The sequence below is a fragment of the Variovorax sp. PMC12 genome (assembly GCF_003019815.1).
In the GTDB taxonomy this organism is placed as follows: Bacteria; Pseudomonadota; Gammaproteobacteria; order Burkholderiales; family Burkholderiaceae_C; genus Variovorax.
Window position 1 is genome coordinate 3,932,501 of the sequence record NZ_CP027773.1, and the last position, 223,666, is coordinate 4,156,166.

The window sequence follows — 223,666 nt, forward strand, 5'->3', positions numbered from 1 at the left end:
CGTCAAACTTTTTTCGCTTTCTTCAAACTTCCCGGCAGTCAGCAACTTCCGTCACCAGCCGCCGAATCGTTTTCAGCGAAGCCTCCGATTATGCACCGACTTTTCTGTCAGCGTCAACTTCGAAGGAAGTTTTTTTATCGGCCGACTTGATGAAACCCCTGAGAGCACCAGCCGTCCGCCGAGCCTTCGATCATACAACGGATTTTCCTATTTCGTCAAAGTTCGAAGAACTTTTCACATCGGCGCCAAGAGCCTTGTCTTCTTCTATATATAGAAATGAGAAAGCCGCCCGGAGGCGGCTTTCTCAGATCGAAGCTACGCGAGCTTAGTAGTAACGCGAGTTGTTCGTACGGCGCATCGCTTCATACAGCGTGGGCATGCGCACTTCCTGCGAGCGCTGGCTCATACGGGCCAGCGCGTCGATCTTGGCGGCTTCAGCGGCAGGCACAGTGCCTTCGGATTGCTGGCGCCACACAGCGGCTTGCAGTTCCTGCATCACGCGCGGGTCGTTCTTGGCAGTTTCCAGGAAGCGAGCATCCGCACGAGCTGCGGCACGGCGTTGCGAGGCTGCGCGCCAGAGACCGGCGACGCCGCTCTTGCCGACCGAACCGGCAAACAGGGCGAACAATGCGATTGCAGCAACGCAGAGCACAGCCCAGACTGCGAGCAGCCCGCCTTCGCTCCAATTGGAAACAAGCGCATCAGTCACCACCAGCACGGCTGCGGCGACGGCGACGATTAGCAGCGCGATGAGCGGACGGGCGCCGTTGGCACCGGCGCGTGCGGCCTGGATCTGGCCGAATAGAACTTCGGCGCGACGCACGCCGGGGTGGACGGTGGGTTGGTCAACGTGAACAAAGCTGGTCATGATGTCCTCCTGGGACGTTGGGAATCGGTGGTGGCGAACAAGGCCTATGCGCCAATATTAGGGCTTACCCTAGTACGATTCCACTTTATCTTTCTGATGTTTATCATTCACAAGACTGATGGATGTCAACTTTCGCACGCTCGACCTCAACCTGCTTCGCGTCTTCGACGAGGTGATGGCAGAGCGCAACCTCACGCGCGCTGCCCGCAATCTGTCGATCACGCAGCCTGCGGTGAGCAACGCGTTGCGGCGCCTGCGCGATGTACTGGGGGATGAACTGGTGCGCCGCTCCGGCGCCGGCGTAGAGCCCACGCCACGGGCCCTGGCTCTCTGGCCGACGGTGCGCGACGCGCTTCGCCAGCTTCAGCACACGCTGGCGCCCGGCGAATTCGATGCCGCCACGGCCGACACAACCTTCCTGCTGGCCATGGCCGACGCAACCGCGGCCGAGCTCATCCCGGGCCTCGTGCAGATCGCCGAGAAAGAAGCGCCCGCCATCTCGCTGCGCGTGCTGCCGCTGACCACGCGCGACCCGCGCCGCATGCTCGAGCTCGAAGAAGTCGACATGGCCGTCGGCTACTTTCCGGCCGTGATCGCCAGCCTCGCGGCGCGTGGCCAATCAGGCGTCGGGGTTGCGTTCGAGACCCAGCGGCTCTACCTGGGCCAATATGTATGCGTGATGCGCCGGGGCCATCCGCTGGCGGATGCGCCCCTAACGCTCGACGACTACTGCGCGGCGCGGCACCTTCTGGTGAGTTTTTCTGGGCGGCCTTACGGCTTCATCGACCAGACGCTGGGCGCCATGGGGCGCGAGCGGCGCATCGTGGTGACGGTGAACCAGTTCTTCACCGCAGGCCGTGTGGTGGCCAATTCAGACTTGCTGACCGTGCTGCCGCGTCACTTCGTGACAGTCACCGGCATCGACGACCAACTGGTACTGCGCGACCTGCCCTTCGACCAGCCGCCGGTGCACGTGGATGCCATCTGGCACCGGCGCGCCCAGCACGGGCATTCGCACGAGTGGCTGCGCACGGCGCTGTTGCGCTCGGCAGCAGCGGCTTTCGCCGGATCGGTCCTCGGGCAGAGGGTGCCCGACTGACCTGCCAGCCCGTCGACCGCTCAGCGGACGACGCTGAGCCAGGCCGAGGCGGCGGCGCGCAGTTCCTGCGCGTGGTGGGCTCCGCGACCGGCGCGAATGTCGGCGCTTTCCATCAGTGCTGCGGCGTGGCTGGCCGGGGCGTTGACGGTCGAGGAGCGAAAGAAGCGTGCCACTTGGGCGATGAGGCTGAACATGGTGTTGCGCGGCTTGTGGCCGTGCTCTGAGTGGTTGATGTACCAAGAATAAGGGTTATCCCTAGGTTTTCAACCCTGACCTTATGCGCTTCATGCATGGGTCAATTCCCCTAGACTGGTTCGACGATGAAGTTGCAACTGTTGTCCGACCTTCACCTGGAATCCCATCCCCGCTTCCATGCCGAGCCCGTTCCGGGCGCCGACATGCTGATCCTGGCGGGCGACATCGGCTCCTACCAGCAAGGCTCCCGCCTGACCGACACCGACTTCGGCCTGGGCCGATTCTCTCCCCGCAACGGCTGGCCGACGCCCGTCATCTACGTGCCGGGCAACCACGAGTACGACAACGCCGACTTCGACGAAACCCACGAACGCCTGCGCACCTTGTGCGAAGAGCTCGACATCTTCTGGCTCGAGCGCGAAACCCGCGTCATCGACGGCATCCGCTTCGTCGGCACCACGCTCTGGGCCGACTTCGACGCACTGGCCACCCCTGCCGACAGCCTCGCCGAAGCACTCAAGAAACGGGGCAAGGCAATGCGCGCGGCCGATTTCTACCTTGAAAAAGCGGCCACCATGCGTAACGGCCAGTTGTTCCTCGCCGCCCAGTTGCGGGAGCAGGCGCTCGCCTGCCAGGCCTGGCTCGAACACGCACTGGCCGAGCCTTTCGACGGCACCACGGTCGCCATCACGCATTTCGCACCCAGCCTCGACAGCGGTGATCCGCGCTACGGGCTGACTCCCGGCACCGCCGGTTTCTGCAATGCGCTCGACGAACTGCTCCCCCACGCCAGGCTGTGGCTGCACGGCCACCTGCACTGCCCGTCGGATTACATGAAGAACGGCTGCCGCGTCGTGGCCAATCCGCTGGGCTACGCGCGCAACGGCGAGCAGGAAGGCTTCAGGTCCCACCTGTTGATAGACATCCACTGATGAAAAGGCGCGCGGCAGCCCGCGCGCGCTGTAACGGCCGGCAACGCACTGGCCGCACCCGCTGTGTAGACTGCCAAAGGCCCACCCATCCACCCGGAGGAGAGCGCCATGACGCAACAGCAACAACAACGTCGGACTTTCCTTCAACAGTCGGCCGGCCTCGCAGCCGCCACCGGCATGCTCTCCTTCTGGCCCAAGGCATCGGCCCAGGCGCCCGAGACGGGCGGCAAGGCGATGGGCCAGTCGTCGATGGCCGAGCTGTCGCGCCGCCTCGCAGCCGGCTCGGTCAGCAGCAGCCAGTTGGTGGAAGAGGCGCTCGCGGCCATCCAGAACCCCGCCGGCGAAGGCGCGCGCGCCTTCATCCGCGTACACGCCGATTCGGCTCGCGCCGCCGCAGCCCGGCTCGACGCCGACCGCAAGGCAGGCCGCCCCGCCGCCTCTCACATCTCAGGCATCCCCATATCGCTCAAGGACCTGTTCGACGAAGCCGGCGTCACCACGCTCGGCGGCTCGACCGTGCTGGCCGGCCAGCCGCCGGCAGCACGCGACGCCATCGTGGTCGAGCGGCTGCGGCGCGCCGGGGCGATCATCATCGGACGCACCAACACGGTCGAGTTCGCCTACACGGGCCTGGGCATCAACCCGCACTACGGCACGCCGAAGAATGTCTACGACCGTGCCGTCGGCCGCATCCCGGGTGGATCGACATCGGGTGGCGCGATCTCGGTGGCCGACGGCATGGCGGCCGGCGCCATCGGCACCGACACCGGCGGCTCGCTGCGCATTCCCTCGGCGCTCAACGGGCTCGTGGGCTTCAAGCCGACGCAGCGGCGCATTCCGCTCGACGGCGTGCTGCCGCTGTCGACCTCCTTCGATTCCGCCGGGCCGATCGCCTGGACGGTGGAAGACTGCGCCCTGCTCGACGCCGTGATGGCTGGCGAACTGCCACGCCCGATCCGCGTGCCGCCGCTGCGCGGCCTGCGCTTCGCGGTGCCCAGGACCTTCTTCCAGGATGAGCTGTCGCCGGCAGTGGCCGCGGCGTTCGCGGCGGCGCTGTCGAAGCTTTCCGCCGCCGGGGCCACGGTCACCGAACTGCCGATGGCCGAGTTCGCGAAGGCGCCCGCCATCAACCCGCGCGGCATGATCACCGCCGCCGAGGCCTTCACCTGGCACCGCGAATTCATCAAGACCGGCGCCGCCAAGTACGACCCGCGCGTGCTGGCCCGCATCAGGACCGGCGAGACCATCACCGCGCCCGACTACCTGCAGCTGCAGGCGCTGCGCCGCCAGTTCATCCGCTCGATCAACACCGCGGCCGCCGGTTACGACGCGATGCTGATGCCGACCACGCCAGACACCGCGCCGACCATTGCCGAGGTGCTGAAGGACGACGAAACCTACTACCGCATCAACGGCCGCATGCTGCGCAACCCGTCGGTGGTGAACCTGTTCGACGGCTGCGCGCTTTCCGTGCCTTGCCACGAGGCGGGCAGCGCGCCGGTCGGGCTGATGATCGCCGGCATCGGCAACACGGACCACCGCTTGCTGGCGGTCGGCTGGGCCGTCGAGGCCGCGGTGACGCCGCGCCGAGTGCTCAGCAGCTGAGCAGCCGAGCCGAGCCTTCAGCGCGAGGCCAGGCCCTCGAAGCAGGTGGCGAGCACCAGCTCGACGATCTGCTCGTCGGTCTGCAGCCCGCCGGCCTTGAGGAAGCCCAGCACCGGATCGCAGGCCCGCGCGAACAGCGTGTAGAGCACGGCGAGGGCCGGCAGCTTCGGGTTCAGCGAACCGTCGGCCTGCGCGGCCTGGATCCAGCCGCCGAGCTGGTCGCTGATGGTCACCAGGCGGTCGAGGTAGGCGCGGTTGTTCATCAGCGCGGCGCGCAGGGTCGAGTTCTGGTGCGGCAGCGACGGCATCTCGCCGGCCAGCTGAACCTGCATCGACCAACGCACCACGGCGCGCAGCTTGGCGATCGGCTTGTCCTCCGGCGGCACCGAGGCAAGGAACTCCATGGTGCGCTGCATGATGCGCACCATGGCCGCGGCGGCAAGGTCTTCCTTGCTGGGAAAGTGCTTGTAGAGACTGGCCTTGGCGATGCCGACCGCGGCAGCCACCTCGTCGACCGTCATCGATTCGAACCCCTTTTCGGCCAGCAACCGGTTCGCGGTCTGCACGATGGCCTCCTCGCGGGCCTGGAGCATCTGTTCCTTGAACGAGGTCTTGGCGGGGGAAACGGCATTCATGCCGGAAATTCTAGTCTTGTGCGTCGCCAATCAGACGACATGCCCGCCGAAATACCAGCCAGTCTTTTACAGACTGAACAGTAGCTCAGGTGTTGCGCCCCTTGGAGACAAGCCGGATCCCCGGCATCAGCTCGGCCGCCAGCTCGGGCCGTTCCAGCGCGTAGTCGAGATTCATGCGCGCGATTTCGACGTGCTCCTCGCCCAGCGCCTGGGCACGCGAGCCCTGTCCGCGTTCGATGGCCTGCACCATCGCGTGGTGCGTGCGGTGCGCTTGGCGCATCCACTGCTGGCCCTCTTCCATCGACGACTGCATCGGCAGCATCGCGCTGGGCGCGGCGAATGGCTGGCCGCCGAGCATGTCCATCACCCGCTTGAGCGCGAGGTTGCCGCAGCCTTCGAGGATCAGCTTGTGGAAGCGGTCGTTCATTTCGACGTAGGCCGCGTAGTCGTCCAGATCCATGCTGGGCTTGTTGACCGCGCGGTCGCCGGCGTCCAGGCAATCCTTGAGGTCGCGCAGCAGCTGGCGCGGCGCGCCGTCCTCGGCCAGCAGGCGGGCGGCAAAGCCTTCGATCACGCCGCGCACGCGGATGGCGTCGGCCACTTCCTGGGAGGTGAAGCGGCGCATCTGGTAGCCGCCGGAAGGCGACTGCTCGATCAGCCCTTCGTGCTCCAGGCTGGCCAGCGCCAGCCGCACCGGGGTGCGCGATGCCTCGAGCTTCTCGGCCAGCGGGATCTCGGCCAGCCGCTCTCCGGGCACGAATTCGCCCTTGAGGATCATGTCGCGCAACTGCACGAGGACGCGGGATTGTTGGGAGTCCATCGGCGAATTCTAGGAGACGCACCTGACACTGCACGCAGCATATTTGCGCTGGCTCGGTTGTTGCATGCACTTCATGTAAACAAGTGTCAAAAACCGACGTTACGCTCAGCGTTTACCCTGATTTTTGGCGTTTCATGCCCCATTCCGGGGCGAAACCGCAGATGGAAGTTTGACCGGAATCCGGGATCACCAAGACAATGCATACAGTTGCATGCAATGCCTGCAGATCCCTTCCACAGCCCCCAAAGATGGAGCCCGCACGATGATCAGCGCCGAGCAGAACGATTTCATCACCCGCGTCGGACCCGACGCTCCCGCCGGCAAGCTGCTGCGCCGCTACTGGCAGCCGGTGGCACTGGCCGACGAGCTCGCCGGCCCGCGACCGGTGAAGCCGGTGAAGCTCATGGGGCAGGACTTCGTCCTGTTCCGTGACGAAAGCGGCCAGCTCGGCATGCTCGACCGCGACTGCCCGCACCGCGGCGCCGACCTCGCCTTCGGCCGGCTCGAGAACGGCGGCCTGCGCTGCGCCTTCCACGGCTGGCTGTTCGACGCCAAGGGCAACTGCCTCGAAACCCCCGCCGAGCCCGCCACCAGCAAGCTGTGCAGCCGCATCAAGCAGTCGGCCTATCCGGTGGTCGAGAAGGCCGGAACGATCTTCGCGTACATCGGCGAGGGCGAGCCCCCCGCGTTTCCCGACTTCGACTGCTTCGTCGCGCCCGACAGCCACACCTTCGCGTTCAAGGGCCTGTTCGAGTGCAACTGGCTGCAGGCGCTCGAAGTGGGCATCGACCCCGCGCACGCCTCGTACCTGCACCGCTTCTTCGAGGACGAGGACACCTCCGGCAGCTACGGCAAGCAATTCCGCGGGGCTTCGGCCGACTCCGACATGCCCATCACCAAGGTGCTGCGCGAGTACGACCGCCCCGACATCAGCGTCGAGCCGACCGACTACGGCTTCCGCCTGAAGGCGCTGCGCAAGCTGAGCGAAGACACCACCCACGTGCGCGTGACCAACGTGGTGTTCCCGCAGGCCTTCGTGATTCCGATGAGCGCCGAGATGACCATCTCGCAATGGCACGTGCCCGTGGACGACACGCACTGCTACTGGTATGCCATCTTCACCAGCTTCACCGGCCCGGTCGACAAGCAGCAGATGCGAGACCAGCGCCTGAAGCTCTACGAGCTGCCCGACTACACCTCGCGCAAGAACAAGCGCAACGACTACGGCTACAGCATCGAAGAGCAGCTGACCGAGACCTACACCGGCATGGGCGACGACATCAACGTGCACGACCAGTGGGCGGTGGAGTCGCAGGGCGCCATCCAGGACCGCACGCGCGAGCACCTCGGCAGCACCGACAAGGGCATCGTCGCCTATCGCCGCCTGCTGGTGAAGGCCATCGAGGCCACGCTGGCCGGCGAAAGCGCGCCGATGCTCATCGACGCCGAACAGGCCAGCGCGATGACCGGGCCGCCCTCCATCGACGGCATCGGCCGCAACGTCAGCGACGAAGCCGCTACCGAGGCCTACTGGCAGGAGGCCGACCGGGCACGCCGGATGAAGTCCGACTGGGCCTCGGCACGGCTCGCCGCCTGAAGCCCGCGCCATGAGCAGCATCAGCAGCAACAAATTCGTCGACCGCTTCGGTCTCTGGTCCGACGACCAGCATGCGCAGGCCAGGGAACTGGTGCGCCGCATCGACAGCGGCGAGGTCGATCTCGTGCGCTTCGCCTGGCCCGACCAGCACGGCATCCTGCGCGGCAAGACGCTGGTCGCCAGCGAGGCGCGCTCCGCCCTCTGGGAAGGCGTGAACCTCACCTCCACCCTGCTGGCCAAGGACACCTCGCACAAGACCGTGTTCCCGGTGTTCACACAGGGCGGCGGCTTCGCCATCGAGGGCCTGCAGGGCGGCGCCGACTTCACCATCGTGGCCGACCCCGCCACCTTCAAGGTGCTGCCGTGGTCGCCGCGCACCGGCTGGGTGATGTGCGACGCCTACATGGCCGACGGCAAGCCCTGCCCCTTCGCCACGCGGCAGATCCTGCAGCGCGCGGTGCGCCAGCTCGACGAGCTGGGGCTGGACTTCATCGCCGGCCTGGAAGTGGAGTTCCACGTCTTCAGGCTCGACGACGCGCGCATGGGCCTGGCCGACTCGGGCCAGCCCGGCGAACCGCCGCGCGTGTCGCTGCTGTCGCACGGCCACCAGTACCTGACCGAGCTGCGCTACGACCGCGTCGACACGCTGATGGAGCTGCTGCGCTCGCAACTGCTGGCGCTCGGCCTGCCGCTGCGCTCGCTGGAAATCGAGTTCGGCCCGAGCCAGTTCGAGCTGACTTTCGGCCCCACCGCCGGCGTGATGCCCGCCGACACCATGGTGCTGCTGCGCAGCGCCATCAAGCAGATCTGCCAGCGCAACGGCCTGCACGCCACCTTCATGTGTCGCCCGAAGATCCCGAACGTGATGTCCAGCGGCTGGCACCTGCACCAGTCGCTGCGCCGCAAGAGCGACGGCGTGAATGCCTTCATGCCCGAGACCGAGGGCCAGACGCTCAGCGAGATCGGCATGCACTACCTCGGCGGCCTCAAGGCGCACGCCTGCGGCGCGGCCGCGCTCGCGAGCCCCACCATCAACGGCTACCGGCGCTACCGCCCCTTCTCGCTAGCGCCCGACCGCGCGATCTGGGCAAGAGACAACCGCGGCGCGATGCTGCGCGTGCTCGGCGGCATGGGGCAGAGCGCCTCGCGCATCGAGAACCGCGTGGGCGAGCCGACGGCCAATCCGTACCTGTACCTCGCGTCGCAGCTCTTCTCGGGACTGGACGGCATCCGCCACAAGACCGACCCCGGGCCCTCGGCCGATGCGCCGTACGAAACCCCGGCGGAGCAGCTGCCGCGCTCGCTCGGCGACGCCCTCGCCTGCCTGCGCCGCGACGAGATGCTCAACGCGCAGATGGGCAAGACCTTCGTCGACTACCTCTGCCACATCAAGGAAGCGGAAATCGCCCGCTTCAACCTCGAAGTCTCGGAGTGGGAACACCGCGAGTACTTCGACATGTTCTGAACGAGCCCCAAGAACAACAATGCCCACGATCCACTACATCCTCAAGGACGGCACCACGCGCGACGTCGACGCCAAGGTCGGCGCCAGCGTGATGGAAACCGCCATTCGCGCCAACGTGCGCGGCATCGACGCCGAGTGCGGCGGCTGCTGCTCCTGCGCCACCTGCCACGTCTACGTGGACGACGCCTTCATCGACCTGCTGCCGCCGCCCGACGACATGGAAAGCGCGCTGCTCGACGCCGTCGCGTCCGAGCGCAGGCCCGGCTCGCGCCTGAGCTGCCAGCTCGGCATCACCGCGGCCTTCGATGGCCTCACGGTGCGCGTGCCCGATACGCAGGTCTGACAGGCAGCTCGGGCATCATCGCCCGCTTTGCACATCCGGTTACACGACAGCGGCGCCCCGAGGGGGCGCATCCATTCCACCTGAAAGGCGTTTTCAAATGACGGCAATGACGATGACCAAGAGAACCATCCTCTCGACCCTGCTGCTGGCGAGCTTCGGCGTGCTGGGCACGACCGCCGCGCAGGCGGCCGACGAGCCCCTGCGCATCGGCCTGATCGCGACCTACTCCGGACCCTATGCCGACTACGGCCGCCAGTTCGACGCCGGCATCGCGCTCTACCTGAAGGAGCACGGCGGCAAGATGGGCGGCCGAACGGTCGAGATCATCAAGAAGGACACCGCCGGCCCCGCGCCCGACGCCGCCAAGCGCATCGCGCAGGAACTGATCGTGCGCGACAAGGTGAGCGTGCTCACCGGCCTGGACTTCAGCCCCAACGCCTACGCCGTGGGCGCCATCGCCACGCAGGCCAAGATCCCGACCATCGTGATGAACGCCGCCTCCTCGGCCATCACCACCAGCTCGCCCTACGTGGCGCGCCTGTCGTTCACCGTGCAGCAGGTCACCGACCCGATGGCGCGCTACATGCTCAAGGAAGGCATCAAGGACGCCTACACCGTGGTCGCCGACTACGCTTCGGGCGTCGACGCCGAGACCGCGTTCAAGAAGACCTTCACCGCCGGCGGCGGCAAGGTGTCGGGCGAAGTGCGCACGCCGATGAACAACCCCGACTTCTCGGCCTACGTGCAGCGCATCAAGGACGCCAAGCCCCAGGCCGTGTTCTTCTTCTTTCCCTCGGGCGTGATGCCGCCGGCCTTCCTGAAGGTCTGGAAGGAACGCGGCATGGAGCAGGCCGGCATCAAGCTCTACGCCACCGGCGAAGCCACCGACGACAGCTACCTCGACGCCACCGGCGACGTGGCGCTGGGCCTGGTCACCAGCCACCACTACTCGTTCGCGCACCCCTCGCCCAAGAACCAGAAGTTCGTGCGCGATTTCGCCGCCGACAACGGCGCCAAGCTGCGCCCCAGCTACTTCGCCGTGACCGCCTACGACGCCATGGCCGCCATCGACCTCGCGCTGGCCAAGACCAAGGGCGACACCGGCGGCGACAAGTTCATGGAGGCGCTGAAGGGCCTGAGCTTCGAGAGCCCGCGCGGCCCGATCGAGATCGACCCGGCCACGCGCGACATCGTGCAGACCGTCTACATCCGAAAGACCGAGCGCGTGAACGGCCAGCTGGTGAACGTCGAATTCGACAAGTTCGACCGCGTGAAGGACCCGGCGAAGGAAGCCGCGGCCAAGTAAACGCAAAGAACAGAAGCCAGCATTCAGCCAGCGAGCGGGAAATTCATGGGCATCGTGATCTTCGACGGAGTGGCCTACGGCATGCTCCTGTTCCTCATCGGCGTGGGCCTGTCCATCACGATGGGGCTCATGAATTTCGTCAACCTCGCGCACGGCAGCTTCGCGATGGTCGGCGGCTATGTGGCCGCCGTGCTGATGAACCACTTCGGGCTCGGTTTCGGCCTCTCGCTGGCGGCGGCCTTCGTCGCGGCGGCGCTGGTGGGCGCGGTGCTGGAGTTCGTGTTCTACCGCCGGCTGTACCGCGCGCATCCGCTCGACCAGGTGCTGCTGTCGATCGGCGTGGTGTTCGTGTCGATCGCCGCGTTCACCTATTTCTTCGGCCCGACGATGCAGCCCTTCACGCTGCCCGCGGCGCTCGACGGCCAGGTGTCGCTGCTGGGCCTGGAGGTGGGCCGCTACCGGCTGTTCCTGATCGCCTGCGGCGCGGCGGTGCTCGTCGCCCTGCTGCTGGGCCTGGGCAAGACCCGCTACGGCGCGATGGTGCGCGCGGCGGTGGACAACCAGCGCGTGGCCGGCGGCACCGGCATCCACGTGCAGCGCCTGTTCTTCCTGACCTTCTCGCTGGGCTGCGGCCTCGCCGGCCTGGGCGGTGCGCTGAGCCTGGGCATGCTGGGGCTGGAGCCTTCGTTCCCGCTCAAGTACCTCGTGTACTTCCTGATGGTGGTGTGCGTGGGCGGCGCCGGCACCGTCACCGGGCCGTTCATCGCGGCGCTGCTGGTCGGCATCGTCGACGTGGCGGGCAAGTACTACCTGCCCGAAGCCGGCGCCTTTCTCATCTACGTCTTCATGATCGTCATGCTGCTGGTGCGCCCGAACGGCATCGTCGCCAAGAAGGGGCTCGCATGAAAGCCCTGACCGTCTCTCCCGCGCAGTTGCGCGCCGCGGAAGCCGTCTTCTGGATCGCGCTCGCGTCGAGCTTCTTCCTGCTGCCCGACAAGCTCACGCTGATGAGCCAGATCATGATCTTCGGCCTGTTCGCGGTGTCGCTCGACATGGCGCTGGGCTACGCGGGCATCCTCACCGTCGGCCATGCCGCGTTCTTCGGCGCTGGCGCCTACGCGGCCGGGCTGCTCGCCAAGTACGGCTGGAGCGAGCCCTTCACCGGCCTCGCGTTCGCACTGGTCGTCAGCGGCCTGCTGGGCTATGCACTGAGCTACTTGGTGGTGCGCGGCGCCGACCTCACGCGGCTGATGATCACCATCGGCGTGTGCGTGCTGCTGTTCGAGGTGGCCAACCGGCTCTCGGGCATCACCGGCGGCACCGACGGGCTGCAGGGCGTGGTCATCGCGCCGGTGCTCGGCATGTTCGACTTCGACCTCTACGGCAAGACCGCCTTCTGCTACGCCTTCGGCGTGGTGTTCGCGATGTTCCTGCTGGTGCGGCTGGTGCTGCGCTCGCCTTTCGGGCTGGCGCTGCGCGGCATCCACGACAGCCGCAAGCGCATGCTGGCCATCGGCTCGCCGGTGGAAGCGCGTCTGCGCATGGCCTACGCCTTCTCGGCCGCGGTGGCCGGCGTGGCGGGCGCGCTGCTGGCGCAGACCACGCAGTTCGTCGGCATCGAGTCGATCGGCTTCAACCGCTCGGCCGAGGTGCTCATCATCCTGGTGCTGGGCGGCACCGGCCGGCTGTACGGCGGCATGATCGGCGCCATCGTCTACATGCTGGTGCACGACTGGTTCGCGGACATGAATCCGCAGTACTGGATGTTCTGGCTCGGCATCTTCCTGATCGCGGCGGTCATGCTGGGGCGCGGCGGCATCATGGGCGCGCTGTCGCGCTTCGTCCGCACGGGGAAGGCGCGATGAGCCCGGCAACCAAGACGCACACCCTGCGCACCCAGGGCCTGGGCATCCGCTTCGGCGAATTCCAGGCGGTGAGCGACGTGAATCTCTCGCTCGAGCCCGGCGCGCGGCAAGCGCTGATCGGCCCCAACGGCGCGGGAAAGACCACGCTCATTAACCTGCTCACCGGCGTGTTCAAGCCCACGAGCGGATCGATCCACATGGGCGAGCACGACCTCACCCGCCTGTCCGCCGACAAGCGCGCGCGCATGGGCCTGTCGCGCACTTTCCAGATCAACACGCTGTTCCCCAGCCTCACGCCGCTGCTGTCGGTGGTGCTGGCGATCAGCGAGCGCGAGGGGCTGGGCGCCACCTGGTGGCGGCCGCTGAAGGGTTGCACCAAGGTGTTCGACGAGGCGCACTCGCTGCTGGGCATATTCAGGCTCGACAGCCTGGCCGACGTGCCGGTGTCCGAGCTGGCCTACGGCAAGCAGCGCCTGCTCGAGATCGCGCTGGCGCTGGCCGCCAAGCCCCGCATCCTGCTGCTCGACGAGCCCGCGGCCGGCGTGCCGCAGGACGAGAGCGGCGAGCTGTTCGAGGTCATCGCGGCGCTGCCGCAGGACATCAGCGTGCTGTTCATCGAGCACGACATGAAGCTCGTCTTCCGCTTCTCGCGCCGCATCTCGGTGCTGGTCGGCGGACGCATCCTCACCGAGGGAACGCCCTCGGAAATCAGCGCCGACCCGCGCGTTCGCGAGGTCTACCTGGGAAGTTCGCACCACCATGCCTGAAGCACTCGCCTTCGACCGCGTCACCGCCGGCTACGGCAATGCGGTCGTGCTCGACCGACTCGATTTTTCCGTGCAGCAGGGCGAGAGCCTCGCCATCCTCGGGCGCAACGGCGTGGGCAAGACCACGCTGCTCGAAACGCTGATGGGCAACACCCGCGTGATGCAGGGCGCGATCCGCTGGCAGGGCGCGGACATCACGCGCTGGCCCTCGCACCAGCGCGTGCGCGCCGGACTGGGCTGGGTGCCGCAGGAGCGCGAGGTGTTTCCGTCGCTCACCGTGGAAGAAAACCTCACGGTGATCTCGCGGCTCGGCGGATGGAACCTGAAGCGCGTCTACGACTTCTTCCCGCGCCTGCGCGAGCGGCGCGGCAACTACGGCAACCAGCTCTCGGGCGGCGAGCAGCAGATGCTCGCCATCGGCCGCGCGCTGATGACCAACCCCAGGCTGCTGCTGCTCGACGAGCCGATGGAAGGCCTCGCGCCGATCATCGTGGAAGAACTGGCGGCCGCCATCCGCCGGCTGTGCGAATCGGAAGGGCTGGCCTCGATCGTGGTCGAGCAGCACCCGGTGCTGGCGCTGGAGATGACGCACAAGGCCATCGTGCTGGAGCGCGGCACCGTGGTGCACGCGGGGCCGAGCAGCGAACTGGCGTCGGACCAGGAGCTGCTCGAGGGTTTGCTCGGCGTCGGGGTCTAGCTCAGCATCTGGCCGCGGCTGCCGATCACCGCCACGTCCACGAACTGGCCGCCTTCGCGGTTGGTGCGGCCGTAGTTGATCTTCACCCCGCCCAGGTCGAAGCTCTCGATGCTGGCCAGCCCCGACATCACCGACGCGCGCGTCAGCGAGCCACCGGCGCGGCGCATGCCCTCGGCCAGAACGGCGGCATTGATGTAGCCCTCCAGGCTGGTGAGCGAGAACTCCTTGATGCCGCTGGCCACCATGTCGGCCTGGTAGCGGCGCACGATCTCGAACCGGGTCGAATACGGCGAAGGCACCACGATCACGAAGCCCAGGCCCTTGGCCAGGTCGCCCATGGCCGACAACGCACTGGCCGTGATCGACAGGCCGTAGGCCGAGCTGCTGTTGCCCGCCTCGCGCAGCGCCTTCAGGAACACCGGCGCGGTGCCGGCCAGCCCGACCACCACCACCTGCGGCCTGGCCTTGGCGATGGCTTCGGCGGCGGGCCCTACTTCCATGCTGGTGGTGTTGGGCGTGGTCGCGATCACCGCCGGCTCCAGCTTGGCCTTGGCCAACGCGGCCTTGAAGGCCGCCAGCACCGACTGCCCCAGCGGATCGTTCGAATGCACGAGGCCGATGCGGCTCTGGCCCAGCACGGCGGCGGTGCTCACGAGCTTGTCGACTTCCTGGTCGTAGTTGGCACGCACCCAGAAGGTGTTGGGCGAGTTCTTCTTGCGCAACGCGATGGTGCCGGTGATGGGGCCCACCACGGCCATGCCGGGCACCGCGTCCATCACCTCGGCGGTCTGGCGCGTGCCCAGCGGGTGCACCAGCGCGAGCACGGAACTGTCTTTCTCGAAGGCCAGCGCATTGGCCTTGGCCACTTCGGGCTTGAAGGTGTCGTCGGCCATCACGAGCTCGACCTTGGTGCCGTTGATGCCGCCCGCCTTGTTCAGCGCCGCGAAGAAGGCGCTCGAACCCTGGTAGAGCCCCTGGCCGTTGGCCTTCTCGACGCTGCTGTTGTCGAAGGTGGTCCCGACGCGAACCGCCTTGTTCTGCGCCAGGGCCGGGAACCCCAGGCCTGCTGCGGCGGCGGTTGCTGCCAGTCCGGTCAGCGCACGCCGACGGCTGGTGGAAAGCGGCGCAATCGACTCGCGCGGCACGGGAACGGTCATGGTCGAAGTCTCCGGATGGGGATGTTTTGGTGACAAAAACTCACACTCTTTCGAGGAATGTAACGCACCTTCCCTCAATCCGGAATGACACGACGGCGGCTTCGCTAGAGCAATTCCTCGCCCACGATGGGCAGCAGCAGCCAGTTCTTGAAGCGCAGCCAGAGGAACTCGCCAGGCTCGTCCTCGTGCACGATGTCGCCGCCGGCATCGTCGTATTCCAGCCACTGCACGCGGCGGCCGTCCGGCCCGAGGCGCAGGCGGTAGCCGAGGTTGACGCGCTCGCCGCCCATGAGCCTGTCGTAGTCCTTCACCAGCTCGGGACTGTCGATGACCAGCCCCATCTCGGTGTTGACCGCCGCCGAGCGGTGGTCGAGGTTCATCGAGCCGACGAAGAAGCGTTCGTCGTCCACCACCGCGAGCTTGGCGTGCAGCCGGCTGATCGACTTGCCGAAATCGCCGAAGCGCCCCGAGCGCCCGGTCAGCGTGGGCGCGATCTCGTAGATGGTGACGCCGATCTTGAGCATGTCGGCGCGGTAGCGCTCGTAGCCTGCGTAGGCCAGCGGCTCGTCGGTCGCGCCCAGCGAGTTGGTGACCACCGTGATGCGCCCGCCGCGCTGGATGGCCGCCTTCATCATCGCCATGCCGCGCGCGCCCGGAATGAAATACGGCGAGCCGATCTTCACCTCGCGCTTGGCCGAATTGATGACGCCCAGCGCGCCCTCGGTCACGCTGCCTTCGTAGGCTGCGTCGGGCTTGCGCGTGATTTTCTCGGGGTCGTCCACGAACAGCGTCGACGGCGCCCAGTAGCGCTCCACGTTGCCGGCAATGAGCTGCTGCCCCACCGGCGACTTGTCGAGCACGTCGCGCTGGTGCATGGCCACGTCGGGCACCGCCGTGCGCGCGATGGCGTCGAAACGCTTCTGCGCCTCTTCCACCGGCATGCGCAGCGGCGCGATCTGCTCGATGGGGCGCACGTGCTCGCTGTTCCAGTAGCGGTCGAAGCCGGCGGACATCTGGCGCACCACCGGGCCGCTGGACAGCACGTCCATGTCGATGAAATTGGCGGCCGTGCTGCGCATGAAGTACTCGTTGGCGATGTTGCGGCCGCCCGACACCGCGAAGCTGTTGTCGGCCACCAGCAGCTTGTTGTGCATGCGGTGGTTGATGCGGCCGAAGTCGGTCAGCGACAACAGCAGCCGCGTCGCCAGCGAATCGGCGCGCGAGGGCAGCGGGTTGAACAGCCGCACCTCGATGTTCGGGAACGCCGACAGCGTGCTGAACACCTCGTCCTCGCCCGCCGTGTAGAGGTCGTCCACCAGCAGGCGCACGCGCACGCCGCGCGCGGCGGCCTCGCGCAGCTCCTTGAGGAACAGCAGGCCGACATCGTCTTTCTGGATCAGGTAGTACTGCACGTCGAGCGACTTCTCGGCGTGCCGCGCGAGCGAGATGCGCGCGTCGAACGCGAAGGCCGCCTCCGGCAGCAGCCGGAAGCCAGACAGCGACGTGGATCCGCCCGGCGTGCCCCGGGCCGCGAGCTGCGCCAGTTCGGTCTGCGCCACGTCCGCGGCCGTGAAGGCAGTGGCCACGGGCATCGGCTTGCCCGGCGGGAGGCTCACGCAGCCGGCAAGCCAGAGGGAGGCCGCGCCCAGTGCCAGGGCGGCAAGTCGGCGGAGGTTGGCAGCACGCATGGGCCGAACTGTAGCTCGCGGCGGCCCGGCGTGTTCAGCGCCCTATGATCGACCCGCACAAAAGGGAAAAGAAGCGTGCTCAACGGCTTGTGGCTGGGTTTCTTCGGGGTGGCGGCGCTGGCCGCGCTGGGGCGCTGGCTCGTCGGCGGCGACCCGACGGTGTTCGCGGCGCTGGTCGAAAGCCTGTTCGCGATGGCGCGGCTCGCGGTCGAGGTGATGGTGCTGCTTTTCGGCACGCTCACGCTGTGGCTGGGCTTCCTGCGCATCGCCGAGGCGGCGGGGCTGGTGGGCTGGCTGGCGCGGCTTTTGGGGCCGCTCTTCCGGCGCCTGATGCCGGGCGTGCCGGCCGGGCACCCGGCGCTCGGCCTCATCACCATGAACTTCGCCGCCAACGCGCTCGGGCTTGACAACGCCGCCACGCCCATCGGCCTGAAGGCCATGCGCGAACTGCAGCGGCTCAACCCCGACCCGGTGACGGCCACCAACGCGCAGATCCTGTTCCTGGTGCTGAACGCCTCGTCGCTCACGCTGCTGCCCGTGACCATCTTCATGTACCGCACGCAGCAGGGCGCGAGCGACCCCACGCTGGTGTTCCTGCCGATACTGCTGGCCACCAGCGCCTCGACGCTGGTCGGGCTGCTGTCGGTGGCGGTGGTGCAGCGCCTGCGGCTGTGGGACCCGGTGGTGCTGGCCTACCTGTTGCCCGGCGCGCTGCTGCTGGGCGGCTTCATGGCGCTGCTGGGCACGCTGTCGGCGGCGGCCATCGCGTCGCTGTCGTCGCTGCTGGGCAACCTCACGCTGTTCGGCGTGATCGTGTTGTTCCTGCTGGCCGGGGCAATCCGGCGCATCAAGGTGTACGAGTGCTTCATCGAAGGCGCGAAGGAGGGCTTCGACATTGCGAAGAACCTGCTGCCGTACCTGGTCGCGATGCTGTGCGCGATCGGCGTGCTGCGTGCCTCGGGCGCGCTCGACTTCGCATTGAACGGACTGCGCTGGCTGGTGACGGCGGGCGGCTTCGACGCGCGCTTCGTCGACGCCATGCCCACGGCGCTGGTCAAGCCTTTCTCGGGCAGCGCGGCGCGCGCGATGCTGATCGAGACCATGAAGAGCCAAGGCGTCGACAGCTTCCCGGCGCTGGTGGCCGCCACCATCCAGGGCAGCACCGAGACCACTTTCTACGTGCTGGCGGTGTACTTCGGTGCGGTCGGCATCCAGCGCACGCGGCATGCGGTGTCTTGTGCGCTGCTTGCCGAGCTGGCCGGGATGATTGCTGCTGTCGCTGTCTGCTATTGGTTCTTTGGGTAGGTTTGGCGCCGATTCAGGGCGCGCGCACGCCGACGGGGTGAGCGTTGGACAGAGCAGTCGTTGATCGGCCGAACACAAGCAGCGTGCCCTGTGCACAGGACACCGGGTGCTCCCCGCAGCGAAATAAAGGAGGAGGCCGCAGGCCGGGGGACATTCGCGGAGGGGAGTACCCGGTGGCCTGTGCACTCGCCCTGAACAACGAACAGCGAACTACCGCCGCGGCTCCACCACAGGAAACATGGGCTCGAAGGTATCGAGCATCGACATCAGCTCGGCCAGCTTGGAGCGATCCCCTTCGATCTTCACTTTCCCGGTCAACACGGCAGCCGGAAAGCTCGTCTCCTTCAGCGTCACCGCATCGAGCGTGGCCCGGCTCAATGTCACCGTCGCATCCGCGCCCGGCTGCTGTCCCGCGATGTGCGTCAAAGCAGAGTTCTCCAGCGTCAACACGAACTGCTGGTTCGAATCGGTGAAGTTCCAGTTGATGACCAGCTTCTTGCCCTCCGCCTTGGCCGCGTCGAGCCGAACGCCCAGGAAATCGAAGAACAGGTCGTTGCTCACCGCCTTGAGCGTGTCAGCGTTCGCGCTGCTGCCGATCGAAATCTTAGGCACGCCATTGCGCAGCTCCATCGCGCCCACCAGGTAGGCGCTGCGCCAGGTGCCGGCCTCCGACTGATAGCCCAGCTGCTCCAGCGCATCGGCGCCCAGTTCGCGGGCCGCGCGGTTCGACGGGTCCGCGTATACCACCTGGTTCATCGCGCTGGCCACCCAGCGGAACTCGCCCTTGCGGAAATCGTCGCGCGCACGCGCGATCACCGCGTCGGCGCCGCCCATGTACTCGATCGTCTTCTTCGCATACGCCACCGGCGGCAGCGGATCCAGGTTGGCGGGGTTGGCGTCGTACCAGCCCAGGTACTTCTGGTAGACCGCCTTGGCGTTGTGGCGCAGCGTGCCGTAGTAGCCGCGCGCCGACCACTCCTGCGACAGACTCGCGGGCATGCGCAGCGTCTCGGCGATGTCGGCCGCGGTGTAGCCCTGGTTCAGCAGGCGCAGCGACTGGTCGTTGATGAACTTGTACATGTCGCGCTGCTTCTTCAGCAGGTCGACGATGCGGTCCTGCCCGAAGGTGGGCCAATGGTGCTGCGCGATCAGCACGTCGGCCTTGCCGCCGAAGGCCACGCGCGCCTCGTCGATGTACTTCGACCACAGGTTGCCGTCGCGCACCTCGGCGCCGCGGATCGTGTACAGGTTGTGCATGTTGTGCGTCACGTCTTCCGCCATGTTCAGCACGCGGAACTGCGGCAGGTACATGAGCATTTCCGAAGGCGCCTCGGAGCCCGGCACCAGGTGGAACACGAACTCCACGCCGTCGATGGTGCGCGCCTCGGTCGGCTTGCCGATGCTGGCCGTGGGCGCGATCAGCGTGACCGTGCCGCGCGCCAGCGCCTTGCCCAGCCCCGTGTCGACCTGCCCGCGCACGCCCGGCGGCAGCAGCGAGCCGAACTGGTACTGCGAGCGCCGGCTCATCGCGTTGCCCGCGAGGATGTTCTCGGCCACCGCGGTTTCCATGAAGCCGGCGGGCGCCAGCACCTGCACCTTGCCGGCCGCCACGTCGGCCTCGGTGGTCACGCCCTTCACGCCGCCGAAGTGGTCGGCATGGCCGTGCGAATAGATCACCGTGCCCACCGGCTTCCTCGGCCGGTGCTGGTAGTACAGGTCGAGCGCGGCGCGCGCGGTCTCGGCGGTGAGCAGCGGGTCGATGACGATCAGCGAGCTGTCGCCTTCGACGATGGTCATGTTCGCCAGGTCGAAGCCGCGCACCTGGTAGACCCGGTCCGTCACCTGGAACAGCCCGTGCATGGCGTTCAGCTGTGCCTGCCGCCACAGGCTGGGGTTGACGGTGTCCGCGGGCACGTCGGCCTTGAGGAAGTCGTAGGGCTTCATGCTCCACGCCGGGCGCGGGCCGGCGCCGGGCACCAGCGCGTCGGGCACGGTGGCGATGAAGCCGCGCATGGCGTCTTCGAAGTCGCGGCGATCGGCGAAGGGCAGCGTCTTCGCCATGTCGGCGTTGGCCTGCAGCGTGGAAGGCTCGGGCGGCTTGGGGGCCGTCTGCGCGGAAACCGGCGGGGCACCCAGCAAGCAGGCCAGCGCGACGAACCCGGCTGTACGGGAAAGGGAGGAAATCATGGCGCGATTCTCCGAACCGCTGAAAGCATTGGCAAATGCAAAATACGAGGTCTGATCTTCAGGAATTTGCAAAATGCAGCTGCGCCAGCTCCAGCATCTCGTCGCCCTCGCGGACCAGGGCAGCTTCGGCCGTGCGGCCCAGGCCGTGCACCTGTCGCAGCCCGCGCTCTCGCGCAGCATCGACACCCTCGAAGAAGGCCTGCAGGCCCGCCTGATCGACCGCGCCTACGGCACCGTGCGCTTCACCCAGGCCGGCGAGCTGGTGCTGGCCCGCGCCCGCGAGCTGCTGGCCGATGCCGCGCAGATCGAGCGCGACGTGCTGCAGCTCGAAGGCCTGGCCATCGGCAGCCTCGCGGTGGGCCTCGGGCCGTTCGCGGCCGGCACGCTGGGGCGCATGGCCCTGTCGCTCATGACCCAGCGCCATCCGCAACTGCTGATGCGCATGGAAGTGGCCGACACGGCCAGCCTGTGCGAGCGCCTGCATCGCCGACAGCTCGACCTGTTCATCGCCGACACGCGCGACCTGAACAAGCAGCCCGGCTTGAAGCTGGCGCGGCTGCCCGACGTGCCGGTGTCGTTCTTCGTGCGGCCGAAGCATCCGCTGCTGAGGCTGAAGCAGGTCACGCTCGAGAGCCTCATGGACTATCCCGTGGCCGGCCCGCAGTTGCCGGCCGAGGTGGCGGCGCAGTTCGACCGGCAGGCCAGGCACGGCAAAGGCGGCAAGAGCGTCAAGGGCGGCGACCGCAGCCTGTTCAACGTGAGCTGCGACGACGCAGGCACGCTGCGGCACCTAGCGCTCACGGCCAACGCTGCCATCCTTGCGCCGCTGGCGCCCGCGCCGGGGCACGAGACCGGCGCGCTGGTGCCGCTGCCGGTGGCCGGCCTCACGGGCATGCAAACGCATTACAGCCTCGTGACGCTCGCAGGGCGTACCCTCTCGCCTGCGGCCACCGCCTATTCCCGGTTGGTGACCGAGTTGATGAGCCCCGCCAAGCAGCCCCCGGGTCGCTGAGCCAAAATGGCCTTCTGCCCTCCAAGCCCTCGCAGCCTTTTTCAGTGACCACTCTCCGCCGGGCCCAGCCGCCCTCCTTTTCTCCCGACGAGTTTCGTGAAGCGCTCGGCATGTTCGCCACCGGCGTCACCATCGTCACCGCCCGGGCGGCCGACGGCACGCTGGTCGGCCTCACGGCCAACTCCTTCAATTCCGTCTCGCTCGCGCCGCCGCTGGTGCTGTGGAGCCTGGCGCGCGCGGCCGGATCGATGCCCGCGCTCAGCGCCGGTTCGCACTACACCGTCAACATCCTGGCGGCCAGCCAGAAGGCGCTGGCCGAACGCTTCGCCACCAAGAACATCGACCGCTGGGCCGACGTGGCCTTCACCGAAGGCCTGGGCGGTGCGCCCGTGCTGGCCGGCGCCGCCGCGAGCTTCGAGTGCTTCAACCGCAGCCGCTACGACGAAGGCGACCATGTGATCTTCGTCGGCGAAGTGGAGCGCTGCACGCACGACATCGGCGCCTCGCCGCTGCTGTTCCACGGCGGGCGCTTCTACACGGAACACCCCTTGTGACCCTGCGCCCTGCGCTGATGGCCATCCTGCTTCTCGCAGCGCAGGCCGGCATGGCGCAGGAAGCGGGCGGGCCGCTCAAGCAGAACTGGTTCGACGACCCGTTCTTCCAGGTGTCGGCGGGCCTGCCGGCCTGCCCAATGCCCGAGGGGCCGTTCTATACCGCCGAAGAACGCCGCGTGCAAACCCATTCGCGGCTGGAACGCGGCACCAGCTGCTGGCTGGCCGGCAAGTGCACCGACAGCAACGCCTACCGCTACGACAAGCCGCTGGCGCCCAAGGTGCGCGCCGCGCTGCGGGCGGTGCCCGGCGTGGACAAGGGCAGCGTGTGGGTGATGATCCAGCGGCGCTGGGTGTACCTGCAGGGCTGCGTGCCCAACGCCGCGCTGGCAAAAAGACTGGAGCGCACCGCCCGCGCCCTGCCCGACGTCGAGGCCGTGGTGCCCGACCTGATGGTGGGCACGCGCGGCAAGCCGCCCTACCCGCTGGCCGCGCAGTGACAGGCCCGGGGCGCTAGAGCGCCGACTCGTGCCAGTGCCGCAGCAGCAGCCGGCCGATGGCGCTCACCGCCAGGAAGAACACGAAGCCCAGCAGCGTCGCCGCGATCACCTCGGCGAACAGCAGCGCGGTGTACATGCGCCCCTGCGCGAACACGATCTGCACGCCCAGGCCGCCTTCGGCATTGCCCGAGCCGATGATGAACTCGCCCACGATGGCGCCGATCACCGACAGCCCCGCCGAGATGCGCAGCCCCGCGAAGATGTGCGGCAGCGCGCCCGGCAGCCGCAGTTTCCAGAACGACACCAGCCCGCCCGCGCGGTGCAGCGCGAACAGCTCCGCCAGGTTGCGCGAGGTCGAACGCAGGCCCAGCATCGTGTTGTTGATGATAGGGAACAGCGACATGATGAAGCTCACGATCACCACCGACAGCTCGTTGTAGCCGAACCAGAGCACGATGAGCGGCGCGATCGCCACCACCGGCACGGTCTGCAGCAGCACCGCATACGGATACAGGCTGCGCTCCAGCAGCCGCGACTGCGCCAGCACGGCCGCACCCGCGATGCCGAGCACGATGGCCATTGCATAGCCCAGCAGCGCCTCCTTCAGCGTCGACAGCGTGGCGCCGATCAGCACGCCGGCGTTCTCCGCCGTGGCGGCCGCCACTTCCTGCGGCGACGGCAGCAGGTAGCCCTTGCCCTGGTAGACGGTGGCGCTCAGCAGCCACCAGAGGCCGATGGCCAGCAGCGCGACCACCAGCACCGGGGCGGCGTTGCGCACGAAGGCTGCGGCGGGGGAAGAAATGGATCCTTGCGTCATCGCCTCCTCCTCATGCCAAGGCCTGTGCGTGGTGCTGCGCGCGCAGCACCGCCGTCACCTGCCCGGTCAGCGCCGCGAAGCCCGCGCTGGCGCGCAGCTCCGGCGCGCGCGGGAATTCGAAAGGCACGTCGATCACGTCGAGGATGCGCCCCGGCCGCGGCGACATCACCACCACCCGGTTCGACAGGTACACCGCCTCATGCACGTTGTGCGTCACCAGCACGCCGGTGAAGCCGGCCTGGCGCCACAGCGACGACAGCTCTTCCTGCAGCACGTCGCGCGTGAGTTCGTCGACCGCGGCCAGCGGCTCGTCGAGCAGCAGCAGCCCCGGCCGCAAGGCCAGCGCGCGCGCCAGCGACAGCCGCATGCGCATGCCGCCCGAAAGCTGGTGCGGGTACGACTTCTCGAAGCCGGCAAGCCCCACCAGCTTCAGCGCCTCGGCCGCGCGGGGCCGGTAGCTGGCCGGCGCGTGGCCTTCGAGCTCCATCAGCAGCTGCGCGTTGCGCTCCACCGTGCGCCAGGGCAGCAGCGCGGCCTCCTGGAACACGAAGGCGGTCTCCATGCCATCGGGCCGGGTGCAGCGCCCGGTGCTCGGCTCCACGAGCCCCGCCATGATGCGCAGCAGGGTCGACTTGCCGCAGCCCGAAGGCCCGACGATGGAAACGAACTCGCCCGGGCGCAGCGCGAAGTCGACCGTGCCCAGCGCCAGCAACCCGCCATCCTTGCGCGTGTCGAAGCGCTTCGACACGCCCTCCAGCCCGACGGCCGCGCCGCTCATGGGGCGCAGCCCGGCACCAGCGTGCGGTCGTAGCCCTGCTTCGCGTCGAAGTTCGCCGGCAGGAAATTCACGCTGCGCAGCTGGCCCGCCAGCTCGTTCCAGCGCGCGTCGCTCATGCAGCCGATGCGGCCCAGGTCGTGGGAGATCAGCGTCTCGATCATTTCCTTGTTGGCCGCATCGTAGATCTCGGGCGTCATCTGCTTGTTCATGCCGGTGATCAGCGGCTTGAGCCCCTGCGGGTTGCGCACGTAGTTGGCCCAGCCCTTCTGCACCGCCGCGATGGTGGCCTTCACCAGCGCGGGGTTCTTGCGGATCATGTCGTCGGTGGTGAAGAGCACGTCGTACGGCCGGTAGCCCAGCGACGCCAGCGTGATCTGCTGCACCTGCACGCCGGCCGCGGCCATGCGCGCGGGCAGGAAGAGCGAGTAGCCCTGCTGCACCATCTTCGGGTCGTTGCGGAACAGGCTGAGGTCGCCGCTCACCGGGATCTCGCGCGTGCCCGCGAGCTTGTACTGCTTCTTCGTCCACTCCCAGTAGGCGTTGCCGAGGTTCACCGCGAAGGTGCGGCCCTGCAGGTCGGTGATGGACTTCACCGCCGGGTCGGCGTGGTAGACCAGCGTGTAGGGCACGTAGTCGAGGTGCGCGAACACCGCGCGCACCGGCGCGCCGCGCAGGCGGGCCAGCAGCACGTCGTCGGCGTTGCCGATGCCGAACTCGGCCTGGCCCGAGGCCACCTGCGGAATGGTCTGGATCTTCGGGCCGCCCTGCAGCACGCTGATCTCGATGCCGGCCTCCTTGCCGAGCTTGTCCTGCTGGGCCTGCCAGTAGCCGGCCTGGTCGGGCTGGGCGAACCAGTTGCTGAGGATGCGCACCGGCTTGGGTGCATCCGCGGCCTGTGCGGAAAGAGGCAGCACCGCCGCCAGCGCCAGCGGGATTGCGATACGAAGGGCGGAAGAAATCATGATGCGGACACCTTGAGCCAGGGAAGTTGCGCCGCCGTGTAGCGGAAGGTCTGGAACACGCTGTTCTGCCGGCCGGGCACGTATTTGCGCGCGGCTTCGTCGGGGTATTCGGCGAACCAGGGAATCACGTACTCCCACACCACCTCGCCGGCCGGCGTGACCTCGAACAGGCGCCCGGTGGCCGACTCGGTGACGTGCGTGTTGCCGTTGGGCAGTCGCTGCGCGCTGCCCATGTAGGCGGTGTAGAACGCGTTGACCAGTTCGTCCGCGTACTGCCACACGACCTCGTTGGAGGCCGGGTCGATTTCGAGGACGCGGGAGAACGCCACATGCTTGCCGGTGCGGAAGTTGCCGTTGTCGAAAGCAAGAATGTTGCCGTTGTCCAGAGCGACCGGCGCATGCTGGTGCGACAGCACCGACGGCGGAATGTGCAGCTTCACGCCGCCCGTGGCGCGGTCGACGCCCACGATGCCCGAGGTGGTGCGCAGGCTCATGAGCACCAGCCCCTCGCGCGTCACGTCCAGGCCGTTCACCAGCGGCCAGTGGGTGCGGCCGAAGCCGGGGTGGATGGGGAAGTCTTCCGGCTTCAGGTGCTCCCAGGCCTTCCATTCCCACACCAGCTTGCCGTCACGGTCGACCTCGCGGATCACGTCGCCGTACATCGTCTCGTCGGGGCCGTGCGCCGTGCCGCCGGGCACGCGCTCGGCAAATCCGGGCGGCACGGGGGCGCAGCCTGCGTACAGCAGGTGGCCGTTGGCCAGCCAGCGGGCGTCGTGGTGGTGCGTCGGATCCTGGTAGCGCCAGACGATCTCGCCCGCGGGCGTGGCCTCGTAGAAATCGCCGCCGTGCCACAGCGACCAGGCGCCGTAGATCTCGGGCGAATCGGCGTGGTTGCCGTTGTAGCCGAGGTTGCCGTTGGGCAGGATCACGGCCGCGCGGCCCGGGCGCACCGGCATCTTCCACTGGTGCGCGACGCGGCCCTCGATGTCGATCAGGTAGACGTTGCCGTCGTCGGTCTGCGGCGCGATCAGGGTATAGCCGCCGGCGCTGAGCGCCGGGTCGTGGGCGATCAGGCCGACGCCGCGGCGGCGCTGGGTGATCTGGTCTACGGTGGTGGTGGGCACGGAACGAACCTCGGGGAGATTGAAGAATGGCGCGAATGTAGGCCGCATCGCCCGTCAGGAAAATCTGTTTGTTTTGTACGGTGCGTATGGAAATTCCATACACTCTCCGGCCATGCGCGCCATCTCTCAGACCTTCCGCTGTTTCGACGAAGTGGCCCGCCGCGGCTCGGTGCGCAAGGCCGCCGAGGCGCTGCACCTCACGGCGGCCGCCGTACACCAGCAGGTGCTCAACCTCGAGGAACAGGTGGGCACGCCGCTGTTCGACCGGCTGCCGCGCGGCATGCAGCTCACCACGGCCGGCGAGATCATGGTGGCCGCCGTGCGGCGCGGCCAGCGCGACTTCGACAACGCCCTGGCCCAGGTGGAAGACCTGCGGTCGCTGCGGCGCGGGCACATCAACCTGGCGGTGTCGCATTCGTCGGCCGAGCAGCTGGTGCCCGAGGTCATCGAGGCCGCCATGAAGCACTACCCCGGCGTGACCTACAGCGTGCGCTCGGGCAGCGGCGAGAACATCCTGAAGTGGGTGGCCAACGGCGAGTCGGACATCGGCTTCTGCCTGCGCCGCAAGCCGCCGCCCGGCGTGGAAGAGATCCGCGCGTTCCCGCAGCACCTGGGCCTGGTCACGCCGCCGGGCCATCCGCTCACGGCGGCCAGCAAGCTGCCGCGCCTGCGCGACTGCCTCGATCACCCGCTGATCCTCATGACGCCCGACACCGAGCTGCGCGCCATGGTCGACCAGATCGACCACCGCGAGCACCGCAAGGTGCGCCCGCTGGTGGAGACCAGCTCGGTCGCGATGGTGCGGCGCCTGGTGGCCGGCGGCACCGGCATCGGCTTTCTCATTCCAGAGAACGTGGCCGAGGACGTGGAGCGCGGCACGCTGGTGTGGACCGGCCTGGCCGACGCGGGCGCGCGCTCGTTCAGCTGCCTCTACCAGCGCGCCGGCCAGACCACGGCGGTGGCCATGGGCATGTTCCTGCAGTTCCTGGAAGCCGCGCTGCTGGCCATCGAGAAGCGCTTCGAGCGGCAGGCGCCGCTGCCGTCGCTGAACGGCTTCGCGCAGTAAAAACGCCGGCGCGATACGATCATCGGACGAATTACGCGGCTTTTTTTCAGCCGCGACCGACCGACAGCAGCGAATGATCCAGCGCAAGACCCACCTCGACTCCCTCGCCATCGGCCTCCTGATCGCCTGCTGCGCGTTCTGGGGACTCCAGCAGATCCTCATCAAGACCACCGTGGCCGAGGTGCCGCCGATGTGGCAGGCCTCGATCCGCATGGTGGGCGCCACCGCGCTGCTGTGGCTGTGGTGCGTGTGGCGGGGCGTGCCGCTGTTCGAGCGCGACGGCACGCTGTGGCCGGGGCTGCTGGCCGGGCTGCTGTTCTCGGGCGAGTTCGCGGGCATCTACCTGGGGCTGCAGAACACCAGCGCGTCGCGGCTCACGGTGTTCCTCTACACCGCGCCCTTCTGGGTGTCGCTGCTGCTGCCGCGCTGGGTGCCGGCCGAGCGGCTGCGCGGCTTCCAGTGGCTGGGCCTGTTCATCGCGTTCTCGGGCGTGGTGCTGGCCTTCAGCGAGGGCTTCGGCCACATGAGTTCGTCGCAGCTGGTGGGCGACGCCATGGGCCTCGCGGCCGGCGCCCTGTGGGGCCTGACCACGCTCACGCTGCGCACCACCAAACTGGCCACGGCCAGCGCCGAGAAGACGCTGTTCTACCAGGTGGCGGTCACCGCGGCGATGTGCCCGCTGCTGTCACTGGCGCTCGGCGAGCACTGGGGCTTCGCCTATTCAGCCGGCGCCTGGACCTCCATCGGCCTGCAGACCGTGATCGGCGCCTTCGCGAGCTACCTCACCTGGATGTGGCTGCTGCGGCACTACCCGGCCACGCAGATGTCGTCCTTCACCTTCCTCACGCCGCTGTTCGCGCTGGTATTCGGCGTGGTGGTGCTCAAGGAGCCGCTCACGGTGCAGCTGATCGTGGCGCTGATCGGCGTGGCGCTGGGCATCGTGCTGGTGAACCGGCGGCCTGCGGTACAACGCGCCGCATGAACGGCAACACCATGAACTTCCAGCCGGTGCTCGACGAGATCGTCGCCACCCTGCGCCCGCAGATCGACCAGGGTTGCCCCGGCGGCACCGTGGCCAGCTACATCCCGGCGCTGGCGCGCATCGACGCGCGGCAGTTCGGCATCGCGCTGCGCACCTGCGACGGCATCGAGGCAGGCGCGGGCGACTTCGAGACGCCCTTCTCCATCCAGAGCGTGTCCAAGCTCTTCACGCTCACGCTGGCCATGCAGCGCATGGGCGACGCGCTGTGGGAGCGCATCGGCCGCGAGCCCTCGGGCAATCCGTTCAACTCGCTGGTGCAGCTGGAGAACGAACAGGGCAAGCCGCGCAACCCGTTCATCAATGCCGGCGCCATCGCGGTGGCCGACCGGCTGGTGAGCCAGGCCAAGGCCGGCGGCGGCAGCGCCAAGGCCGACATCCTCGCGCTCATGGCCAACCTGTGCGGCGAGCCCATCGCCTTCGACGACGAGGTGGCGCAGTCCGAAGCCGACACGGGCTTTCGCAACTTCGCGCTGGCCAACTTCATGAAGAGCTTCGGCAAGATCGACAACGACGTCGCCACCGTGCTCGACACCTACTTCCACCAGTGCGCGCTGCGCATGAGCTGCCGCCAGCTGGCGCGCGCCGCCGCCTTCCTGTGCCGCGACGGCGCGCACCCGGTCGACGGCCAGCCCGATATCACCGGCGAGCGGCAGACCCGCCGCATCAACGCGCTGATGCTCACCTGCGGCACCTACGACGCGGCCGGCGACGTGGCCTTCTCCATCGGCCTGCCCTGCAAGAGCGGCGTGGGCGGCGGCATCGTGGCCGTGGTGCCCGACAAGCTCACGCTGTGCGTCTGGTCGCCGGCGCTCGATGCCACCGGCAATTCGCTGCTGGGCATGAAGGCGCTGGAGCTGTTCGTGGCGCGCACGGGGCTGTCGGTGTTCTGATCGACGTTGCGCCTCAGGCCGCGGCCGCCACCGGCGCCGTCGCCAGGCAGCCCATGCCCTCGAGCGATGCCTCGACCGCCTCGTCGAGCGGCGTGTGCGGCTCGCGGCCCAGGAAGGCCACCAGCTTCGCGTTGTCCATGCCCACGGGCGTTTGCCACAGGTAGCGCATCTCGCGCATTTCACGGAAGGTGGCGACGAAGGGCGAAGCCAGCGTCAGCAGCCACCACGGAAAGGCCGACACCCGCGCCTCGGTGCCCGTGCGGCGCATCACCGCCTTGCGGATGGCGCCGCTCATGCGCGTGCCGTCGGCGTCCCAGTGGCCGGCCATGTGGAAGCGCGCGAAGGGTTCGAGCCGGTCGCGCCGCGCCAGCAGCTCGACCATGGTGCGCGCCACGTCCGGCAGGTACGACCACTGGTGGCCGATGCCGGCGCGGCCGGGGTAGCTCACCGCCTTGACCGGTTGCCCGGCCTTCACCAGCCCCTGAGAGAACCAGTTGTTGCCGGCCCGGGGGCCGAAGAAATCGCCGGCGCGCACGATCAGCACGCGGGCGCCCTCGCGGCTCGCGTCTTCGAGGCGCTTCTCCATCTCGACGCGGATCGCGCCCTTGCGGGTGGCCGGATGCTGCGGCGATGTTTCGGCCAGCAGCGGAAAGGCGTCGGGGCCGAAGTTGTAGACCGTGCCCGGCAGCACGATGGTCGCGCCCTCGGCCTTGGCGGCGTCGATGGTGTTGTCGAGCATCGGCAGCACCAGCTGCGACCAGTTGCGGTAGCCCGGCGGGTTGACCGCATGCACGATGACCGAACAGCCCCTCGCGGCCTGCCGCACGGCCTGCGCGTCCATCGCGTCGCCGGCCAGCCAGGTGATGCCGTCGCGCTTTCCTTCGCTCGCGCCGCGCTTCAGTGCGCGCACCTCCCAGCCCGCGTCGCGCAGCTGGCGGGCCACCTCGCCGCCGATGCCGCCCGTCGCGCCAAGGACCAGAACCGTGTTGTCGTTGCCGTGTGCCATGGAATGCTCCAGAACAGTTGTCGATGGATGAATTCTGGAACCGGGCCGGTTCGATTGGAATTGCCGAACATGAGCCAGCAGCTATACATTTATGCATGACTTCGAACATCGGCTGGGAGCTCTACCGCTCCTTCCTCGGCGTGCTGCGTGAGGGCTCTCTCTCGGGCGCGGCGCGCGCGCTGGGCATCACCCAGCCCACGGCCGGACGCCACGTGGCGGCGCTCGAGGAAGCGCTGGGCGTGGTGCTCTTCACCCGCTCGCAGGTCGGCCTGCTGCCCACCGAAGTGGCGCTGGCGTTGCGCACGCATGCCGAGGCCATGGAAAGCACCGCCGCATCGCTGCAGCGCGCCGCCAGCAGCCAGGGCGAAGGCGTGCGCGGCGTGGTGCGGGTGTCGGCCAGCGAGGTGATCGGCGTCGAGGTGCTGCCGCCCATCGTGGCGCAGCTGCGCGAGGCGCATCCGGCGCTGAAGGTCGAGCTGGTGCTGACCAACCGCGTGCAGGACCTGCTGCGGCGCGAGGCCGACATCGCCGTGCGCATGGTGCGCCCCCGGCAGGAGCAGCTGGTGGCGCGCCGCATCGGAAACATCGAGCTCGGCTTCCATGCGCACCGCGACTACCTCGCGCGCCACGGCACGCCGCGCCGGTTCGAGGAACTGGCCGGCCACGCGGTCATCGGCTACGACCAGCCCTCGGCCTTCGTGCGCAACGCGGGCAAGTCGCTGCCGGGCTACAGCCGCGACAGCTTCTCGCTGCGCACCGACAGCGACCTCGGGCAACTGGCGCTCATACGCGCCGGCGCGGGCATCGGCGTGTGCCAGGTCGGCCTGGCGCGGCGCACCGAGGCGCTGGTGCGGCTGATGCCGCGCGCCATGGCGCTCAAGCTCGACACCTGGGTCACCATGCACGAGGACCTGCGCAACAGCCCGCGCTGCCGCGCCGCCTTCGACGCATTGGCCGAGGGACTGCAACAGTACGTTGACGGCCAGGAAGACGCCGGCGCGCGGGGGAAAATGGCCCGCGCAAGCAAACAGGCCTCCGAATGACAGAACCATCGAACGAATCCGACACCCTCCCCCTGCAGGAAGCCCGCCTCTGGCGCGACGACACCTGGACCGCCCGCGTCATCAAGAACGAGGAAGACGACGGCTGGGCCGTCGAGATGACCCGCCACGGCGACCCCGAGCCGGCCCTGGTCGGCCCCTGGACCATGGGCCGCGACAAGAAGAACCCCAAGCCGCTGGACGGCCCCGCCTTCTCCACGCTGGTGAAGACCGCCGCCGAAGTGATCCGCCGCCACGAGCAGCAGCTGCACGCCACGCTCAACAAGAGCGTGACGGTCACAGCGCGCAACGACCAGCGCGTGCGCGTGGCGCTGGCCATCGTGCCCGACGAGGACAACCCCTCGGCCACGCTCAGCGCCTACGACGACGCCGACGACGCCGAGCTCGCCAGCGTGAGCGTGTCGCCCGCCTTCAGGCTCACGGCCGCAAGCGCCAGCGCATGGATCGAGTCGGGCTACGCGCGCCCGCGCTGAGCGCGAATAACACATGAATCGCGATTTCGCCAATTAGCGAAACAGCGTATGTTCATGCCGGGGTGAGTTGAGAAGAATCCGCCCCAACGAGCAATCGTTACCAGTCATACGACACCCGCTGCCAGTGCTGCCAGCGAGGCGTCGGGCAATAAAGCCCGAATCGGTTTCACCACCGGTTCGGGCTTTTTTGTTTTCTCGGCCGCAAGGAAACTTTTCGAAACGGATGCGCTGCATCCGGTGGCGAAGCCTTGCCCAAAGAAAACGCACTGGCAGCCGAACGCCCGTTTGCAGGGCCGCGCCGCGGGAGGAGACACCCAATGCGCGGTTCCGAAGGTCGGATCTTCCTGATGACTCGCACAAACACAAAGGAATTTGACATGACGAACGCTTTCAACCGCCGCCAGATCATGAAGACCGGCGGCTCGATGATCGTGCTGGGCGCCGCGGGCGGCGTGGCCGGCATCGCATCGGCGCAGGACGGCGGCACCGTGAAACTCGGCCTGCTGCATTCGCTCTCGGGCACCATCGCCATCGCCGAGGCCTCGCTGGTCGATGCCGAGAAGCTCGCCATCGAGGAGATCAACGCGTCCGGCGGCGTGATGGGCAAGAAGATCGAGGCCGTGGTGGAAGACGGCGCCAGCGAGAACCCGGTGTTCGCCGAGAAGGCGCGCAAGCTGCTGGAGCGCGACAAGGTGGCCGCCATCATCGGCTGCTACACATCGGCCTCGCGCAAGGCGCTGCTGCCGGTGCTCAACCAGGCCAAGGGCCTGCTGTTCTACCCGACCTACTACGAAGGCCAGGAGCAGGACAAGCGCGTGTTCTATCCCTCGCAGGAGGCCACGCAGTCGGTGATCGCGGCGGTCGAGTGGATGGCGCGCGAGAAGGGCAAGAGCTTCTTCCTGGTGGGCTCCGACTACATCTACCCGCGCACCTGCAACAAGATCGCCAAGCCCGCCATCGCCAAGGCCGGCGGCAAGGTGCTCGGCGAGGAGTACGCGCCGCTGGGCCACACCGAGTTCTCGTCGATCATCAACAAGATCAAGGCGGCCAAGCCCGACTGCATCTACAGCACCGTGGTGGGCGGCTCCAACGTGGCCTTCTACAAGCAGCTGCGCGCGGCGGGACTGGACGGCGCCAGGCAGGTGCTGCTGTCCACCGTGGTGTCGGAAAACGAGATCGACGGGATCGGCAAGGACAACGCGGCCGGCTACTACGCCTGCATGGGCTACTTCCAGAGCATCAAGTCGCCGGCCAACGAGAAGTTCGTGAAGGCCTTCAAGGCCAAGTACGGGCAGGACCGCGTGATCGGCGACCCGATGGAGGTGGCCTACAACAGCGTCTACCTGTGGAAGCTGGCGGTGGAGAAGGCCAAGTCCTTCGACGTCGACAAGGTCACGGCGGCAGCGGCGGGCGTGGAGATAGAAGCGCCCGAAGGCACGGTGCGCGTGCACGCCACCAACCACCACGTGTGGAAGAAGGTGCGCGTGGGCCGCGCCCGGCCCGACGGGCAGTTCGACATCGTGTGGGAATCGCCCCAGCTCGTCGAGCCCAACCCCTTCCCGAAGGTCTGAACGCGATGAACTTCGACATCGCGGTGATGCAGGTGTTCAACGGCGTGAGCCTGTTCACCATCCTGCTGCTGATGGCGATCGGGCTGGCCATCGTGTTCGGCCTGATGGGCGTCATCAACATGGCGCACGGCGAGCTGATGGCCCTGGGCGCCTACATGACCTACCTGGCCGCGCGCTTCTTCGAGCACTTCGCGCCGGGCTTCATGGACCTGTACCTGTTCGCCGCGATTCCGTTCGCGTTCGCGGTGACCTTCGCGTTCGGCTATGTGCTGGAGCGCGGCTTCATCCGCTTCTTCTACGACCGCCCGCTGGACACCCTGCTCGCGACCTGGGGCCTGAGCCTGATGCTGCAGCAGGCCTACCGCTCGATCTTCGGCGCGCAGGAGGTGAGCGTGCCGCTGGCCTCGTGGCTCGCCGGGGCGTGGGAGCCGACGCCGGGCATACAGCTGCCGCTCACGCGCATCTTCATCGTGGGGCTCACGGCCCTGGTCGCGACCGGCGTGTACCTGCTGCTGTACCGCACGCCGTGGGGGCTCAAGGTGCGCGCGGTGACGCAGAACCGCGCCATTGCCGGCGCGGTGGGCATCGACACGCACCGGGTGGACGCCATGACCTTCGCGCTGGGCTCGGGCCTGGCGGGCATCGCGGGCGCGGTGTTCACCATGATCGGCTCGACCAACCCGGGCACGGGGCAGCTCTACATCGTCGACTCGTTCATCGTGGTGGTGTTCGGCGGCGTGCAGAGCCTGGTGGGCACCGCCCTCTCGGGCTTCTCCATCGCGCAGTCGCAGACCTGGCTGGAGTACCTCATGAGCGGCTCGATGGCCAAGGCGACGATCCTGCTGCTGGTGATCGTGGTGCTGTACTTCCGGCCCAACGGGCTGTTCGCCACGCGGTCGAGGAGCTGAGGGCATGTTGTCGAAACTCTCTCCCCAACGCAGGCGCGACATCGGCGCGATGGCCGCGGTGCTCCTGCTGCTGGCCGTGGTGCTGCCTGCCGCACTCGATCCCTTCCGGCTCAACCTCGTGAGCAAATACCTGGCCTTCGCCTTCGTCGCGGTCGGCGTGGTGCTGACCTGGGGCTACGGCGGCGTGCTGAGCCTGGGCCAGGGCATGTTCTTCGGCCTGGGCGGCTACATGATGGCGATGTTCCTCAAGCTCGAAGCCTCGGCGCCCGAGCTGCCGGACTTCATGGTGTGGAGCAGCGTCGACCAGCTGCCTTCGTGGTGGGTTCCGTTCCACTCGCTGGGCTGGACCGTCGTGGGCATCCTCGCCGTTCCCGCGGTGCTGGCTTACGTGTTCTCCTACGCCATCTTCAAGCGGCGGGTGAGCGGCGTGTACTTCGCGATCGTCACGCTGTCGCTGGCGCTCACGCTCACCGTGGTGGTCATCGGCCAGCAGGGCGACACCGGCGGCGCCAACGGCATCACCGATTTCCGCACGCTGCTGGGCCTGGACATCGCGGGCGACGACGCCAAGCGCACGATGTATTTCGTCGAGGTGCTGGCGATCGCGCTGGTGATGGCGGTGTCGCTCGTCATCGTGCGCAGCCGCTTCGGCAAGATCCTCATCGCCATCCGCGACCGGGAAGACCGCGTGCGCTTCAGCGGCTACAACACGGCGCACATGAAGGCCTTCGTGTTCGCGGTGGCCGCGGTGCTGTCTTCCATCGGCGGGGCCTTCTACAGCCTGCAGGTGGGGTTGATCGCCCCGGGCGTGATCGGCGTGGTGGCCTCGGTGGAGATGGTGATCTACGCGGCGGTGGGCGGCCGGCTGTCGATACCGGGTGCTGTCGTCGGCGCGCTGCTGATCGGCTTTCTCAAGTCGTACCTGTCCGAGACCTTCCCGGAAGGCTGGCTGTACTTCCTGGGCGCCGTGTTCATCCTCGTGGTGTGGGCCATGCCCGAGGGGCTCGCGGGCCTGGGCGCGAGGCTGCTGCGCCGGCGCGGCGCGGAGGCCACGCCATGAACGCGACCATGACCATGCCCAACGGCGGCCTGCCGCAGGCCGCCTCGGCGGTGCCGCCTTCGAACGAGCAGATCCTGCGCGTCGAAGACCTGACCGTGTCCTTCGACGGCTTCAAGGCGGTGGACGGCCTGAGCCTTGCGGTCGAGCGCAACGAGCTGCGCGTGATCATCGGGCCGAACGGCGCGGGCAAGACCACGCTGCTCGACATGATCTGCGGCAAGACCCGCCCGAGCGCGGGCCGCGTGCTGTTCAACGGCCAGGACCTCGGCCGGCTGAACGAGTACGAGATCGTGCGTGCCGGCGTGGGCCGCAAGTTCCAGACGCCCTCGGTCTACGAAGACCTCACGGTGCTGGAGAACTTCGAGATCTCGCTGCCGCGCATGCACGGCCTGCTGCAGTCGCTGGCCTTTCGCCGTACGGCCGCGCTGCGCGAGCGCATCGACGCGATGGCGGCCGACGTGTTCCTGCTCGACCAGCTCGAGCGCCGCGCGGGCCAGCTCAGCCACGGCCAGAAGCAGTGGCTGGAGATCGGCATGCTGCTGATGCAGGAGCCCGAGCTTCTTCTGCTCGACGAGCCCGTGGCCGGCATGAGCCCGCGCGAGCGCGAGCAGACCGGCGACCTGCTGCGGCGCATCTCGGTGGGCAAGTCGGTGGTGGTGATCGAGCACGACATGGACTTCGTCAAGCGCATCGCCCACCGCGTGACCGTGCTGCACCAGGGCCGGCTGCTGAGCGAGGGGACGGCCGCCGAAGTGCAGTCCGACCCGCGCGTGATCGACGTGTACCTGGGCCATTGAGCACAAGGAGAAACACAGATGCTCGAAGTCTCCGAACTCGACGTCGCCTATGGCGAGTCGCACGTCATCCGCGATGTGTCCCTGCGCGTCGCGCCCGGCGAGGCGGTGGCCATCATGGGCCGCAACGGAATGGGCAAGACCACGCTGCTGAAGTCGCTCATCGGCCTGCTGCCTGCGCGCGGCGGCAGCATCCGCCTGGGCGGCGCCGACATCACGAAGCTGCCGAGCTACCAGCGCGTGGCGCAGGGCCTGGCCTTCGTGCCGCAGGGGCGCATGGTGTTCCCGTTCCTCACGGTGGAGCAGAACATCCTCTCTGGCGCCGCGAAGTCCGGCCACCGCACGGTGCCCGACTACCTCTACCGCTTCTTCCCCGTGCTCAAGGACATGAAGCAGCGCAAGGCCGGCAACCTCTCGGGCGGCCAGCAGCAGATGCTGGCGATTGCGCGCGCGCTCATCTCCGAGCCCAAGCTGCTGATCCTCGACGAGCCGACCGAGGGCATCCAGCCTTCGATCATCAAGGAGATCGCGCAGACGCTGAACGTGCTGCGCGCCGAGCGCGGCTTCGCCATCGTGGTGTCGGAGCAGGTGCTGAGCTTCGCGCTCGACCTGGCCGACCGCTTTCTCGTCATCGACCGCGGGCGCCTCGTGCACGACGAGGCGCGCGCAACGCTCGACCAGGACAAGGTCAGGTCTTTCCTGACCGTGTGAGAGCCCTTCCCTTTTTTCTTCAACCCCTCTTTCAGGAGCAGCGTCATGAGACATGGTGATATTTCGAGCAGCAACGATTGCGTGGGTGTCGCGGTCGTCAACTACAAGATGCCCCGCCTGCACACCAAGGCCGAGGTGCTGGACAACGCCCGCAAGATCGGCGAGATGCTGGTCGGCATGAAGAAGGGCCTGCCGGGCATGGACCTGGTGGTGTTCCCCGAATATTCCACCCACGGGATCATGTACGACGCCAAGGAGATGTACGACACGGCCGCCACCGTGCCCGGCGAGGAAACCGCCATCTTCGCCGACGCCTGCCGCCGCGCCAACGTGTGGGGCGTGTTCTCGCTGACCGGCGAGCGCCACGAGGAGCATCCGAACAAGGCGCCCTACAACACGCTGATCCTCATGAACAACCAGGGCGAGATCGTCCAGAAGTACCGCAAGATCATGCCGTGGGTGCCCATCGAGGGCTGGTATCCGGGCGACTGCACCTACGTGAGCGAAGGCCCCAAGGGCATGAAGATCAGCCTGATCATCTGCGACGACGGCAACTACCCCGAGATCTGGCGCGACTGCGCGATGCGCGGCGCAGAACTCATCATCCGCTGCCAGGGCTACATGTACCCGGCCAAGGAGCAGCAGATCATGGTGTCGAAGGCCATGGCCTTCATGAACAACACCTACGTGGCGGTGGCCAACGCGGCGGGCTTCGACGGCGTGTACTCGTACTTCGGACACTCCGCGCTCATCGGCTTCGACGGCCGCACGCTCGGCGAATGCGGCGAGGAAGAGATGGGCATCAACTACGCCGAGCTTTCCATGGGCCTGATCCGCGACGCGCGCAAGAACGGCCAGTCGCAGAACCACCTGTTCAAGCTGGTGCACCGCGGCTACACCGGCACCATCAACTCCGGCGACGGTGACAAGGGCGTGGCGGCCTGCCCGTACAACTTCTACACCCAGTGGATCAACGACCCCGAGGGCACGCGCGAGATGGTGGAGTCGTTCACGCGCAGCACGGTGGGCACGCCCGAATGCCCGATCGAAGGCATTCCGAACGAGCCGGCCAAGCACCGATGAACGCGGCGGTTCCCGATCCGCTGGTCGCCTACCGCATCGAGGCCGAGCCCTTCTACCGCCCTGCCGGCAACGAGGTGGCGCTCTACCGGCAGGCGTACCGCCACCGCATGCCGCTGATCCTGAAAGGCCCGACCGGCTGCGGCAAGACGCGCTTCGTGGAGCACATGGCGTGGTCGCTGGGCCGGCCGCTGGTGACGCTGGCCTGCAACGAGGACATGACGGCCTCGGACCTCGTCGGGCGCTACCTGCTCGACGCCAACGGCACCGCCTGGCACGACGGGCCGCTGACGCTGGCGGTGCGGCACGGCGGCATCTGTTATCTCGACGAAGTGGTGGAGGCGCGGCAGGACACCACGGTGGTGATCCACCCGCTGACGGATGCGCGGCGCATATTGCCGCTCGACAAGAAGGGCGAGCTGGTGCACGCGCACCCCGATTTCCAGCTGGTGGTGTCGTACAACCCCGGCTACCAGAGCAGCGCGAAGGACATGAAGCCATCGACGCGCCAGCGCTTCGCGGCGCTGGAGTTCGACTACCCCGGCAGCGCGCTGGAGGCGGAGATCGTCGCGCACGAGGCCGGTGTCGAGCCCGGGCTCGCCGCGAAACTGGTGGCCATCGCGCGCTGCTCGCGCGAGCTGAAGCACCGCGGGCTCGACGAGGGCGTGTCGACGCGCATGCTGATCTACGCGGGCGTGCTGATACGCGACGGCGTGACGCCGCGCGAGAGCTGCGAGATGACGATGACGCGCGCATTGACCGACGACCCCGACATGGCAAGCGCGCTGCAGGGCTTTGTCGAGGCGCAGTTCGGATGAACGACGCGTCCGGCGGCCTCGGTGCGCTGTCGCTGCTGGCGCGCGGCCTGGCGGGCGTCGATGTGGAAGTGCAGGCGCTGACTGGCGCGGGAACGCGCGCCGTGCTCACGGGCCGCAAGCTGCTGCTGCCCGAAGGCACCGGTGAGCCGAACCTGCGCCGCGCCATGGTCGCGCATGCGGTCGCGCACCTGCGACACTCGCGGCCCGCGCGCCCGGCACACGGGCTCAAGCAGATGGGCATCGCCGTGGTCTCGGCCATCGAGGACGCGCGTGTCGAGCGCCTGCTGTGGCGAGACTTCCCCGGCCTGCACGGCTGGTTCGCCGCATCGCTCCCGCCCGCGTCCGACCCGCTCGACCTGCGCTTCGCGGCGCTCGTCTCCCGGATGGACCGCCTGCTGCTGCTGCCCGACGCGATCGACGACAACCACTGGGTGAACAAGACACGCCGCCTGTTCGACGAGACCGTCGCCAGCGCGGGCCTGGAAGACTACGACGCCTTCCGCGTCATCGCGTCGATCCTCGCCAACGACCTGGGCCAGATGCGCGTGCGCTTCGAGCCCCAGCACTACGCCGTGCCCGCGCCCTGGCGCGACGACAACAGCTACCTGTGGGAATTCGCCGAGACGGAGACCGCACCCGACGAAGCCATCGCGCTGCAACAGGCAGGCGCACGGCCGCCACCGCCTTCCGATGCACCGGACGAAGGCAGCGGCCCGCCTACTTCCGATGCGGCGGACGACATCGAACTCGGCCGCTACACATACCCCGAATGGGACCGCAAGCTCGAGCGACTGCGCCCCGACTGGTGCACGGTGATCGAAAAGCTGCCGGCGTGGCAGGGCCTGCTGCCGGGGCGCGAGCAGGCCGCGCCCGGCAACGGGCGCATCGCCCCACTCGCCTTGCCCCGCGCGCGCCACCTCGACCGCACGCACCGCCTGCGCCGCCAGTGGGAAGGCGACGACATCGACCTGAACGCGGCCATCGAAGTGCTGGTCGACCGGAGCCTTCGGCTGCGGCCCGATGCGCGGCTTTTCATGCGCCCGGGCAAGGGCCCGCGCCCGTCGAGCGTGCTGGTGCTGCTCGACCTGTCGGCCTCGGCCAACGACCCGGGGCCGCACGCAGCCTCGCTGCTCGACATCGAGAAGCAGGCCGCGCTGCTGCTGGCCGCGTCGAACGCGCGCGGCATCGACCGGCTGGCGATCCACGGCTTCTCGTCGAACACGCGCGCCGAGGTGTACTACTACCGCCTGCTCGAAGCCGGCCGTCCGCTCGACGCACCGACGAGCGCCATGATCGGCGCGCTGCGCGGGCGCTACTCGACCCGCATGGGCGCTGCGCTGCGCCACGCCGCCGCGCTGATGCAAGCCGAGCCGCCCGGCCAGCGCGCGGTGCTGCTGGTGACCGACGGCGCGCCTTCCGACATCGACGTGCACGATCCGCAATACCTGATCGAAGACGCCCGCCAGGCCGTCGCCGAGGCCCGCGACGCCGGCGTGCGCGCCGCCTGCATCGCGGTGGACGGGGCGGCCGACGCCTATGTGCGGCGCATCTTCGGCTGGCGCAACTATTGCATCGCCGACGACGCGCGCAGCCTGCCGGTGCGCCTCGCGCGCATGAGCGCACGCCTTGCCGCGGCCCACTGACTGAAGACTATGATGATTCGACACCCCAGGAGACTTCAGCGTGGCTGACAAGGACCCCATACGCGTCGGCATCCTCTATTCGGAAACCGGCGTCACATCGACCATCGGACTCTCGCAGCTGCAGGGCGCGTTGCTCGGCATCGAGGAGATCAACGCGGCAGGCGGCGTGGACGGCCGCGAGATCGTGGCGGTGCGCTACGACCCGCAGTCCAACCCCGCGCGCTACGCCCAGCTTGCGGAAAAGCTGATCGTGCAGGACCGCGTGAACGTGATCTTCGGCTGCTACATGTCGAGCAGCCGCAAGGCGGTGATACCGGTCATAGAGAAGTGGAACAAGCTGCTGTTCTACCCCACGCTGTACGAGGGCTTCGAGTACTCGGGCAACGTGATCTACACCGGCGCGGCGCCCAACCAGAACAGCGTGCAGCTGGCGGAGTTCATGACCACGAACTTCGGCGCGCGGGTGTACCTGATCGGCTCCGACTACATCTACCCCTACGAGTCGAACCGCATCATGGGCGAGCTGGTGATGCAGCGCCCCGGCAGCGAGAAGCTGGGCGAGCGCTACGTGGCGCTGGACGCCGGCGAGCGAGACTACCGGGCCATCATGGACGACATCCGCGACAAGCGGCCCGACTTCATCTTCTCGACGGTGGTGGGCGACTCCACCGCGAGCCTGTACCGCGCGTATGCCGAGGCGGGCTTCGACCCGAAGACGATGCCGATCGCCAGCCTCACGACTTCGGAGGCGGAGATCTCTCAGATGGGCCACGGCGTGGCGACGGGGCATTTCACGGCGGCGCCGTATTTCCAGTCGATCGACTCGGCCGCGAACCGGCGCTGCCTGGCGATGCTGCGCGCGCGCTTCGGCGACGGCTGCGTGCCCAACCTGTGCTGGGAGGCTTCGTATTTCCAGATGCACATTTTTGCGAACGCCTACCGGCAGGCGGGGAGCGACGGCATCGCGGAGATTCTTCCGTACATCCTGGGCAGCGAGTTCGATGCGCCGCAGGGGCTGGTGAAGATCGACCCGGCCAACCATCACACATGCCTGTACCCACGCATCGGGCGGGTCGACGCGCACGGGCAGTTCACCATCGTGCGGCAGGCGACGCGGGCGGTGTACCCGGATCCTTATCTGGTCACCCACTCGCTGGGCGACTGGACGGCCAAGCTGGATACGCTGGAGATCTAGGATGAACTTCAGTTCCTCCATTTGTTGCTCCAGGAGGCATTCGGGGCGCGCTCACGCCGACGGGGTACCTTGCTCCGCGAATGTCCCCCGGCCTGCGGCCTCCTCCTTTATTTCGCTGCGCAAGGCACCCCATCGGCGTGATCGTCGGACAGAGCGCTGGTTGATCAACTGCGAACCAGCAGCGTGCCCTGTGCACAGGACACCGGGTGCTCCCCGCAGCGAAATAAAGGAGGAGGGGCGCAGCCCCGGGGGACATTCGCGGAGGGGAGCACCCGGCGGCCTGTGCACACACCCCGAACAAAAGAAGGCCTGAAAGTGGAAGGCACAGCCCCCAAACGGCACACCCTGCGCGTCACGCCGCCGCAGCTGAAAGAGCTGCGCCTGCTGAAGATCGCCGTGATCCACCCCGACGACAACGACGGCCGCCAACTCACGCAACAGCTGCAACGCATCGGCTGCCAGGTGCAGGCCTTCTGGCCGCCCGTGCAAGTCCTGCCCGAAGGCATCGACGTCGCCTTCATGGCGGTGCAGCCCGACTTCATCAACATGCGCTTCGAATGGACCAAGAGCGAAGACGCGCCGGCCATCATCGCGGTCGTCACCTACGAGAACCCGACCATCATCGAGGCCGTGCTGGAAATCGGCGCCAAGGCAGTTTTGCCTTCGCCGGTGCGTTCGTTCGGTCTGTTCTCGGCGCTGGTGGTGGCGCGCGAGGCGCACAAGGAGGCACGCTCGCTCGCCAAGCGGCTGCGCAAGGTCGAAGCCAAGCTGCTGGGCCAGCGCCGCATCGCCGAAGCCAAGGCCATCCTCATGAAGACGCACGACGTGTCCGAGGGCCAGGCCTACGACCTGATCCGCGACCAGGCCATGAGCAAGCGCACCACCACCGAAGAAATAGCGACCGCCATCGTCAACGCCAACGAGATCCTCTCGCTGGGCATGCGCCCCAAGCCCGACGCGGGCTGATCCACCAGGTTCGGCTCAGGCCTGGCGGAAGGCCGTCAGCACCTTCAGCACGCTCAGCGTGGCGCCGTCGAGCGCCGCGTGCTGGCGGTGCGCGATGCCCACGCGCCGCGTGAGCCTGGGGCTCACCGGCAGGATCTGCATGCGGTCGCCGCGCACGTTGTCGGTGCTCTGCTGCAGCGGCAGCAACGCCGCGCCATAGCCGGCCGCCACCAGGCTGCGGATGGCGGCGTCGTAGTTGAGCTCGATGCGCGCACGCGGCGCAAAACCCGCCTCGGCAAACCACTCCATCGTGAGCCGGTACATGTGCGTGGTGGCTTCGTTGAAGATCAGCGGCTGCGCCGCCAGCCAGGCCGGCGTGACGCGCTTCGGCGCCTTCCAGCGCGGGGGCACGAAGGCCATCATGGGCTGTTCGCACCACGGCGTGACGACGATGCCGCGCACCGGCGGCTGCGGAATCGCGACCAGCCCGATGTCGAGCGTGCCGGCGGCCAGCCGCTCCATGGCCTCGTAGGAGCCGCGGATGCTCACCTCCACGTCGATGCCCGAATGCTCCGCGCCCAGCGCCTCCAGCACCTGCGGCAGCAGGTCGACCAGCACGCCGGTGGAGGTGCCCAGCCTCACCCGGCCGGTGCGGCCCTCGGCCTGGCGCTTGACGGCTTCCACGGCGTCGTCGGTGTCGCGCAGCAGCTTGCGCCCGCGCTCGACCAGTGCGGCGCCGGCGGCGGTCGGCGTGATGCGGCGGTTGCCGCGCACCACCAGCGGCGCCTCCAGCCGCGACTCGAGTTCGCTGATGTGCAGGCTCACCGTCGGCTGCGCCAGGTGCAGCGCCTTGGCCGCGGCCGAGAAGGTGCCGAGGTCGACGATGGCGATGAGGGTGCGCAGTTGGTCGAGGTTGAGTTGTCGCATCGGGTCGCCGTGTTGGGGGTGAAGGATCGCGCCATCAGCAAAGCTGATTGCAAGCCTCAGGATTCTCAACTTCCACAATATCACGCACCGCCGGAAGATGAGCGCTCCCAACCAAGGAGCCCATCGTGACCGCGCCGAAGCCATCGACTTTTCACCAACGCCTGATCCATGCCCTGCGCGGCTGGCGCCGCCGCGTGGTGAATCGCCGCCGCGCGCGCGCCGACATGCGGCACCTGGCCGGCATGAGCGAGCACGAGCTGCGTGACCTGGGCATCGGGCGCAGCGAAGTGCCGGAGCTGCTGGACCGCCACCGCTACTGAGCCGCTGCGGCGCTTTTTCTTCAGGTATCGCGCCGGTTTTGAGGTTCAATCCGGGGCGTGCCCAAGCCCTCTCTTCTCTCCATCGAACTCACTTCGCCGCAGTCGGTCAATGGCCGGCGCGCGGCTTTCCAGTCGCTCTGGCTGCTGGTGCGCATGCAGCACGCCCACGAAGCCGGCACCGGCGTCGTGCGGCTGGCCGACCTGCGCGGCGAAGTCTCCGACGCCAGCACGCTGCGCATGGTCGTGAGCCGCGCGTTCCGCGACTTCAAGGCCTGGAACATCGAGGTCGGCTGGGGCGAAGACACGCTGCGCGAGCCGCGCTTCCTGAATGCCGAGCGGCGCAGCCAGGGCCCGTTCTGGCTGCCGTCCGCCGAAGCCAGGCGCGTGCGCGTGCTGGTGGAAGGCCGCGCGGCCACCGCCGCCGAGGTGGCGTCGTTCCTCGGCTTGCGCGCGCGCAAGTCGCAGGCCGCGGCCGGCTCGCCGCCGCCCGACGCGGTGCACCTGCAGGACGCGGCCTTCTGGAAGCAGCTGGTCGCCTCCCAGCAGGCGGCGCGGCAGGGCCGGCTGATGGCGCCGGTGGCCGGCATGAACGCCGGCGATGCGAGTGCCAGCGGCCAGCCGGCCAGCGCGCTCGAATCGATACGCCTGGCCGGCACGCTGGCCGCCACCGATTTCCAGCGCGCGCTGGTCACGCTCAACGAGGCCATGCTGTGGCGCCGGCTCGGCGACAACGAGCAGGCACGGCGCCGGCTGCAGGCGCTGAAGAAGCAGCGGCTGGCGCATCACGTGGCGGGCAACGACTACCTCGGCGCGATGGAATGCATCGTCGCCGCATGGTGCGCCTACACCGCGCGCGACCTGCCGCTGGCGCAGTCGCTGCTGGGCGGCATGGCCGACGACGCGGCGCGCGGGCTGGTGCTGCGGCACCACCCCGACGTGCGCTTCGAGTGGTGCAACCTGTGGGCGCTGGTGTGCCGCTCGCGCGCGCTCGGGCTCTCGGCCGACGACAAGCCGGCCGCCGCGGCGCTCGCCGAAGAGTCGCTGCGCCGCTTCGGCGAGGCGCTGGCGGCGGCGTTCGAGTCGCATTCCTTCGACGCGGCGCAGCACGTGGCCGCCAACATGGGCATGGCCGCATGGCTGTTCGACCGCGTGGGCCTGTCGGACCTGCCCGCGCTCGCGCAGGACGGCAACACCGACACCACCCGCCGCGCAGTGCAGTGGATCGCCTTCTCCGAATGGCTGTGCGGCCACACCGACGGCCAGGGCCGCTCGGCGTGGAACGCGATCTACCTGATGCGCATCGCGCGCGGCCACTGCCGGCCCGAGAAACAGCCCACGCTTGCGCAGTTCCGCGCGCAGAAGCCGCTGGACCCGGCCGCCATGTCGAAGCTCGCGGGCCCGCTGGCCGATGCCTTCGACGCGACGAACTGGCCCGCGCGCTGGGTGCAGGTGGCGCAGGCGCGGCTGGCCGACCACCAGGCCGGCCGTCGCCGCTACCCGGGCCTGCAGCATTGCAGCCTGCTGTTCGAGCACGCCTGGTACGCCGCGCATGCCGGCGAACTGAAGGCCGCGGAGCAATCGCTCGCCCTGCTGCGCGAGGCGCTGCCGCAGCTGGTGCCGAGCGACCGCGCCTACTTCACCGAATCGTGGAACGACACGCTGCCGGCCGAACTGGTGCTGGAGGCAAAGCCGCCGCGCCGGCCGGCTGCGCGAAAGAAAAACGCGTCCTAGACTTCGGGGTCCGACCATGCCCGACAACTCCCACGAACCCATCGACCTGGCCGCGCACCGCGAGCGCCGCGCCCGGCAGCAGCAACAGCGTGCCGCGGAGCAGGCCACGCGCGACGCGGCCTCGGCGTCCGCGTCCGAACCGGGCCCCGGCGAAGTGCCCTGCATCCGCTGCGGCGAGCCGATCTTCGGCTACGTGCTGCGCTGCCCCTATTGCGGCGTGCATTTCAGCGGCCGTGCCGAAGACTTCGCGCCCAGGGAAGGCATGTCGCGGCGAACGAAGGCGCTGGTCGTGCTGGTTGCCGTGGCGCTGCTGCTGGCAGGCCTGAGTGACGACATCGCCGCCCTGTGGTGGCGCATGAAGTAAGTCGCGTCGCCGCCCGTCAGCGCGGTGCGGCGGTCGACTGGCGCACCACCAGTTCCGGGCGCAGCACCACGGTCGATGCCGACATCGATCGGCCGTCGATCTCGTCGAACAGCATCTCCGCCGCGCGCCAGCCCAGTTCGCGGTGCGGCAGGCGGATGGTGGTGAGCGGCGGGTCGACCATGTCGACCAGCGGCATGTCGTTGTGGCCGGTGATGGAAATGTCCTGCGGCACGCGCAGCCCGGCCGCGCGCAGCGCGTCGTAGGCGCCCAGCGCGACGAGGTCGTTGCAGCACACCACCGCCTGCGGGGCCGCGCCGGCATCGAGCATCTGCTTCATGGCCAGCGCGCCGGCCTCGCGGCTGTAGCTCGCGCACTCGACCACGCGGAAGGGCTTCATGCGGTGGTCGCGCAGGGCCTGCTCCACGCCCAGCCGCCGGCCCACGCCGGTCGGGATGGTCTGCGGCCCCGCCAGGTGCGCGATGCGCTTGTGGCCGAGCGCCACCAGGTGGTCGACCGCGAGCTTCATCGCGAGACGGTCGTCGCTGACCACGGCCGGCAGGCGGCCGGTTTCATCGGCGCGGTTGACCAGCACGGCCGTCATGCCGGCCTTGGCGACGAAATCGACCAGAGGGTCGTCGCGCGTGGCGGTGGCCATGACCACGCCGTCGACGCGCTGCGCGAGCATGCGCTCGAGCACCGGCCGCGCCAGTGCCGGGTCGGCCACGTTGGTGACGAACACGAAGTACCCGCGCGCCGCCGCGCTGGCCTCGATGCCCTGCAGGATCGGCGGGAACACCGCGTTGGTGATGTCGGGCACCAGCACGCCGATGGTGTGCGTGCGGCCCGTGCGCAATGCCGAGGCCGCGCGGTTGGGCCGGTAGCCCAGGCGCTGCGCCGCCTCCTCGACCACGCGCAGCACCTCGTCGCTGATGAGCGACCGCTTCTCGGGGCTGAGCGCGCGCGAGACAGTGGACACATGCACGCCGGCGGCACGCGCGACGTCGCGGATGGTGACGGTGCCGGAAGAAGGGGCAGTAGGCGGGCTGGTGCTCATTGGTGCAAACGATTGTCGCGGAGGCGGCCGGCCTCGGGTGTCAATGCTTCCCTCAGGGTCTGCCGGAAACCTCCATTTTACTTTTCGGCAAATCTGGCTAATATCGTGCAAACGATTGCACAAATCCACCATGAACATCGCCACCTCCCCCGACTCGGTGCTGGGCCATGTGCTCGACGCCATGAAGCACACGCCCGACCCGCGGCTGCGCACAGTGATGGAGGCTGTCACGCGCCACCTGCACGCGCTGGTGCAGGAAGTGAAACTGACGGAAGACGAGTTCGAGCAGGCGCTCGAATTCATCGTCGCCATCGGCCATGCCACGGGCGAGACCAAGAACGAAGTGGTGCTGGCGGCGGACATCCTGGGTGTGTCGACCGTGGTCGCGCTGCAGAACAACCAGGACCCGCACGGCGAATCGCCCGCCGCGCTGCTCGGGCCGTTCTGGCGGGCGAATGCACCGGCCTGCGCGCCGGGCGACAACATCGCGCGCTCGGGCACGCCCGGCACGCCGCTCGAAGTGACGGGCACGGTGCGCGACCAAGAGGGCCGGCCGGTGGCCGGCGCCACGGTCGACGTGTGGCAGGCCTCGCCCGTCGGCCTCTATGAAAACCAGGACCCGTCGCAGGAGGACATGAACCTGCGCGGCCGCTTCACCACCGACGCCGAAGGACGCTTCCATTTCCGCAGCGTGCGACCGGCCGGCTACCCGGTGCCGACCGACGGGCCCTGCGGCGTGCTGCTGCGCGCGCAGCAGCGCCACCCCAACCGGCCCGCGCACCTGCACTTCATGGTGAGCAAGCCCGGCCACAAGGTGCTGATCACGCAGGTGTTCGCAGACGACGACGAGAACCTGGAAAGCGACCCGACCTTCGGCGTGACGCGCAGGCTGATCGGGCGCTTCGCGCTGGCGCCTGATGGCAAGAGCGCGTCGATGCACCACGACTTCGAACTCGAACCCGGCGAAATGAAATTCCCGCGCCCCCCGATTCCCTGAACCAACTCCCCCTATCGATATGAGCTTCGATCCTGTCTCCAGACTCGACGGCAAGGTCGCCGTCATCACCGGCGGCCTCGGTGCCATCGGCTATGCCACGGCCACGCGCCTGGCCGCGCTCGGCGCCACCTGCGTGCTGCTGCACCGCAAGGGCGACGACGCAGCGGCGCGCGCGGCCGCCCTGCCCTCGGCCAACGGCCAGCGCCATGCGGCGATCCGCGCCGACATCGTCGACTCGGCGAGCCTCGTGGCCGCCGCCGCCGAGGTGCAGGCCACGCACGGGCGCTGCGACATCCTCGTCAACAGCGCGGGCCACACGCAGCCGGTGCCGGCCGCCGACCTGGACGCGCTGACCGACGAGCTCATCGACGACATCGTGCGCGCCAACTTCCGCGGCGTGTTCGCCACCATCCGCGCCTTCGCGCCGATGCTCAAGGCCAGCGGCGACGCGCTGGTGGCCAACATCTCGTCCATCGCGGGCTTCACGGGCGTGGGCAGCAACCTGGCCTACGTGGCGGCCAAGGCCGGGCTCGACGTGGTCGGCGACGCGCTGGCCAAGACACTGGCACCTGCCGTGCGCGTGGTGTCGGTGTCGCCGGGCGCGGTGGAGTCGGGCTTCGTGCCCGGGCGCGGCGCGGAGTTCGCCAGCAAGATGGCCAGCACCACGCCGCTCGGCCGCATCGGCAAGCCAGACGACGTGGCGGCCACGGTCGAGGCGCTGGCCACCACCCTGCGCTTCGTCACGGGCACGCGCATCGTGGTCGACGGAGGACGCCACCTGTGAGCGCCGCCAAGACACTCATCACCTGCGCCGTCACGGGCAATCTCGTGAAGCCGGAGCAGACGCCGCACCTGCCGATCACGCCGGTGCAGATCGCCGACGAATGCCTGGCCGCCGCCGAGGCCGGCGCGGCCCAGGTGCACATCCATGTGCGCCATCCGGAAACCGGCAAGCCGTCGATGGAGGTGGAGCTGTACCGCGAGGTGGTGGATCGCATCCGCCGCAGCAACCGCGAGCTGATCGTCAACCTCACGACCGGCCCGGGCGGGCGCTTCATCCCGAGCGAGGACGACCCGAAGATCGCCGCGCCCGGCACCACGCTGCTGCCGCCGGAGAAGCGCGTGGAGCACATCGCGCTCATCAGGCCCGACGTGTGTTCGCTCGACCTGAACACCATGAACTCCGGCCCCGACGTGGTCATCAACACGCCGAAGAACGTGCGCCGCATGGCGAAGGTGATGCGCGAGGCCGGCGTGAAGCCGGAGCTGGAAATCTTCGATTCGGGTGACATCAACCTGGCGCTGGACCTGATCGCGGACGGCACGCTCGACGGCCCGGCCATGTGGACCTTCGTGCTCGGCGTGAAATACGGCTTTGCGCCCACGCCCGAGACGCTGCTCTACGCGCGCAACATGCTGCCGCGCGGCGCCTTCTGGAGCGCCTTCGGCATCGGCCGCATGGAGTTCCCGATCGTCGCGCAGTCGTGGCTGCTGGGCGGCCATGTGCGCGTGGGCATGGAAGACAACATCTACCTCGAGAAAGGCGTGCTCGCCGAGAGCAACGCGCAACTGGTGGCGAAGGCGCGCGACATCCTCGTGAGCCTTGGCGGCGAAGTGGCCAACCCGCGTGAGGCGCGCGCGATGCTGGGGCTGGCGAATGCCTGAGGTACGTTGTTCGGGGCGCGCTCACGCCGACGGGGTGCCTTGCTCCGCGAATGTCCCCCGCCCTTCGGGCTCCTCCTTTATTTCGCTGCGCAAGGCACCCCGCCGGCGTGAGCGTTGGACAGAGCAGTCGTTGATCGGCCGAGCACCAGCAGCGTGCCCTGTGCACAGGACACCGGGTGCTCCCCGCAGCGAAATAAAGGAGGAGGGGCGCAGCCCCGGGGGACATTCGGGGAGGGGAGTACCCGGTGGCCTGTGCACGCGCCCCGAACAAGAGCGCCCAAGAAAACCCCAGAAACCCCAGCAAGCAGGAAAACAGAAATGAACGTCGCTGCCATGCACACGACCCACACATCCCGCGCATTGCGCGTGGACGAAAAAGCCGCCACCCTCGACGCGCTGCATCTGCACGCCACGCCGCAGGCCGAACCCACACCGCCCCCGGGCCACGCCGTCGTGCGCGTCGAGGCCGCCGCAGTGAACCCCAGCGACGTCAAGGCGACGCTCGGCATCATGCCGCAGGCCGTGTGGCCCAGAACCCCCGGCCGCGACTTCGCGGGCACCGTCGTCGGCGGCCCTTCCGAATGGATCGGGCGCGAAGTCTACGGCTCCGGCGGCGACATCGGCATCACCCGCGACGGCTCGCACGGCCGCTATCTCGTGCTGCCCGAACAGGCGCTGCGCGCCAAGCCCCGCGGCATCTCGATGGACGAGGCCGGCGCCGTGGGCGTGCCCTTCGTCACCGCGTATGAAGGCTTTCGGCGCAGCGGCATGCCCCAGGCCGGGCAGACCGTGCTGGTGCTCGGCGCCAACGGCAAGGTCGGGCAGGCGGCAGTGCAACTGGCGTCGCAGGCCGGCGCGCGCGTGATCGCGGTGCAGCGGCACGCCGGGCCTTACGCGGGCTTTGCGAACGGACCCGTGGACCTCATCGACGCCCGCCACCACACCGACGTGGCCGCACGGGTGCGTGAACTCACCGACGGGCGCGGTGCGCACATCGTCTACAACACCGTGGGCAGCGCCTACTTCGAGGCCGCCAACAAGGCCATGGCCAAGGGCGCGACGCAGATCTTCATCGCCACGCACGACCGCGCCGTGCCCTTCGACATCTTCGCGTTCTACCGCGGCATGCACACCTTCGTGGGCATCGATTCGCTGGCGATGGACTGCATCGCCAGCACCGCGCAGCTCGACGCCATGCGCGATGGCTTCGAGCGCGGCACGCTGAAGCCCTTTCCGGTCGCGCGCCACTTCACGCTCGACGAAGCCATGGACGCCTACCGCCTGGTGCTGTCGGGCAGCACCGACCGCGTCGTGCTGCGGCCCTGAAGAACCGCCCCCTACTGGAGCACATCCCATGCACGTGACCCGTTTCAGCGAGGCGCCGCACTACGAGGCGCCCAACCATTTCGACATGCGCTGCCTGCGCCTGCAAGGCAAGGAAGCAGGCCCCTCCACGCAGATGTGGATGGGCATGAGCCAGATCCTGCCCGGCGGCCGCACGGGCCTGGACGGCTCGCCGATGGAAAAGCTCTACCTCGTGCTCGAAGGCCGGCTTCACGTGGTCGGCGAAATCGACGGGGCGCACCAGGAAGAAGTGCTCGAGCAGTACGACAGCTGCCGCTTCGCACCCGGTGAAAAGCGCCAGCTGGAGAACCGCACCAACCGGCCGGTGCTGGTCGCGCTGGTGATGCCCAACGCGCCGCCGCCGTAGCAGCTCTTTCGTCGGTCGGTCAGTCATTCATCGCTCAACCAAATAAATCAACGGAGACAAGACGCATGAAGAAGACACTCAACTGGAGCCGCCGGCGCACGCTGGCCGTGGCGGCGACTCTCGCGGCCTGCGCGCTCACCGGCACCCACGCGCAGGGCCCGTGGCCCGGCACGCAGCCGGTCAGGCTGGTCGTGCCGTTCACGGCGGGCAGCGGCACCGACATCGTCGCGCGCCTGGTGGCAGAGAAGCTGGGGCCCGCCCTGGGCACCAGCGTGATCGTGGACAACAAGCCCGGCGCGGGCGGCACGCTGGGCGCGGCCATCACGGCCAAGTCGCCGGCCGACGGCTACACGCTGCTGGTGCATTCGGCCGGCCACCTCGTGAACCCGTGGATCTACAAGGGCCTGTCGTACGACACGCTCAAAGACTTCACCGGCATCACGCCGATGGCCAGCCTGCCCAACGTGCTGGTGACGGCGCCCTCGCACTTCACCGACGTGAAAGACCTGGTGGCCAAGGTGAAGGCCAAGCCGGGCGGCTTCAACTACGGCTCCGCTGGCAACGGCTCGGCCACGCACATGAACGCCGAGGTGTTCCGCCTCGCGGCCGGCATCGACGCGCAGCACGTGCCCTTCCGCGGCACGCCCGAGGCCATGACCGAGGTGATGGCCGGGCGCGTCGACTGGTTCTTCGCGCCGATGGTGTCTGCGCTGCCGCTCATCAAGACCGGCAAGCTGCAGGCACTGGCGGTGGGCACGGGCAAGCGCTCGTCGGCATTGCCCGATGCGCCCACGACGGTGGAGGCCGGCGTGCCCGGCTCGGAATACCTGTTCTGGGTCGGACTGTTCGCGCCCGCGAAGACGCCGCAGCCGGTGGTCGACCGGCTGCAGGCAGAGGTCGCGAAGATCATGGTGTCGCCCGAACTGAAGGAGCGGCTGGAGAAGCTGGGCGCCGAGCCCTTCACGATGTCGTCGGCGCAGTTCAACAAGTTCATCGTCGACGAGACGGCAAAAGCCCAGCAGGTCGTGAAAGCCGCAAGCATCAAGGTCGACTGACATGACACCACGCACACTCTTCACGGCAGCCGCCCTCGCCGCCAGCCTGCTGCTGCCCGTCGCCGCGCAGGCGCAACCGGCGGACCTCGTCGTCACCAACGCGAAGATCGTCACGCTCGACAAAGCCGGCAGCACCGCGCAGGCGCTCGCTGTGCGGGACGGGCGCATCCTGGCCGTCGGCAACGCCGCGCAGGTGCGCGCGCTGTCGGGCCCCGCCACGCGCACGGTGGACGCGGGCGGACGCACCGTCATTCCCGGCCTCATCGACTCGCACATGCACGCGGTGCGCGCCGCGCTGAGCTATTCGACCGAGGTCAACTGGATCGGCGCCGGCACCATCGCGGAGGCCATGGCGCGCCTGCGCACCGCAGCGGCCAATGCGCGCCCCGGCGGCTGGCTGATCGTGGCCGGCGGCTGGACCGAGCAGCAGTTCGCAGAACGCCGCCGTCCCACGCTGGCCGAACTGCAGGAGGCCGCGCCGAACAATCCGGTGTACGTGCAGCTGTTCTACGAAGCGGTGGTGATGACGCCCAAGGCGCTCGAGGCGCTGGGCGTTCCCGCCGGCACGCTGCCCGCGGGCATGAAGCCGTCGCCCGACGGCGCGCCGGGCTGGATGACCGGCGACATCGTCGGCATCTCGGCGCTGTTCGACAAGCTGCCCAAGCCGACCTACGACGACAACGTGGCCGGCACGCGCGCCTTCTTCACCGAGCTGAACCGGCTCGGCATCACCGGACTGGTGGACCCGGGCGGCTTCAGCATCGCGCCCTCGCAGTACGCGGCGCTGTTCGAGCTGTGGCGCGAGAAGGCGCTGACGCTGCGCGTGGCCTACAGCGTGTTCGCGCAGAAGCCCGGCGCCGAGCTGCAGGAGTTTCGCGACCTCACCCAGATGCTGCCGATGGGCTTCGGCGACGACATGCTCAAGTTCAACGGCCTGGGCGAGCGCGTGACGCTCGCGATGTACAACAACAACTTCCCCGACGAAGCGGCGAAGGCGAAGTTCTACGAGCTCGTCAAGTGGGCGGCGCAGCGCAGGCTGGCCGTCACCATCCACTGGCAGGAGAACGGTTCGGTCGACCATCTGCTCGGGCTGTACGAGAAGCTGAACGCCGAGGTGCCGATCAAGGATTTGCGCTGGTCCATCGCGCACCTGGACGACGCCTCGCCCGAGACGCTCGCGCGCATGAAGGCGCTGGGCATCGGCTGGACGATGCAGGACGCGATGTACTTCCAGGGCGACCGCGCGCTCGCCGTGCGCGGCGACGCGGCAAGGCGCATGCCGCCCATCGGCACCGCGCTGCGTGCCGGCGTGAACGTGGGCGCGGGCACCGACGCGCACCGCGTGGCCTCGTACAACCCCTTCGTCGCGCTGCAATGGATGCTCGACGGCAAGACGGTGAGCGGCAAGGCCATGCGCGGCCCCGACGAAACGCCCTCGCGCGAAGAAGCACTGCGCCTGTACACGGCGGGCAGCGCATGGTTCAGCTTCGACGAGAACCGGCGCGGCACGCTGGAGGTCGGCAAGATGGCGGACTTCGCGGTGCTCGACCAGGACTTTCTCAGCGTGCCGCTGGAGCGCATCGGCAAGACCACGTCGCTGATGACGGTGGTGGGCGGGCGCGTGGTGTACGCGGCGCGGCCGTTCGATGCGGCGGCAGTGCCGGTGGCGTCGGCGCGCTGACTTCCGTCAGGTGCCGAGCGCCAGTCGCACCCGCTCGCGCAGCGCGGGCAGCACGTCGCTCTCGAACCACGGGTGGTGCTTGAACCAGCCGGTGTTGCGCGGCGACGGATGCGGCAACGGAATGAAGCGCGGCGCGTAGTCAGCGAAGGCCTCGACCGTGTCGGTCACGTTGGCGCGCGCGGTCTTGCCGAGGAAGTGGCGCTGCGCGTACTGGCCGATGAGCAGCGTCAGCTCGATGTGCGGCATCCGCGCGAGCAGCTTGCCGTGCCACAGCGCGGCGCACTCGCGGCGCGGCGGCAGGTCGCCGCTGGTTCCGCGGCCGGGGTAGCAGTAGCCCATGGGCATGAGCGCGATGCGCGCGGGGTCGTAGAAGACGGCACGGTCCACGCCGAGCCAGCGCCGCAGCTGCTCGCCGCTCTTGTCGTCCCATGGCACGCCGGTCTTGTGCACCGTGAGGCTGGGCGCCTGCCCGACGAGCAGCAGCCGCGCGCTCGCGCCGGCCTGCACCACGGGACGCGGCCCGAGCGGCAGGTGCACCGCGCATGCGCGGCAGGCACGCACCTCGGCGAGCAGCGCATCCACCGCGTCAGCCGGCGAACGGGCGGAAGAAGGCGTTGAGTTCGCTGCCCGCCGCGGCGTCCGCGAAGCCGTCGAAGCGGCCTTCGTCGGCGAGCGTGCGCGCGGCGCGCATGAAGCCGCCCCAGGCCGCGCGCGCCATGCCGCCGCCCACGCTGACGCGGCGCACGCCGAGCTCGGAGATGTCCACCATGCTCAGCTCGCTGGTTCCGCCGACCAGCAGGTTGACCGGCTTGGGCGCCACGGCCGCGACCACCGCCGCGATCTGCTCTCGGGTCTTGATGCCCGGCGCGTAGAGGCAGTCGGCGCCCGCGTCCGAATACGCCTTGAGCCGCGCGATGGCGTCGTCCAGATCGGGCCGGCCGGCGAAGAAGTTCTCCGCGCGGCCGATGAGCAATACGTCGGCGCCCGAGGCGTCGATGGCCTGGCGCGCGGCGCGCATGCGCTCGGCCGCCACTTCAATGGGAAAGAGCGGGTCGGCCGCGTTGCCGGTCGAGTCCTCGATCGACAGGCCCGCCACACCGGTCTCGATGGCCAGGCGCACGCTCTCAGCGACGCCTTGGGCGTCGGCGGCGAAGCCGTTCTCGAAGTCGGCGTTCACCGGCAGGTCGGTGGCCGCCACCAGCTCGCGCAGGTGGTCGAGCACCTGCGCGCGCGACAGCGCCCCGTCGGCCTGTCCGCGCGACCACGCGAAGCCGGAGCTGGTGGTGGCCAGCGCCTTGAAGCCCAGGCCTTCGAGGTAGCGCGCGCTGCCCGTGTCCCAGGGGTTCGGAATCACGAAGCAGCCTTTTTCGTGGAGGGCGCGGAAGTCGGCGCGCTTTTCGGCGACGGAGCGGGTCATGGGGCCTCGGCTTTCTGCATTGCACAGTGAGCCGGCCATTCTGACGCAGGCTCGGTCAGCACTCCACCACGTTCACCGCAAGCCCCCCCAGCGAAGTCTCCTTGTAGGTGGACTTCATGTCTTCGCCGGTCTGCTTCATGGTGCGGATCACCGCGTCGAGCGACACATAGTGGCTGCCGTCGCCGCGCAGCGCCATGCGCGCCGCGTTGATGGCCTTCACCGCGCCCATCGCATTGCGCTCCACGCAGGGGATCTGCACCATGCCGCCGACCGGGTCGCAGGTCAGGCCCAGGTTGTGTTCCATGCCGATCTCGGCGGCGTTCTCGACCTGCGCCGGCGTGGCGCCGAGCACCGCGGCCAGCGCGCCGGCAGCCATGGAGCAGGCCACGCCCACTTCGCCCTGGCAGCCGACCTCGGCGCCCGAGATGGAGGCGTTGGCCTTGTAGAGCATGCCGATGGCCGCGGCGGTGAGCAGGAAGTCGACGATGCCTTCATCGCCCGCCTGCTGCACGAAGCGCTGGTAGTAGTGCATGACGGCCGGCACCACGCCCGCCGCGCCGTTGGTGGGCGCGGTGACCACGCGGCCGCCGGCGGCGTTCTCCTCGTTCACCGCCATCGCGAAGGCATTGACCCAATCCATCACCGCGAGCGGATCGGCCGCGCCGGCCTGCGCCAGCAGTTCGCGGTTCAGCTCCGGCGCGCGGCGGCGCATGCGCAGCGGGCCGGGCAGCGCTTGCGCGGCCAGCGGGTTGTCGATGCCGAAGCCGCGCTGCACGCACTGCTGCATCACGCCCCAGATGCGCAGCAGCCCGGCGCGCACTTCGGCCTCGGGCCGCCAGACGCATTCGTTGCGCATGACCAGCGCAGCCACCGACAGGCCGGTGGCGCGGCATTGCGCCATGAGTTCGTCGCCCGTGGAAAAGGGATGCGGCACGGCGGACGCGGCGGCCACCGTCTCGGCCACGGCCTGCCCGCCCTCGACGACGAAGCCGCCGCCGACCGAGAAATACGTGCCCTCGGCCAGCACGGCGCCTTCGGCCGAGAACGCGGTGAAGCGCATGGCGTTGGGGTGCTCGGGCAGCGACTCTTCGCCGCGAAAGGCGATGTCGCGCACGCGGTCGAAGGCAATGGATTTGCGGCCGAGCAGGTCGAGCCGCCCGGTGCGGCGCAGCGCCTCCAGCCGGGGCTGCACGGTCTCGGGCCGCACGGTGTCGGGCGCGTCGCCGAAGAGCCCGAGGATCACGCCCTGGTCGGTGGCGTGCCCGGGCCCGGTGGCACCGAGCGAGCCGAACAGGTCGGCATGCAGCCGCGCCACCTGCGCCAGCACGCCCTGCCGCTCGAGCGACCGGGCGAACATGAGCGCGGCGCGCATCGGCCCCACGGTGTGGGAGCTCGACGGGCCGATGCCGATCTTGAAGATGTCGAAGGCGGAGAGCATCAGCGCATCATGCCCTCATCCCCTGATGCAGGAAGCTGCTGCCTGACCAGCGCCACCCAGTAGGCCGCGCCCAGCGGCAGGATGTTGTCGTTGAAGTCGTAGTACGGGTTGTGCACGTTCGGGTCGTTCGGGCCTTCCCCTGCGCCGATGCCGATGTAGGCGCCCGGGCGCTTCTGCAGCATGAAGGCGAAGTCTTCCGAGCCCATGGCCGGCGGGATGTCGGTCTTGACCTGCGCGCGCTCGACCAGGCTGGCTGCGGCGGCCACGGCGGCATCGGTCTCGGCGGGCGTGTTGACCACGCCGGGGTAGCCGCGGCGGTAGTCGAGCGCCACCTTCGCGCCGTGCGTGGCGGCCACGCCGTCGCAGATCTGCTGCATGGCGGCCTGGGTCTTGTCCTGGATGGCGGCGTCGAGCGTGCGCACGGTGCCGCGCAGCACCACGGTCTCGGGAATCACGTTCCAGGTGTCGCCGCCGTGGATCTGCGTGACGCTGACCACGGCCGAGTCGGTCGCGCCGGTGCGGCGGCTCACGATGGTCTGCAATGCATTGACGAGCTGGGCCGAGACCACCACCGAGTCGATGCCGGTCTCTGGCATGGCGCCGTGGCTGCCCTTGCCGGTAATGACGATCTCGAAGGTGTCGAGGAAGGCCGTCATCGTGCCCTTGCGGATCGCGAACTGTCCGCGCGGCAGGCCCGGGAAGTTGTGCATGCCGTAGACGGCGTCGGCCGGGAACCGGTCGAACAGGCCCTCCTCCACCATCACGCGGCCGCCGCCTTCGTTCTCTTCGGCGGGCTGGAACACGAAGTGCACCGTGCCCTTGAAGGGCTTGTGGCGCGACAGGTGCTCGGCGGCGCCCAGCAGCATGGCGGTGTGGCCGTCGTGGCCGCAGGCGTGCATCTTGCCGGCGCACTTGGAGGCGTGCGCCTGCGCGCCCAGTTCCTGCATGTTGAGCGCATCGAGGTCGGCGCGCAGCGCGATGCTCGGGCCTTCGCCGTTCTTCAGCGTGCCGACCACGCCGGTGCCGGCCAGGCCGCGGTGCACCGGCAGGCCCATCAGCATCAGCGCGTTGGCGACGACGTTGGCGGTGCGGTGTTCCTCGAAGGCGGTCTCGGGGTTGGCGTGGATGTCGCGACGCCAGCTGAGCATGCGGGCGCGGGTGTCTTCGGCGATTTCGGGGTCGCGGTACATGGCGTGGGTCTCTCGTGGGGTTGTCGGGGTCAATGGAAGAATTCGGCGATCAAGGTCGCACCCAGGAAGGTGCCGGCCGTGGCGGTGAGCGACACCACCACGATGCGCCAGCCCAACTGGCGGAACACCGGCAGGTCCTTCGCGACCGAGAAGCCGGCCAGCGCCAGCACCGGCGTGGTGAAGGCCAGGAAGTTGAGCTTGGCGGTGATGGCGATCAGCGCGTCGGAAAACGGAAACAGCCCCGGAATGCCCGCCAGCGTGGCCACCACCGACAGCACCAGCACCATCGGCAGGCGCGGCACCAGCCGCTTGATGCCCTCGACCACCAGCGCGATCAGCACCACCGCCGCCATGCCTTCGAGCGACACCAGCACCGGCACCTTGTAGGTCAGCGAATTGCCGATGAGCACGCCGCCGCCCACCACCGTCCAGGCGATGAGCGTGTCGCGCAGCGACGTGGCGCCGCCGTGCGCCATGCTGACTTGCGACACCGCGCCCGTGCCCGCCGCGTCCTGCGCGCCGCGCTTCGAGAAGCGGCCCAGCACCGGCTCCAGCTTGCCGTAGAGCCACGAGCACAGCGGCAGCGACAGGAACAGCGTGAAGTAGAAGCCGGCCACGGTGGTCAGCAGGTTCGAGGCGGCCGCAATGGCGGTGAGCTGCGGCAGCATCTCGGCCGGCTGCTGCGCGGCGATGGCGCCCAGCGCGGCGGCCATCAGGCTGCCCGAGCCCACGCCGGCGCCCATGGCCAGCGAACGCGGATCGAAGATGTGCAGGCTGGCGATGAAGCCCGCCAGCACCGCGATGAAGAGCGCGCCCAGCACGGTGCCGGTGATGTACTCGGCCAGCACGCCGCGGCCTTCGGGCGAGGCCATGCCGTACTTCTCGCCGATGATCACCAGGTTGCCCTCGCGGCCCACCGAGAAGGTCGCGCCCACGGCCTCGCGCTTGATGCCCAGCAGCAGCGCCAGCGGCAGGCCCAGCGCCAGGGTGCCGAGCGCATGGCCGAACTCCTGGAACAGCAGCGCCCAGCCGGCCTGCCTGACCTGCGGCAGCGCGGCGCCCACCGTGAGGCCGAGCTTCACCACGAACAGCAGCAGGCCGGCGTTCAGCAGGCCGCCGGCCAGCGACTGCTCGGCCGTGGCCACGCGCACCGCGCCCGGCAGGCGGCGCTGCGCAATGCCCCACACGGCCGCGATCAGCAGCGCCCACAGCATCGGCAGCAGCGCCACCTTGCCGGGGCCGACGCTGAACTGCACCGGGCCGATGAGTTCGGCCGCGGCCACGATGGCCAGCGTGACGAGCACGAGCTTGAGTTTTCCGGAGGCGCTGGAGCGTACGGGTGCGGCAAGAACGGAGGCGGCAGAGGTCATGGGTGGGGCTTCTTCTGGCGGAATGCGGGCGAGTTTCCGCGTCCGGCTCTATTGCATCAATGACCGCAAATAGGGATATTCGATGCATTGAATGCAACACTCGCCACGAACTTCAGGAGACCGGGCCATGGACGACAAGCTCGACACGCGCCGCGTGCGCTACTTCATGCAGGTGCTCGACAGCGGTTCGGTGCGCGGTGCCGCCGACGTGCTGGACATGGACCCCTCGGCCGTCAGCCGCGCCATCGGCATCCTCGAGCAGGAGTGCGGCGTGCCGCTGCTGGAGCGCCACGGACGCGGCGTGGTGGCCACCGACGCGGGCGAGATGCTGGCCGGCTACGTGCGGCGCCAGAACAGCCAGAAGCAGCACCTCATGGCGCAGATGGACAGCATCCGCAAGATCGAGCGCGGGCACATCGACATCGTGGCGGGCGAGGGCTACGTCGACTGGCTCATGCGCCACAGCCTGCGCGACTTCATGACCACGCACCCGAAGATCACCATCGAGCTGGACGTGGCCAGCACCGACGAGATCGTGCGCCGCGTGGTCGAGGAGCGCGCCCACATCGGCATGCTGTTCCAGCCACCGAAGGACGACCGGCTCACCTCGCACCAGTCGCACCCGCAGCCCATCCAGGCGATGGTGCTGCGCTCGCATCCGCTCGCGCAGCTGGGCCGGCCGCTCAAGCTGGCCGACCTGCTGCCCTACCCCGGCGCCACGCTGCACCGCCACTTCGGCGTGCGCCAGCACATCGAGGCGGCGGAGGTCAGCGAGGGCGTGCGGCTGCCCGCGCTGCTGACCACCACCTCGTTCAGCGCGCTCGGCCATTTCGTGTCGGCCGGGCTGGGCTACACGCTGGGCACGCGCATCTCGCTCACGCCCAACGCCAACAGCCCCGAACTGGTGGAGCTGCCCATGAAGAACCCGCTGCTGTCGCAGGGGCGCTCGCACATCGTGTCGCGCCACGGCCGCATGCTGTCGCCGGCCGCGGCCGAATTGCTGCGCCGCGTGGTGGCCGACATGCGGGTCTATGCCGACGACACGCCCGCCAAGGAAAGACGCACGGCCGCGCGGGCCAGAAGCACCCCGGCCTGAAAGGGATGATCCGCCGCATTGCGCACATCGCCGCTTCGGTGTTCTGATCGGACCACATGTCCTACGTCATTGCACTCTTCATCCACCTGCTGTGCGCCGCCTTCTGGGTCGGCGGGATGGCGACCATGCACTTCGCGGTGCGCCCCTCGGCCGTCGCCACGCTGGAGCCGCCGCTGCGGCTGCGCATGATGGCCGCGACGCTGCGGCGCTTCTTCGTCGGGGTGGATGCGTCGGTCACGCTGCTGTTCGTGTCCGGCGTGGGAATGATCATGGCGGCAGGCGGCTTTCGCGGCCTGCACTGGCGCATCGAGGCCATGATGAGCATCGCGATCGTGATGGCCGCGATCTACGTCTACATCCGCGCCTCGGTGTTCCGGGCCATGCGGCGCGCGGTGGAAGAAAGCGCGTGGCCGGTGGCTGCCGCGCGGCTGGATACCGTGCGCAAGCTGGTGACGCTGAACCTGGTGCTGGGCGTGGCGGTGTTCGCGGTGGCGACCATCGGGCGCGCGGGCTGACGAAGGGCGTCAGGCGATTGCGGCCGCAGGCGCCGGAAGGCGCACCGGGCTCGCCGTGCCTGCGCCGTTTTTTTCAGACCACGCCGGCCGACCGCAGGGCGTCGAAGCGGGCGTCGTCGATGCCCATCTCCGCCAGCACCTCGCGCGTGTGCTGGCCCAGCGCGGGCGGCGCGTGGCGCAGCACGGGCGGCGTGGCCGACAGGCGCAGCGGACTCGCCACGCCGGTGATGCTGGCGATGCCGTCGCCCGCGTCGCGCGGCAGCGTGACCTTGAGGCCACGCGCCTGCACCTGCGCGTCGTCGAAGGCCTGCGCGATGTCGTTGATAGGGCCGCAGGGCACGGCCTTGTCCTCGAGCAGCGTGACCCACGCTGCCGTGGTGCGGGTGCGCGTGAGTTCTTCCATCATCGGGATCAGCACGCCGCGGTGCTTCACGCGAAGGGTGTTGGTGGCAAAGCGCGCGTCGCTCGCCCATTCCGGATGGCCCGCCGCTTCGCAGAAGCGCGCGAACTGGCCGTTGTTGCCGATGGCCAGCAGCATCGCGCCGTCCTGCGTCGGAAAGTCCTGGTAGGGCGCGAGGCTCGGGTGCGTATTGCCCTGGCGCCCGGGCGCCTTGCCGGTGTTGAGGAAGGCGCTGGCCTGGTTGGCGAGGATGGCCATGCCCACGTCGAGCAGCGCCATGTCGATGTGCTGGCCTTGGCCGGTGCGGTCGCGCACCTGCAGCGCCGCGAGGATCGCGGTGCTGGCGTAGACGCCGGTGAACAGGTCGGTCAGCGCCACGCCCACGCGCAGCGGGCCGCCGCCGGGCACGTCGTCGGGGCGGCCGGTGATGCTCATCATTCCGGTCATGGCCTGGATCATCAGGTCGTAGCCGGCGCGCTCCGCATAGGGGCCGTCGTGGCCGAAGCCGGTCACGCTGCAGTAGATGAGGCGCGGGTTGGCCGCGCGCAGGCTTTCCTGGTCGAGGCCGTATTGCTTCAGCCCGCCGGTCTTGAAGTTCTCCACCACGATGTCGGCCTGCGCCGCCATCTGCCTGAGCAGCGCCTGCCCGTCGGGCGTGGCCATGTCGACCGTGACCGAGCGCTTGTTGCGGTTGCAGGCGGTGAAGTAGCTGGCCTGGTCGGTGTCGTTGCCGTCGGCGTCCTTGATGAAGGGCGGGCCCCAGGTGCGCGTGTCGTCGCCGACGCCGGGGCGCTCGATCTTGACGACGTCGGCGCCCAGGTCCGCCAGGATCTGCGTGCACCACGGGCCCGCGAGCACGCGGGACAGATCGAGGACCTTGATGCCGTCGAGTGCTGCGGGCTTGTTGCTCATGCGTTCGATCAGTTCGCGAACGCCGCGATGCCGGTGATGGCGCGGCCCAGGATCAGCGCGTGGATGTCGTGCGTGCCTTCGTAGGTGTTGACCACTTCCAGGTTCACCAGGTGGCGTGCCACGCCGAATTCGTCGCTGATGCCGTTGCCGCCCATCATGTCGCGCGCCATGCGGGCGATGTCCAGCGACTTGCCGCAGTTGTTGCGCTTCATGATCGAGGTGATTTCGACGGCGGCAATGCCCTCGTCCTTCATGCGGCCCAGGCGCAGGCTGCCTTGCAGGCCCAGCGTGATCTCGGTCTGCATGTCGGCCAGCTTCTTCTGGATGAGCTGGTTGGCGGCCAGCGGGCGGCCGAACTGCTTGCGGTCCAGCGTGTACTGGCGGGCGCGGTGCCAGCAGTCTTCGGCGGCGCCCAGGGCACCCCACGAGATGCCGTAGCGGGCGCTGTTCAGGCAGGTGAAGGGGCCCTTGAGGCCCTGCACTTCGGGGAAGGCGTTCTCTTCGGGGCAGAACACGCCGTCCATCACGATCTCGCCGGTGATGCTGGCGCGCAGGCCGACCTTGCCGTGGATGGCGGGGGCGCTCAGGCCCTTCATGCCCTTCTCGAGCACGAAGCCGCGGATGGGGCCGACCGTGCCGCTTTCGCTGACTTCCTTGGCCCACACCACGAACACGTCGGCGATGGGCGAGTTGCTGATCCACATCTTCGAGCCGCTGAGCGAGTAGCCGCCCGGCACCTTCTTGGCGCGCGTGGCCATGCTGCCGGGGTCGGAGCCGTGGTCGGGCTCGGTCAGGCCGAAGCAGCCGATCCATTCGCCGGTGGCGAGCTTGGGCAGGAACTTCTGCTTCTGCGCTTCGGTGCCGAATTCGAAGATCGGCACCATCACCAGCGAGCTCTGCACGCTGGCCATCGAGCGGTAGCCCGAATCGACGCGCTCGACTTCGCGGGCGATCAGGCCGTAGGCCACGTAGTTGAGGCCGGGGCCGCCGTATTGCTCGGGGATGGTCGGGCCGAGCAGGCCGAGCGCGCCCATCTCGCGGAAGATGGCCGGGTCGGTCTCGCCGGTGCGGAAGCCTTCAGTGACGCGGGGCGCCAGGCGCTCCTGGCAGTAGGCGTTGGCCGCGTCGCGGATCATGCGTTCTTCGTCGGTCAGTTGCTGGTCGAGAAGAAGGGGGTCATCCCAGTGGAATTGCGCTTTGGCGGCCATGTGGCTGTCTCCGGAGAAGGGGGAAGAAAACAAAAAGAGGGGGATCGGTCGATCCTAGCCACGCGCAAGCCATGACGCAAACGAGGATTCCTCACCCAGATATGCGTTTGTAGAATGTCTTGCAAGATGTTCGGGCAGCGTCTTCATTGGCGAGCGCTGCGTTCCATTCATACTTTCCAGGCATACATGCATGCGCCGCAAGATCCCGCCCCTGCAGACCCTGGTGTGCTTCGACGCCGCCGCGCGCCACGAGAGCTACACGCGCGCCGCGCAGGAGCTGGCCCTCACGCAGAGCGCGGTGTCGCGCCAGATCGGCACGCTCGAAGCCTTCCTGGGCGTGGCGCTGTTCCGCCGCACACGGCACGGCGTGGCGCTCACCGCCAGCGGCGCGGCCTATGCGCGGCAGACGGCCAAGCGCCTCGAGGCCATGGAGCGCGACACGCTCGACGCGATGGCCCACCAGGGCGAAGGCGGCTCGCTCTCGCTGGCGGCCGTGCCCACCTTCGCCACCCGCTGGCTCATGCCGCGCCTGAAAGGTTTCGCGGCGCTGCAGCCCGACGTGGTGGTGCACATCGAGACACGCACCCGTCCCTTCCTGTTCGCGGATGCCGAGTTCGACGCCGCGCTCTACGCTGGCACGCCCGCGCAGGTCGAGAACTGGGCCGGCACGCATGCGCTGCTGCTGATGCACGAAGACGTGGTGCCGGTGTGCAGCCCCGCCCTGCTGCCGCGCGGCAAGGCCGTGACGCCGGCTGCCATCGCGAAGATGCCGCTGCTGCAGCAGAGCACCCGGCCCGACGGCTGGCGCCAGTGGTTCGACGCGCAGCAGATCGACGCACCCAACGCGCGCGGCGGACCGCGCTACGAGCTGTTCTCCATCCTCGCGGCCGCAGCGTCCCATGGCCTCGGCGTGGCGCTGATGCCGACGATGCTGGTGGCCGACGAACTGGCGCGCGGCGAGCTTGTCGTCGCATGCGCGCGGCCCCTGTCGGGCGAGCGCAACTACTACCTCGTCACGCCCGAGCGCGCCGACCAGCGGCCGCTCTTGAAGTTCTTCAGCGACTGGCTGCTCGGGCAGGCGCGGCAAGGGTGAGCGGCGGCGCGCCGGGCAGGTCGACGAGCGCTTGCGGCATCACGGCGGTGCTCATGGGGTGTTCCCGCCCAGCACTTGTTCCGGTGCAATCTTCTTCGGCGGCGAAATGCGCCGCGGCCTGAACGGCCCCGCGACCTTCTCCAGCCACGGATCGCACACGGCACGGAGTTGAGGATCGATCTTGAACTGCGGATCGCGCGCGTCGAACAGAACCGACTTCTTCGCCTGCGCCCGCACCAGCGCGAAGGCGTCTTTCTCGGAGCGGCTGTTGTCGAACATGAGCGTCATGTTCGCGATCTGCGCCGCATGCCCGACCGCCGCCTGCGTGCGGGGAAAGCGCTCGATGAGCTTCCTGCGGTCCACGTCGTGGCCGCCCTGCTGCTTGCGGGTGCTCACGCGAAAGACGGACATGTCGACCGACACCAGGCCGACGAAGAGCAGCACGACGAAATAGCCCGCCTGCTGCATCGCGCGGATGTCGTCCGCCTTGGATTCGTGGCCGCCGCCGGGCAGCGGCTTCCAGTGCGAGAAAACCGTCTCGAACGCGAAGGGCATGCGCTGGTCCATCACCAGGCTCTTGAAGGCGCGCACGCCTTCCTGCGACAGGATCTGCCACTTCAGGTCGTCGTCGCGCAGCTGCTGGGCCCAGGGCGGGATATGCCCGGTACGGGGGTCGGCGTCCGGCAGGATCGACATCATCATGCGATCGGCGTTGATGAGCGGCATGCGCAGCGACGCAGCCAGGCGCGAGTACCACAGCGTGGACTTGCCGGAGCCGTTGTGGCCGGCAAGAACGAAGGCCACCGGGCGCGGCCCCTGCGTCTGCTCGAGCAGCTTCTCGAGACCGGGTGGGCGGCGGCTCACGCCTTGCTCGCGCGGAACCTGCCGTCGACCAGCCGGCCGATCACCTGGGTACCGTCGGCGGACTCGCGGATGACCTTGGTCGGGTCCTGCGGGTAGGCGTAGTAGGCGAATATCCTGGCTGCGTTGGGTCCGCGAAAGACCACCGCCCTGTCGATGCCGGGCTTGTTGAGCGCACGGGCCGCCTTCTTCAGCAGCACCGTGGTGTTGTCCTCGGGGCGCACTGCCGGCCGCGCCGCCTTGCCGACCTTCACCAGCGCCATGCCGCGCCCCAGCGTCGCAACCGAGCGGCCCTGCACCAGTTGCCCCGTGGCGCTCGCACGCGCGGTCGTCGTCTTTTCTCTTGCCATGGCCGGATGATCGCTCAAAAACGGCGGCACGGCGCATGCCGCGGACCCGTGTCCGGAAACGGCGAGCGCAGGCAGTGCCGAAGCCGGAAACTCCGCGCATGACAAGCCCCGCCTCTCTCGTCGCAGCGCTCGACTGGCCCCGCATCGAAACCGAGCTCGCCAACCGCGGCTGCGCAACCACCGGCGTGCTGTTCACGTCGCAGGAGTGCGCCGCGCTCACGGCGATGTACGACCGGCCCGCCCACTTCCGCAGCCGCGTCGTCATGCAGCGCCACGGCTTCGGCCAGGGCGAGTACCAGTACTTCGCGAACCCGCTGCCGCCCAAGCTGGCCGCTTGGCGCGGCGCGCTGTACGAACGCCTCGCGCCGCTGGCCAACGCCTGGGCCGCCGCGATGGGCCAGCCCGCCGACTACCCGCCGGACCACGCCGCCTATCTCGCGCGCTGCCACGCAGCCGGCCAGTCGCGCCCCACTCCGCTGCTGCTGCGCTACCAGGAAGGCGACTACAACTGCCTGCACCAGGACCTCTACGGCGACCTGCAGTTTCCGCTGCAGCTCACGGTGCTGCTGAGCCGGCCGGGCGAAGACTTCACCGGCGGCGAGTTCGTGCTGACCGAGCAGCGCCCGCGCATGCAGTCGCGCGCCGAAGTCGTCTCGCTCGCGCTGGGCGAGGCGGTGATCTTCGCGGTCAACCAGCGGCCCGTGGTGGGCACGCGCGGCAGCTACCGCGTGACCATGCGCCACGGCGTGAGCCGCCTGCGCTCGGGCCGCAGGCACACGCTGGGCATCATCTTCCACGACGCGCGCTGAACGAGGGCTTTCCCGCACGGTCGTTCTACTTGTAGGGCGCGGCCGCATTCCCAGCCAAGACCGGCGAAAATCGCCACCGCATCAGGCACCCGCCAGGATCTCCGACACCAACGATCGGGGCCGCGGACTCGCCGGATGCCGATCCGCGCCTTCGTGGCGCGGGTGTGTTCGAGTGGTCGTCAGGGAGCTGTATGAACAAGAACTCGTCCGGGAATCCGGGTGTGGCGGGAAAGCCGCCTTTCGAATCCGCCGCCGCGGCACCGCCATCGAAGCGCTCGCGGCGCTTCAGGGTGGACGTGGGCACCATCGTCAGCGCGGTGGCGCTCACGCAGTCGCTGCTGCTGGTGTCGCTGGGCTATTGGGGGTCGCAGCGGCTGGTCTCGCGCATCGGCACTTCCGCGCACAAGGCCAACCACGACCGCACCGAGGACAAGGTGCTGGCCTTCCTGCAGAAGGCCGAGTCGGTGATCGACGCGGCGGGCAGCGCCCCCAGCCTGCGGCCCGCGGGCGAGCAGTCCGAGAGAACTTCGGAGCTGCTGTGGACGCTGCTGGCGCAATCGCCCGAGCTCGACAGCATCTACGTGGCCAACGAAGCCGGCCAGATGCTGATGGCGCTGCGCTACCCCACGCCCGCCATGCGCCACATAGAGCGCGGCCCGCAGTTCACCACCGAGACCTGGCACTACAAGCCGCCGCCCTCGGCCGAAGCCGACGTGCAGGACCGCTACGCCACGCGGCGCGTCGAGACCCTGCACAGCCGCTACGACCCGACGCAGCGCAGCTGGTATGTGCAGGCCCGCAAGGCACAGGGGCCGGTATGGACGCAGCCCTATGTGTTTGCCGCCGCGCAGGAACTGGGCGTGACCTACGCACTGCCAGGCAAGCGGCGCTACGCCGAGGGCGGCACGCAGGCGCTGGTGGTGGCGGGCGACGTGTCGCTGGGGCGCCTGTCGGGGTTCGTGCAGCAATTCAGCAGCAGCATCGGCCACGGCGAAAGCGCCCTCCTGAGCGCCGACTTCCGCGTGCTGGCGCGCAGCGATCATCCGGGCGTGCTCCACAAGCTGGAGCTCCCGTCGGGCGTGCTCGGCGCGCTGCATGCCCACATGCTGGCCGACGGCACCGCGGGCAGCCGCCACGACACCGAGTTTTCGTTCACGCACGAAGGGCGCAACTATCTGGTGCAGACCTCGTCCATTCCCAGCACGGGCTGGCAGCTGGTGAGCTGGGTGCCCGAAGACGTCCTGCTGGGCGACCTGCGGCATGCCGTGCTGCTGAGCCTGCTGCTCGCGCTGGCCTTCCTGGCGGTGGCGCTGTTCATGTCGCTCAAGCTGTCGAAGCTGGTGACATCGCCGGTGGAGAACCTCTCGCACATCGCGCGGCGCATCGGCCTGCTGGAGCTGGACAACCTGCCGCGCAAGCCCAGCCGCGTGCTCGAGATCCAGCACCTGGACCAGGCGCTGGACGATTCCGCGCGCAGCCTCAAGGCCTTCAGCAAGTTCGTGCCGGTGGATGTCATCAACCAGCTGGTCGCCGACGGCCATGCACTCGCGCCCAACGGCTCGCCGCGCCGGGTGACGGTGATGTTCAGCGACGTGGAGGGTTTCACCTCGATCTCGGAGTCGCTCGACACCGACGTGCTGGTGGGCATGCTGACCGAGTACTTCAACCTCGCGACGGCGGTGTTCGCGCGGCACGGCGGCATGGTCGACAAGTTCATCGGCGACGGCATCATGGTGCTGTGGGGCGCGCCCGCCGACCTGCCCGACGCCGAGTACAGGGCCTGCATGGCGGCCCTCGAGCTGCACGTGGAAATGGACGAACTCAACCGCCGGTGGGTTGAACAGGGCCTGCCCGAGTTCCGCACGCGCGTGGGCATTCACACGGGCATGGTGATCGCGGGAGTGCTGGGCTCGAACGACCGGCTGTCGTACACCGCGTTCGGCGACGTGATCAACGTGGCGAGCCGCATCGAGGGCATCAACAAGCAGCTGGGCACGCAGGTGCTGATGTCGGAGGTGACGTTCGCGGGCCTGCAGGGCCGGCTGCACACGCGCCGCATCGAGGAGCTCGTGGAGCTGCGCGGCCGGCAGACGCGCATGGTGCTCTACGAGCTGATGACTTCGTAGCGGCCCGCTCTAGCGCGGCGCCTGGGTGACGCGCACCAGCACCAGGTTGGCGCTGGTGCCGTTGCCCTGCGTGAGCACCGAATACTGCGTGTCGTTGATGAACAGCAGCTGGTCGCCGCGCGAGATGCGCGCCGACACGGCATAGCGCATGCGCGGATCGATGCGGGCCGCGTCCACCTTCAGCTCGTAGGCGAACGGCGGCTGCCTGCCGTCGGCCTTGAAGCGCTGCTCGGCCAGCACGGTAGAGGGCGCGTCCATGCGCGACACGTCGAGCAGCTGCACCACGATCTCGGCCGCTGGGTCGAGCGCGATGCGCTCGCGATAGGCGACGGTGCCGGTCACGCGCAACTGCGAGGCTCCAGCAGCCGCGCCGGACGACGAGGGCGCCGCGCAGGCACCCAGCAAAGAAGCGCCTGCCACGGCGGAAAACATGAGGAGGCCGGTACGTCTTTTCATCCGCCCATTATGCGGAGGCACGCTCCGCGGCGAAGGCCACATACCACTCGAGGCTTCCGGGGTTTGCCATCGCTTCGCGGTTGACCACCTTCTCCAGCGGCTGCCCCAGCAGCAGCTTCTTGATCGGCAGCTCCTGCTTCTTGCCGGATAGCGTGCGCGGAATCTCGCCCACCTGGAAGATGTCGTTGGGCACGAAGCGCGGCGACAGCGACGTCTTGATGGCGTTGTTCAGCCGCGCGCGCATGGCATCGTCGAGCGCCACGCCAGGGCGCAGCACCACGAACAGCGGCATGTAGCTGTCGCGGCCCAGGTACTCCAGGTCGACCACCATCGAGTCGAGCACCTCGGGCAGGCCCTCGACCGCGCTGTAGATTTCGCTGGTGCCCATGCGCAGGCCCTGGCGGTTGATGGTGGCGTCGCTGCGGCCGTAGATGATGCAGCCGCCGTCGGCGCCGATCCTGATCCAGTCGCCGTGGCGCCATACGCCGGGGTAGGTGTCGAAGTAGCTCGACAGGTAGCGCGCGTTGCCCTCGTCGCCCCAGAAGTACAGCGGCATCGACGGAATGGGCTGGGTGCACACCAGCTCGCCCACCTCGCCGATGACGGGCTGGCCGTCGTCGTTCCAGGCTTCCACGGCATGGCCGAGTTCGCGGCATTGCATCTGTCCCGGCACTTCGGGCAGGTCGCGGTTGCCGCCGACGAAGGCGCCGCAGAAGTCGGTGCCGCCGGAGATGTTGCACCACCACACGTCGGGGGAGCCCGCGTCGAGGATCTGCCGCGAGCCCCAGCGCTGAACTTCCTCGGGCAGCGGCGAGCCGGTGCTGCCGAGCGCGCGTACGGCCGACAGGTCGCCGCAGTCCTTGGCCACGAGGCCGGCCTTCATGCAGTTGGTGAAGTAGGCCGCGCCGGCGCCGAAGAAGGTGACCTTGTGCCGCGCCACGAAGCGCCACAGCACGCTCCAGTCGGGCTTCTCCTTGCTGCCCGCCGGGTTGCCGTCGTAGATGCAGATGGTGGCGCCGAAGGCCATGCCCGAGAGCTGCGAGTTCCACATGACCCAGCCGGTGGAGCTGTACCAGTGGTGGCGCTCGCCGAGGTTGTTGGCGCCGTAGCTCGCGCCCACGTCGTTGTGCAGGCCGCAGGCGTGCATGGTGAGGATGATGCCGCCCTGCCCGTGCACGATGGGCTTGGGCAGCCCGGTGGTGCCGCTGGAATAGACGATCCAGATCGGATGGTCGAAGGGCAGCCATTCGGGTTCGAAGGCGTTGACCTCGTCGTCGTAGCGGCCGACGGCGCGCGACCAGTCGATGTCGTGCGGCACTGCGTTGGCGGCGAAGGGCGACTTCACCAGCACCAGCTTCTTCACGCTGGGCAGCTGGCCGCGCAGCTCCCGCAGCACCGCGCTGCGGTCGAGCGGCTTGCCGCCGTAGTGCACGCCGTCCACCGCGATCAGCACCTTGGGCTCGATCTGGCGGAAGCGGTCGGCCACGGCGGCGGTGCCCATGTCGGGCGCGCACACGCTCCAGATCGCCCCGATGCTGGAGCACGCCAGGAAGGCGACCATGGTCTCGGGCACGTTGGGCAGGTAGGCCGCGACGCGGTCGCCGCGGCGCACGCCCAGCGCCCTGAGCGTGAGCGCGACCGACGCGACCTGGCGGCGCATCTCGGGCCAGGACATCTCGCGCACGTCGCCGCGTTCGTTGTCGCTCACGATCGCGGGCATGCCGGCCGCGTGCGCCGCATCGACGTGGCGCAGCACCTCGCGCGCGTAGTTGACCTGGGCGCCGGGGAACCACTGCGCGCCGGGCATGCGGCGCTCGGCCAGCACGGTGGCGCCGGGCGCGAGCGGCGTGGGGGACTGGATGGCGGCGTAGTCCCAGATGCTGCGCCAGAAGGCGTCGAGCTCGGTCACGGACCAGCGCCACAGCGCGTCGTAGCTGTCGAAGGAGAGGCCGCGCTTCTCGCGCAGCCAGTTCTGATAGAGGCGGATCTGGGGAATGTTGGGGGCGGGCATCCTGCAAGCGTAGCGCTGCGAACGACCGTGCTCAATCGGGGTTGACCTCAGGGTTTGTACGTGTGTTCAAGTTTTTTGTACAAGCGTTCAATACGCCCCGATGAGCACCCGCACACCGACCCACAGGCGCGGCGCCTCGCGCGCCGCGGCACCTGCCGCCGCCGAGACTGCCCGCCCCGACCGCAAGCACGCCATCCTGCTGGCGGCCGAGAAGCTTTTTGCGCGGCACGGCTACCACGTGGTCACCATCCGCCAGATCGCCGAGGAAGCCGGCGTGCCGCTGGCGCTCGTGGGCTACTACTACGGCCAGAAGCACGAGCTGTTTCACGCCATCTTCGAACACTGGGGCCACACCATCGAGGAGCGGCTCGCCGGCCTGGCCGCCCTGACCCTCGACCCCGAAGACGTGCGCACGCTGCCGCGCATCATCGAAGCCTTCACCGCGCCGGTGCTGGCGCTGCGCGCGAGCGCCGAGGGCGAGTACTACGCGCTGCTGGTGGCGCGCGAGCTGTACCACGCGACCGAGGAAGCCGACCGCGTGCTGCGCGGCTACTTCGACCCGCTGGCCGAGGCCTACATCGACGCGCTGCACATCGCACTGCCGCACGCCTCGCGCAGCCAGGTCGCCTGGGGCTACCAGTTCGCGCTGGGCTCGCTGCTGCACCACCTGAACGACAGCCGCATCGAACGGCTCTCGCGCGGCGAGAACAAGCGCGCCGACGCGGCCGTGGCGCCGATGCTCGTGAACTTCATCGTCGGCGGCCTGCGCGCCGCGCTGCCTCGCCCGAAGGCGGCCAGGAATCCATCCACGAAAACCATCCCACGGAGACAGAAGACATGATGACGAAGACCCCGGTGAAACGGCGCACCCTGTTGTTGTCGGCGCTCGCTGCCGCATCGGCCGCCGCCGCGCTGCCCGCGCTCGCGCAGTCCGCCACGAAGATCGTGTTCGGCTACACGGCCGTGACCGACTTCGCATCGGTGTTCGTGGCGGCCGAAGAGGGCTACTTCAAGAAGCGCAGCCTCGATGTCGAGCTCAAGTTCATTCCGCTGAACTCGACCATTCCGGCCGCGCTGCAGTCCGACTCGCTGCAGATCGGCGGGCCCACGCCGTCGGTGTTCCTGCAGGCGGTGGACGGCGGCCTCGACCTGGTGCTGGTGGCCGGCGGCGGGCTCACCTCGAAGACCATCACCGGCTTCGGCCTGGTGGCGCGCGCCGGCTCGGGCATCAAGAGCGCGCAGGACTGCGTGGGCAAGAAGATCGGCGTGCCGGGCCTGGGCGCCTTCCTGCACGTGACCTTCCGCGCATGGCTGAAGGACAGCGGCGTGGACTACCGCAAGGTCAACTTCGTGGAGGCTGCGTTTCCGCAGCATGCCGACCTGCTGCGAGGCGGATCGGTCGACGCGGTGGTGTCCGCCGACCCGTTCATGAGCCGCATCACCGAAAGCGGCGCAGGCTACGTGGCCTCGTACTACTCCACCTTCCTGCCCGAGAACAACCAGACCATCGTGCATGCGGCCAAGCGCGAATGGGTGGCGAAGAACCCGGCGGCGGCGCGCGCGTTCCGCGAGGCGCTGGTGGAAGCGGCCGCGTTCATGCAGCAGCCGAAGAACGACGCGAAGGTGCGCGCGGCCATCGGCAAGTACATCAAGCTGCCGCCCGAGGTGCTGGCCAAGGTGCAAGTTTCGCCGCCCGGCCCCGTGGTGACCGAGAAGCAGCTCGCCTACTGGACCGGGCTCATGAAGGAGCAGGACATGCTCAAGACGAACATCGACGTGGCGAAGCTGGTGGCCAAGTGATCTCGGCGCCCGCCCCTGTCACCGCGCGCGCCGCGCTGTCGGCGAGCGCATTCGATTCGCCAACCGGCCCCGCGATGCAAGCCACTCCCTTCCTGCGCTTCGACGGCGTGACCATCCGCCTCGGCGGCCGAGAGATCCTGTCGCCCACCTCGTTCGACGTGGCGCGCGGCGAATTCGTCTGCATCGTCGGCCCCAGCGGCTGCGGCAAGACCACGCTGCTGCGCGCGGCCAGCGGCCTCGTCACTGCCAGCGCGGGCGAGGTGCGGCGCAACGGCGTGAAGATGACCGAGCCCTCGCGCGAGGTGGCCTTCGTGTTCCAGGACTACGGCCGCGCGCTGCTGCCCTGGCGCACGGTGGAAGGCAACGTGAGCCTGGCGTTGGAAGCCGCCGGCGTGCCGACGGCCGAGCGCGCGCCGCGCATTGCCGATGTGCTGGGCAAGGTCGGCCTGGCCAGGCATGCGCACAAGTTCCCGGTGCAGCTGTCGGGCGGCATGCAGCAACGCGCGCAGATTGCCCGCTGCCTCGCGCAGAAGCCCGAGCTGATGATGATGGACGAGCCCTTCGGCGCGCTGGACGCGCTGACGCGGCAGAGCCTGCAGGACGAGCTGGCACGGCTGGTGCGCGACGACGGGCTCACGGTGCTGTTCGTCACGCACGACCTGGAAGAGGCCATCTACCTCGGCGACCGCGTGATCGCGCTGCAGGCCAACCCAGGTCCGGGCCGGCCCAGCCTCGCGCGGATGATCGACGTGAAGATCCCGCGTCCGCGCGACCAGCTCACGACCAAGGAGCATCCGGAGTACCTGCGCTTGCGGCGCGAACTCTTCGCCTTCATCGAGCAGGGCCATGACTGAGCGCGGCTTCTTTCGCTGGCTGCGGCCGTGGGTGTTTCCTGCGCTGCTGATCGGCCTCTTCGAGTGGTATGCGCGCCGCGCGGCTGCCCTGGGCAGCGATTCGCTCGCGCCGCCGAGTGCCGCGGCCAAGGCTTTCGCCGGCGCGGCGATGGACGGCTCGCTCTGGCAGGCCACCGGCTTCACGCTGGGCACCGCCGCGCTGGGCCTGCTGCTGGGCGCGGTGCTCGGCATTGCGCTGGGCCTGGTGCTCGGGCTCTCGCGCCGAGCGGCGCAGCTCGGGTCGATGTCCATCGAGGTGCTGCGCCCGGTGCCTTCGGTCGCGCTGATTCCGCTCGCGATGCTGGGCTTCGGCTTCGGCGTGCGCATGGAGCTGGCCATCGTCGCCTTTGCCACTTTCTGGCCGCTGCTGGTGCTGGTGCAGGCGGCGGTGCAGCAGGTCGAGCCCCGGCTGCTCGAGGTAAGCCGCGTGCTGGGGCTGTCGGCGCGCGAGCGGGCCTTCAAGATCGTGCTGCCCGCCATCGTGCCGCGCCTGTTCGTCGCGCTGCGGCTGGGCGTGGCGGTGGCGCTGGTGGTGGCCGTGACGGTGGAGATCGCGGCCAACCCCAACGGCATGGGCTACGCGATGATGATCGCGCAGCAGAGCTTCGACCCCGCGCTGATGCTCGCCTGGCTGGGCTGGATCGGCGTGGTGGGCTTTGCAATCAATGCCGGCATGCTGCTGTTGCAGCGCATGGTGGCGCGGCGGATGGGAGTGCAGCCATGAATGGCCGCGCGCATCTGAATCGCCTCGGCTCGCTCGGCGTGCTGCTCGCGCTGGTCGGGCTGTGGTGGGTGGCCAGCAACGCGGGCTGGGTCAGCCGCGTGTTCCTGCCCACGCCGCAGGCCACGTTCGCAAGCCTGCTCGAAGGGCTGAATCTCTCGGGCACCGGCGGCAACGGCGAACTGCTCGGCTTCACGCAGGCCACGGTGGGCCGGATGATCGAAGGCTGGCTGCTGGCCTCGCTGTTCGGCGTGCTGCTGGGCGCGGCCATCGGCGTGTCGCCCTCGGTGCGCGCCTGGGTGCAGCCGACGCTGGAGTTCATACGCCCCCTCCCCGCTTCCGCGCTGCTGCCGCTGGCGATTTCCATCTTCGGCCTGAACCCCGGCATGGTGCTCTTCGTGGTCGCCTTCGGCGCGATGTGGCCGGTGCTGCTGGCAACGGTGCACGGCTTCGCTGCGGTGGAGCCGCGCCTGTCGGAAGTGGCGAGCTGCCTGCAGATGTCGCGCGCGGCGTACATCTGGAAGATGGGCCTGCCCAATGCCATGCCCGACATCCTGGCCGGCATGCGCCTGGCGCTGACCATTGCGCTCATCGTCGCGGTGGTGGGCGAAATGATCGCCTCGCAAAGCGGCCTGGGCCAGGCCATCCTGCTGGCGGCGCGCGCTTTCCGCGCCAGCGACCTGTTCGCGGGCATCGTGCTGCTGGGGCTCATCGGCTTCGCGAGCAATGCGCTGCTGGCCTTTGCCGAACAACGCCTGCTGCGCTGGCAGCACCCCTGATTCCTTCGTCTTCCAACACCAACATCAACACACCGCAAGGAGTTCCCATGCCACGCAAATTCGTCGACCTGTCGATCTTCCTGGAGAACGACGTGCTGTCCGACCCGCCGGCCTTCGCGCCCAAGATCCAGTACTTCACGCACGAGCAGACCTACGAGCAGATCGAGCCTTTCTTTCCGGGCCTGAAGAAGGAAGACCTGCCCGACGGCGAGGGCTGGGCGGTGGAACTGGTGCAGCTGTCCACGCACAACGGCACGCACCTCGATGCGCCCTATCACTTCCACTCGACCATGGACAAGGCGCTGGGCGAGAAGAAGCCCGCCATCGCCATCCACGACGTGCCGCTCGAGTGGTGCTTCCAGCCCGGCGTGAAGCTCGACTTCCGGCATTTCGCCGACGGCTACGTGGTGACCGCCGCGGACGTCGAGGCCGAGCTCAAGCGCATCGGCCACACGCTGAGCCCGCTGGAGATCGTGGTGGTCAACACGCGCGCCGGTTCGCGCTACGGCAACCCCGACTACGTGTCGGCCGGCGCGGGCATGGGCTATGAAGCGACCATGTACCTGCTGGAGCGCGGTGTGCGCCTCACCGGCACCGACGCATGGAGCTGGGACGCCCCCTTCGTGCACACCGCCAAGAAGTACGGCGAGACGCAAGACGCCTCGCTGATCTGGGAAGGCCACAAGGCCGGCCGCGACATCGGCTACTGCCACATCGAGAAGCTGCACAACCTGGAGGCGCTGCCGCCTACCGGCTTCTTCATCAGCTGCTTTCCGCACAAGATCCGCGGTGCGTCGGCGGGCTGGACCCGCGCGGTCGCGATCTTCGACGACGCGCTGATGGCTTCGGTGTGAGGGCCCGTTCATGAGCATTGCACTCAACCACACGCACGACGTTCATGCGCGCAGCTGGGTCGAATCCGCCAATGCGGCGGGCAGCGACTTTCCCATACAGAACCTGCCGCATGCGGTGTTCCGCCGCGCGGGAAGCAGCGAGGCTTTTCGCGGCGGCGTCGCCGTCGGCGACCAGGTGCTGGACCTCGCTGCGCTGGCCACGCGCGAGCAGCTCGAGGGCCTCGCGCTGCATGCGGCACGCGCGGCCGCGCAGCCTGCGCTGAACGACTTCTTCGCGCTTGGCGCCGCCGCATGGAAGGCGCTGCGCCATGCGCTCTTCGACCTCCTGAAGAACGATGCGCCGGTTGCCACGGTGCAGGCGGTGCGCGAATGCCTCGTGCCGCAGGCCGATGCCGAATACACCGTGCCCGCGCGCATCGGCGACTACACCGACTTCTACACCTCCATCGATCACGCGCTAAACATCAGCCGCCTGATGAACCCCGACGGCGACGTGACACCCAACTTCCGCTGGATCCCCACGGCGTACCACGGGCGGGTGTCGACCATCGGCGTGAGCGGCCAGCGCTTTCATCGGCCGATGGGCCAGGCGATGGCGCCCGGCGCGAAGGCGCCCACGTACCAGGCCTGCGCGCGGCTCGACTACGAGCTGGAGCTGGGCGTGTGGATCGGCACCGGCAATGCGCAGGGCGAGCCCATTGCACTGGAGCGCGCGGAGGAGCACATCTTCGGCATCTGCCTGCTCAACGACTGGTCGGCGCGCGACATCCAGTTCTGGGAGATGGCGCCGCTCGGGCCGTTCCTCGCGAAGAATTTCGCGACCACGATCTCGCCGTGGATCGTGACGATGGAAGCGCTCGCGCCCTACCGGCAAGCGTGGACACGGCCGGCCGACGAGCCCCAGCCGCTTGCCTATCTGGAGAACGCGGCGAACCGCGAGAGTGGCGCGCTCGACATCCGCCTGGAGGTCTGGCTCGAGAGCGAGAAAGCGCGCAAGGAGAAGACAGGGCCATCGCGCCTCTCGTCCACCAGCTTCAGGCACCAGTACTGGAGCGTGGCGCAGATGGTGACGCACCACACCATGGGCGGCTGCAGCCTGAACCCCGGCGACCTGTTCGGCAGCGGCACGATCTCCGGGCCGGGCCCCGGCGAGGCCGGCGCGATCATCGAGCTGACGCGCGCGGCGCAGAGCCCGGTGACGCTGGCCAACGGCGAGCAGCGCGGCTTTCTCGAAGACGGCGACGCTGTGCTGCTGCGCGGCTGGTGCGAGAAGCCGGGGCATGCGCGCATCGGGTTCGGGGAGAGCCGGGGGATGGTGCTGCCGGCCAGAGGTTGACGGCCCGGTAAATACTCTTTACAGTCCGCCTCCTTCGAAACGCACACCTCCACCGAAACTTCATCGTGAACGCCGCATCGGTCATCGCCAACATCCGCCGCATCGTCTGCCCCGCATCGGGCGGCACATTCGCGTACGGCATCGACCATGCGACGAACCTGCAGCAGGCAGGCGAACACACACCACCGGGCGGGGGCAGCGCATAGCGCACATCTCTTCGACACTCTTTCACAAGAGGCCCGGACACCGAATGGTTCCGGGCCTTTTTCTTTTTTTGCGTCACCGTCAGTTCATCATCAATCAACCACAGGGAGAAAAAACCATGCGCAAGCTTGTCACCGTCCGCACTGTCGATGCCGTTCGCCCCATCCCCGGGGCCGACGCGATCGAATGCGCCATCGTCGAAGGCTGGACCGTCGTCACCAAGAAGGGGGAGTTCGCCGCCGGCGACCGGGGCGTCTTCTTCGAGATCGACGCGTTCCTGCCGCTCGACGATCCGCGCTTCGCCTTTCTCGAGAAGTCGGCCATCACCTGGAACGGCAAGCGCGGCGTACGGCTTCGCACGATGAAGCTGCGCGGGCAGATCTCGCAAGGGCTGATCCTGCCGCTGTCGCGATTCGCCGAGATCGACGCGCTCGCGCTGGCCGATCCGGCGCTTCGCCAACGCGACTGGGCCGAGCTGTTCGGCGTCGGCAAGTGGGAGCCGGTGATTCCGGCGTGCCTGTCGGGCGATGTGGAAGGCGCATTTCCGGCGTTCATCGCCAAGACCGACCAGGAGCGCATCCAGAACCTGCCCGAGGTGCTCGCGGCCCATGACGGGCAGTCGTTCGAGGTCACGGTCAAGCTCGACGGCTCGAGCATGACCGTGTTCCACAACGCAGGCGCGCTCGGTGTGTGCGGACGCAACTGGCAGCTTCGCGAAACCCCAGGCAACAGCCTGTGGCGCGTGGCGCGGCAAGACCGCCTGCTCGAAGCGCTGGCCACGCTGGGCCGCAACCTCGCGTTGCAGGGCGAGATCGTCGGCGAGGGCATCCAGGGCAACCCGGAGAAGCTGCGCGGGCAGGCGTTCCACGTGTTCGATGTGTTCGACATCGACCGGGGCACTTACTGCGGGATGGAAGAGCGCAACGCCGTCATCGACGTGCTTCGCGTGCTGGGGGCGACGGTTCGCACCGTGCCGCTGCTCGAAGTGACCACGCTCGAACGCTTCGGCGGCTCGACCGCCGAGGTGCTGGCGTATGCCGAGGGGCCGTCGCTGAACCCGGACACCCAGCGGGAAGGTGTGGTGTTCAAGCGGCTGGACGGCGGGCTGTCGTTCAAGGCGATCTCGAACAGCTACCTGCTGAAGCACTCGGATCGTTGAACGAAAAGGCAAGCCGACAGGAAAGGCTTGCCGCAACGAAAAAAGGCCACCCGTATGGGTGGCCTTTTTCGGCAATGTTGGAGCGGGAGAAGAGTCTCGAACTCTCGACCTCAACCTTGGCAAGGTTGCGCTCTACCAACTGAGCTACTCCCGCGTCGAGCCTCAGATTATAGGGTGATTTTCGACGGGTTTTTCCGAATCCGGGAAAAAAGTTCTTTCAGGCCCCGAACACCAGCGACCGGTGCATCGACACGCCGGCCATCAACCCGTCCGCAGACGCCAGCGTGGCGTTGGAAAACGCCATCGCAAGATCGCCCGCCGCGTAGACGCCGGGCACCGTCGACATCTTCATGGCATCGACGCGCAGCACCTGGCCCATCGGGCCGTCGTCGAAGGCGCAGCCGAGCTGTTCGGCCAGCGGGCTGGCAGGCCGCGTGTGCGGCGCCACGAACAGCGCCTCGACCGGCACGAGCCTGCCGTCTTCGAGGCGCACGCCGGCCAGGCCCGTCGCCTCGCCTTCCAGCCCGGCAATACGCCCCGGCTCGACAGTCACGCCGCGCGACTGCAGCCTGGCGCGAACCTCCGCATCGGGGCCCTTGCTGCCGTTCAGGAAGAGCGTGGTCGGACCCCATTCGGCGATCAGCAATGCATGGTCCGGCGGGCCGCCGGCGTGGAACAGCAGGCCCAGCTGGCGCTCGCCGAACTCGTAGCCGTGGCAGTAAGGACAGTGCAGCACGCTCTTGCCCCAGCGCTGGCCGATTCCGGGAATGTCGGGCAGTCCGTCCTGCACGCCGAACGACAGCAGCAGCTTGCGGGTCGACAGCTGCGCGCCGTCGGCCACAGACACGGTGAAGCCGCCGGAGTCGTCGGCCTCGGCGGCCGTCACGCTGCCCTGGACAAAATCGACCGACGGATACGCGAGCAATTTCGCGCGCGCATCGGCGACCATCTTCAGCGGTGGCGTGCCGTCCTGCCCGAAGAAGCCGTGCGACGCAGCGGCAAAGCGGTTGCGCGGCGCGCCCGCGTCGACCACGCATACCTTCCTGCGTGCGCGGGCCAGTTGCATCGCGGCTGAAAGGCCGGCAAAGCTGCCGCCCACCACCAGAGCGTCATAGCGCATGTTCAATGTCCTTTGAAGTGAAGCCGCCGCCCGTCATGCGGCGATGAAAGTCCCTGGAAAGATCGGCCAGCGTGATGCTGTTGAAACGCCTGAGCAGCAGCGCCTCGGCCTCATCGCACACGCCGTCGAGCGCGGCGTTCACCGCCTGCTCGACGATGCAGCCCGGGCTCTCTGTGCGGTTGCCCATGGCCAGCAGCGCAGGCGCGCCGACGGCGTTGTGCACGTCGCCCAGCGTGACCGCCGAGAGCGAGCAAGACAGCACCCATCCGCCGCCGTGCCCCTTGGCCGAACTCACGAAACCCGCCTGCCGCAGGCCGGCCATGAGGCGGCGGATGACGACCGGGTTGGTGTGCATCGCGACCGCGAGCAATTCGGATGTGACGGGGCCATCCATCTCGGCCATGTGCAGCAGCACGTGGAGAACGCCTGAAAGCTTGCTGTCTCTTTTCATGCAACATTATGAGTTGCGTGTTTTTAACATGACGAGCCCTGGGGTCTTGGGGCGCCGCGCAAACGTTCGAGCCCCCGATCCCGCCGACAGCCATGTCCCACACGCGTGGGCGACTGTGGCGCACATGGCGACAGACGACGGCCCGGCCATGGTTGCACCCGGATCGATCGAACCTCGGTCGCTCCTTGATTCGTGACCATGCTACGAAAGGAACAGTCACCCATGAAGCAACAACAACACAACCGCATCCTCATCGGCGCCGTGCTCGCAGGCCTGCTGGCCATCGGCGGAACGGCCCAGGCGCAAGGCGTCGGGGTCGGCGTGGGCGTCAATGCCGACGTGAACGCATCCGGTGCAGGCACAGGCGGCAACGCAGGCACAGCGGCCGGCGCCAATTCAGGAGCCAAGGCCAATGCCGGGAGCACGGCAGGCGGTGCGGGCAATGCCGTGGGTGGCGTGCTGGGCGGTGCAACGGGCGCTGTCGGCGGTGCCACGAACGCGGTGGGCGGTGTGACCAACACCGTGGGCGGCACGCTCAATGGCGCGACCGGCGCCGTGGGCTCGGCCGGCAGTGCAGTGAAGGCGCCCGCGGCGGGCGTGAAGGCGAACGGCAAGGCCCAGGGTTCGGGCGCGGTCGACCTCAAGAAGTAAGGTAAGCCAGAGCCACCCGAAGTGGAAGGCCCGCGGCGCTTGATTGCGCGGCGGGCCTTTTTGTTCGTCTGTGGAAAACCTCAGTCGATCGGCTTCAGCCTGAACAGGCTGGTGACTTCCACATCGAGCACCAGCATCTCGCGCTGATTGAACAGCCGCCAGCGCCAGCGCAGGATGCCAAGCGTGGGCCGCTTCTCGGAGCGACGCGCCTCGATCACGTCGGCCACCAGCCGAAGCGCGTCACCGGGCCGCACGGGGTTGGGCCAGCGCACATGCTCGAGCCCTGGCGATGCGAAAGACTCCGAGCCCGCCAGCACCGCGTCGACCACCAGCCGCATCGCGATGGAGCAGGTGTGCCAGCCGCTCGCGATCAGCCCTCCGAAAGGGCTTTCTGCGGCGGCTACGGCGTCTGTGTGAAACCACTGCGGATCGTAGGCCCGCGCGAACTGCACGAGTTCGGCTTCGGTGAGCACATAGGGCCCGGCCTCGATGACCTGGCCCGCATGGAAGTCGGCGAACTGCATCCGCCGCAGCTTAGTAGGTTTCGAGGTGCAGGCGGCCTTCGCGCTTCAAGGCGGCGCCGACGGTGTCCCAGTCGAGCCCCGCTTCCTTCGCCACGTCGCGCAGTGCCAGCACCACGCCCTCTTCCATGCTCTTCAGGCCGCACACGTAGAAGTGGCTGGCACCGTCCTTCAGCAACGCGGCCAGGTCGGCGGCGCGCTCGCGCATCAGGTCCTGCACATAGCGCTTGGGTTGGCCCGGCGTGCGCGAGAACGCCAGGTTGATGTCGATGAAGTCCTTGGGCAGCGACTGCAGCGGGCCGAAGTACGGCAGCTCCTGCTGCGTGCGCGCGCCGAAGAACAGCATCAGCTTGCCGCCCTCGAACTTGCCGCTCTTGCGCAGCCGGCGGCGCCACTCGGTCATGGCGCGCATGGGCGCGCTGCCGGTGCCGGTGCAGATCATCACGATGTGCGACTTGGGGTGGTTCGGCATCAGGAAGGACGAGCCGAAGGGCCCGACCACCTGCACCGTGTCGCCCACCTTCAGGTCGCACACGTAGTTGGAGCACACGCCGCGCACCGGTTCGCCTTCGTGGTCTTCGGTCACGCGCTTCACCGTGAGCGACACGTTGTTGTAGCCGGGCCGCTCGCCGTTGCGCGGGCTGGCCACCGAATACTGGCGCGCATGGTGGCGCTTGCCGATGGCGTCGATGCCCGGCGGCACGATGCCGATCGACTGGCCTTCGAGCACCGGGAACGGCACCACGCCGAAGTCCAGCACGATGTGGTGGGTCTCGCTGTCGAAGCCCGCTTCGGTGCAGTTGAAGTTGCCGACCACGGTGGCGGTCGTCGGGGTCTTCGGCGGAAACAGGTTGGTGTACGCATGCGCGGCAGACCAGGGCGGCACGCTGGCGCCGTACTGCGCCGAATTGAAGACCGGCTCCACCGACTCGACGGCCGCCTGGGCCTGCGTCTGTGCGGGCAACGCGGCGGCGGGGTCGCCGGCCGCATCGGCGGACACGCCTGCGGCTTCGAGCTCTTCAGGGGAAAGTTCGTCGGGCAGCGACTCCCAGGTGAACTGCTCCTCGATCGAATAGGCGCGCACCACCGGCATGGTGCGCCAGTTGTCGATCGAGCCCGTCGGGCACGGCGAGATGCAGGCCATGCAGCCGTTGCAGGTGTCCGCACGCACGACGTAGTTGTTGTCGTCGTGCGTGATCGCGTTCACGGGGCAGATGGCCTCGCAGGTGTTGCAGCGGATGCAGATCTCGGGGTCGATCAGGTGCTGCTTGATGACTCCGGCTTCAACGGCCATGTCCATGTTGTTCTCTCCTGAAAGCCCTCCCCTTTCGGGGGAGGGTCGGGTGCAGGCTTGCGGCGCTTGTCGTGGTCGCGCCGCTGGCCCCCATCCCAGCCTTCCCCCAGAGGGGGAAGGAGCAATACCGAATTACCTCGATCAACCGAAACGCACGTACTCGAAATCCACCGGCTGCCGGTTGATGCCCATCACCGGCGGGGAGATCCAGCCTGCGAACTTGCCCGGCTCCACCACGCGGCCCATCAACGATGCCACGAAAGCGAAGTCTTCGGAACTCGGCAGCCATTCGTCGCGCTTGGCGGCCCATTCCACCTCGTTCACCACGCGGCCGTCCGGCGACATCTTGATGCCCGCGAGCGCGCCGATCTGGCGGTTGAAGGCCTTGTGCGGCACGCTCAGGCGGGTCGGGATGCCGGCCTTCTCGAGCACCTTGTTCCAGCGGTTCACGCCGGCCACCGAGTCCTTGATGAAGTCGTCGCGCAGCACTTCGTTCAGCGCGTTGAGCATCGGCACGTCCTTCTCGACGAGCTGGCCGTCCTTCACTTCCAGCACCTTGTAGGTCTGGCCCTTGAGCACGTGGTCGTCGTCGCGCTTGCCTTCTTCATAGCGGCCCTTGAGGCCCGAGCTGTAGAAGATGGCGGCATTGCTCGACTGGTCGGCGCCGAACAGGTCGATGGTCACGCTGTAGTGGAAGTTCAGGTAGCGCTGGATGGTGCCCAGGTCGATGGCGCCGGCCGCGCGCACCTTCTGCGCGTCGTCGGTCTTCAGCTCGTTCATGACCTGCGCGGTGCGCGCGATGACGCGCGACACGCCGCTCTCGCCCACGAACATGTGGTGCGCCTCTTCGGTCAGCATGAACTTCGTGGTGCGCGCGAGCGGGTCGAACGCGCTCTCGGCCAGCGCGGCCAGCTGGAACTTGCCGTCGCGGTCGGTGAAGTAGGTGAACATGAAGAACGCGAGCCAGTCGGGCGTCTTCTCGTTGAAGGCGCCCAGGATGCGCGGGTTGTTGTCGTCGCCCGAGGTGCGCTGCAGCAGCGCGTCGGCCTCTTCGCGGCCGTCGCGGCCAAAGTGCTTCTGCAGCAGGTAGACCATGGCCCACAGGTGGCGGCCTTCTTCCACGTTGATCTGGAACAGGTTGCGCAGGTCGTACATGCTGGGCGCGGTCAGGCCCAGGTGGCGCTGCTGCTCGACCGACGCGGGCTCGGTGTCGCCCTGCGTCACGATGATGCGGCGCAGGTTGGCGCGGTGCTCGCCGGGCACGTCCTGCCAGGCCTTCTCGCCCTTGTGGTCGCCGAAATGGATCTCGCGGTTGGCGTCGCCCGGGTTCAGAAAGATGCCCCAGCGGTAGTCGCGCATCTTCACGTGGCCGAACTGGGCCCACCCCTGCGGATCGACGCTCACGGCCGTGCGCAGGTACACCTCGTGGTTGGTCGAGCCCTCGGGGCCCACGTCGTCCCACCAGTTGATGAAGTTGGGCTGCCAGCCTTCGAGCGCGCGCTGCAGCGTGCGGTCTTCGCCGAGGTTGACGTTGTTGGGGATCTTCTCGCTGTAGTTGATCGTGCTCATCGTTGTTCCTTGGGTTGTACGGACTGCGCTATCAGACGCGATTCATGTCGAAGCCGGCCTTCTGGCCGGTGCCGTAGACCTTCAGCGCGCCCTTTTCGCCGACGGCGTTGGGGCGGTTGAAGATCCAGTTCTGCCAGGCGGTGAGCCGGCCGAAGATGCGGGTGGCCATGTTCTCCTTGCTCGCGAAGCGCAGGTTGGCTTCGAGGCCGGTGAGCGCATCGGGCGACATGGCGGCGCGCTCCTCGATGGCGATGCGGATCTCGTCGTCCCAGTCGATGTCGTCGGGCGCGGCAGTGACCAGACCGAGCTTCAGGGCCTCGTCGGCATCGAGCGGCTTGCCGGCTGCGGCGCGGGCGGCTTCGAGCGGCGTGGCCTCTTCATAGAAGCGGCGCTGCAGGCGGCTCTGGTCGTTCACCATCGGGAAGAAGCCGAAGTTGAATTCGCCCAGTGTGAGCTTGGGCGCGCGCTCGGCGTCGTCGGGCAGCGCGAGCATGTAGGTGCGGTCGGCGGCAAAGGCCAGTTCGGCCAGCGTGCCGGCGAAGCAGGAACCGGCTTCGACCAGCGCGAACAGGCTGCGCGACGACACGTCCAGGCGCGCCAGCGTGCGGCGCAGCGCGCCGATGGTTTCGCGCACCAGCCAGTGGTCCTTGTTGGCGAACATCACCGCGTCCGACGCGAGCACCGCGGCGGCGTCGCCCTCGGTCTTGAGCAACCAGGTGCCGACGTCGAGTTCGTTCGTGCGCAGGTTGAGGATGGCGTCGTCGAGTTCGCGGCACATCGCCAGCGGCCACCAGGCGGCGCCCGCCGCTTCGATGGCTGCCACGTCGGCCGGCTGCGTGCCGGTCGGCGCCTTCACCGTGATGGTGGCGGTGCGCTTGCTGCGGTCGATCTGCACGTTGACGTGCGAATAGGCAATGCCGTCGGCGCTGTCGGTGCGTTCGAGGCGGGTCAGGGCCACACCCTTGCCGCCGGCGGGGCGGTCGCTGCCCGCGGCGAGCTGCGAAGCACGGTCCTGCACGGCGGCCGCGAACTGCGCGGGCTTGGCCACGGCATCGACCAGGCGCCAGTCGACCGCGCGCTGGCCGCGCACGCCTTCGACGCTGGTGCAGAAGATGTCGGCGAGGTCATGGCGCACATGGCGCTTGTCGGTCACGCGGGTCAGGCCGCCGGTGCCGGGCAGCACGCCGAGCAGCGGCACCTCGGGCAGCGACACGGCGGAGGAGCGGTCGTCCACCAGCAGGATCTCGTCGCAGGCCAGCGCCAGTTCGTAGCCGCCGCCGGCGCAGGCGCCGTTCACGGCCGCGAGGAACTTCAGGCCCGAGTGCTTCGACGAGTCTTCGATGCCGTTGCGCGTCTCGTTGGTGAACTTGCAGAAGTTGACCTTCCAGGCGTGGCTGGAGACACCCAGCATGAAGATGTTGGCGCCCGAGCAGAAGATGCGGTCCTTGCCGCTGGTGACGATGACGCTGCGCACTTCAGGATGCTCGAAGCGCACGCGGTTGAGCGCGTCGTTCAGCTCGATGTCCACGCCCAGGTCGTAGCTGTTGAGCTTGAGCTTGTAGCCGGGGCGGATGCCCGCGTCTTCCGCGATGTCGAGCACGAGGCGCGCAATGGCGCCGTCGAAGCTGAGGGACCAGTGGCGGTATTGGCCGGGCTCGGTGCGGTAGTCGACGCGCGGGGGCGCCTGGAGCGTGGTGGTATCTGTCATGCGGAAGTCTCCTGTGGGGCAGTGTTCGGAAACCGTGAACAGGAAAGATAATGCACTTTACTGCTCCGATGACATGCATCATGCTGCATGCAAAGAAGCAAGTCAATGCCTGCTGCACTTTTTTTCAGATTTCGGGCTGGTTGGGTTCGGGGTGCGTGCCCAGGCCACCGGGTACTCCCCTCCGCGAATGTCCCCCGGGCTTCGCCCTCCTCCTTTATTTCGCTGCGGGGAGCACCCGGCGCCCTGTGCACGACGAGCGCTGCTCTTGTGCTGGCTGGTCAACAAGTGCTCTGGACGCTCACGACGGCGGGGTGCCTTGCGCAGCGAAATAAAGGGGGAGCCCGAAGGGCGGAGGACATTCGCGGAGCAAGGTACCCCGTCGGCGTGAGCGCGCCCCGAACAAGAGCCTGGAGATTCAGGCGCCCAGACCCATCGACTGCCGAGCCACCGCCCGCAGCGCCTGGAAACTCTGCGACAAAGTCCTGCCGCTGGTGTCTACCGACAGATCGGCCTTCGAATAGAAGGCGGCCCGGCCGTTCAGGATGCGGCGCAGGTCTTCCATCGCTTCCTTGCTGGCCGCCATCGGGCGGGTGTCGCCCTGCGCGGCCACACGGCCCATGTGCTCCTCGGGCGCGGCCTGCAGCCATACCGTGGTGCAGTGCGCGAGCAGTTCGTTGAAAGTAGCCGGGTCCGAGACGATGCCGCCGGGCGTGGCGATCACCACCTCGCTGTAGATCTGCACCGCCTCCTCGAGCGCGCGGCGCTCATAGCGGCGGTATGCGTTGGTGCCGTACAGGTCGTGAATCTCGCGCACGCTGCAGCCGGCGAGCTTCTCGATCTCGCGGCTCAGTTCGATGAAGGGAATCTCCAGGTCTTCGGCCAGCATCTGGCCCAGCGTCGACTTGCCCGCACCGCGCAGGCCCACCAGCGCGATGCGGCGGTGCCGCGCCGGGTCGACGGAGGCGGTGCCCAGCAGCTCGCCGAGCGCCACGCGCACGCGGCGCAGGTCGGCTTCGCTGCGGTTCTCCAGCAGCTCGCGGATCAGCAGCCACTCCGGCGAGCTGGTCGTGACGTCGCCCACCAGTTCGGCCAGCGAGCAATGCAGCGCTCCCGCCACCTGCTGCAGCACCAGGATCGACGCGTTGCCGATGCCGTACTCGAGGTTGGCCAGGTGCCGCTCCGACACGTCGGCCGACAGCGCCACCGCCTTGCGCGTGAGGCCGCGTTGCGCGCGCAGGTTGCGCACGCGGTCGCCCAATGCCGCCAGCAACGGATTCTTGGCCTCCCCGGCCGGCGCCGCGCCGTTGCCGCCGGCGGCGCTTTCGGGCGCGGTGGCCAGCACCGCGTCTACATGCTCGTTCATGCAATTCCTCGTTCTTCGCCGGGATTGTGCGCGCTCAGGGTAAACACCATAGATGCACTATATTGCTTGACACTCATTGTCTCGATGCTTATTGTTCGGCCACAAGCAAGATACTGCACACGCAGCATTCCTGCAAGGTAGTTCATAAGTTCGAGGCCCCACGATGTCCGACCGCAACACACCCGCCACCGGCAAGGAAGCATTTCACCAGCTGATTGCCGGCCTGACCGCCGAAATCGCCGGCAAGCCGCTCGACAGCGCGCTCGACCAGTGGCTCAACGCCAACCATGGCGCGGGAAGCGCCAGCTTCGAGGCGCTGCGCCAGGCCTGCATCGGCGGCGTGGCCGAAGGCTGGCTCTGCGAGCGCGAAGGCGGCGGCATCAAGTACGGCCGCGTCTTCAAGGCCGAAGACGCGCTGCACCGCTTCTCGGTCGACGTGGTCGACATGCAGGACATCGCCGGCCCGCACCACACGCATCCCAACGGCGAGATCGACCTGATCATGCCGCTCGACGACCACCCCGCCACCTTCGACGGGCGGCCCGCCGGCTGGTGCGTCTACGGCCCGGGCACCGCGCATCGCCCGACCGTGGCCCAGGGCCGCGCGCTCGTCCTGTATCTCTTGCCCGAAGGGCAGATCAAGTTCACCGCATGAAGTACTCCCCCAGGCTTGCCCACTTCGTGTGGCCGCCTACCCCCTCGCCGGGGGCAACACCAGCGGCCCGGCAAAGCCGGTTCCGCGGTGTTCCCCGAATCTGCCCACGTTGAGACCCATCGAATGACCGAGCTTCTTTCCAACTACGTCGCCGGCCGCTGGCAAAGCGGCTCGGGCGCAGGCACGCCGCTGTTCGACCCGGTGCTCGGCACCGAGCTCGCGCGCGTCGACGCCACCGGCCTCGACCTGCCCGCCGCCTTTGCCTTTGCACGTGAACAGGGCGGCAATGCGCTGCGCGCCCTCACCTACCGCCAGCGCGCGGAGCTGCTCGCCGCCGTCGTGAAAGTGCTGCAGGCCAACCGAGACGCCTACTACGAGATCGCCACCGCCAACTCCGGCACGGTGAAGAACGACTCGGCCGTCGACATCGACGGCGCGATCTTCACGCTCGGCCAGTATGCGAAGTGGGGCAATGCGCTCGGCGACGTGCGTGCGCTGCGCGACGGCGAGGCGGTCAAGCTCGGCAAGGAGCCGGTGTTCCAGTCGCAGCACCTGCAGGTGCCGACGCATGGCGTGGCGCTGTTCATCAACGCCTTCAACTTCCCGTCGTGGGGCCTGTGGGAAAAGGCCGCGCCCGCGCTGCTGTCGGGCGTGCCGGTGATCGTGAAGCCGGCCACCGCCACTGCCTGGCTCACGCAGCGCATGGTGCGCGACGTGGTCGATGCGGGCGTGCTGCCCGCCGGTGCGCTGTCCATCGTCTGCGGCAGTTCGGCCGGCCTGATGGATGCCCTGCAGCCTTTCGACGTGGCCTCGTTCACCGGCTCGGCCGAGACGGCCGCGGTGATCCGCTCGCACCCCGCCGTGGCCGAGCGCTCGGTGCGCGTGAACATCGAGGCCGACAGCCTCAACAGCGCCCTGCTGCTGCCCGGCGCCGCACCCGGCAGCGAAGCCTTCAACCTGCTGGTGCGCGAAGTGGTGCGCGAGATGACGGTCAAGTCGGGCCAGAAATGCACCGCCATCCGCCGCATCCTGGTGCCGGCCGGGTTGTACGACGCGGCGGCCGAAGCCATCGGCGCCAAACTCGCGGGCATCACCGTCGGCAATCCGCGCAACGAGAGCGTGCGCATGGGCTCGCTGGTGAGCCGCGCGCAGCTGAACGCGGTGCGCGAAGGCCTCGACGCGCTGGCCGCGCAGACCACGGTGCTGCACGACGGCCGCGACAAGCCGCTGGTCGATTCGGATCCGGCCGTGGCCGCGTGCATCGGCCCCGTGCTGCTCGGCGCGCGCGATGCCGACGCGGCGCAGCGCGTGCACGACGTGGAAGTGTTCGGCCCCGTCGCCACGCTGCTGCCCTACCGCGATCTCGCGCACGGCATCGCGCTCGCGCACCGCGGCCAGGGCTCGCTGGTCACATCGCTATATGGCAGCGACGACGCGGCCCTGGCGCAGGCTGCGCTTGCAGTGGCGCCCAGCCACGGCCGCGTGCACGTCATCACCCCCGAAGTGGCGCAGGCCCACACCGGCCACGGCAACGTGATGCCGATGTCGCTGCACGGCGGCCCCGGCCGCGCGGGCGGCGGCGCCGAACTCGGCGGGCTGCGCGCTCTCGATTTCTATCACCGCCGCAGCGCGGTGCAGGCGAGCCCCGGCGTCATCGCCGCGCTCGGCCTCTAGAACAAGAACACACGGCCGAAGGAGACAAGACATGACCCTGCCCACACGATTCAACTTCGCCGAGCACCTGTTCGCGCTCAACCGCGGCCGCGCGGCGCGCACCGCCTACATCGACGACCGCGGCGCGCTGAGCTACGGCCAGCTCGAGGAACGCGCGCGCCGGCTGGCCGCCGCGCTCAAGGCCGCCGGCATCCGGCGCGAAGAGCGCGTGCTGCTGCTGATGCTCGACGGCAACGACTGGCCGGTGAGCTTCCTCGGCTGCCTGTATGCGGGCATCGTGCCGGTCGCCGTCAACACGCTGCTCACGCCAGACGACTACGCCTACATGCTCGACCACAGCCGCGCGCAGGCGGTGCTGGTGTCGGGCGCGCTGCTGCCGACGCTGCAGGAAGCCATGGCACGCGGCGGGCATGAAGTGCAGGCGATGCTGGTGTCGCAGCCGACCGGCCCGCTGCCGGACAACGCGCAGGAGTTCGATGCAGCGCTCGCCGCCGCCGAGCCCCTGGCATCGCCGGTGACCACGGCCTCCGACGACCCGGGCTTCTGGCTGTATTCCTCCGGCTCCACCGGCAAGCCCAAGGGCACGGTGCACACGCACGCCAACCTGTGGTGGACGGCGGAGCTGTACGGCAAGCCGGTGCTCGGGCTCACCGAAGACGACGTGTGCTTCTCGGCCGCCAAGATGTACTTCGCCTACGGCCTGGGCAATGCGCTGACCTTCCCGCTCTCGGTGGGCGCGACCGTGGTGCTGATGGCCGAGCGGCCCACACCCGACGCCACCTTCCGCCGCTGGGTGGAACACAAGCCCACCGTGTTCTTCGGCGCCCCCACCGGCTTCGCGGGCATGCTCGCCTCGCCGAAGCTGCCCGCGCGCGAAGCAGTGGCGCTGCGCATGTGCTCCTCGGCCGGCGAAGCATTGCCAGGAGAGATCGCGCAGCGCTTCAAGGCGCAGTTCGGCTGCGAGATCATCGACGGCATCGGCTCGACCGAGATGCTGCACATCTTCATCTCCAACCGGCCCGGCGACATCCGCTACGGCACCACCGGCAAGCCGGTGGACGGCTACGAGGTCGAGCTGCGCGGCGAGGACGGGCGCCCCGTGCCCGACGGCGAGGTGGGCGACCTCTATATCCGCGGCCCCAGCTCCGCGCTGATGTACTGGACCAACCGCGAGAAGTCGCGCGAGACCTTCCAGGGCGGCTGGACCAAGAGCGGCGACAAGTACACGCGCGATGCCGACGGCTACTTCACCTATGCCGGGCGCAGCGACGACATGCTCAAGGTCAGCGGCATCTATGTGTCGCCATTCGAGGTCGAGGCCACGCTGATGCAGCACCCCTCGGTGCTCGAGGCCGCCGTCATCGGCAAGGAAGACGCCGAAGGGCTGACGAAGACCAAGGCCTTCGTGGTGCTGAAGGACGGCGCCGCGGCCAGCGAGGAAGAGCTCAAGGCCTTCGTGAAGGAACGCCTCGCGCCTTACAAGTACCCGCGCTTCCTGGAGTTCGTGAGCGAGTTGCCGAAGACGGCGACGGGGAAGATCCAGCGGTTCAGGTTGCGTGAGAAGGAAAAGCAGGCGTGACGGGCGCGCTGTTTCTGTCTTGCTCCCTCCCCTCCCGGGGGAGGGCTGGGGTGGGGGCAAGCGGCCTTCGCAAAAGCCCCGCCTCTGCCTGCGCCGCGCGCCCCCATCCCAGCCTTCCCCCGGAAGGGGAAGGAGCAATGCGATGAGCCCCTCCCCCTTCGCCACCATCACCTGGCGCGACAGCACCGTGCAGATCGAGTGCGCCTGGATCGCCCCCGAAAAAACCGACGCCCCGCTCATCGTCTTCCTCCACGAAGGCCTCGGCTCCGTCGCCATGTGGAAGGACTTCCCCGCGCAAGTCTGCGAAGCCGCCAACGCGCGAGGCCTGGTGTTCTCGCGCCCCGGCTATGGCCGCTCGACCCCGCGCGCCGACGACGAAACCTGGGACGTCGACTTCATGCACCGCCAGGCGCACGAAGTGCTGCCCGCGCTCTTCGCCGCATTGAAGCTCGATGGCGAAAAGCCCTGGCTCTTCGGCCACAGCGACGGCGGTTCGATATCGCTGCTGTACGCCTCGCGTTTTCCCGACAAGGTCGAAGGCCTGGTGGTGCTCGCGCCGCACATCTTCGTGGAAGACAAGACCATCGCGAACATCGAGATCGCGCGCACCGCCTACCTGGAAACCGACCTGCCGAAGAAGCTCGGCCGCTACCACGACAGCGCCGACTCGGCCTTCTGGGGCTGGAACCGCATCTGGCTGCATCCGCCATTCCGCGACTGGAACATCGAGGCCGAGCTCGGCGCCATCCGCTGCCCCGTGCTCGCCGTGCAGGGCATCGACGACGAATACGGCACGCTGGCGCAGATCCGCGGCATCGCGGCGCGCGCCGGTGGTAGTTGCGAGCTGCTCGAAATCCCTGAATGCGGGCATTCCCCGCATCGCGATCAGCCGGATCGTGTCATCGTCGCCACCGCTTCTTTCATCACCAAAAACAGGAGACAAACACCATGACCAACATTCGCACCGCACGCCTCGCGCTGACGGCACTCGCTTTCGCCGCCGCCCTCTGCGGCACCGCCGGCGCCCAGGGCACGGGCAAGCTCAAGGTCGGCCTGATGCTGCCGTACAGCGGCACCTACACCGCGCTGGGCGTGGCCATCGAGAACGGCTTCAAGCTGTACGTGGACGAGCAAGGCGGCAAGCTCGCGGGCCGCGAGATCGAGTACTTCAAGGTCGACGACGAGTCCGACCCCGCCAAGGCCACCGACAACGTCAACAAGCTCATCAAGCGCGACAACGTCGACGTGATCGTCGGCACCGTGCACTCCGGCGTGGCCATGGCCATGGCGAAGGCCGCGAAGGAAAGCGGCACCGTGCTGATCGTGCCCAACGCCGGCGCCGACGCGGTGACCGGCCCGATGTGCGCGCCCAACATCTTCCGCAGCTCGTTCAGCAACTGGCAGCCGGCCTACGCCATGGGCGAAGTGGCGGCCAAGCAGCAGGGCAAGAAGAAGGCGATGACCATCACCTGGAAGTACGCGGCCGGCGACGAGTCGGTCAACGGCTTCAAGGAAGGCTTCGAGAAGAACGGCGGCAAGGTCGACAAGCAGCTCACGCTGCCCTTCCCCAACGTCGAGTTCCAGGCGCTGCTGACCGAGATCGCGGCGGCCAAGCCCGATGCGGTGTACGCCTTCTTCGCGGGCGGCGGCGCGGTGAAGTTCGTCAAGGACTACCAGGCCGCCGGCCTGAACAAGACCATTCCGCTGTACGGCCCCGGCTTCCTGACCGACGGCACGCTCGACGCGCAGGGCGACTCGGCGCAAGGCATGCTGACCACGCTGCACTACGCCGACGGCCTGAACACCCCGCGCGACAACGCTTTCCGCACCGCCTACGCCAAGTCGTTCAAGCTGCAGCCCGACGTGTATGCGGTGCAAGGCTACGACGCCGCGCAGATGCTGGGCGTGGGCCTGAACGCCACCAAGGGCGACATCTCGAAGAAGGCCGAGTTCGCCGCCGCGGTCGAGAAAGCGAAGATCGACAGCCCGCGCGGCGCGTTCACCGTGAGCAAGTCGCACAACCCGGTGCAGGACATCTACCTGCGCAAGGTGGACGGCAAGGAGAACAAGCTGGTGAGCACGGCCATCAAGGGTCTCGCAGACCCGGCCCGCGGCTGCAGGATGTGAATAGGCACACCCCCAGGCTTCGCGCACTTCGTGTCGCTGCGCCTACCCCCTTGCAGGGGGCGACACCTGCGGCCCGGCAAAGCCGGTTCCGCGGTGTCTCGCGCACTGCATCCTTCCTCAACGATTCCGCCCTGAGAGAAACTCCAACGTGGATTTCGGCACCTTCCTGGTCCAGTGTCTGAACTCGGTTCAGTACGGACTCCTCCTCTTCCTCGTGGCCTCGGGGCTGACGCTGATCTTCGGGATCATGGGCGTCATCAACCTCGCCCACGGCAGCTTCTACATGATCGGCGCGTACATGGCGTTCTCGCTCGCGCCGGTGTTCGGTGACCAGTTCCTGCTGATGCTGGTTGCCGGCGTGGTGCTGGCGGCCGTGTTCGGCTACCTGCTGGAGTGGGCCTTCTTCAGCTACCTCTACCAGCGCGACCACCTGCAGCAGGTGCTGATGACCTACGGGCTCATCCTGGTTTTCGAGGAGCTGCGCTCCATCTTCGTGGGCAACGACGTGCATGGCGTGAAGGTGCCCGCATGGCTCGACGGCAGCTTCGCGCTGGGCAGCGTCATGAGCTATCCGTGGTATCGCCTGTTCGCATCGGCCGCCTGCATCGTGCTGGCCGTGGGGCTGTATTTCGTGGTCAACCGCACGCGGCTGGGCATGATGATCCGCGCTGGCGCGAGCAACCGCGACATGGTGCGCGGCCTGGGCATCGACGTGAAGCGCCTGTACCGCATCGTGTTCGCGGCCGGCGTGGCGCTGGCGGCGCTGGCCGGCATGATCGCCGCGCCCATGTCCTCGGTGTATCCGAACATGGGCGCGAGCGTGCTCATCATCTGCTTCGTGCTGGTGGTGATCGGCGGCATCGGCTCCATCACCGGCGCGCTGGTGGCCTCGCTGCTGGTGGGCTTCGTCGACACCTTCGGCAAGGTGTTCTTCGCGGACCTGAGCGGCATCGGCATCTACCTGCTGATGGCGATCGTGCTGATCTGGAAGCCCGAGGGGCTGATGGGGAGGCGGCCATGAAGCGCGGCGCCTTCCTCCTGCCCGTGGCCTGCGCGATCGCCATCGGCATCGCCGGTCCTTTCATGGGTAACTACGCATCGGACTTCGTCGTGAAGATCATGATCCTGTCGATCTTCGCGCTCAGCCTGGAACTGCTGGTCGGCATGACCGGCCTGGTGAGCCTGGGCCATGCGGCGTTCTACGGCATCGGCGCCTACGTCACCGTGCTGGCGTCGGGCAGCGAAGGCGGCAACTTCGCGCTGCTGCTGCCGCTGGCCATGGGCGCGGCGGCGCTGTATGCGCTGTTCGTCGGCGCGCTGAGCCTGCGCACGCGCGGGGTGTACTTCATCATGGTGACGCTGGCCTTCGCGCAGATGGCCTTCTTCGTGTTCCACGACACCAAGGTCGGCGGCGGCAGCGACGGCATCTACATGTACGTGCGGCCCGCCATCGGCGCGCTCGACATGGAGAACCGTACCGTGCTGTTCTACGTGGTGCTGGCGTCGCTGGTGTTCACCTACGGGCTGCTGGCCCTGATTCGCCGCTCGCGCTTCGGTGCGGCGCTGGCGGGCATCCGCGTGAACGAGCAGCGCATGCGCGCGGCGGGGTTCTCGGTGTACGGCTACAAGCTCGCGGCCTTCGTGCTGGCGGGTGCGCTGGCCGGGCTCGCGGGCTTCCTGCTGGCCTCGCGCGACGGCGTGGTCAACCCCGAGCTGATGGCATGGCACAACTCGGGCGAGGTGCTGCTGATGGTGATTCTCGGCGGCCTCGGCCATCTGCGCGGCGCGGTGATCGGCGCCATCGCGTTCACGCTGCTCAAGGAAATTTTCTCGACGCATGCCGTGATGGGTCCGCTGGCCGACCACTGGCAGCTGACGCTGGGGCTGACGATCATCGTGTTCGTAGCGCTGCTGCCCAAGGGCCTGATCGGCCTGGTGCAGCGCCTGTCGCCGAAGGGGGCCGCATGACCCCGCGTTTCTCCCTCCCCTCCCGGGGGAGGGCCGGGGTGGGGGCACGCGGCCTCCAACGCCGCGCAGCATCAAAGGCCGCATGCCCCCATCCCAACCTTCCCCCGGAAGGGGAAGGAGCAAGACCATGAACGCACTGCTCTCCGTCGAAAAACTCACGCGCCGCTTCGGCGGCCTCACCGCCGTCAACGCCGTCACGCTCGACCTGCACGTCGGCGAAGTGCACGCCGTGATCGGCACCAACGGCGCGGGCAAGTCGACGCTGATCAACATGCTCTCCGGCGAGATCGAAGCCTCCGAAGGCCGCATCGCGCTCGACGGCGTGGACATCACCGGCCGCGCCCAGGCGAAGCGCGCGCGCGACGGCGTGGGCCGCAGCTACCAGCGCACGACCATCTTCCCGGAGTTCAGCGTGCACGAGAACTGCCGGCTCGCCGCTCAGGCCGCCACGCCGAAACCATGGGCGTTCTGGCAATCGTCGCAAAGCTGCGCCGCCAGCACCGCATCGGCCGACGCGGCACTGGAAGCGGCAGGCCTCGCCCACGAGGCGCACCGCATCGCCGGCACCATGAGCCACGGCGCGCAACGGCAGCTCGAAGTGGCCATGTGCCTGGCCACCAAGCCGCGCGTGCTGCTGCTCGACGAACCGCTCGCCGGCATGGGTGCCGAGGAAACCGACCGCATGCTCACGCTGCTCGCGCGGCTGAAGGCCACACATGCCATCCTGCTGGTGGAGCACGACATGGACGCGGTGTTCCGCATCGCCGACCGCATCACCGTGATGGTGAACGGCACGGTCATCGCCACGGGCAACCCCGCGGAGATCCGCGAGAACCCCGAAGTGCGCACCGCCTATCTCGGCGAGGAGCAACACTGATGCTGATCGTGCGAGACCTCAACACCTACTACGGCAACAGCCACATCCTGCGCGGCGTGCATGCCGGCATTCCGGCGGCCACCTCGGTCGGCCTGCTCGGGCGCAACGGCATGGGCAAGACCACGCTGATCCGCACGATGATGGGCTACGTGCGCCCCGCTTCGGGCGAAGTGCAGGTCGACGGCCGCACCGTCACCGGCCTGCCGCCCGAGAAGATGGCGCGGCTGGGCATCGGCTACGTGCCAGAGGGGCGCGGCATCTTCCCCAACCTGTCGGTGCGCGAGAACCTCGTGATGAGCGAGCGCGCCGGCATCGACGGCCGCCGCGAATGGACCTTCGACCGCGTCATGGCGACCTTCCCGCGCCTGTCGGAGCGGCTGTCGCACGGCGGCCAGCAGCTGTCGGGCGGCGAGCAGCAGATGCTGTCGATCGGCCGCGCGCTCATGACCAACCCGCGCCTGCTGATCCTCGACGAAGCCACCGAAGGCCTGGCGCCGCTGATCGTGGCCGAGATCTGGCGCGTGATCGGCGAGATCCGCGCCACCGGCATCGCCACGCTGATCGTCGACCGCGACTACCGCAAGGTGCTGGCGCATACCGACCTGGCGGTGGTGATGGAGAAGGGGCAGATCGTGCGGCACGGGGCTTCGGCGGATCTGCTGGCCGAGCCGCATGCGCTGGAGGAACTGCTGGGGGTGTGAAGCCCGACGCCGACCCCTTGCGTTGTGAGAGGGAGTAACACGTCCGTTCCACCGGGTTTCACCTCTCCACTGCGACAGTGCGACAGCCGAATGATGTGCGGCTGCCCACCCAGGCACAGCGAGGTTGACCATGGCTTCCCTGCAATCGCGTCACATCGACAACGTCTACTCCATCGCCACCGGCGCGGCGCTCGCCGACCCGGCGCAGAGCCTGGTCCACAAGTCGTGGGCGCGCTGCGTGCGCGACCATGGGCTCGATCCGTCGAAGCCGAGCCCCGCGCGCATACTTCCGGCGCAGGAGGTGCGCGCGCACCAGCAGCAGCTCGAACACTTCCTGCGCGCCGCCCGCGCGGGCATGGAAGACATCTACCGCCGCGTGGCCGACCTGGGCTACATGGTGCTGCTGACGGATGCCGAGGGCATCACGGTCGACTACATCGGCCACCCCGCGTGGGACGACCAGCTGCGCAAGGCCGGCCTGTACCTGGGCGCCGACTGGAACGAGGCCCACGCCGGCACCTGCGGCGTGGGCACCTGCCTGGTCGAGCGCCAGCCGATGACCTGCCACCAGACCGAGCACTTCGACGCCACGCACATCGCGCTCACCTGCACCACCGCGCCGCTGTTCGATCACAGCGGCAAGCTCACGGCCATCCTCGACGTGTCGGCGCTGCGCTCGCCCGAAGCGCGCGAGAGCCAGCACCTGGTGCGCCACCTGGTGTCGATGTATGCGCGGATGATCGAAGACGCCGATTTCCTGCGCCACTTCCGCGGCCACTGGATCCTGCGGCTGGGCAGCGCCTACGGGCTGGTCGACGTGGCGGGCGAGGTGATGCTGGCCTTCGACGATGGCGGCACGCTGGCGGGCGCCAACGGCGGCGCGCGGCAGGCCTTTGCGGGGCATGCGCTGAGCGGCGCGGTGTCGGAACTGCTGCATATGCCGATGGATGCGATCTGGCGCATCGGCAACGGCGGTGCTGCGTCGGCACTGATGCCCTTCGCGCACACGGTGCTGCTGCCGGGCGGGGGCGAATATCACGCGTCGCTGATCGCGCCGCGCGTGCGCAGGGCGTCGGCGCCGGCCGCAGCCGGCGCGCCGAGTCCCCGGCCTTCCGACAGGTTGCCGCCACTGGAGCGCATCGCCGGTGACGACCCAGCGATGCAGAAGCTGCTCGCCCAGGCGCGCAGGCTGGTGGACCGAGGCATCCACGTGCTGGTCGAAGGCGAGACCGGCAGCGGCAAGGAAGTGCTTGCGCGTGCGCTTCACGGCGCGAGCAGCCGCGCGGCGATGCCCTTCGTGGCGGTGAACTGCGCGGCCATTCCCGATTCGCTGATCGAGAGCGAGCTGTTCGGCTACACGCCCGGCAGCTTCACGGGAGGCCGCGCCAAGGGCATGAAGGGACTGATCGCGCAGGCCGACAGGGGCACGCTGTTCCTCGACGAAATCGGCGACATGCCGATGGCGCTGCAGACGCGGCTGTTGCGCGTGCTGTCCGAAGGCGAGGTGCTGCCGCTGGGGGCCGAATCGCCGCAGCGGGTAGACATTGCGGTGGTCGCGGCCACGCACCGGCACCTGCCCGACCTGGTGGCCTCGGGGCGGTTTCGCGAAGACCTGTATTACCGGCTGTGCGGTGCGGTGCTGAAGCTGCCGCCGCTGCGCGAGCGCGGCGATAGGCGCTACCTGATCGAGGGGATGTTCAACGAGGAGGCTGCGGCGATGTCTTCGCCGGCGCGCTTGTCGGAAGAGGCAATGCGGCAGCTGCTCGCGCATGACTGGCCAGGAAATCTGCGGGAGTTGCGCAATGTGCTGCGGCTGGCGTTGGCGCTGTGCAGCGGTGCGAGCGTGAGCGCGCAGGATCTGCAACTGCAGCAGGAAGATGCAGAGGCTGCCGTCCATGCCGATATGGCGCCCGATGAAGACGCCGCCGCCGAAACCGGACGGCTGATCGATGCGCTGAAGCGCCACCGCTGGCACGTCGCCCGCGCGGCCGACGAACTCGGCATGAGCCGCGCGACCGCCTATCGACACATGAAGCGGCTGGGCATCGTGGCGCCGCGGCGCGGATAGGGACGCGCCTCAGTCCGCAGGTAGCGGACGAACTCGGCGTGGACGATGCCGTCGATCACGTCAGCCTGCAGCAGTTGCCCGTCGATTCGGATCATGCCTCGCCAGGCATGCGCATGGAAAAAGCCCGCGAAGCCTTGGATGGCCTGGCGGGCTTCACTCATGGCCTTGCCGGCCGGGTCTCGACCTGCTACTGGATGAGCCCGATGTGCAGGAAGCCGGCGCGGGCCGATGGGCTGCGCGCACCGATCAGCAGTTCCAGGCTCTTCGAGCGCATGGAGAAGAACGCGTCAGGACCTGATGCCGCCGAGCGGATGCCGTAAGGCGACGCGGCGCCGACTGCCGCAACCGTGAGGCCCAGGAGATTCGTGGTCGCGTCGGTCATGGCGAGTTGGTAGCTCGTCGTAGAGACGATCGACATGTCCATCGTGCCGCTTGTCGACCAGCCGGCAAAACTGCTGAAAGCCACGTATTGCGGCGCCGCCGGCACGCCGATGGCCAGCACCTGGCCACCAGTGGCGGGAGATGTGCCCGCGCTCAGATAGATCTTCTCGCCTTCGAAAATGGCGATGCCAAAGCGGCCCAGAAGTGTTCCGTCCGCAGGGTTCTTCAGCGACCAGAGACCGCTTTCGGCATCGGCATCCGCTTCGACCTTGCTGGTCACCAAGCTTGCCGGCGGGCAATCTTCGATTCTGTAGATGATCTGGTCGACGCACTGCTTCATCACTGTCCCGCCGCCAGAGATCTGGATTTGAGCAATTGCGGATTCGCGGGCAGATGCCGTGACCTCGATGCGCGCACGGTCGTAGGTACCGTCGAGCCTGCTTTGCGTCGTCAGAAGAGCCCGGGTCGCCACCAGTGGTGCGGCCATGTAAGACACGGGCGCCGAGAATGGCTTGGCGAACGGGAACGCACCGACGATGTTGTCCCCCAGGCCCCACAGCGCGGACGTATTCGTGCCGGTGATGCGATTGCTCTGTACCTTCCAGTCGTTGACGAGCGTCGACGGGGAAGGCGGCGTCAGGGTGCCGCTGGTGGTATCTCCAGCCGCATCCGTCATGCTGTAGGTGGCCTTGTCGAAGTCGATGCTCAGTTTCTGCCGAGAGCCGTTCGCTGCGAACACCATGTAGTCGCCATTGCGATAGTCGCCCGTCTGAACGACGAAGCTCAGTTCCTTCGAGCGATTTTCCGAAGCACTCGCCACGAGCTTGTAGGCGCCGGTCTTCGTCTTGTCTGGATTGGCGAGTCGCGAAACCCACTCGGTGGCAGTGGTGTCGACATCCGTGCGAGTCACGACACCGGTACCGGCATCGCCGGTCCACGCGACGTTGTCGCTAGCTCTGACGACGACTCGTTGGCCGGGAAGCACGCTGTACTTGCCACTGCCGTCAGGCGTTGCTGCCGTACCGGCGATCTCGACCGTGAGTTTCAATTCAGCTGCCGCCGGCGTTTGCGGTGCCGGTGCCGGTGCTGGTGCCGGCGCAACGGCGATCGGCAGCAGTGGGACGCCGCCTCCTCCTCCGCCCCCACCACCGCCGCAACCGGCAAGACCCACCACCATGGCCGCGGTGAACGCGGTGCCAATGCTTCTCCTCATCTCTCTGTCCCTCTGGATTTGTATTGATCGATGCACTCCGGCGACGCCGGGGCGCTTCGAATTTAGCGATAACCTTTGTTTAAGAAGATAAAAGGCCTATGGAAAGTCGGATTGGCGCCACATTTGTTCGGCCGGATTCGGGTCGCCCTCATAAAAAATAGTGCCAAAGTGCTCTTTGCCTGAATGAATTCGTCTCGACGTGTCGCGGGGCAGTCGCAGTCCAAACGAGACGGGATGTGCGCCGTGAGACAAAACGCAGTCCAAGTCATTGATTCCCCGTGACTCCCCACGCGGCATGAAAGCTGCGCAATGGAAGCCGCGCCGCCCAGATGGCGCCGCACATCCATCAACGACGCTACGGAGACACGCAATGACAGACACCATCACCGCCCCCACCCGGGCTGCGGCCCAATGGCTCGCCGACTTCGCCGCCGCGCTCGCGCAGGGCGACATCGACACAGCCGTCGCGCTCTTCGAGCCCGACAGCTTCTGGCGCGACCTCGTCGCCTTCACCTGGAACATCCGCACGCAGGAAGGACCGGCTGCGATCCGCGCAATGCTGCAGGCGCGGCTGGCCGACACGCAGCCCACGGCCTTCGCCTTGGAGGGCGAAGCGACCGAGGCCGACGGCGTGGTCGACGCGTGGTTCACCTTCGAGACGCGCGTGGCGCGCGGCCGTGGCCACCTGCGGCTTCGCAACGGCAAGGCCTGGACGCTGCTCACCACCATGACCGAGCTGAAGGGCTTCGAGGAAAAGACGGGTGAGAACCGCGTCAAGGGCGCGGAGCACGGCGTGCACAAGGGCCGCAAGAACTGGCTGGAGAAGCGCCGCGACGAAGAGGCGGCGCTCGGCTATACCGAGCAGCCCGAGGTGGTGGTCATCGGCGGCGGCCAGGGCGGCATCGCGCTCGGGGCCCGGCTGCGCCGGCTGGGCGTGCCGACCATCATCGTGGAGCGCAACGCGAAGGCCGGAGACTCCTGGCGCAAGCGCTACAAGTCGCTGTGCCTGCACGACCCGGTCTGGTACGACCACCTGCCCTACATGCCCTTCCCCGACGACTGGCCGGTGTTCGCTCCCAAGGACAAGATCGGCGACTGGCTGGAGATGTACACGAAGATCATGGAGCTGAACTACTGGAGCTCCACCACCGCGAAGAAGGCGCGCTTCGACGAGGCCACGCAGCGCTGGGAAGTGACTGTGGAGCGCGAGGGCAAGCCGGTGGTGCTGCGGCCGAAGCAGCTGGTGTTCGCGCTCGGCGTGTCGGGCTATCCGAACGTGCCGAAGGTGGCGGGCGCTGAGAACTTCAAGGGCGACCAGCACCATTCCAGCCAGCATCCGGGGCCCGAAGCCTACGCGGGCAAGAAGTGCGTGGTGCTGGGCTCCAACAACTCGGCGCACGACATCTGCGCGGCGCTGTGGGAGCACGGCGCCGACGTGACGATGATCCAGCGCTCGTCCACGCACATCGCGCCTTCGCAGTCGCTGATGGAACTGGCGCTGGGCGGGCTGTACTCGGAGCAGGCGGTGAAGAACGGCATCGACCACCACAAGGGCGACCTGATCTTCGCGTCGGTGCCCTACAGGATCATGCACACCTTCCACATCCCGGTGTACGAGGAGATGAAGAAGCGCGACGCCGACCTGTATGCGCGGCTGGAGAAGGCGGGCTTCCTGCTGGATTTCGGCGTCGACGGCTCGGGCCTGTTCATGAAGTACCTGCGGCGCGGCTCGGGCTACTACATCGACGTGGGCGCCTCGGAGCTGGTGGCCAACGGCAGCATCCACCTGAAGAGCGGCGTGAACATCGAGCGGGTGAACGAACACTCGGTGACGCTGACCGACGGCACCGAACTGCCGGCCGACCTCCTGGTGTACGCCACCGGCTACGGCTCGATGAACGGCTGGCTCGCCGACCTGATCTCGCCGGAGATCGCCGACAAGGTCGGCAAATGCTGGGGCCTGGGCTCCGACACGCCCAAAGACCCGGGGCCGTGGGAAGGCGAGCTGCGCAACATGTGGAAGCCCACGCAGGTCGACAACCTGTGGTTCCACGGCGGCAACCTGCACCAGTCGCGGCACTACTCGCAGTTCCTGGCGCTGCAGCTGAAGGCGCGCATGGAAGGGATCGACACGCCGGTGTACGAACGGGCGCCGTCGCACCACACGCGGTGAGTCAGTCCGTCACTCGCTGATGAAGCGGCGCAGCCCTTCGAGGTCGATCACGGTGATCCCGCCGTACTCGATGCGAAGAAAGCCCGCTTCCTTCAGCCGGTTCAGCGCCGCGTTGCAGCGCTGGCGCGACACGCCCGACAGGTTCGCGATCTCCTCCTGCGAGGTCTGCAGGTGCGGCTCGCTGCCCGGATGCAGCCACGGATGGAACAGCCCGGCCAGCGCGCGCGCCACCTGGCTGTCGGCATCGAGCAGGCGGTGCGCCGCATAGCTGCCCATGAACCAGTGCAGCCGCTCGTTGATCTGCTGCAGCAGGAAGTGGTCGAAGCCGCGCTGCGTGCGGTGCAGCCACTCGAAGGTCTCCAGCGGCAGCTGCGCCACGCGGCTGGGCCGCAGCGCGATGATGTCGGCCGAACGCGGCAGCGCGCGCAGCAGCGTGCCTTCGCCGAACCAGCTGCCCACCGACAGTCCGCCCAGCGTCACCGAGCGCCCGTCGCTCGAGGTGATCGACCACTTGAGCAGCCCTTCGAGCGTGCCGTACCAGTGCGCCGGCGTGTCGCCGCGCCGGCAGAGCGCGGCACCGGGCGCCACCTCGACCTCGCGCATCTCGTCGAGCACGCGCTCTCCGGCGGCCACGTCGAGCAGCGGAAACCACGCCGAGCCCTGCAGCAGTTGCGGGATGGTCAGCGACGCGTGCTGAAGCGGTTGCTTGTTCGTGGACATGGACGGCTCTGGAGGCTCACTGCGCCAGGGGATCAGGGCAAGTCCTTGATGCGCTGCAGCTCGGCCTGCGCTTCGCGCAGCTTGTCTTCGCGCCGCGCAACCTTGTCGGCGTCGCCCTTGCGCCGGGCTTCCCGCAGTTCGCGCTCGCGCTGCGCCACCTTGCGCTCCTGGCTGCGCACGCGTTGCTGGTGATCGGCGGCCAGCCCGGCGTCGCTGCAGTTGCGGCGCACTTCGGCCAGCGCGCGTTCCAGGCCGCGAACGCGCTGGGTCTGGCCGTCGGCCTTGGCCGCGTCGATGTCGCGCGAGATGGCGTCGCGCTTGGCCGCGCAGGTGGCGCTGGGCCCCGGTTGCGCCATCGTCATGCCCGATGTCGCCAGTGCGGCGGCGGCCACGAGAACGAGAGGCAGGAATTTCATGGGCGCTGCTCCTTGCTGCATGAGTGTGTGGAAGGCAGTGGCGACTTTAGCCGCTGGCGCAGGTAAACCCTGAGCCCGAATGTCGTCGCGATGACTGAGTGCAAACGCGCCTCAAAAAATAATGGCGCGCCCCCATGAAAGACACCAGGAGCCACCGACCATGTCGAAGCGCAAAGTGATCGTGACCATCGCCCCCACCGGCGGCATGGCGCACAAGTCGCAGAACCCCAACCTGCCCACGCAGCCCGCCGAGATCGCGGCCGACGTGCTGCGCTGCTGGAACGCCGGCGCCAGCGTGGTGGCCATCCACGCCCGCCGCCCCGACGACGGCGCCACCTGCAATGCCGACGTGTACCGCGACATCAACAGCCGCATCCGCGCGGGCGGCAGCGACATCGTCATCAACAACTCCACCGGCGGCGGCGTGCACGGCGACATGGTGAAGCCGCTGGCGGGCGACCGCTGGGAGATTGCCTGGGAAGAACGCATCAAGGGCATGGATGCCGGCGCCGAGATGTGCACGCTCGACGCGACCACGCTCAACCTGAGCTTCGAGGGCAAGCAGATCCTGATGGACACGCCCATCACCCGCGGCCGCGAGCTGGCCGCCGGCATGAAGGCGCGCGGCATCAAGCCCGAGTGGGAGGTGTTCAGCCCCACGCACATCCTGCAGGACACGACCACGCTGATCCAGGAAGGCCACGACGACGAGCCCTACTTCATCAACCTGGTGATGAACGTGCACCGCAACTTCCAGAATGCGATGCCGTATTCGCCGCGCTTCCTGCAGATGATGGTCGACACCCTGCCCAAGGGCAGCATCTTCTGCGTGAGCGGCATCGGCCCCTCGCAGCTCGAGGCCAACGTGGCGGCGCTGCTGCTGGGCGGGCATGCGCGCGTGGGGCTGGAAGACAACCTCTACTTCCGCCAGGGCGAGCTGGCCACCAACGTGCAGCTCACCGAGCGCATCGTGCGGGTGATCCGCGAGCTCGACATGGAAGTGGCAACCCCTGCGGAGGCGCGCCAGATGATGGGCCTGCCGCGCACGGGCACGCCGCGGCCCGAGTTCGCATTGGGCTGAGCGACAAACAAAAGAACAACGAACGGAGACAAGAGCACATGAACACTTCCCGCACCGCACTGGCCCTGGCGCTCGGCACGGCATTCGCCGCAGGCGCCTCGGCACAGGTGTCAGACGACGTGATCCGCATCGGCTTCATCAGCGACATGTCGGGCATCTACCGCGACTACGACGGCCCGGCCGGCGCCGAGGCCATCCGCATGGCCATCGCGGACATGGGCGGCGCCATCGGCGGCAAGAAGATCGAGCTGGTCACGGCCGACCACCAGAACAAGCCCGACATCGCCGCCGCCAAGGCGCGCGAATGGTTCGACGTGCAGAAGGTCGACATGCTGATCGGCGGCGTCAACTCGGGCGCGGCCATTGCCATGGCCGGCGTGGCCGCGGACAAGAAGAAGCCGTACTTCGTGGTGGGCTCGGGCGCGTCGAGCCTCACCAACGAGTACTGCTCGCCCTACACGGTGCACTACGCCTACGACACGGTGGCCATGGCGCGCGGCACCGCGAGCGCGGTGGTCAAGGCCGGCGGCAAGAGCTGGTACTTCGTGGCGGCCGACTACGCCTTCGGCGCGGCGCTGCAGAACGACGCGACCAAGACCGTGCTGGCCAGCGGCGGCACGGTGGCGGGCTCGGTCAAGCACCCGCTGGGCGCGAGCGATTTCTCGTCCTTCATGCTGCAGGCGCAGAACTCGAAGGCGCAGGTGCTGGCCCTGGCCAACGCGGGCGGCGACACGGTGAACGCCATCAAGTCGGCGGCGGAGTTCGGCCTCGGCAAGAACATGAAGCTGGCGGGCATGATCATCACCATCAACGACGTGCATGCGCTGGGCTTGAAGGCTTCGCAGGGCATGTACCTCACCGACAGCTGGTACTGGAACCAGAGCCCCGAGTCGCGCGAGTGGTCGCGCCGCTTCTTCGACAAGCACAAGCGCATGCCCTCCTCCTTCCATGCCGGCGACTACTCGGCCGCGCTGCAGTACCTGCAGGCGGTGAAGGCCGCGGGCAGCGACGATGCCGACAAGGTGATGGCGCAACTGCGCAAGACGAAGTTCAACGACATGTTCGTCAAGGGCGGCTGGCTGCGAGACGACGGGCTGATGGTGCACGACATGCACCTGATGCAGGTGAAGACCCCGGCCGAGTCGAAGGAGCCGTGGGACTATTACAAGGTGGTCGAGCCGATCCGCGGCGAGGCCGCATGGACGACCAAGGCGGAGAGCCGCTGCACGCGGTGGAAATCGACATGAGCACATCCCTGGACGTGAAGCGCGTGGCGGTGGTCGGCACCGGCGTGATCGGTGCGAGCTGGGCCGCGTACTTTCTGGCGCACGGGCTCGACGTGAACGCGACCGATCCGTCGCCCGGCGCCGAGGAGCGGCTGCGCGCGGCGGTGGCGCAGCACTGGCCCACGCTGGAGCGCTTCGGCCTGGCGCCGGGCGCGTCGGTCGACCGGCTGCGCTTTCACGACAGCCTGGAAGACGCCGTGTCGGTGGCCGACTTCGTGCAGGAGAACGGTCCCGAGCGCATGGATTTCAAGATCGACCTGTTCCGACGCATGGACGCCGCGGCGCCGCCGGAGACCATCCTCGCATCGAGTTCGTCGGGCCTGGCGATCAGCGGCGTGCAGTCGGGTTGCGCGCATCCGCAGCGCGTGGTGCTGGGGCATCCGTTCAACCCGCCGCACCTGATTCCGCTGGTGGAGGTGATCGGCGGCGCGCAGACGTCGGCCGAGGTCATCGAGCGCACGATGGCGTTCTATGCGGCCATCGGCAAGCGGCCGATCCATGTGAAGCGCGAGGTCAAGGGCCACATCGCGAACCGGCTGCAGGCTGCGCTGTGGCGCGAAGCTTTTCATCTGGTCGATGAGGGTGTGGCGAGCGTGGCCGACATCGACACGGCCATTGCGCACGGCCCCGGCCTGCGCTGGGCGGTGATGGGTCCGTTCATGAATCTGCATCTGTCGGGTGGCGCGGGCGGCATCGAGCATGTGCTGGCGCATCTGGGCGGACCGATCGAGGACTGGTGGAAGGACCTGGGCGAGCCGTCGATGACGGCGCAGCTGAAGCAGAAGGTGAAGGAAGGTGCGGACGAGGCGCTGGGGCAACGCCGCACGGCGGACCTTGAAGCGGTGCGCGACAACCTGCTGTTAGACCTGATTCGCGCGAAGGCTGATAGCGGCAAGCTTGAATAGGTCGGGGCCTTGCTTGGCTCTTGTCGTGCTGTGAGCGGCTTGTTCGGGGCGCGCTCACGCCGACGGGGTACCTTGCTCCGCGAATGTCTCCCGGGCTTCGCCCTCCTCCTTTATTTCGCTGCGCAAGGCACCCCATCGGCGTGATCGTTGTACAGAGCGGTCGTTGATCGGCCAGTACGAGAGCCGCGCTCGTTGTGCACAGGGCACCGGGTACTCCCCGCAGCGAAATAAAGGAGGAGGCCGAAGGCCGGGGGACATTCGCGGAGGGGAGTACCCGGTGCCCTGTGCACGCACCACGAACAACCCGGAACACAAAAAATGACCGATTTCCTGAACGACGAAAACCTGATCGCCCCACCCCGCACGGTACGCATCGACTTCGACGACGGCTCGTTCGCGTTGCGCTCGCCGGTGGCGCTGAGGCCGTATGCGCGCTGCATCGGCGAATGGATCGAACGCTGGGCGCGCGAGACACCCGACGCGCTGGCCCTCGCCGAGCGCGAGGAGGCCGGCGAAGGCTGGCGCAAGCTCGACTACCGTGCATTGCGACAGGCAGTCGGCGCGGTCGCGCAGGCGCTGCTCGACATGAAGCTGCCGGCGAACCAGCCGGTCGTGATCCTCTCGGACAACGCCATCGACCACGCGGTGCTGATGCTCGCGGCCATGCACGTGGGCCGTACCGCGTGCTCGCTTTCCAGCGCCTACTCGCGCATGGCCAAAGACCCGTCGCGGCTGCACGGCATGCTGCAGGCGCTGAAGCCGGCACTCATCTATGCATCGGACGCCAGGGTCTACGGCGGCTCGCTCGCGGGCTGCGGCGTGGAGGCGGCCACGGTGTTCAGCCGCAATGCCGGTGCGCATCCGGGTGCCATCGCGTTCGAGCAGTTGCTCGCGGCGCAAGAAACGCCCGCCGTCATGCAGGCCTTTGCCAACGTGCTGCCCGACACGCATGCCAAGTACCTGCTGACCTCCGGCTCCACCGGCAAGCCCAAGGTGGTCATCAACACGCAACGCATGCTGTGCGCCAACCAGCAGATGATGGCGCAGACATGGCGCTTCCTCGCGCAGGAGGCGCCGGTGCTGGTCGACTGGCTGCCCTGGAGCCACACCTTCGGCGGCAACCACAACCTGCACATGGTGCTGTGCCACGGCGGCGCGCTCTACATCGACGAAGGCCGGCCCGCGCCGGGCCTGATCGAGAAGACGGTGCGCAACCTGCGCGAGGTGAAGCCCACGCTGCTGTTCAACGTGCCGCGCGGCTTCGACATGCTGCTGCCTTTTCTCGAAGCCGACGACGCGCTGGCCGCCGAGGTGTTCTCGCGGCTGCGGCTCGCGTTCTACGCGGCGGCGGCGCTCGCGCCCTCCACATGGCAGCGGCTCGAAGCCGTGGCGAGGCGCGTGCGGCCCACGCGGCCGCTGTGGCTCACCACTTCCTGGGGCGCGACGGAGACTTCGCCCGCCATCACCTCCGCGCACTGGAAGCTCGACGGCGCCGGCTGCATCGGCGCGCCGCTGCCGGGGCTGGAGCTGAAGTTCGTGCCCAACGGCGAGAAGCTGGAGATGCGCGTCAAGGGCGTCTCGGTGTTCCCCGGCTATCGCGACGCGCCGCGCGAAACCGCCGATGCCTTCGACGCAGAAGGCTACTACCGCATCGGCGATGCCGGCTATCTCGCGAACCCGGCGCAGCCCGCGCAGGGCGTGATCTTCAACGGCCGCGTGGCGGAAGACTTCAAACTCTCCAGCGGCACCTGGGTGTCGGTGGGCACGCTGCGCGTGAAGCTGGTGTCGATGCTCGCGCCGCATGCGCAGGACGTGGTGCTCACCGGCCACGACCGCGACGAGATCGGCATGCTGGTGTTCACGAGCCCGCAAGGCGCCGCGTTGCCGCCGGAAGCCATGGACGAGCGCATCGCCAGCGTGCTGCGTTCGCTGCGCGACGAAGGCGCGGGCTCCTCGCAGTGCCCGGCCTGCGCGCTGGTGCTGGCCGAGCCGCCGAGCCTCGATGCGGGCGAGATCACCGACAAGGGCTACATCAACCAGCGCGCGGTGCTGACGCGGCGCGCGGCCGAGGTGGAAAGGCTGCACGCTCGCGGACCCGCGGGCGATGCGCGCGTGGTACGGCTCGACTTCTGATTGCCCGGTGAAGGCAGAGGCAGGTGCTCCGCGGGTCATGAAGTAAGGCGTGGTGCAGTTCGACGAACTGCGCGCTGAAAAGCTACGGCAGCGCCAACCACTTGCGCCACAAGACCAGCGCCTTGTCCTGGTAGCGGCGGGTGGCGGCGAGCAGCTCGGCGCGCGGCGCGGGCGACATGAGTTCGGCCGGCAGCAGCGGATCGCGGATGAGGTGCGCGATCACGGCGCGCCCCAGCAGCAGCGACTCGCGCATGGCCACTTCGAGCCGCTGGGTGCGCAACCGTTTCTCGCTGCGCTCCAGGCCCGCCTGCAGGCGGCGGCAATCGGCCGCAAGAGCGCGCACGTTCCACAGCTTGCGCGCGGCGGCCTGCGCGGCATCGTCCAGGTCGGCCAGCCGGAACACCAGCGCGCTCGGCGACAGCCCCAGGGCTGCAAGCTGCACGCGCTCGCCCTCCAGCCCGCCCGCGAGGTTGTCGGGCCGGATGTGCAGCCCCGGCCGCAGCGCCGCAAAGCCGCGCAGCGAGAGCGCCAGGGCGTGGTGGCGCCAGGCCGTCTTGTCGGCGCGCGGCACGCCGGCGTCGTGCACGGCGAGCCAGTCGCCGCGCCATGCGACGGTCTGCGCCTGCTTGTGACGCCAGTCGTCGACCGCGCGCGACAGCGCCGGGCCATCGCGGTTGAGCGCGTAGCTGCCTCGCTCGCCGCGCGCGATCTTGCCCTCGGCCGCGAGCCGCGTCAGGCCCACGCGCAGCGTCGACTCCCCGATGCCCATGAGCTCGCCCGCGCGGCACAGCGCCTGCGAACTCAGCGTGCCGCCGTCGGCCACCAGCAGGTCGAGGATCAGCTCCGGGGCGCTGGGGATGGCCACCGGCACATTACATACTTTGTCCATGATTGCGAAAGAGAGAAATATTTCCTAGGATGCAGCCGAGCGATCGCTAATGTAATTTAGCCCTAAAGGATGCACACATGGCCATGCAGTACGTGACGTACGACGTGGAGCGCACGGTCTGCACCATCACGCTGAACCGTCCGGAAAAGCGCAATGCGGTCGACGGCGTCGTGGCCGCCGGACTGCGCCAGGCCTTCGAGCGTTTCGAGGCCGACGACGCGCTTCGCGTTGCGGTGCTGGCCGGCGCGGGCGGCAACTTCTGCGCGGGCGCCGACCTCTCGGCCGTGGGCGACCCGGCCCGGCGCAACGAGCTCGACCCCGAAGGCGGCGGCAGCGGGCCGATGGGGCCGACGCGCATGGCGCTGTCGAAGCCGCTCATCGCGGCGGTGAACGGCTATGCGGTGGCGGGCGGCCTCGAACTCGCGCTGCTGGCCGACCTGCGCGTGGCCGACGACGACGCGGTGTTCGGCGTGTTCTGCCGCCGCTGGGGCGTGCCGCTGATCGACGGCGGCACGGTACGGCTGCCGCGCATCGTGGGCATGGGGCGCGCGCTCGACATGATTCTCTCGGGCCGTCCGGTAGGCGCGGCCGAGGCGCTGGCGATGGGCCTGGTCAACCGGGTGACGCCGCCCGGCGGCGCGCTGGCCGCCGCGCAGGAACTGGCCCACCAGCTTGCCGCCTTCCCGCAGCAATGCATGCTGGCCGACCGCCGCTCCGCCTACGGGCAGTGGGACATGCCGCTGGCCGAAGCGCTGCGCCGCGAAGGCGCGCAAGGCGTGCCGATGGTCTTTGCCGAGGGCGAAACCGGCGCCGCGCGTTTTGCCGGCGGCGCGGGCCGCCACGGCGAGTTCGGGCGCTGAAGCCCTCAGCGCCCCGGCGCGGGCCTGGACGGCTTCGGCTTCGGCTTGTTGCCGCCGAACATCTTCTCCACCTGCTGCCCTATGCGCGCGCCGATGGCCGTGCCCACGCCCGGCAGCACCGCGCTGCCGATGGCCGCGCCGGTGAGCGCGGCACCTGTCAGCGAGAGCTCGGGGTCGCTCACAGTGCCGCCTATCTTGAGCGGCACGCCGACCACGCCGTCGACCAGGTCCACCGCGATCTCGCCGTCGAGCTTGCGGTTGAACAGCTTCAGGCTGCCGCTTGCGGTGAGCACGCCCGAGCGGGCCTTGAGGTTGGAGTACTGCAGCACCACGCCGTTGTCGGTGCCCTGGGTGTCGAGCGTGCCCGTGAGCTCGTCCAGTTGCGTGCGGCCGCCGCGGCTGATGCCGGCGGTGCTCACCGCCTTGGCCACGTCCAGCTTGGTGAGCGTGGCGGGCTGCACCGAGAAGGTGGTGCGGGTGTGCAGGTTGCGGACCAGCGCGCTCACCTCCTCGGCGCTGCCCGCCTCGGCCACCAGCGTGGAATGGCCGGAGACCTTGCCGGCCACCGAAGTGCGGCGGTCGAAGGCCTGCACCAGGCTTTCGATGTCGACCTGGCGCGGGTCGAGCTCGGCCGACACGCGCAGCTTGCCGTTGGCCAGGGTCTCGAAGCGCGCGACGCCGTTCAAGGTGCCGCCGCCCACGTCGATGCGGGTGCGCCAGCGGTCCTGCCCCGCTTCGCGGTCCAGCCGCAGGCGCGCAGGCGGCAAGGGCGACGCCAGGCCGGCGCGCTCCACCCGGGCCTGGCGCGGGCGCCACTGGGGGTCGAAGACGATGTCGCCGTCGTAGGCCAGCGCGATGTCGCGCCGGTCGATCCAGGTCAGGTCGCGCCAGCGCACCCGTTCCACAGGCACCGGTGCCAGGGTCCACGGTGCCGGCAGCGCCACGGGCGCCGCGCCCTCGGCGGGCTTGGGCCCCTTGCCGCGAAAGGCCCGCACCGACGCGCTGGGCAGCACCAGGCTTTCGATCTCGACATCGTCCAGCGCAATGACGCGGTGCAGCAGCGGAGCCAGCTTGAGCCGCAGTGTGACCTGCCGCAGGGTGATGGGCCGGGGTTGCCCGGTGGCGACGTCGGACAGCACCAGCATGGGCATCGGCAGCAGCGACCAGTGGGCGCTGCCTATCTTCAGCGGCACGCCGAAGCGCTGCTCGAAGCCTTCGGCGATCTTCGCGGCCACCTCGTCGTCGGTGGGCAGCTTCGCGCGCACCACCAGAACCAGGGCGCCGACGCCGATCACCAGGACGGCGGCAATGCCGAGGAGCCAGCGGCGGACGGAGTGCTTCATCGATCCAAGTTAACACGCAAAGGCGACTGCCGTTGTCAGCCGCCGTCGCTATAGTTTTAGCCACCTACTACAGGAAAGAAGAACCGAATGCGTATCTGGAAAAAAGAAATCTCCGTCGAGGAGCTGACCCGCAACCACGTCGGCACCGCCGTCTCGACGCTGGGCATGGAGTTCCTGGAGGTGGGCGACGACTTCATCCGCGCCCGCTGCCCGGTCGACGAGCGCACCCGCCAGCCCTACGGCATCCTGCACGGCGGCGTGTCGGTGGTGCTGGCCGAAACGCTGGGTTCCTGCGGCGCCCACTACTCCGCCCCCGAAGGCGACCGCGCGGTGGGGCTGGACATCAACGCGAACCACATCCGCTCGGTCACCAGCGGCTGGGTCATCGGCACGGCGCGGCCGGTGCACCGGGGCCGCACCACGCAGGTCTGGCAGATCGACCTGACCAACGAAGCGGGCGAGCTGACCTGCGTCTCGCGCATCACGATGGCGGTGCTGCAGCCGCGCTGAGGGCGGCGGTCTTCTTTCTCCGGCGCAGGGTGCGTGCCGGTGTTCAGGGCGGGGTTCATCACCCACAATCACGCCCCGGGAAAGCCGGGACGTCCCGGCCACCGAGCACCACACCCAACAAGAGGAGATAGAAGAATGTTCAACTGGACTGAACGGCCTGCGTCCGCACTGGCCAACGGCGCGGTCATCGCGCCCGACGAGCGGCTGCCCTGGCTGCAGACCGGCGCCATGGGCGTGCAGCACGTCATCGCCATGTTCGGCGCCACGGTGCTGGCGCCGATCCTGATGGGCTTCAGCCCCAACATCGCGATCCTGATGAGCGGCATCGGCACGCTCATCTTCTATTTCGTGACCGGCGGCAAGGTGCCCAGCTACCTGGGGTCGAGCTTCGCCTTCATCGGCGTGGTGATCGCGGCCAGCGGCTACGCGGGCAAGGGACCCAACGCCAACATCGCGGTGGCGCTGGGGGGCATCGTGGCCTGCGGGGTGGTTTACATCCTGATCGGGGCCATCGTGCAGGCCGTGGGCACGGGCTGGATCGAGCGCTTCATGCCGCCGGTGGTCACTGGCGCGGTGGTGGCGGTGATCGGGCTCAACCTGGCGGGCGTGCCGATCAAGAACATGGCGGCCAGCAACTTCGATTCGTGGATGCAGGCCGTGACCTTCCTGTGCGTCGGGCTGGTGGCGGTGTTCACGCGCGGCATGCTGCAGCGCCTGCTGATCCTGGTCGGGCTGATCCTGGCCACGCTGGTCTACGCGGTGCTGACCAACGGCATGGGGCTGGGCAAGCCTGTCGACCTGAGCGGCATCGCCAACGCGGCCTGGGTCGGCCTGCCGACCTTCACCGCGCCGGTGTTCACGGCCAACGCGATGCTGCTGATCGCCCCGGTGGCGATCATCCTGGTGGCGGAGAACCTCGGCCACCTGAAGGCGGTGACGGCCATGACCGGGCGCAACCTGGACGCCTACATGGGCCGCGCCTTCATCGGCGACGGCATCGCCACCGTGGTGAGCGGCAGCGCCGGCGGCACGGGCGTGACCACCTACGCCGAGAACATCGGCGTGATGGCCGCCACGCGCATCTACTCCACCGCAGTGTTCGTGGTGGCGGCGCTCATTGCGCTGGTGCTGGGCTTCAGCCCGAAGTTCGGCGCGCTGATCCAGGCGATTCCGCTGCCGGTGATGGGCGGCGTGAGCATCGTGGTGTTCGGCTTGATCGCCATTGCCGGCGCCAAGATCTGGGTCGACAACAAGGTGGACTTCTCGCAGAACAAGAACCTGATCGTGGCGGCCATCACGCTGATCATCGGCACCGGCGACTTCACGCTGAAGTTCGGCGACTTCGCCCTGGGCGGCATCGGGACCGCCACCTTCGGCGCGATCATCCTGTACGCGCTGCTGGGCCGCACGAAGAACTGAGCGCACGAAGCGTGGACCGGGGGGCCTGGTGTAACGCCCGGTCACCCGGGTTTGGCTGGCGCCCGTTAGACTCCAACGCTTTTCGCACCGACGTTTTCCAATGGCCGATGTCTCCGCCGCGCGCACCAAGGCGGTTTTCGAATTCAAGAGCGCCACGCTGCCGCTGATCGCAGTGATCCTCAAGACGTCCGACCTGGACGTGCTGGCCGAGGCGCTCGACGCCCAGCTGGCGGATTCGCCCGATTTCTTCGAGCAGGAGCCGGTGGTGATCGACCTCTCGCTGCTGCAGGAAGCACAGGGCGAGAGCGGCGAGGCCGCCGGCGACATCGACTTCGCCGCCCTGCGCAGCCTGCTGGCGCGCCACCAGACCCAGCCCATCGCGGTGCGCGGCGGCAATGCCGCCCAGCACGCCGCGGCGCGCGCCGCCGGCCTGTCGGTGGCGGCCATGCCTGCCGCGCCGGCGCCGCGCGCCCCCGCCCCGCCGGCCGAACCGCCCGCGTCCGAAGCCCCGCAGATCGTGCGCGAAGTGCCGGTGCCGGCCAACGGCACGCTGCTGATCGACAAGCCGCTGCGCTCGGGCCAGCAGGTCTACGCCCGCGGCGGCGACGTGGTGGTGACGGCGGTGGTGAGCTTCGGTGCCGAGGTCATCGCCGACGGCAACGTGCACGTGTACGCGCCGCTGCGCGGCAAGGCCATTGCCGGCGCGCGCGGCAACACCGAGGCCCGGATCTTCTCGACCTGCATGGAAGCCCAGCTGGTGGCCATCGCCGGCATCTACCGGACCAACGAAGTGGCGCTGCCCGACTCGGTGCTGGGAAAATCGGCCCAGGTGCGCCTGGACGGCAAAAAAATAGCGATCGACCCCATTCCCTGAGCCCCTGCTGGCTCACGGAACGCGGCGACCCTGACAACCAACAACTGAATCGAAACAAGAAGGAATGGCCATGGCCAAAATTGTGGTGGTGACTTCGGGCAAGGGCGGCGTCGGCAAGACGACCACCAGCGCCAGCTTCGCATCCGGACTCGCGCTCGCGGGCAAGAAGACGGCGGTGATCGACTTCGACGTGGGCCTGCGCAACCTGGACCTGATCATGGGCTGCGAACGCCGCGTGGTGTACGACCTGATCAACGTCATCCAGGGCGAAGCCAACCTGAGCCAGGCCCTCATCAAGGACAAGCAGTGCGACAACCTGTTCGTGCTGGCCGCCTCGCAGACGCGCGACAAGGAAGCGCTCACGCAGGAAGGCGTCGAGAAGGTGCTCGCCGACCTCGCCGCGATGGACTTCGAGTACATCGTCTGCGACTCGCCCGCCGGCATCGAGACCGGCGCCATGATGGCGATGCACTTCGCCGACGAGGCGCTGGTGGTCACCAACCCCGAGGTGTCCTCGGTGCGCGACTCGGACCGCATCCTGGGCATGCTCAGCAGCAAGACCAAGCGCGCCAAGGACGGCGGCGACCCCATCAAGGAGCACCTGCTCATCACCCGCTACAACCCGAACCGCGTGGCGGGCGGGCAGATGCTGTCGCTGGAAGACATCCAGGACATCCTGCGCATCAAGCTGATCGGCGTGATTCCCGAGTCGGAGAGCGTGCTGCACGCTTCCAACCAGGGCGTGCCGGCGATCCACGACAAGGAAACCGACGTGGCGCAGGCCTACAGCGACGTGGTGGCGCGCTTCCTGGGCGAAGAGAAGCCGATGCGCTTCGTCGACGCCGAGAAGCCCGGCTTCTTCAAGCGGATTTTCGGAGGCAAGTAGGCCATGTCCTTTCTCTCGTTCCTGCTGGGCGAAAAGAAGAAGACTGCCAGCGTCGCGAAGGAGCGGCTGCAGATCATCCTCGCCCACGAGCGGTCCAGCCTCAGCGGCAAGAAGCGGCCCGACTACCTGCCCGAACTCCAGCGCGAGCTGGTGGCGGTGATTTCCAAGTACGTGTCGATCAACGCGGAAGACATCAAGGTGCACCTGGAGACCCAGGACAACCTCGAAGTGCTCGACATCAAGATCGAGCTGCCCGACCCTGCGCCGGCGCCCGCGCGCTGAGCGCAAAGAAGCGAAAGCGCACGGACGGGTCCTGCAGGACCCGTTCGGCCAGCGCGCGTTCCCACGCCAGGTAGTCGGCCCAGGCCGCATCGCGGCGCGGGCCGAAGACGCGCATCACCGAGCCCCAGTCGTCGTCGAAGGGGGTGAGCAGCCGGGACGGCACCAAATCGGTCGAAAGCGGCCGTCCTGAAGCCTCCCAGCCCTGCGTTCCACCCTGGAGCCAGCTGAACACCGCCCCTGAATCCTGCTGCCAGCGCTGGTGCGCGTCGCGCGCCACGCGGGCCGCGGCCATGCCGTCGGGCGAGGTGAAGACCAGCGTGCGCCCGGGAACGGCATGGGCGGCAAGCGGCGCGAGCGAGGCCGGCAGCATGTAGAGCGCGCCGGGCAGATGGCCGCGTTCGTAATCGAGGCTCGGGCCCACGTCGACCACGGTGACAGCGCCGTTGCTGCGCAGACGGGCCAATGCCTCGGGGGTGAGCGGAGCCGGGGCATCCTTGAGCGACATGGCGGGCGCGGGCGGCGCCTGATCGGGTGCCAGCTCGCCATCGAAGACGTAGACCTCGGCCTGGTTGAGCTGGGTGAGCCAGAAGCTCGTGACGGCGGCGCGCAACCGGTGGGCCTGGTCGTCGAGCAGCACGATGCGCGCGCCGCGCGTAGCGACGAGGTTCTCGAAGTGCATCAGCAGTTGCCCGCCTGGCACCTGCCGCACGCCGGTGCCTGAGAAGGCCGGATCGGCGGCGGGACGCACGTCGAATACGTAGAGGGTGCGTGCATCGTCGTCGCGCCAGCGGGCGAGCCGCGCGGCATCGGCCAGGGGCAGCCCGAAACGCTCGATCAGGTCGTCGGCGATCCGGCGCAGCACGTCGGGAGATTCGGGCGGCAGTTCGTCGTCGGGGGCGGCGTTCTGCACGGTCGGTGCGCCTTGCAGGCCCCAGGCCATGACGCCGTCTTCGACGAACACCGCGTCGGGCGCACGGCCCAGCAGCCGCAGCGTGGTGGCGCCGACGATGCCGCGCGTGCGGCTGAAGCAGTTGATGGCCCAGAGGTGGTCGGCCCCGCTCGGCTCGAAGCGCCGCAGGGCCAGTTCGGTGCCCGCATGGTTGCGCGCGCCGGGCAGCGAGAGAAACCTGAACTCGGCCTGCGGCCGCGCGTCGACGAGCGTGGTCGGCCGGCCTTCGCGCTGGCGTTCCCGCAGCGCCTCGACGGGCAGGCCCGGCGTGCCGTAGTGCAGCCGGGCGCGGTCGCCGAAGGCCTTGACCAGCGTGCCGTAGCCGTCGATGGCGGGCAGGCCCTCGGACAGCCAGCGCTGCAGGCCGCCTTCGAGGTTTCGCACGTCGGTGTAGCCCAGCCGGGCGAGCACGGCTGCGGCGGCCTGGCCCACGCCGTCGGTTGCGCCGTGGTCGTCGTAGAGCACGACGGGGGTGGTGCGGCGCGGCACCAGCACCTCGATCTGCAGCTCGAAGCCGCTGAAGGGCACGTTGCGCGCGAGGTTGGGGTGCCGCTCGACGAAGAAGCGGGTTTCGCGCACGTCGAGCAGTGCGAGTTCTGCGGCTGGCTCTGCCAGGAGCAGGGCTTGCAGTTCTGTCGGGACGATGGTCTTTGTGATGCTGCTCATTGAGGCTCTGGTTTTTTCGGGGCGCGTGCACAGGCCACCGGGTACTCCCCTCCGCGAATGTCCCCCGGGCTTCGCCCTCCTCCTTTATTTCGCTGCGGGGAGCACCCGGCGCCCTGTGCACATGGACGCAGCGCTCATGCGAGCCGATCGACAAGTGCTCTGAACGATCACGACGGCGGGGTGCTCTGCGCAGCGAAATAAAGGAGGAGGCCGCAGGCCGGGGGACATTCGCGGAGCAAGGTACCCCGTCGGCGTGAGCGCACCCCGAACAATAGATTTCAGTTCGGCTGATTACCAGCCCGCTTCACGAGTGACGCCAACGCACGCGGGAGCGCGGAGAAAGCGCTCTAGCTTAGGCCTCGCCCCTGGCCGCGCGGAACGAAGTTTCGCGACCATGCTTATGCGAAAAGCGCGCATGCAAGACGCCGCTTGCTACCTAGCATCGCAGTCCTTCCCATCATGACTTCGACCGCCGTACCGAACCCCGCCAGGACCACACCCGTGCGCCGCCACTGGTGGTGGCACTACGAAGTGCCCACCCTGCTGCTGGCCGCCGCGCTGTACGTTGCCTGGGCCGCGCTGCTGTGGTGGCACGCGGCGCTGCCGGGCTGGGCCCTGTTCGTGGCCGGGGGCTTTCTCGCGCAGCTGCATTCCTCGCTGCAGCACGAGAGCATCCACGCGATGCGCCACCTGCCCCGGTGGCTGCGCCATGCGGTGGTGTGGCCGCCGCTGAACCTGTGGCTGCCCTACCCGTTCTACAACCGCGGGCACAGCTCGCACCACGTCAACTACCACCTCACGCACCCCGAGCGCGACAACGAAAGCGCCTACCACTCGGCACCCGCGTGGGCGGCCTACGGGCCGGCGTGGCGGTGCATCTACATGGCGAACCAGACGATCGCCTTCCGCGTGGTGCTGGGGCCGTTTCTCCGGCTCTGGAAGCTGGTCGGCTTCGAAACGGGCCAGGTGCTGTCGGGCAATTTCTCGAGGCTGCCGACATGGGGCTGGCATGCACTGAGCGTGGCGCCGGTGCTGTACTGCGTGACCGCGGTCTGCGGCATGGGCCTGGGCGAGTACCTGCTGTACTTCGTGTATCCCGGCATGATGCTGGGCTCGCTGCGCACCTTCACCGAACACCGCTGGGCCGACACGCCGCACGAGCGCGTGGCCATCGTGGAGTCGAACCTCGTGTTCGGGCTGCTGTACCTCTTCAACAACCTGCACCACGTGCACCACCGCGCGCCGACCATGCCCTGGTACGAGATCCCGGTGTACTTCCGCAAGCACCGCGCGGCGGTGCTGGAGGCGAACGGCAACTTCTACTACCGGGGCTACGGGGAGATCGTGCGGCGGCACCTGTTCAGGCCGGTGTTCACGCCGGTTCACCCGGCCTGGTAGCACGCCGCCTTCAATCGGGCGCCGTCACGAAGCGAGCGACCCGCGCCAGCACCTCGGCCTCCTTGAGGATGCGGCGATGGCCCCAGCCCTGCGTTTCCATCAACTGCGCGCGGCCGATCGCATCGCGGTAGGCCTCGGCGTCGGCAAAGCGGTTCACGCGGTCGTCCCTGTCGTGCACGATCAACGTGCGCTGCGAGATGCGCGGCCCCACGGCGGCGGGCTCCAGCTGGGGCATCAGGACGCCTTCGCGCGCCTCGAACAGCCGCTGCATCGCCAGGCGCGTGGTTTCGCTGAGCCCGAAGGTGTGCGCGAAATAGCGCGTGTATTCGCGTGGCGATGCGGGCGGCGCGAGCAGCACGAGCCGCTCTGCCGGCAAGCCCCGCGACGCCGCGAGCGCAAGGCCGTTGGCACCCAGCGAATGCGCGACGGCCGCGCGCAGCGCATGGCCGTCGGCCGCGAGCCGCGCCGCGACATACGCAATGGCCCGCGCGAACTGCGGCGAGTTGCTCATCGTGCCGGCGCTGCGGCCGTGCGCCGGCAGCTCGAGCAGCACGGGCCGCAGGCCGGCATCGGCCACGGCCTGCGCGAGCGGCAGCATCTGCCCCGCATGGCCGCCCCAGCCGTGCACCAGCAGCACCACGGGCGCCGACTCGGCCCCCGAGTCCTGCGCGGCCAGGTGATAAATGCCGACGCTCGCGTCCTCGAAAGCCCAGCCCTCGCGCCGCCACTCGGCACCCGGCCCCTGCGCCCGGTACAGCCACTTGGGCGGCAGCGGCGTGCCGAACAGGCGGTAAGCGGCACGCACGCCCAGCGCGGGCCACAGCCGTTGCGACGTGGTCAGGCCGAAGCGCAGCGTGCGCATCACGCGTCCCGGCCGATAGTAGTTCGACTGCGCGGCATGGCCGGCGGCGGAGGTTGTGGAAGTGCCTGTCATGGCGGGAGCTCCTTCGGCTGCGGGGGTCAGTACCAGACCCAGTCACGGTTGCTGCGGGGCAGGCTGCACAGGGTGTCGCGCACGCAACGGGCACCGGTGACGAGCGCATAGGCGGCGAGGACGAGGGCAATGATCAGCATGATGCTTCTCCTTTTTATCGCACGGCTGTGCGAAATATTGGCAAATGAGGACATCGGGAATCCGCCTGCGTCTCGAGCAGCTCAGGCGCGATAGCTGGAAAGAATGCGCCGCCAGGAGTGCGTGGCGCGGTCGGCGGCCTGCGGGTCGCGCAGGAAGCGCGCGTCGTGCAGCTGGGTCATCATCACGCCGTTGAGCTCGCTCACGAGCTGCGCAGGGTCGGTGTCGGCCTTGAGTTCGCCGGTCTCGACAGCCTGCAGCACGGTGCGGCGCAGCGCGGCGCGCCAGCGCGTGATCTCGTCGAACAGCAGGTCGCGCAGCTCGCCTTCGCGGTCGTCGAACTCGAAGGCGCCGGCCATGTAGAGGCAGCCAGTGTGCATTTCGACGTCGCGGGTGCGGGCGATCCAGCGCGCGACGATCTCTTCGAGCCGGGGCAGGCCCTTGGGCTTCTGCATGGCGGGCACGAACACGTCGGCCAGGAAGCCGCGGCCGTATTCCTCGATGACGGCCTTCTGCAGCGCCTCGCGCGAACCCACGCGCGAGAACACGCCGCTCTTCGACAGGCCCAGCCGGCTGGCCACGGCCTGCAGCGTGATCGCTTCCAGGCCTTCGGCCAGCGCAAGGTTCATCGCAGCGCCGACGATGGCGGCGCGGGTGAGTTCGCTTTTCTGGGTCTTGGCGTCCATGCGGCAAACTTTAGCACAGCCGTGCGAAAACTCAAGCCGGGGCTCTCGAAGCAGCTCTGGGAGCCTTAAAGATGTTTTGCTCATGTGAAACCAACAAACGCATCGTTCCCCGAATAAGCAGTTCTGCCGAGAATCTCCGGTCGGCTCCAACCGGGGCCCCCGACACTCTTGCGCGCCAGATGAACTTCCAACAACTGCGCTCGGTACGCGAGGCCGTTCGTTGCGGCTTCAACCTGACCGAAGTCGCCCACACCCTTCACACTTCGCAGCCCGGCGTGAGCCGGCAGATCCGCGAGCTCGAGGAAGAGCTCGGCATCGAGCTGTTCGTGCGCGCCGGCAAGCGGCTCACCGGCCTCACAGAGCCCGGCGGGCATGTGTTGCCGATCATCGAGCGCATGCTGATGGAGAGCAGCAACCTCAAGCACGCGGGCCAGGAATTCATCGCGCAGCAAAGCGGGCTGCTGTCGGTGGCGGCCACGCACTCGCAGGCGCGCTATGCGATGCCGGTGGCGGTGCAGGAATTCCGCGCGCAGTTCCCGAACGTGAAGCTGCACCTGCACCAGGGCTCGCCAAAGCAGATCGCGCAGATGCTGCTCGACGGCGAGGCCGACGTGGGCATCGCCACCGAGGCGCTGGGCGACTATCCGCAACTGGTCGCCCTGCCCTGCTACCGCTGGACGCACTCGGTGATCGTGCCGCCGGGGCATCCGCTGCTCGACGCGCCGCTCACGCTCGATGCGCTGACGCGCTATCCGCTCATCACCTACGACACCGGCTTCACCGGCCGCTCGCGCATCGACGAGGCTTTCGAGCAGCGCGGGCTGGAGCCCAACATCGTGCTGGCCGCGATGGATGCCGACGTCATCAAGACCTACGTGCAACTGGGCCTGGGCGTGGGCATCGTGGCCGGCGTGGCCTACGAGGCCGAGCGCGACACCCAGTTGCGCGCGCTCGACGCGGGGCGGCTCTTCGGCATCAACCTCACCAAGCTCGCTGTACGGCGGGGCACCTACCTGCGCAAGTACGTGTATGCCTTCATCGAATCGTTCGCGCCCACGCTGACGCGGGCGGTGGTCGAAAAGGCCCTGGGAGACGAGGCCAAAGCCTCGCACTACGAAATCTAGAGCCTGTCCAGTGGCGTTTGGGGGGTGTGTACCGGGGACGACAGAAAGGTTAAAAAAGAAGAATGCAGCTTCACACAGGCGGCGTACATTCGGGTTAATTCCCTGGCTTCCTGGAAACGGATCAGCAATGGCATCGACCCCGCAGCAGCAGCAACAGCAAACAAGGGCCGCCCTCAAGGCCGCCGATGCCGCGGAGCGGCGCGAACGGCTCAGACGGGCCCTGCCCGCCACGGTCGAATTGCTGCAGAGCCGCCAGGCCGACCGCATCGACGACGCCGACATCGATGCGTACGTGAGCCTCAACTGGCTCGAATGGCACGGCGGCGGGCTGCGCCTGACCATCACAGGCCGCAACGTCTGCGCCCAATCGGCACCCACCGCATTGGTCTGAAAAAAACGCCGCAAGCCTCGCGGCCTGCGGCGTCGTATCTGCAGTGCTGTTTCGCCCAATGGCCGAAACAGCGTCTGTTTACTGGCCTGCGATGATGTTCGCGATCACGCCGGTGGCAATGGCCGCGAGCACGAAGTCTCCGCCCACACCCACCCACTGGTATCCGCGGGGCGGCTGCTGCAGCCGGTAGGCACGCCAGTCCTGCACCACGTAGTTGCGGCCACGGTACTCGGGCGGCACGCGGCCACCACGGCGCCATTCGGCGTGCGGTTGCGGGAAGCCGCGGCGATCGAACTGGCGGCCGTCACGGAAGTCCTGGTTGCCGCGGTAGCCCGGCGGGCCGCCACGGTGATCGAAATTGGGGCCACGGTGATCGAAGTTGGGACCACGCTGCTCGAAGCGTCCGTCGCCCGGGCCAGGACGGCCGTCGAAGCGTCGATCCTGCGCGACGGCGCTGCCGGCGGCCATGCACATTGCCAGTGCCGCTGCGGCAACGGCCATGCTCTTTGACTTGATGTTCATCTGGAATCCTCCATGCGTTGATGAGACGAGTCCATTGTGTGCCCCGCATGTGTCCGCAACGACCGCTTCAGGTCGCAGTCAGGTGAAATCAGGTAAGCGCTGGTATCCGCGCGGGGCCTTGTCCTTCACGCGGTCCAGCGGCGGCAGGTCGAGCTCGATCAACGCGCCATGGGTGCGGGCAAGATCGAAGGCGCCGGTCGATTGCGGCCGGTCTGTGTGCAGCACCAGCGCATAGGGCCCTTCTCCGCGCGCGGCGATGCGCTGCGTGAGCGTGTCGCTGCCTTCACCCGCGTGTGCCGCGTTCTCGCGTGGGGACGACAGCACCAGCACGCTGCCGCCCAGCACGATGACCGCCACGCGCACGTTGCTGCCCGGCAGCGCCACGGGGTTGCCGATGTGCGTGCCAGCATCTTCAGCGTCAGTGCCCAGCAACGCGCGGTAGCGCGCCAGCGTCGCATCGAGGTCGCGCACCGCAACGGCCAGGCTCGCCACGCCGAGCGCGCCGTTCGCATGCACGCGCACCTCGCCCTCGGGCACGCGCAAGGCGCGCGGCGTGAGGTCGCCGCACAGGAAAGGCAAGTCGGCCGAGGGCGCACGCGCCGTCTGCCAGCGCAGGCGCTCGCCGTCGGGCCGCACACGGCCACCGTCGAGCGGGCCTTCGAGCAGCAGGCCGCGCTCCTTCGCATCGGCGACCGTGGCCGCGGTGTCGCGCGGCAGCAGCGCGAAGTCGACGATGCCCTCGCCGTGCTTCTGCAGCAGCTGCCACCAGCGTTCGCCGGGCGAAGCTTCGCGCCATGCGATCAGCTCGAAGTAGCTGCCGTCGCCGAAAACCACCAGCGCGTTGTGGGTGGCGCGGCCCGGATGGTCACCGCCGCGCAGCACGTGGAAGCCGAGCGCGCCGTAGTCGGCGATGGTGCGTTCGAGGTCGTGCACCGCAATGACGATGTGGTCGAGTTTCAATGGCATGTGTGGGTTCTCTTTGGGAGCTTTCGCTGGATCAGGAGGCGGTGCGCGCCGCGCCCTCGCCGCCAAGGTAGGCATCGCGTATGCGCGCGTCGGCCAGCAGCTCTTTCGCCGGGCCCGACAGCACGATGCGCCCGGTCTGCAGCACGTAGCCGTGGTGCGCGATCTGCAGCGCGAGGCTCGCGTTCTGCTCGACCATGAACACCGACACGCCCTGTGCGTTGATGCGCGCGATGAGCTCCAGCACCTTGTCGACGTACAGCGGCGACAGGCCCATGGTCGGCTCGTCCATGCAGATGAGCCGTGGCCGGCCCATGAGCGCGCGCGCCATCGCCACCATCTGCTGTTCGCCGCCCGACAATGTGCCGGCCTGGAACTCGATGCGCTCGGCCACGCGCGGGAACAGCTCGAGCATGCGTTCGAGGTCTTCGGCCACGGCCTTGCGGTCGCTGCGCGCATAAGCGCCCATCAGCAGGTTCTCGCGCACCGTCATAGCGGGGAACAGCCTGCGCGCCTCCGGCACCGAGCCGATGCCCTTGCGGATGATCTGCGGCGTGCTCAGGCCGAGCGTGGAGGCGCCGTTGAAATTGACTTCGCCCGAGCGCGGCTTGAGCAGCCCGAGCACGATTTTCATGGTGGTCGACTTGCCGCTGGCATTGCCGCCGAGCAGGCTGACGATCTGGCCCTTGCGCACTTCGATGTCGAGGTCGAAATGAGCCTGCACCGGGCCGTAGAAGCTGTTGATCTTCTTCAGCTGCAGCAGCGGCTTGTTCGATTCGCCTGGAGCCGGCGTGGCGGTGCGCTCCGGCAGCCCCTCGTCACCCCGGCCATCTCCCCAGAGAGGCGAAGGCGAGAGGCCCGTGCGTGCGACGGTGGCGATCATGCGGGCACCGCCTCTGCGGCACCCACATGGCGATGGCCGAGATACGCCTCGATCACCGCCGGGTCGTTGCGTACTTCACCGGGTAGCCCTTCGGCGATCTTGCGGCCGTCGTCGAGCACGGCGACACGGTCGGAGAGCTGCATCACGAGGTCGAGCTTGTGCTCGATCAGCAGGATGGCCTGGCCCCGCGCCTTGAGGCTGCGAATGATCTCCAGCATCTCGGCGGTCTCGCTCTCGTTCATGCCGGCGGTGGGCTCGTCGAGCAGCAGCAGGCGCGGCCGAAGCGCGAGCGCGCGCGCAATCTCCACACGGCGGCGGTTGGCATAAGAGAGGCTGTAGGCCGGATGGTCGATGCGCGGCGCCAGCCGTTCGCCAAACAGCGCGATGATCTCGCGTGCTTCTTCGCGCAGCGCGTCTTCCTCGCGACGCACGGCGGCGGGCTGCACCAGCGCCAGCGCAAGCTCGGCCAATGCGCCCAGGCCCGGCACGCCGCCCGCGCGCGGTTTCACGGCGCGCAGCCGTGTGTGCGCACCGACCAGCACGTTGTCGAGCACCGAGAGGTTCGCGAACACACGCCCATGCTGGAAGGTGCGCGCCAGGCCGCGCTGCGCGAGTTGCTGCGCGGGCAGGCCGGTGATGTCTTCACCGTCGAACAGCACCCGGCCTTCATCGGGCCTGTCGAGGCCGGTGACCAGGTTGAACAGCGTGGTCTTGCCCGCGCCGTTGGGGCCGATCACGCTCAGCAGTTCGCCCTCGCCCACATGCAGGTCGACGGCATCGACGGCGGTGAGGCCGCCGAAGCGGCGCACCAGGCCGCGTATCTCAAGCAGCGACGGCATCGGCGGCCTTCGCCTTGGAGTTCACGAGCTTCACCTCGGCGCGGATGGCCTGCGGGTTGCGCAGCAGGTTCAGGATCGGGCAGTTGCGTTCGACCGCCTCGAACAGCGCGTCGATGTCTTCGCGGCTCGCGGGCGAATCGATGTGCACCGTGTAGCCGATCTCGTGCGGCCAGATGGGCGTCTTTTCATGGCCCGGCTTGCCGCCGCGCGGATCGATGATGCCGGTCACCTCCACCTCGAGGCTTTCGAGCGGCACCTGGCGCTCGGCCGCCTGGATCAGGAAGATGTGCGTGACGCAGGTGCCCAGCACGCCCAATTGCAGCTCGGGCGAACTGGGGCCGAGGTTGTAGCCCGCGAAGTCGGGCGGGCTGTCGCTGATGACCTGGTGGTCGCGGATGCGCAGGCGGCGCACGCCGCTGCGGCCTTCGGCCTTCACGCTGGCCTTGAGGTGCACGGGCTGCGCCGTGCCGGCCTCGACAGCGGCATTGCGTGCGAGCACGGCGGCGCGTTTCTCGGCGAGGTAGTCGTTCAGGTGGCTCATGGTGTGGTGTTCTTTCAGACAGTGCCCAGCAGGCCTTGCGGGCGAAAACGAATCAGCAGGAGCAGCGCGACGCCGTAGATCAGCATGCGGTACTCGGCCGTCACGCGGAACAGCTCCGGCAGGCTCACGAGCGCGACCGCCCCCAGCAGCGCGCCGCTGATGTTCCCGAGGCCGCCGAGGATCACCATCGTCAGCGCGAGGATCGAGATCTGCGAGCCGAAGGTCTCGTGGTTGATGTACGAATACATGTGCGCGGTGAAGGCGCCGCTCACGCCGGCCGCGAAGCCGCCGAAGCCGAAGGCCAGCGCCTTGTAGCGGTCGGGGCTCACGCCGTAGGCGCGCGCCGCCACTTCGTCTTCGCGCACGGCGCGGAAGGTGCGGCCCAGGTGCGAACGCAACAGGCGCCACTGCAGCAGCGCAAGAAGCACCATCGCACCGAAGGAAGCCCAGTAGATGGCCTGGTTCGACGAAGCATCGCGCCCGAACAGCGACAGCGGCGGAATGCCCGACACGCCGATGGGCCCGTGCGTGAGGCTCTCCCAGTTGAGGATGGTGAGCGCCACGATCTCGCCGATGCCCAGCGTGGCGATCGACACGTAGTGGCCGCGCAGCCTGAACGCCGGAAAGATGAGCGCGGTGCCGATCAGCGAAGTGAGGATGCCCGCGAGCACGATGCCCGTGCCTACCGGCAGGTGCAGGTCGAGCACCAGCAGCGACGACGCATACGCGCCGATGGCCAGCAGCCCCGCATGGCCGAGCGAGATCTGCCCGATGGTGCCGGCCACCAAGGTGAGGCTGAGCGCCAGCGCACCGTAGAGCTATGCGTTGGTGAGCGTCTGCAGCAGGTACGGCGAAGGATCGAAGAGCGGCAATGCCACGGCCGCCGCGAACACCGCGGCGAGCACGCGGCGCGGTATGTGCCACGGCTTGCTCGGCGCGATGAAGGTGCCGGTCAGCGGCTCTGGCGGCAGCGCGCGCTTGCGCCCGAACAGGCCGTTCGGCTTCCACACCAGGATGACCAGCAGCAGCGCGAAGGCGAAGAGGTTGCGGTACGGCGTGCCGAGGATGGCCACGCCATAGCTTTCGATCAACCCCAGCAGCAGGCTGCCGACGATGGCCCCCGGCACGTTGCCCACGCCGCCGACCACGGTGGCGACCACGCCCTTGAGCGTGGCCTGGAAGCTCATCGCCGGGCTTATGTTGTTGTAGTACATGCCCACCAGCAGGCCCGAGAGCCCGCCCAGCGCCGCGGCGATGGCGAACACGGTCTGGTTCACGCGATCGACGTCCACGCCCATCTGCTGCGCCGCGTCGCGGTCTTGCGCGGTGGCGCGCACGGCCCAGCCGAGTTTGGTGAAACGCAGGAAGACGAACAGCACGGCCGCGCTCGCGACGCCGATGCCCGCAATGAGGATGTCGAGCGCGCCGATGGTGCCGGTGCCGATCTGCAGCCGCCAGTCGGGCAGCTGCGTGGGCAGCGAGCGCGGGTCGGGGCTGAACACCAGCTGCACGAGGATGTCGAGCACGAAGCTGATGCCGATGGTGGCCAGCAGCGGCGCAATGCGAGCTGCGCCCTGCAGCGGCCGCAGGCCCACGCGCTCGATCAGCATGCCGAGCGCGCCGGAGCCCAGCACCACCAGCAGGATGGTCACGGGCAGCGGCGTATGCAGGTAGGTGATCGACGCCCAGCCGATGTACGCGCCCACCGTGTACACCGAGCCGTGCGCGAAGTTGATGAGGTGCGAGACACCGAAGATCAACGCGAGCCCGACCGCCAGCAACGCGTAGATGTTGCCGATGATCAGGCCGTTGACCGTGTAGTCGAAGAAGGAGGTGAAGCTCATCGGCTACCTGGCCGCGGCAAGCGCTGCCTTCTCGTCCAGCTGCGCCCACTTGCCGTCCTTCACGACTAGATTCACGCTCTTCACGCCGATGATCCGCCGCGTCTGCGCATCGAAGCTGGCCTTGCCGAAGATCACGCTCGGCACGTCCTTGATCTTGTAGAACGCGTCGCGCACGGCCTTGCGATCGGCATTCGCGCCGGCCTGGCGCAGCGCGGCGGCGGCGTACACCACGGCGTCGTAGGCGTAGGCATTGAACGCGTCGGGCTCCTTGCCGTACCTGGCGCGGAAGCTCTTCACGAAGTCCTGCACCTCGGTGCGCGGCTCGTCCGGATAGAACGCAGTGTTGGTGAAGATGCCGTTCACCGCCGCGCCGCCCAGCTCGATGAACTTCGGCGAATACACCGAGCCCACCGCGGCGATGGGCTGCCTGAGCCCCACGCTGCGTACCTGGCCCGCGATGAGCGCGCCGTCGGGGTAGTAGGAGATGAGCACCAGCCCGTCGGGGTTGGCGTCGCGCACGCGCACCAGCGTCGAGCGGAAGTCCTTCTCGTCGGGCTGGTAGCCCTCGGCGATGGCGACCTGCGCGCCGCGCTCCTGGGCGGCCTTCACGAGCACGTCCTTGCTGGTGCGGCCCCAGTCGGTGTTGAGGTAGAGCACCGCGATGCGCTTGAAGCCCAGCGTCTTCACCGCGAGTTCGGCCAGCAGCGGCTGTGCATCGGCCTGGCTGATGGAAGGACTCCAGATGTAGTCGCCGCCCTTGGTGAAGTCGGGGTGCGAGTTGGTAAAGCCGAGTTGCACCAGGCCTGCGCGCTGGTAGATGGGTGATGCCGCCATCGAGGCCGGGCTGGAGAAGTCGCCGAGCTCGATGAGCACGCGCTTGTCGTTCACCAGCTTCTGCGCGATGGCCACCGACTGGCGCGGATCGCTCTGGCTGTCCTCGAAGCTGTAGGCCAGCGGACGTCCATGGATGCCGCCCTGCGCATTGATGTGCTCCAGCGCAAGGTCGAAGCCGGCCTTCCACTGCGCGCCGTACTGCGCGTTCTGCCCGGTGAGCGGACCGCTCACGCCGAACCACACGGGATCGCCCGTGGCGGGCGCGGCCAGGGCGGCGAGCGGCGCGGCCAGCAGGGCAGCGGAAAGAACGGCCACATGGCGCAGGAAGCGGTGGCGGGAAAGCAGCGGCATGGTGTCGGGCCCCGGTCGGTGATGAAGAATGAAGATGCAGGGCCGCGATTCTTCGCCTGCCCCCTTCGCCGGGGAACGAACAAAAACGGGGAGGCTTATGCGCTTTCCGAGAAAAGGGGCAAGCGCCACGGCAGCTCGCGGCGGCGATTAAGCTGCGCGCAGCATGAAGCGAAGACACCTCCTCCACCTGCTGGCCGGCGTGCCCGCCGTGGCAGCACTGGCTGCCTGCGGCAGGCGCAAGGCATCCTCCAACGCATTGAAGCCAGGCGCCCGCGTGCTGGCGCTGGGCGACAGCCTGACCTACGGCTACGGCGCGCCGACCGACGCGTCATGGCCCGTGAAGCTGGGCGAGATCACGGGCTGGCAGATCGACAACGAGGGCGTCAACGGAGACACCTCGGCGGGCGCGCTGCAGCGGCTGCCAGGGCTGCTGAATGGCTCGAGCTACGACGCGATCCTGATCGGCATCGGCGGCAACGACATGCTGCGCGGCGTGTCGTCCGCAGCCACGCGCGACAACCTGGCGGCGCTGATCGACTTGGCACGCGCGCACACGCCGCATGTCGCGGTGCTGGCCACGCCGACACCCGACGCGGTGCGCGCGTTCGTCGGCTCGCTCAGCGATGCGCCGTTCTATGAAGAGGTAGCGAAGTCGGGGCAGGCGCTGCTGCTCGCCAATGTGTATTCGAGCGTGCTGTCGGATGCATCGCTGCGCTCCGACCGCATCCATGCCAATGCACGAGGCTATGAAAAGGTCGCGCAGCTGCTGGCGGACCAGTTGAAGGCCGCGGGCTGGCGCTGATCAGGCGGCGTCGTTCAGAAGATCGACGTAGGCGCCCTGCACCAGCTGGTCGGTGCCCACGCCCAGTCGCGCCATGAGCGCATGCGCCTGCGCGATGCCGGCTTCGGCGGACTCGCCCTCTTCCAGCACCACTTCGAGCTCGAGGAATTCGCCGAGGCCTTCGACGCGGTCGAGGTGCACGCGTGTGCGGCCCACGATGAACAGCCGGCGCTGCTTGCGCACGCGGCCCGCCTGCCCCCATGCGAGCGTGAGCGATTCGCGCAGCACGTCGGGCGTGGTGCAGGGCGTGATCAGGTAGAACGATTCCTTGGGGCCCGCGCTGTTGGCGCGGCGGTAGAAGATCAGCTCGGCGCGGTCGGGCTCGAAGGTGCGCAGCTTGAGGCGGTCGGCGCTGTCGTTGCAGCGGAAGAAGGTGTCGTCCTGTGCGATCTCTGTGGGGCCCTTGTCGGCCAGTGTTTCGGCGATGGCTGCCACGCGTTCGATGCTTTCGATGCGGGCCTTGTTCTCGATGTTTCTTGCCATTGGTTTTGTGCCTTCGGGTTTTGGTCCGGTGGTGCGTGCGAATGGCACCGGGTGCTCCCCTCCGCGAATGTCCCCCGGGGCTGCGCCCCTCCTCCTTTATTTCGCTGCGGGGAGCACCCGGTGCCACTCGCACTTGGGCGCGGCGTTGGTGTTGGCCGCACGAGCGCTGCGTCCATCGATCACGACGGCGGGGTGCCTTGCGCAGCGAAATAAAGGAGGAGGCCGCAGGCCGGGGGACATTCGCGGAGCAAGGTACCCCGTCGGCGTGATCGCTCCCCGAACTGGATCAGTGCTCAGCGATCAAGGCGCGCTGCCCTGAGGCCCCACAGGCGGTGGCGCGGCACGGCCACTGGAACCCGGCGAAAGCTTGCGTCCAAAGGCCTCGCCGACGTTGCGCACCGGACGGCTGGCTTTTTCAGATACGTTGTTGACGCCGCGCCTGGTGGCTGCGTCTGCACGGTCGATGCCCCGGCCCGCCGCGTTGGTGCCGCGCTGCACGCTGCCCACCACCTTGCCGCCGCGCGACGGCTGCTTGAGCGTGTGGGCGCGCTGTGCCTTGGGCGGGTTGTCGGCGCTCTGGGCCTGCGCGGCGACAGGCAGCCAGAGCGCGGCGGCCATCGCCACGGCGAACGATGCACTGACGGTGTTCGGGAATTTCATGGGGCCTCCTTGTTGTCTGCGTCTTCCGATGCTTGCGCTGCAGCAGCACGCGCCATGCGCTCGCTCTTCCAGTAGACGTCGTCGCCGCCGTTCATGCGGTTGAGCACGCGCGCGAGCACGAAGAGCAGGTCGCTGAGCCGGTTGAGGTACTGGCGCAGCGCATCGTTGAGCTCGGCCGTGGCGCCCAGCGCCACCACCGCGCGTTCGGCTCTTCGCGCCACCGTGCGGCACACATGCGCGAGCGAGGCCGCGCGGGTGCCGGCCGGCAGGATGAATTCGGCCAGCCGCGGCAGCGCGGCGTTGTGCTCCGCCAGGGCGTTGTCCAGCTGCAGCAGCGCATCGGCCTTCAGCAACGTGAAACCCGGCATCGAGAGCTCGCCGCCAAGGTTGAAGAGCTGGTGCTGCACATCGACCAGCAGCTCGCGCACGGGCTCCGGCATGGGCTCGCACAGCAGCACGCCGATGTGCGAGTTGAGTTCGTCCACGTCGCCCATCGCGTGCACGCGCAGGTGATCCTTGGGCACGCGCGTGTTGTCGCCGAGGCCGGTGGTGCCGTCGTCACCGGTGCGGGTGGCGATCTGGGAAAGTCGGTTGCCCATGGGCGCTCCTGCTGTTGTTACGCGACGCTCGATGCGTCGATCTTGCCGGTCGTGCCTGCAGAGGTAGTGAATGAGGCTGCGCATGGTGCGCATGCGCTGAGGGTTGTGGGGTTCATGTTTTTTCCGAAGCGCATTATGGTGCTCGCTCCGTAAAATGACCGATCCCCCTCACCCCTCGCAGGAGACGCCCCGATGAACGCCCCGACCCAAACCTCGCACCTGCTGCCGGAGCTTCATCTGCGCGACGTTCCCGCCAGCCTGATCGACGGGCTGAAGGCCCGCTTCGGCACCAACTGTTCCACGGCGCTGGCGGTTCGCACGCAGCACGGTCGCGACGAGTCTTCGTTCGACGCCCCGCCGCCCTCGGCCGTGGTGTTCGCCGAAAGCACGCAGGACGTGGCCGACGCGGTGAAGCTGGCCAGCGAGCACAGCGTGCCGGTCATTCCCTTCGGCGTGGGCTCCTCGCTCGAAGGCCACCTGCTCGCGGTGCAGGGCGGCATCAGCATCGACGTGTCGCGCATGAACCGCGTGCTGTCGGTCAACGCCGACGACCTCACGGTGACGGTGCAGCCGGGCGTCACGCGTAAGCAGCTCAACGAAGAGATCAAGAGCACGGGCCTGTTCTTCCCCATCGACCCCGGCGCCGACGCCTCCATCGGCGGCATGACGGCCACGCGCGCCAGCGGCACGAACGCGGTGCGCTACGGCACCATGCGCGAGAACGTGCTGGCGCTCGAAGTGGTCACCGCCGCCGGCGAAGTCATCCGCACCGGCACGCGCGCGAAGAAGTCTTCCGCCGGCTACGACCTCACGCGCCTCATGGTGGGCAGCGAAGGCACGCTGGGCGTGGTCACCGAGATCACGCTGCGCATCTATCCGCTGCCCGAGGCGGTGTCCGCCGCGATCTGCTCCTTCCCGAGCATCGAGGCCGCGGTGCGCACGACCATCGAGACCATCCAACTGGGCGTGCCGATCGCTCGCGTGGAGCTGATCGACGTCAACACCGTGCGCATGGTGAATGCCTACGCCAAGCTGAACCTGCGCGAAGAGCCGATGCTGCTGATGGAGTTCCACGGCTCGCCCGCCGGCGTGAAGGAGCAGGCCGAGACGGTGCAGGAGCTGGCCAGCGGCCACGGCGGCAATGCCTTCGAATGGGCCAGCACGCCGGAAGAACGCACGCGCCTGTGGACCGCGCGGCACAACAGCTATTTCGCGGCGGTGCAGTCGCGCCCGGGCTGCCGCGTGATCTCGACCGACACCTGCGTGCCGATCTCGCGGCTGGCCGACTGCCTGCTCGACTCGGTGGCCGAGGCCGATGCCAGCGGCATCCCCTACTTCCTGGTCGGCCACGTCGGCGACGGCAACTTCCACTTCGGCTACCTGCTCGACCCGAACATCCCCGAAGAGCGCGTGAAGGCCGAGGAGCTGAACCATGCGCTGGTGAGCCGCGCGCTGGCGCTGGAAGGCACCTGCACCGGCGAGCACGGCGTGGGGCTGCACAAGATGGACTTCCTGGTCACCGAAGCGGGCGCGGGCGCGATCGACATGATGCGCACCATCAAGCGCGCGCTCGACCCGAAGAACATCATGAATCCCGGGAAGATCTTCAGCCTCTGACACAGCCCGCGCGCCGGTTTGCGGCGTTCCACGAAAAAGCCCGGTGGCTCGCGAGAGCCCCGGGCTTTTTTTCGAATCGCGCGAGGCGAGCGAGCAAGCGATCAGTTGCTGCTGTTGCTGCGGCGGCGCGTGGGCGCCGGCTTCTCGGCCGGCACGTAGGTCTGCGACGGCGCGGCGCCGCCGTCCACGCCCAAGCGGCCACCGCCGCCGAGGCCCTGGCCGCGTACCGTCTGCGCCTTGTAGTTGCGCAGCGAGCGGACCATCTGGTTGAAGGCGTCCATGAAGGCGGCGGCAATCACCTTGCCCTGCGCCGTGTTGGTGTAGCCGCCGAGGTTGCCGCCCGCGCTGCGGCCGGCGAGCGCGCCGAAGGCGCCGAAATCGGTCTTGGAGGCGCTGCCTTCCGCAGCCGCGACCTGCACGCCGGAGCGGTTGTCGATGAGCGTCAGCAGCGCGCTGGCTTCCTTGGTCTGCATGCTGCCGCCGAGCTGCGCGAGCGCGCGGCCACGGCCGCCACCCACCAGGCCGCCAAGCGCGCCACCGATGCCGCCGGCGTCGCTGTTGCTGAACACGATCTCGGGCGACAGGCCGTAGTCGGAGGCCACCATCTGGCCGCGGCCGAAGTTGCTGCCGCCGCGCATTTCGCCCGACTGCTGCAGCGCGCGTTCACGCGTCATGGCGTTCATGCCGGCCGCGCCGCGCTCGACCACGATGAAGCAGTTCGACTGTTGCACCAGCAGGCGCAGCAGGTTGGCGGTGGGCGGCAGGCGGTACTCGCCGGTAAGGATGGTGTACCAGCCCGCGCTCTGGTTCTCGATCAGCGAGACGGTGCCCAGCGGCGATTCGCAACGCTCGAGCTGGCTGCTTTCGCCGGAGGTCGCGCCGCCGGCCGCGCTGCCGGTGGCCATGGTCTTGGCCGACTGGCTGCCCATCTGCATGTCGGTGGCTGCGCAGCCGGTCAGAAGAAGTGCGCCGACGGCCACGGCCGCGAGCGGGAACCTGGTGAACTTCATGGGGAACTCCCTCGGTTGTCAGAGATTTGGGGTTGAAAAACCAGCGATCGAGGATACGCGCAAAGGATTGCAGGAATCAATCAACCGAATGCAATCAAACGAATGCCCGACGCCAGATTCGCAATCTAGGCTGTTCGGCGGATGCGCTCGATCAGTCCGTTGAGTGCCTCGATGGACCCGAAGTGGATGGCGAGCTCGCCGCTCTCCTCGATCCGGCCGCCGCGCTTGCTGCGCTTCTTGATGCGCACCTCGACTTCGGCGGTCAGCAGGTCGGCCAGTTCTTCTTCCACGCGCTGCAGGTCGCGCGATTTCTCGCCGTCGTTGCTGCGGCGCGAAGGCGTGAGCGTGAACTCGGCAGCCAGCTTCTTCACCAGCGCCTCGGCTTCGCGCACCGACATCTTCTTGGCGGCGATCTGGTTGGCGGCGGTGATCTGCGTGCCGCGGTCGAGCGACAGCAGCGCGCGGGCATGGCCCATGTCGATGTCGCCGGCCATCAGCATCTGCTGCGCGGGCTCGGCCAGGTTCAGCAGGCGCAGCAGATTGCTGGCGGCGCTGCGCGAACGGCCCACGGCCTGCGCGGCCTGCTCGTGCGTAAGCCCGAATTCTGTAACAAGACGTTGCAGACCTTGGGCTTCTTCCAGCGGATTGAGGTCTTCGCGCTGGATGTTCTCGATGAGGGACATCGCCGCCGCGGCCTCGTTGGGCACGTCGCGCACCAGCACCGGCACGCTGTCGAGGCCCGCCAGCTTGGCGGCGCGGAAGCGGCGCTCGCCCGCGATGATTTCGTACTCGGCATTCTTGGCCGCGGCCGATTCGGGGTCGAGCCGGCGCACCAGGATCGGCTGCATGATGCCCTGCACCTTGATGCTCTCGGCCAGCTCGTACAGCGCGCCCTCGTCCATGCGCGTGCGCGGCTGGTAGACGCCTGCGACCATCTGGTCGAGCATGAGCGTGTTCGGATTCTGCGGCGCACGCCGCTCTTCCTGGCCATTGCTGCCGACGCCGTTGTCGGCGGAAGGCGCGGCCGTCGGGCCGAGCAGCGCTTCGAGGCCGCGGCCGAGGCCCTTGGGTTTCTTGGTCGCCATCAGTTTTTTTCTTTCGAGATTTCGTTCAGGAGGTCCCGGCCTTCGGGCCAGTCGCCCAGGCCGGATTCGGCGTTCAGGTGGCCGCGCGCGCCGGCGTCGACGAAGCGCGCGCCCCAGTCGCTCGCCAGTTGGCGCGAGCGCGCGGCTTCGCAGTACGGGTCGTCATTGGCGGCGATCAGCACCGCCGGAAACGGCAGCGGCTGCCGCACGATCGGCGCCCAGCCCGGAATCTGCTGGCGCAGGTCGTCGCGCTCCAGGTCGCCGGGCGCCACCAGCAGCGCGCCGCGCACCTTGTGGGTGTTGCGCGAGTGCGAGGCCCAGGCGGCGACGAGGATGCAGCCGAGGCTGTGCGCGGCAAGGACCACGGGGCCGGGCGATGCCAGCACTTCTTCCTCGAGCCGGATCGACCAGTCACCGCGCAGCGGACGCATCCATTCGTGCTGCTCGACACGATGGTCGCCGTAGACGGATTCCCATCGCGTCTGCCAATGGCCGGGGCCGCTGTTCTGCCATCCGGGCAGCAGCAGGATGCGGGGTGCAGCAGTCATGTGCCGTGCCCTTGCCTCAGGCGTTGTTTTCGCTGGTGGAACCGGACTCCGGCGCGGTGGCCGGTGCCAGCACGTCGGCCGGGATCGGCAGGTCCGGTGCGATGCGCTCCACCGGCGCGATCGGCGGCGCCACCGCGCCCGAGGCGAACGCGCTGGCGGGCGGCATCTTCTCGACCAATTCCTGGGCAAAAGCGATGAACGCCTGGCTGCCGCGCGCGGCGGGGTCGAACACCACGCCGGGCAGACCGTAGCTCGGCGCCTCGGCCAACCGTACGTTGCGGGGAATGACCGTGTCGAACACCTTGTCGCCGAAGTGGGACTTGAGCTGCTCGCTCACCTGCTGCTGCAGCGTGATGCGCGCATCGAACATCACGCGCAGCAGGCCGATGATCTGCAGGTTCTTGTTGAGGTTGGCGTGCACCTGCTTGATGGTGTTGACCAGGTCGGTCAGTCCTTCGAGCGCGAAGTACTCGCACTGCATCGGCACGATCACGCCGTGGGCCGCGCACAGGCCGTTCAGCGTCAGCAGGCTGAGGCTCGGCGGGCAGTCGATCAGCACGAAGTCGTACTCCGCGCCGACCGCGGCCAAGGCGGTACGCAGGCGCTTTTCGCGGCGGTCGAGCGCGACCATCTCGACTTCGGCACCCGCCAGCTCGCGGTTGGCGCCCAGTACGTCGTAGCTGCAACCGCCCTCCACCAGCTTGTCGGACTTGACCCGTGCTTCGGCCACCGAGGCGGATTCGAGCAGCACGTCGTACACCGTCAGCTCCAGCTGGCGCTTGTCGATGCCCGAACCCATGGTCGCATTGCCCTGCGGGTCGAGGTCGATCATCAGCACCCGCTGCCCGACCTTGGCCAGGCCGGCGGCGAGATTGACGGTGGTGGTGGTCTTGCCGACGCCGCCCTTTTGGTTGGCAATGCAGAAAATCTTGGCCATGTCTGTACGAAGGGGTCGATCAGCGGGAAATCGCGAGCTTGATGCCGAAGGCGATCAGGAAGGTGCCGGCCAGCTTCTCGAGCGTGGTGGAGATGCGTGGATTGGCGCGGATGCGCTCGGCCAGGAAGTGCGTAAGCAGCGTGGAAGTCAGGCCGTAGAGGAACGTGAGCACGGCGATGGTGATGGCCATTGCGCCGAAGGTGACCAGGCCCTGGTGACGGGCCGGATCCACGAACAGCGGAAAGAAGGCCATGTAGAACACGATCGCCTTGGGATTCAGCAAGGTGATGGTGAAGGCTTGGCGCAGGAAGTGGCGGGGCTTGATGTTGAGGATGGGTGCGGAGCCCGGCTTGGCCAGCAGCATCTTGATGCCCAGCCAGCCAAGATAGCCGGCGCCCAGCCACTGCACCGCCTTGAACGCGGCAGGATACGCGGCCAGCACCGCCGATACACCGGCGACGGCGGCCCACATCAGGCACTGGTCGCCCAGGATCACCCCGGCCGTTGCTCCCAGGCCGCCCCGGATTCCGCCCTTGCTGGTCGAAGTGATAAGCGCCAGGTTGCCCGGGCCGGGAATCAGGAGGAAAAGGATGATGGCGACGACGAATGCGCCGTAGTCAGCAATGCCGAACATGGGTTTTGCCTCGAAAAAGCGAGCCGGGGAGAGACCAGAGGGGAGGCATCGAGTCTAAGCGAGCACGATGCCGTGAAGGCCGTTCGAGCACCGGCTTTTGCCGGTGTCGGCGTTTCTTTTCGTGAACCGAAGCGCCCGCTCAGGCGGATTCTTTGCGTGCCCAGACAATGCAGCGCTCGGCATCCAGGCCGGGAACCGTCAGTTGTTCCACGTGAAACACTGCAACGCCCTTCGGCAATGCCGCGAGCTCGTCACTCGGCACCTTGCCCTTCATGGCAAGCCATACGGCGCCGGGCGCCATCAGATGCATCGAGCCATTGAAGAAATCAGGCAGCGACGCGAACGCGCGCGAGCTGATGACGTCATAGCTTCCCGCGAGCGACTCGACCCGTGCGTGCAGCCCGCGCAGGTTCGGCAGCTCGAGCTCCGCTGCCACCTGCTGGACGAAAGCGGCCTTCTTGGCCACTGCATCGAGGCAGCTGACGTCGATGTCGGGGCGCATGATCGCGATCACGACACCCGGCAACCCACCGCCCGAACCCACGTCCAGCAACTTGCCCTTCCCTGCCCACTCGCGCTGCAGCGGTGAGATGGCAGCCAGGCTGTCGAGCAGATGGTGCGTGAGTACGCTCGCCGGATCGCGCAGCGCGGTCAGGTTGTAGACCTTGTTCCACTTGAGCATCAAGCTGCCGTAGGCCAGCAGCTGCTCGCCCTGCCGCTCGGACAAGGTCACGCCCATGGCAGCCGCGCCCTTGCGCAGCGTATCGATCGGCGCCGTCATTCGGCGGCAGCTTCCGTGGTGGCTGTATCACGGGCAAAGGCTTTATGGCCGCCCTTGCGCAGATGGATCATCAAGAGCGAGATCGCAGCGGGCGTCACGCCGGAGATGCGCGAGGCCAGTCCCAGCGTCTCCGGGCGGTGCTTGTCGAGCTTCTGCCGCACTTCGAAGCTCAGCGCCTTGACCTGCCCATAGTCGAAGTCGGCCGGCAACTTGAGATTTTCGAAATGCGCGGCACGCTCCACTTCGTCGTGCTGGCGCTCGATGTAGCCGGAGTACTTGGCCGAAATTTCGATCTGCTCGATCTCGGTTTCGCTCAGCGCCACCGGGGCGGCGTACTTGCTACCGTCCAGCGACATCAGCGTCTCGTAGTTCACATCAGGGCGGCGCAGCAGATCGGCCAGGTTGTATTCATGGTCGATGGCCTTGCCCAGCACGCGCTCCGACTCGGAGGCAGGCAGGTTTCGCGGATTCACCCAGATCGACTTGAGCCGCTCTGTTTCACGTGAAACAGCATCGCGCTTGCGGCTGAAAGCATCCCAGCGTGCATCGTCCACCAAGCCCAACTTGCGGCCGGTTTCGGTCAGGCGCATGTCGGCGTTGTCTTCGCGAAGCTGCAGCCGGAACTCGGCACGGCTGGTGAACATGCGGTAGGGCTCGGTCACGCCCTTCGTGATCAGGTCATCGACCAGCACGCCCAAATAGGCTTCATCACGGCGCGGCAGCCAGGCATCTTCGCCCCGGCATTGCAGCGCAGCGTTGATGCCGGCAAACAGGCCCTGGGCCGCCGCCTCTTCGTAGCCGGTCGTGCCGTTGATCTGCCCTGCAAAGAACAGGCCCTTGACCGAACGGGTCTCGAAGCTGCTCTTGAGCTCGCGCGGATCGAAGTAGTCGTACTCGATGGCGTAGCCCGGCCGCAGGATGTGCGCGTTTTCCAGGCCGGGCATCGAGCGCACCAGCTGGTACTGGATGTCGAAAGGCAGGCTGGTCGAGATCCCGTTCGGGTAGTACTCGTTGGTCGTCAGGCCTTCGGGCTCCAGGAAGATCTGGTGGCTTTCCTTGTCGGCGAAGCGATTGATCTTGTCTTCCACGCTCGGGCAATAGCGCGGGCCCACGCCGTCGATCTTGCCGGTGAACATCGGGCTGCGGTCGAAGCCAGAGCGGATGATGTCGTGCGTGCGCGCGTTGGTATGGGTGATCCAGCAAGGCATCTGCCGCGGATGCATGTCCGTACGGCCCATGAAGCTGAACACCGGCATCGGCCCTGCCCCACCCGGCATGCCGTCGCCCGGCTGCTCGGTGCACTTCGAGAAATCGATGCTGCGGCCGTCGAGCCGCGGCGGCGTGCCCGTCTTGAGGCGGCCCTGCGGCAGCTTCAGTTCCTTGAGCCGCGCCGACAAGCTCACCGCCGGCGGATCGCCCGCGCGACCGGCCTGATAGTTGTCGAGGCCGACGTGAATGCGGCCGTCGAGGAAAGTCCCAGCAGTGAGCACCACCGTGCGCGCACGGAAAGCAATGCCCACCTGGGTGACGGCGCCCACCACGCGATCGCCCTCCACCATCAGGTCGTCGACCGCCTGCTGGAACAGGCTCAGGTTTGGCTGGTTCTCCAGGCGATGGCGAATGGCCGCCTTGTAGAGCACGCGGTCGGCCTGCGCACGCGTCGCACGCACGGCCGGGCCCTTGCTCGAATTGAGAATGCGGAACTGGATGCCGGCTTCGTCGGTGGCAATCGCCATCGCGCCGCCGAGCGCATCGACCTCTTTCACCAGGTGGCCCTTCCCGATGCCGCCGATCGACGGGTTGCAGCTCATCTGCCCAAGCGTCTCGATGTTGTGGGAGAGCAGCAGCGTCTTGGCGCCCATGCGCGCGGCGGCGAGCGCGGCTTCGGTGCCGGCGTGGCCACCGCCGACGACGATCACGTCGAATTCTTCGGGGTACAGCATTTGGAATGGGGGCGCACAACTGACGCGTGCGCGGCGCAAAAGGGGCACCGATTTTAATCGCCGGTGCCGTCTCGCGCCCGCTGTGTGGACAAGCTAGAGGGCCATGCCAAATCGGCCCAGATTACCCGCAATAGCTAGATAGTTTGCTATATATTTTATAGCAAACAAGCCCCGTCAGCCGGTGACTTCTTCCACCTGGACCACCGGCACGGGCTTCTCTATGCCCACCAGCTCACCCGAGGGCGGCGGCGGCTTCGGCGGCTCGAGGCTTTCGTCCTGCAGTTCGCGGATCACAAGCTTCTTGTCGGTCATGCGCACGTTGCCGAAGATCGTGCAGAACGCCACGTCCTTCGCGTCGCGTCCCGTGCCCACGCGCACCAGCCGGTCGACAGGTGCCATGCGGGTGGGGTCGAACAGCACCCACTGCCCGCCCAGCCAGGCCTCGAACACGGCGTGGAAATCCTGGGGCGGCTCGTCGAACCACACATAGCCCACCACCAGCCGCGCCGGAATGTTGAGCGCCCGGCAGAAGGTGATGCCCAGGTGCGCGAAGTCGCGGCACACGCCGGCGCGTTCCACGAACACCTCGCGCGCGGTGGTGGTCGAGTCGCTGCTGCCCGGCTCGTAGGCGATGCTTTCGTGGATCCAGTCGACGATCGCCTGCACCCGGCCGATGCCAGGGGGCAGGTCGCCGAAGAGCTGCTGCGCGCAGCGCGACATCAGGTCCGATTCGCAGTAGCGCGTGGGCATCATGTAGTGCAGGACTTCGTCCGGCACCTCGTTCACCGGCACTTCGCGAAGATCGGGCGGCACCACCACATGTGCGCGCTGCACCGTGGCCTTGTAGCTGATCTTCAGCGGGCCGGGCTTCGCATCGAATCGGATGAAGCGATTGCCGCTGCCTTCGTCGCAGAACACCTGCATCTCGGTCGGCGGCTCGATGGTCAGTTCCTCGCTGACCAACGCCTGCGCGCCCGCACGGGCCGCCTCGATGTTGAGGAGCATGTGCGCCGGCGCGACGACCTCGTAGTCGAGCTGCGCGTCGATGTGGGAGATGTGCATGGGTTTCTCTTCAGGTGCGTCGTCGACGCGAACGGTGTTCGGGCAATTGCCAATGAGCCTGCGTCACGAGCAGCACACGCAGCACGCGATGCGCCGGACTCTGCAGAAGCCAGCCCAGCGACCGCGCCTGCGGCCACCGGGGTTTGTTGCGCAGCATGGGTCAGTCCAGCGCTTTCTTCACGGCACCCACCCCCAGGGCGGCAAGCACCACGAACAGCACCGCCAGCACCAGGAACAGGCCGAACAGCAGCTTGGCAATGCCGGCAGCGCCAGCGGCCACGCCACCGAAGCCCAACAGGCCGGCCACCAGGGAGATGACGGCAAAAATGATCGCGTACTTCAACATTCAAGACTCCTTCAGCGGTGCCTTGCCCGCCGTGCGCAGGAGCTTAGAAACCGCCGTGGCGGCGCCCGATAGTCGCCTCGCGCAAGCCGCCGTAGGACAAAAACGCGACGCCGCCAAACCCGCTAGCATCCGCCGTGGTCTCCCAGAACAATCACACCTCGCCAATCCATTGGAGTTATTTCGAATGAAGCTGTATTACTCGCCGGGCGCCTGCTCGCTGTCTCCCCACATCGCCATGCACGAAGCCGGTCTCGCCTTCGAGCCCGTGCTGGCAAGCACCAAGAGCCACAAGCTGCAAGACGGCACCGACTACTACGGCATCAACCCGCTGGGCTACGTGCCGATGCTCGAACTCGACGACGGCACGCGCCTGCGCGAAGGCCCGGCCATCCTGCAGTACATCGCCGACCTGGCCCCCACCAAGAACCTCGCGCCGGCCGCCGGCACCATGCAGCGCTACCGCCTGCAGGAATGGCTGACCTTCATCGGCACCGAGATCCACAAGGGCTTCAGCCCGCTGTTCAACCCGGCCATGCCGGAAGAAGCCAAGAACATCGCCAAGGAAAAGCTGGCCTCGCGCTTCAAGTGGCTCGAAAGCGAGCTGGCCGGCAAGCAATACCTGATGGGCGATACCTTCAGCGTGGCCGACGGCTACCTGTTCACCGTCACCAACTGGTCCAAGCCCACCGGCGTGGATATCTCCGGCTACCCCAACCTGCAGGCCTGGCACGCGCGTGTCGGCGCCCGCCCCGCGGTGCAGGAAGCAATGAAGGCTGAAGGCCTTCTGAAGTAAGCCGAAGAACGCAGAAGAAGCAACACGGCCGGGCGACTCCCAGGGAAAACCCGGCCTGCTTTCAGCCACAAGCCGCATGCCGCGGCTTTTTTTTCGGGCCACTCTCGGGGCATCGCTTCAGAAGAAGACAGAAGCCCCGAAGAAGGAACCGCGCCATGCCCGAAACCCCTCCCCCCGTCGAACTGCGCGAACAGATGCGCGGGCCCGTCATGTGGCTCACCATCGAGCGCGAAGAGCGCCGCAACGCCATCAGCGGCGCCGTGCTCGCCGGTCTGGGCGATGCGCTTCGCCGCGCCAACGACGACAGCGCGGTGCGCGCCGTGGTCATCACCGGTGCCGGCTCGCGCGCCTTCTGCGCGGGCGCCGACCTGCAGAGCGGCTCTTCCTTCAAGTTCGACTACGCCGCGCCCTACCAGGGCTTCGCCAACCTGTTCCGCCAGGCCCGCCAATCCACCGTGCCGCTGATCGCGCGCGTCAACGGCGCCTGCATGGCCGGCGGCATGGGGCTCATGGCGATGTGCGACATGGCCGTGGCCGGCAGCCATGCCGTATTCGGCCTGCCAGAGGTGAAGGTCGGCCTCTTCCCCGCGCAGGTGCTCAGCGTGCTCGGCGGCCTGCTGCCGCGCCGCGTGCTGGCCGAGATGTGCATCACCGGCGAGCCCATCACCGCCGCGCAGGCGCTCGACCTCGGGCTCGTCAACCGCGTGAGCGACGACGTCGACGAGAGCGTCGACTGGCTGCTCGGCCGCATGCTCGACAAATCGCCCGCCGCCATCCGGCGCGGCCTCTACACCATGAAGAAGATCGAGACCATGGCCTTCGAGGAATCGATGGCCTTCACCGAAAGCCAGATCGGCCTGTTCGCCCTGACCGAGGACGCGGCCGAAGGGCAACTCGCCTTCCGCGAGAAACGCAAGCCACGGTGGAGCGGCCGATGAACGACAACCAACGCATCGTCCGCATCGGCGGCGCCTCGGGCTTCTGGGGCGACAGCAGCGTCGGCGCGCCGCAGCTCGTGCGCAGCGGGCAGATCGACTACCTCGTGTTCGACTACCTGGCCGAACTCACGATGTCGATCCTCGCGGGCGCGCGGCTCAAGAAACCCGAGCTGGGCTACGCGACCGACTTCGTCTCGGTGGCAATGAAAGCGGTGCTGAAGGACGTCGTGAAACAGGGCATCCGCGTGGTGAGCAACGCAGGCGGCGTGAACCCCCAAGGCTGCGCCGACGCATTGGCGGCACTCGCCGCCGAACAAGGCATTGCGCTGAAGATCGCGGTGGTGCGCGGCGACGACGTGTCGCCCCTGCTGCCGCAGCTGCGCCAGCAGCAACCGCCTGTGAGTGAACTGCAGAGCGGCGCCGCGCTGCCGGAACGCGTGCTCACTGCCAACGCCTACCTGGGCGCACGGCCGATACAGGCCGCGCTCGATGCCGGCGCGCAGGTGGTCATCACCGGCCGCTGCGTCGATTCGGCCGTCACGCTGGGCGTGCTCATGCATGAATTCAAATGGCAGCCGGGCGACTTCGACCTGCTCGCCGCCGGCAGCCTCGCCGGCCACATCATCGAATGCGGCTGCCAGGCCACCGGCGGCCTGCACACCGACTGGGACACCGTGCCCGACTGGCCGAACATCGGCTATCCCATCGTGGAATGCAGCGCCGACGGCAGCTTCGTCGTGACCAAGCCCGCGGGCACCGGCGGCAAGCTCACGCCCGCGGTGGTGGGCGAGCAGATGCTCTACGAAATCGGCGACCCCGCCGCCTACCTGCTGCCCGACGTGGTGGCCGATTTCACGCAGGTGCGCATCGCGCAGGCCGGCGAGCACCGGGTGCGCGTGCACGGCGCGCGCGGCCATGCGCCGACCGCGAGCTACAAGGTCAGCGCCACCTACGTCGACGGCTTCAAGACGTCGGCGCAACTCACCATCGTGGGCTTCGACGCGGTGGCCAAGGCCCGGCGCACCGGCGAGGCGATCCTCGCGCGCACGGGCGCGCTGTTCGCGCAGAGCGGCTTCGGTCCCTACAGCGCGACGCATCTCGAGGTGCTGGGCGCGGAGTCGTGCTACGGCCCGCATGCCCAGGCCCTGCAGACACGCGAGGCGGTGCTGCGGCTCGCGGTGACGCATCCGCGCAAGGACGCGCTGGAGCTGTTCGCGCGCGAAGTGGCGCCCGCCGGCACCTCGTGGGCACCGGGCACCACGGGCGCGGGCGGCGGGCGAGCGTCGGTGTCGCCGTCGATACGGCAGTACGCGTTCCTGCTCGACAAATCGATGGTCGAGGCAGGCGTGACCATCGACGGCGAACGCATCGACCTGCCCCGCACCGAAACACCCCCGTCGCCCGCCGCACCCGTCCGACAGCCTGCCAGAGCCGCACAAACGCCGACGACGCGAGCGGAAGACACCGTCGAAGTCCCCCTGATCCGCCTGGCCTGGGCCCGCAGCGGCGACAAGGGCGACACCTCGAACATCGGCGTCATCGCGCGCCACCCCGCACTGCTCGAACTGCTGCGCGAACAGCTGAGCGAGGCGCGCGTCGCCGAGTGGCTTTCCCACCTCGTCAAGGGCCGCGTCACGCGCTACGACGTGCCGGGCATCGGCGCCTTCAACTTCGTCTGCGAACAGGCGCTGGGCGGCGGCGGCATGGCCTCGCTGCGCAACGACCCGCTCGGCAAGGGCATGGGGCAGATCCTGCTCGCCATGCCCCTGCGCGCGAGCCCGGCGTTGCTGGCGCTGCTTGCATAGCATCAATCCGGACAACCGTACGGCAGCAGGGTTGAGGCCGGGCGCTTAGCCTTGCGCCTGTTTCAACTTTGCCTCCAACTACACGATGTCCACCCTCTTCGACCCCGTCCAGGCCGGCGACCTCAAGCTCGCCAACCGTATCGTGATGGCGCCGCTGACGCGCAATCGCTCGCCCAACGCCATTCCGCCCGACATCGCCGCCACCTACTACGCCCAGCGCGCCACCGCCGGCCTGCTCATCACCGAGGCGACCGCCATCAGCCACCAGGGCCAGGGCTACTCCGACGTGCCCGGCCTCTACGGCACCGAGCAGCTCGACGCCTGGAAGCGCGTGACCGACGCCGTGCACGCCAAGGGCGGCAAGATCGTCGTGCAGCTGTGGCACGTGGGCCGCGTCTCGCACACCGAACTGCAACCCGGTGGCGGCAAGCCCGTGGCGCCCTCGGCCATCACCGCCAAGACCAAGACCGTGCTCATCAAGGACGGCGTGCCGACCTTCGTCGAGACCTCCGAGCCGCGCGCGCTCGACGCCGGCGAACTGCCGGGCATCGTGCACGCCTATGCGGTGGCCGCACGCAGCGCGGTCGAGACGGCCGGTTTCGACGGCGTCGAAATCCACGGCGCCAACGGCTACCTGCTCGACCAGTTCCTGAAGGACGGCAGCAACAAGCGCACCGACGACTACGGCGGCAGCATCGAGAACCGCGCCCGCCTGCTGCTGGAGACCACCCGCGCCGTGGTCGACGCGGTCGGCGGCGGCAAGACCGGCATCCGCCTGTCGCCCGTCACGCCCGCCAACGACGCGCACGACAGCGACCCGCAGCCGCTGTTCACCTATGTGGTGAAGCAACTCGCGCAGCTGAACCTGGCCTACATCCACATCATCGAAGGCGCCACCGGCGGCCCGCGCGAAATCGAAGACCGCCCCTTCGACTACGAAGCCCTCAAGGCCGCCTACCGCGAAGCCGGCGGCAAGGGCGCGTGGATGGTCAACAACGGCTACGACCGCCCGCTGGCCGAAGAAGCGGTGAAGGAAGGCGACGACCTCGTGGCCTTCGGCAAGCCCTTCATCTCGAACCCCGACCTGGTGCGCCGCCTGCGCGAGAACGCACCGCTGAACGAACTCGACAAGGCCACCATGTACGGCGGCGGCGCCAAGGGCTACACGGACTACCCGGCGCTGGCCTGAGTCCCGCGGGTCGGTCCTTCCACGGCCCGTGCACTCCGTTGGCGTGCACGGGCCGATTTGCATGTGCGCCCGCCAGCCCGTACGCTTGGCGCTCGCGCCGCGGGCCTTTCGCCTTCTCTCTCTCCCCGCGGCGCGCACATCCATGGCCCACATCGAACACAAACTCGCCGCGCTCGGCCTCGTGCTGCCGCCCACCATCACGCCGCCACCGGGTGTGGTGCTGCCCTTTGCCTTCGTGCGCGTGCTGGGCCGGCGCGCCTTCATCTCGGGCCACGGGCCGCTCAATGCCGACGGCACCATCGCCACGCCGCTCGGCAAGCTGGGCCGCGAGCTCACGGTCGAACAGGGCTATGCGGCCGCGCGGCTCACCGCGCTTGCGATGCTCGGCAGCCTGCAGCGTGCCATCGGCGATCTCGACCGCATCACCGCATGGACGCGGGTGTTCGGCATGGTGGCCTCGGCACCTGGCTTCGACAGGCAGCCGGCCGTGATCAACGGCTTCTCCGACCTGATCCTCGAACTCTTCGGCCCCGAGATCGGCATGCATGCGCGCAGCGCCGTGGGCATGGCGGAACTGCCGTTCAACATCCCTGTGGAGATCGAGGGCGAGGTGGAGTTCGAGCCGTGAATGACGCAAGCTGGACCCTTCGGCGCGCCGATGCGGCCGATGCCGCTTCCATCACCGAATGCGCTGTGGAAGCCTTTCGCCACTACATTCCGCGCCTTGGCCTCACGCCGTTGCCCATGACCAGGGACTACGGACCTGCCATCGAAAATGCGCAGGTCTGGGTCGCGACACAAGACGCACGGACCGTCGCCGCGCTGGTGCTAGACGTCACCGAAGAGGGCTTCCTGATCGACGTGATCGCGGTGCGCCCGCGGCACCAGGGCACGGGCGTCGGCCGCGCGCTGCTGGAGCTGGCGGAACGCGAAGCGCTGCGGCAGGGCCATGATTCGATCCACCTCTTCACCAACGAGAAGATGACCGAGAACCGCGCGCTCTACGAGCGCATCGGGTACGTCGAGTACAAGCGCCTCGCGCTCGAACAACGCACCCGCGTGTTCCTGCGCAAGCCGTTGAGATGAGCATTGCCATGCAGCTCGAACGCATCCATCACGCCGCCATCATCTGCGCCGACTACGCGGTGTCCAGGCACTTCTACACCGAGGTGCTGGGCCTGCGCGTGGTCGCCGAAAACCATCGCGCCGCACGCGATTCATACAAGCTCGACCTGGCCCTGCCCGATGGCTCGCAGATCGAACTCTTCTCCTTTCCCGGCGCGCCGGCGCGCCTCACGCGGCCAGAGGCGCAGGGCCTGCGGCATCTGTCTTTCGAAGTGCACGACGTGCAGGCCGCCGCCGATGAACTCTCGGCGCAGGGCATTGCCGTGGAACCGCTGCGCACCGACGAGTACACCGGCCGTCGCTTCACCTTCTTCGCCGATCCCGACGGCCTGCCGCTGGAGCTCTACGAAGCCGCACCCGCCGAAGCGCTCGATGCGCTGCTGCTGAAACTCGAAGGCGCATTGCACCTGCGCGAGGTGCGCGCAAACGCCGCGCAGCTGGAGGAACTGCTCGACGACGGCTTCCATGAACTCGGCGTGTCTGGCGAAACATGGACGCGGCCCGCCATCATCGAAGCGCTGCGCGACGAGACTTTTTCGCGGCGCACGATGACGGACTTTCGCGTGCTGCGCATGGCGCCCGACGTGGCGCTGGTCACCTACCGCGTGCACCGCGAAGCCATTCCCGAAAGGCCCGCCGCGGATTCACTGCGCAGCTCGCTGTGGCGACGGCGGCATGGCCGCTGGCGCATGGCGTTCCACCAGGGCACGCCGCTCTCGCGCTGAGCGAACGCGCGGCGGAGCGGGTCGGTTCAGGCCACTTCGCCGAACGCCACGCTCACGCGCAGGCCGGTCGGCTCGGCGACTTCGAGCCGCAGCTCGGCGCCCAGCAGCTCCGCGTAGCGCGACACGATCGACAGCCCCAGCCCCGAGCCCTGCCCCAGCTTCTCGCCGGCCGGGCCCTGCGCCCACCGCTGCATCAGGTCGCGCTGCGCTTCGATCGGAATGCCCGGTCCGTCGTCGATCACGCTCAGCGTGCGGCCCGCCAGCTCGACCGTGATGGTGCTCCCGCCATAGCGCAGCGCGTTGTCGATCAGGTTGTCGAGGATGCCCTCCACCAGCGCCTCGTTGGCATACACCACCACGCCGTCGTCGAGGCCGCGCGCGCCGAGGTCGACGCCGCGCGCATCGGCGCGCGCGAGGTGGCGCAGCACCGTCTGCTCGGCCAGCACGTCGAGCCGCACCGGCACGCGCTTGAGTTCGGTGCGCGCCTCTTCGGCCAGCGCCAGCGCGAGCAGCTGGTCGATCAGGTGGCTCGCCCGCGCCTGCCGTTCGGACACGCGCTCGAGCTGCTCGCGCCACACGTTGGTGTCGTGCTGCGCAAGGCCGTATTCGGCCAGCGCGCGAATGCCCGCCAGCGGCGTGCGCAGCTCGTGCGCCACGTTGCCCACGAACTCGCGCTGCGCCTGCACGCTCTGGCCCAGGCGTTCGAACAGCGAGTTGACCGCATTGCCCAGGCGCTGGAGCTCGCGCGAGGTCTGCGCCACCTGCACCGGCGACAGGTCGTGCACGTCGCGGCGGTCGAGCGCGCGCTGCAGGTCGCCCAAGGGCCGCAGGTCACTGCGAATGCCGTACCAGAGCCAGATCGCGAGCAGCACCAGCAGCAGGATCTGCGGTGCCAGCGCATAGCCGAGCAGCTGCCGCACCAGCGCGGTCCGGCTCAGCGTGGTCTGCGCAATGATCACGCGGTAGGGCATGCTGAGGTCCGGCTCGGCGTCATGCTCTAGCACCACCGCGCGCAACGCGCTGCCTTCATAGTCGATGTCGGAGAAGCGGTAGCGCGAGCCGTCCATAGGCAGCGGCGCGCTCAGGCCGGACTGGCCCGAGATCAGCGTGCCGTCGAGCCGCTGCACCGCGAAGTACACCTTGTCGACCTGGTCGAACAGCACCGTGGCCACTTCGCGCGGGGTCAGCAGCAGCTCGATGCCGCGTTCGCCGGCTTGCACGTTGGCCGACAGCGCATATGCGTCGTCGAGCATGCCGCGGTCGAAGGCCTGCTCCGAAAAATAGTTGGCGATGACCAGCGCGATGACGGCACCCACCATCCACGTGAGCGCCAGCGGCACCAGCACGTTGCGCAGCACGCGCCGCGTGAGCGAAGGCGCGCGCTGGGTGGCCTGCTGCTGTTCTGCGGTCTCGCCGGTCACGCTCGGATCACGCCTCGGCTTCGAGCAGGTAGCCGATGCCGCGCAGCGTGCGGATGCTCGCGCCGGTGCCCTGCAGCTTCTTGCGCAGGCGCGAGATGAAGGCCTCGAGCGCGTTGTCGCCGAGCGATTCGTCGAAGCTCGAGAGCTTGTCGGACAGCGCACGCTTGCTCACGGTGCGGCCGGGCGGGCTCATGAGCTCCCACAGCACTTCGAACTCGCGCGCCGGCAGGTCGAGCGGACCGCTGTTGGTGGAGAAGCGGCGTGCCTTGCGGTCGAGCTTGAGCTGGCCCAGCAGCACGATGTCTTCGGTGCCCTTGGCGCGGCGCACCAGCGCGCGCAGGCGGGCTTCGACTTCGGCCAGGTCGAAGGGCTTGCCGAGGTAGTCGTCGGCGCCGGCGTCGAGGCCGGCAATGCGCTCTTCGGTCCGGCCGCGCGCGGTCAGCACCAGCACCGGCGTGCGGTCGCCGCGCGCGCGTGCCTGGCGCAGCGCGGTGAGGCCGCTGGCCAGCCCGCTGGTGGGGCTGGCAGTGGCCGGCAGGTTGAGGTCGAGCAGCACCGCATCGAAGGGCTGCACGCGCCAGAGATGGTCGGCATCTTCGACGTTGGTCGAAACGTCGACCCGGTGGCCCGCGTCCGCAAGGCTGCGGACCATGACATCGCGCAGAACGGCGTCATCTTCGACAAGCAGAATTCGCATGGTGTTTGAATGGTTGGGGGTAATCTGCCCTTGCGAATGACGGGTCAGCAGCCGGTCAGTCGCTCCAGCGATAAACGCAACATGAGCATACGACAGCAATATGAACCACGGGCCATTTTCATGGCCGGCGCAACACGATGAGTGCGCGCGAACCCTCCGATCAGCTGAGCGTGGTGCCTCCCGAGGTGCAACGCACCGCCGTGGTCCTGCTGCATGGCCTGTGCAGCACGCCTGACGAGTTGCTGACCGTGCAATCGGCACTGCGCAGCCGCGGCTACCCGGTGCATCCGCTGTCGATAGAGGGTTACTCGTTCGATGCCGCCGCGCCGCTGCAGCATGCCGCGCCGTTCGAACGCTGGATCGATGCCATACAGGCCGAGGTCAAGGCGCTGCGCGCGCAGCACGACCGCGTGATGCTCATCGGCATTTCCGCCGGCTCATCGCTCGCGCTGGGCGCGGCCATCCGATGCGGCGCGGACGTCGACGCGCTGGTGCTCATGTCGACCACGCTGCGCTTCGACGGCTGGGCCATTCCGCGCACGCAGTTCCTGCTGCCGCTGGCCTTCTACACGCCGCTGGGCCGGCTGTGGCAATACCGCGAGCGCCCGCCCTACGGCGTGAAGAACGAACGCGTGCGCGCCTGGATCGAGCGCGAGCTGCGCCACCGCAAGGTGTCGCGCGCGGGCAGCTCGGTCATCGGCGTGGGCCACCTGCGCGAACACGACCGCCTCATCCGCCACGTGCGCCGCAACCTCAACAGCGTGCAATGCGACAACGTGCTCGCACTGCATGCCCAGCAGGACGAAGTGGCCAGCGTGGCCAACCTCGACATCCTCGCGCGCGGCCTGCGGTGCCGCGCATTCCGCACGGTGGTGGTCGCGAACAGCTACCACATGATCACAATCGACAACGACCGTCAACAGGTGGTACGTGAAACAGTGTCTTTTGCCGACGCCGTGGCCCATGGCACGATGCCCGAGCATCCCCTGTACGCCTGATCTGCCTGCCCACGCCTGAAAGGAAAGCATCCCCATGTCTTATTCCGACGCCTCTTCGCCCACCTTCAACAGCATCGCGACGATCCTCGAGACCGACTTCAAGGTCGAGCGCTCAGCCATCTCGCCCGCCACCGCGCTGTCCGACCTCGGCCTCGATTCGCTCGCGCTGATGGAGTTCGTCTTCGCGGTCGAAGACGCCTTCCACCTGCGCATTCCCGAAGACCGCCTCGACCCGCGCGAAGCCGGCATCACGCTGCAGCGCCTGTGCGAAGTGATCGACGCGGAAAGCAGCGGCACCGCCGCCGCCAGGCCCGCGCAACCGGCCGAAGTCCCGGCATGAGCAGCGGAGCCGCCCACGCCGTGCTCGCCGCTTCGGCAGCGCGCGCCGCATCCGCGCCGGTGCGCGTGAGCGGCCTCGGTTTCATCACGCCCATCGGCCGCACCGTCGAGGACTTCGACGACGCCCTGTTCGCCGGCCGCTCTGCGGTTCGCGCGCAGAAGCTCGAGATCAAGGGCATGGACACGATGGAGCTTGCCGTCGCCGCCTGCGATTTCGAATCGAACGGCGTGCGCAGCACCTCGCGCCTGCCGCTGGACCGCGGCACGGCCATGGCCCTGGCCGCCGCACAGGACGCCGCCGCCGAAGCCAGGCTCGACCTGGAGACCATCGACCGCGACCGCCTTGGCATCTTCTGGGGCAGCGGCCTGGCCGGCGCCGGCACCTTCGACAGCACCACCAGCGCGCTCTACGGCGAACAGCGCCGCATGCGCCCGACGACCGTGCTCACCGTGATGCCCAACGCCGCCGTGGCGGAGCTCGCGCTGCACTTCGGCGCTCGCGGCTCGGCCATCGCCTACGCCTGTGCCTGCGCCTCGTCGGCCGTGGCCATCGGCGAAGCCATGCGCGCCATCCGCGGCGGCTGGATCGACGTCGCCATCGTCGGCGGCCATGACGCCATGCTCACGCCCGGCGTGATGGCCAGCTGGCACGCGATGCGCGTGATGGCGCCGCCTCCGGCCGACGCGCCCTCCTCCGCCTGCCGCCCGTTCTCCGGCGACCGCGCGGGCTTTGCCATCGGCGAAGGCGCGGCCGCGCTGGTGCTCGAATCCGAAGCGCACGCCGCCGCCCGCGGCGCCGGTGCCGCGCCCTTCGTGCTCGCCGGCTACGCCACCAACTGCGACGGCACGCACATCACCAACCCCGACACCGCCGGCCAGGTGCGCGCCATGCGCGCCGCGCTGCGCGACGCCGGCATCGAAGCCTGCGATGTGGGCCACATCAACGCCCACGGCACCGCCACTTCGGCCGGCGACGCCGCCGAGGCGGCATCGATCCGCGAAGTGTTCGGAAAGGCCACGCCGGTGAGCGCCACCAAGGCCATCCACGGCCACGTGCTCGGCGGCGGCGGCGCCATCGAACTCATCGCGGCGCTGCGCGCGCTGGCCCGGGAGGCGCTGCCGCCCATCGCCAACCTGCAGACACCGGACGCCGCCTTCGACCTGGATTTCGTGCAGGGCGAGGCGCGCGAGGCCAAGGGAATCCGCTATGCGCTGTCCAATTCCTTCGCTTTCGGCGGCACGAACGCGGTCATCGTGGCCGGCCGCGCGTCGGAACGCTGAAGATTCGCTGAGCACTTCCTGAAAAATCGAACGCGGTGCATCGGCTGGTCGTCTTCGTCGTGCCCGTGTTCGCGCTGCTCATGGCGTGCGAGTTCGCCTGGGGCTGGCTCAAGCGGCGCAACACCTACCGTTTCAGCGACACGCTCGGCAGCCTGAGCCAGGGCCTGCTGAGCCAGGCGCTCGCGGTCTGCACCCAGCTTTTCCAGATCGGCCTGTACGCGATGGTCTATCCGTTCGTCGCGATCTGGACCCGGCCGGACTTCTGGGACAGCGCCATCGGCTGGATCCTGGCCGTAGTGCTGTTCGACTTCTTCGACTACTGGCTGCACCGCGCGGGCCATGAGTCCGCCGTGTTCTGGGCCGCGCACTCGGTGCACCACCAGAGCCAGCAGTTCAACTTCTCCACCGCGCTGCGGCAGGAAAGCACCGTGGCCTTCCTGGGCTGGGCCTTCTACCTGCCGATGGCGGTGGTCGGCGTGCCGCCCGAGCAGTTCGGCCTTGCGGGGCTGATCGTGCTGGTCTACCAGTTCTGGATCCACACCGAGCACATCGGCAAGCTCGGCTGGTTCGACCGGGTGTTCTCGTCGCCGTCCAACCACCGCGTGCACCACGCGGTGAACGACGGCTACGTCGACCGCAACTACGGCGGCATGCTGGTGATATGGGACCGCATGTTCGGCACCTTCGCCGAAGAAACCGAACGCTGCGTGTACGGCACGCGAAAGGCGCTCGCGAGCTTCGATCCGCTGCGCGCCATCGTCGGACCCTATGCGCCGCTGCTGCGCGACGCCTGGCACACGCGGCGCTGGCAGGACAAGATCGCCGTGTGGTTCAAGCCGCCGGGCTGGCGGCCGGCCGACGTGGCGGCACGCTTTCCGGAGACACCGTTTTCCCTGGAAGAAGCCATGCGCATCCACGACCCCCGACTGACGCGTGCGCAGGTCGCTTCGGCCGCGCTCCACTTCTCATGCTGGGTCGGCGTGACGCTGGCATTCCTGTGGCGCGCCGACGACCTGGCCTTCCAGACCGGACTGGTGCTGCTCGCGCTGGCGGTCGGCGGCTTCTGGTCCATCGGCGCGGTGCTCGATTCGAAACTGCGCCTGCGCTGGGCCTGGTGCGCGCAGGCCGCGTTGTTGGCGGTTTCGGCGGTACTGCTCGCCAGCTGAAGGGCGCACCGCGCTCACTGGCTATGCTCGGCGCTTCCATCGCTCCGAAGCAGGCAAAAAAACACCATGCGCAGGCTCGCCACTCCTGAAGACATCGACACCGTCTTCGCCCTCTACATGCACGAGAAGGTCGTGCCCTACCTGGGCTACGACCCGATGCCGCTGGAAGACTTCCGCGACATCTACCGGCAACTGCTCGATGGCCGCGACTTCTTCGTCTACGAGCGCGACGGCCGCATCGCGGGCTTCTATCGCGCCGCGCGCTACCCCGGTCGTGTGCGGCACGTCGCCAGCCTCGGCACGCTAGCGGTCGATCCCGCGTTGCACGGCCAGGGCATAGCGCTGGCGATGGTGACCGACGCCATCGACCGGCTGAAGTCGGCCGGCGTCAAGCGCATCGAGCTCATCGTCGAAAGCGACAACGCGCCGGCGCTGCGCTTCTACGAAAAGCTCGGCTTCGAACGCGAAGGCACGCTGCGCAAGTTCTACAAGCGCGCCGGCGACGCGGAGGCCATCGACGACCACGTCATGGCGCTGCTCATCGATTGAAAAGGCTGCGTCAGGGCTTCCAGCGCCGCAGCAGCAGCGCATTGGCCATCACGCTCACGCTCGACAGCGCCATCGCCGCGCCGGCCACCACCGGGCTCAGCAGGCCGAAGGCCGCGAGCGGAATGCCGGCCACGTTGTAGGCAAAGGCCCAGAACAGGTTCTGCCGGATCTTCGAGACCGTGCGGCCCGAGAGTTCGAAGGCCTGCGCCACCAGCGCAATGTCGCCGCGCATCAGCGTGATGCCGGCGGCTTCCATGGCCACGTCGGTGCCGCCACCCGAAGGCGCCATCGCGATGCCGACATCGGCCGCCGCCAGCGCGGGCGCGTCGTTGGCGCCGTCGCCGACCATGGCCACCACGTGTCCGTTCTTTCTCAGGGCGGCGACCTGCGCGGCCTTGTCGGCCGGCAGCACGTCGGCGCGGACATCTACCGCGGCAATACCCAGCCGCGCCGCCATCGCTTGCGCGGCGCGCAGGTTGTCGCCCGAGATCATCACCACGCGCAGGCCGCGTGCACGCAGGGTGCGAATGGCTTCGGCGGCCTGCGGCTTGGGTTCGTCGGCAAATGCCAGCAGCGCCTGCGCATGCGCCGCGCCGGCCTCGTCGAAACGCAGCAGCGCGGAGACCGTTGCGCCCTTGGCCTGCAGGCGATCGACATCCGCCGCTTCGGGCATGGCGTCGAGTTCGCGGCACCAGCGCAGGCTGGCAATGGCCCAGGTGGCACCGTCCACATCGCCGCGCACGCCGCGGCCCGGCATGGCCTGCATCGCGCTCAACGCCGGAGCCTGCAGATTGCGCTGCGCGGCAGCGGCCAGCACCGCCTTCGCAAGCGGATGCTCGCTGCCGCCTTGCAGGCTGGCAGCGACCGCCAGCAACTCGTCTTCTGCCTCGATGGCACCGGCCACCGGCAGCAATTCGGTCAACACGGGACGGCCCAGCGTCAGCGTGCCTGTCTTGTCGAAGGCGACCGTGTCGACGCGGTGGGCGATTTCAAGCGCGCGCGCATCCTTGATGAGGATGCCGTGCTTTGCCGCCACCCCGGTGCCGGCCATCACCGCCACCGGCGTCGCGAGGCCGAGGGCACACGGGCAAGCGATGACCAGCACCGCCACCGCATGGATGAGTGCCGTCTCGATGCCCGCGCCCGCAAGCAGCCAGCCAGCCAGCGTGACGAGCGCGATCACCAGCACCACCGGCACGAACACGGCCGCGACCTTGTCCACCAGCCGCTGGATCGGCGCCTTCGCCGCCTGCGCGTCTTCGACCAGCCGGATGATGCGCGCGAGCACGCTCTCGGCACCCACCGCGCTCACCTCGATCACCATGCGGCCGTCGCCGTTCACGGCGCCGCCCGTCAATGCATCGCCGGGGCCCTTCGGCACGGGCAGCGGCTCGCCGGTGAGCATCGACTCGTCGACTTCGGACTGCCCCTCGACCACGCGCGCATCGGCCGGCACGCGTTCGCCGGGACGCACCACCAGGTGGTCGCCGACCATCACCTCGGCCAGCGGCACATCGCTTTCCTTGCCAGGCGCGCCGACCAGGTGGGCGACCTCGGGGCGCAACTGCTGCAGCGCGCGGATGGCCGACGTGGCCTGGCGCTTGGCGCGCGCCTCGAGCCACTTGCCGAGCAGCACCAGCGTGATCACCACGGCCGAGGCCTCGAAATACAGATGCGGCATTTCTCCGTGGCCGGCATGCTCGCCGGCGGCCGCGCGCCACCACAGCCACAGCGACAACCCGAAGGCCGCGCTGGTGCCCAGCGCCACCAGAAGATCCATGTTGCCGGTGCGTGCCTTCGCGGCATGCCAGCCCGCGCGGTAGAAGCGCGCGCCGAGCCAGAACTGCACCGGCGCGGCGAGCAGCAGCTGCACCCAGGGCGGCAGCATCCAGTCTTGCCCGAACGGGCTGCCGACCATCGGCGCCATCAGCGGAATCGACAGCAGCAGGCCGACTGCAACCGGGCCGAAGCCGTGCCAGGGCGACAGCGCCGCGGCTTCGTCGGCCGCGCTTGCCCCCGCGCGCGGTTCGTAGCCAGCGGCACGCACCGCGCGGCGCACGCGAAGGTCGATGTCGTCGCCCGGCGCCGCCACGATCCGCGCCGATTCGGTCGCGAGGTTCACGCTCACGTCCTGCACGCCGGGCACGTTCTTGAGCGCGCGCTCGACACGCATCACGCAAGAAGCGCAGGTCATGCCGCCGACCGAGAGGTCCAGCGTGGTCCGGGGTTGCTGCAGTGAATTTTCCATGTGCCAAGGCTAAAGCCTCACACCGTGGCAAGGTCAAGCGGATATTTTCAGAACCCCTTCGCTGGACATTGACATCGTGAGAGGGTTCAGACTTGCATCCTCTTCCCGATCATTTCAACAGGAGCAAAGACGATGAGCCAGAAATTCCAGGTCACGGGCATGAGCTGCGGCCACTGCGTGAACGCGGTGCAGAACGCCGTGCAGACAGTCGACCCCGAAGCGCAGGTGACGGTGGATCTCCCCACCGGCCACGTCGACGTGCTGAGCGACCAGCCGCGCAAGGACATCGTGGCCGCGATCGAGAACGCGGGCTACGCCGTCCAGAAATGACAGGCCACGTCGCCATCGGCGAAGCGGCGCAGCGCTCCGGCGTGTCGGCCCGCATGGTCCGGCACTACGAAGGCCTGGGCCTGCTGCCGGCGGTGGCACGCACCGAGAGCGGCTACCGCCAGTACGACGACGCCGACATCCACACGCTGCGCTTCATCAAGCGCTCGCGCGACCTCGGCTTCTCGATGGAGGAAATCTCGGAGCTGGTGGGGCTGTGGCACAACCGCCGGCGCGCCAGCGCGAGCGTGAAGCGCATCGCCGAAAAGCACCTCGGCGAACTCGAACAGCGCATTGCCGACATGCAGTCGATGCGAAACACGCTGGCCCACCTGGTCCATTGCTGCCACGGGGACGCGAGGCCCGACTGCCCGATCCTAGACGACCTGGGCAAGGTCTAGAAATCGCTCTCTTCCAGAAACACCGCGGAACCGGCTTTGCCGGGCCGCCGGTGTTGCCCCCGGCGAGGGGGTAGGAGAAGCGACACGAAGTGCGCGAAGCCTGGGGGAGCGCCCCAGTCAAGCGCCCCGCACCAGCGACAGCACCTTGCCCGCATCCAGCGTGCGGGCCTTCTCCTGGATGGCCGGCAGGTACTGCGTCTGCAGGCTCTGCCCTTCCTTCACCACGCCGGAGAACGCGTCCTTCAGCATCTGGGCCGACAGCGTGCGGCCGCCGGCGTAGTAGCGCTTGGCCACATGCCCCAGCGCATAGGTCGAGGCGAAGCTCATCCCCGAACTCACGGCCTGGTTGCCCAGCCCGCGCAACAGCCCGCCGCCCACCTTGCCGAGCAAGCCGCCGAGCAGCTTGCGCCCGGCCTGTTCCAGGTACTGCGAAGTCAGGCCCACGCCGACCGTGGCCAGGAAATCCTTGACGTGGCCGCTGTCCAGCTGGTAGCCGTGCGCCTGGCCGATGCGGTAGACCAGCTTCATCTGCAGCGGAATGATCGCCATCGTCGACAGCGTCTCGGGCAGCAACTCGAGCGCGCCGTTGAGGATGGCGGCGTTCAGGATGGTCTTGTCGAGTTCGGCGCCGTCGGGTGAATTCGCGGCGGTGGCCACCGCCGTTGCCGTCACCGGCACCGCCGCGATTTCTTCCGCCTGCTGCGAGAAACCGGCGGCCGAGGCACCCAGCCCCAGCGAGGTGCGCACGTCCGCCAGGAACATGCGCTCGGAGTCCGACTGCGCGCCGTCGGCATCGCACACGCACACCGCCATCTCGTAGGCGAGCTGCCGCGACTCGGTGCTCTTCAGCTCACCCGCCACCGATGCCAGCGACACCCGCTTCATCAGCACGTCCTGGTAGAGCGTCGGCAGGTTCACGCCGTCGGCCTGGGACAGGCCCTCCGCGATCCGCTTGATCTCGGCGCGTTCGCGTTCGTGCTTTTCGCCGTCGACGAAGGCCGCCAGCAGGCTGAGGGTCACGATGGCCTTTGTTTCAGAAGGTGTCATTTTTGATATTTCGTAATTTGCAATGTGAAGAAGGGCTGTGTTTTTCTTGCCGGCAACGGCGCGGCCTGCTCGGGCACGTTCTCCCCACAAAACTTGAGCAACTCTGTGGATAACGTTGGAGCTTCTGTGTAGGGACGTTGCAAGTTGTTGATTTTCAAAAGGAATCTACAGACTGCCTTATTTTTGCGCAATGGATTACCCTGCCCGAAAAACGTCTTTCGCAGATTTCCGAAGGGGTGTCAAAGGACAACTCTGGGGACAGTTCTGGCACAAGCCATCGGTTATCCACAGCGCTGTCGGGTTACCCAAAGTTGTTCATTTGCCGGGTACAGCCCAAAAGCGCGGCTGCGCACAGTGACACGGGCATGACAAGTCGTTGTCGCATAACGAGAAAAGCGGCATGTCCACAGAGGTGGGCAACCCTTATCTACTACTACTAATTTGAATAAGAAGAATAAGAAGATGGGAAAGGGACAGGCCTCGCCCGAAAAAAAGGCCGCGAAAGGCCGCGCCGGCCCCGGCGCCTCGGTCGAAAACCGGTCCTCCCGGCGCGCTCCCCCGTCGGTAACATCCGCGGGATGAGCTTCAAACCCCGGATCCTGATCGCCGAAGACGAATCGGGCATCGCCGACACGCTGCAATACGTCCTGAAAAGCGACGGTTTCACGCCCATCTGGTGCGCCACGGCCGAGGAAGCGATCGCGCAGTTCGCCCAGGAACCGCCCGCGCTGGCCATCCTGGACATCGGATTGCCCGATCTCAACGGCTTCGAACTCTTCAAGCGCCTCCAGGCGCTGAATCAGTCGATGGGCGGACCGGAGGTGCCGATGGTCTTCCTGACCGCCCGCAGCGACGAAATAGACCGCGTGGTGGGCCTCGAACTGGGTGCCGACGACTACATCGCAAAGCCGTTCTCCCCGCGTGAACTGGTCGCTCGCGTACGGACGATCCTGCGGCGCAGCGCGCGAAACGCGCCAGGAAGCCCGGGAACGGCTCCGGTGCCGAACCATGGGGTACCCCATCAAATCGGCGTCCACGCGCCTCATGCGGCCGCTCAACCCCCTTCCATGCCGTTTTCGCTGGACGTCGAGCGGATGCAGATCCGGTACTACGGGCGCCTGCTCGAACTCTCGCGCTACGAATACGGCCTGCTGAAATTGCTGGTCCAGCGCCCGGGGCGCGTCTTCACGCGAGACGAACTGCTCGAACTGGTCTGGGACGACTCGAGCGACAGCTTCGACCGCACGGTCGACGCGCACATCAAGACCCTGCGCGCCAAGCTCAAGGCGATTGCGCCGGACGTCGAGCCGATCCGCACCTTGCGCGGCACCGGCTATGCACTGAACGAAGAATTGCCCTCGAAGGCATGAATCCGAGCTTGGGATGCCTTTTCGCGGAATACCGCGGAACCGGCTTTGCCGGGCCGCTGGTATTGCCCCCGGCGAGGGGGTTGGCGGCCACACGAAGTGGGCAAGCCTGGGGGAGTGCCAAGTCGTGACCAGGCGCACGCGGATATTCATCGGCATCCTGCTGATCTATACGGCGGGCATCGCCTTCCTGCTGTACCGCGTGGTCTCGGACATCGACCCGCGCTACCGCGAGTCGGCCGAGGAATCGCTGGTCGAGACCTCGCAGCTGCTGGCCAGCCTGGTCGAGCAGGACGTGATCGCCGGCGCCATCAACACCGCGCGCCTCGAGCCGCTGTTCCGCACCGCCTATGCGCGCGAGTTCTCGGCGCAGATCTACAACCTGCACAAGAGCCAGGTCGAGTTGCGCGTGTACGTGACCGACCGCAACGGCCGCGTGATGTTCGATTCGCTCGGCAGGCATCTCGGCGCCGACTATTCGCAATGGATGGACGTGAGCCGCACGCTGGCCGGCCTGTACGGCGCGCGCACTTCGCGCGACGTCGACGGCGATCCGCGCACCTCGGTCATGTACGTCGGCGCGCCGATCCGCTGGAACAACGAGATCGTCGGCATGGTCAGCGTCGGCAAGCCGGTGCAGAGCTTCGGCCAGTTCGTGGAAGACGCGCGGGCGCGCACGCTGTGGGTGGGCGTGGGCTCGGGGCTCGCGCTGCTGCTGCTGGCGCTGATCGTGTCGGTATGGCTGGTGCGGCCCTTCGGGCTGATCCGCGACTACTGGACCTGGGTGCGCGCGCAGCGCACCCTGAGCCTGTCGCGCATGGTGCGCCGAGCCATCGACGGCGTGCGCAGCGGCTTCAGCGAAATGCGCGACGCATTGACGGGACGCAGCTACGTGGCCGACTACGTGCAGACCTTCACGCATGAAGTGAAAAGCCCGCTCTCGGCCATTCGCGGTGCGGCCGAGCTGCTGCAGGAACCGTCGATGCCGCATGCCGAGCGCGAACGCTTCCTGGTGAACATCGAGCGCGAGACGCAGCGCATCCAGGAAATCGTCGACCGCATGATGGAGCTCACCGCCCTCGAGACACGGCGCGTGCTCGACCGCACCGAGCCGGTCGCGCTGGCTTCGCTGATCGACGACATCGCCATCAGCGCCCAGCCCGCGGCGGCCAAGCGGAACATCAGGCTGCTGGTGAACATCCGCAACGAAGCCAGCACGGAAGGCGACCCGTTCTTGCTGCGCCGCGCGATCAGCAACCTGCTGGACAACGCAATCGATTTTTCACCGCGCGACAGCGAGGTGCTGCTCACGCTGGAGACCACCTCCGGGCTCGCGCGCGTGAGCGTGCGGGACCACGGACCGGGCATTCCGGACTACGCGCAGGAAAAAGTCTTCCAGAAGTTCTATTCGCTGGCCAGGCCGCACAGCAAGAAGAAAAGCACCGGGCTCGGGCTGGCGTTCGTGAAGGAAATCGCGACCTTGCACCGCGGGCGCATCGAGCTGGGCAACGCGTCGCGCGGCGGTGCGGTGGCGACGCTCACGCTGCCGTTGCTGTCACATCCGGGGCGGAGTCATTGAGCGGTCATAGGCCGGTCAATGCGCGGTAGGCACTGCGCGTCTCCGGACTCACCGCATCGAGCAGTTGCTCATACGAGGTCTGGTGCCGCGCCAGCATGCGCGCCGAAGCCACGGTCTTCGACTTGCAGTACCAGTGGCAGGTGTGCTGCATCAGGAACAGCTCGGCCGACATGGTGAAGGCCTTGGACTTGGGCGTGCGGTTCGACTCGTTGCGCATCACGCCGGCAATGCCGCGCGCGTGGATCAGCAGGGCCTGGCGGAAGTCGAAGCTCGCGGCCGGGAAGATGGTGGTGGCCATCGGGATTCCCACTGGCAGCTTGCTCATGCGCGTGAGTGGTTCGGGCAGGCGCGAAAACTCGGCGGCGAAGCTGTCGAACTGGCCCGCGAGCTTTTCCTCGGTGGAGTCGAGCAGGCTCCAGATCTGCTGGCGGCGTTCGGCGTCGTCCTCGCCGAGGCAGCGCAGGTAGCCCGACGTGAGGCTCTCCATCAGCTTTTCGATCTGGTAGCGGCCGAGGTGGCTGCCCAGCAGTGCGATGCGCTGTCGCTGGTCTCTGGACTTGAGGATGTAGAAGCCGGCGGCAATGAGTGCCACCAGAGTAAGAATTTCCATGGATGCGGGGGAATAAGGGAAAAAGGCGGGAAGCAGCACCGAGTGTAGGCACCGCCATCCCGCCTTTGTTTCTTGCGGCAACGCGCTAGCGGAAGAAATCGAGGATCTTGTTGCGTTCTTCTGGCGGCGGCGGTGCGCCGATGGGCGCGCTCGTGAGTTCCTCCACCGGCGGCGGCGCCTCGGTGCTGTCCAGGCCCAGGCTGGCGACGTTGTGGCCCGGCGTGAAGTCGTCGAAATACAGCTCGCCGTCGATGCGCACCACGCCCGGCGGTTCGGCCGGCTGCGTCACTGGCACGCCCTGCAGCGCCGTCTGCATGTAGCCGGTCCAGATCGGCAGGCTCAGGCTGCCGCCGGTTTCGCCGCGCACGCCGAGCTGCCGCGGCGTGTCGTAGCCGACCCAGGCCACGCCGACCATGGTCGGCTGGAAGCCCGCGAACCAGGTGTCGAAGGAGTCGTTGGTGGTGCCGGTCTTGCCGTAGAGGTCGTCGCGCTTGAGCGTCTGGTAGGCCTTGAAGCCGGTGCCGTTGCGCACCACGCTCTGCAGCAGCGAACTCATGATGAAGGCGTTGCGCTGCGGAATGGCACGGCGCGATTCGTCGAGCACCGGCGGCTCGGTCTCCATCAGGACCTTGCCCTTCATGTCGGTCACCTTGGTCACGAGGTACGGGTTGACGCGGTAGCCGCCGTTGGCGAACACCGAGTAGCCCACCGCCATCTGCATCGGCGTGACCGAGCCTGCGCCCAGGCCCATGGGCAGGTTGGCGGGCTGCTTGTCCTTGTCGAAGCCGAACTTGGTGACCCAGTCTTGCGCGTAGGGTGCGCCGATGGACTGCAGCACGCGCAGCGTCACCAGGTTCTTCGACTTCATGAGCGCGGTGCGCAGCGGCATCGGGCCGTCGTAGGTGCCTTCGAAGTTCTTCGGCTCCCACGGCTGGCCGCCGTTGGCGCTGGCGTCGAAGTACAGCGGCGCGTCGTTCACCACGGTGGCGGGCGTGAAGCCTTTCTCGAGCGCGGCCGAATAGATGAAGGGCTTGAAGCTCGAGCCCGGCTGGCGCCAGGCCTGGGTCACGTGGTTGAACTTGTTCTTGCCGAAATCGAAGCCGCCGACCAGTGCCTTGATGGCGCCCGAGCGCGGGTCCATGCCGATGAAGGCCGCCTCGACCTCGGGCAGCTGCGTGATCTCCCAGGTGTTCTTCGGCGTCTTCGCGACGCGGATCACCGCGCCGCGGCGGATCTTGATGTTCGGCGGCGCCTTGGCCGCGAGGCCCGACTGCGCGGGCTTCAGGCCCTCACCGGTGATCTGGATGGTTTCGCCGTTGGCGCGCACGGCGCTGATTTCCTTCGGACTGGCATCGAGCACCACGGCCGCGATCACGTCGCCGTTGTCGGGGTGTTCGGCCAGCGCGTCGTCCACGGCCTCGTCGATTTCCTTCTGATCGGTTGGCAGATCGACGAACTTCTCGGGACCGCGATAGGCCTGGCGGCGCTCGTAGTCCATGACGCCCTTGCGCAGCGACTTGTAGGCTGCGGCCTGGTCGGCCGCGACCAGCGAGGTGTAGACCTTCAGGCCGCTGGTGTAGATGCTGTCGCCGTACTGCGCGTACATCATCTGCCGCACGGTCTCGGCCACGTACTCCGCATGCAGCCGGTTCGGGTCGGCGGCATCGCGCAGGTGCAGTTCTTCCTTCTTCGCGGCGGCCGCCTGCTCGGCGGTGATGAAGCCGGTTTCCTGCATGCGGTCGATCACATACAGCTGGCGCGCCCGCGCGCGGCGCGGGTTGGCCACGGGGTTGTTGGCGCCGGGCGCCTTCGGCAGGCCGGCCAGCATGGCGGCCTCGGCGATGGTCACGTCCTGCAGCGGCTTGCCGAAGTAGGTCTCGGCGGCGGCGGCGAAACCGTAGGCGCGGTTGCCCAGGTAAATCTGGTTCAGGTAGATCTCGAGGATCTGGTCCTTGGTGAGCTGCTGCTCGAGCCGCAGCGCCAGCAATATCTCGTAGGTCTTGCGGCTCATGGTCCGCTCGGAGCTCAGGTACACGTTGCGCGCGACCTGCATCGTGATGGTGGAGGCGCCCTGCTTGCGCCCGCCCTTCAGGCTGGCGACCGCCGCGCGCACGAAGCCCTTGTAGTCGACGCCGCCGTGGTCGTAGAAGCGCGCGTCTTCCACGGCGAGCACCGCGTCTTTCATGACCTTGGGAATGTCGGCGAACGGCGTGAGGTTGCGGCGCTCTTCACCGAACTCGCCGATCAGCTGGCCTTCGGTCGAGTACACGCGCAGCGGCAGCTTGGGGCGGTAGTCGGACAGTTCGGAGACATCTGGCAGCTTCGGATAGATGGCCACCACGGCCACGATGGCGGCGACCAGCACCACCAGCGCGCCGGAACCCACCACCACCGCGCCCCACTTGGCGATGCGTTTCCAGCGGCGGTTCGGATCGGCCGGCGCGGAACCGTCGTCGGGAGGGGTGGAGCTTGAGCGTTTGGACATAGAAAGGAATTACTGGCTGGCTAGCGAGAAGGTTGGAGCCGCCGCGCGTCGGCGCGTTCCGGCAAAAGGAGATCGGGTGCGCCGCGCTGCGCGGCCTGCAGCGCGCAGTGCATGGCGTCGAAGTACTTGTCGTGGTCGTAGGCGATCAGCAGCAGATCCACCCCGGCGCCGAGGGCGCGGACGGTGGCGTCGCACAGACCGCGGTTGTAGGCCGCGCCCATCGTGAGGTCGTCTGTGACGAGCAGGCCCTGGTAGCCCCACTCGCCCCGAATCACCTGCCGCACGATTCTGCGCGAGAAAGAGACCGGATGTTCCGCGTCGAGTTCCGGAAGGATCACATGGCCCAGCATGATCGCTGCGTCAGATTGTTTCGATACTTCTTGAAATGGTTTCCAGTCATGTGTTGCAAGCCGGGCCGCCGGCGTGTGCAGCACCGCGGCGAAATGGTGCGTGTCCTCGGTCACTCCGGCCAGGCCGGGGAAGTGCTTGAGCGTGCCGCGAATGCCAGCAGATTCAAGGCCTTGCTCGTAAGCGAGCGCCACCTGCGCGGTGATGGCAGGGTCGGCCGAAATGGCACGTTCGTCGATGCGGGTGTGAAGGTCCCATCGGCCCGGCGCGCGGCCCGGGCGCAGGTCGACCACCGGGCTGAAATTGAGTGTGATGCCTAAAGCAGCGAGCGCCCTGCCCTGCCGTGCGCCGTAAGCATGGGCGCGCTGCTTGAGTTCTTCATCGGACACGTCGGCGTCGAGCAGCGTGGCCAGCGCGGGTTGCGGTTCGACCAGCGGGGAGAGCCGAGAGACGGCGCCGCCCTCCTGGTCGGTCGCGACCACCAGCGGCGGCAGCCCGGCTTCGCGGCGCAGCGCCTGCAGGCCGGCGATTTCGTCGCGCAGGTCGGCGGCGTTGCGGCCCTTCACATTACGGCCGGTCACGAAAATGCCGCCGATCAGGCCCTTGCGGACGCGTTCGCGCAACTGCGCCGCATCGTCATAGCCGACGATGAAGCGCGCACCGAGCGCCTGCGCCACGGGGCCCGATGCGGCTTCGACCTCGGCCCGGTGCCGGCGCGACGCGGCTTCGTTGCCCAGGGCAGTGAGCAAGGCCGCGAAGGCCAGGCCCAGCGCCACGGGACGCAGCCTGCCCCGCGCGAACCGCCAAGCGACGGCGATACCCAAGGCGAGCGCGCCCAGCAGCAAACCCAGCTCCCACGCACGCATGAAACGCAGATGCGGATCCTTCAGGTGCCAAGCCCAGAACCACAGCACGGCCAGGAAAACCCAGCCCAGCGCGCCGGCGATGACCCGCAGCGCTCTCATGGCGTGTCGTCGGCACGGCGCGAAAGCGCATACCAGTCGACCTTGCGCGTGACCAGCATCAGCGCGGCCAGCATGCCGAAGATCAGCAATGCGCCGAGCAGCAGTGCATTGCTTTCCGATGCGAGCAGACCGTAGAGCGCACCGTACAGCAGCGCCACGAAAGCGCCGAACGACAACCCGCGCCGCCAGCCCGCCAGCACAGCGCTGAAATACACCGCCAGCAGCACGACGCTGGCTGCGGCGGCACCGGCGTAGGCCATCCAGAACGCGAACTTCTCCGACAGCGCGAGCAGCAGCAGGAAGAACAGCGCGATCGACAGGCCCACCAGGCCGTACTGGACCGGGTGCAGCCGCAGCTTGCGGAACAGCTCGAACATGAAAGCCGCCATCAGCACCATGCCGATGAAGAGCGCGCCGTACTTGCCCGCGCGCGTGCTCATCGAATAGACGTTGATCGGCTGCGCGAGCGAGACGTCGAAGGTCTGCAGCGGACTGATATTGCGGCGCGGCATGTTCATGCCGGCGACCGTGGCGTTCGCGCCGGCCACGTCCGCCGTGTTGCCGTCGGCGGGGCCGCCACGGCCCGAAAGACCGGAACGCACCTGCTCGCGCGCCGAGGTGACGAGCGACGACACACGCCAGTGCGCGTCGAAGCCTTGCGGCGTCACGCTGCGCTCGGCCGCGAGAAAGCGGCCTCCGAAGCTCGGATGGGCCCAGGGCGAGGTGAGATGCGCGGTCGTTTCCTCGGCAATGGGCGCAATGGCCAGGGTGTCCTGCCCGACGAGGCCGATCTTCATTTCGAAGGCGACCGGCGTGCCGGCCTGCCATGCGGCAAGCGCGGCACCGGTGACGGGTGCGTGGATGCCGTCGGCAAACCAGGCGTCGTCGGCCAGGCCGGGCACGCGCTGCCTGAAGCGAAGCGCCTCGCCGGCCATCACCACCGTGGGCGAGCCGTCGAGGCCGCGCAGGTCGCTCACGTTGAAGGCGATGAACGGGGCCTTGAACTCGATCTTCGAATCGGCTTCGCTGTGCGAGATGGCCTTCGGGTCGAAGGCCGCGAAGCCGCCGCCGAGCGTGGCGTTCAGCGTGTAGAACGGGATTTTGAAGATGCCGCGGTAGCGCTCCTGCGGCGCCATCGTGCCTTCGATGTGCAGCTTGTCGGGGAACACCACGTGGGCCATTTCCTTGCTGCGTGGCTCCTGGCCGATCACCTTGCCCTGCGCGTTGCGCAGCGGCTCCATCCAGCGCTCGACATAGGGCACCAGCAGCAGGGGGCCGACCACCGTCTGGCGGCCGGCGTAGGTGGCGGCAAGCTCGCGGCCCGCTTCGCGCTGGCTCTCGCCGCGCTCGCGGTTGATCGAGTCGATCTCCGCGAGCGGAATGCACAGCAGTAACAGCAGGAAGAACAGGCCGGCCACCTTGACCAGCATCGAACTCTGCAGGGCCTTCAACAACTGAAGCATTTTTTTCTCTCCTCGTCGGTATCGGTGAAGCGGCGATGCTCTCCGCGCGACCCGAAGGCCGTGTGAAGCACCTTGCGCGCTTGCCTTCACACAGACTTCACACAGCGGGAAACCGGCTTTTTCGACTTCAAAGAGCCTTCCAACTGGCTTCTCGCGCGGTGTCGACATTCAGTCCCGTGCAAGTTCGCACGGACAAGGACACCGCCATGAACGCCCCCACCACCCCACGCCCCGGCCGCTGGCTCTGGCTCGCCACCGTGAGCCTGGCGACCGTGGGCTTCGTCGCATTGAGCGCGCGCCCGGTGTATGCGCAGGAAGCGCCCGCCGGCCCGCGCCTGAAGACAGAGAGCCCGTATTTCTTCGTCAAGAGCGACGACCCCTCGGTCGACCGCCTGCCCCTGAAGGGCACCGAGGTGGCCGTGAAGATCTCGGGCGTGATCGCCGACGTGACGGTCACGCAGACCTATCGCAACGAAGGCACGCGCGCCATCGAGGCCAAGTATGTTTTCCCCGGTTCGACCAAGGCGGCAGTGAGCGGCCTCAACGTGCGGCTGGCCGACCGGCTCGTCACCGCGCAGATCCGCGAGAAGCAGCAGGCGCAGATCGAATACGACACCGCCAAGAAAGAAGGCAAGACCGCCGCGCTGCTGGAGCAGCACCTGCCCAACGTGTTCCAGATGAACGTCGCCAACATCATGCCGGGCGACGACGTGAAGGTGGAGCTGCGCTACACCGAACTGCTGGTGCCGCAGTCGGGCAACTACGAGTTCGTGTTCCCGACCGTGGTGGGTCCGCGCTACAACAGTCCGCAGTCGGCCAGCGCGCAGGCCAAGTGGGTGGCGCAGCCCACGCTCGCGCAAGGCGCGGCGAGCGGCACCAGCTTCAAGCTCAAGGCCAGCATCGACACGCCGATGGGCCTGAAGGAAATCCGCTCGACCACGCACACCGTCGACGTGAAGAAGAGCGACGAAGACAGGCACGCCGACGTGGTGCTCACCGCCGACGGCCGCCCCGCGGACAACCGCGACTTCGTGCTCGACTACCGCCTGGCCGGCGAAAAGATCGAATCGGGCCTGATGCTCTACAAGGGCCAGGGAGAGAACGCCGAGAACTTCTTCCTCGCGATGGTGGAGCCGCCCAAGGCCGTGGCCGCCAGCGCCATTTCGCCGCGCGACTACATCTTCGTGGTCGACATCTCGGGCTCCATGCACGGCTTTCCGCTCGACACCGCGAAGACGGTGCTCGAGCGCCTGATCGGCGGCCTGCGCCCGAGCGACACCTTCAACGTGCTGCTGTTCTCGGGCAGCAACAAGATGCTCTCGCCCAAGTCGGTGCCGGCCACGCGCGCCAACATCGAGCAGGCGCTGGCCACCATCCAGAACTACGGCGGCAGCGGCAGCACCGAGCTGATTCCGGCGCTCAAGCGCGTGTATGCCGAGCCGAAGGAAGACAAGGTGTCGCGCACCGTGGTGGTCGTGACCGACGGCTACGTGACGGTCGAGCGCGAAGCCTTCGAGCTGGTGCGCAAGAACCTGTCGAAGGCCAACGTGTTCGCCTTCGGCATCGGATCGTCGGTGAACCGCAGCCTGATGGAAGGCATTGCGCGCGCCGGCATGGGCGAGCCTTTCATCATCACCGACCCGATCCAGGCACCCGAGCAGGCGGCGCGTTTTCGCCGCATGGTCGAGTCGCCGGTGCTCACGAACGTGAAGGCGACCTTCGGCGGACTCGACGTGTACGACGTGGAGCCGCAGGCCCTGCCCGACGTGCTCGGCGAACGCCCGGTGATCGTGTTCGGCAAGTGGCGCGCGGATTCGAGCGGGCAGGCAAAAGGCCGCGTGATCATCGAAGGCCAGGGCGCCAGCGGCCCCTATCGGCAGGAAGTGCGCATCGACGAGCGCACCCGCCAGGACACGGCGGCGCTGCGCACGCTGTGGGCGCGCCACCGCATCCAGAGCCTGAGCGACCAGGAAACGCTGGAAGGCGGCACGGCCTTCAAGGACCGCATCACCGAACTGGGCCTGAAGTACAGCCTGCTCACCCAGTACACGAGCTTCATTGCCGTCGACAAGGTGGTGCGCAATGTGGCGCCGCAGAACAGCGTGGACGTGAACCAGCCCTTGCCCCTTCCGCAAGGCGTGAGCGAACTGGCGCTCGGCGCCGAGGTGCCGAGCACGCCCGAACCCGAGACGCTGGGCGCCATCGCGGTCGTGCTGTCGATGCTCGCCATGCTGCGCCGCCGGGCCCGCCGCAACGACGCGCGCCGCTTCACCGCCTGAACGCGCTGGACGCCTGAACCACCAAGAAAGAAAAGAATGTCTCTGGCAGCACTTGCCCATCGCCACCCGCGCATCGTCGACTGGGGCATCCTCATCGACCGCGCACCGGCCGCCGGCTGGCTCGGCCTTCAATGTCTGGCGCTGATGCCGACGTGGGCCTGGATGGTCCAGCGGATGCGCGACGGCTCCGACGATCCGCTGGGCCTGCTGGCGCTGGTCGCACTGGCCGCGCTGACCTGGAACAGCCGGCGCGAGCTGCGCGCCTCGCCGCGGCTGGGCTGGCTCGTGCTTGCCGGCGCGGGCACGGTGCTCGCGACCCTGCTGCGCACCGGGATAGGTGCGCTGCCCGCGCTGCCGCCGCTGGCGGCGGGTCTCGTAGCCGTGCTGGCGCTGGCCTGCGGGCTGCTGGCGTTCCTGCCGCGCAACGTGGGCAGGTTGCCGGTGGCGGGGCTCGCGGTGCTGGCGCTGCCGCTGCTGTCGTCGCTCCAGTTCTATGCGGGCTATCCGCTGCGGGTGGTCACGGCCGAGGCGAGCCGCTGGCTGCTCGCGCCCGGCTTCGAGGTGATGCGCGAAGGCACCAGCCTGATGGTCGACGGCCGCCTCGTGATCGTCGATGCGCCCTGCTCGGGCGTTCAGATGGTCTGGCTCGGCTACTTCACGGCCTGTGCCGTCGCACTTTGGGCGCGCCGCGGCGACCAGGCCTTCCTGCGCCGCCTGCCGATGGTCGGGCTGCTGGTGCTGGCCGGGAACATCGCGCGCAACAGCGTGCTGATCGCCTTCGAAGGCGCCGGCCATCCGCTGGCGGGCTGGGCGCACAACGCGCTGGGCCTGGCGGTGCTCGCCGTCGTGTGCGCCGCCATCGCCCGCCTGATGGTGCCGGAGCGCCACGTGGCCGAACCTGCCGGACAACCCATCCCGGGCCTGATCACCACCCAAGGAGGCCGCCGTGTCGACACCGTTCTTTGAGCGCTGGCTCGCCAACCATTTCATCAACCGCATCGGCCACAAGTCGGCCTTCGCGCTGGCGATGCTGCTGTGCATGCTGTGGTCGGCCGGCGCGGCATTGCGTGCGCCGGCCGAGCCGGCGGCCCTGGCCGCGTCGCACGAATGGCCCCGCCAGTGGGACGGCGTGCCGCTGCGCCCGCTGGCGCTGAGCGACGTGGAGCAGCGCTTCGCGGACAGCTTTCCGGGCGCCATCGGCCGCATGACCGACGGCACGCAGACCCTGGTGATGCGCGAGGTGAAGCAGCCCACGCGCATGCTGCATCCGGCGGCCGACTGTTACCGCGCGCTGGGCTACCGCATCGAGCAGGCCCGGCTGGAACGCGATGCGCAGGAGCGCCTGTGGCGCTGTTTTGTTGCGCAACGGCACGGCGCGCAAAAAATCCGTGTTTGCGAGCGCATCGTCGACGCCCGGGGCACGGCTTTCACAGACACTTCAAGCTGGTACTGGGCAGCGGCCAGCGGCCAATCGCATGGACCGTGGCAAGCTGTCACCGTGACCAGACCGATCTGAGAAACGAGCCTGTGAAGAAGACCCTGCGAATTGTGCTTTTCAGCCTGATGGCCCTTGTCATCACGGCGTGTGTTGCTATCTTTTTGATAGTCAAGCTGGCGCTTGCGCCGGCTGCCGGCGAATGGAGCACCACGGTGAAGGCCGGTCCGCTGAATTTCGAGATCGGCGTGCCCACCGCATTGCGCGTGGCCACCTCGCCGTGGTTTGCGCCCTACCTGGACGGGCGTTCGTTCGACACCCGCGCCGGCGCCGTGCGCTTTGCCTGGAAGCCGGCCGGGGAACTGCTCGAGATGCAATGCACGCCCTGCAGCGCCGAGGTGCCGGCGCTCGGCACCCAGCCGATCAGGGTCGAGCGGCTGGTGGCCACCGTCAAGCGCGACGGCAACACCCTCAGCGGCACCTTCGAAGCCACGCCCGAGAGCACCGACACGACCCGGTTGCACGGCCGCTGGGAAGGCAAGCTCTCGCCAAGGAATCTGCAGCTCAGCGCCAAAGTCGAAGACGCGCCCATCGCCCGCTGGTATGCGGTGCTGGTGCCCACGCTGCCCGAATTGCGCAGCGCGCGCATCGGCGGCACGCTGGCGCTGCACGGGCAACTGCAGCTGCCCGAGGCCACGTTCGCGGTGCAGCCGACCATCAGCCAGTTCACCGTCGAGGGACTCGGCACCGAGGCCATGCTCAATGCGCGCACCAGCTGCGGCCCGTCGGCCAGGCTGACCAACGACAGCTGGCTGGCGCGCGCGGTGGTAGCCGCCGAAGACCAGCGCTTCTTCACCCATGCCGGCTACGACCTGACCGAGATCCTCGCGTCGATCGACAACAACCAGAAGCCGGGCCAGACCAAGCGCGGCGGCAGCACCCTCACGCAGCAGCTGGCCAAGCTGCTGGTGACGGGCAGCGACCGCACCGCCGAACGCAAGCTGCGCGAGATGCTCTACGCGGTCGAGATGGAGCAGACGCTGGGCAAGGCCCGCATCCTGCAGCTCTACCTCGACAACGCGCCCTGGGGCGGCAGCATCTGCGGCGCCGAAGCCGCGGCGCGGCGCTACTTCAAGCGCAGCGCGCGCACGCTGGAGCCGGCGCAGGCCGTGTGGCTCGCGGCCATGCTGCACAAGCCGCAGGCCGTGCTCGAGCAGTGGCGGCGCGACGGCCACATCGACGCCGACCGCACCAAGTGGGTTGCCGAAAGCATCCGCGGCATCAGCCGGAACCAGCGCGAGGCACTGCTCAAGAGCGTGGCCGCGGCGAAGTTCACGGCGCCCGAGGCCGTCACGCAATGAACCTCATGAACCCGATTCCAGACACCGACATCGAAGCCATCGAACGCGCCACCGTATCGGCGGTGGCGCCCGACCTGACCGAAGAGCTCGACGGCTGGCTGCTGCCCTTTGCCGAGGGCACGGTCAATCGCGCCAGGTCCGCCGTGCCGCTGCACCGGGGCGCGGTCGATGCGGCCACCCTCGACCGCATAGAAGACCGCTACGAAAGCCGTCAGGCCGTGCCGCTGCTGCGCCTGGCCGACGCGGATTGCTTCGACGGCCTGCGCGCCGAGCTGGAGCGGCGCCACTACGCCAGCGACAACCCGACGCTGGTGCAGCTCGGCTCGACGCCGCGAATGCTGCAGGTGGCCGAGGGCCGCGGCGCGCCGGCCGATGTCGACACGGCGCCCGACGACGCCTGGGCGGCGCTGTTCCTCGGCGAGGGCTTCGATCCGGTGGACGGCGCGCATCGCGTGCGCACCCTCTCGCGCGCCAAGGGCACGCTGTATGCCAGCGTGCGTGAAGGCGGCCGCACCCTGGCCGCCGGCGCGATGGCGTTCGGCCACGGCTGGTGCAGCGTGCACGGCATGCGCACCGACCAGGCGCAGCGCGGCCGGGGACTGGCAGGGCGCGTGCTGGCCGGCCTGGCGCAGGCGGCCATGTCGCGCGGTTTCGAGCGGGTGTTCCTGCAGGTCGATGCGGCGAACCCGCCGGCACTGGCCCTGTACAGGCGCGCGGGGTTCGAAACCCGCTGGCAGTACCGCTACTGGCGGCCGCGGCAATGGGATCGGGCTCCGGGGGGCTGACAGCGCCCCGGGTGGCGCCGGGCGCGCGTTAGTGCCAACATGGGCGCATGACCAACGCCAACCACCACGCCAACCACCCCACCGATCCCGTCGCCACGCCGCGCGGCATCGACCACATCGTGGCCGGTGTTTCCACCAGCGATGGCGACGGCGTGAAGCTCACCCGCGTGCTGCAGCAGCCGCTGCAGAAGCGGCTCGACCCCTACCTCATGCTCGACGCCTTCGGCAGCGACAACCCGGGCGACTACATCGGCGGCTTTCCCAACCATCCGCACCGCGGCTTCGAGACCGTGACCTACATGATCGCGGGCCGCATGCGCCACCGCGACAGCGCCGGCCATGAAGGCCTGCTCGAGAACGGCGGCGTGCAATGGATGACCGCCGGCCGCGGCCTCGTGCACAGCGAACTGCCCGAGCAGGAAGAAGGCCTGATGGAAGGCTTCCAGTTGTGGCTCAACCTGCCCGCCAAGGACAAGATGCGCGAGCCCTGGTATCGCGACATCCAGAGCGAAGAGATCCCCGAATTCACAACCACCGGCGGCGCGCACGTGCGGGTGATCGCGGGTGCGAGCCACGGCATCGAGGGCGCGGTGCGCCGCGAGCACACAGAGCCGCTGTACCTGGACATCACCCTGCCGCCCGGCGCCGAGTTCGCGCAGCCGCTGCCTGACGACCACAACGCGCTGGTCTACGTCTTCCGCGAATCGCTGTGGATCGCCGGCAGCGAGATACCGACGCGCCGCATGGCCATCCTGGCGAACGACGCGGGCAGCGACGGCGTGGTGCTGCGCGCGGGCGCGACCAACCACAGCCCCGCGCGCGCACTGCTGATCGCAGGGAAGCCGCTGCACGAGCCCATCGCGCAGTACGGCCCCTTCGTGATGAACACGCAGGAGCAGGTCAAGCAGGCGGTGCACGACTTCCAGAACGGCAAGCTCGGCTGACGGGCGCCGGGCTGTAGTCGCCCACCTACCGAAAAACGGCATCAGGCGCGGATGCGGCTTGCCGCGCTCGCCGCCTAGATTGCGCCCATGCCCACCAAGACACCCACGATCAGGAAGGGACAGGCGCCCGACAAGCTGCAGCGCGCCCAGTTCCACGACCGCTTCATGCAGCCGTTCCAGGACCCGGCCTTCCAGGCCGAGGCCGCCTCGCTCCAGCGCATCGAGCTGATCGCCTGGGAAGCTTACGAGGAAGGCCGCAAGGCGCCGGTCACGCGCAAGGCCGGGCCCGGCTACGCAGACCCCGACTACGACCTGTCCGTCGACTGGCTCGAAGCCAAGGCCCGCATCGACGCTGCGCAGGCCGCATGGAGCTCGCCGCAGACGCGATCGCGCGTGCTGCTCATCAACGGCTCGCCGCGCAACGACGGCACCTGCCCCGGCGAGGTGTCGAAGACATGGCGCCTCGCGCAGCTCGCACAGGAGGTGCTCGAAGGCAGCGGCATCGAGACCGACATGCTCGACCTGAGCCTCGTCACTTCCGAATACGGGCGGCAGATCCACCCGTGCAAGGCCTGCGCGTCGACCGCCATGCCGCTGTGCCACTGGCCCTGCAGCTGCTACCCCAACCACTCGCTGCGCCAGACCGGCGACTGGATGAACGAGATCTACGAACGCTGGGTGGCCGCGCATGGCGTGGTGCTGCTCACGCCCACGCACTGGTACCAGGCCAGCAGCCCGCTGAAGCTCATGATCGACCGCCTGGTGTGCGCCGACGGCGGCAACCCCGACCCCACCAGCACCCACGGCAAGAAGCCGGAGGAAGCCAAGGCGCTGGAACTCGAGGGCTGGGGCTTTCCCAAGCACCTGGACGGCCGGGCGTATGGCGTAGTGGTGCACGGCGACGTGGCCGGCATCGAAAGCCTGCGCCGCAACCTCTGCGACTGGCTCGACTGGATGGGCCTGATCGACGCCGGCGCGCAGGCGCGGCTGGACCGCTACATCGGCTACTACGAGCCCTACGCCACCAGCCACGACACGCTCGACGCCGACGCCGACATGCAGGAAGAAGTGCGCAACGTGGCGCGTGCCGTCGCACGGGCGGTGGGCGAACTGCGCGCGGGCAAGCTGGAGGCGCCGGACCGGGGCCTGAAGCGTCCGAGGCCCAAGTAGGCCGCGTGCCCCTGGGCGCCACTGGGGCCGGTTCACCATTCTTTACGCAAGCTCACGCCGGACTAACGGTCGCGATACAGAGGTCTTCCACACTTCATCTCACCTGCTGCCCATCGGCGGCGGGCTTCTTGAAAGGAAGCACTTCTCATGATTTCTCTTCGCCAACGCATCGTCTGGGCCAGCCTGCTGGGTTCGGCAGCCCTCGCCTCTTCGGGCGCCTTCGCTCAAGCGCCGGCCGCCCCCACCGCACCCAGCGCCGCGGTGGCCCAGGCCGACACCGCCGCAGCGCCCAAGGCGCAGCACAAGCGCATGGATCCCGCACAGCGCATGGAGCGCATGAAGGAGCACCGTGCCAAGCGCCTCGCTGCCCTGAAGGAAAAGCTCAAGCTGAGCTCGGCCCAGGAAGGCGCATGGAGCGCGTACACCACCGCGACGCAGCCGCCCGCCGGCCCGCGTCCGCACATGGACCGCGCCGAGTTCGCCAAGCTGACCACGCCGCAGCGCCTGGAGCGCATGCAGGCCCGCCAGGCCGAACGCAGCGCCATGTTCGCCAAGCGCGCCGACGCCACGAAGACCTTCTACGCCACGCTCTCGCCTGAGCAGCAGAAGACCTTCGACACCGAGACCGCGCACATGGGCGGCCATCGCTGGCACCGTGGCGGCCCGGACGGCCATCACGGCCAGGCGCCCGCCAAGAGCTGATCGCCGTCGACAAAAAAAAGCCCGCAGCGTGAAAGCGCTGCGGGCTTTTTTTCGTTCTTGAAGCCGCGAGGCTGCGGCCAGGAGGAAATTACTTCGGCGTGCCGGTCTTGTCCGTCGGGTTGGTCACGACGTCCGGGCGCTCGCCCTTCTGGCCGAACTGCGGCTTGACCTTGCGGCCGGTCTGGCTGACTTCGGCGCGCGACATCTCGCCGGTCGGCTGCGGCATGGCGTTGGGCTGGTGGTTGACCGTGGTGGTCGCCTCGCCCTTGGGCACCATGCTGTTGGCGTTGTTGCGGTTCTGCACGCGGGCTTCGGCCTTCACCGATTCGCGCGACGCAGGCATCGTGTTGTCCGGCCGCTGGGGCGGATTGGCGACGCCCGCGGGCGTCATCGTGCTGGCCTGGCCGCCGACCGATGGGTCCGGCTGCGCGGGGATGGACGTGGCCTGGGCCTGGGCGATGCCCGCGGCGCCCAGCAGGGCGGCGAGAACGGTGGCGTGGAAGATGGCTTGCTTCATGGTGTTTGCTCCTTGTGGCTTGTCTGTCTCTGTATCGGTGGATGAAAACGAAGGGCCGTTGCCTCAAGCCCTGGAACCCACCGTAGGAGCCACCAGATTGGTGCGTTGTGGGGGTGTGGCAGGCGTGGCTGTAGGAGCCCGCCGCCCGCGCGCGAAGGGTTCGGAAGAAGGTGGCGCGTTCCTACAGTCGGCGCGCGCCGGGCAACGTACAACCCGGTCAACGATGTCTTCCTCTTCCCCCGGCTCCGCGCCCGTCTCGCTGAAGGTCATGACCGTGAACACCCACAAGGGCTTCACGGCGCTCAACCGCAAGTTCATCCTGCCCGAGCTGCGCGACGCGGTCCGCACCGTGGGCGCGGACGTGGTGTTCCTGCAGGAAGTGCTGGGCACGCATTCGCGCCACTCGCGCAAGGTGAGCAACTGGCCCGAGGCGCCGCACTACGAATTCCTGGCCGACAGCATGTGGCCGCAGTTCGCCTACGGGCGCAACGCGGTGTACCCCAAGGGGCACCACGGCAACGCGGTGCTCTCCAAGTTTCCCATCGTGCATTTCCGCAACCACGACGTATCGGTGAGCGGGCCCGAGAAGCGCGGCCTGCTGCATTGCGTGCTGCGCCTGCCGGCACGGGTGGTCGACGTGCACGTGATCTGCGCGCACCTCGGCCTGGCCGAGGCGCACCGCCAGCAGCAGCTCGAGCTGCTTTGCCACATCGTGCGCGACGAAGTGCCCGCCGACGCGCCGCTGATCGTGGCCGGCGACTTCAACGACTGGCGCGGCCGCGCGCACGCCGTGCTCGAAAAAGGCGCGTCGCTGCGCGAGGTGTTCGTGCATGCCCACGGCCGCGCGGCGCGTACCTTTCCGGCACGTTTTCCGATGCTGCCGCTGGACCGCATCTACGTGCGCAACGCGGGCGTGCATGCGCCCGTGGTGCTGCCGCGCCGGCCCTGGTCGCACCTGTCGGACCACGCCCCGCTGGTGGCGGACATCGATCTTTGAGCACTACTGCCATGAACAACAACAACCATTGGACCGGCGGCAACCGCGTGGAGCTGCTCGAGAACGGCGAGGAGTTCTTCCCGCGCGTGTTCGAGGCCATCCGGCAGGCGAAGCGCGAAGCCATCGTCGAGACCTTCATCCTGTTCGAGGACAAGGTCGGCCTGCAGCTGCACGCCGCCATGCGCGAGGCCGCGCTGCGCGGCGTGAAGGTCGACCTGATGATCGACGGCTTCGGTTCGCCCGACCTGTCGCGCGAGTTCATCGAAGGCCTCACGTCGGCCGGCGTGAAGGTGCGCGTGTTCGACCCCGGCCAGCGGTTTCTGGGCAAGCGGCTCAACGTGTTCCGCCGCATGCACCGCAAGATCGTGGTGATCGACGGGGAGCGCGCCTTCGTCGGCGGCATCAACTATTCGGCGGACCACCTGCTCGACTTCGGCCCCAAGGCCAAGCAGGACTACGCGGTCGAGCTGCACGGGCCGATCGTGGCCGAGATCCACCAGTTCGTGCTGCGCGCCATCGCGCTCGGCGGCAAGGGCGCGGGCTGGTTCCGCCGCCGGCTGCGGCAGGCACCGGCTGTCGAGCACGCGGCGGCCGGCCAGGCCGACGCGATGTTCGTCACGCGCGACAACCGCCGCCACACCAACGACATCGAGCGGCAGTACCGCGCCGCCATCCGTGCGGCGCGCGAGCGCATCGTGATCGCCAACGCATACTTCTTTCCGGGCTACCGGCTCATCAAGGAGCTGCGGCGCGCGGCGCGGCGCGGCGTGGATGTGCGGCTGATACTGCAGGGCGAGCCCGACATGCCGATCGTCAAGACGGCGGCGAGCATGCTCTACCACCACCTGCTGCACGCGGGCGTGCGCATCTACGAGTACTGCGACCGCCCGCTGCACGGCAAGGTCGCGCTCATGGACGACAAGTGGAGCACCGTGGGTTCGAGCAACCTCGATCCGCTGAGCCTTTCGCTCAACCTCGAGTCGAACGTGATCGTGCGCGACCGGGCCTTCAACGGCGTGCTGTGGGAACGGCTGGACCATCTCATGCAGCACAGCTGCAAGAAGATCGACGCGGCCGACCTGGCGAGCGAATGGAGCGGCTGGCGGTTGGTGCGCAGCTTCTTCGTCTTCCACATCCTGCGCTGGTATCCGGCGCTGCTGGGCCGGCTGCCGCGCCACGTGCCGCGCCTGACGCCGGCCGAAGCCATCGAGCTGGCCAGCCGCCGGGACACCGGCACCAGCCAGCCGACCGGCGGCGCAACGCAGACGGAAGCCGCCTGAGCCGCGGCCGGATGCACGCATGAGCACGATGGCCCTGTCCCGGCAGTCCTGGTGGCCCTGGGTCCGCCGTGCCGCGGCGTGGGGCTTCTTCGCGCTGATCGCATGGCTGCTGGTGCGGCAGGCGCGCACCATCGACTGGGACGACGTGCTCGACGCGATCCGCGCGCTACCCGCCACCACGCTGCTCGCAGCCGGCGCAATCGCGGCCTGCAGCTTCGTGCTCTACAGCACATACGACCTGCTGGGGCGGCACCTCACGCGGCACCGGCTGGGCACCGGCACGGTGATGGGCGTGACCTTCATCAGCTACGCCTTCAATCTCAACCTCGGTTCGCTGGTGGGCGGCGTGGCGTTCCGCTACCGGCTCTATTCGAGGCTGGGGCTGGGCAACGAGACCATCACGCGCGTGCTGGGCTTCAGCATGCTGACCAACTGGATCGGCTACCTGCTCGTGGCGGGCGTCGCCTTCTGCTTCTGGCCGCTGTCATTGCCGCCCGGCTGGAAGATCGGCAACGACGGCCTGCGCATCCTGGGCGCGGCGCTCCTGGTGCTGGCCGCGGCCTATGTGCTGGTGTGCGCCTTTGCCAGGGGCCGCGTGTGGCGCATACGCGGCCATGCGTTCAGGACGCCGGGGCTCGCCATGGCGCTGCTGCAGCTGGCGATGTCGTGCGCCAACTGGTCGCTGATCGGTGGCGTGATCTGGTTCCTGCTGCAGGGCGCGGTCGGCTATCCGCACGTGCTGGCGGTGCTGCTGGTGGCGGCGGTGGCGGGCGTGGTCACGCACGTGCCGGCGGGGCTCGGCGTGCTCGAGGCGGTGTTCGTGGCGCTGCTGGCCCACCAGGTGCCGGAAGCCACGTTGCTCGGCGCCTTGCTGGCCTATCGGGGCCTCTATTACCTGCTGCCGCTGACGGTGGCGACGCTCGGCTATCTCGCGACGGAAGTTCGCGCGCGGCGGCGGCTTCAGAAGCGGTAGGCGTAGCGCAGGCGCAGGAAGGTCTCGCCGGGGTTTGGTTTCTTGATGCCCGCGTTGGAGAAGTGCTGCACGCGCAGCGACACCTCGTGCGCGCCTTTCTCGCCGAAGCTGCGGCCGATGCCCAGCACTTCGGTGAACTGGAAAGCGGTGCTGAAGCTGCGGTCGGGCGTGCGGTAGATGCGGTCCATCAGCGTCGCGCCGACGCCGCCTTCGGCGAACCAGGGCGATCCGCCGTCGCCGAAGCGGTAGCGCAGCATGTAGATGGCACCGATCTGCGTGTAGCTGCGGCGGCCGTCGTTGTTCAGCGCCGGCGCGCTCCACTGGCTCAGGAAAACATCCCAGTAGCGCGTGAGCGGCCCCTGCTGCACCGCCTGGCCCGGTGCCCACGGCAGCACCATGCCCACCGTGGCCGCGTCGGCATCGCCTTTCTGGCCATGCGCGGCATGGCCGAGGTCGAAGTAGATGCCGCGCGTGTTGTCGTCGAATGCATGGGCCGCCGAGCCCAGCAGCCCGAATGAAGCTGCGAACACGGCGGCCCGGAGGGGCGTGGATGCGTGCAATCTCATGATGTGGTTTTCTTGCGCGGAGCGTGGGATATGACAGCCGGATGATCAATTTCCCGGCGCCGCTGCATCCGTCCAGCGCGTAATTTCCACGTCCGAAAGTAGGACTTGGTCAACAAAACGGACTTCGTCATGTTGCACTGCAGCAATTTCGGCTCGCGAGGCCTATAGTGGTTCGACTTCCTCCAAGCGTTCGCGCGCACAACCCCACCATGTCGTCGTCTCTCACAACCACTCCCGGCCTGGTCCATCCGCTCATGCAGTGGTTCGACCTGGCACTCAAGACCAACGAGATGCTGCTGTCCTCCGGCTCCGTGATCCGCATGCGCACTGAACGCATCGCCAAGGCGGGGCTCGCGCCCAGCCCGGCCGACCTTGCGGAATTCCAGCTCATGGGCCACGAAAAGCTCGCCGCCGCGAGCGAGTCGGGCATCGCGATGGCGAAGCAGTGGCACAGCAGCCACCTCTCGCTGGCCAGCCGCGTGCTGCAGCAGTGGGTGCAGAGCACCACGGCGTTCTTCTCGCTGGCCGGCAGCGTCACGCCGGCGCAGGCGGCGGTGCACGGCGATGCGCTGGTGCAGTCGGCCGCAGGCACGGTGAGCGCGGCGAGCGAGCTGTCCGACATGGCGGTGCACATCGCTCGCGAAGGCCTGGAGCCGATTCGCGCGGCCGCCACGTCGAATGCGCGGCGCCTGGCAGAGCTCGAATCCAGCCCCGACTGATCGATCGAAGCCGCTCAGGCGGCCGCGGGCACCAGCGTCAGCAGCGTGATCTCGGAGGGCGCGCCAAAGCGCTTCGGCGGGCCCCAGTAGCCGGTGCCCCGGCTCACGTAGACCCACATGTCGTGCAGGCGATGCAGGCCCGCCGTGAAAGGCTGCTGCATCGGCACGAAGAGATTCCACGGAAAGAACTGGCCGCCGTGCGTGTGGCCCGACAGCTGCAGCTGGTAGCCGGCCGCGGCCGCCAGCGGCGCGCTGCGCGGCTGGTGCGCCAGCAGCACGCGGGTGTGCACCAACGGGGGCGCATCGTGCAGCGCCAGGTGCGGGTCGCTCGCATGGGCCGCGTCGAAATGCCCGGCGGTGAAGTCGGTCACGCCCGCCAGCACCAGCGCGCTTTCGAACAGCTCTTCATCGGTCTGCGCGCCGCGCACATTGCGCGTCTGCAGCACCACATGCTCGTTGAGCAGCACCTTCAGGCCCAGGCGGCGCAATTCGTCGATCCAGGCATGCGCGCCCGCGTAGTACTCGTGGTTGCCGGTGACCACGAAGGTGCCGTGCCGCGCGCGCAGCCCGGCCAGCGGCGCGATGTGCTCGCGCAGTTCCGGCACGCTGCCGTCCACCAGGTCGCCGGTGATGGCGATGGTGTCGGCGCCCAGCCGGTTGACCGCCTCGACGATGCGCTGGATGTACCCGCTCCTGATCGTCGGCCCGACGTGGATGTCGCTGAGCTGCGCGATCGTGAAGCCCTCGAGCGCCTGCGGCAGCCCGCGGATCGGCACGTCGACACGCTTCACGCTGGCCGTGCGCCGTGCATTGAGAAAACCGATCGCCGACGTGGCCGTGGCCACGGCCAGCACCGCCAGCGCGGTCCATGGGCGCAGCGTGTTCCATTGCACCTGCACGCCGCCCAATGCGCCGGCCAGCCACGTGAGCAGCAGGCCGGCGTCGCGCACCAGCGTCAGCACGAACATGGAGGAGAACCAGCCCATGCTGATCAGCCCGATCCACTTGATCGCCTCGCCCATCGACGCGTTGCGCTCGATGCGGCGCGACAGGAAAGGCAGCGGAATCGTCACCGCCGAGACCACCAGCGCAAGCAGCGCCAGCGGCCATGCGGGCGTGAGCACGGCGAGCGCGGGCAGCAGGCGCAGCGCAATGTAGACATGGAGCAACGCGGTCAGCGCGCTCAGGGGACGGATCGGCATCGGGGCAATGGGGTCGGGCATCGCCCGGGATACACCATCTGCAAGGCGCATGCCGCGCATTCAAGACGCCCAAGGGCGCCACCACCGCTATTTTTTCTATAGCGAGAGGCGCCCGGATAGCGGGCGTTGTGGCTCACATGGAGCTTGCCAACGCGCGCCGGCGGCATGCGCTGCCGGCGCCCGTTTTCACGCCTTACTGCACCGTGCGCGTGCCGGCCAAAGCCATGTCGGTGCCCGCCGGCCAGACGAAGGTGGCCTTGGCGGAGGCACCCTGCGGCACGCGCAGCTGCTGCTTCAGCACCTGGTTGCCGAGGCGGGCCTCGACCTCGTAGTTGCCCGGGTCGAGCCGGGCCACCATGAACGGGCCGCCCGACACCACGTTGTCGAGCAGCGCCACGCCGCTGCTGTCGCGCACGGTAACGTGCACATTGGCGGCGAAATCGGCGCCCTTGTGGTCCTTGATCGCGAACTCGAAGCTGGCGGGCCAGCGCGGCAGCACAGTTTCCATCAGCTGCGCTTCGTCACTGCCGATGCCGCCGCTCATGTACTCGACGCCGTGCGTCATGTAGATCGGCGGGTTCATCGCGGCCTGCGCCGGCGAGAACGCGCCGAGCAGAACGGCGCCGCAAAGCATCGCGGCCGCCACGGGCCGCATGCGCGATGAAAAGCGGGAGGTCATGGTCTGGGTCCTTTCCTGTTCGTAGTGGCGAGAAACCACAGCGCCACTGTGCGGCGCGCGACTTAGGAAAGGCTGACCGAGGACGCAACGGCCACAGCCGTGCGCCGGTTTTTCAACGGGTGGCCGAGGCGGTCTGCGCCAGCGCCTGCGGCAGCGGCGGCGCGACCGAGGCCATGTCGAAGTTCGACGGCCACACGAACGAAGCGCGCGCCGGCACGCCGGCAATCACCACCAGCGACTGCGTCAGCGTCAGCCCGCCCAGCGTCACGTTCACGTCATACGCGCCGGGATTCAGGCGCGCGAGCATGTACGGCGCCTGGGAGTCCACGGTCATCACGGCCTGGCCGGTGTACTTCTGGCGCACTTCGACGTGTGCCTTGGCGGGAAAGCCGGGTTGCTGCGCACCCTTGCCGTCGCTCACACCCAGCGCGATGGTCGCGGCCCAGCGGGGCGACACCATTTCCATGAAAGCGGCTTCGTCCCGTGTGGTGCCGCCGCTCATGAATTCGATGCCCTGCGCCACCTGGATGGGTGGGTTCGAGAACGCATGGGCCGAAGTGAAGGCCCCGAGGAATGCTGCTGTGCCGCCCAAAACCAGCGCGGCCAGCGGCCGGCGGAGACGCGAAGGGTTCATTGCTGTGTGGTCCTCGATCTTGCGTGACGTGAAATCCGACGAGGATTTTGCTTAGCAAGAGTCGGGCTAGATATAGCGTTTACGAGGAACGATCCTCGGATTCAATGTGAATGCTATTGTTTTCATAGCTGGTGACGCCCGTGTGACGGCCGTGCAAGCCACATTTGCTGACAGACCTCACGCAAACCCTGATGCGACTGTTTCCGGGAGGCCTTGCCGCCGAAGTCCGCCGGGGTGCACGGCAGGTCTATGGCGGTGCATCGCGGCCGGAGATACTGCGGACCCATGAAGCCCGACGACGACTACGACCCGATGCGCGAACGCCGCGAGGCGATGACCGCGTGGGAGCATGGCCTGCGGCCGAAGCCGGATCGCCATTGGGCGCTGTGGCTGGCGTTGGCCGTGCTGGCCGTGTACCTGTTCTATATGGGTGCGGAGTGGCTGCTGGCGCAGCAAAGGGCGCAGAAGCAATCCGCCGGGCCGACGATGGCGGTACCACCCGGCATCGCGCCGCCCCCTCAGGATGCCCGCCCCGCGCCCTCCCCGCCCGTGGCCTCCCCTGGCGCGACCGGCCCCGACACCTTCGAGGTGACCAAGTGCCTGACCCCGTCAGGCAAGGCCGCCTACTCCGACGGCCCGTGCCCCGAAGGCTCGCGCGCCACGACGGTCCGGCTGCGGCGCGACGTGAACATCGCCGACGGCATGAGCCCGCAAGCGCGCGAAGCCTCGATCCGCGACAACGCAGCCGTCGCCGCACAACAGCTCCAGTACGAAAGGCAGGTCGCGCAGAACGTGGCGAACGAAATGGGCGAATGCAGCGGCCTTGCCGAACACATCAACTGGATCGACGCGATCGGGCGGCAGCCGCAAGGCGCGTATTCGCAGGATTGGCTGCGGGACGAGCGCAAGCGCACACGGGACCGGCAGTTCAGGCTGGGGTGTCCTCAGCAGCGGTGAGGTTCAGTTGAATGCGGCGCGATAGCTCACCGGATCGAGCTGGCAGTGTTGTGCCAGATTGCCGACCAAATCGAACATCTTCGGCGCCTTGCGGAACTCGAAGAGCCGATAGAGGTGGAACTGGGTGCTCTCGTGCCTGGAGAGCGCCAACTCGCGCTGGGACACGAAAAACGGCGTATCGCTGCCGAAGCTCGTTGTCTTGACCTCGATATACCGTTCGCGGCCGTCGGTGTCGAAAGACAGCACGTCGTACCCCAGGCCGTCGCCCTTGGAGCTGGAGACGCGATCGATACGTTCCGCAAGTTGCTTTTGTCCGAATTGCGAAAGACGCCAGTGCTCGAAATGCATGACGAACTCTTCGCCGGCGGCACCCAGGGATCGATTGCGCGCCTCGCGCTCCAGGTAGTCGCGCTTGACGCCGACAAAGGCGCTCGGATGCAGCGGCTCGGCTACGCCGTGCTCGCGCCGCGGCGCCTCGGATTTCACCTTGGCGAAGTCGATCGTCGGGGGCTCGATCGCGGGCCGTTCGACGGCCGCCAATGCTGCTTCGTCCAACACCGATTGCCGATCGAGTTGACTCACGACCACGTCGAACAAGAGCGCCTGGTAGTTGGCGCGGCGCTTGTACCCTGACAAAGGCGGCATGCCGAGATCCTGCAACACCGCAGTGATGTTGCAGTGCTTGAACTCGATGGAAGCTTCGCTGCGCTCACTGAGCCTGGACTGCAAAGCGCGGCGATGCTCGGACTTGTTGAAGCGCTGGTCGGCCAACTCCAGCGTCAGCATCTGGAGATGGTCGGCGACGATCGCTTCGACCTCTTCCCTCGACCACTCCATGCTTCAACTATTGGCGGCGACCGGCGTTCTCAGCCGGCTTACACGTCGATATTCGCCGCCCGCAGCGCGTTCTGCTCGATGAACTCCCGGCGCGGCTCCACTTCGTCGCCCATCAGCATCGTGAACACGCGGTCGGCTTCGATCGCGTCGTCGATCTGCACGCGCAGCAGGCGGCGCACGGCGGGGTCCATGGTGGTTTCCCACAGCTGCTCGGGGTTCATCTCGCCCAGGCCCTTGTAGCGCTGGCGCGAGGTGGCGCGTTCGGCTTCGCTGATCAGCCACTTCATGGCCTGGCGGAAGTCGTCGACCTTTTCTTCCTTGGCGCGCTCGCCCTCACCGCGCTTCACCAGCGCGCCTTCGGGGCTCAGGAGGCCGCGGAAGGTGTTGGCGGCTTCGGCCAGCGCGGCGTAGTCGGCGCCGTGCACGAAGTCCTGCGTGATCACGCTGCTCTTGATGTTGCCGTGATGGCGGCGGCTGATGCGCAGCAGCGGCTTGTCGGTGCGGGCGTCGAACTCGTTGCTCACCTCGGCCGGCACGCCGGTCGTGTTGAGTTCGCGCAGCTTGGCCTGCAGCGCCACGGCCGAAGCCTCGGCGGCGGGCGTGGTGTCGAGGTCGAGCGCCACGCCGTCGGCGATGGCGCGCAGCGCCTCGGCGTCCATGAAGTTGCGCAGGCGTGCGATGACGGCCTCGGCCACCTGGTGCTTGCGCGCCAGCTCGGCCAGGGTGTCGCCGCTGAGCGTGGTCGAGCTGGCACCGCCGGTCTCGATGCGCGCGTCTTTCAGCGCCACCTTGAGCAGGAAGGCGTCGAGCGCGGGGCCGTCCTTCAGGTACTGCTCTTCCTTGCCGACCTTGACCTTGTACAGCGGCGGCTGCGCGATGTAGATGTGGCCGCGCTCCACCAGTTCGGGCATCTGGCGGTAGAAGAAGGTGAGCAGCAGCGTGCGGATGTGGGCGCCGTCGACGTCGGCGTCGGTCATGATGATGATGCGGTGGTAGCGCAGCTTGGCGACGTTGAAGTCGTCCGCGCCGCCGCCCGCCGTGGTCGCGCCGGCGCGGCCGATGCCGGTGCCCAGCGCGGTGATCATCGTGAGGATTTCGTTGCTGGTGAGCAGCTTTTCGTAGCGTGCCTTCTCGACGTTCAGGATCTTGCCGCGCAGCGGCAGGATGGCCTGGAACTTCCGGTCGCGGCCCTGCTTGGCGGAGCCGCCGGCGGAGTCACCCTCCACCAGGTAGACCTCGCACAGCGCCGGATCCTTTTCCTGGCAGTCGGCCAGCTTGCCGGGCAGGCCCATGCCGTCGAGCACGCCCTTGCGGCGCGTCATTTCGCGGGCCTTGCGGGCGGCCTCGCGGGCACGCGCGGCCTCGACGATCTTGCCGCAGATGATCTTGGCGTCGTTCGGGCGTTCCTGCAGGTAGTCGGTCAGCAGCTTGCCGACGATGTCTTCCACCGGCGCGCGCACTTCGCTGGACACCAGCTTGTCCTTGGTCTGGCTCGAGAACTTGGGCTCGGGCACCTTCACGCTCAGCACGCAGCACAGGCCTTCGCGCATGTCGTCGCCGGTGACTTCGACCTTCGCCTTCTTGGCGAACTCGTTCTCTTCGATGTACTTGTTGATGACGCGGGTCATCGCGGCGCGCAGGCCCGTGAGGTGGGTGCCGCCGTCACGCTGCGGGATGTTGTTGGTGAAGCAGAGGACCTGCTCGTTGTAGCCGCTGTTCCACTGCATCGCCACTTCGACGCCGATGTGCGTGCCGGGAATGCCGCCGTAGGTGTCGGCCGGGCGCTCGCCTTCGGCGTAGAACGAGTTCGGGTGCAGGACGGTCTTGCCCTTGTTGATGAACTCCACGAAGCCGCGCACGCCGCCGGCGCCGGAGAAGTCGTCTTCCTTGCCGGTGCGCTCGTCCTTCAGGCGGATGCGCACGCCGTTGTTCAGGAAGCTCAGCTCGCGCAGGCGCTTGGAGAGGATTTCATAGTGGAAATCGTTGTTCTCCTTGAAGATCTGCGTGTCGGGCAGGAAGTGCACCTCGGTGCCGCGCTTGTCGGTGTCGCCGATGATCTTCATGGGCGAGACTTCGACGCCGTTCACCGTCTCCAGCAGGCGGTTCTGCACGAAGCCGCGGCTGAATTCGAGCTCGTGGATCTTGCCTTCGCGGCGCACCACCAGCCGCAGCATCACGCTGAGCGCGTTCACGCAGCTCACGCCCACGCCGTGCAGGCCGCCCGACACCTTGTAGCTGTTCTGGTTGAACTTGCCGCCGGCGTGCAGCTCGGTCAGCGCGATCTCGGCGGCCGAGCGCTTGGGCTCGTGCTTGTCGTCCATCTTCACGCCGGTCGGAATGCCGCGGCCGTTGTCGGTGACGGAGATCGAGTTGTCGGAGTGGATGGTCACGACGATGTCGTCGCAGTGGCCCGCCAGCGCCTCGTCGATGGAGTTGTCCACCACTTCGAACACCAGGTGGTGCAGGCCGGTGCCGTCGGAGGTGTCGCCGATGTACATGCCGGGGCGCTTGCGCACGGCCTCGAGCCCTTCGAGGATCGTGATCGAGCCTTCGCCGTAGCTGGTGTCGGCTGGGATGTCCTCCGGCGGCACGACCTGGACTTCAGGGGTGTAGACGGGCTCGGTGTGCGGCACTTCGGGCTTGTTTTCTTCAGCACTCATTCGGATATTCCTCTGTCTCTCACGGCATTCACGTGATTTTTCGGGCTCTCAAAAGCTCAATTCGCCGCCTCTTGAAAGCGCAAACCCGCGGGGGGCCGCGGGCTGTGTGCGCAAGGCGCTTCGGTGTCTGTCTGCTAGATACGCATCGGCATCACGACGTACTTGAAGGATGCGTTCTCGGGGATGGTCAGCAAGGCCGAACTGTTGGAGTCGGCCAGGTCCAGCTTGACCATGTCCTGGTCCATGTTCGACAGCGCGTCGATCAGGTAGGTCACGTTGAAGCCGATCTCGATGGTGTCGCCACCGTAGTCGATGTCGAGTTCGTCCTGGGCTTCTTCCTGCTCGGCATTGTTCGATGCGATGCGCAGCGTGCCCGGCTCGATGTTCAGGCGCACGCCCTTGAACTTCTCGCTGGTCAGGATGGCGGTGCGCTGCAGGCTGGCCAGGAGCGGCGCGCGGCCCAGGGTGACGGTGTTCTTGTGGTTCTTGGGAATCACGCGGTTGTAGTCGGGGAACTTGCCCTCGACCAGCTTGGTGACGAACTCCATGCCGCCGAAGCTGAACTTGGCCTGGTTGTTCGCGAACTGCATCTCGATGGCGCCTTCGGCGTCGGACAGCAGGCGCTGCATTTCCAGCACGGTCTTGCGCGGAAGAATGACTTCCTGGCGCGGCACTTCGACGTCGAGCGTGGCCGACGAGAACGCCAGGCGGTGGCCGTCGGTGGCCACCAGGCTCAGCTGCTTGCCTTCGGCGACGAACAGGATGCCGTTCAGGTAGTAGCGGATGTCGTGCACGGCCATCGCGAACGAGACCTGCGAGAGCAGGTCCTTCAGCGTCTTCTGCGGCACGCTGAACACGGGGCCGAAATTGGCGGCTTCCTGCACCAGCGGGAAGTCTTCGGCCGGCAAGGATTGCAGCGTGAAACGACTCTTGCCGCCCTTGAGCACCAGCTTGCTCGCGCTCGATTCGAGGCTCACGGTCTGGTCGGCCGGCATGGTGCGCAGGATGTCGATCAGCTTGCGCGCGCCGATGGTGGTGGTGAAGTTACCTTCGTCGCCGCCGAGCTCGGCGGTGGTGCGGATCTGGATTTCGAGGTCGCTGGTGGTCAGCTGCAGCTGGCCGCCGGTCTTGCGGATCAGCACGTTCGCCAGGATCGGCAAGGTGTGACGCCGTTCGACGATGCCCGCCACCGACTGCAGCGCGGCGAGGACTTTGTCTTGGTTTGCCTTCAAAACGATCATGTCTTCTTCCTCTTCTCTATCTCTTTGAATCAGCTTGTAAGACGCCATTCTCCGCTGTCGCGATGGGCATCCTGGGTGACATCCGGCTTCAGCCCTTGAGCGTCTGCTCGAGCACGTGGAGCTGCTGGTTGAGTTCGGTGAGCTGCTGGCGCTCGCCCGAAATCTTGCGCACCGCGTGCAGCACCGTCGTGTGATCGCGCCCGCCGAACAGCTCGCCGATTTCCGGCAGGCTCTTCTGCGTCAGCTCCTTGGCCAGGTACATCGCGATCTGCCGTGGCCGCGCGATGCTGGCCGGGCGCTTCTTGCTGTACATGTCGGCGACCTTGATCTTGTAGTAGTCGGCCACCGTCTTCTGGATATTCTCGACGGAGATCTGCCGATTCTGGATCGACAGCAAGTCACGCAGCGCCTCGCGCGCCAGGGCGATCGAGATCTCCTTCTGGTTGAAGCGCGAATAGGCCAGGATCTTGCGCAGCGCGCCTTCGAGCTCGCGCACGTTGGAGCGCACGTTCTTGGCGACGAAGAAGGCCACTTCTTCCGGCATTTCGGCCGATTCGGCGCGCGCCTTGTTGATCAGGATGGCCACGCGCATTTCGAGCTCGGGCGGCTCGATGGCCACCGTGAGACCGGAGTCGAAGCGCGAAACCAGGCGCTCGTGGATGTCGGCCAGCCCCTTCGGATAGGTGTCGCTGGTCATCACGATGTGCGACTTCTTGGCGAGCAGGGCCTCGAACGCGTTGAAGAATTCTTCCTGGGTGCGGTCCTTGTTGGCGAAGAACTGCACATCGTCGATCAGCAGCAGGTCGAGCGAGTGGTAGCGCTCCTTGAACTCATCGAAAGTCTTGCGCTGATAGGCTTTGACCACATCCGAGACGAATTGCTCGGCGTGGATGTAGAGAACTTTGGAATCCGGCCGGTCTGCCAGCAGCCGGTTACCCACAGCGTGCATCAGGTGGGTCTTGCCCAGGCCGACGCCGCCGTAGATGAAGAGCGGGTTGTAGAGATGGCCGGGCATGCCCGCCACGTGCATGGCCGCGGCACGCGCCATGCGGTTGGCCGTGCCTTCGACGAGGGTGTCGAAGGTGAGGCCCGAATTGAGGCGGTTCTTGAAGCCGGCGGCGGCGGGCTCCTCGCCCGGGCCGGCCACGTCGCGCGGCACGTCGGTTTCGGTCATGACCGCCACGGGCGCAGAGCGCACGGGCGTTTCGCGGGGAGCAAGCGCTAACTCGATGGCGACCGGCTGGCCGTACATCTTCTCGGCCATGGCCGCGATCTTGCCGGCGTACTGGGCCCGGATCCAGTCGAGCTTGAACCGGTTGGCGACGAACACGGTCATGCGCGACAGGTCGTCGGCGACCTGTGCCGTCAGGGGCTTGATCCAGGTGTTGAACTGCTGCTCGGACAGCTCCTGCGCGAGCTGGTCGACGCAGGCCTGCCAGAGGCTTTCGCCGATGCCGTCAGTCGACATGGGCGGGAGAAAAAGTGATGGAACCCTCGGGCATTTCTTGGTATAGGTATTGTGGATATTCTCTGCTGGAAGGCGCTTGGCATTCTAACTTGTCAAAACCTTATCCACACGCTGACCCGGATGCCGAAAGGCCCGCAAATCCAGTCGAAGATTGTTCGGGCGGCCAATGTTTGCGATAATTGCGGGTTTCCCTGAAAACCTCTTTGCGTTCTTCACCGGCGCCAGGAGTAGGAGTTCAGGGGTATCCCTGGGTCATCCCAATACGCTCCCCCGGCGCCCCGCTGGCTTCTCGTGCTTTTTCAGGCAGAGAGTCCGCGCGAACAGGGAATTAGGAAATCATCATGAAACGCACTTATCAAGCTTCCAAAGTCCGCCGCGCCCGTACCCACGGCTTCCTGGTCCGCATGAAGACCCGCGGCGGCCGTGCCGTCATCAACGCACGCCGCGCCAAGGGCCGCAAGCGCCTGGCCGTCTGACGGCAGCACACCTGCCGTTGCCAGCAGCCGACACGTCAGCGCCAGCTCCCGCGGCCGGTGCGTCCGGCCAGACCGGTAACGACGTGCGCGGCCAGGCTTCCATGCAGCGGCTCAAGACCCGCGCGCAATTCCAGGCCGTCCTCGCAGGTGCCACCGTGGCGCGCACTGCTCATTTCGCATTGCATCGCTGTGCGCTCGATTCCGCATCGGGCGCACAGCCGTTGTTCGCGTCCGACGACGTCTGGCTGGGCGCCATGGTGCCCAAGCGCTGGGCGCGCCGCGCGGTCACGCGCAACGCCATCAAGCGCCAGATCTACGCCGTGAGCACCGCTCAGGGCGTCGCCTTGCCACGTGCCGCGCACGTGGTGCGCCTGCGCGCGGGCTTCGACCGCAAGGAATTCGTGAGCGCCACCTCGGACAAGCTCAAGGCCGCCGTTCGCGCCGAGCTCCAGCAGCTGCTGGCGCGCGCCGCGCGCGCGCCTTCGCCTTCCTCGCCAGCCCCATCCTCGTCATGAAACGCCTGCTGATCGGCTTCGTGAAGGCCTACCGACTGCTGCTGAGCCCCTGGCTCGGCCAGTCGTGCCGCTTCACGCCGACCTGCTCGGTGTATTCGATCGAGGCGCTCGAGGTGCACGGCGCGCTCAAGGGCAGCTACCTGACTCTGCACCGCATCGCGCGATGCCAGCCCTGGTGCCAGGGCGGGCACGATCCGGTTCCACCGAAATCACAGCGTCGCACTGACAAGTCAGGATCGCTGTTTTCGTCTCTTCTCTCCTCCGACAAGAAGTCTTCGTCATGAACGATATCCGCCGCACGATACTGTGGGTGATTTTTGGGTTCTCGCTGGTGCTGCTGTGGGACCAATGGCAGGTCTTCAACGGCAACAAGCCGACCTTCCTGCCGTCCAGCAAGCCGGCCGCCACCGCCCCGGCCGCCGGCACGACGCCTGCCGCCACCAACGGCGTGCCCTCCGCGTCCGCCGCCCCTGGCAGCGCAGGTGCCGTGCCGACGTCGGCCACGCCGGCCGCGCCGCGCGAGAAGGTCAACGTCACCACCGACCTGTTCAAGGCCACGATCGACAGCGAAGGCGCCACGGTCAACTACCTCGAGCTGCTGAAGTACGACGAGGCCGACCGCACCAAGCACGTCGTGCTGTTCGAAGACGGCTCGCCCGCCACGCGCTACGTCGCGCAGACCGGCCTGGTGAACCCGGTGGCCGGCGACGCCTTCCCCAACCACCTGACGCAGATGACGCCGAAGGCCGGCCCGCGCGAGATGGCCGACGGCCAGAACACGCTCGAGGTGAGCTTCGAAAGCGCCCCCGTCGGCGGCCTGAAGTACGTCAAGACCTACGTGTTCCACCGCGGCGACTACGCCATCGGCGTGCGCCACGAAGTGGTCAACGTGAGCGACCAGCCGCGCGATGCCCTGCTCTACATGCAGCTGCTGCGCCACGGCACCGTGGCCGCCGGCACCATGTTCGGCACCAACACCTTCACCGGTCCGGCCGCGTACACCAACGAGAAGAAGTTCCACAAGCTCGACTTCAAGGACATCGCCAAGGGCAAGATCGAACCGCCGCCGCCGGCCAACGACGGCTGGATCGCGATGGTGCAGCACTACTTCGCGTCGGCCTGGCTGCTCAAGGGCGACCCGGCCAGCGAACAACTGCGCCGCGAATTCCGCGTGAGGGACCTGGGCGACAACCTGTTCACCGTGTCGATGGTGGCCACGCTGCCGAAGATCGCCCCGGGCGCCACGCAGGTCGTGAACAGCGTGCTGTTCGCCGGCCCCGAAGAAGAAAAGAAGCTCGAAAGCATCGCCCCCGGCCTGGACCTGGTGAAGGACTACGGCATCTTCGCGATCATCTCGAAGCCCCTGTACTGGCTGCTCACCCAGCTGCACGGCATCCTGGGCAACTGGGGCTGGTCGATCGTGGCGCTGGTGGTGCTGCTGAAGGCGGCCTTCTACTGGCTCAACGCCAAGGCGTACGCCAGCATGGCCAAGATGAAGGCCATCAACCCCAAGATCATGGAAATGCGCGAGCGGCTGAAGGACAAGCCGCAAGAGATGCAGCAGGAGATGATGCGGATCTACAAGACCGAGAAGGTCAATCCGATGGGCGGCTGCTTCCCCATCGTGATCCAGATCCCGGTGTTCATCGCGCTCTACTGGGTGCTGCTGTCGTCGGTCGAAATGCGCCATGCGCCCTGGATCGGCTGGATCACCGACCTGTCGGCACCGGACCCCTGGTACATCCTGCCGATCGTCATGACGGCCACCTCGCTGTTCCAGACCTGGCTCAACCCGACGCCGCCCGATCCGATGCAGGCCAAGCTGATGTGGATCATGCCGCTCGCGTTCAGCGTGATGTTTATCTTCTTCCCGGCCGGCCTGGTGCTGTACTGGATCACGAACAACGTGCTGTCGATCGCGCAGCAGTGGTTCATCAACAAGCGCCTGGGCGTGCTCGGCACCAAGTAACGGCAGCCGCACGGCAACCAAGCCATCCCACGAAGGGCCGCGTAAGCGGCCCTTTTTGCTGAAAGAATCCGAACCATGCTCGCCCGTACCACCGATCCCATCGTCGCCATCGCCACCGCCTCGGGGCGTGGGGCGGTCGGCATCGTGCGGGTGTCGGGCGCCAGGCTGGCGCCGCTGATCGACGCCATCTGCGGGCGTGCGCTCAAGCCGCGCGAGGCCACCTACCTGCCGTTTCGCGATGCCGACGGCGAGCCGGTCGACCATGGCCTGGCCATCCACTTTCCCTCGCCGAATTCCTTCACCGGGGAAGACGTGCTCGAGCTGCAGGCGCACGGCGGCGCGGTCGTGCTGCAACTGCTGCTGGCGCGCTGCCTGGAGGCGGCGGCGGAGCCCGACCCGGTCACCGGCCGACCGCGCCTGCCCGGCCTGCGCGTGGCCGAGCCGGGCGAGTTCAGCCAGCGAGCCTTCCTCAACGGCAAGATCGACCTGGCGCAGGCCGAGGCCATTGCCGACCTGATCGACGCCAGCACCGAAGCGGCCGCGCGCAGTGCCGGGCGTTCGCTGTCGGGTGAGTTCTCGCGCGAGATCCACACGCTGCGCGATGCGCTGATCCACCTGCGCATGCTGGTCGAGGCCACGCTCGACTTTCCGGAGGAAGAGATCGATTTCCTGCAGAAGGCGGATGCGGCCGGGCAGCTGGCGAAGCTGCAGTCGCAACTGGCCGCGGTGCAGCAGCGCGCGCGCCAAGGCGCCTTGCTGCGCGAAGGCATCAAGGTCGTGATCGCGGGGCAGCCCAACGCGGGCAAGAGCTCATTGCTCAACGCACTGGCCGGCGCCGAGCTGGCCATCGTGAGCGCGGTGGCGGGCACCACGCGCGACGTGGTCTCGCAGACCATCCAGATCCACGGCGTGCCGCTGCACGTGGCGGATACGGCCGGCTTGCGCGAGAGCAGCGACGAGGTCGAGCAGATCGGCGTCGCGCGCGCCTGGGGCCAGATCGAAAGCGCGGACGCCGTGCTGTTCCTGCACGACCTGACCCGGGCCGCGTTGCCGGACTACGCGGCCGCCGACGCCGAGATCCTGGCGGGCCTGCGGCGCAAGCTGCCGGCGAGCGTGCCGGTGCTGGATGTCTGGAACAAGCAGGACGCGGCGCCTTCGGCACGGCCCGCAGAGGGCATCGCGCTGTCCGCCAAGACCGGCCTGGGCATCGAGGCCCTGCGCGAACAGCTGCTGGCCATGGCCGGCTGGCAGGCCGTGCCCGAGGGCGTGTACCTGGCGCGCGCGCGCCACGTGCAGGCGCTGGCGCAGGTCGAGGCGCACCTGTCAATGGCAGCCAGCCACCTGGCTGCGCAGGCCCAGCTGCTCGATCTGCTGGCCGAGGAACTGCGGCTGGCGCAGAACGCGCTGAACGAGATCACGGGGGAGTTCGGTGCCGATGACCTGCTGGGAGTCATCTTTTCGCGCTTCTGCATTGGCAAATAGCGACAGGCGCTGCAAAAACGTAATCACTTGTAGCCCAATCTGGCGGCCATCGCGGATACTTCGGGACCGATGCGGGGGTTGAGAAAAGCATGTCCATCCAGAATCTGAGCCGCGCCATCGCGGAGAACATGAGCACCGACGCTTTTGCGTTGACGTTCAGCGTCCAGCAATGGGAAACGCTGGCCGGCTACCTGCAGCCCATCGAGACCGCCGTCGGCGATGTGCTGATCGAGCAGGGAACGCCGGACCGCTCGGTGTTCTTCATCGAGAGCGGCGCCATCAGCGTGCACCGCGTCAGCAGCAAGGAGCAGATGCGGCTTGCCGTGCTCACGCCGGGGTCCGTGGTGGGCGAAGGCTCGTTCTTCTCGCGCCTGCCGCATTCCGCCAACGTGGTGGTCACCGGCGCGGGCCGCGTATGGCGGCTCAACGCGATCCGCTTCGCCGAGATGTCGAACCGCCAGCCCAACCTGGCGCTGGAAATCGCGATGGCGCTGGGCGCGGTGATCGCCAAGCGCATGGCACACCGCTCCAAGCGCGTCGCCGTGACCTGAGGCCCCGGCGGCCTCTTCGCCAGACTTCCCTTCCAGATGCGGGCATGCCCGCCAACAGCCCTTTTTCGTTCCGGTTCCCGAGAGTAGTCAGTAGTACGCCATGGCCTTGATCTGTCCGGTCTGCAGCACGGAAAACCGTGACGGCGCGAATTTCTGCCGGAGCTGCGGTGCCACGCTGTCCGGCAAGGCCGCGAGGATTCCCCCGCCGCCGAGCCCGGAGCGCGAGTGGGCGACCACCGCTCCCGCCCAGCTGCGCGCACCGACCATACCCGCGCCGCTCTTCGATCCGCGCAAGGCCGAGCCTGGGCGTTCGTTCTTCGGAAGATCGCCCACCCCGCCACCGTCGGACGACCAGGAGACGGTGGTCATGGTCTACGACGATCCCCCACCGCCGCCGCCCGCGCCATCGTCGGGCTTCGAGACGGCGCGGCCGGAAAAGGCCGAGCGCAAGCGCACCCGGGTCAAGGTCCGGCGGCCGGTCGAGCGGCCGCCCCGCAAGCGGGTCATCCTGCTGTGGCTCGGGCTGCTGGCGGTGGCGGTACTGATGATGGTCGCGGGCTGGTACGGCTACGGAACCAGCAAGGCGCCCGCGGCGGTCACCGATCCCGGACCGGCGGTGTCGGCACCGCCCGTCGAGCCAGCGACGCCTCCAGCCGAGCCGGCACCACCCACGGCGCAGGCGCCGGCCGCGCCGCAGCCTCCGGCGGCCGAGGCACCTCCCGTCGCCGAAGCCGCACCGCCTGCGGCAAGCACCAGGCCCGCCGCCCGGCCACGCAAGCAGGCAACCGTTTCAGCCCCCGCGCCCGGCGCCGCCGAGACTCCGGCGCCGGCCGTCGCGGCAGCCCCGCCGCCACCGGCACCCGCCCCTCCCGCCCCCGAGCCCCTGGCCCAGTGCGGCGACCGCAACTTCATCGCGCGGGCGCAGTGCATGGCCGCGCAGTGCCTCAAGGCCGAGTACAAGGCCCATTCGCAATGCGAGGCGGTGCGCCGCCAGCAGCGCATCGACGAAGAAAAACGCAACCCGACGCTGATCAACTGAGCTGAGCGGCCCCTCGGCCGCCTCAGCCCTTCTGCAGCCGCTCGATCGCCACGGCCAGCGCGGTCGGCTTGCCGGACAGCACCAGCGTGTCGCCGTCGGTCAGCACCGTGTCGCCGGCCGGCGTGCGCGGCTGGCCGTCATGGCGGCGAACGCTCGCGACGCGCACGCCCAGCGTCGGCAGCGCCAGCTGCTCCAGCGTCTGGCCGACGGCGCGGGCGCCGGCGTTCAGGGTGAAGCTGTTGAGCCGTTCGTGGTCGACCTCGTCGGCCTTGTCGTCGTCGGCGCCGTGGAAGTAGCCGCGCAGCAGGTTGTAGCGCGCGTCGCGCTGGTCCTGCACCACGCGGATCACGCGCCGCATCGGCACGCCGACCAGCGCCAGCGCATGGCTGGCGAGCATCAGCGAACCCTCGATGGCTTCGGGCACCACCTCGGTGGCGCCGGCGGCCTGCAGCTTCTCGAGGTCGTGGTCGTCCTGCGTGCGCACGATCACCGGCACGTGGGCGGCGTGGGCGCGCGTGTTGGCCAGCACCTTCATGGCGCCCGGCACGTCCAGGTAGGTGACCACCACCGCGCTGGCGCGTGCCAGGCCGGCGGCCATCAGCGCCTGCAGCCGCGCCGCGTCGCCGAACACCACCGAGTCGCCGGCGGCGGCGGCCTGGCGCACGCGGTCGGGGTCGAGGTCGAGCGCCATGTACGGGATGCCTTCGCGCTCCAGGATGCGCGCCAGGTTCTGGCCGCAGCGCCCGTAGCCGCAGATGATCACGTGCTGCGCCGTGTTGATGGTCTTGCGCGCGATGCTCGTCATCTGCAGCGACTGCTGCAGCCAGTCGCTGGCCACCAGCTTCCGCACGATGGCGTTGCTGTACATGATGATGAAAGGCGTCGCCAGCATCGACAGCACCATCGACGCCAGCACCGGATTGGCCAGCCACGACGGCAGCAGGCTGCGCTCCTGCGCCAGCGTCAGCAGCACGAAGCCGAATTCGCCGGCCTGCGCGAGGTAAAGGCCGGTGCGCAGCGACACGCCCGAGGTGGCCCCGAGCACCCTTGCCAGCACCGTCACCAGCCCGAGCTTGAACCCCAGCGGCACCAGCAGCAGCACGCCCACCAGCATCCAGCGCTCGACCACGATGTGCCAGTCGAGCGACATGCCCACGGTGATGAAGAACAGCCCCAGCAGCACGTCGTGGAAGGGGCGGATGTCGGTCTCGACCTGGTGCTTGTATTCGGTTTCCGACACCAGCATGCCCGCGATGAACGCGCCCAGCGCCAGGCTCAGGCCGGCCAGCTCGGTGAGCCAGGCGAGCCCCAGCGTCACCAGCAGCACGTTCAGGATGAACAGCTCCTCGCTGCGCCGCCGCGCCACCAGCGTGAGCCACCAGCGCATGACGCGCGGGCCGCCGTAGAGCAGCACGCCGATCAGGAAGGTGGCCTTCAGCAGCGCGAGGCCGAGCGCCTTGGCCAGGGCCTCGGGCGGCGCGCCCAGCGCGGGGATCAGCACCAGCAGCGGCACCACCGCCAGGTCCTGGAACAGCAGCACGCCCATCACGCGCTTGCCGTGTTCGCTCTCGAGCTCCAGCCGCTCGGCCATCAGCTTGACGACGATGGCGGTGCTGCTCATGGTGAGCGCGCCCGACAGCGCCAGCGCGGTCTGCCAGCCGAGCTGCCATGACGGCGGCAGCAGCCGCGCGATCAGCAGCGCGCCGGCCGTGGCGATGGCCATCGTCAGCAGCACCTGCAGCAGGCCGAGCCCGAACACGTGCTTTCGCATCGCGCGCAGCTTGGGCAGGCTGAATTCCAGCCCGATCACGAACATCAGGAACACGACGCCGAATTCGCCCAGGTGCCGGATGCCTTCGGAGTTCTGCGCCAGCGCGAACGCATGCGGGCCGATCAGCACGCCGGCAGACAGGTAGCCCAGCATCGGGGGCAGCTTCAGGGAGCGGCAGGCCACCACGCCGATCACCGCGGCAAGCAGGTACAACAGCGTGAGATCGAACGAAGACATAGGCGCCGATGCTAGAGCAATGTCCGTGCCCCGGGCTTCGCCGGGGCGTGCACGTATATCCCCGGATTGGCCGCCCCGTAAAATCTGCCGATGAGCTCCCGTCCCGTCCCGGCCCCCGTGGTCGACCCCGAAGCGATCCTCTCCCGGGCACGCATCACTTTCGACATCGAAGCCGAAGCCGTCTCCGGCCTGAAGGCCCGCGTCGGGCCGAGCTTCGTCGACGCCGTGCGCAAGATCCTCGAAGTGCGCGGCCGCGTGGTCGTCATGGGCATGGGCAAGAGCGGCCACGTCGGCCGCAAGATCGCCGCCACCCTCGCCTCCACCGGCACGCCCGCGATGTTCGTGCACCCGGCCGAGGCCAGCCACGGCGACCTCGGCATGATCAAGTCGGTCGACTTGGTGCTGGCCATCTCCAACAGCGGCGAAGTCGACGAGCTCACCGTCATCCTGCCGGTCGTCAAGCGCCAGGGCGTGCCCCTGATCGCCATGACCGGCCGCCCCGAGTCCACGCTTGCGCGCCATGCCGACATCGTGATCGACGCCGGCGTCTCCAAGGAAGCCTGCCCGCTCAACCTCGCCCCCACCGCGAGCACCACCGCCCAGATGGCGATGGGCGACGCGCTGGCCGTGGCGCTGCTCGACGCGCGCGGCTTCGGCTCCGAAGACTTCGCGCGCTCGCATCCGGGCGGCGCGCTCGGGCGCAAACTGCTCACCCACGTGAGCGACGTCATGCGCTCCGGCGACGAGGTGCCGCGCGTGCCGCCGTCGGCCACCATCAGCGAGCTGATGCGCGCGATGAGCATCAAGGGCTTCGGCGCCGCCGCGGTGGTCGAGCCCGACGGCCGGGCCTCGGGCATCTTCACCGACGGCGACCTGCGCCGCCTGATCGAAGCCGGCGCCGACCTGCGCAGCCCCAAGGCGGCCGAGGTGATGCACCACAACCCGCGCACCATCCGCGTCGACGCGCTGGCCGTCGAAGCCGCCGAGCTCATGGAGCAATGCGGCATCACCCGGCTGTTCGTGATCGACGGCGCGGGCGTGGTCGTGGGTGCGATCAACACCAACGACCTGATGCGCGCGAAGGTCATCTGATGGCGCTCGAGTTCCAGGCCGAGACCCTGCTCGCCGCGCAGGACGTGCGCATCGTTTTCTTCGACATCGACGGCGTCCTGACCGACGGCGGCGTGTACTTCACCGAGCACGGCGAAACGCTCAAGCGCTTCAGCATCCTCGACGGCTACGGCCTCAAGCTGCTGCGCAAGGCGGGCATCGTGCCCGCGGTGATCACCGGGCGCGATTCCAAGCCGCTGCGCGTGCGGCTCGAGGCGCTGGGCATCGAGCATGTGCGCTACGGCACCGAAGACAAGCTGCCCGCCGCGCAAGCCATGCTCGGCCAGCTGGGCTTCACGTGGGCACAGGCCGCGGCCATCGGCGACGACTGGCCCGACCTGCCGGTGCTCACGCGCGTGGGTTTCGCGGCGGCGCCGGCCAATGCGCATGCCGAGGTGCGCGGCGTTGCCCGCTACGTCACCAAGGCGCGCGGCGGCGAAGGCGCGGCGCGCGAGTTCTGCGACCTGCTTCTCACGGCCTGCGGCCAGTACCGCGCCATGCTCGACGCTGCCCGGGGCCCGAACACATGAACAACGTGAAAAGCGCATGGGGCCTGGTGCGCGGTGTCCTCGACCGCGCCACCATCTACCTGCCGATCATCCTGACGGCGGCCGTCGCGCTCGGCACCTACTGGCTGGTGCGCAATGCGCCCAAGCTGCTCGAGCCCACCGCCAAGGCCGCGCCCACGCATGAACCCGACTACTTCATGCGCGACTTCGTCATCAAGAACTTCCTGCCGAACGGCGACCTGCGCAGCGAGCTGTACGGCGCCGAAGGCCGGCACTACCCCGACACCGACACCATCGAGGTCGACAAGGTGCGCATGCGCTCCATCTCGCCCGAGGGGCTGGTGACGCGCTCCACCGCCAACCGCGGGCTGTCGAATTCGGACGGCAGCGAGCTGCAGCTGTTCGGCAACGCCATCGTCATCCGCGACCCGTCGGTGGGTCCCGACGGCAAGCCCACGCCGCGCCTGGAGTTCCGCGGCGAGTTCCTGCACGCCTTCGTCGACACCGAGCGTGTCACGTCGAACCAGCCGGTCACGCTGATCCGCGACAAGGACCAGTTCACGGGCGACACGCTCGACTACGACAACTTGAGCGGCGTCGCCAACCTCAAGGGCCGGGTGCGCGGCGTGCTGATTCCGTCGGCGGCCGCTGCCGCTCCCGCGCCTGCCAAGAAGCGCTGACAACAAGAAGACCGCGAAAGAAGATCACGCATGACCACCTCGGCCCCGCTCGTCTTCATCACCGGCGCGTCGAGCGGTATCGGCCAGGCCCTGGCCGCGAGCTTCCACGACGCGGGCTACAGGCTGGCGCTGGTGGCCCGGCGCACGGCGGAGATCGAGGCCTGGGCAAAGTCGCGCGGTCTGGGCGCGGACGGCTACCGGGTCTACAAGGCCGACGTGGCGCAGACCGACAGCATCGTGGCCGCCGGCAATGACTGCATCGCGCAGCAGGGGTTGCCCGACGTGGTGATCGCCAACGCGGGCATCAGCATCGGCATCGACACCGCGGAGCGCGCCGACCTCGACGTGCTTTCGCAGACCTTCGCCACCAACAACGTCGGGCTGGCGGCGACCTTCCATCCGTTCGTGCGGGCGATGGTGCAGCGCGGCAGCGGCCGGCTGGTCGGCATCGGCAGCGTTGCATCCATCCGCGGCCTGCCCGGCCACGGGGCCTACTGCGCAAGCAAGGCCGGCGTGGTCGCGTACTGCGAGAGCCTGCGCGGAGAGCTGCACAACAGCGGCGTGAAGGTGGTCACCCTCTGCCCCGGCTATATCGACACGCCGCTGACGCAGGGCAACCGCTACGGCATGCCCTTCCTCATGAAGGCCGAAGACTTTGCCGCCCAGGCGCTGCGTGCCATCGAGTCGGGCACGAGCTACCGCGTCATTCCGTGGCAGATGGGCGTGGTCGCCAAGATCATGCGCATGCTGCCGAATGCCGTGCTCGACCGCGCGGTACAGGGGCGCGGCCGCAAGAAGCGAAGCGGCGAGGCCTGAACCGGCGCGAGGAAAAGCGAGCGGCCAAAGAAAAAGGCTCCGGAAGGAGCCTTTTGTCTTTTCTGTGCGTCGAGGTGCAGGACTCAGTAGCCGCTGTTGCCGCCGCCGTAGCCACCGCCACCACCGCTGCGACCACCGCCGCCACCGCCACGGGGGCCGGCGCCGTAGGGGCTGCGGAAACCGCCGTCGCCACCACCGCCGCCGCCGCCGCCACTGCGGCCACCGCCGCCGTAGCCGCCGCCACCGCCGGAGCGGCCACCGCCGCCACCACCGTAGCCGCCACCACCGCCGCCGCCGTAGCCACCGCCACCACCGCCGCCATAACCACCACCGCCGCCGCCGTAGCCGCCGCCACCGCTACGGGGGGGGCGTGCTTCCATGGGACGTGCTTCGTTGACGACGACGCTGCGGCCGCCCAGGGGCTGGCCGTTCATGCCGTTGATGGCGGCCTGTGCTTCCGCGTCACTGCCCATCTCGACGAAGCCGAAGCCCTTCGAGCGGCCGGTGTCGCGCTCCATCATGACCTTGGCGCTGGTCACTGCGCCGAACTGGCCGAAGGCCTGTTCGAGATCACCGTCGCGCACCGAGTAAGGCAGGTTGCCGACGTACAGTTTGTTGCCCATCAAGGGACTCCTATAAACACATCAAGAAAAGCGATGGAGTCCCGAAAGCATCACTCAAACGAGAGCGTCGAGTCGCGCGAAACTGACCGATCACCGAACTGCCTCCCCACCAAAATGAAGTGGGAGGCTCGTGCATTATGGGTGAAATATCCGAAAAGCAAGCAGGAATTTGCTTCTTGAGGTAGCGCCTGTGAAAACAATCAAAAGCTAGCGCCCGCTTACAAGATCGGGTTAGGCCCTTGGCGCTACAGGTAGAATCTCGCCCGTCATTGGGGAGTAGCCGCCTTCCGATCTGCGAGAGGGGCCCGCGTCAACAGACTTGTCCTGCCCCACAGGACATGGCGCGTGCAGTGAGAAAACACCTGGCGAGACCTTTGACCGTGCAACTTCGGGAATATGGCCGAAGGTGTTGCACGGTCAATTGCGTCCTTCGGCCAAGAAACCCCACGTTCAAAAATGGAAGCTTTTCTCGTTGCAACCGGCGTCGTCGCGCTCGCCGAAATGGGCGACAAGACCCAACTATTGGCCCTGCTGCTCGCAGCCCGTTTCAGGAAACCCTGGCCGATCGTCCTCGGCATCTTCGCCGCCACCATCATCAATCACGCCCTGGCGGGTGCCGTGGGGAACTACATCACGCGCTGGCTCGGACCCGAGGTGCTGCGCTGGATTCTTGGTGGCTCGTTCATCGCGATGGCGGTGTGGATGCTGATTCCCGACAAGCTCGACGAAGACGATGCCCCGGGCGTGTCCAAGTTCGGCGTCTTCGGCACCACCGTGATCGCGTTCTTCCTCGCCGAGATGGGCGACAAGACCCAGATCGCCACCGTCATGCTGGCCGCCCGCTTCACGCAGGACTACTTCTGGGTGGTCGCCGGTACCACGCTGGGCATGATGCTGGCCAACGCGCCGGTGGTGTGGCTGGGCGACAAGATCGTTCGCCGCGTGCCGATCAAGCTCGTGCACGGCATCTCGGCCGCGATCTTCCTGGTGCTGGGCGTGATCATGATCATCGGCTGGTAAGAAAAAAAGAAAAAGGCGGGAGCCCTTCCAGAAACACCGCAGAACCGGCTTCGCCGGGCCGCAGGTGTTGCCCCCGAAGGGGGTTGGCGAAGCGACACGCAGTGCGCGCAGCCTGGGGGATATACTCGCGCTGCGCCGATTTGCTTCAGCTTGCGGGCGCTTTATAAATCCAGCTAAAGACAGGCGCGGCAGACCCGGCTCGTTTTTGGCGAGGCCGGGTTTTTCATTCATGTCGTCGTCACCTCCCTTGGTCGTCACTTCGCAGTCGATGCAGTTCGCGGGCCCGCTGGCCCTGCGCAGCGGCGCATCGATCAGCGACTACACGCTCGCCTACGAAACCTACGGCACCCTGAACGCCGATCGCAGCAACGCGGTGCTGGTGTGCCATGCGCTCAATGCCTCGCACCATGTGGCGGGCGTCTACCAGGGCCAGGCCCGTTCCGAAGGCTGGTGGGACAACATGGTGGGCCCGGGCAAGCCGGTGGACACCGACCGCTTCTTCGTGATCGGCGTCAACAACCTCGGCTCCTGCTTCGGCTCGACCGGCCCGATGCACGTCAACCCCGCCACCGGCCGCGTCTACGGCGCCGACTTCCCGGTGGTCACGGTCGAGGACTGGGTCGACGCGCAGGCCGCGCTGCTCGACGCGCTCGGCATCGAGACGCTCGCCGCCGTCATGGGCGGCAGCCTCGGCGGCATGCAGGCGCTGTCGTGGACCTTGCAGTACCCCGGTCGCGTGCGCCACGCCGTGGTGGTGGCCAGCGCGCCCAACCTCACGGCCGAGAACATCGCCTTCAACGAGGTTGCGCGCCGCGCCATCGTCACCGACCCCGACTTCCACGGCGGCCACTTCTACGAACACGGCGTGGTGCCCAAGCGCGGCCTGCGCATCGCTCGGATGATCGGCCACATCACCTACCTCAGCGACGACGTGATGAACGCGAAGTTCGGCCGCATCCTGCGCAGCGCCGTCGAAGGCGAGGCCGCGGGGCTCGACTACCGCTACTCCACGCAGGACGTCGAGTTCCAGATCGAAAGCTACCTGCGCTACCAGGGCGACAAGTTCAGCGAGTACTTCGACGCCAACACCTACCTGCTCATCACCCGCGCGCTCGACTACTTCGACCCCGCGCGCAGCCACGGCGGCAAGCTGAGCACCGCGTTCGCCAACGCCACGGCCAAGTTCCTGCTCGTGAGCTTCAAGACCGACTGGCGCTTCTCGCCCGCGCGCAGCCGCGAACTCGTGAAGGCGCTGCTCGACAACCGCCGCAACGTGAGCTACGCCGAGATCGACGCGCCGCACGGCCACGACGCCTTCCTGCTCGACGACGTGCGCTACATGGGCGTGGTGCGCTCGTACTTCGAGCGCGTCGCCAAGGAGACGAGCGCCGCCGGGCCGCCCCAAGGCGCGGGCCCCCTGAAGGGGGTTGGCGCAGCACGCGAAGCGGCAAGCCTGGGGGGGAGTACCACTGCATGAGCGACCTCGAACATCAACGACTGATCGCGCAATTGGTGCCCCAGGGCTCGCGGGTGCTCGACCTCGGCTGCGGCGACGGCGCCCTGCTCGACCTGTTGCAGCGCGAGCGCGGCTGCACCGGCTACGGCGTGGAAATTGCGGACGGCAACGTGCTGCAGTGCGTGCGCCGCGGCGTCGACGTGATCCAGCTCAACCTCGACGAAGGCCTGTCGATGTTCGACGACGCCTCGTTCGACGTGGTGCTGCAGATCGACACGCTGCAGCACCTGCGCAATGCCGAGGTGATGCTGCGCGAGACCGCGCGCGTGGGGCGCATCGGCATCGTCGCCTTCCCCAACTTCGCGCACTGGCCCAACCGCCTGAGCGTGGCGCGCGGCCGCATGCCGGTGACGCGCCGCCTGCCCTACCAGTGGTACGACACGCCCAACATCCGCGTCGGCACCTTCAAGGACTTCGAGGTGCTGGCCGGCAAGAACAACCTGCGCGTGCTCGACGCCTTCGGCCTGCAGGACGGCCGCGACGTGCGCTGGCTGCCCAATGCGCGCGCCGGCACCGCGGTCTTCAAGTTCGAACGCGGCGGCGGCTGAGCCCCTGATGCCCCTGATGCCCGTAATGGACGTGGACCGCAACGCATGAGCTTCACGCTGGCGCAGCCGGTTCACAGCGAACTGCTCATCAAGAAAAGCCGCTTCATCGGCTGCGTGCAGCCGGTGGCCGACCGCGCGGCCGCGCTGGCCGTGGTGGCGTCATTGCGCGCGGAGCATCCCGCTGCAGCGCACGTGTGCTGGGCCTTGATGGCCGGCGGCCAGTCGGCCGCGAACGACGACGGCGAGCCCGGCGGCACCGCGGGACGGCCGATGCTGGAGGTGCTGCGCCACCAGCAGGTCGAAGGCGCGCTGGCAACCGTGGTGCGCTATTTCGGCGGCGTGAAGCTCGGTGCCGGCGGCCTCGTGCGGGCCTATACCGATGCGGTGGCGCAGGCCCTGCTCGGCGCCACGCTCGTGCCGCTGCTGCGCCAGCGCAGCCTGCGGTGCATCGTGCCCTATGCGCTCGAAGGGCTGGTGCGGCGCGAACTCGCCTCGGCCGGCGCGGTGCTCGAGAGCGTGCAGCACGGCGACGACGTGCGCTTCGCCTTCGCGCTACCCGAACCCGACGCCGATGCGTTCATCGCCCGCCTCGGCGATGCTGCGCAAGGGCGCGTCGCCTGGCCGACGGAGTAACCCGCTTCGCCGGCACCGCGGGCACGGATTCCGGCGCCGTCATCGCAAGAACACCGCGCTGCGCCACGGGCACGGGCACGGCTTCGTCGTTCGGCCCGCGCCGCGCCATCTCGGCCGTCACGATGCCCGTGGGCACCGCCAGCACGCCCCAGCCCAGCAGCATCATCACCGAGGCGATCGCGCGGCCCAGGTCGGTCTTGGGCACGAGGTCGCCGAAGCCCACGGTGGCCATCGTCGAGATGGCCCAGTAGATGGCCACCGGGATGCTCGTGAACCCGTGCTGGGGCCCTTCGACCACGTACATCAGCGTGCCCATCACCAGCACCACCAGCATCACGAAGCCCACGAACACCGTGATCTTGCGCCGGCTCGACGCCACGGCCATCACCAGCGCGCGGTACTCCACCGAGTAGCGCGACAGCTTGAAGATGCGGAACACGCGCAGTAGGCGCAGGATGCGCACGTCGATCAGGTAGGCCAGCTCGGGCGCCAGGGCCACCAGGAAGGTCGGCAGCAGCGCCAGCAGGTCGATCACGCCGTAGAAGCTCAGCGCATAGCGCAGCGGCTTGTTCACGCAGCACAGCCGCGCGATGTACTCCAGCGTGAACAGGATGGTGAACACCCATTCGAGCGCGTTGAACAGCGGGCGCCAGTGCTCGCGGATCGACTGCACGCTGTCCAGGATGACCACCAGCACGCTGGTGACGATGACAGCGATCAGCGCAAGGTCGAACCACAGCCCCGCGCGCGTGTCGGCCTCGAAGATCACCGTGAACAGCGTGCGCCGCCAGCCGTGAGACGGCTTGTCGAACCGCAAGTCGGTGGCGGCGGGTGTGGAGAGGGCTTCGAGAGTCGGGCGGGTCATGAGGGCATTGTCGTGTCGCGGACGACTTATTCAGTTACGCTTCTTGCGCAATGAAGTGCCGCATGCCGTGAGTGCGTTCTTACGATAGTCCCCTTTCTTGAGGAGCTCCCCATTGGCTACACAGTCCCCCTTCTTCGGCAAGCGTGACCGAGACAACGATTCGCTGACTTCCCGCCCCGCTCCGCTCGTCGGCGCAGCCACCAACCTCTCCGGTTCCCCTGTGAATCCCTCGTCGCTGACCGCGCAGCAAGGCGGCCTCAATGCAGCGGCGGCCCCCGTCGCCAAGGAAGGCGGAAGCAAGCTCACCGTCGGCCCCAACATCAAGCTCAAGGGCGTCGAGATCACCGATTGCGACACGCTCGTGGTCGAAGGCCTGGTGGAAGCCACCATGGATTCGCGCCTGATGCAGATCGCCGAACAGGGCGAGTTCAAGGGCTCGGCCGAAATAGACATCGCCGAAATCCGCGGCGTGTTCGACGGCAACCTCACCGTGCGCGAGAAGCTCGTCATCCACTCCACCGGCAAGGTCACCGGCAAGATCCGCTACGGCAAGATCGTGATCGAAGAAGGCGGCCAGCTGTCGGGCGAGATCAGCTTCGGCGCCAAGGGCTGACGCAGTCTCTGGTTCATCCCGCGCCGCCCGGCTTCATTCAGGCCGCCGGCGGCTCCCATCCCAGGCGCTCCAGCAGGGCACCGGCCGCGGCCGGTGCCTTTTCCTTCGCGCCGTTGATGAAGTAGACGAACACGTCGCGCTTCTTCGGTGACACGGCCCAGCCCTGCGCGCGCTCGGCCCAGGTGTCCAGCGCCTTCGGCGCATAGCCGGCCTTGAGCTTGGCGTTGGCCATCATGAGCCGCGCATAGGCGAAGTCGCCCTCGGGCTCCTCGAACGACGGAAACTTCTCGGCGTCGGTGAACACCGTCGACACCTTGTGCTTCTTCGCGAGCGCCTTGTACGCGGGCACCATGAAGCTCTCGTGGCGCACGTCCATCACGTGGCGCAGCACGCGGCTGCCTTCCTTCTTCGGCAGCAGCGAGAGGAAGGCCTCGAAGTCTTCCGCGTCGAACTGCTTGGTCGGCATGAACTGCCACACGATCGGCCCGAGCTTGTCGCCCAGCTCGGCCACGCCGCTGTCGATGAAGCGCTTGATCGAGTCGCCCGCGCCGGACAGCAGCTTGCGGTTGGTCGCGAAGCGCGAGGCCTTGAGCGAGAACATGAAGTCGGCCGGCGTGTCGTCGTGCCACTTGCGGAAGGTCTCGGGCTTGAAGGTGCTGTAGTAGGTGCCGTTGATCTCGATGGAGCTGACCTTGCGGCTCGCGTAGTTCAACTCTTTCGCGTGCGCGAGCCCCTTGGGGTAGAAGTTGTCGCGCCAGGGTTCGTAGGTCCAGCCGCCAATACCCACCTTGATATCTACCTTGATCCGAGTCGATGCTGACTTGCTCACATGGCCTCCGGTTTTGAGATCGCCCGCACTCTACGCGCGCTCGCCTCAAGGCGCAAAATGCATCTTTTCGTCCACCCGCGGAGAACCCACCGATGAACGCCCCCCTGCACCGCGAAATGCCCGCCGGCACGCTCGACGCCGAACGTGCCCTGTCCGACGTCACCGCCCGATGGGACGGCGACATCGTCCGCCAACTCACCGACTACATCGCCATCCCCGCCAAGTCGCCCGGCTTCGACAAGGACTGGTCGGCCAACGGCTACCTCGAAACCGTGCTGCGCAACGCGGCCGCCTGGGTCGAGGCGCAGAAGGTCGAGGGCCTGAAGCTGGAGATCGTGCGGCTCGAGGGCCGCACCCCGGTGCTGTTCTTCGAAGTCCCTGCCACGGGCACCGACATGGACGAGACCGTGCTCATGTACGGCCACCTCGACAAGCAGCCCGAGTTCACCGGCTGGCGCAACGACCTCGGCCCCTGGACGCCCAAGTACGAGAACGGCCTGCTCTACGGCCGCGGCGGCGCCGACGACGGCTATGCGGTGTACGCCAGCATCGCCGCGCTGCAGGCGCTCAAGGCCCAGGGCGCGGCGCATCCGCGCATCGTCGGCCTGATCGAGACCTGCGAGGAAAGCGGCTCCTACGACCTGCTGCCCTACGTCGACGCGCTGCGTCCGCGCCTGGGCAACGTCGAACTGGTGATCTGCCTCGATTCGGGCGCCGGCAACTACGACCAGCTCTGGCTCACCACCTCGCTGCGCGGCATGGCCAGCGGCACGCTCAAGGTCGAGGTGCTGACCGAAGGCATCCACTCGGGCGATGCCTCGGGCCTCGTGCCCTCGAGCTTCCGCATCATGCGGCAGGTGCTCGACCGCCTCGAGGACAGCGCCACCGGCCGCCTGCTGCCCGCGAGCTTCCACTGCGAAGTGCCGCCCGACCGGCTGGCGCAGGCCAAGGCCACCGCCGCCATCCTGGGCGACGAGGTCTACAAGCGCTTCCCGTGGGCGCACTACGACTGCGGCGGCTCGACCATGTTCGCGCTGCCCACCACCACCGACCCGGTCGAGGCCCTGCTCAACCGCACCTGGAAGCCCACGCTGTCGGTCACCGGCGCCGAAGGCTTTCCGGCGCTGAAGGACGCGGGCAACGTGCTGCGCCCCTACACCGCCTTCAAGCTCTCGCTGCGCCTGCCGCCGCTGGTGGATGCGGCCGAGACGGTGCAGACGCTCAAGGCGCTGCTCGAGGACAACGCGCCCTACCAGGCCCGCGTGACCTTCGAGAGCGGCGGCGGCGCCACCGGCTGGAACGCACCGACCATCACGCCGTGGTTCGAGGATGCGCTCAACAAGGCCTCGCGCGCGCACTTCGGCGCGTCGTGCGGCTACATCGGCCAGGGCGGCACCATTCCGCTGATGAACATGCTCAGCGCCGGCTTCCCGAAGGCGCAGATGATGGTCTGCGGCGTGCTCGGCCCCAAGAGCAACGCGCACGGCCCGAACGAGTTCCTGCACGTGCCGTACGCGAAGAAGCTCACGGCCGCCGTGGCCGAGGTGATCGCGGCGCTGCCGGCTGCGCACCGCGCCGCCGCATCGGAGCCGGTGGCGGCTTGAACGACCCCGCGCTGCCTCTGCCGCAGCGCGTGTCGCTGTCCACGCCGGACGGCGAGACGCTCGCCCTGCGCCGCCTGCCGGCGCCCGGGCCGGCGCGCGCCGTGATCGTCGTGGTCCACGGGCTCGGCGAGCATGCGGGCCGCTACCACGCGCTGGCGGAATGCCTGCACGAATGGGGCTTCGCGGTGTGGGCGCACGACCACCACGGGCACGGCGAATCGACCGGTGCGCGCGGCGGCCTGCCGAGCGAACTGCGGCTGGTCGACGACCTCGCGCTGGTGGTCGACGATGCGCGCCGACTGAACCCCGGGCTGCCGCTGGTGCTGCTGGGGCACAGCCTGGGCGGGCTGGTCACGGCGAGCCTGGTGGCGCGCGGGGTGCGGCCGGTCGACGGGCTGGTGCTGTCATCGCCGGGGCTCGACCCCGGCCTGAGCGGCTTCCAGAAGGCACTGCTCGCGGTGCTGCCGCGCATTGCGCCGAACCTGCGCGTGGGCAACGGCCTGGACGACAACTATCTCTCGCACGACACGGCTGTGGTGCAGGCCTACCGCGACGATCCGCTCACGCACGACCGCATCGGCAGCCGGCTCGCGCGCTTCCTGGTGTACGAGGGCGCGACGGTGCAGCAGCGCGCCGCCAACTGGCCCGTGCCCACGTTGCTGCTCTACGCGGGCGACGACCGCCTCGTGAGGCCGTCGGCCAGCCGGGCCTTCGCCGCGGCCGCGGCGGGCGGCAAGGTCGAGGCGCATTGCTTCGACACGCTGTACCACGAGATCTTCAACGAGATCGAAGCCGAGCCGGTCTTCGCTGCCCTGCAGCGCTGGCTCAACCAGCGCTTTCCGCCGCGGGCCTGACGGCACGCTGCAGGTCGCGCTCGACCTCGCTGAAATCGACCGGCGACAAGTCGCCCAGCATGCTGCCGTCGGCGCCGTCGAGCGCCACGGACTGCACGGTCTGCAGCTCGGCGCCGTCGGGGCTGTCCTGCACGAACCAGCCGACGGCCAGCCGCAGTCGGATGCGGCGCCCGCCGGGCACGGGCTTGCCGAAGCTGCCGACCATGCCGCCTTCGCCCACCTCGCGCATCCAGCCGCGCTGTTCCAGGCCCAGCAGCGCACCGTTCGACACCTGGCGGCCGGCCCAGTGCGGGATGTCGCGGCGCGCGCGCAGCGATTCGTCGCGCGCGAAGGTCTGGCGCGCCAGTTGCTCGAAGGGCTGCGCAATGCCGTGGCCGGCCAGCACGCCGGCCCAGGCGGCGGCCAGCGCCGGGTCGAGCCCCGCGATCTCCAGCGGATGCGGGATGCCGATGCGTGCGTTGTCGGCGAGCATGACCGGAGCGCCGTGCAGATCGCTCAGCTCGCCCTCGGCGCCGACGCGGAAGGTGCCGGCCAGCCGGTTCGACGCATCGAACAGGCCCCACACCAGCGACCGGCTGAAGACGCGCAGCACCGGGTGGTTGGCGAAGAAGGGCAGGAATTCGGCGGGCGCCCATCGGCGCCGCGCGCACATGGCGGCTTCGAGGCGCCGCAGCTGCGCGGCGGCCACCGCCTTGGCGAGCTTGCGCAGGTCTTTCAGCTGATTGGCCGCGGCCTGGGCCTTGCCCGCGTCGTCGTTCGCGCCGGGCTTGGGCAGGGTCTTGAGCATCTTGCCGGCGCGGTTGTGCACCACCGGCTCGAAGTCGTGGTCCATGCGTATCTCGAAGCTGCGCGGGCCGAAGTCGAGCGTGAGCCGCGCGCGGCTGTCCAGGCCCAGGTCGGGCACGGTGCGGTCGGCCAGCTGGTCGAGGCTCAGGCCGCGCTGCTCGGCCACCTCGCCCAGCATGCGGTCGGCGCGGGTGCGCAGGTCGTCATGGCGGGTCTGGCGCGACAGTTCGGCCAGGTGCATCAGGGCGGCGTCGCTGCCGATCTCGCCGAGCATCGCCATCGCGTCGTAGGCGCGCACGCGGTCGAGCGCGGCACGCCACTGGCGCAGCAGGCCGTAGAGCTGGCGCGCGGTCTCGCCGTCGCCCAGGCGGCCCTGCAGCGCGAACATCCAGCGCTCCCTGGCGGGCCGGCCGTTGCCGATCCACCAGGCCAGCAGCGCACGGCCGAAGCGTGCGAGCGAGTCGGGCGTGAGCGCCTCCAGCAGGCCGGCCAGTCCCGGATAGGGCATGTCGGGCTTGCCGAGCAACATCGCCATCAGCACGTCGGGGACGGCGGCCTGCGGCAGCGCCTGGCCGCCCTGCCGGAGGATCAGCCGGGGCAGCGCCGCCAGCGGCAGGGTCTTCGGCAGCACGGGCAGGCTGTCGGGCAGCAGGTCTTCGGGGGCGATGGCCAGCAGCTGCGCCACGGCGTCGGCGGCCTCGGGGCCGTAGGCGGCGGCCTGGCCACGCACCGCGTCGGCGTGGCCGGCACCGTGCAGCCAGCGCAGCGCGGCCTGCGCGGCTTCATGCGCGGCGCCGGGCTCGCCCAGCGCGATGGGCACGAGGCCGCGCGCGGCCGCATCCGGGTAGCGGGCCAGCCACTCGCCCGCCTCCTGGCGGACCCAGCGGTTGGTGTGGAAGCCCCTGGCGATCCAGCCCGCGAGCGGGTCCCATTCGATGACGGCGGCCAGCTCGAACATCGCGCGCGAGCCCTGCTTGAGCACGCGCTGCAGCCCCGGCAGCGCGGCGGCGCCGAACGCATGCAGGATGGGCCGCACGCGCGAGACGTCGTCCATGTAGTGGGTGGGCGCGGGTCCGTGCGTGAACACCGCGACGGCCAGCGGCTGCGGCAGCAGCCAGAGGTATTCGGCGGCGCCCCAGCGGGCGTCGGGCAGGGGGCCGAAGTCTTCCGGCGCGACCTCCCTGCCGTTCACTACGCCGTCGATCAGCTCGGGGCGCAGGCCCAGCATCCACAGGGCCTTGTGCGCGTTGCCGCCGTCGCGCACATGTGCCGGCGCGTCGGGCTGGTGGCGGGTGAACTCGCCGGCCCATTCGTCGGCGCGCTCGCGTGAGACGCGGACCTCGCGCGCCAGCCAGTCGGACACGTCGCCCGTGGCCTGCAGGTATTGCGGCGGCTGCAGGTGTTGCCAGTGCAGCGACGCGGCCGGCGGCAGGGGCTGCAGCGCCAGGACGGGAATGACGGGCAGCGCCTGCCGGTTCTTCCAGGGCGGGCGCTTGAGCAGCGCGGGCCAGGCAGCCGGCGGCGCTTCGGCCACGCCGCCGGAGCCGTCTTCCTGCAGGCGCGCGAGCGTGTCGCGCTGGCTTTCGTCGCAGGCGGCTTCGAGCGGGGCTTGCCAGTCGGGGTTGGCGGCCAGCAGTTCCAGGATCAGCGCGGCACCGGCCTGGTGGCGCGCGGGGTTCGCCGACAGCAGCTCGCGCAGCACGAACAGCGGCCAGCGCGCCGCCTGCTTGACGAGCGCGTTCTTGCAGTCGATCTGCTTGACCTGCGCCACGAAGAAGCGGACCACGGCCTCGTCCTGGATGGCCAGCAGGTCGGCCACTTCTTCCTTGTGCGGAGACGGCTCGAAGAACAGCTCGGCCGCGCCTGCGCCGTGCATCTCCAGCATGCGCAGCCGGGCCGCGCGCGGCGGATAGAAGCTGGAACGGTGGCGGCGGAAGAAGTCGAGGCTGTCGGCCAGGCTGCGCTCGTCGGACAGCAGGCCGCCGCAATGGCCGCAGGGCCGGTCGTTGAACTGCGCAAGGGCCTCGCGCATGCTCTTGGACCACCGGACGGTGCCATCGGGCCGCGCTTGCCAACCCTCTACCTTCGATTTGCCACCGCCCGCCATGCCGTCTTACCTCGAATTGATGCGAGCGGCATTGTCGGCCAAGGGCGCTGGAGCGGAAAAAGGGCGAAAAAAAGCGCCCTTGCGGGCGCCGAGTCCGGAGACGGCAGTCTCTCTTTCAGGACTGCTTGCCTTGCAACAGGCCGCTGAGCGAGCCCAGCAGGTCTTCATGGTTGCCGAGCCCCTGCTCCGGCACCTTGCCGTGCGGCGTGAGCTGGTCGATCAGGGCCGGCAGCATGGTCGCGAGCATCGGCAGCAGCGTTTGCGCATTGATGCCCAGCCTGGAAGCGATGTTCGCGATGGTGTCGCTGCCCAGCGCGTTCTGCAGCTGGTCGCCCGTCACAGGCTGGTTCTCTCCCTTGCCGATCCAGGAGCCGATGACGTTGCCGAGGCCAGCCTGCTCGAATTTCGAGACCAGCCCGCCAATGCCGCCCTGCGCTCCGTTGTTGGCGAGCAGGCCGCCCAGTGCACCGGCAAGTCCGCCGAGATCGCCCAGCCCTCCGAGGCCGCCGCCTTGTTGCGGCTGCTGCTGCGCAGCGCCCCCCAGCACTTGACCGAGTACCGAATCGAGCAATCCCATGGCCGTTTCCTTGTTGTGTGACAGAACCGGTGAGCATTGTTAAATGCCGCGGACCCTGAGCTGGAAGCTGCACTTTCACTTTCGAACTGGCAGCGTGACAAATTACTTGGTACGCACCGCCCGTTTGGGCAGCAGCGCGGGGCTGACCCCCTGAACGCCCACCAGCCCCAGCACGGTGGCGAGCGAATTCTGCGCCCCTTTCCATGCATCCGTCATGTCAATGGACTCGCTCAGCGAATGGAATCCCGACGCCTTGCCGCCCCCGCCGATGATGATGGCCGGGATGCCCAGCGAGATCGGCACGTTGGCGTCGGTGCTGCCGCCGCGCAGCGGCGTCCTGTGGCCGAAGGCCGCGTTCGAGCGCACCGCGGCCTCGACGATGACCGAGTCGGGCGGCGTGCGGCCGCCGGGGCGATCGCCGATGAGCTTGACGCTCGCGCTCAGCGTGCTCACGTTCCAGCGCTTGTTTTCCTCCGCCACGGCTTCGTCGACGGCCGCGAGGATCTTCTTCTCGGTCTCCAGCAGCGAGGCCATGTCGTCGGAGCGGATGTCGATGGCCATGCGCGCATCGGGCGCGATGGTGTTCACCGAGGTGCCGCCGCCCACCGTGCCGACCGTGAACGTGGTCTTGGGAAAGCTCGGCGTGCGCACGTCGGCGATCTTTGCGATGGCGCGGCCCATGCCGTGGATGGCGCTCGGCACCTGGCCGAACGCGCCGAAGCTGTGGCCGCCCGGGCCCTGGAACGTGACCTCCCAGCGGTGGCTCGCGGTGCCCAATATCAGCACGCTGCCCGGCGCAGAGGGCTCCAGCCCCACCATGCCGTCGATGTCGAGGTGGTCGCGGAAGATCGCCTTCATGCCGCGCAGGTTGCCCAGTTCTTCCTCGCCGACGTTGGCGACGAACATCAGGTCGCCAACGGTCTGGATCCTGTTGTCGTTCAGCACCTTGAGCCACGACAGCAGCACGGCCAGGCCGCGCGTGTCGTCCGCGATGCCGGGGGCGTGGAGCCGGCCTTCGTGCTCCTTCACCTTCACGTCGGTGCCGGCGGGGAACACGGTGTCGAGGTGGGCCGAGACCAGCAGCACCGGCCCGTTGCCCGTGCCCTTGCGCAGGCCGACCACGTTGCCCTCGGCATCGATCTTCGCGTGCGGCAGGCCCAGCGCCTTCATGCGGGCGAGGAAGGCTTCGGCGCGCTTGTGCTCCTTGAAGGGCGGGGCCTCGATTTCGGTGAGCGCCTTCAGGTCATCGATCGAGCGCTCGTGGTCGGCCTTCACCGCATCCATCAGCTTCTGGATGCGGGGCGAGGCCATCAGCTGGGCATAGGCTTTGTCGACCTCGGGGCCGACCACCACCTGCGCCTGCACGGCGGGCGGATTTTGGGCCAGGGCGCCCTGCGCCGCACAGAGGGCGGCAAGCGCTAGAAAAACGGGACGCAGCGCGCGGGACGGGCGGGGCATGGAAGCAAAAATCCTTCTTTTGTCTTAAAGAAGTAACGATTGTTCCCAAAGTGCTCGGCGTTCGCCTCGCGGAAAACACCGCCTCAATCGGATGAAAGTCCGGCGAGCGACACCAATGCGGCGAGCGCCGCCGTCTCGGCGCGCAGCACGCGCGAACCGAGGGTGATGGGCGCGAAGCCCCGGGCGATGGCTTCCTGTTCCTCGGCGCCGCTCAGGCCGCCTTCGGGGCCGCTGAGCACCAGGACGCCCCGGCCGCCGCCGGCCGGAACCGAGGCGATCCCGCGAGTGCCGTCGGCGAGGCTCAGCACGAGGCGCTCGGCGGCATCGGCGTCCGGCTGCCGTTGCGCGCCGATCCAGGCTGAGAACGCCTGCACCGGATGGATCACAGGCACCCGGTTGCGGCCGCACTGCTCGCAGGCGGCGACGGCGATCGCCTCCCAGTGCGCGCGCTTCTTCTCGGCGCGCTCGCCCGACAGGCGCAGCACGCCGTGGGCGGTGGCCAGCGGCTGGATGCTCGACACGCCCAGTTCGGTGGCCTTCTCGACCAGCCAGTCCATGCGCTCGTTGGCCGGCATGCCGACCGCGAGGTGCACAGCGCGCGATGCTTCCCGCTCCACCGGCTGGTGGGCGCCGACCGTCACCGCGACGTCGCTGCGGCCCATGCGCTCGACGGTGGCCGCGTATTCGCCGCCCGCACCGTCGAACAGCGTGAGCGCGTCGCCGGGCTGCATCCGCAGCACCTGCACATGGCGCGCGGCGCCCGGCGGCAGCGCCAGGCTGGTGCCGGCGCTCAGCGGCACGGAACAGTAAAAACGCGGCATGCTATGGAATCGATAGCTGCGAACGGCCGTTGCGCGGGCGTCACAGGATGGTGCTTTTTCAGTTTTCCTTCAGACACGGCCGTAGGCGAAGCCGGTGATGGCCGAAGTGCCCTCGATTTCGTCGATCACCCGCACCAGCGGCGTCAGTTCCATGTAGCGGCCGGCGGTGGCGCGGATGTAGGCGATGAAGCGCGGCGTGTCCGCCAGGTAGCGGGGCTTGCCGTCGCGCAGCGTGATGCGCGCGAAGATGCCGGCCACCTTCAAATGGCGCTGCAGCCCCATCCATTCGACGGCCCGATAGAAGGCGCCGAAGTCTTCGTCGACCGGCAGGCCGGCCTTGCGCGCGGCGACCCAGTAGCGGATGGTGATGTCGAGCACGAACTCCTCGTCCCAGCTGAGGAAGGCGTCGCGCATCAGGCTGGCGATGTCGTAGGTGATGGGGCCGTAGACCGCATCCTGGAAGTCGAGCACGCCGAGCCTGGGTCCCGAGCCGCCGCCGGGCCGCCCCAAGGCGGCGAGCGCCCCCTCGGGGGGCAGCGAGGACACGCCAGTGCCGAGCGTGGGGGCCACATTCACCATGAGGTTGCGCGGCATGAAGTCGCGGTGCACATAGACGCTGGGCGACGCGAGGTTGCTGTCGACGATCAGCTTGAAGCTGCGCTCCAGGCGCTCCTTGAGCTTGCCCTCGACGGCGATGCCGCGGTGGCGGCCGATGTACCACTCGGGGAACAGGGCGAGTTCGCGCTCCAGCAGCGCCCGGTCATAGGGCGGCAGCACGCCGGGTTTCGAGGCCAGCTGCCAGCGGATGAGCGCGTCGATCGCCTCGTCGTAGAGCGGGCGGCTTGCGTCGGGGCGGGCGGGGTCGAGCACGTCCAGCATGGTCTGGCGGCCCAGGTCGTCGAGCAGCAGGAAGCCGTGGGGCCGGTCCCATTCGAGCACCGTGGGGGCGAGCACGCCGGCCTCGGCCATCAGCTTCGCCACCTGCACGAAGGGGTCGCTGTTTTCCTTGTCCGGCGGTGCGTCCATCACGATGCGCGTGGGCGCGGCCGGATCGGTGGTGTCGATGCGGAAGTAGCGCCGGAAACTCGCGTCCACCGAGGCCAGCCGGACCGTGTCCGGCAACAGGCGCTGGGCGGAGGCGATGCCGTGCAGCCAGCCCTGGAACACTTCGGCCCGTTTCGGATCCGTCCAGGGAATGGGCTCGGCGGGACTTGGGGCCAATGGGGCCGGGGTCGGGGGTGCTGTCATGGATAATCGATTCTACAAATCCGCCTGGCGCGGCAACCACGCTTGGCCGGCTTCCGGCCGAAGCGGGTTGCCGCCGGCACCTGCAACCCGCCGGCCTGCCGCGCCGTCTCCCCCGACGATCCTTCGTTCCGAACCGATGCCTACGACCCAACGCCCTCACGCTTGGCACCTTGTGCGCTCGCTGCCCTCCGCCGGAGAGTCGCGGGCTTTCCTCGGAACGGCCGGGCGGGAGGCGTGATGCGCCGACGCACCACGCTGCCTCGCCCGCGGCGCGCCAGCCCGCCGCTGCCGCTGGCCGTGCTGTCCCTGGCGCTGTTCCAGGCGCAGGGCGCTTCCGCCCAGCAGGCCCCCAGCCTGGACGGGCCGCTCACGCTCAAGCGCACGCCGCTGCTGACGGAAACCATTCCCCCCAACGAGCGCGGCCAGCTGCCCAGCCTGGTCACCGGCGACCGCATTTCCGGCCGCCCCGACCTGGAAACCGTGGTCGAGGGCAACGCCACGCTGCGCCGCGGCGCGCTCGGCATCACCGCCGACCGCCTCGAGTACTACCAGCCTAACGACCTGGCCAAGGCCACCGGCAACGTGCGGGTCAACCAGGGCGGCAACGTCTACGAAGGGCCCGAGCTGCAGCTCAAGCTCGAGACCTTCGAGGGCTTCTTCAACAACGTGCGCTACCAGTTCCTCGCGAACGAGGCGCACGGCGAGGCGCAGCGCATCGACTTCGTCGACGCCAACGTGTCGGTGGCCCGCCAGGCCACCTACACCACCTGCCGCCGCGAAGACTTCCCCGGCTGGATGCCGGCCTGGCTGCTGACCGCGACCACGCTGACCACCGACACCGAGGAGAACGAGGGCGTCGCCAAGAACGCGCGCCTGAGCTTCATGGGCATCACCACGCCGCCCATTCCCAGCGTGAGCTTTCCGCTGTCCAGCGAGCGCAAGAGCGGCCTGCTGCCGCCAACCGTCGGCATCGACAACACCAACGGCATCGAGATCTCGCAGCCGTACTACTGGAACATCGCGCCCAACCGCGACGCGACGATCACGTCGACGATCATGAGCAAGCGCGGCGTCGATTTCAGCAACGAATTCCGCTACCTCGAGAAGGACTACAAGGGCACCGTCCGCCTCGACTTCATGGGCAGCGACCGGCTGGTGGGCCAGCGCTACAACGAACTGCGCAGCAGCCAGCTGCAGCAGCTCATCAGCGGGCAGATCCAGCCGCAGAACCTGGCGCTCGGCAACGGTCCGGGCAGCACCCGGCGCTGGGGCCTCTGGGCCACCCACCACCAGGACTTCGACGCCAAGGCGCTCGGCCTGGATTCGCTGTCGGCCAACATCAGCATCAACCGCGTGAGCGACAACGACTACTGGCGCGACTTCACGCGCACGCCGTCGCTTGCGCAGCGCCAGTTGCCCAACGACGCCTCGCTCAACTGGGCCAAGGGCGACTGGAGCGGCGGCATCCGCGCGCTGCAGTACCAGAACCTGCAGTACAACCTGTCGCCGATCACGCCGGCCTACGACCGGATGCCGCAGATCACCGCCAACTACAACAAGTACGACTGGCACGGCTTCGACGTATCGCTCAACCTCGACTACACGCACTTCCGGGTCAACACGATCCTGAACGGCCAGCCGGGCTACGACGCCAACCAGCAGTCGCAGCCCGATGGCGACCGTGCCATGGCCGTCGCCTCGATCAGCCGGCCCTTCATCACGCCGAGCTCCTTCGTCATTCCGAAGCTGATGCTGAACGCGGCCACCTACAACTACTACCTGCCGCAGACGGACATTCCCAAGCTCACCGTCAACGGCACGCAGTACGTGGGCGGCATCCCCTACAACCCGAACTCGCTGTATTTCTACCCGACCTCCAGCACCCGGACGGTGCCGACCTTCAGCCTCGACAGCGGCCTGATCTTCGAGCGCGACGCCAGCTACTTCGGCCGCGCCTTCCGCCAGACGCTGGAGCCGCGCGCCTACTACGTCTACACGCCGTACCGCAACCAGAACATGCTGCCGAACTACGATTCGGCAGCCAACGACTTCAGCTTCGCGACCATCTACACCGAGAACGCGTTCTCCGGCGGCGACCGGGTCTCGGACACGAATGCGCTCACGCTCGGCGTGACCTCGCGCCTGATCGATCCGTCCACCGGCGTCGAGGCGGCGCGCTTCGGCATCGCGCAGCGCCTGCGCTTCAGCAACCAGAACGTCGTGCTGCCCGGCGGCACGCCGGTGACCGACCGCGCGAGCGACCTGCTCGTCGGCGGCCAGATCAACTGGACGCCGAAGTGGAGCGTGGACACCCTCGTCCAGTACAACCCCGACACGCGCAAGTCCGAGCGCTCCGCCATCAGCGCCCGCTACAACCCCGAGCCGTATCACAACCTCAGTGCCGCCTTCCGCTACCAGGCGCCGAGCACGCCCACCGCAACCGACGGCAGCAAGTCGTTCGACGTGGGCTGGCAGTGGCCGATCAACGACCTGTGGGGCGACAAGGGCAAGAACCTGGGCCCCGGCAAGGGCCAGGGCGGCGGACGCTGGTATGCGGTCGGCCGCCTCAACTACGACCTGGACGGCAAGAAGATCACCGACGGCGTGCTCGGCTTCGAGTACGACGGCTGCTGCTGGATCGGCCGCGTGGTGCTCCAGCGCACCACGACCGGCCTGGTGACGGCGAACACCCGCATCATGTTCCAGCTCGAATTCATCGGCTTCTCCAGCATCGGCTCCAGCCCGATGCAGGCGCTGCGGCAGAACATCCAGCGCTATGAACCCTTGCGCCAACCTGGCGAAGCGCCCAGCCGCTTCACCAACTACGACTGAGACGACTGACTGAGCACGCCATGAAACACTTCCGTTCCATCATCACACTGGGCTGCCTTGCAGCAATGGCCGCAGCGGCGGGCGCGCAAGGCTTCCACTCCGGCATCACGGACATCATGCGCGCCGGCCCGCGCCTGGGCCCGCCGGCGGCCCGCCCCGCGGCGCCCGCCAACACCGCGCCGGTGCAGCGGTCCGCCGAATTCATCGTCGCGCTGGTCAACTCGGAGCCGATCACCAACACCGAGGTGCTGACGCGGGTGGACCGCCTCATCAAGGAAAACCCGGACGCCGAGCGCGTGCCGCGCAACGAACTCACGCGGCTCGTGCTCGAGCGCCTGATTTCCGAGCGCGCCCAGCTGCAGCTGGCCAAGGAAAACGGCATCAAGGTCGACGACGTGGCGATCGACCAGGCCGAGCAGACGGTCGCGCGCCAGAACGAAATCAGCCTGACCGAGCTGCGCCGCCGCGTGATCGCCGAAGGCCTCACGCAGGCGGAGTTCCGCCGCGACCTGCGCGACCAGCTGCTGCTCACGCGGCTGCGCGACCGCGAGGTCGAGTCGAAGGTCAAGATCAGCGATGCCGAGGCCGACGAATACCTGATCGACCAGCGCAACCAGGCCGTCAAGAACGCGGCGCTGCAGAACCTGAACCTCGCGCAGGTGCTCGTCGCCGTGCCCGAGAACGCCACCGACGCCCAGGTGGCCGCGGCCCAGAAGAAGGCGCAGGACATCGCCCAGCGCGCCCGCGCCGGCGAAGACTTCGCCAAACTGGTGCGCGAGAACTCCGACGCGCCCGACCGCGCCAACGGCGGCGCCATCGGCATGCGCAGCGCCGACCGCTATCCGCCGCTGTTCGTCGACGCCACGCAATCGACGGCGGTGAACGGCATTGCCGGGCCGGTGCGCTCGAGCGCCGGCTTCCATGTGCTCAAGGTGCTCGCCAAGGCCCAGATCGGCTCGGGCGACGCGACCGTGACCCAGACGCAGGTGCGCCACATCCTGCTGCTCAACGATCCCAAGCGCACCACGGCGCAGGCGGTCGCGCAGCTGGCCGAATTCAAGCGCCGGGTGCAGGCCGGCACGGCCGACTTCGCCGGGCTGGCCCGCGACAACTCGCAGGACGCCAGCGCCAAGGACGGCGGCGAGCTCGGCTGGTCGCGCCCCGGGCAGTTCGTGCCCGAGTTCGAGGAAGCCATGGACCGCCTCGCGCCGGGCGAGATCAGCGATCCGGTGGTGTCGCGCTTCGGCGTGCACCTGATCCAGGTGGAAGGCCGCCGCGACGCCAAGCTCAGTCAGTCCGAGCAGCGCGAAGCCGCGCGCGCCGCGCTGCGCGAAAAGCGTGTCGAGGAAGCATTCTCCACCTGGGTGCAGGAAGTGCGCGCCCGCGCCTACGTCGAATACCGCGATCCGCCGCAGTCCTGATCTGATGGCACATATCGCCAGGAAGCGGTTCGGACAGCATTTCCTGTCCGACGGGGGAATCATCGATGCGATCGTGCGCGAGATCGCGCCGCAGCCCGGCGATGCCATGGTCGAGATCGGACCGGGGCTTGCCGCGCTGACGCAGCCGCTGGTCGAGCGGCTGGGCCGCCTGACGGTGATCGAGCTCGACCGCGACCTCGCCAGGCGGCTGCGCGAGCACGCCCAGCTCGAGGTGATCGAGTCCGATGTGCTGAAGGTCGACTTCGCGGCGCTGGCCGAACGGTTTCCCGGCAAGCCGCTGCGCGTGGTGGGCAACCTGCCCTACAACATCTCCACGCCCATCCTTTTTCACCTTCTGGGCTATGCCCACCTGGTGGCCGACCAGCATTTCATGCTGCAGAAGGAAGTGATCGACCGCATGGTGGCGAAGCCCGCCACATCGGACTACAGCCGCCTGAGCGTGATGCTGCAGTGGCGCTACAAGATGGAAGACGTGCTGTTCGTGCCGCCCGAGAGCTTCGATCCGCCGCCGCGCGT

Annotated in this window: 217 protein-coding genes, 1 tRNA gene, 2 pseudogenes and 1 riboswitch (1 of these 221 only partly in view); of the genes and pseudogenes, 132 read left to right on the plus strand and 88 right to left on the minus strand. The window is 68.2% G+C overall.

The window, feature by feature from the left end:
• Positions 1-325: 325 nt before the first annotated feature.
• Complete coding sequence (locus C4F17_RS18140; RefSeq protein ID WP_106936172.1) at positions 326-868, minus strand: hypothetical protein; 543 nt, start codon at positions 866-868, stop codon at positions 326-328.
• 118 nt (positions 869-986) lie between these two features.
• Between C4F17_RS18140 and C4F17_RS18145 the strand changes: the two genes are divergently transcribed.
• Positions 987-1,967, plus strand: a complete 981-nt coding sequence (locus C4F17_RS18145; protein WP_081267392.1) for a LysR family transcriptional regulator — start codon at positions 987-989, stop codon at positions 1,965-1,967.
• Between the two features lie 20 nt (positions 1,968-1,987).
• On the opposite strand, the gene C4F17_RS33150 is transcribed toward C4F17_RS18145, so the two are convergent.
• Positions 1,988-2,161 (minus strand): hypothetical protein, encoded by a 174-nt coding sequence (locus C4F17_RS33150; RefSeq protein WP_172839818.1) that lies wholly within the window; start codon positions 2,159-2,161, stop codon positions 1,988-1,990.
• Between the two features lie 126 nt (positions 2,162-2,287).
• Here C4F17_RS33150 and C4F17_RS18150 point away from each other — a divergent pair, with 126 nt between their 5' ends.
• Both C4F17_RS18150 and C4F17_RS18155 read left to right on the plus strand, forming a co-directional pair.
• On the plus strand, positions 2,288-3,094 hold the full coding sequence (locus C4F17_RS18150) for a metallophosphoesterase (protein WP_106936173.1): 807 nt from the start codon (positions 2,288-2,290) through the stop codon (positions 3,092-3,094).
• Between the two features lie 108 nt (positions 3,095-3,202).
• The gene (locus C4F17_RS18155) at positions 3,203-4,699 is read left to right on the plus strand and encodes an amidase (protein ID WP_106936174.1); all 1,497 of its coding nucleotides are present in this window, start codon (positions 3,203-3,205) and stop codon (positions 4,697-4,699) included.
• Between the two features lie 17 nt (positions 4,700-4,716).
• Here C4F17_RS18155 and C4F17_RS18160 read toward each other — a convergent pair whose 3' ends face one another.
• The gene (locus tag C4F17_RS18160) at positions 4,717-5,334 is read right to left on the minus strand and encodes a TetR/AcrR family transcriptional regulator (protein WP_081267389.1); all 618 of its coding nucleotides are present in this window, start codon (positions 5,332-5,334) and stop codon (positions 4,717-4,719) included.
• Between the two features lie 85 nt (positions 5,335-5,419).
• Positions 5,420-6,154, minus strand: coding sequence for a GntR family transcriptional regulator (locus C4F17_RS18165; RefSeq protein WP_081267388.1), 735 nt, complete (start codon positions 6,152-6,154; stop codon positions 5,420-5,422).
• Positions 6,155-6,416: 262 nt separating this feature from the next.
• Here C4F17_RS18165 and C4F17_RS18170 point away from each other — a divergent pair, with 262 nt between their 5' ends.
• The 8 genes from C4F17_RS18170 to C4F17_RS18205 all read left to right on the plus strand — a co-directional run bounded on the left by C4F17_RS18170 (position 6,417) and on the right by C4F17_RS18205 (position 14,194).
• Positions 6,417-7,751, plus strand: coding sequence for an aromatic ring-hydroxylating dioxygenase subunit alpha (locus C4F17_RS18170; RefSeq protein ID WP_106936175.1), 1,335 nt, complete (start codon positions 6,417-6,419; stop codon positions 7,749-7,751).
• A 10-nt stretch (positions 7,752-7,761) separates the two neighbouring features.
• A complete protein-coding gene (locus tag C4F17_RS18175; protein WP_106936176.1) occupies positions 7,762-9,216 on the plus strand; it encodes a glutamine synthetase family protein in 1,455 nt (484 codons plus the stop codon).
• 19 nt (positions 9,217-9,235) lie between these two features.
• Positions 9,236-9,559 (plus strand): 2Fe-2S iron-sulfur cluster-binding protein, encoded by a 324-nt coding sequence (locus C4F17_RS18180; protein WP_081267385.1) that lies wholly within the window; start codon positions 9,236-9,238, stop codon positions 9,557-9,559.
• Positions 9,560-9,665: 106 nt separating this feature from the next.
• A complete protein-coding gene (locus C4F17_RS18185) occupies positions 9,666-10,865 on the plus strand; it encodes an ABC transporter substrate-binding protein (protein ID WP_106936177.1) in 1,200 nt (399 codons plus the stop codon).
• A 45-nt stretch (positions 10,866-10,910) separates the two neighbouring features.
• Entirely contained in the window at positions 10,911-11,771 is an 861-nt protein-coding gene (locus tag C4F17_RS18190) for a branched-chain amino acid ABC transporter permease (RefSeq protein ID WP_081267383.1), read from the plus strand.
• A complete protein-coding gene (locus C4F17_RS18195) occupies positions 11,768-12,730 on the plus strand; it encodes a branched-chain amino acid ABC transporter permease (RefSeq protein ID WP_081267382.1) in 963 nt (320 codons plus the stop codon). The genes C4F17_RS18190 and C4F17_RS18195 overlap by 4 nt, the downstream gene beginning before the upstream one ends.
• Positions 12,727-13,497 (plus strand): ABC transporter ATP-binding protein, encoded by a 771-nt coding sequence (locus tag C4F17_RS18200; RefSeq protein ID WP_106936178.1) that lies wholly within the window; start codon positions 12,727-12,729, stop codon positions 13,495-13,497. The genes C4F17_RS18195 and C4F17_RS18200 overlap by 4 nt, the downstream gene beginning before the upstream one ends.
• Positions 13,490-14,194 carry an ABC transporter ATP-binding protein gene (locus C4F17_RS18205; protein WP_106936179.1) on the plus strand — a complete coding sequence of 235 codons (705 nt, stop codon included), beginning with the start codon at positions 13,490-13,492 and terminating at the stop codon, positions 14,192-14,194. Before C4F17_RS18200 ends, C4F17_RS18205 begins: the two co-directional genes overlap by 8 nt.
• On the opposite strand, the gene C4F17_RS18210 is transcribed toward C4F17_RS18205, so the two are convergent.
• Together C4F17_RS18210 and C4F17_RS18215 are read right to left on the minus strand one after the other, a co-directional pair.
• Positions 14,191-15,351 carry an ABC transporter substrate-binding protein gene (locus C4F17_RS18210; RefSeq protein WP_106936180.1) on the minus strand — a complete coding sequence of 387 codons (1,161 nt, stop codon included), beginning with the start codon at positions 15,349-15,351 and terminating at the stop codon, positions 14,191-14,193. The genes C4F17_RS18205 and C4F17_RS18210 overlap by 4 nt on opposite strands.
• Positions 15,352-15,455: 104 nt before the next feature.
• Complete coding sequence (locus C4F17_RS18215; RefSeq protein ID WP_106936181.1) at positions 15,456-17,039, minus strand: phospholipase D family protein; 1,584 nt, start codon at positions 17,037-17,039, stop codon at positions 15,456-15,458.
• A 75-nt stretch (positions 17,040-17,114) separates the two neighbouring features.
• On the opposite strand from C4F17_RS18215, the gene C4F17_RS18220 reads away from it, so the two are divergent.
• Positions 17,115-18,344: a nucleoside recognition domain-containing protein gene (locus tag C4F17_RS18220; RefSeq protein WP_106936182.1), complete on the plus strand. Its 1,230-nt coding sequence runs from the start codon at positions 17,115-17,117 to the stop codon at positions 18,342-18,344.
• A gap of 210 nt (positions 18,345-18,554) precedes the next feature.
• Here C4F17_RS18220 and C4F17_RS18225 read toward each other — a convergent pair whose 3' ends face one another.
• On the minus strand, positions 18,555-20,531 hold the full coding sequence (locus tag C4F17_RS18225) for an alkyl/aryl-sulfatase (protein ID WP_106936183.1): 1,977 nt from the start codon (positions 20,529-20,531) through the stop codon (positions 18,555-18,557).
• A 73-nt stretch (positions 20,532-20,604) separates the two neighbouring features.
• On the opposite strand from C4F17_RS18225, the gene C4F17_RS18230 reads away from it, so the two are divergent.
• The 3 genes from C4F17_RS18230 to C4F17_RS18240 are packed head-to-tail and all read left to right on the plus strand — an operon-like array spanning position 20,605 to position 22,594.
• Entirely contained in the window at positions 20,605-21,543 is a 939-nt protein-coding gene (locus C4F17_RS18230) for a LysR family transcriptional regulator (protein ID WP_081267375.1), read from the plus strand.
• A 44-nt stretch (positions 21,544-21,587) separates the two neighbouring features.
• Positions 21,588-22,097, plus strand: coding sequence for a flavin reductase family protein (locus C4F17_RS18235; protein ID WP_081267374.1), 510 nt, complete (start codon positions 21,588-21,590; stop codon positions 22,095-22,097).
• Positions 22,094-22,594, plus strand: a complete 501-nt coding sequence (locus C4F17_RS18240; protein ID WP_234382165.1) for a BON domain-containing protein — start codon at positions 22,094-22,096, stop codon at positions 22,592-22,594. Before C4F17_RS18235 ends, C4F17_RS18240 begins: the two co-directional genes overlap by 4 nt.
• 13 nt (positions 22,595-22,607) lie before the next feature.
• Here C4F17_RS18240 and C4F17_RS18245 read toward each other — a convergent pair whose 3' ends face one another.
• From C4F17_RS18245 to C4F17_RS18260, 4 genes are read right to left on the minus strand one after another with little or no spacing between them, the layout of a single operon-like run.
• Entirely contained in the window at positions 22,608-23,411 is an 804-nt protein-coding gene (locus C4F17_RS18245; protein WP_106936184.1) for an ABC transporter permease, read from the minus strand.
• 10 nt (positions 23,412-23,421) lie between these two features.
• Entirely contained in the window at positions 23,422-24,189 is a 768-nt protein-coding gene (locus tag C4F17_RS18250) for an ABC transporter ATP-binding protein (RefSeq protein ID WP_106936185.1), read from the minus strand.
• Entirely contained in the window at positions 24,186-25,151 is a 966-nt protein-coding gene (locus C4F17_RS18255) for an ABC transporter substrate-binding protein (RefSeq protein WP_106936186.1), read from the minus strand. Before C4F17_RS18255 ends, C4F17_RS18250 begins: the two co-directional genes overlap by 4 nt.
• Positions 25,148-26,275, minus strand: a complete 1,128-nt coding sequence (locus C4F17_RS18260) for an aryl-sulfate sulfotransferase (RefSeq protein ID WP_234382168.1) — start codon at positions 26,273-26,275, stop codon at positions 25,148-25,150. Before C4F17_RS18260 ends, C4F17_RS18255 begins: the two co-directional genes overlap by 4 nt.
• Positions 26,276-26,387: 112 nt before the next feature.
• On the opposite strand from C4F17_RS18260, the gene C4F17_RS18265 reads away from it, so the two are divergent.
• The 3 genes from C4F17_RS18265 (at position 26,388) to C4F17_RS18275 (ending at position 29,273) form a co-directional block, all read left to right on the plus strand.
• Positions 26,388-27,341 (plus strand): LysR family transcriptional regulator, encoded by a 954-nt coding sequence (locus C4F17_RS18265; protein WP_106936188.1) that lies wholly within the window; start codon positions 26,388-26,390, stop codon positions 27,339-27,341.
• A gap of 73 nt (positions 27,342-27,414) precedes the next feature.
• Positions 27,415-28,323 carry a DMT family transporter gene (locus tag C4F17_RS18270; protein ID WP_106936189.1) on the plus strand — a complete coding sequence of 303 codons (909 nt, stop codon included), beginning with the start codon at positions 27,415-27,417 and terminating at the stop codon, positions 28,321-28,323.
• The gene (locus tag C4F17_RS18275) at positions 28,320-29,273 is read left to right on the plus strand and encodes a glutaminase (RefSeq protein WP_199851867.1); all 954 of its coding nucleotides are present in this window, start codon (positions 28,320-28,322) and stop codon (positions 29,271-29,273) included. Before C4F17_RS18270 ends, C4F17_RS18275 begins: the two co-directional genes overlap by 4 nt.
• Positions 29,274-29,286: 13 nt before the next feature.
• Here the strand turns inward: C4F17_RS18275 and C4F17_RS18280 are convergent, their stop codons facing one another.
• Positions 29,287-30,279: an SDR family oxidoreductase gene (locus C4F17_RS18280; RefSeq protein ID WP_106936190.1), complete on the minus strand. Its 993-nt coding sequence runs from the start codon at positions 30,277-30,279 to the stop codon at positions 29,287-29,289.
• Between the two features lie 95 nt (positions 30,280-30,374).
• Between C4F17_RS18280 and C4F17_RS18285 the strand changes: the two genes are divergently transcribed.
• The 12 genes from C4F17_RS18285 to C4F17_RS18340 all read left to right on the plus strand — a co-directional run bounded on the left by C4F17_RS18285 (position 30,375) and on the right by C4F17_RS18340 (position 42,559).
• On the plus strand, positions 30,375-31,322 hold the full coding sequence (locus C4F17_RS18285; protein ID WP_106936191.1) for a LysR family transcriptional regulator: 948 nt from the start codon (positions 30,375-30,377) through the stop codon (positions 31,320-31,322).
• Entirely contained in the window at positions 31,319-31,813 is a 495-nt protein-coding gene (locus tag C4F17_RS18290) for a hypothetical protein (RefSeq protein ID WP_081267362.1), read from the plus strand. Before C4F17_RS18285 ends, C4F17_RS18290 begins: the two co-directional genes overlap by 4 nt.
• Before the next feature lie 377 nt (positions 31,814-32,190).
• Entirely contained in the window at positions 32,191-33,384 is a 1,194-nt protein-coding gene (urtA, locus tag C4F17_RS18295; RefSeq protein ID WP_106936192.1) for an urea ABC transporter substrate-binding protein, read from the plus strand.
• Positions 33,385-33,389: 5 nt separating this feature from the next.
• The gene (gene urtB / locus C4F17_RS18300; protein ID WP_106936193.1) at positions 33,390-34,292 is read left to right on the plus strand and encodes an urea ABC transporter permease subunit UrtB; all 903 of its coding nucleotides are present in this window, start codon (positions 33,390-33,392) and stop codon (positions 34,290-34,292) included.
• Between the two features lie 4 nt (positions 34,293-34,296).
• A complete protein-coding gene (urtC, locus tag C4F17_RS18305; protein WP_106936194.1) occupies positions 34,297-35,352 on the plus strand; it encodes an urea ABC transporter permease subunit UrtC in 1,056 nt (351 codons plus the stop codon).
• 14 nt (positions 35,353-35,366) lie between these two features.
• Positions 35,367-36,149 (plus strand): urea ABC transporter ATP-binding protein UrtD, encoded by a 783-nt coding sequence (urtD, locus tag C4F17_RS18310; RefSeq protein WP_106937606.1) that lies wholly within the window; start codon positions 35,367-35,369, stop codon positions 36,147-36,149.
• A gap of 18 nt (positions 36,150-36,167) precedes the next feature.
• Positions 36,168-36,857, plus strand: coding sequence for an urea ABC transporter ATP-binding subunit UrtE (gene urtE / locus C4F17_RS18315; RefSeq protein WP_081267357.1), 690 nt, complete (start codon positions 36,168-36,170; stop codon positions 36,855-36,857).
• 45 nt (positions 36,858-36,902) lie between these two features.
• Entirely contained in the window at positions 36,903-37,940 is a 1,038-nt protein-coding gene (locus C4F17_RS18320; protein ID WP_081267356.1) for an aliphatic amidase, read from the plus strand.
• Entirely contained in the window at positions 37,937-38,755 is an 819-nt protein-coding gene (locus C4F17_RS18325; RefSeq protein ID WP_081267355.1) for a CbbQ/NirQ/NorQ/GpvN family protein, read from the plus strand. Before C4F17_RS18320 ends, C4F17_RS18325 begins: the two co-directional genes overlap by 4 nt.
• Positions 38,752-40,398, plus strand: a complete 1,647-nt coding sequence (locus C4F17_RS18330; protein ID WP_106936195.1) for a nitric oxide reductase activation protein NorD — start codon at positions 38,752-38,754, stop codon at positions 40,396-40,398. The genes C4F17_RS18325 and C4F17_RS18330 overlap by 4 nt, the downstream gene beginning before the upstream one ends.
• A gap of 40 nt (positions 40,399-40,438) precedes the next feature.
• Complete coding sequence (locus C4F17_RS18335) at positions 40,439-41,593, plus strand: transporter substrate-binding domain-containing protein (RefSeq protein WP_081267353.1); 1,155 nt, start codon at positions 40,439-40,441, stop codon at positions 41,591-41,593.
• Positions 41,594-41,908: 315 nt separating this feature from the next.
• Positions 41,909-42,559 carry an ANTAR domain-containing response regulator gene (locus C4F17_RS18340; RefSeq protein WP_172839817.1) on the plus strand — a complete coding sequence of 217 codons (651 nt, stop codon included), beginning with the start codon at positions 41,909-41,911 and terminating at the stop codon, positions 42,557-42,559.
• A gap of 15 nt (positions 42,560-42,574) precedes the next feature.
• Here C4F17_RS18340 and C4F17_RS18345 read toward each other — a convergent pair whose 3' ends face one another.
• Complete coding sequence (locus C4F17_RS18345; protein WP_081267351.1) at positions 42,575-43,465, minus strand: LysR family transcriptional regulator; 891 nt, start codon at positions 43,463-43,465, stop codon at positions 42,575-42,577.
• Between the two features lie 125 nt (positions 43,466-43,590).
• On the opposite strand from C4F17_RS18345, the gene C4F17_RS18350 reads away from it, so the two are divergent.
• From C4F17_RS18350 to C4F17_RS18360, 3 genes are read left to right on the plus strand one after another with little or no spacing between them, the layout of a single operon-like run.
• Positions 43,591-43,785 (plus strand): DUF1127 domain-containing protein, encoded by a 195-nt coding sequence (locus C4F17_RS18350; RefSeq protein WP_081267350.1) that lies wholly within the window; start codon positions 43,591-43,593, stop codon positions 43,783-43,785.
• A 57-nt stretch (positions 43,786-43,842) separates the two neighbouring features.
• A complete protein-coding gene (locus C4F17_RS18355; RefSeq protein WP_106936196.1) occupies positions 43,843-45,516 on the plus strand; it encodes a hypothetical protein in 1,674 nt (557 codons plus the stop codon).
• A gap of 16 nt (positions 45,517-45,532) precedes the next feature.
• Positions 45,533-45,880, plus strand: coding sequence for a hypothetical protein (locus C4F17_RS18360; RefSeq protein WP_106936197.1), 348 nt, complete (start codon positions 45,533-45,535; stop codon positions 45,878-45,880).
• Positions 45,881-45,896: 16 nt separating this feature from the next.
• Here the strand turns inward: C4F17_RS18360 and C4F17_RS18365 are convergent, their stop codons facing one another.
• Complete coding sequence (locus tag C4F17_RS18365; protein WP_106936198.1) at positions 45,897-46,934, minus strand: LacI family DNA-binding transcriptional regulator; 1,038 nt, start codon at positions 46,932-46,934, stop codon at positions 45,897-45,899.
• Between the two features lie 130 nt (positions 46,935-47,064).
• On the opposite strand from C4F17_RS18365, the gene C4F17_RS18370 reads away from it, so the two are divergent.
• The 7 genes from C4F17_RS18370 (at position 47,065) to C4F17_RS18400 (ending at position 54,043) form a co-directional block, all read left to right on the plus strand.
• The gene (locus C4F17_RS18370) at positions 47,065-47,931 is read left to right on the plus strand and encodes a dioxygenase family protein (RefSeq protein ID WP_106936199.1); all 867 of its coding nucleotides are present in this window, start codon (positions 47,065-47,067) and stop codon (positions 47,929-47,931) included.
• Between the two features lie 19 nt (positions 47,932-47,950).
• Positions 47,951-48,715 carry an SDR family NAD(P)-dependent oxidoreductase gene (locus tag C4F17_RS18375; RefSeq protein ID WP_106936200.1) on the plus strand — a complete coding sequence of 255 codons (765 nt, stop codon included), beginning with the start codon at positions 47,951-47,953 and terminating at the stop codon, positions 48,713-48,715.
• Positions 48,712-49,596, plus strand: coding sequence for a 3-keto-5-aminohexanoate cleavage protein (locus tag C4F17_RS18380; protein ID WP_106936201.1), 885 nt, complete (start codon positions 48,712-48,714; stop codon positions 49,594-49,596). The genes C4F17_RS18375 and C4F17_RS18380 overlap by 4 nt, the downstream gene beginning before the upstream one ends.
• A gap of 318 nt (positions 49,597-49,914) precedes the next feature.
• On the plus strand, positions 49,915-50,922 hold the full coding sequence (locus C4F17_RS18385) for a quinone oxidoreductase family protein (protein WP_234382170.1): 1,008 nt from the start codon (positions 49,915-49,917) through the stop codon (positions 50,920-50,922).
• A 28-nt stretch (positions 50,923-50,950) separates the two neighbouring features.
• Positions 50,951-51,307 (plus strand): cupin domain-containing protein, encoded by a 357-nt coding sequence (locus C4F17_RS18390; RefSeq protein WP_106936202.1) that lies wholly within the window; start codon positions 50,951-50,953, stop codon positions 51,305-51,307.
• Between the two features lie 65 nt (positions 51,308-51,372).
• Positions 51,373-52,362 carry a tripartite tricarboxylate transporter substrate binding protein gene (locus C4F17_RS18395; RefSeq protein WP_106936203.1) on the plus strand — a complete coding sequence of 330 codons (990 nt, stop codon included), beginning with the start codon at positions 51,373-51,375 and terminating at the stop codon, positions 52,360-52,362.
• Position 52,363: 1 nt separating this feature from the next.
• Entirely contained in the window at positions 52,364-54,043 is a 1,680-nt protein-coding gene (locus tag C4F17_RS18400; RefSeq protein ID WP_106936204.1) for an amidohydrolase, read from the plus strand.
• Between the two features lie 6 nt (positions 54,044-54,049).
• On the opposite strand, the gene C4F17_RS18405 is transcribed toward C4F17_RS18400, so the two are convergent.
• The 5 genes from C4F17_RS18405 to C4F17_RS18425 are packed head-to-tail and all read right to left on the minus strand — an operon-like array spanning position 54,050 to position 59,458.
• On the minus strand, positions 54,050-54,625 hold the full coding sequence (locus tag C4F17_RS18405) for a uracil-DNA glycosylase family protein (protein ID WP_106936205.1): 576 nt from the start codon (positions 54,623-54,625) through the stop codon (positions 54,050-54,052).
• A 4-nt stretch (positions 54,626-54,629) separates the two neighbouring features.
• Positions 54,630-55,460 (minus strand): isocitrate lyase/PEP mutase family protein, encoded by an 831-nt coding sequence (locus tag C4F17_RS18410; protein ID WP_106936206.1) that lies wholly within the window; start codon positions 55,458-55,460, stop codon positions 54,630-54,632.
• A gap of 55 nt (positions 55,461-55,515) precedes the next feature.
• Complete coding sequence (locus C4F17_RS18415) at positions 55,516-56,901, minus strand: L-serine ammonia-lyase (RefSeq protein ID WP_199851978.1); 1,386 nt, start codon at positions 56,899-56,901, stop codon at positions 55,516-55,518.
• On the minus strand, positions 56,898-58,088 hold the full coding sequence (locus tag C4F17_RS18420) for a M20 aminoacylase family protein (RefSeq protein ID WP_106936208.1): 1,191 nt from the start codon (positions 58,086-58,088) through the stop codon (positions 56,898-56,900). The genes C4F17_RS18415 and C4F17_RS18420 overlap by 4 nt, the downstream gene beginning before the upstream one ends.
• A gap of 29 nt (positions 58,089-58,117) precedes the next feature.
• Positions 58,118-59,458, minus strand: a complete 1,341-nt coding sequence (locus C4F17_RS18425; protein ID WP_106936209.1) for a DUF3100 domain-containing protein — start codon at positions 59,456-59,458, stop codon at positions 58,118-58,120.
• 127 nt (positions 59,459-59,585) lie between these two features.
• Between C4F17_RS18425 and C4F17_RS18430 the strand changes: the two genes are divergently transcribed.
• Positions 59,586-60,554, plus strand: a complete 969-nt coding sequence (locus C4F17_RS18430; protein WP_106936210.1) for a LysR family transcriptional regulator — start codon at positions 59,586-59,588, stop codon at positions 60,552-60,554.
• 56 nt (positions 60,555-60,610) lie between these two features.
• The gene (locus C4F17_RS18435) at positions 60,611-61,069 is read left to right on the plus strand and encodes a CopD family protein (RefSeq protein WP_106936211.1); all 459 of its coding nucleotides are present in this window, start codon (positions 60,611-60,613) and stop codon (positions 61,067-61,069) included.
• A gap of 73 nt (positions 61,070-61,142) precedes the next feature.
• Here the strand turns inward: C4F17_RS18435 and C4F17_RS18440 are convergent, their stop codons facing one another.
• Together C4F17_RS18440 and C4F17_RS18445 are read right to left on the minus strand one after the other, a co-directional pair.
• Positions 61,143-62,381, minus strand: a complete 1,239-nt coding sequence (locus tag C4F17_RS18440) for a CaiB/BaiF CoA transferase family protein (RefSeq protein ID WP_106936212.1) — start codon at positions 62,379-62,381, stop codon at positions 61,143-61,145.
• 8 nt (positions 62,382-62,389) lie between these two features.
• Complete coding sequence (locus C4F17_RS18445) at positions 62,390-63,589, minus strand: acyl-CoA dehydrogenase (RefSeq protein ID WP_081267333.1); 1,200 nt, start codon at positions 63,587-63,589, stop codon at positions 62,390-62,392.
• A 190-nt stretch (positions 63,590-63,779) separates the two neighbouring features.
• Between C4F17_RS18445 and C4F17_RS18450 the strand changes: the two genes are divergently transcribed.
• Positions 63,780-64,682 carry a LysR substrate-binding domain-containing protein gene (locus C4F17_RS18450; RefSeq protein WP_081267332.1) on the plus strand — a complete coding sequence of 301 codons (903 nt, stop codon included), beginning with the start codon at positions 63,780-63,782 and terminating at the stop codon, positions 64,680-64,682.
• Positions 64,683-64,733: 51 nt separating this feature from the next.
• On the opposite strand, the gene C4F17_RS18455 is transcribed toward C4F17_RS18450, so the two are convergent.
• Complete coding sequence (locus C4F17_RS18455) at positions 64,734-65,546, minus strand: zeta toxin family protein (protein WP_106936213.1); 813 nt, start codon at positions 65,544-65,546, stop codon at positions 64,734-64,736.
• A complete protein-coding gene (locus C4F17_RS18460) occupies positions 65,543-65,893 on the minus strand; it encodes a hypothetical protein (RefSeq protein ID WP_234382172.1) in 351 nt (116 codons plus the stop codon). Before C4F17_RS18460 ends, C4F17_RS18455 begins: the two co-directional genes overlap by 4 nt.
• Positions 65,894-65,991: 98 nt before the next feature.
• Here C4F17_RS18460 and C4F17_RS18465 point away from each other — a divergent pair, with 98 nt between their 5' ends.
• A complete protein-coding gene (locus tag C4F17_RS18465) occupies positions 65,992-66,702 on the plus strand; it encodes a 2OG-Fe(II) oxygenase (RefSeq protein WP_106936214.1) in 711 nt (236 codons plus the stop codon).
• 191 nt (positions 66,703-66,893) lie between these two features.
• A complete protein-coding gene (locus tag C4F17_RS18470) occupies positions 66,894-68,828 on the plus strand; it encodes an adenylate/guanylate cyclase domain-containing protein (protein WP_106936215.1) in 1,935 nt (644 codons plus the stop codon).
• 9 nt (positions 68,829-68,837) lie between these two features.
• On the opposite strand, the gene C4F17_RS18475 is transcribed toward C4F17_RS18470, so the two are convergent.
• Positions 68,838-69,284: a YbaY family lipoprotein gene (locus C4F17_RS18475; RefSeq protein WP_234382174.1), complete on the minus strand. Its 447-nt coding sequence runs from the start codon at positions 69,282-69,284 to the stop codon at positions 68,838-68,840.
• Between the two features lie 7 nt (positions 69,285-69,291).
• Positions 69,292-71,295 (minus strand): acetoacetate--CoA ligase, encoded by a 2,004-nt coding sequence (locus C4F17_RS18480; RefSeq protein WP_106936216.1) that lies wholly within the window; start codon positions 71,293-71,295, stop codon positions 69,292-69,294.
• A gap of 100 nt (positions 71,296-71,395) precedes the next feature.
• Between C4F17_RS18480 and C4F17_RS18485 the strand changes: the two genes are divergently transcribed.
• From C4F17_RS18485 to C4F17_RS18520, 9 genes are all read left to right on the plus strand, one after another.
• On the plus strand, positions 71,396-72,136 hold the full coding sequence (locus C4F17_RS18485) for a TetR/AcrR family transcriptional regulator (protein ID WP_106936217.1): 741 nt from the start codon (positions 71,396-71,398) through the stop codon (positions 72,134-72,136).
• Positions 72,133-73,095 (plus strand): ABC transporter substrate-binding protein, encoded by a 963-nt coding sequence (locus tag C4F17_RS18490; protein WP_234382177.1) that lies wholly within the window; start codon positions 72,133-72,135, stop codon positions 73,093-73,095. The genes C4F17_RS18485 and C4F17_RS18490 overlap by 4 nt, the downstream gene beginning before the upstream one ends.
• Positions 73,092-73,949 carry an ABC transporter ATP-binding protein gene (locus C4F17_RS18495; protein WP_106936219.1) on the plus strand — a complete coding sequence of 286 codons (858 nt, stop codon included), beginning with the start codon at positions 73,092-73,094 and terminating at the stop codon, positions 73,947-73,949. The genes C4F17_RS18490 and C4F17_RS18495 overlap by 4 nt, the downstream gene beginning before the upstream one ends.
• Positions 73,942-74,712 (plus strand): ABC transporter permease, encoded by a 771-nt coding sequence (locus C4F17_RS18500; protein ID WP_106936220.1) that lies wholly within the window; start codon positions 73,942-73,944, stop codon positions 74,710-74,712. Before C4F17_RS18495 ends, C4F17_RS18500 begins: the two co-directional genes overlap by 8 nt.
• The gene (locus C4F17_RS18505) at positions 74,709-75,488 is read left to right on the plus strand and encodes an ABC transporter permease (protein WP_106936221.1); all 780 of its coding nucleotides are present in this window, start codon (positions 74,709-74,711) and stop codon (positions 75,486-75,488) included. The genes C4F17_RS18500 and C4F17_RS18505 overlap by 4 nt, the downstream gene beginning before the upstream one ends.
• A gap of 47 nt (positions 75,489-75,535) precedes the next feature.
• Positions 75,536-76,342 carry a cyclase family protein gene (locus C4F17_RS18510; RefSeq protein WP_081267321.1) on the plus strand — a complete coding sequence of 269 codons (807 nt, stop codon included), beginning with the start codon at positions 75,536-75,538 and terminating at the stop codon, positions 76,340-76,342.
• Between the two features lie 10 nt (positions 76,343-76,352).
• Positions 76,353-77,678: a fumarylacetoacetase gene (gene fahA, locus C4F17_RS18515; protein WP_106936222.1), complete on the plus strand. Its 1,326-nt coding sequence runs from the start codon at positions 76,353-76,355 to the stop codon at positions 77,676-77,678.
• 65 nt (positions 77,679-77,743) lie between these two features.
• Positions 77,744-77,884 (plus strand): hypothetical protein, encoded by a 141-nt coding sequence (locus tag C4F17_RS32830; RefSeq protein WP_159053677.1) that lies wholly within the window; start codon positions 77,744-77,746, stop codon positions 77,882-77,884.
• A 116-nt stretch (positions 77,885-78,000) separates the two neighbouring features.
• Positions 78,001-79,041, plus strand: a complete 1,041-nt coding sequence (locus C4F17_RS18520) for an RNA ligase (ATP) (RefSeq protein WP_159053678.1) — start codon at positions 78,001-78,003, stop codon at positions 79,039-79,041.
• Positions 79,042-79,119: 78 nt separating this feature from the next.
• Here C4F17_RS18520 and C4F17_RS18525 read toward each other — a convergent pair.
• From C4F17_RS18525 to C4F17_RS18535, 3 genes are all read right to left on the minus strand, one after another.
• A tRNA-Gly gene (locus C4F17_RS18525) sits at positions 79,120-79,195 on the minus strand.
• A gap of 63 nt (positions 79,196-79,258) precedes the next feature.
• Positions 79,259-80,161, minus strand: a complete 903-nt coding sequence (locus C4F17_RS18530) for an NAD(P)/FAD-dependent oxidoreductase (RefSeq protein WP_106936224.1) — start codon at positions 80,159-80,161, stop codon at positions 79,259-79,261.
• Entirely contained in the window at positions 80,151-80,612 is a 462-nt protein-coding gene (locus tag C4F17_RS18535) for an RrF2 family transcriptional regulator (protein WP_081267318.1), read from the minus strand. The genes C4F17_RS18530 and C4F17_RS18535 overlap by 11 nt, the downstream gene beginning before the upstream one ends.
• Positions 80,613-80,834: 222 nt before the next feature.
• Here C4F17_RS18535 and C4F17_RS18540 point away from each other — a divergent pair, with 222 nt between their 5' ends.
• Positions 80,835-81,263, plus strand: a complete 429-nt coding sequence (locus C4F17_RS18540) for an adhesin (protein ID WP_106936225.1) — start codon at positions 80,835-80,837, stop codon at positions 81,261-81,263.
• An 80-nt stretch (positions 81,264-81,343) separates the two neighbouring features.
• On the opposite strand, the gene C4F17_RS18545 is transcribed toward C4F17_RS18540, so the two are convergent.
• The 5 genes from C4F17_RS18545 to C4F17_RS18565 all read right to left on the minus strand — a co-directional run bounded on the left by C4F17_RS18545 (position 81,344) and on the right by C4F17_RS18565 (position 87,718).
• Complete coding sequence (locus C4F17_RS18545) at positions 81,344-81,787, minus strand: MaoC family dehydratase (RefSeq protein WP_106936226.1); 444 nt, start codon at positions 81,785-81,787, stop codon at positions 81,344-81,346.
• Between the two features lie 10 nt (positions 81,788-81,797).
• Positions 81,798-83,084, minus strand: coding sequence for a benzoyl-CoA 2,3-epoxidase subunit BoxA (gene boxA, locus C4F17_RS18550; protein ID WP_106936227.1), 1,287 nt, complete (start codon positions 83,082-83,084; stop codon positions 81,798-81,800).
• Positions 83,085-83,219: 135 nt separating this feature from the next.
• Positions 83,220-84,647, minus strand: coding sequence for a benzoyl-CoA 2,3-epoxidase subunit BoxB (gene boxB / locus C4F17_RS18555; protein ID WP_106936228.1), 1,428 nt, complete (start codon positions 84,645-84,647; stop codon positions 83,220-83,222).
• 31 nt (positions 84,648-84,678) lie between these two features.
• The gene (boxC, locus tag C4F17_RS18560) at positions 84,679-86,355 is read right to left on the minus strand and encodes a 2,3-epoxybenzoyl-CoA dihydrolase (RefSeq protein ID WP_106936229.1); all 1,677 of its coding nucleotides are present in this window, start codon (positions 86,353-86,355) and stop codon (positions 84,679-84,681) included.
• 415 nt (positions 86,356-86,770) lie between these two features.
• Positions 86,771-87,718: a helix-turn-helix transcriptional regulator gene (locus C4F17_RS18565; RefSeq protein ID WP_081267312.1), complete on the minus strand. Its 948-nt coding sequence runs from the start codon at positions 87,716-87,718 to the stop codon at positions 86,771-86,773.
• Between the two features lie 163 nt (positions 87,719-87,881).
• Between C4F17_RS18565 and C4F17_RS18570 the strand changes: the two genes are divergently transcribed.
• The 10 genes from C4F17_RS18570 to C4F17_RS18620 all read left to right on the plus strand — a co-directional run bounded on the left by C4F17_RS18570 (position 87,882) and on the right by C4F17_RS18620 (position 99,367).
• Positions 87,882-88,373 (plus strand): 4-hydroxylaminobenzoate lyase, encoded by a 492-nt coding sequence (locus C4F17_RS18570; protein ID WP_106936230.1) that lies wholly within the window; start codon positions 87,882-87,884, stop codon positions 88,371-88,373.
• 123 nt (positions 88,374-88,496) lie between these two features.
• Positions 88,497-90,047 carry a 3,4-dehydroadipyl-CoA semialdehyde dehydrogenase gene (locus C4F17_RS18575; protein WP_106936231.1) on the plus strand — a complete coding sequence of 517 codons (1,551 nt, stop codon included), beginning with the start codon at positions 88,497-88,499 and terminating at the stop codon, positions 90,045-90,047.
• Positions 90,048-90,078: 31 nt separating this feature from the next.
• Positions 90,079-91,626 carry a benzoate-CoA ligase family protein gene (locus tag C4F17_RS18580; RefSeq protein ID WP_081267309.1) on the plus strand — a complete coding sequence of 516 codons (1,548 nt, stop codon included), beginning with the start codon at positions 90,079-90,081 and terminating at the stop codon, positions 91,624-91,626.
• A gap of 142 nt (positions 91,627-91,768) precedes the next feature.
• A complete protein-coding gene (locus C4F17_RS18585; RefSeq protein ID WP_106936232.1) occupies positions 91,769-92,578 on the plus strand; it encodes an alpha/beta fold hydrolase in 810 nt (269 codons plus the stop codon).
• Positions 92,575-93,753: an ABC transporter substrate-binding protein gene (locus C4F17_RS18590; RefSeq protein WP_106936233.1), complete on the plus strand. Its 1,179-nt coding sequence runs from the start codon at positions 92,575-92,577 to the stop codon at positions 93,751-93,753. Before C4F17_RS18585 ends, C4F17_RS18590 begins: the two co-directional genes overlap by 4 nt.
• Before the next feature lie 148 nt (positions 93,754-93,901).
• Entirely contained in the window at positions 93,902-94,774 is an 873-nt protein-coding gene (locus C4F17_RS18600) for a branched-chain amino acid ABC transporter permease (protein WP_081267306.1), read from the plus strand.
• Entirely contained in the window at positions 94,771-95,721 is a 951-nt protein-coding gene (locus tag C4F17_RS18605) for a branched-chain amino acid ABC transporter permease (protein ID WP_106936234.1), read from the plus strand. The genes C4F17_RS18600 and C4F17_RS18605 overlap by 4 nt, the downstream gene beginning before the upstream one ends.
• 127 nt (positions 95,722-95,848) lie before the next feature.
• The gene (locus C4F17_RS18610; RefSeq protein WP_106936235.1) at positions 95,849-96,598 is read left to right on the plus strand and encodes an ABC transporter ATP-binding protein; all 750 of its coding nucleotides are present in this window, start codon (positions 95,849-95,851) and stop codon (positions 96,596-96,598) included.
• Positions 96,598-97,299: an ABC transporter ATP-binding protein gene (locus C4F17_RS18615; RefSeq protein ID WP_081267303.1), complete on the plus strand. Its 702-nt coding sequence runs from the start codon at positions 96,598-96,600 to the stop codon at positions 97,297-97,299. Before C4F17_RS18610 ends, C4F17_RS18615 begins: the two co-directional genes overlap by 1 nt.
• Before the next feature lie 130 nt (positions 97,300-97,429).
• Positions 97,430-99,367 carry a sigma-54-dependent Fis family transcriptional regulator gene (locus C4F17_RS18620; protein ID WP_106936236.1) on the plus strand — a complete coding sequence of 646 codons (1,938 nt, stop codon included), beginning with the start codon at positions 97,430-97,432 and terminating at the stop codon, positions 99,365-99,367.
• Here C4F17_RS18620 and C4F17_RS32835 read toward each other — a convergent pair.
• Positions 99,319-99,528: a hypothetical protein gene (locus C4F17_RS32835; RefSeq protein WP_159053679.1), complete on the minus strand. Its 210-nt coding sequence runs from the start codon at positions 99,526-99,528 to the stop codon at positions 99,319-99,321. The two genes, C4F17_RS18620 and C4F17_RS32835, sit on opposite strands and share 49 nt — an antisense overlap.
• Positions 99,529-99,554: 26 nt before the next feature.
• Positions 99,555-100,961, minus strand: a complete 1,407-nt coding sequence (locus C4F17_RS33440; protein WP_234382179.1) for a hypothetical protein — start codon at positions 100,959-100,961, stop codon at positions 99,555-99,557.
• A gap of 370 nt (positions 100,962-101,331) precedes the next feature.
• Here C4F17_RS33440 and C4F17_RS18630 point away from each other — a divergent pair, with 370 nt between their 5' ends.
• A complete protein-coding gene (locus C4F17_RS18630) occupies positions 101,332-103,134 on the plus strand; it encodes an NAD(P)/FAD-dependent oxidoreductase (protein WP_106936237.1) in 1,803 nt (600 codons plus the stop codon).
• A gap of 9 nt (positions 103,135-103,143) precedes the next feature.
• Here the strand turns inward: C4F17_RS18630 and C4F17_RS18635 are convergent, their stop codons facing one another.
• Positions 103,144-103,854, minus strand: a complete 711-nt coding sequence (locus C4F17_RS18635) for a Crp/Fnr family transcriptional regulator (RefSeq protein ID WP_081267302.1) — start codon at positions 103,852-103,854, stop codon at positions 103,144-103,146.
• A 32-nt stretch (positions 103,855-103,886) separates the two neighbouring features.
• The gene (locus C4F17_RS18640) at positions 103,887-104,270 is read right to left on the minus strand and encodes a DUF1090 domain-containing protein (RefSeq protein WP_172839816.1); all 384 of its coding nucleotides are present in this window, start codon (positions 104,268-104,270) and stop codon (positions 103,887-103,889) included.
• A 160-nt stretch (positions 104,271-104,430) separates the two neighbouring features.
• Between C4F17_RS18640 and C4F17_RS18645 the strand changes: the two genes are divergently transcribed.
• The 4 genes from C4F17_RS18645 (at position 104,431) to C4F17_RS18660 (ending at position 109,675) form a co-directional block, all read left to right on the plus strand.
• On the plus strand, positions 104,431-105,351 hold the full coding sequence (locus C4F17_RS18645; RefSeq protein ID WP_081267300.1) for a 3-keto-5-aminohexanoate cleavage protein: 921 nt from the start codon (positions 104,431-104,433) through the stop codon (positions 105,349-105,351).
• 38 nt (positions 105,352-105,389) lie between these two features.
• Entirely contained in the window at positions 105,390-106,598 is a 1,209-nt protein-coding gene (locus C4F17_RS18650) for an ABC transporter substrate-binding protein (RefSeq protein ID WP_106936238.1), read from the plus strand.
• Positions 106,595-107,542 carry a 3-hydroxyacyl-CoA dehydrogenase NAD-binding domain-containing protein gene (locus C4F17_RS18655; RefSeq protein ID WP_199851868.1) on the plus strand — a complete coding sequence of 316 codons (948 nt, stop codon included), beginning with the start codon at positions 106,595-106,597 and terminating at the stop codon, positions 107,540-107,542. The genes C4F17_RS18650 and C4F17_RS18655 overlap by 4 nt, the downstream gene beginning before the upstream one ends.
• Positions 107,543-107,860: 318 nt before the next feature.
• Positions 107,861-109,675 carry a feruloyl-CoA synthase gene (locus C4F17_RS18660; protein WP_106936240.1) on the plus strand — a complete coding sequence of 605 codons (1,815 nt, stop codon included), beginning with the start codon at positions 107,861-107,863 and terminating at the stop codon, positions 109,673-109,675.
• Between the two features lie 82 nt (positions 109,676-109,757).
• Here the strand turns inward: C4F17_RS18660 and C4F17_RS18665 are convergent, their stop codons facing one another.
• Positions 109,758-110,564, minus strand: coding sequence for a PaaX family transcriptional regulator (locus C4F17_RS18665; RefSeq protein WP_106936241.1), 807 nt, complete (start codon positions 110,562-110,564; stop codon positions 109,758-109,760).
• A 77-nt stretch (positions 110,565-110,641) separates the two neighbouring features.
• Here C4F17_RS18665 and C4F17_RS18670 point away from each other — a divergent pair, with 77 nt between their 5' ends.
• Positions 110,642-111,424 (plus strand): crotonase/enoyl-CoA hydratase family protein, encoded by a 783-nt coding sequence (locus C4F17_RS18670; protein WP_106936242.1) that lies wholly within the window; start codon positions 110,642-110,644, stop codon positions 111,422-111,424.
• Positions 111,425-111,429: 5 nt separating this feature from the next.
• On the opposite strand, the gene C4F17_RS18675 is transcribed toward C4F17_RS18670, so the two are convergent.
• Positions 111,430-112,767, minus strand: a complete 1,338-nt coding sequence (locus tag C4F17_RS18675) for an AsmA-like C-terminal region-containing protein (protein ID WP_106936243.1) — start codon at positions 112,765-112,767, stop codon at positions 111,430-111,432.
• 87 nt (positions 112,768-112,854) lie between these two features.
• On the opposite strand from C4F17_RS18675, the gene C4F17_RS18680 reads away from it, so the two are divergent.
• From C4F17_RS18680 to minE, 5 genes are all read left to right on the plus strand, one after another.
• Entirely contained in the window at positions 112,855-113,277 is a 423-nt protein-coding gene (locus C4F17_RS18680; RefSeq protein ID WP_081267295.1) for a hotdog fold thioesterase, read from the plus strand.
• Positions 113,278-113,412: 135 nt separating this feature from the next.
• Positions 113,413-114,696, plus strand: coding sequence for a solute carrier family 23 protein (locus tag C4F17_RS18685; RefSeq protein WP_081267294.1), 1,284 nt, complete (start codon positions 113,413-113,415; stop codon positions 114,694-114,696).
• 100 nt (positions 114,697-114,796) lie between these two features.
• Positions 114,797-115,570, plus strand: a complete 774-nt coding sequence (minC, locus tag C4F17_RS18690; RefSeq protein WP_106936244.1) for a septum site-determining protein MinC — start codon at positions 114,797-114,799, stop codon at positions 115,568-115,570.
• 70 nt (positions 115,571-115,640) lie between these two features.
• Positions 115,641-116,456: a septum site-determining protein MinD gene (gene minD, locus C4F17_RS18695; protein WP_081269792.1), complete on the plus strand. Its 816-nt coding sequence runs from the start codon at positions 115,641-115,643 to the stop codon at positions 116,454-116,456.
• 3 nt (positions 116,457-116,459) lie between these two features.
• Positions 116,460-116,738, plus strand: a complete 279-nt coding sequence (gene minE / locus C4F17_RS18700) for a cell division topological specificity factor MinE (RefSeq protein ID WP_081269713.1) — start codon at positions 116,460-116,462, stop codon at positions 116,736-116,738.
• Here the strand turns inward: minE and C4F17_RS18705 are convergent.
• On the minus strand, positions 116,695-118,353 hold the full coding sequence (locus tag C4F17_RS18705; protein WP_106936245.1) for a rhodanese-like domain-containing protein: 1,659 nt from the start codon (positions 118,351-118,353) through the stop codon (positions 116,695-116,697). The two genes, minE and C4F17_RS18705, sit on opposite strands and share 44 nt — an antisense overlap.
• A gap of 459 nt (positions 118,354-118,812) precedes the next feature.
• Between C4F17_RS18705 and C4F17_RS18710 the strand changes: the two genes are divergently transcribed.
• Positions 118,813-119,751 carry a fatty acid desaturase gene (locus C4F17_RS18710; RefSeq protein WP_106936246.1) on the plus strand — a complete coding sequence of 313 codons (939 nt, stop codon included), beginning with the start codon at positions 118,813-118,815 and terminating at the stop codon, positions 119,749-119,751.
• Between the two features lie 10 nt (positions 119,752-119,761).
• Here the strand turns inward: C4F17_RS18710 and C4F17_RS18715 are convergent, their stop codons facing one another.
• Entirely contained in the window at positions 119,762-120,685 is a 924-nt protein-coding gene (locus C4F17_RS18715) for an alpha/beta hydrolase (RefSeq protein WP_106936247.1), read from the minus strand.
• Between the two features lie 221 nt (positions 120,686-120,906).
• Positions 120,907-121,509 (minus strand): TetR/AcrR family transcriptional regulator, encoded by a 603-nt coding sequence (locus C4F17_RS18720; protein WP_106936248.1) that lies wholly within the window; start codon positions 121,507-121,509, stop codon positions 120,907-120,909.
• Positions 121,510-121,688: 179 nt separating this feature from the next.
• Between C4F17_RS18720 and C4F17_RS18725 the strand changes: the two genes are divergently transcribed.
• Both C4F17_RS18725 and C4F17_RS18730 read left to right on the plus strand, forming a co-directional pair.
• Complete coding sequence (locus tag C4F17_RS18725) at positions 121,689-122,633, plus strand: CysB family HTH-type transcriptional regulator (RefSeq protein ID WP_081269718.1); 945 nt, start codon at positions 121,689-121,691, stop codon at positions 122,631-122,633.
• Positions 122,634-122,760: 127 nt separating this feature from the next.
• Positions 122,761-123,024: a hypothetical protein gene (locus C4F17_RS18730; protein WP_081269719.1), complete on the plus strand. Its 264-nt coding sequence runs from the start codon at positions 122,761-122,763 to the stop codon at positions 123,022-123,024.
• Between the two features lie 78 nt (positions 123,025-123,102).
• Here C4F17_RS18730 and C4F17_RS18735 read toward each other — a convergent pair whose 3' ends face one another.
• The 7 genes and pseudogenes from C4F17_RS18735 to C4F17_RS18765 form a co-directional block, all read right to left on the minus strand.
• On the minus strand, positions 123,103-123,546 hold the full coding sequence (locus C4F17_RS18735) for an RcnB family protein (protein ID WP_081269720.1): 444 nt from the start codon (positions 123,544-123,546) through the stop codon (positions 123,103-123,105).
• 78 nt (positions 123,547-123,624) lie between these two features.
• Positions 123,625-124,512, minus strand: coding sequence for a VOC family protein (locus C4F17_RS18740; protein ID WP_106936249.1), 888 nt, complete (start codon positions 124,510-124,512; stop codon positions 123,625-123,627).
• A gap of 31 nt (positions 124,513-124,543) precedes the next feature.
• Positions 124,544-125,392, minus strand: a complete 849-nt coding sequence (locus C4F17_RS18745) for an ABC transporter ATP-binding protein (RefSeq protein ID WP_234382182.1) — start codon at positions 125,390-125,392, stop codon at positions 124,544-124,546.
• Positions 125,389-126,231: an ABC transporter ATP-binding protein gene (locus tag C4F17_RS18750; RefSeq protein WP_106936250.1), complete on the minus strand. Its 843-nt coding sequence runs from the start codon at positions 126,229-126,231 to the stop codon at positions 125,389-125,391. Before C4F17_RS18750 ends, C4F17_RS18745 begins: the two co-directional genes overlap by 4 nt.
• Positions 126,215-126,772 carry an OsmC family protein gene (locus C4F17_RS18755; RefSeq protein WP_106936251.1) on the minus strand — a complete coding sequence of 186 codons (558 nt, stop codon included), beginning with the start codon at positions 126,770-126,772 and terminating at the stop codon, positions 126,215-126,217. The genes C4F17_RS18750 and C4F17_RS18755 overlap by 17 nt, the downstream gene beginning before the upstream one ends.
• A gap of 14 nt (positions 126,773-126,786) precedes the next feature.
• Positions 126,787-128,616, minus strand: a pseudogene (locus C4F17_RS18760) (ABC transporter permease).
• Positions 128,617-128,619: 3 nt separating this feature from the next.
• Positions 128,620-129,801 carry an ABC transporter substrate-binding protein gene (locus C4F17_RS18765; protein ID WP_106936252.1) on the minus strand — a complete coding sequence of 394 codons (1,182 nt, stop codon included), beginning with the start codon at positions 129,799-129,801 and terminating at the stop codon, positions 128,620-128,622.
• Positions 129,802-129,964: 163 nt separating this feature from the next.
• Here C4F17_RS18765 and C4F17_RS18770 point away from each other — a divergent pair, with 163 nt between their 5' ends.
• Positions 129,965-130,603 (plus strand): GDSL-type esterase/lipase family protein, encoded by a 639-nt coding sequence (locus C4F17_RS18770; protein WP_106936253.1) that lies wholly within the window; start codon positions 129,965-129,967, stop codon positions 130,601-130,603.
• Here the strand turns inward: C4F17_RS18770 and C4F17_RS18775 are convergent, their stop codons facing one another.
• The 3 genes from C4F17_RS18775 to C4F17_RS18785 form a co-directional block, all read right to left on the minus strand.
• Complete coding sequence (locus C4F17_RS18775) at positions 130,604-131,125, minus strand: class IV adenylate cyclase (RefSeq protein WP_106936254.1); 522 nt, start codon at positions 131,123-131,125, stop codon at positions 130,604-130,606.
• Positions 131,126-131,425: 300 nt separating this feature from the next.
• Positions 131,426-131,785, minus strand: a complete 360-nt coding sequence (locus tag C4F17_RS18780) for a hypothetical protein (RefSeq protein ID WP_106936255.1) — start codon at positions 131,783-131,785, stop codon at positions 131,426-131,428.
• Positions 131,782-132,384, minus strand: a complete 603-nt coding sequence (locus tag C4F17_RS18785) for a cob(I)yrinic acid a,c-diamide adenosyltransferase (RefSeq protein WP_081269728.1) — start codon at positions 132,382-132,384, stop codon at positions 131,782-131,784. Before C4F17_RS18785 ends, C4F17_RS18780 begins: the two co-directional genes overlap by 4 nt.
• 192 nt (positions 132,385-132,576) lie before the next feature.
• On the opposite strand from C4F17_RS18785, the gene C4F17_RS18790 reads away from it, so the two are divergent.
• Positions 132,577-134,001: an FAD-binding oxidoreductase gene (locus C4F17_RS18790; protein WP_106936256.1), complete on the plus strand. Its 1,425-nt coding sequence runs from the start codon at positions 132,577-132,579 to the stop codon at positions 133,999-134,001.
• A gap of 101 nt (positions 134,002-134,102) precedes the next feature.
• On the opposite strand, the gene C4F17_RS18795 is transcribed toward C4F17_RS18790, so the two are convergent.
• The 10 genes from C4F17_RS18795 to C4F17_RS18835 all read right to left on the minus strand — a co-directional run bounded on the left by C4F17_RS18795 (position 134,103) and on the right by C4F17_RS18835 (position 142,347).
• Positions 134,103-135,011, minus strand: coding sequence for a CsgG/HfaB family protein (locus tag C4F17_RS18795; RefSeq protein ID WP_081269730.1), 909 nt, complete (start codon positions 135,009-135,011; stop codon positions 134,103-134,105).
• A 125-nt stretch (positions 135,012-135,136) separates the two neighbouring features.
• Positions 135,137-136,096, minus strand: a complete 960-nt coding sequence (locus tag C4F17_RS18800) for a ParB/RepB/Spo0J family partition protein (RefSeq protein WP_106936257.1) — start codon at positions 136,094-136,096, stop codon at positions 135,137-135,139.
• Positions 136,096-136,644 (minus strand): RBBP9/YdeN family alpha/beta hydrolase, encoded by a 549-nt coding sequence (locus C4F17_RS18805; RefSeq protein WP_081269732.1) that lies wholly within the window; start codon positions 136,642-136,644, stop codon positions 136,096-136,098. Before C4F17_RS18805 ends, C4F17_RS18800 begins: the two co-directional genes overlap by 1 nt.
• Before the next feature lie 16 nt (positions 136,645-136,660).
• Positions 136,661-137,581, minus strand: a complete 921-nt coding sequence (locus tag C4F17_RS18810; RefSeq protein ID WP_106936258.1) for a ParA family protein — start codon at positions 137,579-137,581, stop codon at positions 136,661-136,663.
• Between the two features lie 19 nt (positions 137,582-137,600).
• On the minus strand, positions 137,601-138,215 hold the full coding sequence (locus C4F17_RS18815) for a LysE family transporter (RefSeq protein ID WP_106936259.1): 615 nt from the start codon (positions 138,213-138,215) through the stop codon (positions 137,601-137,603).
• Between the two features lie 139 nt (positions 138,216-138,354).
• A complete protein-coding gene (gene rsmG, locus C4F17_RS18820) occupies positions 138,355-138,996 on the minus strand; it encodes a 16S rRNA (guanine(527)-N(7))-methyltransferase RsmG (RefSeq protein WP_106936260.1) in 642 nt (213 codons plus the stop codon).
• Positions 138,993-140,939 (minus strand): tRNA uridine-5-carboxymethylaminomethyl(34) synthesis enzyme MnmG, encoded by a 1,947-nt coding sequence (gene mnmG / locus C4F17_RS18825; RefSeq protein ID WP_106936261.1) that lies wholly within the window; start codon positions 140,937-140,939, stop codon positions 138,993-138,995. Before mnmG ends, rsmG begins: the two co-directional genes overlap by 4 nt.
• Before the next feature lie 174 nt (positions 140,940-141,113).
• Positions 141,114-142,001, minus strand: coding sequence for a transglutaminase-like domain-containing protein (locus C4F17_RS18830; protein WP_081269737.1), 888 nt, complete (start codon positions 141,999-142,001; stop codon positions 141,114-141,116).
• 10 nt (positions 142,002-142,011) lie between these two features.
• On the minus strand, positions 142,012-142,158 hold the full coding sequence (locus C4F17_RS33155; RefSeq protein ID WP_172839905.1) for a hypothetical protein: 147 nt from the start codon (positions 142,156-142,158) through the stop codon (positions 142,012-142,014).
• A gap of 3 nt (positions 142,159-142,161) precedes the next feature.
• Positions 142,162-142,347: a DUF1328 family protein gene (locus C4F17_RS18835; protein WP_013538518.1), complete on the minus strand. Its 186-nt coding sequence runs from the start codon at positions 142,345-142,347 to the stop codon at positions 142,162-142,164.
• Between the two features lie 184 nt (positions 142,348-142,531).
• On the opposite strand from C4F17_RS18835, the gene gstA reads away from it, so the two are divergent.
• The 7 genes from gstA (at position 142,532) to gloA2 (ending at position 148,922) form a co-directional block, all read left to right on the plus strand.
• Positions 142,532-143,140: a glutathione transferase GstA gene (gene gstA / locus C4F17_RS18840; protein WP_081269738.1), complete on the plus strand. Its 609-nt coding sequence runs from the start codon at positions 142,532-142,534 to the stop codon at positions 143,138-143,140.
• 155 nt (positions 143,141-143,295) lie between these two features.
• Positions 143,296-144,078, plus strand: a complete 783-nt coding sequence (locus C4F17_RS18845) for an enoyl-CoA hydratase/isomerase family protein (protein WP_106936262.1) — start codon at positions 143,296-143,298, stop codon at positions 144,076-144,078.
• Positions 144,075-145,883: an acyclic terpene utilization AtuA family protein gene (locus C4F17_RS18850; RefSeq protein WP_106936263.1), complete on the plus strand. Its 1,809-nt coding sequence runs from the start codon at positions 144,075-144,077 to the stop codon at positions 145,881-145,883. Before C4F17_RS18845 ends, C4F17_RS18850 begins: the two co-directional genes overlap by 4 nt.
• A gap of 85 nt (positions 145,884-145,968) precedes the next feature.
• The gene (locus C4F17_RS18855) at positions 145,969-147,072 is read left to right on the plus strand and encodes an alkene reductase (protein ID WP_081269741.1); all 1,104 of its coding nucleotides are present in this window, start codon (positions 145,969-145,971) and stop codon (positions 147,070-147,072) included.
• A 142-nt stretch (positions 147,073-147,214) separates the two neighbouring features.
• A complete protein-coding gene (locus tag C4F17_RS18860) occupies positions 147,215-147,700 on the plus strand; it encodes a RidA family protein (protein WP_106936264.1) in 486 nt (161 codons plus the stop codon).
• Positions 147,697-148,158, plus strand: a complete 462-nt coding sequence (locus tag C4F17_RS18865; protein WP_106936265.1) for a GNAT family N-acetyltransferase — start codon at positions 147,697-147,699, stop codon at positions 148,156-148,158. Before C4F17_RS18860 ends, C4F17_RS18865 begins: the two co-directional genes overlap by 4 nt.
• On the plus strand, positions 148,155-148,922 hold the full coding sequence (gloA2, locus tag C4F17_RS18870; RefSeq protein ID WP_234382193.1) for an SMU1112c/YaeR family gloxylase I-like metalloprotein: 768 nt from the start codon (positions 148,155-148,157) through the stop codon (positions 148,920-148,922). The genes C4F17_RS18865 and gloA2 overlap by 4 nt, the downstream gene beginning before the upstream one ends.
• A 26-nt stretch (positions 148,923-148,948) precedes the next feature.
• Here gloA2 and C4F17_RS18875 read toward each other — a convergent pair whose 3' ends face one another.
• Both C4F17_RS18875 and C4F17_RS18880 read right to left on the minus strand, forming a co-directional pair.
• On the minus strand, positions 148,949-150,343 hold the full coding sequence (locus C4F17_RS18875) for a sensor histidine kinase (RefSeq protein WP_081269745.1): 1,395 nt from the start codon (positions 150,341-150,343) through the stop codon (positions 148,949-148,951).
• 7 nt (positions 150,344-150,350) lie between these two features.
• Positions 150,351-151,040 (minus strand): response regulator transcription factor, encoded by a 690-nt coding sequence (locus C4F17_RS18880; RefSeq protein ID WP_081269746.1) that lies wholly within the window; start codon positions 151,038-151,040, stop codon positions 150,351-150,353.
• Between the two features lie 137 nt (positions 151,041-151,177).
• Here C4F17_RS18880 and C4F17_RS18885 point away from each other — a divergent pair, with 137 nt between their 5' ends.
• From C4F17_RS18885 to C4F17_RS18905, 5 genes are all read left to right on the plus strand, one after another.
• Positions 151,178-152,038: an alpha/beta hydrolase gene (locus tag C4F17_RS18885; protein WP_081269747.1), complete on the plus strand. Its 861-nt coding sequence runs from the start codon at positions 151,178-151,180 to the stop codon at positions 152,036-152,038.
• A 34-nt stretch (positions 152,039-152,072) separates the two neighbouring features.
• Complete coding sequence (locus C4F17_RS18890; protein ID WP_106936266.1) at positions 152,073-152,378, plus strand: phosphopantetheine-binding protein; 306 nt, start codon at positions 152,073-152,075, stop codon at positions 152,376-152,378.
• Complete coding sequence (locus tag C4F17_RS18895) at positions 152,375-153,658, plus strand: beta-ketoacyl-[acyl-carrier-protein] synthase family protein (protein ID WP_106936267.1); 1,284 nt, start codon at positions 152,375-152,377, stop codon at positions 153,656-153,658. The genes C4F17_RS18890 and C4F17_RS18895 overlap by 4 nt, the downstream gene beginning before the upstream one ends.
• A 35-nt stretch (positions 153,659-153,693) precedes the next feature.
• Positions 153,694-154,824 (plus strand): sterol desaturase family protein, encoded by a 1,131-nt coding sequence (locus C4F17_RS18900; protein ID WP_106936268.1) that lies wholly within the window; start codon positions 153,694-153,696, stop codon positions 154,822-154,824.
• Between the two features lie 66 nt (positions 154,825-154,890).
• A complete protein-coding gene (locus tag C4F17_RS18905) occupies positions 154,891-155,373 on the plus strand; it encodes a GNAT family N-acetyltransferase (RefSeq protein ID WP_081269751.1) in 483 nt (160 codons plus the stop codon).
• A gap of 10 nt (positions 155,374-155,383) precedes the next feature.
• On the opposite strand, the gene C4F17_RS18910 is transcribed toward C4F17_RS18905, so the two are convergent.
• Positions 155,384-157,621: a heavy metal translocating P-type ATPase gene (locus C4F17_RS18910; RefSeq protein ID WP_106936269.1), complete on the minus strand. Its 2,238-nt coding sequence runs from the start codon at positions 157,619-157,621 to the stop codon at positions 155,384-155,386.
• Between the two features lie 132 nt (positions 157,622-157,753).
• Here C4F17_RS18910 and C4F17_RS18915 point away from each other — a divergent pair, with 132 nt between their 5' ends.
• A complete protein-coding gene (locus tag C4F17_RS18915) occupies positions 157,754-157,951 on the plus strand; it encodes a heavy-metal-associated domain-containing protein (RefSeq protein ID WP_106936270.1) in 198 nt (65 codons plus the stop codon).
• Complete coding sequence (cueR, locus tag C4F17_RS18920) at positions 157,948-158,349, plus strand: Cu(I)-responsive transcriptional regulator (protein WP_106936271.1); 402 nt, start codon at positions 157,948-157,950, stop codon at positions 158,347-158,349. The genes C4F17_RS18915 and cueR overlap by 4 nt, the downstream gene beginning before the upstream one ends.
• Before the next feature lie 117 nt (positions 158,350-158,466).
• On the opposite strand, the gene C4F17_RS18925 is transcribed toward cueR, so the two are convergent.
• Positions 158,467-159,396, minus strand: a complete 930-nt coding sequence (locus C4F17_RS18925) for a YcjF family protein (protein WP_106936272.1) — start codon at positions 159,394-159,396, stop codon at positions 158,467-158,469.
• Positions 159,397-159,974: 578 nt separating this feature from the next.
• Between C4F17_RS18925 and creB the strand changes: the two genes are divergently transcribed.
• Together creB and creC are read left to right on the plus strand one after the other, a co-directional pair.
• Positions 159,975-160,766, plus strand: a complete 792-nt coding sequence (gene creB, locus C4F17_RS18930; RefSeq protein WP_106936273.1) for a two-component system response regulator CreB — start codon at positions 159,975-159,977, stop codon at positions 160,764-160,766.
• Positions 160,767-160,890: 124 nt separating this feature from the next.
• Positions 160,891-162,342: a two-component system sensor histidine kinase CreC gene (gene creC, locus C4F17_RS18935; protein ID WP_106936274.1), complete on the plus strand. Its 1,452-nt coding sequence runs from the start codon at positions 160,891-160,893 to the stop codon at positions 162,340-162,342.
• A gap of 4 nt (positions 162,343-162,346) precedes the next feature.
• On the opposite strand, the gene C4F17_RS18940 is transcribed toward creC, so the two are convergent.
• From C4F17_RS18940 to creD, 4 genes are all read right to left on the minus strand, one after another.
• On the minus strand, positions 162,347-162,952 hold the full coding sequence (locus tag C4F17_RS18940; protein ID WP_106936275.1) for a hypothetical protein: 606 nt from the start codon (positions 162,950-162,952) through the stop codon (positions 162,347-162,349).
• Between the two features lie 85 nt (positions 162,953-163,037).
• Positions 163,038-165,437, minus strand: a complete 2,400-nt coding sequence (locus C4F17_RS18945; protein WP_106936276.1) for a penicillin-binding protein 1A — start codon at positions 165,435-165,437, stop codon at positions 163,038-163,040.
• A 20-nt stretch (positions 165,438-165,457) separates the two neighbouring features.
• Complete coding sequence (locus C4F17_RS18950; RefSeq protein ID WP_106936277.1) at positions 165,458-166,750, minus strand: glycoside hydrolase family 3 N-terminal domain-containing protein; 1,293 nt, start codon at positions 166,748-166,750, stop codon at positions 165,458-165,460.
• Entirely contained in the window at positions 166,747-168,213 is a 1,467-nt protein-coding gene (gene creD, locus C4F17_RS18955; protein ID WP_106936278.1) for a cell envelope integrity protein CreD, read from the minus strand. The genes C4F17_RS18950 and creD overlap by 4 nt, the downstream gene beginning before the upstream one ends.
• 206 nt (positions 168,214-168,419) lie before the next feature.
• On the opposite strand from creD, the gene C4F17_RS18960 reads away from it, so the two are divergent.
• From C4F17_RS18960 to C4F17_RS18995, 8 genes are all read left to right on the plus strand, one after another.
• Positions 168,420-170,492 (plus strand): VIT and vWA domain-containing protein, encoded by a 2,073-nt coding sequence (locus C4F17_RS18960; RefSeq protein WP_106937611.1) that lies wholly within the window; start codon positions 168,420-168,422, stop codon positions 170,490-170,492.
• Between the two features lie 36 nt (positions 170,493-170,528).
• A complete protein-coding gene (gene xrtQ, locus C4F17_RS18965) occupies positions 170,529-171,458 on the plus strand; it encodes an exosortase Q (protein WP_106936279.1) in 930 nt (309 codons plus the stop codon).
• On the plus strand, positions 171,439-172,008 hold the full coding sequence (locus tag C4F17_RS18970; protein ID WP_106936280.1) for a hypothetical protein: 570 nt from the start codon (positions 171,439-171,441) through the stop codon (positions 172,006-172,008). The genes xrtQ and C4F17_RS18970 overlap by 20 nt, the downstream gene beginning before the upstream one ends.
• Before the next feature lie 134 nt (positions 172,009-172,142).
• Positions 172,143-173,288 carry a biosynthetic peptidoglycan transglycosylase gene (locus tag C4F17_RS18975; RefSeq protein ID WP_234382195.1) on the plus strand — a complete coding sequence of 382 codons (1,146 nt, stop codon included), beginning with the start codon at positions 172,143-172,145 and terminating at the stop codon, positions 173,286-173,288.
• Positions 173,289-173,293: 5 nt separating this feature from the next.
• Positions 173,294-174,073, plus strand: a complete 780-nt coding sequence (locus C4F17_RS18980) for a GNAT family N-acetyltransferase (RefSeq protein ID WP_106937612.1) — start codon at positions 173,294-173,296, stop codon at positions 174,071-174,073.
• 47 nt (positions 174,074-174,120) lie between these two features.
• Positions 174,121-175,017 (plus strand): pirin family protein, encoded by an 897-nt coding sequence (locus C4F17_RS18985; protein ID WP_106936282.1) that lies wholly within the window; start codon positions 174,121-174,123, stop codon positions 175,015-175,017.
• An 87-nt stretch (positions 175,018-175,104) separates the two neighbouring features.
• Positions 175,105-176,187, plus strand: a complete 1,083-nt coding sequence (locus tag C4F17_RS18990) for a flavodoxin family protein (RefSeq protein WP_106936283.1) — start codon at positions 175,105-175,107, stop codon at positions 176,185-176,187.
• 147 nt (positions 176,188-176,334) lie between these two features.
• Entirely contained in the window at positions 176,335-176,889 is a 555-nt protein-coding gene (locus tag C4F17_RS18995; protein WP_081269769.1) for a Spy/CpxP family protein refolding chaperone, read from the plus strand.
• 88 nt (positions 176,890-176,977) lie between these two features.
• Here C4F17_RS18995 and C4F17_RS19000 read toward each other — a convergent pair whose 3' ends face one another.
• Positions 176,978-177,406, minus strand: coding sequence for a serine/threonine protein kinase (locus C4F17_RS19000; RefSeq protein ID WP_081269770.1), 429 nt, complete (start codon positions 177,404-177,406; stop codon positions 176,978-176,980).
• Between the two features lie 223 nt (positions 177,407-177,629).
• Between C4F17_RS19000 and C4F17_RS19005 the strand changes: the two genes are divergently transcribed.
• The 3 genes from C4F17_RS19005 to C4F17_RS19015 are packed head-to-tail and all read left to right on the plus strand — an operon-like array spanning position 177,630 to position 180,656.
• Positions 177,630-178,403: an endonuclease/exonuclease/phosphatase family protein gene (locus tag C4F17_RS19005; protein WP_106936284.1), complete on the plus strand. Its 774-nt coding sequence runs from the start codon at positions 177,630-177,632 to the stop codon at positions 178,401-178,403.
• Positions 178,404-178,414: 11 nt separating this feature from the next.
• Positions 178,415-179,683 carry a cardiolipin synthase ClsB gene (gene clsB / locus C4F17_RS19010; protein WP_106936285.1) on the plus strand — a complete coding sequence of 423 codons (1,269 nt, stop codon included), beginning with the start codon at positions 178,415-178,417 and terminating at the stop codon, positions 179,681-179,683.
• A gap of 19 nt (positions 179,684-179,702) precedes the next feature.
• Positions 179,703-180,656 carry a lysylphosphatidylglycerol synthase domain-containing protein gene (locus C4F17_RS19015; RefSeq protein ID WP_081269773.1) on the plus strand — a complete coding sequence of 318 codons (954 nt, stop codon included), beginning with the start codon at positions 179,703-179,705 and terminating at the stop codon, positions 180,654-180,656.
• Here the strand turns inward: C4F17_RS19015 and C4F17_RS19020 are convergent.
• The gene (locus C4F17_RS19020) at positions 180,644-181,222 is read right to left on the minus strand and encodes an acyloxyacyl hydrolase (protein ID WP_106936286.1); all 579 of its coding nucleotides are present in this window, start codon (positions 181,220-181,222) and stop codon (positions 180,644-180,646) included. The two genes, C4F17_RS19015 and C4F17_RS19020, sit on opposite strands and share 13 nt — an antisense overlap.
• Before the next feature lie 209 nt (positions 181,223-181,431).
• On the opposite strand from C4F17_RS19020, the gene C4F17_RS19025 reads away from it, so the two are divergent.
• Positions 181,432-181,941 (plus strand): polyhydroxyalkanoate granule-associated phasin, encoded by a 510-nt coding sequence (locus C4F17_RS19025; RefSeq protein WP_081269775.1) that lies wholly within the window; start codon positions 181,432-181,434, stop codon positions 181,939-181,941.
• A 14-nt stretch (positions 181,942-181,955) separates the two neighbouring features.
• Here the strand turns inward: C4F17_RS19025 and C4F17_RS19030 are convergent, their stop codons facing one another.
• The 3 genes from C4F17_RS19030 to C4F17_RS19040 all read right to left on the minus strand — a co-directional run bounded on the left by C4F17_RS19030 (position 181,956) and on the right by C4F17_RS19040 (position 184,456).
• Positions 181,956-183,203, minus strand: a complete 1,248-nt coding sequence (locus tag C4F17_RS19030; protein WP_081269776.1) for a metallophosphoesterase — start codon at positions 183,201-183,203, stop codon at positions 181,956-181,958.
• 133 nt (positions 183,204-183,336) lie between these two features.
• Positions 183,337-183,822, minus strand: a complete 486-nt coding sequence (locus C4F17_RS19035; RefSeq protein ID WP_106936287.1) for a hypothetical protein — start codon at positions 183,820-183,822, stop codon at positions 183,337-183,339.
• A 112-nt stretch (positions 183,823-183,934) separates the two neighbouring features.
• Positions 183,935-184,456 (minus strand): hypothetical protein, encoded by a 522-nt coding sequence (locus C4F17_RS19040; RefSeq protein ID WP_081269778.1) that lies wholly within the window; start codon positions 184,454-184,456, stop codon positions 183,935-183,937.
• A 285-nt stretch (positions 184,457-184,741) separates the two neighbouring features.
• Here C4F17_RS19040 and C4F17_RS19045 point away from each other — a divergent pair, with 285 nt between their 5' ends.
• On the plus strand, positions 184,742-185,413 hold the full coding sequence (locus tag C4F17_RS19045; protein WP_106936288.1) for a hypothetical protein: 672 nt from the start codon (positions 184,742-184,744) through the stop codon (positions 185,411-185,413).
• A 3-nt stretch (positions 185,414-185,416) separates the two neighbouring features.
• On the opposite strand, the gene C4F17_RS19050 is transcribed toward C4F17_RS19045, so the two are convergent.
• The 4 genes from C4F17_RS19050 to dnaA all read right to left on the minus strand — a co-directional run bounded on the left by C4F17_RS19050 (position 185,417) and on the right by dnaA (position 191,619).
• Positions 185,417-186,250 (minus strand): DUF3883 domain-containing protein, encoded by an 834-nt coding sequence (locus C4F17_RS19050; RefSeq protein WP_234382197.1) that lies wholly within the window; start codon positions 186,248-186,250, stop codon positions 185,417-185,419.
• Between the two features lie 38 nt (positions 186,251-186,288).
• The gene (gene gyrB, locus C4F17_RS19055) at positions 186,289-188,910 is read right to left on the minus strand and encodes a DNA topoisomerase (ATP-hydrolyzing) subunit B (protein ID WP_106936289.1); all 2,622 of its coding nucleotides are present in this window, start codon (positions 188,908-188,910) and stop codon (positions 186,289-186,291) included.
• Positions 188,911-189,044: 134 nt separating this feature from the next.
• Entirely contained in the window at positions 189,045-190,151 is a 1,107-nt protein-coding gene (gene dnaN / locus C4F17_RS19060) for a DNA polymerase III subunit beta (RefSeq protein WP_081269781.1), read from the minus strand.
• 88 nt (positions 190,152-190,239) lie between these two features.
• The gene (gene dnaA / locus C4F17_RS19065; RefSeq protein ID WP_081269782.1) at positions 190,240-191,619 is read right to left on the minus strand and encodes a chromosomal replication initiator protein DnaA; all 1,380 of its coding nucleotides are present in this window, start codon (positions 191,617-191,619) and stop codon (positions 190,240-190,242) included.
• A gap of 341 nt (positions 191,620-191,960) precedes the next feature.
• Here dnaA and rpmH point away from each other — a divergent pair, with 341 nt between their 5' ends.
• The 8 genes and pseudogenes from rpmH to C4F17_RS19100 all read left to right on the plus strand — a co-directional run bounded on the left by rpmH (position 191,961) and on the right by C4F17_RS19100 (position 197,651).
• A complete protein-coding gene (gene rpmH, locus C4F17_RS19070) occupies positions 191,961-192,095 on the plus strand; it encodes a 50S ribosomal protein L34 (protein ID WP_007834827.1) in 135 nt (44 codons plus the stop codon).
• A gap of 101 nt (positions 192,096-192,196) precedes the next feature.
• A complete protein-coding gene (locus tag C4F17_RS19075; protein ID WP_081269796.1) occupies positions 192,197-192,610 on the plus strand; it encodes a ribonuclease P protein component in 414 nt (137 codons plus the stop codon).
• On the plus strand, positions 192,607-192,894 hold the full coding sequence (yidD, locus tag C4F17_RS19080; protein WP_106936290.1) for a membrane protein insertion efficiency factor YidD: 288 nt from the start codon (positions 192,607-192,609) through the stop codon (positions 192,892-192,894). Before C4F17_RS19075 ends, yidD begins: the two co-directional genes overlap by 4 nt.
• Positions 192,891-194,579, plus strand: a complete 1,689-nt coding sequence (yidC, locus tag C4F17_RS19085) for a membrane protein insertase YidC (protein ID WP_081269784.1) — start codon at positions 192,891-192,893, stop codon at positions 194,577-194,579. Before yidD ends, yidC begins: the two co-directional genes overlap by 4 nt.
• Before the next feature lie 75 nt (positions 194,580-194,654).
• Positions 194,655-196,061, plus strand: coding sequence for a tRNA uridine-5-carboxymethylaminomethyl(34) synthesis GTPase MnmE (gene mnmE / locus C4F17_RS19090; RefSeq protein ID WP_106936291.1), 1,407 nt, complete (start codon positions 194,655-194,657; stop codon positions 196,059-196,061).
• 89 nt (positions 196,062-196,150) lie between these two features.
• On the plus strand, positions 196,151-196,612 hold the full coding sequence (locus tag C4F17_RS19095) for a Crp/Fnr family transcriptional regulator (protein WP_081269786.1): 462 nt from the start codon (positions 196,151-196,153) through the stop codon (positions 196,610-196,612).
• A 100-nt stretch (positions 196,613-196,712) separates the two neighbouring features.
• Positions 196,713-196,760: pseudogene (locus C4F17_RS33445) on the plus strand (hypothetical protein); the annotation flags it as partial.
• Between the two features lie 219 nt (positions 196,761-196,979).
• Positions 196,980-197,651 (plus strand): hypothetical protein, encoded by a 672-nt coding sequence (locus tag C4F17_RS19100; protein ID WP_234382994.1) that lies wholly within the window; start codon positions 196,980-196,982, stop codon positions 197,649-197,651.
• A 22-nt stretch (positions 197,652-197,673) separates the two neighbouring features.
• Here C4F17_RS19100 and C4F17_RS19105 read toward each other — a convergent pair whose 3' ends face one another.
• Positions 197,674-199,659, minus strand: coding sequence for a monovalent cation:proton antiporter family protein (locus tag C4F17_RS19105; protein ID WP_106936293.1), 1,986 nt, complete (start codon positions 199,657-199,659; stop codon positions 197,674-197,676).
• Positions 199,660-199,749: 90 nt separating this feature from the next.
• Between C4F17_RS19105 and C4F17_RS19110 the strand changes: the two genes are divergently transcribed.
• Genes C4F17_RS19110 through C4F17_RS19125 form a run of 4 tightly spaced genes read left to right on the plus strand, consistent with a single transcriptional unit; the run spans position 199,750 to position 202,774 of the window.
• A complete protein-coding gene (locus C4F17_RS19110) occupies positions 199,750-200,751 on the plus strand; it encodes a KpsF/GutQ family sugar-phosphate isomerase (protein ID WP_081269789.1) in 1,002 nt (333 codons plus the stop codon).
• Positions 200,751-201,299, plus strand: a complete 549-nt coding sequence (locus tag C4F17_RS19115) for a KdsC family phosphatase (RefSeq protein ID WP_106936294.1) — start codon at positions 200,751-200,753, stop codon at positions 201,297-201,299. The genes C4F17_RS19110 and C4F17_RS19115 overlap by 1 nt, the downstream gene beginning before the upstream one ends.
• Positions 201,296-201,958 carry an LPS export ABC transporter periplasmic protein LptC gene (lptC, locus tag C4F17_RS19120; protein WP_172839906.1) on the plus strand — a complete coding sequence of 221 codons (663 nt, stop codon included), beginning with the start codon at positions 201,296-201,298 and terminating at the stop codon, positions 201,956-201,958. The genes C4F17_RS19115 and lptC overlap by 4 nt, the downstream gene beginning before the upstream one ends.
• 30 nt (positions 201,959-201,988) lie before the next feature.
• Positions 201,989-202,774 (plus strand): SDR family oxidoreductase, encoded by a 786-nt coding sequence (locus tag C4F17_RS19125; RefSeq protein WP_106936295.1) that lies wholly within the window; start codon positions 201,989-201,991, stop codon positions 202,772-202,774.
• 83 nt (positions 202,775-202,857) lie between these two features.
• On the opposite strand, the gene C4F17_RS19130 is transcribed toward C4F17_RS19125, so the two are convergent.
• On the minus strand, positions 202,858-203,397 hold the full coding sequence (locus C4F17_RS19130; protein ID WP_106936296.1) for an RNA recognition motif domain-containing protein: 540 nt from the start codon (positions 203,395-203,397) through the stop codon (positions 202,858-202,860).
• A gap of 259 nt (positions 203,398-203,656) precedes the next feature.
• Positions 203,657-203,835: riboswitch (yybP-ykoY riboswitch) on the plus strand.
• Positions 203,836-203,853: 18 nt separating this feature from the next.
• Here C4F17_RS19130 and C4F17_RS19135 point away from each other — a divergent pair.
• From C4F17_RS19135 to C4F17_RS19150, 4 genes are all read left to right on the plus strand, one after another.
• Positions 203,854-204,417 carry a TMEM165/GDT1 family protein gene (locus C4F17_RS19135; protein WP_081267861.1) on the plus strand — a complete coding sequence of 188 codons (564 nt, stop codon included), beginning with the start codon at positions 203,854-203,856 and terminating at the stop codon, positions 204,415-204,417.
• 229 nt (positions 204,418-204,646) lie between these two features.
• Entirely contained in the window at positions 204,647-205,894 is a 1,248-nt protein-coding gene (gene metX / locus C4F17_RS19140) for a homoserine O-succinyltransferase MetX (RefSeq protein ID WP_234382202.1), read from the plus strand.
• The gene (gene metW, locus C4F17_RS19145) at positions 205,891-206,481 is read left to right on the plus strand and encodes a methionine biosynthesis protein MetW (RefSeq protein ID WP_081267859.1); all 591 of its coding nucleotides are present in this window, start codon (positions 205,891-205,893) and stop codon (positions 206,479-206,481) included. The genes metX and metW overlap by 4 nt, the downstream gene beginning before the upstream one ends.
• 45 nt (positions 206,482-206,526) lie before the next feature.
• Entirely contained in the window at positions 206,527-207,114 is a 588-nt protein-coding gene (locus C4F17_RS19150) for an IMPACT family protein (protein ID WP_081267858.1), read from the plus strand.
• Here the strand turns inward: C4F17_RS19150 and C4F17_RS19155 are convergent.
• The gene (locus C4F17_RS19155) at positions 207,059-207,979 is read right to left on the minus strand and encodes an ion transporter (RefSeq protein WP_081267857.1); all 921 of its coding nucleotides are present in this window, start codon (positions 207,977-207,979) and stop codon (positions 207,059-207,061) included. The genes C4F17_RS19150 and C4F17_RS19155 overlap by 56 nt on opposite strands.
• A 112-nt stretch (positions 207,980-208,091) precedes the next feature.
• On the opposite strand from C4F17_RS19155, the gene C4F17_RS19160 reads away from it, so the two are divergent.
• Positions 208,092-208,592 carry a bactofilin family protein gene (locus C4F17_RS19160; protein WP_106936297.1) on the plus strand — a complete coding sequence of 167 codons (501 nt, stop codon included), beginning with the start codon at positions 208,092-208,094 and terminating at the stop codon, positions 208,590-208,592.
• 37 nt (positions 208,593-208,629) lie between these two features.
• Here the strand turns inward: C4F17_RS19160 and C4F17_RS19165 are convergent, their stop codons facing one another.
• Positions 208,630-209,421, minus strand: coding sequence for a DUF72 domain-containing protein (locus C4F17_RS19165; RefSeq protein ID WP_106936298.1), 792 nt, complete (start codon positions 209,419-209,421; stop codon positions 208,630-208,632).
• Positions 209,422-209,513: 92 nt separating this feature from the next.
• Between C4F17_RS19165 and C4F17_RS19170 the strand changes: the two genes are divergently transcribed.
• Positions 209,514-211,025 carry a M20 family metallopeptidase gene (locus C4F17_RS19170; RefSeq protein ID WP_106936299.1) on the plus strand — a complete coding sequence of 504 codons (1,512 nt, stop codon included), beginning with the start codon at positions 209,514-209,516 and terminating at the stop codon, positions 211,023-211,025.
• A complete protein-coding gene (locus C4F17_RS19175; protein WP_106936300.1) occupies positions 211,022-211,879 on the plus strand; it encodes an alpha/beta hydrolase in 858 nt (285 codons plus the stop codon). Before C4F17_RS19170 ends, C4F17_RS19175 begins: the two co-directional genes overlap by 4 nt.
• Here the strand turns inward: C4F17_RS19175 and C4F17_RS19180 are convergent.
• From C4F17_RS19180 to C4F17_RS19200, 5 genes are all read right to left on the minus strand, one after another.
• Positions 211,851-214,697, minus strand: a complete 2,847-nt coding sequence (locus tag C4F17_RS19180; RefSeq protein ID WP_234382204.1) for a DUF4132 domain-containing protein — start codon at positions 214,695-214,697, stop codon at positions 211,851-211,853. The genes C4F17_RS19175 and C4F17_RS19180 overlap by 29 nt on opposite strands.
• 190 nt (positions 214,698-214,887) lie before the next feature.
• Positions 214,888-215,349, minus strand: coding sequence for a YidB family protein (locus C4F17_RS19185; RefSeq protein WP_081268219.1), 462 nt, complete (start codon positions 215,347-215,349; stop codon positions 214,888-214,890).
• Positions 215,350-215,451: 102 nt separating this feature from the next.
• The gene (locus tag C4F17_RS19190; RefSeq protein WP_106936302.1) at positions 215,452-216,807 is read right to left on the minus strand and encodes a M20/M25/M40 family metallo-hydrolase; all 1,356 of its coding nucleotides are present in this window, start codon (positions 216,805-216,807) and stop codon (positions 215,452-215,454) included.
• A gap of 83 nt (positions 216,808-216,890) precedes the next feature.
• The gene (locus tag C4F17_RS19195) at positions 216,891-217,628 is read right to left on the minus strand and encodes a 16S rRNA (uracil(1498)-N(3))-methyltransferase (RefSeq protein WP_106936303.1); all 738 of its coding nucleotides are present in this window, start codon (positions 217,626-217,628) and stop codon (positions 216,891-216,893) included.
• Positions 217,629-217,697: 69 nt separating this feature from the next.
• Positions 217,698-218,876, minus strand: a complete 1,179-nt coding sequence (locus tag C4F17_RS19200) for an aminoglycoside phosphotransferase family protein (RefSeq protein WP_106936304.1) — start codon at positions 218,874-218,876, stop codon at positions 217,698-217,700.
• 237 nt (positions 218,877-219,113) lie between these two features.
• Here C4F17_RS19200 and C4F17_RS19205 point away from each other — a divergent pair, with 237 nt between their 5' ends.
• The 3 genes in view from C4F17_RS19205 to rsmA are tightly spaced (at most 20 nt apart) and all read left to right on the plus strand, a layout consistent with a single transcriptional unit that may run on beyond the window.
• Complete coding sequence (locus C4F17_RS19205) at positions 219,114-221,708, plus strand: LPS-assembly protein LptD (RefSeq protein ID WP_106936305.1); 2,595 nt, start codon at positions 219,114-219,116, stop codon at positions 221,706-221,708.
• Positions 221,709-221,728: 20 nt separating this feature from the next.
• Positions 221,729-223,129 carry a peptidylprolyl isomerase gene (locus C4F17_RS19210; protein WP_106936306.1) on the plus strand — a complete coding sequence of 467 codons (1,401 nt, stop codon included), beginning with the start codon at positions 221,729-221,731 and terminating at the stop codon, positions 223,127-223,129.
• Positions 223,130-223,133: 4 nt separating this feature from the next.
• On the plus strand, positions 223,134-223,666 hold the 5' portion of the coding sequence (gene rsmA, locus C4F17_RS19215) for a 16S rRNA (adenine(1518)-N(6)/adenine(1519)-N(6))-dimethyltransferase RsmA (protein WP_106936307.1). 232 nt of this gene lie beyond the right edge of the window; only the first 533 of its 765 coding nucleotides appear in the window; its start codon is at positions 223,134-223,136; the stop codon falls past the right edge of the window.

Coding starts and splice junctions, on each gene's coding strand:
- C4F17_RS18140 (WP_106936172.1), bottom strand. CDS start 868: ATGACCAGCTTTGTTCACGTTGACCAACCCACCGTCCACCCCGGCGTG.
- C4F17_RS18145 (WP_081267392.1), top strand. CDS start 987: ATGGATGTCAACTTTCGCACGCTCGACCTCAACCTGCTTCGCGTCTTC.
- C4F17_RS33150 (WP_172839818.1), bottom strand. CDS start 2,161: ATGTTCAGCCTCATCGCCCAAGTGGCACGCTTCTTTCGCTCCTCGACC.
- C4F17_RS18150 (WP_106936173.1), top strand. CDS start 2,288: ATGAAGTTGCAACTGTTGTCCGACCTTCACCTGGAATCCCATCCCCGC.
- C4F17_RS18155 (WP_106936174.1), top strand. CDS start 3,203: ATGACGCAACAGCAACAACAACGTCGGACTTTCCTTCAACAGTCGGCC.
- C4F17_RS18160 (WP_081267389.1), bottom strand. CDS start 5,334: ATGAATGCCGTTTCCCCCGCCAAGACCTCGTTCAAGGAACAGATGCTC.
- C4F17_RS18165 (WP_081267388.1), bottom strand. CDS start 6,154: ATGGACTCCCAACAATCCCGCGTCCTCGTGCAGTTGCGCGACATGATC.
- C4F17_RS18170 (WP_106936175.1), top strand. CDS start 6,417: ATGATCAGCGCCGAGCAGAACGATTTCATCACCCGCGTCGGACCCGAC.
- C4F17_RS18175 (WP_106936176.1), top strand. CDS start 7,762: ATGAGCAGCATCAGCAGCAACAAATTCGTCGACCGCTTCGGTCTCTGG.
- C4F17_RS18180 (WP_081267385.1), top strand. CDS start 9,236: ATGCCCACGATCCACTACATCCTCAAGGACGGCACCACGCGCGACGTC.
- C4F17_RS18185 (WP_106936177.1), top strand. CDS start 9,666: ATGACGATGACCAAGAGAACCATCCTCTCGACCCTGCTGCTGGCGAGC.
- C4F17_RS18190 (WP_081267383.1), top strand. CDS start 10,911: ATGGGCATCGTGATCTTCGACGGAGTGGCCTACGGCATGCTCCTGTTC.
- C4F17_RS18195 (WP_081267382.1), top strand. CDS start 11,768: ATGAAAGCCCTGACCGTCTCTCCCGCGCAGTTGCGCGCCGCGGAAGCC.
- C4F17_RS18200 (WP_106936178.1), top strand. CDS start 12,727: ATGAGCCCGGCAACCAAGACGCACACCCTGCGCACCCAGGGCCTGGGC.
- C4F17_RS18205 (WP_106936179.1), top strand. CDS start 13,490: ATGCCTGAAGCACTCGCCTTCGACCGCGTCACCGCCGGCTACGGCAAT.
- C4F17_RS18210 (WP_106936180.1), bottom strand. CDS start 15,351: ATGACCGTTCCCGTGCCGCGCGAGTCGATTGCGCCGCTTTCCACCAGC.
- C4F17_RS18215 (WP_106936181.1), bottom strand. CDS start 17,039: ATGCGTGCTGCCAACCTCCGCCGACTTGCCGCCCTGGCACTGGGCGCG.
- C4F17_RS18225 (WP_106936183.1), bottom strand. CDS start 20,531: ATGATTTCCTCCCTTTCCCGTACAGCCGGGTTCGTCGCGCTGGCCTGC.
- C4F17_RS18230 (WP_081267375.1), top strand. CDS start 20,605: ATGCAGCTGCGCCAGCTCCAGCATCTCGTCGCCCTCGCGGACCAGGGC.
- C4F17_RS18245 (WP_106936184.1), bottom strand. CDS start 23,411: ATGACGCAAGGATCCATTTCTTCCCCCGCCGCAGCCTTCGTGCGCAAC.
- C4F17_RS18250 (WP_106936185.1), bottom strand. CDS start 24,189: ATGAGCGGCGCGGCCGTCGGGCTGGAGGGCGTGTCGAAGCGCTTCGAC.
- C4F17_RS18255 (WP_106936186.1), bottom strand. CDS start 25,151: ATGATTTCTTCCGCCCTTCGTATCGCAATCCCGCTGGCGCTGGCGGCG.
- C4F17_RS18265 (WP_106936188.1), top strand. CDS start 26,388: ATGCGCGCCATCTCTCAGACCTTCCGCTGTTTCGACGAAGTGGCCCGC.
- C4F17_RS18270 (WP_106936189.1), top strand. CDS start 27,415: ATGATCCAGCGCAAGACCCACCTCGACTCCCTCGCCATCGGCCTCCTG.
- C4F17_RS18275 (WP_199851867.1), top strand. CDS start 28,320: ATGAACGGCAACACCATGAACTTCCAGCCGGTGCTCGACGAGATCGTC.
- C4F17_RS18280 (WP_106936190.1), bottom strand. CDS start 30,279: ATGGCACACGGCAACGACAACACGGTTCTGGTCCTTGGCGCGACGGGC.
- C4F17_RS18285 (WP_106936191.1), top strand. CDS start 30,375: ATGACTTCGAACATCGGCTGGGAGCTCTACCGCTCCTTCCTCGGCGTG.
- C4F17_RS18290 (WP_081267362.1), top strand. CDS start 31,319: ATGACAGAACCATCGAACGAATCCGACACCCTCCCCCTGCAGGAAGCC.
- urtA (WP_106936192.1), top strand. CDS start 32,191: ATGACGAACGCTTTCAACCGCCGCCAGATCATGAAGACCGGCGGCTCG.
- urtB (WP_106936193.1), top strand. CDS start 33,390: ATGAACTTCGACATCGCGGTGATGCAGGTGTTCAACGGCGTGAGCCTG.
- urtC (WP_106936194.1), top strand. CDS start 34,297: ATGTTGTCGAAACTCTCTCCCCAACGCAGGCGCGACATCGGCGCGATG.
- urtD (WP_106937606.1), top strand. CDS start 35,367: ATGCCCAACGGCGGCCTGCCGCAGGCCGCCTCGGCGGTGCCGCCTTCG.
- urtE (WP_081267357.1), top strand. CDS start 36,168: ATGCTCGAAGTCTCCGAACTCGACGTCGCCTATGGCGAGTCGCACGTC.
- C4F17_RS18320 (WP_081267356.1), top strand. CDS start 36,903: ATGAGACATGGTGATATTTCGAGCAGCAACGATTGCGTGGGTGTCGCG.
- C4F17_RS18325 (WP_081267355.1), top strand. CDS start 37,937: ATGAACGCGGCGGTTCCCGATCCGCTGGTCGCCTACCGCATCGAGGCC.
- C4F17_RS18330 (WP_106936195.1), top strand. CDS start 38,752: ATGAACGACGCGTCCGGCGGCCTCGGTGCGCTGTCGCTGCTGGCGCGC.
- C4F17_RS18345 (WP_081267351.1), bottom strand. CDS start 43,465: ATGCGACAACTCAACCTCGACCAACTGCGCACCCTCATCGCCATCGTC.
- C4F17_RS18360 (WP_106936197.1), top strand. CDS start 45,533: ATGCCCGACAACTCCCACGAACCCATCGACCTGGCCGCGCACCGCGAG.
- C4F17_RS18365 (WP_106936198.1), bottom strand. CDS start 46,934: ATGAGCACCAGCCCGCCTACTGCCCCTTCTTCCGGCACCGTCACCATC.
- C4F17_RS18370 (WP_106936199.1), top strand. CDS start 47,065: ATGAACATCGCCACCTCCCCCGACTCGGTGCTGGGCCATGTGCTCGAC.
- C4F17_RS18375 (WP_106936200.1), top strand. CDS start 47,951: ATGAGCTTCGATCCTGTCTCCAGACTCGACGGCAAGGTCGCCGTCATC.
- C4F17_RS18385 (WP_234382170.1), top strand. CDS start 49,915: ATGAACGTCGCTGCCATGCACACGACCCACACATCCCGCGCATTGCGC.
- C4F17_RS18390 (WP_106936202.1), top strand. CDS start 50,951: ATGCACGTGACCCGTTTCAGCGAGGCGCCGCACTACGAGGCGCCCAAC.
- C4F17_RS18395 (WP_106936203.1), top strand. CDS start 51,373: ATGAAGAAGACACTCAACTGGAGCCGCCGGCGCACGCTGGCCGTGGCG.
- C4F17_RS18400 (WP_106936204.1), top strand. CDS start 52,364: ATGACACCACGCACACTCTTCACGGCAGCCGCCCTCGCCGCCAGCCTG.
- C4F17_RS18410 (WP_106936206.1), bottom strand. CDS start 55,460: ATGACCCGCTCCGTCGCCGAAAAGCGCGCCGACTTCCGCGCCCTCCAC.
- C4F17_RS18420 (WP_106936208.1), bottom strand. CDS start 58,088: ATGTACCGCGACCCCGAAATCGCCGAAGACACCCGCGCCCGCATGCTC.
- C4F17_RS18425 (WP_106936209.1), bottom strand. CDS start 59,458: ATGACCTCTGCCGCCTCCGTTCTTGCCGCACCCGTACGCTCCAGCGCC.
- C4F17_RS18430 (WP_106936210.1), top strand. CDS start 59,586: ATGGACGACAAGCTCGACACGCGCCGCGTGCGCTACTTCATGCAGGTG.
- C4F17_RS18435 (WP_106936211.1), top strand. CDS start 60,611: ATGTCCTACGTCATTGCACTCTTCATCCACCTGCTGTGCGCCGCCTTC.
- C4F17_RS18440 (WP_106936212.1), bottom strand. CDS start 62,381: ATGAGCAACAAGCCCGCAGCACTCGACGGCATCAAGGTCCTCGATCTG.
- C4F17_RS18445 (WP_081267333.1), bottom strand. CDS start 63,589: ATGGCCGCCAAAGCGCAATTCCACTGGGATGACCCCCTTCTTCTCGAC.
- C4F17_RS18450 (WP_081267332.1), top strand. CDS start 63,780: ATGCGCCGCAAGATCCCGCCCCTGCAGACCCTGGTGTGCTTCGACGCC.
- C4F17_RS18460 (WP_234382172.1), bottom strand. CDS start 65,893: ATGGCAAGAGAAAAGACGACGACCGCGCGTGCGAGCGCCACGGGGCAA.
- C4F17_RS18465 (WP_106936214.1), top strand. CDS start 65,992: ATGACAAGCCCCGCCTCTCTCGTCGCAGCGCTCGACTGGCCCCGCATC.
- C4F17_RS18470 (WP_106936215.1), top strand. CDS start 66,894: ATGAACAAGAACTCGTCCGGGAATCCGGGTGTGGCGGGAAAGCCGCCT.
- C4F17_RS18475 (WP_234382174.1), bottom strand. CDS start 69,284: ATGAAAAGACGTACCGGCCTCCTCATGTTTTCCGCCGTGGCAGGCGCT.
- C4F17_RS18480 (WP_106936216.1), bottom strand. CDS start 71,295: ATGCCCGCCCCCAACATTCCCCAGATCCGCCTCTATCAGAACTGGCTG.
- C4F17_RS18485 (WP_106936217.1), top strand. CDS start 71,396: ATGAGCACCCGCACACCGACCCACAGGCGCGGCGCCTCGCGCGCCGCG.
- C4F17_RS18490 (WP_234382177.1), top strand. CDS start 72,133: ATGATGACGAAGACCCCGGTGAAACGGCGCACCCTGTTGTTGTCGGCG.
- C4F17_RS18500 (WP_106936220.1), top strand. CDS start 73,942: ATGACTGAGCGCGGCTTCTTTCGCTGGCTGCGGCCGTGGGTGTTTCCT.
- C4F17_RS18505 (WP_106936221.1), top strand. CDS start 74,709: ATGAATGGCCGCGCGCATCTGAATCGCCTCGGCTCGCTCGGCGTGCTG.
- C4F17_RS18510 (WP_081267321.1), top strand. CDS start 75,536: ATGCCACGCAAATTCGTCGACCTGTCGATCTTCCTGGAGAACGACGTG.
- fahA (WP_106936222.1), top strand. CDS start 76,353: ATGAGCATTGCACTCAACCACACGCACGACGTTCATGCGCGCAGCTGG.
- C4F17_RS18520 (WP_159053678.1), top strand. CDS start 78,001: ATGCGCAAGCTTGTCACCGTCCGCACTGTCGATGCCGTTCGCCCCATC.
- C4F17_RS18530 (WP_106936224.1), bottom strand. CDS start 80,161: ATGCGCTATGACGCTCTGGTGGTGGGCGGCAGCTTTGCCGGCCTTTCA.
- C4F17_RS18535 (WP_081267318.1), bottom strand. CDS start 80,612: ATGAAAAGAGACAGCAAGCTTTCAGGCGTTCTCCACGTGCTGCTGCAC.
- C4F17_RS18540 (WP_106936225.1), top strand. CDS start 80,835: ATGAAGCAACAACAACACAACCGCATCCTCATCGGCGCCGTGCTCGCA.
- C4F17_RS18545 (WP_106936226.1), bottom strand. CDS start 81,787: ATGCAGTTCGCCGACTTCCATGCGGGCCAGGTCATCGAGGCCGGGCCC.
- boxA (WP_106936227.1), bottom strand. CDS start 83,084: ATGGACATGGCCGTTGAAGCCGGAGTCATCAAGCAGCACCTGATCGAC.
- boxB (WP_106936228.1), bottom strand. CDS start 84,647: ATGAGCACGATCAACTACAGCGAGAAGATCCCCAACAACGTCAACCTC.
- boxC (WP_106936229.1), bottom strand. CDS start 86,355: ATGACAGATACCACCACGCTCCAGGCGCCCCCGCGCGTCGACTACCGC.
- C4F17_RS18565 (WP_081267312.1), bottom strand. CDS start 87,718: ATGAACGAGCATGTAGACGCGGTGCTGGCCACCGCGCCCGAAAGCGCC.
- C4F17_RS18570 (WP_106936230.1), top strand. CDS start 87,882: ATGTCCGACCGCAACACACCCGCCACCGGCAAGGAAGCATTTCACCAG.
- C4F17_RS18575 (WP_106936231.1), top strand. CDS start 88,497: ATGACCGAGCTTCTTTCCAACTACGTCGCCGGCCGCTGGCAAAGCGGC.
- C4F17_RS18580 (WP_081267309.1), top strand. CDS start 90,079: ATGACCCTGCCCACACGATTCAACTTCGCCGAGCACCTGTTCGCGCTC.
- C4F17_RS18585 (WP_106936232.1), top strand. CDS start 91,769: ATGAGCCCCTCCCCCTTCGCCACCATCACCTGGCGCGACAGCACCGTG.
- C4F17_RS18590 (WP_106936233.1), top strand. CDS start 92,575: ATGACCAACATTCGCACCGCACGCCTCGCGCTGACGGCACTCGCTTTC.
- C4F17_RS18605 (WP_106936234.1), top strand. CDS start 94,771: ATGAAGCGCGGCGCCTTCCTCCTGCCCGTGGCCTGCGCGATCGCCATC.
- C4F17_RS18610 (WP_106936235.1), top strand. CDS start 95,849: ATGAACGCACTGCTCTCCGTCGAAAAACTCACGCGCCGCTTCGGCGGC.
- C4F17_RS18615 (WP_081267303.1), top strand. CDS start 96,598: ATGCTGATCGTGCGAGACCTCAACACCTACTACGGCAACAGCCACATC.
- C4F17_RS18620 (WP_106936236.1), top strand. CDS start 97,430: ATGGCTTCCCTGCAATCGCGTCACATCGACAACGTCTACTCCATCGCC.
- C4F17_RS32835 (WP_159053679.1), bottom strand. CDS start 99,528: ATGAGTGAAGCCCGCCAGGCCATCCAAGGCTTCGCGGGCTTTTTCCAT.
- C4F17_RS33440 (WP_234382179.1), bottom strand. CDS start 100,961: ATGAGGAGAAGCATTGGCACCGCGTTCACCGCGGCCATGGTGGTGGGT.
- C4F17_RS18630 (WP_106936237.1), top strand. CDS start 101,332: ATGACAGACACCATCACCGCCCCCACCCGGGCTGCGGCCCAATGGCTC.
- C4F17_RS18635 (WP_081267302.1), bottom strand. CDS start 103,854: ATGTCCACGAACAAGCAACCGCTTCAGCACGCGTCGCTGACCATCCCG.
- C4F17_RS18640 (WP_172839816.1), bottom strand. CDS start 104,270: ATGAAATTCCTGCCTCTCGTTCTCGTGGCCGCCGCCGCACTGGCGACA.
- C4F17_RS18645 (WP_081267300.1), top strand. CDS start 104,431: ATGTCGAAGCGCAAAGTGATCGTGACCATCGCCCCCACCGGCGGCATG.
- C4F17_RS18650 (WP_106936238.1), top strand. CDS start 105,390: ATGAACACTTCCCGCACCGCACTGGCCCTGGCGCTCGGCACGGCATTC.
- C4F17_RS18655 (WP_199851868.1), top strand. CDS start 106,595: ATGAGCACATCCCTGGACGTGAAGCGCGTGGCGGTGGTCGGCACCGGC.
- C4F17_RS18660 (WP_106936240.1), top strand. CDS start 107,861: ATGACCGATTTCCTGAACGACGAAAACCTGATCGCCCCACCCCGCACG.
- C4F17_RS18665 (WP_106936241.1), bottom strand. CDS start 110,564: ATGGACAAAGTATGTAATGTGCCGGTGGCCATCCCCAGCGCCCCGGAG.
- C4F17_RS18670 (WP_106936242.1), top strand. CDS start 110,642: ATGGCCATGCAGTACGTGACGTACGACGTGGAGCGCACGGTCTGCACC.
- C4F17_RS18675 (WP_106936243.1), bottom strand. CDS start 112,767: ATGAAGCACTCCGTCCGCCGCTGGCTCCTCGGCATTGCCGCCGTCCTG.
- C4F17_RS18680 (WP_081267295.1), top strand. CDS start 112,855: ATGCGTATCTGGAAAAAAGAAATCTCCGTCGAGGAGCTGACCCGCAAC.
- C4F17_RS18685 (WP_081267294.1), top strand. CDS start 113,413: ATGTTCAACTGGACTGAACGGCCTGCGTCCGCACTGGCCAACGGCGCG.
- minC (WP_106936244.1), top strand. CDS start 114,797: ATGGCCGATGTCTCCGCCGCGCGCACCAAGGCGGTTTTCGAATTCAAG.
- minD (WP_081269792.1), top strand. CDS start 115,641: ATGGCCAAAATTGTGGTGGTGACTTCGGGCAAGGGCGGCGTCGGCAAG.
- minE (WP_081269713.1), top strand. CDS start 116,460: ATGTCCTTTCTCTCGTTCCTGCTGGGCGAAAAGAAGAAGACTGCCAGC.
- C4F17_RS18705 (WP_106936245.1), bottom strand. CDS start 118,353: ATGAGCAGCATCACAAAGACCATCGTCCCGACAGAACTGCAAGCCCTG.
- C4F17_RS18710 (WP_106936246.1), top strand. CDS start 118,813: ATGACTTCGACCGCCGTACCGAACCCCGCCAGGACCACACCCGTGCGC.
- C4F17_RS18715 (WP_106936247.1), bottom strand. CDS start 120,685: ATGACAGGCACTTCCACAACCTCCGCCGCCGGCCATGCCGCGCAGTCG.
- C4F17_RS18720 (WP_106936248.1), bottom strand. CDS start 121,509: ATGGACGCCAAGACCCAGAAAAGCGAACTCACCCGCGCCGCCATCGTC.
- C4F17_RS18725 (WP_081269718.1), top strand. CDS start 121,689: ATGAACTTCCAACAACTGCGCTCGGTACGCGAGGCCGTTCGTTGCGGC.
- C4F17_RS18730 (WP_081269719.1), top strand. CDS start 122,761: ATGGCATCGACCCCGCAGCAGCAGCAACAGCAAACAAGGGCCGCCCTC.
- C4F17_RS18735 (WP_081269720.1), bottom strand. CDS start 123,546: ATGAACATCAAGTCAAAGAGCATGGCCGTTGCCGCAGCGGCACTGGCA.
- C4F17_RS18740 (WP_106936249.1), bottom strand. CDS start 124,512: ATGCCATTGAAACTCGACCACATCGTCATTGCGGTGCACGACCTCGAA.
- C4F17_RS18745 (WP_234382182.1), bottom strand. CDS start 125,392: ATGATCGCCACCGTCGCACGCACGGGCCTCTCGCCTTCGCCTCTCTGG.
- C4F17_RS18750 (WP_106936250.1), bottom strand. CDS start 126,231: ATGCCGTCGCTGCTTGAGATACGCGGCCTGGTGCGCCGCTTCGGCGGC.
- C4F17_RS18755 (WP_106936251.1), bottom strand. CDS start 126,772: ATGAGCCACCTGAACGACTACCTCGCCGAGAAACGCGCCGCCGTGCTC.
- C4F17_RS18765 (WP_106936252.1), bottom strand. CDS start 129,801: ATGCCGCTGCTTTCCCGCCACCGCTTCCTGCGCCATGTGGCCGTTCTT.
- C4F17_RS18770 (WP_106936253.1), top strand. CDS start 129,965: ATGAAGCGAAGACACCTCCTCCACCTGCTGGCCGGCGTGCCCGCCGTG.
- C4F17_RS18775 (WP_106936254.1), bottom strand. CDS start 131,125: ATGGCAAGAAACATCGAGAACAAGGCCCGCATCGAAAGCATCGAACGC.
- C4F17_RS18780 (WP_106936255.1), bottom strand. CDS start 131,785: ATGAAATTCCCGAACACCGTCAGTGCATCGTTCGCCGTGGCGATGGCC.
- C4F17_RS18785 (WP_081269728.1), bottom strand. CDS start 132,384: ATGGGCAACCGACTTTCCCAGATCGCCACCCGCACCGGTGACGACGGC.
- C4F17_RS18790 (WP_106936256.1), top strand. CDS start 132,577: ATGAACGCCCCGACCCAAACCTCGCACCTGCTGCCGGAGCTTCATCTG.
- C4F17_RS18795 (WP_081269730.1), bottom strand. CDS start 135,011: ATGAAGTTCACCAGGTTCCCGCTCGCGGCCGTGGCCGTCGGCGCACTT.
- C4F17_RS18800 (WP_106936257.1), bottom strand. CDS start 136,096: ATGGCGACCAAGAAACCCAAGGGCCTCGGCCGCGGCCTCGAAGCGCTG.
- C4F17_RS18805 (WP_081269732.1), bottom strand. CDS start 136,644: ATGACTGCTGCACCCCGCATCCTGCTGCTGCCCGGATGGCAGAACAGC.
- C4F17_RS18810 (WP_106936258.1), bottom strand. CDS start 137,581: ATGGCCAAGATTTTCTGCATTGCCAACCAAAAGGGCGGCGTCGGCAAG.
- C4F17_RS18815 (WP_106936259.1), bottom strand. CDS start 138,215: ATGTTCGGCATTGCTGACTACGGCGCATTCGTCGTCGCCATCATCCTT.
- rsmG (WP_106936260.1), bottom strand. CDS start 138,996: ATGACGGCGCCGATCGATACGCTGCGCAAGGGCGCGGCTGCCATGGGC.
- mnmG (WP_106936261.1), bottom strand. CDS start 140,939: ATGCTGTACCCCGAAGAATTCGACGTGATCGTCGTCGGCGGTGGCCAC.
- C4F17_RS18830 (WP_081269737.1), bottom strand. CDS start 142,001: ATGCACATCTCCCACATCGACGCGCAGCTCGACTACGAGGTCGTCGCG.
- C4F17_RS33155 (WP_172839905.1), bottom strand. CDS start 142,158: ATGCTGCGCAACAAACCCCGGTGGCCGCAGGCGCGGTCGCTGGGCTGG.
- C4F17_RS18835 (WP_013538518.1), bottom strand. CDS start 142,347: ATGTTGAAGTACGCGATCATTTTTGCCGTCATCTCCCTGGTGGCCGGC.
- gstA (WP_081269738.1), top strand. CDS start 142,532: ATGAAGCTGTATTACTCGCCGGGCGCCTGCTCGCTGTCTCCCCACATC.
- C4F17_RS18845 (WP_106936262.1), top strand. CDS start 143,296: ATGCCCGAAACCCCTCCCCCCGTCGAACTGCGCGAACAGATGCGCGGG.
- C4F17_RS18850 (WP_106936263.1), top strand. CDS start 144,075: ATGAACGACAACCAACGCATCGTCCGCATCGGCGGCGCCTCGGGCTTC.
- C4F17_RS18855 (WP_081269741.1), top strand. CDS start 145,969: ATGTCCACCCTCTTCGACCCCGTCCAGGCCGGCGACCTCAAGCTCGCC.
- C4F17_RS18860 (WP_106936264.1), top strand. CDS start 147,215: ATGGCCCACATCGAACACAAACTCGCCGCGCTCGGCCTCGTGCTGCCG.
- gloA2 (WP_234382193.1), top strand. CDS start 148,155: ATGAGCATTGCCATGCAGCTCGAACGCATCCATCACGCCGCCATCATC.
- C4F17_RS18880 (WP_081269746.1), bottom strand. CDS start 151,040: ATGCGAATTCTGCTTGTCGAAGATGACGCCGTTCTGCGCGATGTCATG.
- C4F17_RS18885 (WP_081269747.1), top strand. CDS start 151,178: ATGAGTGCGCGCGAACCCTCCGATCAGCTGAGCGTGGTGCCTCCCGAG.
- C4F17_RS18890 (WP_106936266.1), top strand. CDS start 152,073: ATGTCTTATTCCGACGCCTCTTCGCCCACCTTCAACAGCATCGCGACG.
- C4F17_RS18895 (WP_106936267.1), top strand. CDS start 152,375: ATGAGCAGCGGAGCCGCCCACGCCGTGCTCGCCGCTTCGGCAGCGCGC.
- C4F17_RS18905 (WP_081269751.1), top strand. CDS start 154,891: ATGCGCAGGCTCGCCACTCCTGAAGACATCGACACCGTCTTCGCCCTC.
- C4F17_RS18910 (WP_106936269.1), bottom strand. CDS start 157,621: ATGGAAAATTCACTGCAGCAACCCCGGACCACGCTGGACCTCTCGGTC.
- C4F17_RS18915 (WP_106936270.1), top strand. CDS start 157,754: ATGAGCCAGAAATTCCAGGTCACGGGCATGAGCTGCGGCCACTGCGTG.
- cueR (WP_106936271.1), top strand. CDS start 157,948: ATGACAGGCCACGTCGCCATCGGCGAAGCGGCGCAGCGCTCCGGCGTG.
- C4F17_RS18925 (WP_106936272.1), bottom strand. CDS start 159,396: ATGACACCTTCTGAAACAAAGGCCATCGTGACCCTCAGCCTGCTGGCG.
- creB (WP_106936273.1), top strand. CDS start 159,975: ATGAGCTTCAAACCCCGGATCCTGATCGCCGAAGACGAATCGGGCATC.
- C4F17_RS18940 (WP_106936275.1), bottom strand. CDS start 162,952: ATGGAAATTCTTACTCTGGTGGCACTCATTGCCGCCGGCTTCTACATC.
- C4F17_RS18945 (WP_106936276.1), bottom strand. CDS start 165,437: ATGTCCAAACGCTCAAGCTCCACCCCTCCCGACGACGGTTCCGCGCCG.
- C4F17_RS18950 (WP_106936277.1), bottom strand. CDS start 166,750: ATGAGAGCGCTGCGGGTCATCGCCGGCGCGCTGGGCTGGGTTTTCCTG.
- creD (WP_106936278.1), bottom strand. CDS start 168,213: ATGCTTCAGTTGTTGAAGGCCCTGCAGAGTTCGATGCTGGTCAAGGTG.
- C4F17_RS18960 (WP_106937611.1), top strand. CDS start 168,420: ATGAACGCCCCCACCACCCCACGCCCCGGCCGCTGGCTCTGGCTCGCC.
- xrtQ (WP_106936279.1), top strand. CDS start 170,529: ATGTCTCTGGCAGCACTTGCCCATCGCCACCCGCGCATCGTCGACTGG.
- C4F17_RS18980 (WP_106937612.1), top strand. CDS start 173,294: ATGAACCCGATTCCAGACACCGACATCGAAGCCATCGAACGCGCCACC.
- C4F17_RS18985 (WP_106936282.1), top strand. CDS start 174,121: ATGACCAACGCCAACCACCACGCCAACCACCCCACCGATCCCGTCGCC.
- C4F17_RS18990 (WP_106936283.1), top strand. CDS start 175,105: ATGCCCACCAAGACACCCACGATCAGGAAGGGACAGGCGCCCGACAAG.
- C4F17_RS18995 (WP_081269769.1), top strand. CDS start 176,335: ATGATTTCTCTTCGCCAACGCATCGTCTGGGCCAGCCTGCTGGGTTCG.
- C4F17_RS19000 (WP_081269770.1), bottom strand. CDS start 177,406: ATGAAGCAAGCCATCTTCCACGCCACCGTTCTCGCCGCCCTGCTGGGC.
- C4F17_RS19005 (WP_106936284.1), top strand. CDS start 177,630: ATGTCTTCCTCTTCCCCCGGCTCCGCGCCCGTCTCGCTGAAGGTCATG.
- clsB (WP_106936285.1), top strand. CDS start 178,415: ATGAACAACAACAACCATTGGACCGGCGGCAACCGCGTGGAGCTGCTC.
- C4F17_RS19015 (WP_081269773.1), top strand. CDS start 179,703: ATGAGCACGATGGCCCTGTCCCGGCAGTCCTGGTGGCCCTGGGTCCGC.
- C4F17_RS19020 (WP_106936286.1), bottom strand. CDS start 181,222: ATGAGATTGCACGCATCCACGCCCCTCCGGGCCGCCGTGTTCGCAGCT.
- C4F17_RS19025 (WP_081269775.1), top strand. CDS start 181,432: ATGTCGTCGTCTCTCACAACCACTCCCGGCCTGGTCCATCCGCTCATG.
- C4F17_RS19030 (WP_081269776.1), bottom strand. CDS start 183,203: ATGCGCGGCATGCGCCTTGCAGATGGTGTATCCCGGGCGATGCCCGAC.
- C4F17_RS19035 (WP_106936287.1), bottom strand. CDS start 183,822: ATGACCTCCCGCTTTTCATCGCGCATGCGGCCCGTGGCGGCCGCGATG.
- C4F17_RS19040 (WP_081269778.1), bottom strand. CDS start 184,456: ATGAACCCTTCGCGTCTCCGCCGGCCGCTGGCCGCGCTGGTTTTGGGC.
- C4F17_RS19045 (WP_106936288.1), top strand. CDS start 184,742: ATGAAGCCCGACGACGACTACGACCCGATGCGCGAACGCCGCGAGGCG.
- C4F17_RS19050 (WP_234382197.1), bottom strand. CDS start 186,250: ATGGAGTGGTCGAGGGAAGAGGTCGAAGCGATCGTCGCCGACCATCTC.
- gyrB (WP_106936289.1), bottom strand. CDS start 188,910: ATGAGTGCTGAAGAAAACAAGCCCGAAGTGCCGCACACCGAGCCCGTC.
- dnaN (WP_081269781.1), bottom strand. CDS start 190,151: ATGATCGTTTTGAAGGCAAACCAAGACAAAGTCCTCGCCGCGCTGCAG.
- dnaA (WP_081269782.1), bottom strand. CDS start 191,619: ATGTCGACTGACGGCATCGGCGAAAGCCTCTGGCAGGCCTGCGTCGAC.
- rpmH (WP_007834827.1), top strand. CDS start 191,961: ATGAAACGCACTTATCAAGCTTCCAAAGTCCGCCGCGCCCGTACCCAC.
- C4F17_RS19075 (WP_081269796.1), top strand. CDS start 192,197: ATGCAGCGGCTCAAGACCCGCGCGCAATTCCAGGCCGTCCTCGCAGGT.
- yidD (WP_106936290.1), top strand. CDS start 192,607: ATGAAACGCCTGCTGATCGGCTTCGTGAAGGCCTACCGACTGCTGCTG.
- yidC (WP_081269784.1), top strand. CDS start 192,891: ATGAACGATATCCGCCGCACGATACTGTGGGTGATTTTTGGGTTCTCG.
- mnmE (WP_106936291.1), top strand. CDS start 194,655: ATGCTCGCCCGTACCACCGATCCCATCGTCGCCATCGCCACCGCCTCG.
- C4F17_RS19095 (WP_081269786.1), top strand. CDS start 196,151: ATGTCCATCCAGAATCTGAGCCGCGCCATCGCGGAGAACATGAGCACC.
- C4F17_RS19100 (WP_234382994.1), top strand. CDS start 196,980: ATGGTCTACGACGATCCCCCACCGCCGCCGCCCGCGCCATCGTCGGGC.
- C4F17_RS19105 (WP_106936293.1), bottom strand. CDS start 199,659: ATGTCTTCGTTCGATCTCACGCTGTTGTACCTGCTTGCCGCGGTGATC.
- C4F17_RS19110 (WP_081269789.1), top strand. CDS start 199,750: ATGAGCTCCCGTCCCGTCCCGGCCCCCGTGGTCGACCCCGAAGCGATC.
- C4F17_RS19115 (WP_106936294.1), top strand. CDS start 200,751: ATGGCGCTCGAGTTCCAGGCCGAGACCCTGCTCGCCGCGCAGGACGTG.
- lptC (WP_172839906.1), top strand. CDS start 201,296: ATGAACAACGTGAAAAGCGCATGGGGCCTGGTGCGCGGTGTCCTCGAC.
- C4F17_RS19125 (WP_106936295.1), top strand. CDS start 201,989: ATGACCACCTCGGCCCCGCTCGTCTTCATCACCGGCGCGTCGAGCGGT.
- C4F17_RS19130 (WP_106936296.1), bottom strand. CDS start 203,397: ATGGGCAACAAACTGTACGTCGGCAACCTGCCTTACTCGGTGCGCGAC.
- C4F17_RS19135 (WP_081267861.1), top strand. CDS start 203,854: ATGGAAGCTTTTCTCGTTGCAACCGGCGTCGTCGCGCTCGCCGAAATG.
- metX (WP_234382202.1), top strand. CDS start 204,647: ATGTCGTCGTCACCTCCCTTGGTCGTCACTTCGCAGTCGATGCAGTTC.
- metW (WP_081267859.1), top strand. CDS start 205,891: ATGAGCGACCTCGAACATCAACGACTGATCGCGCAATTGGTGCCCCAG.
- C4F17_RS19150 (WP_081267858.1), top strand. CDS start 206,527: ATGAGCTTCACGCTGGCGCAGCCGGTTCACAGCGAACTGCTCATCAAG.
- C4F17_RS19155 (WP_081267857.1), bottom strand. CDS start 207,979: ATGACCCGCCCGACTCTCGAAGCCCTCTCCACACCCGCCGCCACCGAC.
- C4F17_RS19170 (WP_106936299.1), top strand. CDS start 209,514: ATGAACGCCCCCCTGCACCGCGAAATGCCCGCCGGCACGCTCGACGCC.
- C4F17_RS19180 (WP_234382204.1), bottom strand. CDS start 214,697: ATGCGCGAGGCCCTTGCGCAGTTCAACGACCGGCCCTGCGGCCATTGC.
- C4F17_RS19185 (WP_081268219.1), bottom strand. CDS start 215,349: ATGGGATTGCTCGATTCGGTACTCGGTCAAGTGCTGGGGGGCGCTGCG.
- C4F17_RS19190 (WP_106936302.1), bottom strand. CDS start 216,807: ATGCCCCGCCCGTCCCGCGCGCTGCGTCCCGTTTTTCTAGCGCTTGCC.
- C4F17_RS19195 (WP_106936303.1), bottom strand. CDS start 217,628: ATGCCGCGTTTTTACTGTTCCGTGCCGCTGAGCGCCGGCACCAGCCTG.
- C4F17_RS19200 (WP_106936304.1), bottom strand. CDS start 218,876: ATGACAGCACCCCCGACCCCGGCCCCATTGGCCCCAAGTCCCGCCGAG.
- C4F17_RS19205 (WP_106936305.1), top strand. CDS start 219,114: ATGCGCCGACGCACCACGCTGCCTCGCCCGCGGCGCGCCAGCCCGCCG.
- C4F17_RS19210 (WP_106936306.1), top strand. CDS start 221,729: ATGAAACACTTCCGTTCCATCATCACACTGGGCTGCCTTGCAGCAATG.